We start from the raw sequence: 230,686 nt of genomic DNA on the forward strand, positions 1-230,686 counted from the left end.
CGTCTGAACGGTCTGTCCCTCTTCTTGTTTATTTGCGTGTTATCTTTACCAGATAGTCGTTGTTGTCGCCCTCACGGAGCATTTCGCACTTGAATCCGTAGGAAGATGCCATTGTGGAAAGGGTATCGAAGTCTACATAGAGCCAGTCGAATCGGTTGCCGAGTACCGAACCATACTGCATCTGAAAGTCCACTTCTCCGTAATATCCTTCCACGCCTGTCAGGTCGATGATGCCTTCTTCCTCTTCATAGATATAGCAGAGGTCGCTCGAATCGGCTATTACGCAGCCTTCGGGGGCTAACAGTTCCGTCCACCGTTTGAACATTTCGGGCAGATTTGCCACTTTTCCACAGATTCCCAATCCATTCATCAGCATCAGAATTGTGTCGAAACTACTTCCGAAATCATCTTCAAAGAAGTCTGCCAACAGAGCTTTCGCTACGCCACGCCGCTTTTGTGTGGCCACGCTCAACGGACTAATGTCAATAGCCGTAACGTCAATTCCCCGTTTCTGCAACGGCAATGTGTGGCAGCCACTACCTGCTCCCACGTCGAGTACTTTACCTTTGGCAAGTCGCAGAGCCATTCTTTCCATCTTGTTCATCTGCGCTTCCGTTCTGAACAAGTGAGCGACGGGCATTTCATCATCGTCGAACATCGTCGAGAGAATCGTCAGTTGCTTTGCTTTTCCGGTTTCATAATAATCTGAAATAGCCTTGCCCATTGGGTCTTTATCAGTCGGAAGTATCATATTGCCATTGGTTTTTCCACAAAGTTACGGTATTTTTTCCGTTTAACGATTTCATTCATTCAGTATTTTCTTCGCCGTTGCGTTGCTCACAGCGCATCAATCTGCCAACAGATTTCTCAATATCATCACTCATTCGTCAGTACGAAACATAGGGTTCAAGACGCTTTATGGCTTCGGGAGGAAAATCTTTGAGCAGGTGTAATTGTTGCAAACTGGTAAGGTTTCCCTTCAAACGGCGATAATCCATAATGTGTCTTGCCTGATAGAAGTTAATGTAAGGATGCTTTCGTAGCTGTGAAAGCGACAGTTTATTGACATTTATCTTCTGCGTATGCGCATTCCGTACTTCAAAATAAGGAAGGGCTTCTTCCGGAAAACCTTCGATTTCCTTTAATTGTCCCACTTCCACGTAGCCACCCAAGCGTTGTCCGTAGTTCACTATGGCTTTCGCCCAACCCGAACCGATGCCCGGAACTTTCTTCAGCATCGTTGTATCGGCTGTTGCCAGATTGATATGCTCGCCCACTTTAATCTTCAATGGATATCTGATAGTGTCTCTGTCGTATTCCTTATAAGGTTTGTAGGCATCCTCTTTCTTGTATTGTTCGTAGGCTTCGTGCGCTCTTTGCCGCTCAGCAACCTTCTGTTCGTGATATGCTTGAACGGATGCGAGCGACGACGCAGGCAGAAAATCGTCGCTGATAACGATATAAGGCTCAAGAGCAAGATACTGTTTGCGCGTCAGTCCATAGAGTCTTGCAAAATCCTGTGGCGACCGATAGATTCCTCCTTTCGACCGATACTTGTAAATGTTCCGTATCTGCCAATACAACAGTCCCAACCGTTTCAGCTCAATACTGTCTGCCGTGTTGGGATCGAAAGGAAAAAGTTCGGCTTGCCGTCCTGATTCCGTTTCGTAATATTCCATTGCAGGCACGTCTCCATCGGGTAGTTTCCCATTATTTGTCGCATTCACGATGCTGTCCTGTCCGTCCATCACACCCGTTCCATTGCTCTTTCCCAAGAAATAAACGCCAGTCAGGGCTGCAACGGCAAGAAAAATGATAAACACCACCACTTTTCTGTCTGATTTCTGCAAGTAGAAAAATTCCTGTATTTTCATCGTTAGTACTAAATTAGGCCACAACTATTTCGCTTCAGAATGATAACGAGCGTGCGGAAAGATTATTGCAGACCGTAATCCATTTATACACAGACAAGGGAAATCAGATAAAAGGAAAATATCTTTCTGACGGATAATTACAAAAATAATGTTTATCTTTGCATCAAACCATTACAAGGATATGCGCTCAATACTCAGTTACTTCAAAAAATTCCCCATTTCGACCCTTACGGTCGCAGCCATTTGGTACGTCTGCTTTATGAACGTGCCGGAAACACCGTTGCAAAACATCAGCCTGATAGACAAATGGACACACGTAGCCTTATATTTCGTTCTCGGTATCATCATTACGTTTGAGTATATCCGCGCATACAAAAACACCAGACTCAAAGATCTTGCTCTTTGGGGCTGGCTTTTGCCGTCGTTGATGGGCGGACTGATAGAGATTCTTCAGGCCAACTGCACGGGAGGAATGCGCAGCGGCGAATGGATGGACTTCATTGCCGATGCCGTCGGGGCTACGATAGCACTCGTTATCGGTATTCTTCTGGTAAAGTATCGCGCCAAATCCTGAACGGATTTCGACGCATCTGCCGATTGTAGAAACGGGAATCGCCCGTAACTTCCAGTCCAAGGAATTCCGGTTTCTCGAATTCCTCGTTCTCACTGCCCAATTCCACTTCAGCCATCACGAGTCCTTCGTTCTCTCCGTAGAACTCATCCACCTCATAAATATGTTTTCCATATTTAATAAGGTAGCGACGCTTGTCGATTACTCCCGGCTCACAGAGCTGTAAAAGATGCTCCGCCTCATCCAACGATATTTCCTTTTCAAACTCATAGCGCGACAGTCCTCCGTTGCGCGACGGTCCTTTGATGGTAAGATAAGCCTTTTCATCGCACACCCGGACGCGAACGGTATTTACCGATGCGAAATATCCCTGCTGAATACGGTTGGAACTGAAAGCCATAGACTTCCAATCCATAGCCTTATGAACGAGAAACTTCCGCTCAATTTCAAGACCACTACCCATCAGGTTATATCGTTGTGGAGTAAACAATCAGTCCAATGGCCAGAATTGCAAGTACAATTATAATGCCTCTGATTACTGCCTTAGCTTGTTTTTCCTGCTTTTCGTCGCGCTGTCTGCGGCTCAATTTTCTTTTATCACTGCTCATAGTCTTCTTATATTAAGGAATTATTATTTAGAATCATACTATATCGTATCCTCTTCCGTGGGAAATTCCATCAGAAATGCCTTGATGAATCCGTCTATCTTACCGTCCATCACACCGTCCACATCCGATGTCTGATAGTTCGTGCGGTGGTCTTTCACGCGGCGGTCGTCGAACACATAGCTGCGAATCTGGCTTCCCCACTCTATTTTCTTCTTCGATGCTTCCACCTTTGCCTGTGCTTCCATACGCTTTTTCATCGCACGGTCGTAGAGCTGCGACTTCAAAAGCTGCATAGCCTTCGCACGGTTCTTCGGCTGGTCGCGCGTTTCGGTGTTCTCAATGAGGATTTCTTCCTCCTCGCCTGTATCGGGATCCTGATACATATAGCGCAGGCGCACACCCGATTCCACCTTGTTCACGTTCTGACCACCTGCACCTCCCGAACGGAAAGTATCCCAACTGACGCGCGCCGGGTCTACATACACCTCGATGGTATCGTCGATCAGCGGCGAAACAAACACACTGGCAAAACTCGTCATACGCTTTCCCTGTGCATTGAACGGACTCACACGCACCAGACGATGCACGCCGTTCTCGCTTTTGAGAAATCCATAGCCAAACTCTCCCCCTTCAAACTTCATCGTTACGCTCTTGATTCCCGCCTCATCGCCGTCCTGAATGTCGGAAATGGTAACGGTGTAGCCGTGCGATTCGCCGTAGCGCATATACATACGCATCAGCATCGACGCCCAGTCTTGGCTCTCCGTACCGCCGGCACCCGAATTTATCTTCATCACACACTCCATCGGGTCTTCCTCCTGACGGAGCATATTCTTCAGCTCAAGGTCTTCTATCGCCGACACAACCTTTGCATAAGCCTCATCCACGTCTTCTTCCGAAACAAGTTCGTCCTTGCAGAACTCCATCGCCAGCTCCAATTCATCGGCTTGCGTGCGGACATCGGCATAGCCTTTCAGCCATTTCTCGATGTCCTTCACCTTTTTCATCTGCGTCTGCGCACGTTCGGCATCCTCCCAAAAGTCAGGTGCCTGCGTCCGGAGCGTTTCTTCCTCGAACTCTATCTTCTTCTTATCTATATTCAGATAATGATTGAGCGCGTCCACACGCTCCTTCACATCCTTCAGTTGATCAGCTGTAATCACTTTTTCGTTATTCTTATTTTATTCTTCGTACATTCTCTCGATGATGTCCTTGTAGTTCTTGTTGATAACACGACGCTTGATTTTCAATGTATTGGTCAATTCGCCGCTTTCCATTGAGAAGTGGTGCGCCAAGAGCGTGAACCGTTTGATTTGCTCGTAAGGAGCCAGACGCTGCTGCAACGTTTCCACGCGCTCCTTCATCATAGCGTTCACACGAGGGTTGCCGCACAGGTCCTCACGACTGCCGAACGGTATGTTGTTTTCCTTTGCCCAGTCTTCCAGCACACGGAATTCCGGCACGATGAGCGCAGAAACATATTTCCGCTGATCGGCAATCACGGCTGCCTGATCGATGAACTTATCCACAAGGAGCATCGCTTCCACCATCTGCGGCGCAATGTACTTTCCGTTCGATGTCTTGAACAAGTCCTTGATTCTCTCCTTCAGATAGAGCTCGCCATCCTTCAGATAGCCGGAATCGCCCGTATGGAAAAATCCGTCGGCATCGAATGCCGTTTCGTTGATATGGTCGCGGCGGAAATAGCCCGGCGTGATGGTAGGACCCTTGAGCAGAATCTCGTCGTTCTCGCCAATCTTGATTTCCAATCCTTCGATAGGGCGACCCACGGAGCCCACCGTGAACAGCTTTCCCCTGTGGTCGCAGCTCACCGTTGCCAGACTCTCGGTCAGTCCGTAGCCCACAAGCATATCCAGACCGATGCTGTGTACAAACTCTTCCACCTCCGGAGAGACATACGCTCCGGCCGTAGGGAAGAAGTGGGCATTGGTCAGTCCCAACTGCTTTCGCACCAGTCCCAGCACAGTCTTGTTGAGCATCTTGTATTCCAATTCCAAATGGAGTGGCACTCTCTTGCCGCGTCCGATGTAGCTGACGTTGCGCTTCCTTCCCACTTCCAATGCGTGGAGGAACACCTTGCGCTGAATGGCACTCGAGTTTTCAATCTTTTCCTTCACGGCTACGAACACCTTTTCCCAGAAGCGTGGCACGGATGCCATACAGGTAGGGTTCGTCTCGCGCATACTATCCTGAATTTCCTTCGGATAGGTGTTCACGATGAGTTCTGCTCCGTGCAGCAATGCCAGATAAGCCCACGCACGCTCAAAGACGTGCGCAAAGGGAAGGAAGTTGATCACTCGGTCCTTGTCGTTCACGGGCACGCACTTGCTGTTTGCCACCATACAGGCATTATACATTCCGTGCGTCAGGATAACGCCCTTGCTCTCGCCCGTCGTTCCGCTGGTATAAAGAATATTGCAAATATCTTCATTGTTGGCCTCGCTCCATCGCTGCTCCACTTCGGTCTGACGAGGGAGCCCTTCGCCGAGTTTCAGGAAGTCTTCAAAATACAATGCGTGCGGATCGTGCGTACTGATGCGCACACTCGGGTCGAAAATGATGATGCGCTCGAGAGTCGGACAAAGGGCAAAGATTCTGTGTACCTTGTCGTATTGTTCCTGTTCGCCCACAAAGATGAACCGGATTGCAGCATCGTGAACAATATACTTGATTTGCTCTTCCGAACTCGTTGCATAGAAAGGAATCGACGTTACACGCACACCGTATGCCCCAAAGTCGGTGTAGAGGTACTGAATACAGTTTTGCGAGAACACGCCTATCGTCTCCTGTGGTTTCAAACCCAAGTTGAGCATAGCGTTTGAAACCTGCTTTACGCGCAAGGAGAATTGATTCCAGGAAACAGTCTTCCATTTCAAACTGCCGAAATTTCGGAATGTTATCACCGGCTTTGCTCCATACTTTTTCGCCTGCTCGTGAATAAGAACTGAATAATGACTGAATTCCTGCATATCGTTTAAATTTTATTATTGCAAAAATAAGCAATTATCATCAAAAGAAGAAATTATTTGCGAAATATATTTTCAAGTTAAATAAAACCCAAGTTTGCAGTTGCTCCGAATCCATATACCAATCATCTTCCAAGTCTCTTCACTTCTAATTCTGTGAATCCGTGTTGTCTGTGAGAGCAATACAATATCATTTCTGATTATGATTTCCCTCTTTTGTCGCTTTAATCTCTCACAGAGATCACGGATTCACGGATTTTTTCCGATAAAGAGACTAATAAGATACTTGACCCTTATCCCAAATTCAGATTAAAATGTAAATTTCGTTTACCAAAAATCGCACTTATTTTTTTCGTAATCCAGCATTTGGAAAGCAACATTCCCAAGATTCAAAGCCTATTTTCCGACCCTCGTTCTGCAATCTTGCGAAGAATGCAAAACGTTCTTCGCACGCTTGTTTTCCATTCTTCGCAAGAATGCCACGCAAGTGTACGAAGACGGCAATGCAAAAACCAGAGAGATTCCGAACGTTTATCGCATAATTGCAAGCAAAACTTTGCTTCGCTTTATTGCGAAAATCCTCCATAAACCATTAAAGCATTATATATCAATAATTTATAAAGACGCTCAAAACAGCGCATATTTCCAAACGAAAAATATTTTTTTCAAAATATCGCCGTATTTTCAAGCCTTTTGTCAATATAATTCAGACGAATACTGCATTCTTTTATAAGGATTGACAGAGAAAATCCATCGCATTAAAAGTCTGGCAGACTCGGTTTATCACGCATCAGAATCTTAACAAAGATAAAATAATTGCACGCAAAGTCTAAAACAATCTAAATAGAAATATTTTCCTAAAGAATATTTTTTAAATTACTTTTAAATGGCTAAATTTGCCCAAGGAAAATAAAATCAATAAACAACAGACAATGAAACATATCATTATTGGAGGCGTTGCAGGCGGTGCAACAACGGCCGCAAGGATTCGCAGAGCAGACGAGACGGCTGAAATCGTGTTGATGGAAAAGGGAAAGTACATTTCCTATGCCAACTGTGGCTTACCTTATTATATAGGTGGCGTGATTGCTGAAAGGGAAAACCTGTTTGTGCAGACACCGGAAAGTTTCGGAAAAAGATTCAACATCGACGTGCGCACGGAGAACGAGGTGCTGAGCATAGACACAGAAAAGAAGACCGTGTGTGTGAGAAGAGCTGACGGCACGGAATACGAAGAAAGCTACGACAAACTTCTGCTTTCGCCGGGTTCAACTCCGGTGCGCCCGCCACTCCCGGGAATCGACCTCGAGGGAATCTACACGCTGAGAAACGTTGAAGATACCGACCGGATAAAAGCCTATCTCGAAACGCACAGCGTGAAGCGTGCAGTAGTTGTGGGCGGAGGATTCATCGGACTGGAAATGGCAGAGAATCTTGCACACGCCGGTGCAGTGGTTTCCATCGTGGAAATGGGCAATCAGGTAATGGCTCCCATCGACTTCTCTATGGCAGCCCACGTACACCGACACCTCGAGGACAAGGGCGTGCGCCTCTATCTTGAAAAGGGTGTTTCGGGATTCGAGAAGAAAGGCGATGCTATCAGCGTGCAGCTCAACGACGGCAGCAGCCTTGAGGCAGATATGGTGTTGCTCTCTATCGGCGTGCGCCCTTCTACAACGTTGGCAAAATGCGCAGGAATCGAGTTGGGAGAAAAGGGAATCAAGGTGGATAAGTATCTTCAGACTTCTGCCAAGGATGTTTATGCCGTGGGCGATGCCATCGAATACGAGCATCCTCTGACTGGTCAGCCGTGGCTCAACTATCTTGCCGGCCCTGCCAACCGTCAGGGCAGAATCGTTGCCGACAATATGGTGTTCGGCAATAAGACGGAATACGAGGGAGCCATCGGAACGTCGATAGCAAAGGTGTTCGACCTTACGGTGGCTTCGACCGGACTGCCGGCAAAGCGTCTGAAGCAATTGAACATCGACTACAAGAGCAGCACCACCGTGTCAGCATCGCACGCAGGCTACTATCCCGGGGCTTTCCAGATAACCCTCAAGCTCACTTTCCACCCTCAATCGGGACTTATCTATGGTGCGCAGGCTGTGGGCGTGGACGGTGTGGACAAACGCATAGACGTACTGGCACAGATGATCAAGAACAAGAAGACGGTCTACGACCTCGTGAAAATGGAACAGGCGTATGCACCTCCCTTCTCGTCGGCAAAGGATCCGGTGACCATCGCAGGCTATGTGGCAAGCAACATCATTTCGGGTGCGATGAAACCCATCTACTGGCGCGAAGTGAGAGATTTGGATCGCACGAAGTCGATGTTCATCGACGTAAGCACGCCTGCTGAATATGAGCTTAGAACGATTGAAGGAGCCGTGAACATTCCACTCGACGACCTGCGCGAGCGCATCAATGAAGTGCCGAAAAACAAGGAGGTAGTGGTGTTCTGTGCCGTGGGGTTGCGTGGCTATCTGGCACAGCGCATCCTGATGGGACGTGGATATACGAACGTTCGCAACCTATCGGGTGGTTACAGGCATTACGCTATGGCGACTGCTCCGATAAAAGCAAACGAAGAAGAGCCGAAAATCGAAAGAAACAGGAAGGAAGAAAAAATGGAAGAAACAAAACATACGCTGCGCGTTAATGCCTGTGGATTGCAATGCCCGGGGCCGATTATGAAACTGAAGAATACGATGGACGGAATGAACGAAGGCGAACGTGTGGAAATCAAGGCGACTGATGCAGGTTTCCCGCGTGATGCGCAGGCGTGGTGCAAGACAACCGGAAACAATTTCATTTCAAAGACAGACGAAAATGGTCTGCACACCGTTATCATAGAAAAGGCTAAGAAGACTGACGCGCCGATGATTTCGGGTACAGCGGAGAAGAACAAGACGCTGATTATGTTCAGCGACGACCTCGACAAGGCACTTGCCACCTTCGTTTTGGCAAACGGTGCCGCTGCAACAGGACACAAAGTGTCTATCTTCTTCACTTTCTGGGGACTGAACGTCATAAAGAAAGAACAGAAACCGGCCGTGAGCAAGGATATTTTCGGCAGGATGTTCTCGTGGATGCTGCCTTCAAGTTCCAAGAAGTTGAGTCTTTCCAAGATGAGTATGATGGGCATCGGCGACAGTATGATGCGGCACATTATGAAGAAAAGAGGCATCAACCAGTTAGAGGAACTGCGCCAACAGGCGTTGGACAACGGCGTGGAGTTCATCGCCTGCCAGATGTCTATGGATATGATGGGCGTGGACAGGCGCGAACTGCTCGACAATGTTACCGTCGGGGGCGTTGCCACCTATATGGAACGTGCCGAAGAAGCGAACGTAAACCTCTTTATATAATATGTTTCGGAGACGTGGAAAGCCACGTCTCCCAACCTGTGAACTATGGATAAAGGAAAAATATGCAAGATACGGGACATATCCCGTGCCATTTCAGAACTTGACACCAAGTGTGTGAGCGAGTTTGGTGTGTGTATCAACGAGGCAATGCTGCTCTGTACGCTTTTGGAAAAGGAACAGATGCCGGCCGGTCAGATTGCCGAAGAACTCGGCATCACGCAATCCAATGCGTCGAAACTCATCAGGGTGGTGGAAGAAAAAGGATTCGTTGAGCGCACTTTGGGCAAGGACGACCACCGAAAGATGTTTTTCGCACTCACAAACGAAGGCAAAAGCAAGATTGAAGCAATGAAATGCTGCGATATGTCGCTGCCGTCGGTGCTTGAAAAGGCATTGATGTGAGGGTTTCCCGATGAGAAAAACGATTCGCAGGCGAACGAGGAAGAGCCTTCCAAACGGCTGATCAGGCACGCTCAAAACACAAGATGCTAAAAATAAAAATGCTCCGAATGCACAGTGCATTCGGAGCATTTCCGTTTTCTTATTGAGACACAAGATAACGAGTGAACGAGTTTGCAAGTCAGGAACACTACACTCGCCTATCTAATCCAGTGTTCAGGGTTCAACTTGGCAGTTTCCTTGCGCAACTGGAAATGGAGAACGCCTTCGCCATTCACGGTTCCGATGGTCTGACCGGTACCTACACTCTGTCCCTTTCTTACGTTTACACTACCCAGATTGAAATAGCAAGAGATATACATACCGTGGCGAACCATAACCACAGTTGTGCCACCACTGGTAAAAATGGCACTCACTTCGCCTTTGAAGACGCTGCGAACGGCTGTACCTCCCGCTGCTTTGATATTGATACCATCGCTATTCAACTTCACATTGCTCATACCGCTGACATTGTATGTGCCGAAGTGATTGATGATTTTGCCTGACATCGGCATTGGCAGACGTCCCTTATTGTTGGCAAAGCTGCCTGTCATTGCACGGTCGGCCTCGGTCATCAGACTATTGCTTTCGGATGCTTTCTGTGCAGCAGCCTGTTCACGGTTGGCACGCTCTCTGTCGGCAGCAGCCTTTCGCTCGGCAGCAATACGGTTGGATTCGGCCTCTCGTGCCTGTTGGTCGGCACGTGCCTTTTCAGCAGCAGCTCTTGCTCTGGCACGTTCTTCCTCTGCCTTGGCGGCAGCGGCACGCTCTTCGGCACGTTTCAACTGGCGTTCCTTTGCGGCAGATGCCTTTTGGGCAGCCTCGGCACGTGCTTTCTCGGCAGCTCTCCGTGCTTCTTCGGCCTTGGCAGCCGCTGCACGCTGCGCACGTTCGGCTTCTTCGGCCTTCGCTCTGGCCTCAGCCTTGGCTCTGGCCTCGCGTTCCTTTTCCTCGGCAATGCGTCGGGCGTTCTCTCTTGCAGCACGTTCAGCCTCTGCTTTCTTCTTCGCAAGCTCGGCAGCACGCTGTCGTGCGGCGGCAGCCCTTGCAGCAGCGTTTGCTTTGGCTTCGGCAGCGGCACGTGCTCGAGCCTTTTCTATTTCTATGGCTATCAGTCGGTCGATTTGCGCTTCAATAGCCTGCTGCTGCTTCTGTCGTTCGGCAATAACGCTTTGAAGCACCTTTTGGTCGTTCTGCAACGAAGCCACAATTTCCTCCTGTTTGGATTTCTTGTTTTCCATTTGGGCGTGTTCGCGGCGGTCTTGTGCCAAAAGGTTGCTCTTGTCGGTACGCACCTGTGCCAACTGATTGTGCTTTTGGTCGATCTGCATCTGCTTTTCCTTCAGCAGTTCGCCTTGTGCGCGCTGATATGCCGCATATTCACGGACGAAACGCAGACGGCGATACATCTGGGTAAGGCTGTTGGCAGAGAAAATGAACATAATTTTGTCCTGAATGCTGCGATGGCGAGCCATATAGCGCATTGACTGGATAAAACGGGAGCGACGCTCGCCCAGCTGTTTCTCGAGGGAAGAAAGCTGACCTTTGAGCACAACCATATTGTTGTCAAGTCCGTCGATTTCCGTTGCAATGATATCGATAGCCATCTGATGCTGTCCGATTTCCGTATCGAGCAGCATAATCTTTTCAAGACGACTGTCTACATCTTTCTGCTTTTCCTTTACAGCTTCTTCATTTTCAGAAATTTCCTTCTGAAGCTGCTGGTTCTGCTTCTGCAAATCCTTGATTTCATTAGTAGAAACCTGTGGTTCCTTCTTCTGTTTTTTCTTACCTCTTACGGTATTCTTGCTTTGCTTCTTGGCGTTCACAGACTGTTGCCGTGTCGCTTTTTCCTTTTTCTGCGCCGTATTCTTGGACTGCTGCGTTACTTTCCCCTTTTGCTGCGTCGTCTTCTCCTTCTTTTGCGTTGTTCTTTCCTTTTTCTGCGTAGTTTGCTTCTGTGCGTATGGCGCAAGAAGGCAAGTTGTGAGCAGCAATAGTATAAATAAAATTCGTTTCATTTAGAGTTTCATTAATTTACCGAGAATCTCTTCTACTCCTACTTGTTTATATTTGTCGGAAGGCGTTGTGAAACTTTCCCAGTCAGCTTTGTCGCTGAAACCGTCAAGCTCGAATGTAGCCTTCAAAGTTTTCTTTGTACCTGCTGCCGGTGTTACAATCACTACTTCGTGTGTGGCAGGGAATTGCTTTGCACCGAACTTCTTGAAATCACGGTAATTCCAGTTCAATGTAGACACACCGTGGTTCGCACTGGTGTATTTTGCCTCTGCCATTGATATCAGACCTGTAACAGCTTCTGCCAACCACTTGTATTCCATCTTCCCATCCTTGAGCGTAAGAGGAACAGGAGTCTTGCCGCCGGTCTGCATTTTTGTGAGGTCTACATCAAATTCTGCCAATCCATTCTCGCCCACCTTCTGTTTCCCGGGAATGAAGAGCTGATTCCAGAACAATGACTGGAGGGAATAGAAGTTGATGCCGTTGTCCTTCAGGAAAGAAACATCGTTGTAGCTTGCCTTCACATACTGCTTGTGCATACGGTCGATGAAGAGCACATAATCCTTCGTGAACTCAATGCGGCCTACCTCGCTGCGAAGAAGGGGGATGAGCAGTTGCAGACGAATGACCTCGTCTTTGCGCAAATGCAGAATGCCCGGCACGGTAATTTCCCGAGAACCAGTATTGACCGTAAACGAAAGGTCGGAAACAAGGTTCTTCTGATAGAGAGCTTGGTCGGCAACTTTCTGTGCAAACTGAAGTTTCTGCTTTGATGCGGCAGCAGTTCCCACGTTCTCTTTCGTGACTACCGGCACGGATTTGTTCTGCACCGCTGTTTTATGTGTGCCACAGCTTACCATCAGCAAGGCTGCAACAACTCCTATATATATATTCTTTGTTTTCATTCTTCTATGTATTTCTTCAATTCAATCTTTCGCTTCAATGTTGCGCTCGTGTTCCCCTTATCAAGCGATTGCTGCCAAAACTCTATTGCCTTGTCCTGTTCGCCTGCCTGAAAATAGATGTCGCCGGCGTGTTCCAACACCACATTTCCTACTGTTGAATCGTTTTTCAGTGCTTCGTCGATATAGATTTTAGCCTCCTGATATCGTTCCTGTAAGAAAAGAATCCAAGCATAAGTATCGAGGAAAGTGCTGTTTGTAGGCTCGGCCTTGACCGTTTTGTAGCTCATCCGCTCGGCCTTGTCGAGTTGTTCTTTCCTCAAACTCAGGTAATAGGCATAGTTATTGAGTGCTCCTATGTTATCAGGTTTCCATTGCAAACAACTGTCGTAGGCCTCGAATGCGTCGCTGTCCATTCCCTTTTCGTGGAGAATATCGCCCATAAGGGCATAAAAGTCTGCAACAATATTCGGGTCGCTGCCGGGTTTTATCTGCGCAACGCCCTTTCTGAAGGTCTGCAAGGCTGCATCATTGTCCTTCTTCATAAACTGGGCGAACCCTTGGAAATAGTAGAATGCCATTTCTTCGGGGTTGTATTCCTGAGCTGGGCGCGATATTTCGATTACCTTATCGTATTCGCCGGCATCCCAAATGTTCTGAATCAAGGCTATTCGTGCGCGGGAATTATCGGGTTCCACCTCTATTGCTTCCTCATAAACCTTGTTCACAACCGAATCGGGCGCATTCTGCAAGGACAGATAGGCAGCCTTCATCAGCACAATATCGGCATCTTCCTGTGGCAAGGCAAGAACACGGTCGAAGAGTTTCATTACTTCTGCATTGTTCCTGTTGCCATTTCCCTGATTCTCCATTATGACCTGACGCAGCAAAGCCATCTTTGTTTCCTTGTCGGTCTTCTTTGCCTGAAGGATTTTTTCGGTCAGTTCATCAACCGTCTTCTCATCCTTGGCATCTCGGTAATAGTCGAGCAGCGACAACTGTGCATACACGTTGTCGGACTCTTCTTTCAAAACTTCCTTATAGATTTTGAAAGCCTCTTTCTTCTTGCCGTTCTGGAAGAGCCAGTTTCCGAGCATTACCTTGTAGTTCAGTTCCAACGAGTGCTTTTCCACGAGTGAAAGGAGTTCTGCCTGTTCCTTCTTCTTGTCGCCCATCTGCTCATAGAGTTGCATCTTCGAGAGTGAAATCTGCTCGTTGCTGCCCTCAAGAAGTTCAAGACGGTCGAGCATTTCCACCATTTTCTTGTGATTGTTCTGCGAACCATACAGCTGATAGAGAATCTGAATCACGTCTTCCCGTGCCTTGTTGGTCGTGTATAGACGTTCGTATGCGTCCAAAGCCTGCTCGTAATCCGATTGCGTGATGTAGAATTGTCCCATCTTCTCCAGATAAGTGGAGTTTTCGGGGTCGAGTTCAGCGGCCTTCTCAAAATGGATTCGAGCTTGTTTGGAGTCCTTCATATCCATATAGAAGCCTGCCAACTGATAGTAGACTTCCGGTGCTTTCGGGTTAATGTCGCGGGCGTGTCGGAGCAAATCGAAGGCAGCTCCCATATTTCCCACCTCCTGTTGTCGGATGGCTTCAAGGAAGAAATAGTTGTAACGGCGCAAATCTTCTTTTGGAATTGCGAGCATTGGGGCGGCAAGCATTGTCAGCAGAGTGGCAAGGACCGTCTTCCTGATGATTTTTTTATATTTGATTTTCAACCTTTTATATTTGTTTCTCTGTCTATGTTCTTCCAAATAACAGGCAGCTTCGTGATGTTTCCTACTTTACACCCGTGTGTCCGTAGCCACCTGCACCTCTTTCCGTCTCATCAAGCACTTCCACTTCTTCAAATTCTGCCTGTTCGTGTCGGGCAATCACAAGCTGTGCAATGCGTTCTCCGGCGTTGATGACAAAGTCTTCGCTTGAGAAATTAATGAGTAACACCATAATTTCGCCACGATAATCTGCATCGACCGTGCCCGGAGTGTTGAGCACGGTTATACCATATTTCAACGCCAGTCCACTTCTTGGGCGCACCTGTGCCTCGAAACCAACTGGTAAAGCTATGTGCAATCCAGTCGGAACAAGCTTTCTTTCCATCGGATGGAGGGTTATCGGACTGTCGATATTTGCACGGAGATCCATTCCCGCACTCTGCGATGTGGCGTAGGCAGGCAATGGTTGCCCACCTTTATTTACTACTTTTATCTTGATCATTTCTATATAATAATGTGCAAAAATAATCATTTATACGCACATAGATGAATTTTCCTATGTAAAAAGCCCTAATTTAGCCAATTTTAATTACTTTTGCGTAAGATATTTTTTGAGTTTACAAATGATGTATTGGCAAAAACTAATCTCCAACAAACGGCTCGGGCAGGAAGACCGACACGCACTAAGACACGACGACAGGTCGGAATTCAAGCGGGACAGCGACCGTTTGATTTATTCTGCGCCTTTCCGTAGGCTTCAAAACAAGACACAGGTGTTCCCTTTACCGGGTAGTGTCTTCGTTCATAACCGACTGACGCATTCGCTCGAAGTGGCTTCTTTGGGCAAATCGCTGGGCGACGACGTGGCAAGACAGCTCGTAAAGAAGCATCCTGAACTGTCAGGGACGCTCTTTGAAGAGATAGGAACCATCGTTCAGACGGCCTGCTACGCCCACGATATGGGAAATCCTCCGTTCGGACATAGTGGAGAAAAAGCCATTCAGGCATTTTTCACGGAAGGCCCGGGACGAGATATTCAGGCGAAAGTAAGTCCGAGGTTTTGGTCTGACATAACACACTTTGAAGGAAATGCGAATGCTTTCCGACTTCTCACACACAAATTCCTCGGACGGCGGGAAGGAGGTTTCGTAATGACGTATTCCACGTTGGCGAGCATTGTGAAATATCCTTTCTCTTCTGCGCTTGCAGGCAGCCACGGCAAGTTCGGATTCTTTGAAACGGAAGCTGAAACGTACAGGAAGATTGCCGATGAATTGGGCATTATCTGCAGAAAAACCTCAGAAAATGGTTTTGAATACATGCGCCATCCACTCGTTTATCTGATGGAAGCTGCCGATGATATCTGCTATGAGATTATGGACATCGAGGATTCACACAAACTTAAACTGCTTTCATTTGAGGAAACGTCTGAACTGTTGCTTGGATTCTTCGACGAGGAAACGAAGAAGAAAATCAGAGATCGCATTGTAGAGGAAGGTGTAACCGACAAGAACGAGCAAATAGTGTATTTCAGAGCCTGCGCCGTAGGCCGACTCGAAGCTGATTGCGTGAATGTCTTTGTTGAGAATGAGGAAGCCATCCTCAACGGTACGTTTGAAGGTTCACTCATCGACCATATTCCGGAACTTCAAAGAAAAAACTATAAGCATTGCTCAAAGGTTTCTATCGAGAAGATCTACCGAAGCAAAACCGTCTTGGACGTGGAATTGTCGGGTTACAAGATTATGGAAACACTGATGGAAGCACTCATCGGTGCTGCCGTAGAACCTGAAAAGTTCCACAGCAAGCAACTCATTCGCCGCTTTTCGAGCCAATACGACATCCAAAACCCGAATCTTGAAGACAGAATTATGGCAGTTATAGACTATATCAGTGGTATGACCGATATCTACGCATTGGACATTTATCAGAAAATAAACGGTATAAGCCTGCCGATTGTCTGACAAGCAGCAACAAGAACGGCAAGAATGGAAGAGTTTCCGTGCAGCATCGCGTGTGAAAGCACAATAAACACAGCGGACTTCTCTAAAAATCTGTTGCAAGTATCCATCCCTTACTTTTCAAGCAATTTGCAACAGCTTTGCAAAAGTACATCAAAAAAAGGGCTTATCCAAAAAATCTGAAGAAAAAAAACAGGTATTTTAAAGACAATGGAAAATCAATATCAGAAGACGTTTCCCGAACTGATGGCTGGCAAAAAGATTATCTACGTTCACGGATTTATGTCAGCCGGCTCTACTCATACGGCGCAGGTGTTGCGAGACTGGATGCCTGAATGCACCGTCATCGCACCCGACCTTCCCATTCATCCCGAGGAGGCAATGGCTTTGCTCAAACAGCTTCAGCAAGAGGAGCATCCCGACCTCATCATCGGCACTTCAATGGGAGGTATGTACACGGAAATGCTCGATGGAACCGACAGAATTTGCGTCAATCCGGCATTTCAGATGGGTGCAACCATCACAGAAAACAATATGATGGGCAAGCAGACGTTCCAAAATCCTCGTCAAGACGGAATACAGGAAATCATTGTAACGAAATCGTTGCAGAAGGAATACAGAGATATGACCGAGAACTGTTTCAAGAAGGTAACACCCGAAGAACAGAAACGCGTGTTCGGGCTTTTCGGCGATAACGATCCTGTGGTGCATACTTTCGATCTTTTCAAGGAACATTACCCACAAGCGATTCGCTTTCACGGCGAACACAGACTCACGGAAAAGATTATTTTCCACTATCTGATACCTCTGATACGCAAGATTGACGACCGACAGGAAGGCCGTGAACGCAAAAGCGTGCTCATAGACTGGAATACCTTGACCGACAACTACGGCAAAGCAAAGTCAAGTCTTCACAAGGCCTACGAGTTTCTTTTGGAAAACTACAATGTCTACTTCGTAGCACCGTCTCCAACCAACGACCATAAGTTCATCGACAATGTTCAAAACTGGATTGAAGACGTATTCAGCGCGCCTGCTTGGAACCACGTTATCTTCACGAATCAGCCTCAACTGCTCTATGGGGACTATTATATTAATTCCGATGAAATCGACGATTTTATGGGCACTTCGCTGATTTTTGGAAGCGATGAATTTAAAACGTGGGAGGAAATAATTACTTATTTCGACCGATTAGGAGGACAATAGACAGAAGAACATTCTCCTTTATAATATAACCGAGAGCCGTTTCAGATATGACTACTTCAGAAGAACTTTTCAATCGTATTCTTGAAATCCTTGAATATCCGGAAAATCAGCCGGAAGTTCAGAATCGTCTGCTGCACGAAGCATTGGTAATAGCCTGCCACGAAGGACTGAAAAGCACAAAACACGGCTTCGGAAATCTTTCGTCGCAAGTAGACTCTCTGTGCCATAGACACAAAATTTCACCACAAGACATCGTTGCCATCCATCTGATGCGACGACACAGCAACTCCATTGCCCCCATTCTTCCTGAAGACTTGGCCTACGACTGCCGTGCCTTGGCTATCTTCGTATCGGCTGTTTTCAACGAAAGCATCCCTTCCCGTCTCACGCTGAAACTCCCACGAATAGGCAGACGCACGGCAAACATTCAGATTTCCAACTACCGATATATCCGTTGCACGGTGCGTTCGTGGGACAGCAGTACCATCAATGTAAGCGTGTTGAATCAGGACAGCAGCGAGGAAGAGCTCGTGGTGGACTACACCGACACGCCCGAATACATCGACCTGACCTACATCCGACCGATTCTCAGGCAGGGAATGCAGCTCAATCTGCTGGATTGCAACGTTACCCGCAAACGAGTAGTGCCTCGAATCATCGTAGTCGAGCCTGATTTTCTCCTCGATATTTCTTCCATCGCAAACTGTTTTGAGGATTACGGCCACCATCCATTGTCCTTTATGGTAAATCGGATGCAGACCCGCACCAACAGCAGGCATATTCTGCTCGGTAACTTTGCAGGTGCTGCACTCGACGATATAATCAACAACGACGATTACAGCATAGCCGACACTTTCAATGCGAATTTCAGAGACAAAGCATTGGACTTTGCCACCTGTCCCGGCTTCAATGGCGATGCATTCAAGCAAGATGCCCAACTTCAGGTTAGCAATATCGAAGAGATTGTGGCCGATATTTTCAAGACATACAATAAGGAAAAAGCCATCCTTGAGCCTTCTTTCGTCTGCGAACAACTCGGAATACAAGGCCGTGTAGACTTGATGACAACCGATTTCAAGCTGCTTGTTGAACAGAAATCAGGAAAGAACTACAACATTGAGCGAAAATGGCGCAACAGACACGGTTCGCTCCACGTGGAAAAGCACTACGTGCAGGTGCTGCTCTACTTCGGTATTCTGCAATACAATTTCAGACTGAGCGGAAAGAACACCGACATACGCCTGCTCTACTCGAAATATCCCCTCCCCGACGGTCTTTTAGAAGTAGAACCCTTGCAGAAACTGATGATGGAAGCCATAAAATTCCGCAATCAGGTTGTGGCAACGGAATACTGGATAGCCGACAACGATTTCGCACGTCTCATCCCACAGCTCACTCCGAAAACGCTGCAAGTGACGAAAGACAACGATAAATTCTTCAAGGACTGGATACTTCCAAGACTTACCGAAACGCTCGCACCTCTCCACCGACTGTCGCCTTTGGAGAAGGCTTACTATTGCAGAATGACGCGTTTCGTCATCAAGGAACAGATTATCTCGAAAGTCGGGGTACAGGAAGGCACCGGCAGCAGTAATGCCGACCTGTGGAATATGCCCTTGGCAGGGAAGATAGAAACGGGAAACATCTATGTTGGACTTACAATTACCCGAAAAGAACAGAGCAAATCCTTTAACGGCTACGACACCATTACGCTGAACGTCCCGGAACAGGGCGACGATTTCCTCCCAAATTTCCGTCGCGGCGATATGGTCTACCTCTATTCATATAAGAAAGGAGAAGAACCCGACGTGCGAAGGAGCATCCTCTTCAAAGGCTCGCTCGTGGAGATTCGCAGCAGGGAACTGATTGTACACCTCAACGACGGACAGCAGAACCCCGAAATCATCAGCGGCGGCCTTTTTGCTATCGAGCGGAGCGGCAGCGACATCACGACCTCGTCGGCCATCAACGGTCTGCACGGTTTCATCACAGCCAATGAAGACAGAAAACAACTACTGCTCGGGCAGCGCATTCCAACGAAAGACGAGACCCGACAACTCAGCCGGGAATACAACGAAACCCACGACAACATCATTCTCAAGGCAAAACAAGCCAATGACTACTTTCTCCTCATCGGACCTCCGGGCACAGGAAAGACCTCAATGGCACTACAATATCTCGTGAGAGAACTCATCATCGACCCCTCTTCCTCGTCTTCCGAACAGGGAGGCGTGGCTCTACTGCTCTCCTACACCAACCGTGCCGTGGACGAAATCTGCGGCATGCTTTCCGACAATAGCATCAACTATATCAGAATGGGGAACGAATTCAGTTGCGACCAACGGTTCAAAGACCATCTTTTGTCGCACGCAATCGAAGAGAATCCCACCCTCGAGAGCATCAGAAAGACACTCGATGAAACGAAAATCATCGTCAGCACCACTTCCTATCTGGCAAGTCATCCCTTCATCTTCAACATCAAGCACTTCGATATTGCCATCATCGACGAAGCCAGTCAGATACTGGAACCAAACATCATCGGTATTCTCTCGGCACATATCAACGGAACGCAATGCATCGACAAGTTTATCCTCATCGGCGATCACAAACAGTTGCCGGCAGTAGTGCAGCAAGATCAGGAGGAAGCAGCCATCAACGAGCCAATTCTAAAGAATATCCAGCTCGACAGTTGTGCCAACTCCCTCTTTGAACGCCTTATCAGAACCGAAAGGGCAGCCGGAAGAACGGATTTCATCGGCACGCTGCGCAAGCAGGGACGTATGCACCCCGACATTGCAGCCTTCCCGAATGAGAAATTCTACTTCCGCGAACAACTGGAATGTGTTCCCCTGAAGCATCAGACAGAGGAAAATCTTTCCTATAATGCGCCTTCCGAAGACGCAATGGAGGACTTTCTGAAAGCACACAGAATGATTTTCATTCCTTCAAAATTCTGCAAGAAACCTGCCGTTTCTGAGAAAGTAAATACCGACGAGGCAAAAATAGTAAGCGATATAATTCGCCGTCTCCACCGACAGATGCGGGAATCGTTCAATCCCCAAAAGTCGATTGGCGTCATTGTGCCCTATCGCAACCAAATAGCGATGATAAGAAAAGAACTCGAAAAGCTGAACATTCCCGAACTGGAACAAATCAGTATTGACACCGTAGAGCGTTTTCAGGGCAGCCAGCGCGATGTAATCATCTACTCCTTTACCATTCAGAACCACTTCCAACTGGAGTTTCTTACCGCCAACACCTTCATCGAGGACGGGAAAGAGATAGACCGTAAGCTCAATGTTGCCATCACGCGTGCCCGAAAGCAACTCATCCTCACAGGAAACGAACCTACACTTCGGCAAAACGGATTGTTCGCAGAGTTGATAGATTTCATAACAGAGCGGGGCGGAAAGGCGAGCTACGCCATGCAGTATGTTTAGAAATGGAAACGGATCAGAATCTGTAAACTCAAAAAAATGATTCTGATTAAGAAACTTTATTTCCTTTTAGAATCGCAGATTGAAAGAGAGCAACATTTCCATTCCACGCAAAGCAATGTCGTAATAAGTGTAATTGACTCCGTTATAGGCAGACTCAATATAGGTTTTATTGTTCAGCAGGTTGATAGCAGAAGCCTTTAGCTGTATTTTTCTGCTCAACATATATTTCAGTCCCGCATTCAAGAAACTCACCGTAGCATAATTGCTATGGACGATTTCACGATAAATCTGTGAGAAGTCCATATACACTTGCAGTTTCTGAATCGGGAAAATATCCATCTTCAGGGTATAGCTGAAATCCTTGAGCAGATTGTGGCTGTCAGAAAATCTGTCGCACTCTTTCCAATGAATGTTGGTGCCTGCCGTTGCTGAAGTATGAATCCATTGCAGTTTGTTCCATTCCAGCTTTATCGTATTGGACAAGGCGTGGAATCTGACCTTACCCTCCATACCGTTTTGCGAAATATCCTGTCCATTATCTGCATAACTGACGGAATACTTCAGAGACAGTCCTTCATTGCGAAATATCTTTTTAATGTCGTATGCGGCACTAAGCATCGTTGCAACGTTTTCTTTCCACTTGGAGCTTGCCAGTGTCAGGTCTTCCGCATACCGGTATTCCATCAGATAATCTCTGTTTTGCCGTACCCATCCCATAAAGAGATTCATAGACAATAGGCGCGATGTATCGAGATAGGACAGACGGCAGTTTGAAATGAAAGATTTATTGACCGACAAACTGTCCAAACCTGCTGTAAACATACGGTAATTATTGCCCGCCACTCCATTATACATAATATTTGTGGTGCTCGCATCCTGATTATATCCGATATTAATGTTGGCTGTCAGCGAAGGAGTCAGCTTCCAGTTCAAATCTACTGATGGCGCAATAAGGAACTTGCTTTGCGCCTTTCCCCACACATTGTAATTGATGTGTTCCATTGGGAAGGACAATATAAGCTCTGCCCTGTTCAGGTTCATCGTGTAGGAAGGCTCAAAGGTATTGAGCCAATAGTGGCTTGCGTTATCCTTATTCTGTTCAAAGATGCTCAGTTTGTTTCTCTTATGCTCGGAGATAAAAGCCAAGCTCAGGCTGTTGCCCCACAGGCTAAATGCCGTTCCTACCCGATTGCGCAAGAAGAAAGAAGTTGTTTTTGTCCGTTGCCGTTCTTCGCCTTCCCCTCCATACAGCACGCCCAATGTTTCTTTTGTGCGATAGGTACGGGCAATGGAAGACAGGGTAAGCGTCTGACTCCCTATATTGAAATGAGCGTTGAGGACATTTTGCAGAAACATCGGTCGCACCTTTATGCCTTCCTCAATCCCTGCGATATTGGTATGGTAGCGATTCTCTGTCTTCATCCACGAGCTTTCTCCTGTAAGAATATCCTCAAGATACAGTTTCGGAGCATTCAGTTCGTATCTGATTTGTCCTTTCAGCACATCCGTCTCTCCATTCAGAGACTGCTTCTGAAAGGTGGTAATGGTGTCGGCTGCCACATATTGGTTGTATAAGCTGTCTGTTCTCACTTCGTCCTCGTGGTTATAGAGCAGGTTTACACGCATATTGGCGTATTTATTGAAAGCGCGGAGATAGTTTATCCCTGCGAAATACGACTTGTTTTTCAAGAAATACAGAGGCGAAATGGGGAGTGCGTTATACGAATTCGCCGACAGGATGGACTCCGGCAAAGGCTCGTTCGTGTACATTCTGTCGTAGTTGGCCATTTCCCTTGTCAGCGCAGACAGGCTGATTCCACGATTATCCATAGTGCCCGTTACGAGCCATTGATTGTGGGGCGAAACCTCTATTGCCGTTGCAGAACCTTCCCAGATGTGATGATTGCCCACACCACCCTCCAATTCGCCGAACGGACGAAGCTTATAGCCTTTCTTCAGCTTGATGTTGAGCGTTGCGTGGTTGTTGTTCACTCTTCCATCCAACACTCTGACGGGCTGATTGTTTTCCATTACCTGAATCTGCGAAACGGCTTCAGCCGGCATATTCTGCGTTGCCTGATTGTACTTGTCGCCCATCAGGTCCAAGCCTTCTATGTTCAGTTTGTTGATACTCTTCCCCTGATAGGTAATCTCTCCGCTTGTGGCAACCTCTATTCCCGGCAATCTCCTGATGACATCCTCGATGGAAACATCCTCCTGTTTTCTGAATGCGGCAACATTGTAGTTCAGCGTATCTTTCGACCTGCTGATAGGAGCAACCGACACTACTACTTCCTTCAGCTCATTGGCTTTGTCAGCCAATGTAACGTCATACCTGAAGTCGTTGGGGCGCAGTATTACGGTTTGGATTTCATAGGAAAGATGCGAAATCTCTATCATTTCTCCCTCTCTGCTGAAGGGCAGTTTATATTCTCCCTTGGCATTGGTAAAAGCATAGGAAATAATCGAATCCTTTTCGTTCTTCAGTTTGCAGACAGCACCCTTTACTGCCTTGCTCGCCTTATCTGCAACGATACCGGTAAACTGCGACAGATGTTCCTGTCCCTGTACCTTTGTAAGAGCAACAAAAAGTATGACGAAAATGATTATGATATTCCTGTTCTGCATCACCATTCCAATTCTATCAAATTACTTGGTTTGCGGGGATTGTTTGCTTCGGGAGTAACCCACACGCCATTTCTCAGCTCCTGCACACTACCCATTTCCACCAACAGATTGGAGAAGTTTTCTGTTTCGTTCCGCAATGCTTCCAAAGCCTTTTCGCGTGTGGTGGTCTTTACACCTCCACTGATAAACCCTTTTTTGTAAAGATACATATCTTTGCAGCCCCTGTTCTTGGAGATGCCGTTGTTCGTGAATATCCAGTTGCCCTCAGTGTCTTGTATCTTCATTATCAGTCCGGGCAATCCGTTGAAGATATACGGACCGTATGGCATTGGCATACTCTCGGCATACCAAGCCGTGTATGCTCTTCCGGCATACCGGCACACAGCCTTCTTGCACGGCAAATCGTTTATTATGGAATCGCCTGTCACCAGATTCCATTCGAGTACTGGTTGTGGAGAAGAATATTCATAATCTTTCAGCCCCGTAAAAACCTGCGCTCTGATTGTCTGTGCCTGCAAGTCTGTGATCATTTTTGTTCTGAATGCCGTCTTTACGGCAGCATTATCCCATACATCACTGTTTGCTTGGGTTCTGCTTTTTCGGTTTCGCTTAAATTCTATCTCCAAAGAGTCTGCTATCAACTGGTAGTAATCTCCGAAGCACAGATAGTTGTCGGAAATCTGCAACACACATTGCGCCTCGGAGTAATTCCCTCTTTGGGTAGAATCTTTAAGGAAGTCTATTTTATAATATGCCGTCAGAGAAGCCTGCCCGTAATCGTCCTTCACTATTTTTCTATACGCAGACATACCACCGTCTGTGCTATGAATCTGTGCAGACAATGTATGTGCATAAAAGCAAATTATAAAAAGAATAACTTTTTTCATAGTAAAACGTTTTTCAGTCTTGCTCTTTCAACCAATTCGTCCAATATGACAAAACAGAAAGTGAGACAATGATTAATTTAGAACTACGCAATCAGCTTGTTCATAGACTGAGTACAAAGATAAAGCATCAAAATGAAATCACAAAAAGAATTGGAGAAAATATTTAGAACTATCGCAAAATACCCTTCTAAACGTATATATAAACAGGTTAAGAATATTGTGCTTGTTCACTATTGGACATAAAAAAAGGACTACCGCTGTAGTCCAACCTTTGTTAACCTTAAATCTAATACTATGAAAAACACAATGCAAAGTTAAGGGGATTTATTATAAATTGCAAATATTCCAACTATTTTTCTGCTAAATACTACACATTCTTGATTTAAATCAAGTGCAATGCTAATTTTTTTGATGGAAAAGGTGTAATTTAACTACTCTCGTTCGGAATTGTTCTGAACACACAGGAGCGAGGAAAGAAGCGAATGAGAAGACGAGCAAACTGCCTCGTATGCTCTCCAAAAACAACGGAAAAGCACGATACTAAGGTTGGAAAGATTTTTACAAAAGGGCTGAAAACAAGGCGATATTTTGAAAAAAATATTTTTTGTTTGGAAATATGCGTCGTTTTAAGCATTGTTTTAAATCACTGATATACAACACCTTATCCACAACAAACATTTTTTTCACGATAAAGCGAGCGTACCGATTGCCTGCGTTTATGCGACAAACGTTCGGAATTTCTCTGATTTTTGCATTGCCGTCTTCGCACAAATGCCACGCGTTCTTGCGAAGAATGGAAAACAAGTGTGCGAAGAACGGTTCGCCATCTTCGCAAAAACGCAGAACAAACACAGAAAGATGGGCTCACAATCGCAAAATTGAAGTCTCGCAAATGCTGGATTGAGAAAAAATAATGAGCGTTTTCCGGTAAATGTTTTTTACAGAATGGAAAACTCCCTGACCGAGTTTGGAATCAGAAAACTATTGCTTGCGTTTCTTGTGTTCGTGGAGATGATAGAACAGCACCACAAGATTGAGCGACAAACCGATGAAAATAATAAAATACTGTTCCACGGATAAGGACGAAAACAAGCAAGCCTCGTCGCCATTCGCTGCATTCGCCGGTTGGAAAAAATAAAAGAGTGCTGCCAAAAGCACATCGGCGACAAGGAGTTTCAGCACACTGCTCCTGCATATTTTCTGAAATATATGGGTTGAGTTCACGATCAATAAAATTAGGTTATGCGTAATAATTTCTGCATTTTAATGCAATCGACTACAAAAGTATCATTTTTTATGAGAAACGGCAGCCATAAAGCAATTTATTTTCTGAAATTTTAAGCTATGGAAAGCAATTATTCAGTATCTTTGCCAGTAGGAAACGCGCCTTACCTAATTATAATATAGAGGGAAAGGAGCAACGGACAGAATCAAAAACAGAAAAAAGAATGAGACGAAAAGACAGGGAAATAACCGAACTGACGGAACTATTGGACGTTATCAGAACATGCGACGTGTGCAGAATTGCGATGAACGACGAGGATGGTGTGCCTTACATCATTCCGTTGAACTTCGGTATGACGGAACAGAATGGGAAAATAACCCTGCACTTCCACAGTGCGCTCGAGGGCAAGAAACTCAATCTGATCGCAAAGGATTCGAGAGTGGCTTTTGAAATGGACACGAAACACGAGCTGGAATACTTTCAGGACAAGGGCTATTGCACCTATGCTTACGAGAGCGTGATGGGCAAAGGCAGAATAAGAGTCCTGTCGGAGGAAGAGAAATTCGACTCCCTGACGCAACTGATGGACCACTATCATCCGGGAGAGAATGCCTATTTCAACCCTGCCGCAATGGCAAGAACCTGCGTCTACTGTCTGGAAGTGGATCAGATTACGGGGAAGAGGAAACTTCCACACCACGAAAAGCGTAAGAATAGCTGACAAATGCAGCGAAAAAGAATCACAGGCGTATGATATTCCCACAGAAAAGCACTTGTAATTATCATTTCGTACACAATTTTTACCCAAACGGGAACAAACGCTTGGCAAAAGAACGAATTGAATATACCTTTGCTGACACGATTCAGAAATCAGACATTAAAATACAGTTGCTGAGAGATTGGGCAGACCTGTTCAGATAAGTCAATTTCAATAGGTTTACCAACATAGGACAGGTTGCCGGTCTCTCTCATACTTTCTGATGATGAAAGAATTTTAAATACAATAAATAAATACAACACTATGAAAGAGAACAGAACAGAATTGAACAGAAACTTGGCGCAGATGCTCAAGGGTGGCGTGATAATGGACGTAACAACTCCCGAACAGGCTCGCATAGCCGAAGCTGCCGGAGCGTGTGCAGTAATGGCTTTGGAGCGTATCCCGGCAGACATCCGTGCGGCGGGCGGCGTGTCAAGAATGAGCGACCCGAAGATGATTCGCGGCATTCAGGAAGCTGTCAGCATTCCTGTTATGGCAAAGGTGCGCATCGGTCATTTCGTAGAGGCACAGCTCCTGCAGGCTATCGAGATTGACTATATCGACGAAAGCGAGGTTCTCTCTCCTGCCGACGACATCTACCACATTGACAAGAATCAGTTCGACGTGCCTTTCGTATGCGGTGCAAAGGACCTCGGCGAAGCATTGCGCCGTATCGCTGAAGGTGCAACGATGATTCGTACAAAGGGCGAACCGGGCACAGGCGACATCATTCAGGCTGTCCGCCACATGCGTTTGATTCAGTCAGAGATGCGCCGTCTCACCTCTCTCGGCGAAGACGAACTCTACGAAGCAGCAAAACAGCTCCGTGCGCCTTACGACCTCGTGAAGTATGTTCACGACAACGGAAAGCTCCCGGTAGTGAACTTCGCAGCCGGCGGCGTTGCCACACCTGCCGATGCAGCGTTGATGATGCAGCTCGGTGCCGAGGGCGTATTCGTAGGTTCGGGTATCTTCAAGTCAGGCAACCCTGAAAAGCGTGCCCGTGCCATCGTTCAGGCCGTAACAAACTACAAGGATGCCAAGATGATTGCCGAACTGAGCGAAGACCTCGGCGAAGCAATGGTGGGCATCAATGAAAGCGAAATCGAAGTGTTGATGGCAGAAAGAGGAAAGTAAAGAACAGAGAAAGTTGGATTAGGAACGGAGATTTGAAGTCTCTGTTCGTAATCCAACATTTCCAATTTCGCATTCCCGGTTCATTTTCTTACATTCAATAGTCATCATCTATGGTCGGCAAAGCCGACTTTTTTCAACATTTTTAGTTACTTTTTCAACATTCCTAATTACTAATTCAACATTCAAATGAGAATTGCCATCCTTGCACTCCAAGGTGCTTTTGCCGAGCACGCCAAGATTATGCAGAAGCTCGGCGTGGAGACATTCGAGATACGACAGGCAGACGACTGGAAAAAGCCAAAAGATGGACTGATAATTCCGGGTGGCGAAAGTACCGTGATGCTGAAACTGCTGCACGAGCTGAATCTCTTCGAGCCTATCCGAAACGACATACTCGCAGGCCTGCCCGTACTCGGTACGTGCGCCGGTCTCATCCTGCTGTCGAAAGAAGTTACAGATGCCAAGAGTGAATACAAAAGACTGGCTGCAATGGATATCCATTCACGCAGAAATGCCTACGGCAGACAGCTCGGAAGTTTCTTCACGATGGGCAGTATGAAAGGCATCGACCATCCCGTTCCAATGACATTCATCCGTGCTCCCTACATAGAAAGCGTGGGCGAAGGCGTGGAAATACTGGCAGAGGTGGACGGAAAGATTGTCGCCGCACGGCAGAACAATATGATTGTTACCGCATTCCATCCCGAATTGAACGACGATACGGCCATCCACGAACTGCTCCTTTCACAGGGAAAGAACACATAACTGGCAATTTCGCCACAAACTTATCCCTCCAAGCCCTCCTCGTTCGGGGAGGAATTGGAGCCGGGTTGCTGCCGATACTTTGTAGGCGCGCATCCCTTCATCTTCTTGAAAAACTTATTGAACTGCACCTGTGAGGTGAATCCAAACTCAAAGGCAATGGTTTGGATATTCTTGTTTGAACCCATAAGATGTATTTCAACCTCCTTTATAATGTAATCGTCGATGAGCTGCTTCGGTGTACGGCCGGCAACACGCCGTGTAACCTGCGCCAGATAGCGGGGAGTAACGTTCAGCCGGTCGGCATAGAAGCCCACTTCGCCCGTAGACCGATGATGTGCGGCAATCTCGTCCATCAGAGAATTGTAGAGTTCCAACATACGTGGGGAAATCGTTTGCTGGGCAATGCTGCTGCTGTGGTCGAGCAGTTGTCCTCCCGTTCCAAGTTCGGAATCGACCGAACGGAGTATCAGTTGCGACATATATTCCTGTGCCCGCTCGATGGATGTCGGAATATCATTGCCCATACACAGGAAAACAGCCAGTGCCGAAGTGAAGGCACCACCGGCACCGTGCGTGATTCTGTCCACAAAACCCGGTCTGACATAGAAACGGGCTGCTGAAATATCAGCCGCAACGAGCACATCCGTCAGTGCTTCCGTCGTAATGGCTCCCCCTTGCAGCATCACGCTTGCACATCCCCAAGCCAACAGTTCGCGCGCCATTTCCTCCAAACCGTCGTTCGTCTTCACGGATTTTCCGTTCAGGATATACGAAGCACTGTCCTGTTTGATGGTAACGAGCGAGCACAGGGGGAAAAGATTGCGCACCATAGCCTCAACAACGTCTTTCGGCATCAGCATTCTGCCGCGGCTGCTGATGACAACGGCATCGAGAACGACGAACCTCGGCGTGTATTCGCGCAGAATCTGCTCTACGACAGCCACCTGTTCCACCGTCCGGAGCATACCTATTTTCACGGCATCGGGGCGCAAGTCGTCCATCACGGAGCGCACCTGCACCTCCAGAATCGTGGCGGGAATGTCGTACAGATGCTGAATCCCCTCCGTGTCCTGCGCCGTTACGGCCGTAATCGCCGTGGCAACATACGCTCCCAAGGCCGTAACGGTCTTTATATCTGCCTGAATGCCCGATCCTCCGGTGCTGTCAGAACCCGTAATCGTGAGTATGGTAACTTTCTTCTTCATAGCTTCGTACCACAAAAATAACCATTCTTTTCGTATCAGACAAGCATTTCCACCACATTTTGCCGTTTCCCCCTCTCACCGCTCCGTATCAGACAACGCATTTCACGCACTATCGATTCAGCAGAGAAGCATCAGCGTTTTCAAACATCCAAACACACGATTTTCAATTCTCCGAAGAATGGCGTGCAATCTTCGCACGTTTGCCTTGCATTCTTCGCTAAAATGGATTGCAATCTTCGCAAGATTGGAAACCAAGTTTTTATCTATTGATTATCAAGCACTTAAGAAATGCAAAGCAAGCAACAGACAGGATGGCATTGAATTGCTGTCGGATAAGATATTCAATGGATAAACGAAGTGCAGGAATATGAAGAACTCGAGAGAGACATTCATTGATGCAGAAGATAAAAACGTGTAAAACAAAAAGCAATCAGCTACACAAATATACATATTTCGCTCATTTTCAAGCATTTTAACAAAAGAAGTAAACAGATAGAAGTATTTTTCACTATCTTTGTTCACTTTTTATCACAATTCAAATAATTAAAAATTTTAAATGAAACGACTTTCAACCTTTTTCTTTGGGCTTATTGTGCCCTTAATGATGCTTGCCCAAGGGTGGCCAAGCAATTACGGAGGCGTTATGCTTCAAGGTTTTTACTGGGACTCGCACGCCGATTCCAAATGGACTGTACTTGAAAGCCAAGCCGACGAACTTTCAAAGTTTTTCGACATCATCTGGGTTCCATTCTCAGGAAACTGTCAGAACGACAAGAGTATGGGATACAATCCTGTATGGTGGTTTGACAATACGAGTGGTTTCGGCAACGAAGCCGAACTGCGCTCGATGATTCAGGCCTACAAGAAGCGCGGAACTGCCATAATGGAGGATGTCGTGCTCAACCATAAGGGTGGTGTTAAAGACTGGTGCGACTTCGCTACCGAGCATTGGAACGGCAACGAAATTTCTTGGACGCTTGCCGATATTTGTGCAAACGACGACGGTGGCGACACTCGCAATCACGACTTTCTTGTCAGCGGCGCAAATGATGAGGGCGATGACTTCAAAGGTCTTCGCGACCTCGACCATACAAGTGCCAATGTGCAGAAGAACATAAAGCTCTATCTCGACTATCTGCTCAACGACCTCGGATACGGCGGCTTCCGCTATGATATGGTAAAGGGCTATGCAGCCTATTATGTAGGAATGTACAATGCTTCTGCGAAGCCTAAGTTCTCGGTAGGCGAGTATTGGGATGGCAATGCAGATGCTGTTAAAGGATGGATTACGAGAACAAGTGGTGCACCAAATTCTAACGGAGCAATACAGTCTGCCGCATTCGATTTCCCATTGAAGGACATCATCAACAGTCATTTCAATAATAATAACTTTACGGGCTTCTACGATAAAGGACTTGCCGGAAGAGAAGATATCAACCGATACAGCGTAACCTTCGTAGACAATCACGATACATACAGAGACGACAACAGGCTTAAAAACAACGTTTTGGCGGCAAACGCCTTTATTTTGGCTCTGCCCGGCACTCCCTGTATCTTCCTTCCTCACTGGCAGGCACACAAGGAAGAACTGAAAAAGATGATTATGGCACGCAAGGCTGCCGGAATTACCAACCAAAGTAAAGTGTATGACGAGCAGAAAGGCAACGGAAGCATCATTACCACGCAGGGATTAACAGGCAGCATCAAGATGATTGCAGGCTATGTAACAGATGCAGATCTCACAGGCTACACGCTTATTTCAACAGGCACAACTGAAAATCCGAACTACGCTTTCTACCTTAGCAACAATATTGTACCAGTCTACAATACGCTGATGGCTACTCAAGTGAACATTGCCGACGGTGCTTCGGAAGAAAAACTGCTCACCTACGACGCAAACGAACACACCGTTTACTTTGCGAACAATCAGAAATGGCCTGAAGTCTATGCGTGGGCGTGGGACGGCAACAACGAATCTCCCAATTATACTGGCGGCCATTGGCCCGGAACGAAGTGTACCAAGACGGATATGAAGACCAAGGAAGGCTACGAAATCTGGAAATGGACTTATACGGACACTATGAGCGACAATTCAAAAATTTTGTTCAACATAGGAAATGACCAGACTAAGACAAGCGATCAGGACTTTATCAACGGTGGATACTACAACGCCGGAGGCTTGACAGCAGAGGAAACTACGGCTATCAATTCGCTCATCGACCGCAATTTCACAGCCGGACAGCGCAGCACTATCTGCCTGCCGTTCAACCTTTCTGCCGAAGAACTCAAGACACTCAACGGAAAGGTGTATGAACTGGAGAGCGAGAACAGCGGCGTGCTCCGCTTCCGTGAGGTGGATGTACTGGAAGCATACAAGCCTTACATCTTCGTAGCCAATGCAACAGGCAAGAGTATGCAGCCATTGAAGAACAAGGAATGGCTGAAGGGCAATCCCATTACCGTAACGAAAGGCAATTTCTCGTTCAAGGGTACAATGGAGAAGATATCAGTGCGCCCCATCGCCTCGACAAACTATTTTGCCTACAATGCCGCTGACGGAAAATTCGTGAAGGCCGGCAAGGAATACGGCATCAGCGTGAAGCCTACCGTCTGCTATTTCTACAGCAATTCGGATGCACACGCAAAGCAGATGGTGCTCGAAGACAAGGTAAGCAACGCCATCGCAACCATAGAAGTGGAAACAACGGGCGACAATGCAACCTACAACATTGCCGGACAAAGAGTAGACGCGAACTACAAGGGCATCGTTATCCGTAATGGCAAAAAGTTTGTGAACAGATAAAAAGCTGCTTTCAGGAAGACAGACCAATGTTTTTGGCTTGTCTTCCATAAAGCAGAGCCAATCAAAAAGACAGAGATTATATTTAGATGAAGATGAAAAATAGAATAAAATATATTCAGCCGCAAATCAAATGCGTGGAACTTGATAACGAAACGATAATGGCAGCTTCCCCAATAACGCAAGACACGGATGAGGCAACCACACCGTCAGGTCCAATAGAAGCGGGAGGCAAGGAGACCGATATGTCTTTGAAGCCTTGGGAAGCATTTGAAGACTAACGTTTAAACAAAAAACAAAAGTCTGAAACAGAAGAATACAAGGAAATCGACAGACAAGTATTCCGTAAAGAACAATACAGGAAAAGCAAGTTCTTTACAATTTTTCTCGTCTGCTGGTTTCCTTGTTTTTATTTAGTCTATCCTTGAATTAGATTTTATTTCCTTATGCAAGTTCAAGATAGCTCTATCGTGAAAAGAATCCGAATTGCCTTAATTTTTCAATGGTTGGAAATAACGTCTTTTCCTTGCTCTAAAGGAAGCGATAACGCCAACAAATACCGGGCATAAATTTACATACGGTCAGACGAAAATTTATATACGGTCGGAAATTTACGGGGAACCGTATAGAAAAACATTTATATACGGTTGGAAATTTTGGGCTAACCGTATGCTTTTTCAAGCCTTCCGGGCAACTCACTTGTTGGCTTATTCCGAACGCTGGCGTAGCTTCAGGCGTTCCTTCAACTGCATCAGTTCGTCGTGTTTTTCCTCGCCTGCCTTGCGTCCGATGTCAATCATATCTGCAATGGCACTCGGCTTGAAACTCGTAACGCCGTAATCGCCGAGGTCGGGATTGATGTAGATGTCGGTATTTCTGCAATTCTCGTTGTACTTCCGAATGTCGGGACGCTCTGCCAACCATTGCAAAACGCCTCCCAGATTCTTGAGAAAGGCGAACGGCGACTTGTAATCGTCGTGCTTGTTCTGCGTCAGGTCGATGGCAATCACAATGTCGGCACCCATTCCCCGCACGATGTCTACGGGCAGATTGTTGATCATTCCTCCGTCCACAAGCACCATCGAGTCCATCCGAACCGGTTTGAAGCCACCCGGAATAGCCATACTCGCACGCATATTCCGTGCCAGACTGTCCGCATCCAACACTACCTGCTTTCGCCTTTTGACATCGAAAGCCACACATTGGAAGGGAATCCGTTCCCTTCTGGATGCTTTTCCGCTATATACAGGCGCATTCGCCACCAAGGAATCAAGGAAGTTGTAGATACGGTCGCCGCGCAAAAGCCCGAAACCCTTGCGGGGAACATTCGCGCCCTTCTTTCTCCTGACCGGAAAACCGAAGAGATAATACACGCCGCCTTCCTCCTTCAGCACGCGGCCGACGAGCGTTGTGTCGCGGTCTGTCAGCAAAGCGAGCCAGTTCTGCGAACGGAACAGCGTGTCGAGGTCGTCCGCACGATAGCCCACGCTGTACAGTCCGCCCACTATCGAGCCGATACTCGTCCCTGCAATATAGTCAATTGGTATTCCGGCACGCTCTATTTCCTTGAGAACACCCACCTGCGTGGCACCTTTCGCACCGCCTCCTCCGAGCACCAAACCTATCTTCGGCCGCTGTGCAGGCATCGGCAGGACGCAGCCAAGAAGCAAAAACGACAATAATATTCTCTTAATCATAGGGCAAATATACTGCTTTTCGGCAATACTGACCGAGGAAAATGAGTTTTTTATAACTTATTTGCGATTGAAAATCACTAACTTTGCAATGCCTCAGACATAAGAAGACAAGAAAACATTGCTATCAGCGCGTATGAACGACAGACGATTCCATCATTTAGAAGCACGACCGGCTGCTCTCCAAGAGTTGCTCCGAGTGGATTTTCCCCTGCGCGAGGGCAAGATGTTCGGCATTCTGCTCGTCGAGAAAGACGGCGAACTGGGCTATTTACAGGCCTATTCCGGACAAATGGAGGGAATAAGCGAGGAGGAGTTCGTGCCGCCGGTGTTCGACTATCTGCAACCCGACGGCTATTTCAAGCAGCACGAAGCGGAAATATCGGACATCAACAGACGGATTGCCGACATTGAGTCGTCGGAAGCGTATTTGCAGGCGCAGCGCAATCTTGAAAATACAAGGAGAGAAGCCACGATTGCCATCAATGCAAGAAAGGAAGAGATGGCAAGGGCAAAGGCATTGCGCGACAGACGGCGAGAATCGGGCGGCATCAGCGAGGAGGAGAGCCGGGAAATGACCCGACAGAGCCAGTTTCTAAAAGCCGAAGTGCACCGTGCCAAAAAGCATTTTTCCGAACTTTTGTCGCAAGCCGAAGCTGAACTGACGGCTTTCGGTCTGCAACTCTCACGACTGAAAAGCTCACGCAAACAAAAGTCCGACCAGCTTCAGCGTTGGCTTTTCTCCCAGTTCGTGCTTCTCAATGCCGACGGACAAGCCAAGAATCTCCTCGATATATTCCACGACTATTACATCGAGAACAGTCCCGCACGCACCCGGATTGCCCAAAACGCCCCGTTCAACGCTCCTTCGGTAAATGAAAAACTGGTCGGCGATGCGCTGTTGCCCCCATCCGGAGCCGGCGAATGCTGCGAACCCAAGCTCCTCCAATATGCCTTCCGCCACGGAATGAAAGCCCTCGAGATGGTTACTTTTTGGTTGGGACCGTCGCCGAAGAACGAAGTGCGGCAGCACGGACAGGTTTATCCTCCGTGCAACGGAAAGTGCAAGCCCATCCTCGACTGGATGCTGAAAGGCAGAAACATCTCTGTCTGTCAGCAGAACAACGCCGAAGCGCAGCCCTTAGAAGTGATTTACGAGGACGATGAAATCGCCGTCGTCAATAAACCGTCGGGTATGCTCTCCGTGCCCGGGCGAAGTTCGCAAGCGTCCGTTTACAGCATTATGAAGGAACGATGGGCTGATTGCGATAGTCCCGTCATTGTTCATCGGCTCGATATGGACACGAGCGGGCTGCTCATACTGGCGAAAGACAAGGCATCGCACGAGAATCTCCAGAAGCAATTCCTTGCACGAACCGTGAAGAAACGCTACGTGGCACTCCTTCCGCACTCCGTTCTCGACAGGAACGTGGCGCGCGAAGGCGTCATCAGTCTGCCGCTCCGCCCCGACGAGAACGACCGTCCCCGACAAATCGTGGACTTTCAGAACGGAAAACCGGCCACGACGCTCTACCGTTTCATCGGCGAAGTTGCATTTGGCAAAGCACAGACAGAGAAAGCCGTCAAGATAGAACTCCAACCATTGACGGGCAGAACCCACCAACTGCGCGTGCATTGCGCCCACACTCTCGGACTCGGCACGCCCATCATCGGCGATACGCTCTACGGCAAAAGCTCCGACCGGCTCTGTCTGCACGCCGAATCAATCGTATTCGTGCATCCGAAAACCGGCAGGGAAATGAAGTTTGAAGTGAAGAAATGGGAGAAATAAACACCCTATTTCGTCTTACAGCCCGTTTGTTTGTAAATATGCTTTACCGAAAAAAGGCTCTTGAAAATTTTCAATCTGGAGATTAAGAGCCGATTATTCCACGCTTGAGAAAGAAGAAAACGAAGAACAATCTGCATTCGTGCGAAGATTACAATACGGTTGTGCGAAGGTTGCAATGCGTTTGTGCGAAGAATGCAGTACAATCTTCGCACGAATATCACGCACTTCAGTGAAAAATAGGGTTATAAAAAGAACAAAAATCAAGGATAAATTGGTCTTTTCAGGAAGAATAGAAGAACGGATATTTTCCTCCGTTTGCAAGAAACATCATAGTATTCTTATTATCAGCACGTTATGAAAACGTCCAATAACGCTCATATTTGCCGACACGAAAATATTTTTTCAGAATATCGCCTTATTTTCGAGCCTTTTGTAAAGATTATTCACGCCTTTCGGCTATGCCTGTGCACAAATATTTTTTCCCTGTTCGCTTGCATATATCCGAAAAAATAAGTACGTTTGCACCATAACCAAACGATTACTGAAATGAAAACAAACAGACCACTTAGGGCATTTGTCCGTCTGACACTTGCCGTTGCTTTGCTCACAGCATCTGCCACTGACAGTTACGCACAGAATCTGCACAATGACTATTTTGCACAGAACGGCGTTATGTACTACCGAAACCAACCGATGATGAACGTTGATTTCAGAAGTTTCATCGAACTGGGCTTCGGATACGCCAAAGACCGCTTCAATGTATATTACCAAGGACTGATTCTGGAACACGTTGATCCGTTTACTTTCCGGCTGAAGCAGCCCGGCTACAATCCTGACGGCACTTATCATCCTTATGACAGACCATACCCGATGGGAGGCTATCAGGTAATGTCGAACAGCGTACTCTATAACGGACGGAAAATCAAGGATGCCAGCGCGTCCACTTTCAAGATACTGGAAGACGGCTATGCCAAGGACGCATTCGAGGCATACTATCTGGGCAACCGTATCAAGGACGCAAGTTCCAACTCGTTCCAATACCTCAGCGAGGGCTACGCCAAGGATGCGTTCAACGTGTACTATCTCGGAAAGGAAGTGAAGGATGCCAGTGCATCCACTTTCAAGGTGCTCGGCAACGGTTATGCCGAAGATGCCTTTGAAACCTTTTATCTCGGGAGGAAGATTGACTGAGTTCGGGATAATCCTGAACTCATAGATACAAGGAAACAAGCGAACAAGGCTACAAGGATAATGCCTTATTCCATCAAAAACTTTATTTCCTTGCTCCTTGTTTCTTTTTAAAACAGCTTTTACAGGATATTCAAATACCGCTCGAGAGGAATGCCCCGGTTCTTGTCTTCATTGTCCTTGTTGAGGTCGATGAGCTGATAAATGCCGTCCATTGCCTTTTGCGTGCTGTCGATGAGCGATTCGTCGTCGAGCAAGTGTCCGATGAGAATAGCCGAAAAGATGTCGCCCGTACCCGGGAAATGCACAGGAATTTCTGTATAGGGAAGGTTGAAATAGGAATCTTCCTTGTGATTATATCCGATTACGGAGGGTTGTCCGTCTATGGGAATCGAAGTAATGAGCACGGACTTCGCACCGATGCCGCGCAGTTTGCCGAGCAGCGTCTTCGCTTCTTCCTCGCTGACGCCCTTTTCATTGAAAGGCGTGTCAGTAAGGTAGCACGATTCCGTGTAATTCGGGAAACAAAGGTCTGCCACGCTGATCATTTCACGCATCGAATTGATGGTGGCCGGCGTTACGCCGTTGTAGAGTTTGCCCTCATCGCCCATAATGGGATCCACGAAAATCATTGTGCCTAATTCGGCCTGTTCGCGGCAATAGGCTGAAATCAACTTTGCCTGACGCTCGGATGCGATGAAGCCTGTGGCGATGGAATCGTAACGGAAGCCCAGTTCTTTCCATACCGGGAACACTTCCTTAATGTAGTCGGTCGTCTCGAGTATCTCGAATTTGCCGTAGTCCAGCGTGTTTGATACCAAAGCTGTGGGCAGATTGTAAACCGGGTGTCCGAGATAGGACAGGATAGGGAGCATTGCAGCCGTTGCCACCTTGCCGTATCCGGCCATATCGTTGATAAGAAGAATCTGTTTCTTGCGCATTGTCGTTGTTTTTTTCATACCAAACTCATGCAAACTCGTGCTATGAGCATATATCCATAGTGCGTCCGTATGCCGATGATGGGAATGCAAAGGTAGTGCAAACCGAAGGAAGAACAAAATAAAATGCCGTGTTTTGAATGACGGAGCTGTGTTTTTAGCATAAAAACACCGTACAGACAGATGCCATACGGTGTTTTTGGAAATGGCAATCGGATAAAATCGACTGCCATTCTCTTTTTTATAGAGAAACTATGATTGAAGTATCGGGATTACAATGTAACGCTGAGACCTACGTACCAAGTTGCGCCGTAGACCGGTGCATACATAAATGCCGCATCGTCGCCGTGCTTCTCATCCTGAAGATAGCTGAACACGTTCTTGCCACCGCCATAGACATTGAACGCACCAAGGCGTTTTGCAATGCGGCAGTTCCACAATGTGAAGGCATTTGTCTTCTTGATCTTTGAAGTTTTAGGCGCATCTTCAGAGTTGTAGTCGATATACATCTGACCCTGCAACGAACCGGTAACAGAGAACGACCAAGTACCCGGAGTGTATTCGAGGTTCAAGTCGCCCGTTGTTGATGGGAAACGAGAGATATAACGGCTTTCCTTAGCGTATGCGAGACGTTCAGGTGCTTCTTTGCATTCGTCGGATGTAGGGTCAGACCACTCTGAACGCTCGTGCTTGAACTTACCTTGATTGAACGTGAGGTTCAAACCTGCCGTAAAGTTTCTGAAAAGCTGAGCCTTCGCACCGAGTTCAACACCCTGAACATAGGCGTCGTCCACGTTTTCCCACTGATAGGTGTAGCCGAGTTTCTTCACTTCGTCGCTTGCCGGAGAGAACTGTATCTTGTCTTTCAAGTCTGTACGGAAGAGGTTTGCGCTCAACTGGAAGTTCTTTCCATAGTAGTCAGCCGATACGTTGTAGCTGATTGAGCGTTCGCCGTCGAGGCTTGAAGACTTCCATACACGTGGAGAACCGGAACAGAGGTGCAGGTCTTCAGAGAAACCGTAAGGCGCACGGTAGCCGGTACCGAAGTTGGCACGGAGCACCAATGAAGGATTTACCTCGTACTTGATGGCCAGACGCGGATTGATGGAAGTGTGGCTGAACTTTGTCTGTGGGAAGTTGCCGTCGAATACCTTCTTGCTTGAAGTGTATTCCTCGCCGGAGTTGTGGCTGTCGATGCGAATACCGGGCACAACTGTAAGGTTTGGAAGAATGTTCCATTCGTCCTGAACGAAGAATCCAAACTCATTTGCGTGCTTCTTTCCGAGCGATGTGTAAGCCTCGCCGAAGTATGTGCTCGTGCTGTCGTCTACACAGTAGAGACCTGTCTCACGCAAGCGTGTGAAATAGCCCTGAACACCTGCGAGCAGCGTGTGGTTGCCGAGGTTGGTAGTGAAAGTGAGAGAAGGAGTGAACGAATTTTCTCTTGCAAGATACGGACGCATCATTTCAACGTCGGGACTTTCGTTGTTGTGTGTCTTCTGATAGCTGCCGAGGAACGTGTCGTTGGTGGCATTGCGCTTGTGGTGCACATACGCCATAGCGAGGTTCAGCTCGGAACGGGAGCCTATTGGCAATGTATAAGCCAAATCAGCGGAAAGACGGTTGGTCTTGATGTTCTCCGTACCTGCTGAGAATGGGTTCAGATAGAGGTCGTCGGTCATTGTACCACCGATGCGCTGCTCGTCCATAGCCTTACCACGGATAACGAGTTTGTCGTTCTTGGCGAACGGATTATAGACGTAGAGACTCATTCCCACGTTGTTCATCTGACTGTAAACACGGTCTGAAACGCCGTCCTTGTGCTTAATCTCATCGCGTGTCATACCGTTCTGCGTATCATCAACAGCATCCATCTCCGTGCGCTGCGCCGTTACCATCAAACCAATGTTGTTGAAGCGCATAGAACCCGAACCCTTATAGTTCTTGAAGCCCCAGTTGCCGAACTGAACATCGCCGGTTATGGATGGTTCAAAGGTTGGTTCCTTTGAAATGATGTTGATAGCACCTGCAACGGCACTACTGCCGTAAAGCGCAGAACCTGCACCCTTCACTACTTCAAGACGGTCCACGTCGTTGGTACCCATCTGCTGCAAGCCGTAAACGCCTGCAAGACCTGAATAGATAGGTTCGCCGTCTACCAATACCTGTGTGTGCTCGGCACCGAGACCCTGCATACGCACCATAGAGAAGTTGCAGAACTGGCACTGCTGCTCTACACGGATGCCCGGAACGCCCTCCAATGCCTCGTAAAGGTTCTGTGCATTCTTGCGGTTGATGGCCGAAGAGGTGAGCACTTCGGTACGGATGGGCACATTCTTCACAAAGTGTTGCGTGCGGGTACCGGTAACTACTACCTGACTGAGTTCCAATGCGTCCTTGTTGAGCAGGAACGACACATTGACACTCTTTTCCTTTTCCATCATCACTTCAAGTTCCAGCTCCTGATAGCCGTCAAGACTGGCCACGATGGTCTGCTTTCCGACAGGCAGGTTCGCCATCTTGAAGTGTCCCGTAGCATCACACTTCGTGGTAAGGTTGGTACCTTTCACGGTAATAGTGGCATAAGCCAAATGGGCATTGCTTTCCTTTGCTTTTACGTCTCCGAAAAGCATTGCATCGGTCTTCTGCGCCATCGACACAACAGCGCAGAGCATACCTACGAATAAGATAAAGATTCTTTTCATAAAATGATTAATTCAATTGCAATTATTATTTTTATTGGGTGCAAAGGTAGGAAGAACATACGAGTACGACAATACCCAATAATGGGTAAAAAAAAGTTAATACACTATCAGAAACATAAGGTTAAGCCTTCAGATACCTAATATTTATGATAAAACTTTGCAGAACTCAACTCCATTTAACTGCGTATCATTCAACGACATTCGGATAAAATCAAATTTAAATAGTATCTTTGCAGCTCAAAAACTAATTAGAAAGAATAGAAGACAATGAAGAAAAACCTATGGATTATGGCTGCCGCCGCAACCGGTATGCTGTTTCTGGGCAGTTGCGGCACTACGCAAAAAAGCACTCCAACCACTAACGAACCCGTAACTGCCCCCATCGTGGTGGAAACTGTTGCGCCGGAACCGGAGATTATCAGCATTGCAGAGGCTGTGGAAATATTCCAAACCCCTGACAAAGCTGCCGAAATTGCCAAGAAATACGGCTACAAACTCACGAGTAATTACGAAATCTACCGACTCGACAAGTTCTCAAAGCTCTATTATAAGAATTGCCGACTTGCCAAAAAGCTCACAGCCGACAAATATGAGGATTATCCTAAGCCGCTGAAAAAGGGAATTTCGAGCTACGTTGCTTTCAGAAACAACGCCATAATAATAGGTGTGTTCAATCAAAAGGCCTACGACAACCTCGTGGCACAGGTAAAGGCAGCCGGGTTTACACTCGATATGGCTGGCAATGAGGACATTTACGTGAAGGGCGACAGGAAGATTGCCTGCTATGCAGACGGAAAAATGGTCAGAGTGCAGTAGGAAACAGGGCGCAGCAAGCACCGTATTTCCAAGCAGAATATCGAAATGTTAAAACGGATAATAATTATTTACAATGCCGTTTTCATAACTCCCGTATTTGAAAAATAAAATTTTTCATTTGCAAATATGCGAGTTTTTAGACTCACTTGTAATATACTGGCAATCAAATTATTACGATTTTGAATTAAAAATATAGTAAAAAAACATCGCAGAAAAAGCGAAATTCCGACGCATAAAAACGATATTTGGGAGAGAACAGAAGCACATCGGCATCTTGAGAATCGGACAAATGAATTTCGTTTGTGCGAAGAACGCACTATCATCTTCGCACGATTGATTTCCATTCTTCGCAAGAATAAAAACCTCCGTAATGGAATTGCAGAAAAAAGCGAGAGAACCTGATCCTTATTTTTCCAGAACAGAGTTTCCGGAAGTGTTAAAATCCTACCATTTTTATTTACAGTTCTGGGGCAGATTAAGTCTGAAACGGCAAGATAATAGCGAAACCGACTCGTTTGCCCGGCAACCCGGCAACTCGTCGGCTTATCAACTTGCCCTCAACCTGCCCCTAACTCGGATTGCACTATGCGTTTTTCATAAATTCCCTTTGCAGTTCCCCCGAATTACACTAACTTTGCAATCAGATAACAAATAATCAAGCATATATGGAAGAAAAGAAATTCAAGCGCACCACCGTTACGGCCGCATTGCCTTATGCCAACGGAGGTGTTCATATAGGCCACCTTGCCGGAGTCTATGTGCCTTCTGACATCTACGTCCGCTACTTGCGACTGAAGAAAGAGGAAGTAATCTTCATCGGAGGAAGCGACGAACACGGCGTGCCTATCACGCTGCGTGCCAAGAAAGAAGGCGTTACGCCACAGGACGTTTGCGACCGTTACCACAAGATGATCAAGGATTCCTTCGAGGAATTTGGCATTTCGTTCGATGTTTACAGCCGTACCACCAGCGAAATCCATCATAAATTCGCCTCAGATTTCTTCCGTAAGCTCTACGACGAGGGCAAACTCACGGAACAGGAAAGCGAACAGCTCTACGACGAGGAAGCTAAACAGTTCCTTGCCGACCGATACGTGATGGGCGAATGCCCCCATTGCCACAACGAGAATGCCTATGGTGACCAGTGCGAGAAGTGCGGCAGCGACCTCAGTCCTATGGAACTGATCAATCCCCGTTCCACCATTTCCGGTTCAAAGCCCGTAATCAAGAGCACCAAGAACTGGTATCTGCCGCTGAACGACTATCAGGAATGGCTCAAGCAGTGGATTCTCAACGAGCACAAGGAATGGCGTCCGAACGTTTACGGCCAGTGCAAGAGCTGGTTGGATATGGACTTGCAGCCCCGCGCTATGACGCGCGACCTCAACTGGGGTATTCCTGTACCCGTAGAAGGTGCTGAGGGCAAGGTGCTCTACGTATGGTTCGATGCGCCTATCGGATATATCTCGAACACGAAGGAACTCTGCGACCGCGAACCTGAGCGTTTCGGCACTTGGCAGAAGTGGTGGCAGGATCCGGAATCGCGTCTTGTACACTTCATCGGCAAGGACAACATCGTGTTCCATTGCGTCATCTTCCCGAGTATGCTCAAGGCACACGGCGACTATATACTGCCGGACAATGTGCCGTCCAACGAGTTCCTCAACCTTGAGAACGATAAAATATCCACAAGCCGCAACTGGGCTGTGTGGCTTCACGAGTATCTCCGCGACTTTGAAGGCAAGCAGGACGTGCTGCGCTACGTGCTTACGGCGAATGCTCCCGAGACAAAGGACAACAACTTTACGTGGAAGGATTTTCAGGAGCGCAACAACAGCGAGCTGGTAGCCGTGTACGGCAACTTCGTGAATCGTGCATTGCAGCTCACTTGGAAATATTGGAACGGCGTTGTGCCTGCGTGCGGCGAACTGCTCGACGTGGACAAGCAGGCAATTCAGGAATTTAAGGACGTGAAGGAGAAGGTGGAAGGCTATCTCGATGCGTTCAAGTTCCGCGAAGCACTCAAGGAAGCGATGAATCTGGCGCGTATCGGCAATAAGTACATCACTGAATGCGAGCCTTGGAAGGTGTGGAAGACCGACCCGAAGCGTGTCGAGACCATCCTCAACCTCTCTCTCCAGTTGGTTGCCAACCTCAGCATCGCCTTCGAACCGTTCCTTCCTTTCAGCAGCAAAGAGCTTCGCCGGATGATCAATATGACGGAATACGAATGGGCATCGCTCGGTTCTACCGACCTGCTCAAGGCCGGACATCAGCTCAATGAGGTGCATCTCCTCTTTGAAAAGATTGAGGACGACGCCATCAACGCACAGCTCCAGAAGCTCGAGGACACAAAGAAGGAGAACGAAGCAGCCAACTACAAGGCTGAACCTCTCAAGGCCGACATTCCTTTCGAGGACTTCGAGAAGCTCGACATCCGTGTAGGGCACATCATCAAGTGCGAGAAGGTAAAGAAGAGCAAGAAGCTCCTCCAGTTTACCATCGACGACGGTTCGGGCACAGAGCGTACCATTCTCAGCGGCATCGCTGCCTACTACGAGCCGGAACAGCTCACGGGCAAGGACGTGCTCTTCGTTGCCAACTTCGCGCCCCGTAAAATGATGGGCATCGAAAGCCAAGGTATGATTCTTTCAGCCGTCAATTTCGATGGTTCGCTTACTGTAACGACTACGATGGGCGAAGTAAAGCCGGGCAGTCAGGTGGGTTAAGCACACCGGAATTACCCCCTCCGGGGCATATCAGTCCCGACAGCAGCTATCCTCTATCAAAAAAATCATCCTCATCAGCTCCTGATAAAGCCGATGAGGATGATTCCTTTGGGGAGAGAAACGAGGGAATTATCCCTGCATCCCTTTTCCATTAATATCACATTCAAGAAATAAACACCAATCATTTAAATACGATGAAGACGGCATTCACTTTACTGCTATTTATCTTTGCAGGCATCCTTGCACTCTCTTCCAGTACAGGTAACATCGAAGAAGACGTCAAGCTGCAATTATTGAAGTACATAACTGTGTAATCTCAACTGTGTCAAGGCTCAAATCCTTTATTCACTTCCATCCGTGGATAATACGATTTTTCTTTACATTACATTTATTGGTCAATAAGGTATACCAACATTGCAATCCTATTGATTTACAACCATTTACACACGAACTTAAATTGCAATGCAATCTTCGCAAGAATGGAAATAGAAAATTTATCCATTGATTATCAGTCATTTATGGTGGTTGTGAAAAATAAAACAAGTTGAGAAGAGAGAAAGTAGAGAAGGAAGCCAGTTGATAGTGAAAGTGAACCAATGTGCTTTACTGTTTATCCCACCGTTTAAGCACCATTTTTCTTTGTTTTCTTGAATTTTCGAGGCGATTTCCCCTTTCTCCCTAATAATATATAAATATCTCGTATTTATTTTGTTATACGATTAACTTGCAGTAACTTTGTAGTCTTTAAATCAATTTCAGTATAAATTTAGGATATGGCGTATTTATTTTCATCGGAATCGGTATCAGAGGGACATCCTGACAAAGTTGCTGACCAGATCAGCGACGCATTGCTCGACCAGTTTTTGGCTTACGACAAGAATGCCCGCTGTGCGATTGAGACTTTCAACACTACGGGACAGGTGGCTATTATGGGCGAGGTACGTTCTTCACAGTATATCGATCTTCCTACGATTGCCCGTAACACAATCAATAAAATAGGTTATACAAAGGCTGAATATCAGTTCGATGGCAATAGCTGCGGCATTCTTTCCGCTATCCACGAGCAGAGTTCAGACATCAATCGTGGTGTGGACAACGGCGATGAGGACAATCAGGGTGCCGGCGATCAGGGAATGATGTTCGGCTATGCCTGCAACGAGACAGACAACTATATGCCTGTTACGCTCGATTTGGCGCACCTTCTTATGAGCACCTTGGCTGATATCCGCAAGGAAGGCAGGGAAATGCTTTATCTGCGTCCGGATTCAAAGAGTCAGGTTACGGTGGAATTCAGCGACGACAACATACCACAGCGCATCGTTACTATTGTGGTTTCAACCCAACACGACGATTTCATCAAGCCGGCTGATAACACGGTGGAGGCTCAACTGAAGGCCGACAAACAGATGTTGGATAAGATTTACGAGGATGTGGTCAATATCCTGATGCCACGTGTGAAGGCACAGATTACATCTGATAAGGTGCTTGCACTCTTCAACGATGATATTCAATACCACGTGAACCCTACGGGCAAGTTCGTTATCGGCGGTCCTCACGGCGATACCGGTCTTACCGGCCGAAAGATTATCGTAGATACCTATGGAGGTAAGGGAGCACACGGTGGTGGTGCTTTCTCAGGTAAGGATTCATCAAAGGTAGACCGTTCGGCAGCCTACGCGGCACGCTACATCGCAAAAAATATGGTTGCGGCGGGAGTGAGCGACGAGGTGCTCGTGCAGTTGGCCTATGCCATCGGCGTTGCAGAGCCGGTAAGCGTGTATGTGAACACTTACGGCCGTTCACACGTGAATATGACAGACGGCGAGATTGCCGAAAAGCTCAAGGCAATGTTCGACCTTCGTCCGAAGGCTATCGAACGCCAGTTGAACCTCCGTCAGCCGATGTATCTCGAAACGGCTGCCTATGGCCACATGGGGCGCAAGAACGAGAAGGTAATGAAGACTTTCGAGAGTCATTATCACGAAAAGAAAGAAATTGAAGTGGAGCTGTTTACTTGGGAGAAACTCGACCGGGTAGACGAAATAAAGAAGGCTTTCGGTCTTTAAATAAACTATGGCGAAGACGGACTCAACAGCAATCCCGCCATATACCGCAAGTGTAAACCGGCAAGAGAGCACAGCAGGGCAGGACACAACTGCCACCTCTATGCTGCTGATGAAAGATAGTGTGGCGCAGACTGAATCATATCAGTCTGCGAACTCGCATCTTATGGATTCCTTTGATCTCCCGGGTTTCAGTCTTTTCGGCAAGGAAATGAAGGGATTGGACGGGTTTTTCAACAAGGATTCCGAACTTGGTTCCCAAATGGGAACCGTACACGATGGCGTTTTGGGCGATCCTGCACCGTACAGTGTCAGCAATGATGATACTGTTGCCGGTGCATTGCTCGTTTGTTTCGCCTTGGCAATGCTTGCCGCTTCGATGTCGCGCAACTTCATATTGCGCCAACTGAAAGGCTTGTTCCATCTTCCCCACCGGCGCACGAACGTGGGCGAGACGGCCTACGAGGTGCGTTTCCAGTTGTTTTTGGTGGTGCAGACGGCACTTATGTTCAGCATTACCTATTATCTCTACAATCGCAGCCTTACCGGCGGTTCGTATATCTTCGATTCGCAGTTGCTTGTCATGGGCATCTACTTCGCCATCTTCCTTGGCTATTTTCTCATTCGGTATTTGTTGTATTCCGTTGTAAACTGGGTTTATTTCCCACGCAGGAGCAATATTCAGTGGGCGCAGTTCCGCCTCTTCCTCACATCGGTGGAGGGAGTGCTGCTCTTTCCCGGCGTTCTGCTGCTGATATATTTCGGAGTATCAATAGAATATGCGCTGATTTACGTTGCAACTGTTGTGATTCTGACCAAAATACTCACCTTTTATCAAGGGTTTGTAATCTTTTTCAAAAGAACAAATGTCAGTTTGCAAATAATTTTGTACTTTTGTGCCCTTGAATTAATGCCATTGACGGCATTGTTGGGCATCTTGACATATACAGGTAACTATTTGACTATAAATTTTTAAGATACGATGATAAAAAAAATCTTGGTATCACAGCCTAAACCGGCTAGCGATAAGTCGCCATACTACGACATTGCTAAGGAACTTGGTGTTGATTTGGTGTTCAGACCATTCTTCAAGGTTGAGGGATTATCTGCAAAAGAGTTCCGTCAGCAGAAGATTAATCTGCTCGATTACACGGCTGTGGTATTCACTTCGCGCCACGCAATTGACAATTACTTCAAGTTGGCGCAGGAAATGCGCATTACCATTCCTGAAACGATGAAGTATTTCTGTGTTATTGAGACGATAGCACTGTATATACAGAAGTATGTCCAATACAGAAAGCGCAAGGTTTTCTTCGGCGATTCAGGAAAGATTGACAGTCTGATACCACAGATGGTCAAGCATAAGGACGAGAAATATCTCATACCTCAAAGCTCCGTTCACAACGATGCCATCAACGACTTGCTTACAAGCAACAAACTCAAGCATAAGGAGTGCGTGATGTATCGCACCGTGAGCAACGACCTGACCGAAGAGGAGAAGAAATCGTTCGACTACGACATGCTCGTTTTCTTCAGTCCGACCGGCGTTCGTGCGCTGAAGGACAATATGCCGGACTTTGTTCAGGGCGATATTAAGATTGCGGCGTTTGGTCCTGCTACTGCAAAGGAAGTGATAGATCAGGGACTTCGTCTCGATCTCGAGGCTCCTTCAAAGGAATATCCTTCGATGACCGGTGCTTTGCGCGCTTTCTTGGAAAAGAACAATAAGTAAGTTGGAATCTTTTCCAACCTGTTCTTTGTTTTCAAAAACCAATTAATTTCCAACAGATTATGCCTACTCTCCACAGCAATACATTCCGAAAGGAGGAACGGCTATGCAGCAAGAAGCTCATAGACACGCTCTTTTGTGGAGGAGGCAGCAAGTCGCTCGCTGCATTTCCACTAAGGGCAGTCTATCTGGAAATGAAAACAGCCTGTGAGAAAGCAAGTCCCGTCTGTGAGGAAGCGAAAACAGTCTGCGTTGAAGCGGAAGACAGTTCGGATTCCATCGCAGCATCAGACGTAAAAGCAGCAGAAAGCCATCATCCTCAAGTGCAGATGCTCGTGAGTGTTCCGAAAAAGCACTTCAAGAGAGCCGTGAAGCGCAACAGGGTAAAGCGGCAGGTGCGGGAAGCCTATCGCAAGAATAAGACTATCTTGCTCGACAAACTGTCGGAAAATCCCGACAAGCACATTTTGCTTGCCTTCATCTGGTTGGCCGACGAACTGTACGGTACGGCAGAAATTGAGGCAAAAGTATGCAATCTGTTGCAGCGAATCTCTGAAAGAATCTAAGCGTAAGAGGATGAAGAAGATGTGGATACATAGAATACTTCGCTTTGTTTCAAGCCTATTTACTTGGTTACTTCTCTTGCCGATACTCTTTTATCAGCGATTCATAACTCCCTTTACGCCGCCTTCGTGCCGTTTCACACCCACCTGCTCCGAGTATGCCCGGCAGGCTTTGAAGAAACACGGCCCGATCAAGGGACTGGCACTGGCCGTCTGGCGGATATTGAGATGCAATCCTTGGGGTGGAAGTGGGTACGATCCCGTTCCGTAAGTTGTCCGAAAGACGCCCCTCACTATTAAATAGTAATTAGCCCGTTGTGGCTTAAAAATCATTCAATGATGAAAAACTTTGTTGAAGAACTTCGTTGGCGCGGTATGGTAGCGCAGATAATGCCGGGTACGGAAGAATTTCTTATGAAAGGTATGGCATCGGCTTACCTCGGTACCGACCCGACAGCCGATTCACTGCACATCGGACACCTTTGCGGTATTATGATGTTGCGCCATTTCCAGCAGTGTGGACACAAGCCTTATCTCCTTGTTGGTGGAGCTACGGGTATGATCGGCGACCCTTCCGGCAAGAGTCAGGAGCGCAATCTCCTCGATGCCGACACGCTTTATCACAATCAGGAAGCCATCAAGAAGCAGGTGAGCAAGTTCCTCGACTTTGAAGGTACAGGGGAAAATAAAGCCGAACTGGTGAACAATTACGACTGGATGAAGGACTTTTCGTTCCTTGAATTTGCCCGTGTCGTAGGCAAGCACATTACCGTTAATTATATGATGGCGAAGGACAGCGTGAAGAAGCGTCTCAGTGGCGAATCCCGCGACGGTCTTTCATTCACGGAGTTCACATATCAGTTGCTCCAAGGCTACGATTTCCTTTACCAGTATGAGAAGTACGGCGTGAAGTTGCAGTTGGGCGGCAACGACCAGTGGGGTAATATGACCACCGGTACCGAGCTTATCCGCCGCACACTCGGCAACGAGGCTGACTCATATTGCCTCACTTGCCCATTGATAACAAAGGCCGACGGCACGAAGTTCGGCAAGACGGAGGGTGGAAACATTTGGCTGGACCGCAACCGCACTACTCCTTACGTGTTCTATCAGTTCTGGCTGAACGTAAGCGATGCCGATGCTGAAAAGTATATCAAGATTTTCACGTCTCTGGATAAGGAAACCATCGACAGTCTCATTGCCGAACACAATGTAGACCCTGCACGCCGTATCCTTCAGCGTCGTCTGGCAGAGGAAGTTACTCGTATGGTTCACTCTCAGGAAGACCTCGATATGGCCATTGCTGCCTCAAACATCCTCTTCGGAAAAGCTACGAAGGAAAACCTTCTCGAGCTTGACGAGCAGACATTCAACGATGTTTTCAAGGACGTGCCTCACTACGAAGTGTCTAAGGAACTTATCGGTCAGCCGGCAGTAGAGTTGTTCAATCAGGAAGGTATGCAGATTTTCCCAAGCAAGAGCGAGATGCGCAAGCTCGTAAAGGGCGGTGGCGTGTCGCTCAACAAGGAGAAGCTCGCTGCTTTCGATCAGGTAATCACATCCGAAGACCTCATCGCCGGCAAGTATCTTCTCGTTCAGAAGGGCAAGAAGAACTACTTCCTCGTTACCGTGAAGTAAAGAAAACGGTTCATAACCTGACATTCAAGGAGTCGGCTTTCTGCAATAAGGAAAGCCGGCTTCTTGCTTTTGCAGCGTATGGGTTTCGCAATAGGGAGTGATGAAAACGCAGCGTATGCAAACTAACATTTTGCTAAAATATACATTAAAAATTTGGTAAAACACCCAAAAAGCACTATCTTTGCAGCGCAATTGTCCTATGGTGTAATGGTAGCACTACAGTTTTTGGTTCTGTCAGTGGTGGTTCGAGTCCGCCTGGGACAACAGAAATAGGGAATAAGCCGTTTGGTTTGTTCCCTGTTTTGTTTTATTCCTGTTCCTCTTTTCCGATAAAAATATATCAAAGTAAAGTTATGGCAGCATAATATCTGTCTGGTAAGTTCTCAATAAAAGTGGAATGAATTTAGGTAGTTTCGCAAATATATAATGTCTTTTAAACTATTGAAAATCATTGGATAAATTTATGTATTCCTATTCTTCGCAAAAATGGAAACCCACTTTTTATCCATTGGTTTTCAACTACTTACAAAACATCACTATACTTGAAAAGGAAGTCGTTTGAAGTTTGGGAAAGTATGCCTAATCTGAATTGCAATGCGCTCAAAATTAATATTTCTCTCATAATTTCCTCATTATTGTTTTCAGCAAAAAGTCAGGAAATCGTTCGGGAAATTCAGGTCATTTGATAAACGCTGAAGCCTCCTTTGCACCTTTGCAAAGGAGGCTTCAGCAGTTTATATACATTTCTTCCTCGGATAGCTTTCGTTTGCCCGACAGCCATAAGACCGGAGCTTGAAAGGCTTGAGGATGTGGGTTTCCTACAATGTGTACAATACTTGAATCACAGTCTGGCCTACGGCCTGAAGCGTATTCCTGTCGATGTGCTCCATCGTGTCGTTAATGGTGTGCCAAGTCGGGCCGAATGAAGAACCTCCGTAGCCCGGATAATAAGGAATGATATCAATAGTCTTGATCTTTGCATTCTCATTCAGGGGATAGTGGTCGTCGGTTACCATTCCTCCTTCCTGATCTGGGAAATAGCTTCCGTATCCGGCAGCCTTAGATGCAGCCCAAACCCTGTCCACAATATCGGGTGCATATCTGTTGGAAAGCCCCTCCTTATAAAAGTTTGCGCCTTCGCCACCCACCATATCGAGAAGAATGCCGAACTCGGGATTGAAGCCGGCAGGCAGATTCTTCGAGAAATAGGCAGAGCCCAACGCCCAACTGTCGCCCGAATCCTGAACATTGGTTTCCCAAGTAGGTACACCCCAGTCCTCGGCATCGAAGCAAACAAAATCAACACCGATGTTCAGCGTAGAGTCTGCTTGTAAAAGGCGTGCAATCTCAATCATCACAGCCACGCCCGACGCACCGTCGTTGGCTGCCATTACGGGTTTCTTGTGGTTAGCGGAGTCCGGATCATTGTCTGCCCACGGACGACTGTCCCAGTGTGCACAGAGCATTATGCGACGCTGAGCCGACGGATTGGTGCTCGCAATAATGTTTGTAGACTTCAGTATTGTGCCGTCGTAGCCTTTCAGGTCGGCTTTCTGCGTCTGCACTTCGCAGCCATATTGCTTGAACTTGCCGATAATCCATTCCCCACACTTCTCGTGTGCGTCGGAATTCATCGTGCGTGGCCCAAATTCGCACTGCGCAGCCGTATAGGCATAGGCTGAATCGGGGTTGAACTTAGGTCCTACGGGTTCTGCCTCGGTGGTTGTTTCCGTTGCAGTTGTATTATTCTTCTGCCCATTGCAGCCGGATGCAAAAACCGTCAGCGCGATGAGTGCTGTAAGATTTAAAAGAAATTTTGCTTTCATATTGTGTTTGTTTGCTTTCATTGAAAGGACTGTGGAGGACAAGGCTCAGACCATTGCGTGCCTTTTTACTTTTTTCTGGCAGCCGCCTGTACCTGCGCCATCACGCGCAACCAGTTTCCTCCCCATATTTTCTCGATGTCCCGTTCATTGTACTTGCGACGGAGGAGATGCAGCGTGAAGTTGATCATCTCGCTCGCATCTGCCATTCCTCGCACAGTACCGTCTCCGTCGAAATCAGTTCCCACGCCAACGTGGTCGATTCCCATCACATTGATGGCGTGTTCGAGATGCGAAAGGGCATCGATGATAGTGGCTTCGCGTCCCTTTGCAAGGAATCCCTGATAGAGCGTAATGTGGGCTACGCCACCTTTCTTCGCCAATGCGCGCATCTGATCGTCGGTAAGATTGCGGGGAACATCGCAGAGTGCCTTGCTGTTGGAATGACTGCACACAATCGGTTGTGAGCTGATTTCGAGCGCATCATAGAAACTCTTCTCCCCTCCGTGGCTCAAGTCCACCATAATGCCGTTACGGTTCATCTCCTGAATCACTTCGATGCCGAACTTGCTGACACCTCCGTGCAGACTGCTTCCGCGAGCAGAGTCGCAAATATCATTGTCGCCGTTGTGGCAAAGCGTGATATAGGTAACGCCACGCTGCGCAAAATGCTTCACGTTTTCCAGTCGGTGCTCGAGCGCAAGGCCGTTCTCGATGGCAAACATTATGCTTCGGCGACCCTTCCGCTTGTCTTCGTAGAGGTCGTTGGGCGTGCGCGCGATGCTGAGATAGCGGCTGTTGTCTCTGACAATCTGTTCAATCTTGTCGAAAATAAGATTGGTGTAGCTCGCCGGCGTAAGATTGTCGAGCACTTCGGCGAGTTCGGGATTGAATTTCTTCAATCCTTCCACGTCGATTTTAGAAGAGAAGGATTCGCCGATACGGGGCTGGGGCAGATAGGCAGCCATCGTTACGGCGTCCTGACGGCCTTCTGCCATCTTGTGGAGGTCGTAAAGGATGCGCGAATCACGCTTGCCGAAATCCACACCTTGCGGGAAAAACATCGGAGTGTCGCAATGCGTGTCGAGCGTGAGTATGCGCTGGTGCAGCTTCTTGGCAATGCTGAAATTGCCTGCCTGCACCACGAGCCACCTGAAGAGCTTCTGTCCCTCTTCCTCCATCCATTCGGGATGCCACTGCACACCCATTATCGGCTTGTATTCGGAGCTTTCCATCGCCTCGATAACTCCATCGGGAGCAGTAGCCGTAACGCGGAAATGCCTGCCCGGTTCGCTTACTGCCTGATGATGGAAGGAGTTTACGTAGATTTTTTCAGCCTTATAGATATTCCTCAGAATGGAATTTGGCACGATGCTGACGCTGTGCGTAGGCTCATTGAAGGGTGCATCCTGCGAATGCTTAATGGATGCTGCGTGAAAAGAGGTAACGCTCTTCGCCTTGGAGAGTTTCTTCTCGATGGTTTCTTCCACCTTGATATATTCCTCCTGATAGATATCCTGCTGCACCTTCCCCTTCAAAGCCATTGCCAGCGTCTGCATACCGCGGCAGATACCGAGCATAGGAATCTGCCGATTGAACGCCAGTTGCGTGATGAGCAGCTCGGGAAGGTCGCGCTTTGAATTGATGCCGTGCAGATTCTTCAGCGGCTCTTCGCCGGCCCAAAGCGGATTGAAGTCGGCTCCACCTGTAAGAATGAGTCCGTCCAAGTGTTCGAGCGTATTGACAATAACGTCTTTGTCTGCCACCGGTGGAATAAGCACGGGCGTTCCACCGGCAGCCACCACCTGCTTGTAGTAAACTTCGCGCAGCGTAGCGTCCTGTTCGGAGAAGTTCGTCGTGATACCGATAACCGGCTGTCGGTTGCCTTCGGGATAGGTCGCATAGATTTCGTTCAGATGCGACTGTAAATCGTATGTCATTTTCTATTGTTTTTGAGCAGACTTGCCAACTCATCCACTCTCCATCGCCGGTTATTTCTCCACGTTTGAAACGATAGGAATCTCACGCTTTATGCTCTGTTCGAGCGAAATGAGCGTCTCCGTGGACACCACTCCGGGAATAGTTTGCAGTTTGTTGTTGAGCAGGTCGTAGAGTTGTTCGTTATCCTTTGCATATAGCTTCACGAGCATCGTGTAAGGACCTGTTGTGAAATGGCATTCGATTATTTCGGGTATGATGTTCAGTTTCTCCACCACGTCCTTGTACATAGAGCCTCGCTCGAGGTTCAAGCCAACGTAGGTGCAAGTGGTATAACCCAGACTCTTGGGATTAACGTCGAAGCCGCTGCCTGTGATTACGCCGTTTTCGATGAGATGCTGCACGCGCTGATGAATGGCGGCGCGCGATACGCCACACTCGGCAGCAACATCCTTGAAAGGAATACGGGCGTTCTGCGACAGAATACCAAGTATCTTCTTGTCTAATTTATCTATCTTATCCATTTATAATTAGGTTTTGTCTTGCTTAGAGGCAAGTTAGTTATTTGTTTACAATGTGAAAGCAAAATTAGGCATTATAAATGAAATAAGCAACTATTGGGCATAAAAAAAGTGTCCATTGGGTGCATTTTGTTTAAAAATTGCTCTACGGCATTGTTTTCTATGCCCGGAAGCGATTCAGTTTTGTAAAATTCGTTTACCAAAAAACGCACATTTTTTTTCTTCAATTTAGAAATCACAGGCGCATAATTGGACGATTGGCACGCAGTTTTCGGAGCTTTTCGGTGCAAGTGTGCGAAGCGTGAAATGCAGGTGTGCGAAGATTGCATTGCGTTTCTGCGAAGATTGCAAATCGCTTTTCGCAGCAATGCAAGAGAAATCTGCGACAAGCAGCACGAAGAAAAGGTTGTTATTTCGGATTAATTGTCCTATTCGGGAATCAACTCGCTGTTCTTTTATGCACATATATCAGCAAAATAAGTATATCCTGCTGATATATAAACATTTATACTTGCACAAGAATTACGGCCGTATTTGAAAAATAAAAATATTCTTTCCGAAATAATCGAATTATGGAGAGCCTTTTGTAAATATTATTCAGACAAAAAGGCTGCCGCCGAGGGAATAAGTGGGCAAGGAGACAAGCCAACAGGGAGACAAGGGAACAGGGGAAATGCCCCCTGAAACCTACTTTGCCTCGAGCTTGTCGTTTACCATTCTGTACATATACTGATGAATAATCGCCTTGATTTCCTTTTCCATCTGCGCCTGTTCAGGCACTTTGTCCACAAGATTATGCTCCATCAGCAGGTCGGAGAGCTTGTAGATGCCCGTAACCTTGGTGCCGTCGAACTGCAATGTGTAGCCGTTCTTGGTGTATTGATAGACGCCGTTGATGTAGTTGAGGGCGTAAGTGTCCTGTGCCTGTGTGCGAAGCAGGTCGCAACCGAAGGAGAGATACGGCTTGTCGTAGCCGAGGATGCCCATTACCGTGGGGAGAATGTCTATCTGCTGTGCGATGCCCTTGCGCATTCCGGGCTGTATCTGCCCCGAAGGATCATAGATAATGAAGGGTGCCGAAAACTCTCCTATGTCGGTTTTGTACTGCTGGTGGCTGCTCTGGTTCGTATGGTCGCTCACAAGGAAGAACACTGTGTTCTTGAACCACGGCTGCTTTGCCGCCGATTCAAAGAACTTTCCGATTGCCATATCCGTGTACTGGATGCATTTATGAATAGGAAGGCTGCCGCCTTTGTAAGTATCCTTGTACTGTTCGGGCACAACAAAGGGATGATGGCTCGACACCGTGAAGACGGCTGTCATAAAAGGCTGCTTCATTTCGCCCATCTTCGTGCAGTAGTATTGCAGGAAAGGCTCGTCCCAGATGCCCCAGTTGCCGTCGAAATCCTTGTCGCCTCCGAAACGCTTGTCGGCACTGTAATCCTGTCTGCCGTAATAATCTCGGAAACCTATCTTGTTGGCGAAAGCCAGAAACCCCATCGAGCCTCGGTTGGCACCGTGGAAAAAGGCCGTCTGATAGCCCCATCGGGCGAGATAGCCGGGTATTCCCGTGTATTCGTTCATCGACGACGGCGTGAGCACAAAAGGCTCTATGAACATCGGAATACTGGAAAGCACGGACGGCATACCGTCTATACTCTTGTGTCCGTTGGCATAGGAATATTCAAATACGCAGCTCTTCGCGATGAGCTTGTCCACGTTGGGCGTATAGCCTTTGTATTTTCCTCCTTCCAACTGCCTGTTGAACGCACCGATGTATTCGCGTCCGAAGCTCTCGACGATGAGGATTACTATGTTCTTCTTGTTGGGGACAGAGCCTGCCAAGGGCTGTTTTATAGGATTGAAAACTTTTGCCGATTCTTCTATTGACGAATAGTAATCGGGCACTTTGAACACGCTCTTTCCGATGGTTCGCATCAGGGCAAAGGGAGTGTTGAGTACGAGGGCGCACTCCACGGGTCGGTTTACGTATTCATTGGCATTGTTGATAGTGATCGGACGCACGCCACTCTGCAATCCACCACGTGCTCCGCCCACGCAGAAGACTACTGCGAGTGCCAAGGCTGCGAAGTTGATGCCGGCAAACTGCCACCGACGGCGTGCGGTATTGAAGTCGAAGAGCGTTGTCTTAGGCATCTTGTAGAGCTTATACATCGCCCACGTGAGGACAATGAAGAGAAGAACGAGATACCAATGGTTCAGAAATTCGGTTCCGATGATGCCTGCAATGTTGTTTTCATTGCCAAATTCACGGAAAACGCTCGTCGTGGTGCGTCGCAAAGTGAAGGGGAAATAAACCGAATCGGCGAGATTCAAGGCGAGGCAAAGGCTGTTTGCCACAACGAAAATCCATCGGCAAACCTTATGATACGCCTTTGTTTCCTTCATCCATAACGGCAGGAGCATCAGGAGAATGTAAAGCGCATTGCTGTAAACGATGGCTGTGGTGTCGAACTTCAGTCCTCCACCGAACATCCGCAGCAGATGTGCGAACGAAAGTCCCTCCGAAAAGGCACTGTAATTCTCAAACAGATAGGCCAGTCGGGCGATAAAATAAACAAAATAAGCCAGTATCAGATTGATAATCAATGCTGATACTGGCTTCAGTGATACGTTGAAAATATTCTTTCTATCAGAAAATCTCATCATTTTCATAGGTCTTTTCGTGAATATTAATTTAGCAAACAAGACTATATTTCCTGCATATCGTGCAGCTTCTTGTAGTAACCGTCCATCTGCATCAGTTCTTCGTGCGTGCCGCGCTCGACAATCCGTCCTTCGTGCAGCACGCAGATTTCATCAGAGTTCTTGATGGTGGAAAGCCTGTGAGCCACGGCGATGGTCGTCCGCGTCTTCATCAGCTTGTAAAGAGCGTCCTGTACGAGGCGTTCGCTCTCCGTATCCAGTGCAGACGTAGCCTCATCGAGTATGAGTATCGGAGGATTCTTCAGAATGGCACGGGCAATGCTCACGCGCTGTCGCTGTCCGCCCGACAAACGGCCGCCCCGGTCGCCGATATTCGTGTCGTAACCCTTCTCGTTCTGCATTATGAACTCGTGCGCATTGGCTATTCTTGCAGCCTCTTCAATGGCTTTGTCGTCGGCATTCACGCCAAACGTGATGTTGTTTTTGAAAGTATCGTTGAACAGAATAGCCTCCTGATTCACGTTTCCTATCAACTGCCGCAAATCGTGTACGCCCAAATCCTTCACGTTGATGCCGTCAATGAGCACTTCTCCCTCTTGAACGTCGTAGTAACGTGGGATAAGATCGAGCAAAGTAGACTTTCCGCTGCCGCTCTGTCCCACCAAAGCGATGGTCTTTCCTTTGGGAATTACGAGGTTGATGTCACGCAAAACCCAATGTTTTACCGTTTCTCCGCTCTCATTCTTGTCTTCCGTGTAGGCAAAACTTACGTTGCGGAATTCTATTTTGTGCTCGAATACGCTGACAGGATGAGGCGTTTCAGGGTCCTTTATCTCAATCTCGGCCTTCAATATCTTGTCCACACGCTCCATCGAAGCCATACCTTTCGGGATATTGTAGCCTGCTTTTGAAAACTCCTTCAGAGGATTAAGGATGCTGTAAAGGATTACGAGATAGTAAATAAACGTAGGTCCGCTGATAACGGGGTATTCTCCCAACACCAAAGTGCCTCCAAACCACAACACAACGATAATCATCAGCGTTCCGAGAAACTCACTCATAGGATGAGCGAGCTGCTGACGGATGTTCACTTTCATTATATCGTTTCGGTAAGCCGTGTTCACTTTATCGAAACGCTCCTTCATTTTGCCTTCCGCACAAAAGGCTTTGATGATGCGAAGTCCGCCCAATGTCTCCTCAACCTGACTCATTGTGTCGCTCCACAGAGCCTGCGCCGTAACACTGTTCTGCTTCAGTTTGCGCCCGACCTTGCCCATAAACCATCCGAAGAACGGCACGAAGATGAGCGTGAAGAGCGTGAGCTGCCAAGAAACCAACAGCAAAGTAACGAAATAGAACAGGATAAGTATCGGGTTCTTGAACAGCATATCCAAGGAAGCCATAATGGAATTGTCGATTTCCTGCACGTCGCCGCTCATTCGTGCGATGATGTCTCCCTTGCGCTCTTCGCTGAAGAAACCCAGAGAAAGCTTTGTAATCTTCTGATAAAGCTGATTGCGTATGTCGCGCACAACGCCTGTACGGATAGGGATAACCGAAGCCGAGGAAAGGAAATAGGCTCCGGTCTTGAGGAAGGTCATAAATGCCAGAGCCAGACCGATAATCAACAGCGTGTTGGTTGGGCCCCAGTCGGTAATGATTATCTGCGTGTAGTAATCGGCATTATTTGACAATACTTCCTTCAACGAGCCTTCACTCCACGACATTGCGTGCGTTGCGCTTGACCCAGAATCCACTTTGAAGAGAATCTGAAGCATCGGAATGAGCGTCATAAAAGAAAAGATGTTCAACAACGCCGACAGAATGTTGAAGACTACCGCCATAACAAGATACTTCTTGTAAGGCGGAACAAATCTGCGCAATACTTGGATAAATTCCTTCATTCTGTTATCGGTTGTCCCAGTTCACTATTCCAAATGTCCGATTTCAGTAAAATTCCACTGACAAAGCACGATATTGACTGGATATATATGTTGCAAATATAAGTAATTAATACTGAAACTGCAAAGAGTTTTCCAGTTTTTTATACTCATCCTGAGTCGGATCCGGCTCTATTTTACAGGCTGCAAGGGAACGAGCTGACGAGTTTACGAGCATATTACTCCGTAAATCCTGAACTATATCACTTCCTCGCCTATCAATGTGGCCGAGCTTGAACCCGTGATTCTCACACGCACGGTCTCGCCGATATGATGCTTGCCGCGCGGAATGATGACGGCCTTGTTCTGTTCGGTGCGTCCCATCAGCTGTTCACGGCTGCGTTTGCTGAAGCGTTCAAGGAGAATGTCGAACTCCTTTCCCTCATCCTTCCTGTTCTGTTCGGCTGAAATCTCGGTCTGCAACTTGATTAATTCGTTCAGACGACGGATTTTCTCTTCCTCGGAAACATTGTCGGGCAGATGCTTCGCCGCATAAGTGCCCGGACGCTCCGAATACTTGAACATAAAGGCAGAGTCGAACCCACACTCACGAACCAATGAAAGCGTCATTTCCTGATCTTCCAAGGTTTCATCGTGATAGCCCACGAAGATGTCAGTGGTCAGTCCGCAGTTCGGAATAATCCTACGGATGGCAGCCACTTTCTCGAGATAATCCTCACGGGTGTACTTCCTGTTCATCAGCTTCAGTACCTTGTTGCTGCCGCTCTGTGCGGGGAAATGGATATGATTGCAGAGGTTCGGCTCCTCGGCTACTGCGTGGAGAATATCCTCCGTCATATCCTCGGGATTGGAAGTGGAGAAGCGCACACGCATATCGGGTACGCTCTGCGCCACCTTTCGGAGAAGTTCGGCAAACGAAGTTCCGTTTTCAGGACGCTTGCCGTTCGGCAGAAGTCCGTAGGAATTTACGTTCTGACCCAACAATGTAACTTCCTTAAAACCCTTGTCGTGCAAATCCTTTACCTCACGGAGAATGCTTTCAACGTCGCGCGAACGCTCACGGCCACGCGTGAACGGCACGATGCAGTAATGACAGAAGTTGTTGCAGCCGCGCATAATGCTCACGAATCCCGAAACACGGTTGCCGCCGATGCGCTGGGGCACTACATCGCGATAGGTTTCGGTGGTAGACAGGTCCACATCCATCGCATTGTGCCCGTTCTCGCAGCGTGCTATCATCTCGGGCAGATTGAGATACGAGTCCGGTCCACACACAAGATTGGCGTAATGATTGTCTATCAAATCCTTGCGAACACGCTCCGCCATACAGCCGAGCACGCCGAGAATGAGGTTTCTGCCCTTCTTTTTCTCGGCATAAAGCGTTTCAAGCCTGTTGTAAATCTTGTTTTCTGCATTCTCGCGGATAGAACAGGTGTTCAGGAAAATAGCGTCAGCCTCTTCCTCTTTCTCACACACTTCGTATCCTGCCATTCCCATAACGGAAGCAACCACTTCCGAGTCTGCCACGTTCATCTGGCAGCCGTATGTCTCTATAAAGAGTTTCTTCATCAATGTTTTATTTTATTTCAGTTGTCAAGGGGGTGGTTCAACAAGGGATGAGCTTCTTTCTCGGCTTCCGATACAGCCTTGTCGGAAATGCCACGGCTCGTCCTTCCCCATCACTTTTTACCCCTATCCGAAGTTGATGTGCAAAGGTAAGAATTTGTTTGCACACTCACAAATGTTTCTATAAAAAGCAGTTATCTATCCCTTCGGCTGAATTGGCATTGCCTGTGCGTTTTCTCCGTCGCCTGTTTTTCGCTCATTCGCTCCGTAGAATGGCTGTATCGACTCAACAGAAAAACCACTCCTCTTTTGCATTCATAACAGACACGATTTGCAGTTGTCCGAAGATTACAGAACAAGTATGCGACAAACATTTTCCGATAGTATTTCCGTCTGAAAATGTTTTACAAGATTCGACATATTTATCGAGCCTGTCTCGCGCTGTGCTTTCTATCCTTTTAATCTTAATTTCCCATTTGGAATAAATAAAAAACAACTGCCAGATAATTAAGCCTGACAGTTGCCAAATATTAAGTGATAAGAAAAAATATTCCAGTTTACCATCATTCATCGCACGGAAGCTCTTCACACCAGAAATGAAAGTGCAGCTACGAAAAGACTTCATAGCTGCACTTATTTATCTTATATGCTGCGTGCATAGATTGCCAGATATGGTATTACATTTCTCCTCCGCCATTGTAGGAGTCCATTCCGTAATCCTCTTCCTGATCATTGCCACGGTCGCGGTCTCTTTTCTTTTTCATATTGCCGAAGTTCCACGTGAGCGTGATGCGCACATGACGGCCTGAACGCCAGCTTTCCTGCTGCCGGGTAAAGGAATCGCTGCTTGTATAGGTCTTCCAGCGACGGCTGTTGAGCAGGTCACGACAGTTTACTGACAATACAAGCGTACGGTTAAGGAAACTCTTTCGGAGTCCGAGATCGATACTGCCGTTGGACTTTCGGTAGCCCTGCGTGATGGTCTGACGACTGCGGAAATTGCCCGTTGCCTGAACGGAAATGTCGTAAGGAAGCATCAGGCTCGCCTGAACACGTGCATTCCAAGTGAAATTGCTGTTGCCTGCGCCGGTAATGGTCTGTCCGTCTATATCGAAACTGAAGCCGTCGAGCTTGTAATAATAGAAATTGGCCGATGAACTGAGGTCGAGAATACGAAAGAGCTTGTTCTTTGCCGTGAGCTCAAGACCTGTCGATGTGCTCTTTGCCACGTTGAAATTAGTCTGGTACATCAATCCATCAGCCGAACTGCGATACGTAATGCGCTCCATCACGTCGGAAGTTGGGCGATAGTATGCCGATACGAGCAGCGAATGCTGCGTCCACGTGCGGAGATAATTCAGAGAGAACGAGTTGCTGTACTCCGGAGTAAGCTCGGGATTACCGTATGAAATAACCGTTGCGTCGCTCGTGTTACGGAAAGAATTGAGCTGACCACCCCAAGGACGGCGCAGACGGCGCGTATAGTTGAGCTGCAACTGGTCGTTGTCGGTAAGCTGATAGCTCATAAACACGCTCGGGAAGAGCTGAAAATAGTCTTTCTTGAACGGTTTGCCGCGCAGCGTTGCGTCTCGTTCCTGTGCCCAAGAGTAGCTCTCGGTGTTCACTTTCCAGTATTCTCCGCGCAAACCTGCCATCAAACCGAACTTGCCGGCGTTGTAAGTGGCTGTGGTATAGAATGCGTGGATATTGTTTTTATAGATAAATCTGTTGTAATAGTCCTTGTCTTCCACGAGATTCGTGCCATACCAGCTGGTGTTATCAACGAAACTCTCCTGAGGTGTATTCTCCTTTGAGAAGTTTCCTTGGTAGCCTGCCTGCAATTTAAAGGCATTGGTAATCTGGTTTTCGTAATCAAGTTTCAGTTCCATCGAACGGCTGTTCACGCGCATCGGTCGGAACTGATACGATGCTGAAGGAGTTGAGGAATAAACAGGCTCGCCGTTCGCATCGAAATAAGCCGTAGAGTCCTGATAAATGTCTTCGTGGTTAGGCTTCCAACGGTCGTAACTGGCGTTGAAGTCAATGAAATGCTTGTCGCTGAAGTTATGACGGTAGCCCAAGTCTGCGTGCATCATCCGCATTTCTCCTCCACCCATCGTGTGGCGGTACATCACGCGCGAGTCGAACGGCGCACCGATGCTTCCATAATGATAAGGTGTGTTGTTGTCCGTATTGCGCTTACCGAGCATAAACATACCACCGAGAGTAATGTCGTCCTTGTCGGTAGCGTGCAAAGTAAGCCCGGCACGGGTGAAGAGATTGTTTCCCTGACTTCTGTTCACCGATTCATAATTCTGATAAGTGTTTGAGTTTGTATAGGTCTGACGGCTCCACGCACCACCCTCGTTCTTACGATGGCGATATCCTACATTCACGTACGCATCGATAAGAGAGCTGTTATAATTCACATTGACCGATGAATTGGCACCACCCCGTGTGTCGGCACCTGCCTGAACGCTGCCGTAATAACCTGCTTTCCGGTTTTTCTTCAGCACGATATTGATGATACCGGCCGATCCTTCTGCCGAGAACTTGGCGGAAGGATTGTCGATTACCTCGATTTTCTCGATGCTTTCGGCAGGCAACTGTTGCAGAATTTCGGCACGGTTGTCGCTCGTTAGCCCGGAAGCCTTGCCGTTTATCCATACTTCCACGCTTGTGTTGCCGCGCAGAGACACCTGTCCGTCGTTATCAACCTCCACACTCGGGATGTTTTCCAACACGTCCGATGCTGCCCCGCCTGCGTTTGCAATCTGCTGATCCACGTTGAACGTCTTTCTGTCCACCTCGAGTTTCATTTCCGACCTCTGTGCCGTAACCACCACTTCGTCCAAAGCCTTGGTGTCTTCGGTCATATAAAGCGCGATGAAATTATGGTCGGGTTTGGAAGCGGAGACCGTGAATTTCCTCTCCAAATCCTTATATCCGAGGAACGTCGCAGTGAGCGTATAAGCACCATTGGGCAGACCATCGACGATGAAATTGCCCTCCATATCCGATATGGAACCCTTGTAAATCTTTGTGTCGCCCTCTTTCCGGACCACCACATTGATAAATTCCAAACCCATATTGGTTTTCTTGTCCAATACTCTTCCTTTAACTGAACCTTGTGCGAATGCTATCACCGTATTTAATACGATAAACAGCGATAATGAAATTAGCCTATACATAACTGAGTTTAAGACAACGGGAGACGAAAAAAGTTTAACGGTAAAATGAAAAAATACGATTCTCTGTCAGCAGATAGATATTTTTTAACTATCTTTGCAATCAGAATTCACGCCATAGAACGATTTCAACCCTGCAAACACGCTTTTCATTCCCGATGAAGCACTGGTTTGTATTTATGGAAACAGGCATTCTGCGTGGTATGAACAACGCTCTGATAGTTTAATGGATAAAACGTAGGTTTCCTAAACCTTTGATCCGGGTTCGATTCCCGGTCGGAGCACAAAGCAAAAATCTCTCCCACACACTTCCATTATACAAGGGGAGAGATGAGAAAACTTTGTCTATAACTTACTACTATGCTTGGAGCAATCATCGGGGACATTGCAGGCTCACGCTTTGAATTTAGAGCTGCACCACAGAAAGATTTTGAATTATTCACAGACCAGTGTTCATACACCGACGATACGATTTGTACCGTCGCCATTGCTGATGCCGTATTGAACCACCGCGACTATCAGGAGGCATTACTGGACTGGTGCCGGCGTTATCCTGACCCTATGGGCGGTTACGGCAACTGTTTCTACGACTGGATACATTCGCGGAATCCTCAGCCGATGAACTCATTCGGCAACGGCTCGGCTATGCGTGTGAGTCCCATCGGATGGCTGTTTACGGATTGGCAGGACGTTATCGGGGAGGCAAAGAAGAGTGCCGAAGTGAGCCACAACCACCCCGAAGGCATCAAGGGAGCGCAATGCACGGCAGAGGTTATCTGCTGGTTGCGGTATATGCGCTATACGAAACCCGACATTGAAAGGAAAGTGGAAAAGTTCTATGGCTACGAACTTCCTCCGATGAAGGACATTCTGAAGATAGGCGCACAAGGACACTTCGACGGAACCTGTCAGGAAACCGTCCCGATGGCGTTGCGCTGCTTTATGGATGCCAACGACTTCGAGGAAACCATCCGTATGGCCGTGCTCTGCGACGGCGACACCGACACCAAGGCGTGCATTGCCGGCTCGATTGCCGAGGCTTATTATGAGATTCCCGAATGGATGATTGAAAAGGCATTCAGCTATCTTCCCGACGATATGCTCGCCATTCTGGAGCAGTTCTACGATGCCATACGGGTAGATATAAACAAATAAAAGTGCGATATTCCGAAACAATATCGCCACTCACGCAACCTTCATTTCAGACTGATAGAAAAGCATTTTGCAAACGACCGAAAAACGCAGCGCAATCTTCGCAAGAATGCGCTGCGTTTTTGCGAAGAATGGAACGCAATCTTCGCAAGATTGGAAATCAACTTTTCACACATTGATTTTCAGACACTTACAATCTTGAAAGATTTAAACCTATCGCACATTCAGAATCATAGTCTGATGAAAGACACCAACACGTACAACTCATCTTCATCAGCACTTCACTAATGCAATTCCAACCTTCATCTATCAATCGTTTTAGAGCAAAATTGTTTACTGCCATAATGCCTTTATCCTCTATACTTTGGAAAAAGAATTTCATAAAATTGAAAAAATATTTTATTTTTGTGTCACAAAATCTTTCTAATCACGTATTAAGGGTGTAACGTACAAAAAAGAAATGACTGCCGACGAATTTACAAACGAAGTAAAACGCATACGCCAACAGTTGAAAGGCATTGCCGAAAGATACCTCGGCAATGCCGAGGAGGCTGAAGACGTGGTGCAAGACGTGCTACTGAAACTCTGGCAGATACGCGGTGAACTTCGGTTTCCGCTCTACGGCTTTGCATCGGCTTTTGTGCGTAACCGCAGCATCGACGCATTGCGAAAGCGAAAACCGACCACCGACCTCGACGAAAGGCTCGCTGATGCTGACGAAACCACGGACGACAGACTGGAAAAGGTAATGAAAATCGTGCGGACATTCCCCACAATGCAACAGATGGTAATAGAACTCCGACACGTTCAGGGAATGGAAATGAAGGAGATTGCCGACATCACGGGAACGAGCGAGGCAGCCGTCAGACAGACGCTCAGCAGGGCGCGTCAGGCTATTCGCCGGCGATTCCTCGAAACTCAGCAAGGAAGCAAAGTTGAATAATTTCACGAAAAGGAGAATACGATAATGGATAAAACAAACGAAATAAGACAACTGGTGGAACGGTTTATGGATGGAGAAACATCCATAAAGGAGGAGGAAACGCTCTATGCCTACTTTGCTTCCGACGAAGTGAGCGACGAACTCAAGCCGTTGCGCCCGATGTTTGCCGGTTTTGAAGCAATGAAAACCGACGTTCCGGCAGAAGCGGAACTGCAAACACGACCACAGTCTGCAAGAAAAAGGGCAAAGATGGTGCTGTTCCGATATGCAGCCACGGCTGCGGCAGTTGCCATTATCATTATCGGAGGTATCACTTACATCTATAACCAGGAGAATATTTGCGAAGCATATATCTACAACCGGCACACAACAAACCAAGAGGTGGTGATGCAGGAGGTGATGACAACGATGCAGGAAATCGGGAATGAGAGCGAAGACCACGTAAAGCAACTGCACGACATCTTTTCCGAAACAGAATGAACAAGCAAGAAACATTTATATAAACTTAAAATATAAGTTATGTTACAGCGATTGACTATCATACTCGCACTGACGCTCTGCTGCTGCAACCTGAAAGCACAGCAGGGACTCCACATCAACGAGGTTTTTCTCGGCCGAATAGTGCCCCAGAAGCAGATGGTGGAGGTAAAAGTGAAAGGAAAGGCAGTGAGCAAGTATCGCCTGTCCTACTATCACAGCGTGCGTTTCGGTGCCGATAAGCCACAGATCGACACCATCGAAGGGCTTATCAATAAGGATATGGCGGGCAGCGAACAGGTGTCGAGGAGCAAATCAACCCTCATTTTCAGTCTTCCCAAAGCTGGAAAGAACAACCGTTATCTCTGTTATCTGAAGAAAAAAGTGGGATATTCAGCCATCATTACCCTTGTCTATATGGAAGGACAAGTGGAAAGCATAGCCGAATTGAGGAAATTAATCAAATAAAAATACATTTCATATTATGAAAGCATTACTGTTCTTTATGGCTTTGAGCCTCGGTATGACTGCCAAAGCCAACAAAACGCTGAGCAACGACACCATCGTGGTGGAGCATCCTGACAAGGTTACAATCATCAGTTCCGATTCTCTGCAAAGCATTCTGATAGAGGGAACGCAGAAAAACCCCAACTATCGCTATGAAAGCAGACTGGAACTGGTAGACAGCAACTACGTAAGCACGTCGTCGATGAACGCCGATACGTGGGAATTATCGTTCAATCCGTTCAAGAAAAAAGAGTCCAAAACGAAGAATCAAGTGTCCAGTTGGTTCGCATTCGGCTTTTCAGACGCACTCGGAACCCCTGAGAATGTAGACATAAAGCCTTTCAAGTCGTGGGAATTATGGGTGGTTTTAGCCGATGCGGAAATACATCCTTGGAACAATCATCACGCCTTTTCTGCCGGAATAGGACTTGACTGGCGCAATTTCCGTATGGTGGACGACTACCGTTTCATTGCCAAAGACAATCAAATCGTGGTTGATAAATATCCCGATGGTGTGCGCCCTAAGTTCTCACGCATCAAGGTTTTCAGCCTCAACGTGCCTCTGCGCTATCAGTATCAGGGAAAGAAGTTCGGCTTTTCAGTCGGTCCCGTGGTGAATTTCAACACTTACAGCAGCGTGAAAACACGTTATGCGCTTGACGGGAAAGACATCAAGGAGATACACAAGAATGCCAAAGTAAACCCAATTACCATTGATTTTATGGGCACGCTCCACGTGGCTGGCTTCGACCTTTACTTCAAGTACAGTCCCTGCAATATGCTGAAGTCCGACTATGCGCCGAAGTTCCAGACGCTTTCGTTCGGCTTTATACTCTAAACGGTTGGGTTCGGGGCTGCCCCGAACCCACACTTGAAAGGCAGAAAGCTGACAAATGGATAAGAATACAGCCCCATAAATACAGCCAAATAACAGAAATGGCAAAAAAGCAGCGTGGAAGCGTTTGATGTTGAATCATCAGATACTTCCACGCATTCTTTATATAAACCTAAATAGAACAGTATTTCTTTCTATCAGCAGTTACCCTTATTGGTCATAATGCTGAGCACCATATCGTCGGTAGCACACATTGCATCCTTTCCGAGGCTCGTAAGGTTGCGGATAGAGCGGTCTACGTCCTGATCGATAATGCCTTCGGCTTCCGTTACGTGGCGGCCTTCCATAGAAAGCATTGCCGAAAGCACGGCAGTAGACACTCCCGAGGAAATCTTCAACGAACAACTGGGCTTCGCACCGTCGCAGATCATACCCGTAAGATTGGCAATCATATTCTTTACGGCGTAGCAGATGTTGTTGAAATTGCCCCCCATCAGATAGGTTATACCACAACTGGAGCCCGTGCTTGCCACGATGCAGCCGCAAAGTGCCGACAAAGCTCCGAGACTCTGCTTGATATAGATGGCCGTGAGATGGCTCAAAGTGAGCGCACGGATGAGCTCTTCGGGCGTATTTTCGTTTTCCTTGGCAAACACCACCACCGGATTCGTGGCACAGATACCCTGATTTCCCGAACCGCTGTTGCTCATCACGGGCACCATTGCGCCGCCCATACGTGCATCGCAAGCCGATGCCGTCTTGGAAATGATGTGCGAATAGATGCTGTCGCCGAAGATACCGCGGCTCAAAGGACGGTCCATCGTCTTGCCCAAGCAATGTCCGTAGTTGCCTTTCAGTGCTTCTGCGGCCGCTTTCATATTGTATCGTTTGGCTTCGAGAATGAAACGTATCTCATCGACGGGCGTCTCGGTGGCAAAATCCCACACCATACGCAGGTTCAGCTCGATGTCTTTCTTCACTTCCTCCGTAGCCGACGATGTATCCGTCTGCGCATCGAGGAGCACGTTTCCGTTTTCCTCTTCATAAATAAAGTTTGTATGCGTGTGCGAAATGACGGCTTTCGCTGTTTTGCCGCCTGCCTCGCAGATGATTTCAATGTAGAGTTTCTCGGTTATTCCCTCCTTCAGCTTGATGTCGATGTGATTTTCCTCCACATATTTCTTGCCCTCCTCGAGCGTTTCAGGCGTAAGATCCTTGATAACTTCGAGCTGATAGCTCGACTTTCCGATGAGTGCGCCGAGCGAGATGGCGATAGGGAGTCCTATCATTCCCGTTCCCGGAATGCCCACGCCCATTGCATTCTTCAGAATATTGGCTGAAAGATTTGCCTGTATCTTTTCAGGCTTCTGTCCCAGCAGTTCCGTTGCACGCGCGGTACAGAGTGCCACGGCCATAGGTTCGGTACATCCAACGGCAGGAACCACCTGACGGTGAATCAAGTCAATGATTTGTTCGCGTATGTTTTTCTCAAGCATAGTGTATAAATTGTCAGTTACGGTGCAAATGTAGTGAAAATTTGGGAAACGCAAGGGCAAAATGCGAAAAAAGATGGAAAACTATTGCACAACGCCTTTGCCAAGGAGGCATTGCGGATTAGGCTTTCAGATTCTGTATTTTCATCTTCCTGTCCACCGAATAGGTCTTGCTGTTGGCATCCACATACTCAAAAAGCAGCAGCGACTTGTCGAGCAGTAGTGCCCGCAATGGATTAGTCTTGTAGCCGCCTTCGGTATAGAGCAGTTCGGCCAACATTCCCAGACGGTCTATCCGTTCTTCAGGTTTCCATTGTTCGTAGGAATATTCGATGAGTTCCTCCACCGACATATTGCGCAACAGTTCGTAGTCGCCCACGTATTGCCGGTAAAGATCCTTCATAGCATCGTCGCGCTTGTCTTCCTTCTTTTCGAGAAAGCGTGATATTGCCGCCATAAACTCTTCCAGTATTCTCAGGAAATAATCTTGCTGCACCATTGCACTCCTTATTATATAAGGTGCAAAAATAAGGAAAAAGAACGAGATAAAGCCATATTTCAAGCATAAATTCTCAATCGGCAGCCTTCATTCGAGCAGCATCGCAGCCTCATCCTCCCATTATTCGCCCGAAGAGGAGAAACGATTCTGCCGTCAATTCGCCCCTTGCGACGCCTCATCGCATAGCCTTCCATTCAGCGCAAACTCCGAAATCTGTAATAAATAATTACGCTAAAAAGCACATTATTTTTCTTCAATCCAGAGATTTTCAAGCCTTGCCCGGACGCTTAAAAGCGATTTTTCGGACGTTCGGAATGCAAGAAAGCGAAGACTGCAATGTATTCTTGCGAAGAACGTCTGCCGATTGTCGCAAGAATGCAAGGCGAATATTCGAGGAATGGAGGGGAAAATAAGGTCGTCTGTTCCGTTTTATTGTCCCATTTGCGAACTCATTGCAAATATTTCATTGCACAGATATGCTATTTAGCGAGTAGATTCCTTGATATACAAACGATTACGATTGCACGCTCAAAACTCGCGTATTTGAAAACGAAAAATATTTTGTTGAAAATAAACGAATTATGGAGACTGTTTTGTAAATAATATTCGCATTCTGGCATTATCCCATTCGCACATTCCTGTCGTATAAATCTCTATCCCGAAATCCATAAAAAGGCTTCTGCGCCATCAACATAATCTGCAAGGGCTTCATTTGCTGGTAAATAATATCAATTATAATGCGTATCTGCAAATAAAAGTTAAATTATTGCGATTTATTATACGTTTATTTGGTTTATAAAATAAACTACTTTACCTTTGCATCGTAAAGACAAATGAAGTCTTTTTAATTTTAAGTATAAAGTTTATAAAATAAACCAGTCTACCTGATATAAGTTCTATAAAAAGAAAGGACGAACATCGGGACGGACACAAAAAAAAGAAAACTATGGAAAAGAAAGAACAGGAAATGACTGCTGCGCGCAGTCTTGAAATCATCAGCAAGAGTCTGGAGGCCAATCGTAGGGAAATGAGCCGGCAGATGGGTACGCCAATGCTGGTCTGGGGAGTGCTGGTTATGGTAACGGCATTGGTAATCGGGCATCTGTGGATTCATAACGGAGGACCTGTATGGAATCTGCTTTGGGCACCGATGACAGTTATCGGCTTCGTTTTGGAGCATTACGCAAAGAAGAGAATCGGACAGAAAGGCGTCCAGAGTTTTATCTCCCGTATGGTAGGGGCAACTTGGTTGAGCTTCTGTTTCTTTGCACTTGGAATGTGGGGCTGTATTGCATTGGTTGGAAATCTCGGCACACCAGTCCATTATTATTTGCCATTTACAGGCTTTCTCGCACTCCTTATGGGGTTTGCCTCCTGTATAACAGGTTTCATCGTCAAGAAAAATATATTGATTTGCTCTGGATTTATCGTCGGATTTGGTGGACTGATTGCTGATTTCTACATTGACAATGGTTATGAATTGCTGATTATCGCTGCTGCCGCACTGATAGGATTGGTGTTGCCGGGCTTGTATTTCAATCGGCAGAGCAAAGAATGCGCGAAGGAGGAAGCCTATGTTTAAGCCGCTCGACCCACTACTGCACAGCGAACTCCGGTTGGCGATAATGGCTTTGCTCAGCAATGTGGAAGAAGCTGACTTCATCTACATCAAGGAACAGACCAACGCAACGGCCGGAAACCTGAGCGTGCAGATAGAAAAATTGCAGAAAGCAGGCTACATAAAGGTGGAAAAGGGATTCGTGGGTAAGAAGACCCGTACCACTTGCAGCATTCTTCCCAACGGAACGGCAGCTATGATGGCCTACGTGGAGGCGTTGAAGACTTATCTCCCAAAGTAGTTCTCCACAACATACAAAAGCTCCCCACTTTGCATCTGCAAAATGGGGAGCTTTCCTTTTATGCTTCATTGCTGATTGTCTGCACGTATTCGTGCAATCGCTGATAGAACGGGTGCCTTGTCAATGTTGCGGCATTGCCGAGTATGATGAGCTTCATTCGGGAACGGGTAATGGCAACGTTCATACGCCGGAGGTCTTTCAGGAATCCTATCTGGCCGTCTTCGTTGGCACGCACCATAGAAATGAGAATCACGTCTCGCTCCTGTCCCTGAAATCCGTCCACCGTATTCACGCTGATCAGATGACGGTAGGGTTTGAAGAACTCCCGTTTCCTGATCAGGCGTCGGAGAAACTGCACCTGTGCACGGTAGGGAGAAATCACGCCTACGTCTATCTGCTCGTCGAGAATGCGCCGTTTGCCTATCTTCGTGAAGTAATCCTGAAGCGTTTGCAGCGTGAGTTCGGCTTCGCCTATGTTGATTCGTCCGAAACTCTCGCCCACGAACTGCTCCAGAAAGGCCTTGTCGGCATTTGCCTTTTCAGGAGAAGGAGCTGCCGGAGAAGAGGACTCCTCTATGTCTTTGCGTTCGGAGGTGTCAATCCACATTATCGGATGGTCGTAGTCGAGAATGCCGCGGTACTTGATTTGCGGCGCACTCTCCACCATCCCACCGTAGAACCAGTCGGAGGAGAAGCGCATTATCTGTTCGTTCATCCTGTACTGCACCTTGAGCAGCGTTACCACTTCGGGCTTGTTCTCCACGATTCGCTCCATCAGCGTCTTGCCCAGACCTGCCCGCAGGGATGCAATGCTCTTCACTGTTGGCGGAAGCTGACAATGGTCGCCGGCAAGAATCACGCGCGATGCCCGACGGATGGGAATCCAGCAGGCTGCCTCCAAGGCCTGTGCAGCCTCGTCTATGAATAATGTGCCGAACTTCTGCCCTTCCATTATCCGGCTGTTGGCACCCACCAATGTGGAAGCCACCACACGGGCTTCGCCGAAGAGTTCGCTGTTGATGCGTATTTCCAGTTCCGTGGCGCGGCTCTTGAGCCTTTCCAGCTTCTGATGGTAATTCTCCGAGCCACGTTTCCGGTTCGTTCTCAACTGTCTGATGGCCTTGCGCAGCGACCACAGCTCGGAATATTCGGGATGTGCCTCGAATTTCCGCTCATAAGTGAATCCCAGCATTTTGTCATTGACACGCGTCGGATTCCCGATTCGCAGCACGTTGATGCCCCTATCCACGAGTTTCTCGCATATCCAGTCCACGGCCATATTGCTCTGGGCGCACACGAGCACCTGACTTTCGCGCATCAGCGTTTCGTTGATAGCCTCGACGAGCGTGGTAGTCTTTCCCGTTCCCGGAGGTCCGTGTACAACGGCCACGTCCTTAGCCCACAACACTTCGTTCACAGCCTGTTCCTGCGTGGGGTTCAGCCAAGGAAAGCGTGTGGGAGCGAAGGAGAATTTCTCTGCTTTTTGTTGCGAATAAAACAGATCTCGGAGCAAGGCGAGCCGTCCGTGCTTTGCGGCGATGGTTCTGTCGAGTGCATCAAACATCATCTGATACGACGTTTCGTCGAACGAGAGCTGGCAGCCCACTTCGTCCGCCGCATTCTGAAGGTCGATCACAGGCGCGCTGTCGGGCACGCTCACTACCATTCTCTCTCCATCGACATAGGAAACGATGCCCGTGAAATTGAAATAACGTATTCCCGACAGCTTCGCCGTCTGTCTTTCATCGCCCTTCCTTGCCGTGAAGAAAGCCACCGGACGACCAAATTCAAAGCCGTGCTCAATGTCGAGGTCCTGCGTTCTGAACACTTCCACCACACGCTGATTGAGCGAATTGTAATAACTCTTGCCCACCCGCAATGGAAACCACGCATCGCCCCGCTTCACTTTCCGCTGAATGCCCGTTGCTTCGGTCTGTTTCCGGAAAGTTTCCTTCTCTGCATAATATTCCATCTGCAAGAGCAGCTTCTGCCTTTGCAGTGCCTGTATCGGTGATTCTTGTTGCATAACGGCTGCAAAGATAACAATTCTTTCCCTTTCTTCAAGTCTGTATCGGGGCTTACTTTTGAGAAAACGCCTGTCGCACGTAATGCTTTCTGCTGATAACCCAAGGTTCAAAGGATTGCCAAACAGCAAGGGAAAGAATGCTTCTCCTTGGTTTCCATTCTCCGATTCAGCACCTTTACAATAGTTTCACTCTAGTGAGAAAGTTTTTTCACTGTAGTGAAAAAACTTTTTCATTGCAGTGAAAAAATTTTCTCACTGCAATAAAACTATTACTGATTCAGTATAAACGCAATTGTAAATCCTGATAAACCTTAATTGAGAATAAGGTATCAGGATGTCAGATAAGATACAAAGATTTGATTGCTAAAAGAAAAGGAACGTTCTGCTGCCTTTTCGCTTCTGTTCCAAAGCGTCTTCCATCTGCTTGAAGGCTGCCTTGAAGAAGAAGTTTATCAGATATTCGTCCGTACCTTCGGTGCGCTTCGCCCGCAGCGCATCAATGTATTCCCCTCGGTCTTCCTTACAGATAATCAATTCGGGAAGTCCGAAATTTAAGAGAATATAGTTGGAAAGCAAACGCCCTGTTCGTCCATTGCCATCCCTGAAAGGGTGCAGATATTCGTAAAAGCCGTGGAAACGAGCTGCGATAATCATCGGATGAATTTCCTTCGCCTGCATTGCTCTCGAAGTTGATTCCATCAGTCGCGGCACTTGGGCAATCAAAGTCTTGTGTTCACCGAAAACCGTATCGCCGGCTGCCATATCCACGGTTGTAAATGCTCCGGGAACGGCTCCCGGAACTTTGTAAGGCAATGTATGAAGAGTTACCAAACGATTCACGGTCTTCAGCAGTTCGACATCAAACGGATGGGAAAGATTCGCGTGCAACCATTCGTATGCAGCAAAATGTTCGGCCATTTCCTGACATTCCAACAAGGATTTCCCGACAGGATGATAGCCCAGCCCTTCTTCAAACAAAGCTCTGGTATCGTCTACTGAAAACGAAGAGCCTTCAATACCACAGCTATGACAAGAGAACATAATCTCGGAATACGTCCGAAACTCCTGTTCTCCCATTGGACGGCTGATTTGTTCCCTGTAATCAACAGCCAACTGGTCGTATTTCTTAATCGCGTTTGCAAACATAGTGCAAATATAACACCTTTCAACTGAACAACAAGTATTTAAAGATATTTTGACAGAATAAAATAATAAATATTATCTTTGCACGTATGAAAATCACTCTTGAACAACTGGCTGTGGGATATAAGGGCTATGCGCCCGTGGTTTCGGACATCAATGTGGAAATCCGGAGCGGGGAACTTACGTGCCTGATCGGCTCAAACGGCATAGGAAAGTCCACGCTGCTGAAGACGCTGACGGGCTTTCTGCCAAAATTGGGCGGACGACTGCTGCTCGACGGAAGAGACATTGACTCGCTTTCGCAGCGTGAACGTGCGAAACTCATCAGCATTGTGCTGACAAACAAGACCGATGTGCAGAATCTCACGGTGTCGGAAGTGGTGGGAATGGGGCGAACTCCCTATACCGGCTTCTGGGGAAAGCTGCATTTGGAAGACCAAATGATAGTGAACGAAGCCATACAAATGGTGGGAATAGAGAAACTGAAGGACAGAATGATTCAGACGCTGTCGGACGGTGAGCGGCAGAAAGTGATGATTGCCAAGGCTCTGGCACAGCAAACACCGGTAATTCTGCTCGACGAGCCGACTGCTTTTCTCGATTTTCCATCGAAAGTGGAGATGCTTCAACTGCTGCATCGGCTGGCAAAGAACACCAACAAAGTGATATTCCTTTCCACGCACGACCTCGAACTGGCATTGCGAATTGCCGATTGTCTGGTGGAACTGAACAAAGAAGGACTGAAAGTGGTGGAGGCTGCGAAGGTGCAGCACGATATCAACGGACTGTTGGAATAGAAATTATATTCCCCTTTCAGCCCAATCGCCTCTGTCCAGACTGCGATAGCCTATTGCTTCGGCTATGTGGTGCGCCTGAATACGGTCGGAACATTCGAGATCGGCAATGGTTCGCGCCACCTTTAATATACGGTTGTAGGCTCGGGCAGAGAGTTTCAGCCGCTCCATAGCCGAACGGAGGAGACTGAGCGAACTTTCATCGGGTTCGGCAAACTGGTGTATCATCCGTTCAGACATCTGCGCATTGCAATGCACGTTGGGATAGTCTTTGAAACGCTGCGTCTGAATGGCGCGCGCCTTGATTACTCTTTCACGGATAACGGCACTCGATTCGCCCGGAGACGCCTTTGAAATATCAGAGAACGGCAACGGCGCAATCTCGCACTGGAGATCTATTCGGTCGAGCAAAGGGCCGGAAATCTTGGAGAGATAACGCTGAATCTGTCCCGGCGTACACACGCAATGATGCGTCGGGTCGCCGTAATATCCGCAAGGACACGGATTCATACTGGCAACGAACATAAAGTTGCAAGGATAGGATATGGTATATTTGGCTCGGGAAATCGTGATGATACGGTCTTCCAACGGCTGACGCAATACCTCTAAGGTGTGTTTGGAAAATTCCGTAAGTTCGTCGCAATACAGAACGCCGTGATGCGCAAGGGTTATTTCGCCCGGCATAGGGTTCATTCCTCCACCGACGAGTGCCACTTCGGAGATGGTGTGATGAGGACTTCGGAACGGACGCTGCGTAATAAGCCCGGTATTGTTCTTTATTTTTCCGGCAATGGAATGTATCTGCGTGGTTTCAAGGCTCTCGGCAAGGTTCAACGGTGGGAGAATGGAGGGCAGACGCTTCGCCATCATACTCTTTCCACTTCCCGGCGGTCCTACCATTATAACATTATGTGAGCCTGCCGCTGCCACTTCCAACGCTCGCTTTACGTTCTCCTGACCTCGTACATCGGCAAAATCGAGGTCGCTTACGTACTGATTCTCGTAAAATTCCCTGCGTGTGTCCACAAAACAAGGTTCCATCCGATGCTCATCGTTGAGGAAACCAATCACTTCCGAGATATTGTTCATCCCGTAAACATTCAGCGTATCCACGACGGCAGCCTCGTGCTCGTTGGCTTTCGGCACAATAAGTCCCTTGAATTTCTTGGCTCTTGCCTTGATGGCTATCGGCAAAGCACCCTTGATGGGTTGCAATGTACCGTCCAGACTCAACTCGCCCACAATCATATACTCGCTCAAATGGTCGGCAAGTATCTTCTCATTGGCTGCCAATATGGCAATGGCCAACGGCAAATCGAAGCTGGAACCTTCCTTCCGCAAGCCGGCAGGAGAGAGATTGCAGGTAATGTCTGCGACAGGAAACTTGTAACCGGTGTTCAGGAGTGCGGCTGCAATACGGTCGTGGCTTTCCTTTACAGCGGCGTCAGCAAGCCCCGTAAGATGAAACAATACTCCTCTTGTGATACTAACTTCCACCGTAACGGGCGTTACCTCCATTCCGTTCACGGCAGCACAGTATGTTTTTACCAGCATAGTCAATTAAGGTTGTACGCCCTCTGTCTGAACGTGCTTGCATTCACACGCCGTTCTGCAATCTTTCCGTTCTTGACAACGATATTATCGGGCACGGTGTTCAGACCGAGCGTCTTGATTAGCTTACTTTCCATCATCTGACCGTCGCAGATGTTCGGGAAAGATATATTGTCTCGTTTGATAACGTCGCGCGCTTCTCTGGTCGTAGCATCCAGACAGATGCCGATTACGGCAGCCTGACCTTGCTGTGCCATCTCGTTCAGCGTGCGCTGAATGTCCATACTCTCATAGCTCCACGAAGCCCACACGTTTATAATTACCGTTCCATCCTTCAATTCGGCTCCGGTAATGGTCTTTCCGTTCAAATCTTTTGCCGAAAAGTTGGGAAGCGACGTGCCCACATTGGCACTCTTCAAGCCCTTCAGTTGCAGTTTCAGCCGTGCCAGCGTGCCGTTCTTGGGCTGCTCCTTCGCCATAAGATTTACCAGTTCGGCTGCCTTCTTGTAGTCAGCACCTTCTGTTTGTATGAGATATTTCTCCGTAAGATAAACGCTTACGGCAGACTCGGGATGGTCTTTCACAAACTGTATGGCGTATTTCAACTCCTCCGGCGGCGAAACCGATGCCACCTGCTTTCGGAATTTCGTCATCAGTTCGTTGTCGTCGGTGCCTTCCACCTCCATTTCTTTCAAGTGAGAAGCGTCTGCTTTCACTTCCACAGCCTCGCCCGGTTCAGTAAAGATGGGCTGAGTGGAATAGTTTGGGAACACTATGACAAGTGTAGCGTTGTGCTGACTGGGGATCTCGTAAGTGAAACGACCACCCTGAATCTTGATGGTGTCCATTCCTTCTATTGCCCCGTCGGGACTATACACATAAAGTTCGCCTTGATTTATGTGCAGTAAACGTCCTTCCATCTTGAAGTGTCCGCTGCGGAAACCACAAGAAACTAATAGCAGGGATAGAAGAAAAACATATACTATTTGCTTCATTGTGAATAAGATTTAAGAATTGATTCTAAGAAAAACTTAGAGTTTACTGAAAGTGCCGCGAGCGGGACTCGAACCCGCACAGCCATTACTGGCCAAGGGATTTTAAGTCCCTCGTGTCTACCAATTCCACCATTGCGGCAAACCGTTGCAAAGGTAATTCAAAATATCGGAAATCACAAGAGTTTTGTAAGTTTTATTCTTTCATCGCCGATAAAAACAGCATTATGGCGATGAACAGGTTGCGCTGTCTATTGGCTGAATCAAAGCATACGCTGCATTCATTCAGCCAATAGTTTCGGAATACTGAACTCCACGGCAAGGCTTCCACCTTTCAATTCCTTATAGAAGAAGGACGGTTTTCAGATACTTTATTCATTATGTCTGCTGATGGAATGCCACGACCACCTTGCACTCACTGCAATGGTTCAGGTACAGCGTTCCTTCCGTATTGTCTTCCAATAGAGACTCCCAAGGTATGGAACCCATCAGTTTCATCTTCTTTCCACAATCAGGACATTTCTCATATTGGGAATCCTGTATCCAATTAGCCTGTCCTCCAAGATGCGGCATTTCGTCGCATCCACACACATAGTACGTTGGTTTCGGCTGCAAGGACAGCGTCAGATGCTTCTTCTGTATAGCCTGTACCGAATCGGAACTTATGTAATTCTCATCTCCAAAGGAATCTACGATTTCAAAACTCCCTGCTCCATTGCCTTGATAACGAATGACTGTCTTCTCGCTCAGCCCCGCACAGTTTATACAAATAGGAAGTTTAATTTTCCCCTCAATGTCCAAGAACGACAATCTTGAATCGTCGCCGTCAATTTCCAAAATATTCACCAAGTCGCATCCACAGATTTCGCATTTTCCTTCGATGGGTACGCCCACCTTTACTGCGTCGTCTTACCTGTCTGATGGAAGCAAAGGGTAGCATTCGTCGTGAATAAGGCTATACCGTTCGCCCTTCTTGTCAAACGACCAACCACCCATTTCTGCATATACAGAAGGAGAGACACAGAGTTTCCGTTGCCATCCTTTAGGTTCTTTCTCGAATCGGTAAAAGGCTTCCCTTACCTTTTCGCTGCCGCAAACAGCCAGACAACATAGAATCGGGTTTGCCTCCGGGCATTCGTCTTGCTCAAGCATCTGTATCATTGCTTCCTGCACTTGCTCGGAGGCATCACGATATAGAGTAGGAGGCCAAAAGAATTTCTTTTCAAAAGCAGCATCGGCAATGCGTCGGGTGTTGATGTTGTGATAGGCCAACAAATCCAAGAAGTCTTCGTATTCCTGTTCAAAATCACCTACTTTCTCTATATTCTGAATGATATTCTGAATGCAGGCCTCAACCTCAACTTCGCTCATAGCCTCTCGTTGCTGCCGATTTTCCACAGCTTTACACTTCCAGCAAAGTCCCTCAAAGTATTTTTCTCTCCCACATTTGGGACAAGGTATTGTTTTTCGTTCCATAGATTCTGTTTTAATTCTATTTTTCTATTTGTATTGCAATAGTTTGAGTTTGCAGACAAAGATAATACTAAAAAACAAATTTTATATTATTTGTCGGCAGAAAATTATGATTTATACAGCACTTCGAGCAAATATCCCTAAATAGAGCTATGCCTTAATTCTCCTTTCCACCGTCAAAGTAGAAGCATTGAAAAGCTGCAAAGAGTGCAATTTTCGTAAAATATTTTCAGGTGGAAATACCATCGGAAAATGTTTGTCGTATACTTGCACGGCAATCTTCGCATAAATGTCGTGTAAACGTGCGAAGATTACTAAGCATTCTTCGCAAGAATGGAAATGAAGTTCTTACACATTGATTATCAAATATTTAACTGTATGGATTCTGAAAACTGAAGATTGTGCCTTATTGCAAAGACGAAAAGCACGCAGAGGAAAGGACAGTGAAGACTGTCGGTAAGCCTTTTCGGGCTGTTGCTGACAGCCATTAAGAAAACGTAAGGAAAACCATTGCCCGGAAGATATGCTTCTACCCCACGAGTGGGATATGAAGATACCCCACTCGTGGGGTATCGCAACACCTCACTCGTGGGGTAGGAAAGCACAGTTCTGAAATTTATGTTTTATCTGATAGTCCTCATCGGTCGAGCTTCCACGTAACGCCGTCCTTGATATTCTTAAACTAATCTTCTGTAATCCACTTCTACGAGATTGTTTGTGTTATCATAGAAAGGCGTGAATCTGTAAACTTACCGTTAAAACCATTCAACAGAAACGGGAAATCATTTTATTCCAACTTGAAATTAATTGGTAATGTATACTGCACAGGCACGGGATGCCCGTCATTGTTGCCCGGAATCCAAGCAGGCATAGAGCGGACGACACGGAGAGCCTCCTCGTCCAGTCCCTTGGATACAGACCTTGTTATTTCTATATCACTCAAAGAGCCGTCTCTATTGACAATAAATGAGACGAGAACACGCCCTTCATTTCTTGCTTTTTCCTCCTCTTTGGGATAGATGATGTGCTCGCAAAGGTATTCCAACAAGGCTTTCTGGCCTCCCGGGAATTCCGGCATTTGGTCTGGGACTGTGTAGAATTCCGCTGTTGTATCGCAGCGTTCGGGCACCGCTATGTCGGACGAAGCGTCTTGATCATCCCAGTCAATGTCTGTGATGACGAAATGCCCATTGCGCTTCTCCAATTTTAATAGATACATATAATCAATATCTGTTGTATGTTCCATTGTTACTCCGAATTTATACCAGCCTTCCCTATCATCAGGCGTTATGGTATAATTATCTGGTGTTTGTGTGGTCTCATCCCAAAGATAATCCATACAATCTCTAAAGTACATTCTACCTACTTTCGTATACCAGATCTTTTTATCAATAAATGTCTCGAGATACTTTCTATATGCTGGTGCATCAAGATCTATTGTATGATAGAGAGACATATAAGAAAGACAAAAAGCTTTAAGAAAACGAAGTCCATCCTGCTCTTTTCCCTTCATCTTGATTATACGCTTATAGAACATAGAATCAGAAACTGCGCCATCCCAACTATACGGAATGGCATAGCCGATCTTGCGTTGCCCATCCCTGTCGGTAACCATCCTTACAGGAATATTTATATACTCCTTTTGAGAAGAATCATACAAGCGGACCCTGTACCATTCTTTTCCGAGAGACTGAACCTTAATCCCACGGGATGATAGAGCTCCAATATTGTCTATCGGAAGTAAAGGAAGATAATCAGCACCATTATAAACCGAAAGTTTATCAATAAGGGTTTGAGTTAAGTATTTATGTTCTCGCTCCTCTCTTTCTTCCCAGTCGGAAGTATCTTCTATCAGAAGTTTATAATAGGCTTTGATAATCTCAATATCCTTTGCCGTATCGACGGCTATTGCTTCCTGTGCTTTGGGAATAGAGATGCTGTCCGTATCATTCTTTGTTGATACGGCAGTAGTTTTATTGCCCAAAAACAACCACAGAAGCAAGCCGCCGCCAATGAGACCGGCCAACAGGCTGCAGAGAATAAGCTTTTTAGTTGGTGTCATATCGGTCAGGTTTAAGTTATGTTGCTGTTTGAACGAGGAACCGTAGGGACGGAGATATCATCTGTCCGAAGTTTTTCGGAGGCGAGACGAGAATGCCTGTTCCTACGGTTTGGAATAAAGTTGGGTTATCCTTATCGGTCGAGCTTCCACGTAACGCCGTCCTTGGTGTCTTTCACTTGGAAGCCGGCATCGGCAAGTGCGTCGCGGATCTGGTCGCTCACAGCCCAGTTCTTTTCGGCCTTTGCCTTGGCACGGAGGTCGAGAACCATATCGACAACCTTTCCGTAGGCCTCCTCTCGGGCGTCGTTGTTGCCCCCGCGCTCGTTCATCAGGCCGAGGATGTCGAATGCGAAGAGGTGCATTGCGTCGTGGAGTTCCTTCAGGTTGGCGGCGGAAATCTGCGCTTTGTGGTCGATGAGAAGGTTGATGACGTGGCAGGCCTCGAAAAGCGAAGAGATAACGGCAGGCGTCATCAGGTCGTCGTTCATCGCATCGTAGCACTTCTGACGGAAGGCGGCAACGAACCGGCCTGTTTCTGCATCCGATTCGGACGACGGCTGAATGCGGCTGAGGTCGTCGATACCGTTCATCAGTCGCTCATAGCCCTTCTGCGCAGCCTGCAACGCCTCGTTGGAGAAGTCCACGGTGCCGCGGTAGTGGGCTGAGAGAATGAAGAAACGGATGGTCATCGGGCTGTATGCCTGATCAAGCGTTTCCTGATTGCCCGTGAAGAACTGCTCGAGGGTGATGAAGTTGTTGAGCGATTTTCCCATCTTCTGTCCGTTGATGGTGATCATATTGTTGTGCATCCAGTATTTCACCATCTCGTCGCCCTGCGATGCCACGGCCTGTGCTATCTCGCACTCGTGGTGAGGGAACACCAGATCCATTCCGCCGCCGTGGATATCGAAGTGGCTGCCGAGATACTTCCGTCCCATAGCCGTACACTCGCAGTGCCATCCCGGGAATCCGTCGCTCCAAGGAGACGGCCAGCGCATAATGTGCTCGGGCATTGCACGCTTCCAGAGCGCGAAGTCTGCCTGACTCTTCTTCTCGCTGACGCCGGCAAGCTCGCGCGAATTGTCGATAGTGTCGGTAAGGTTGCGGCCTGAAAGCACGCCGTATCGGTGGTCCTTGTTGTACTTCTCCACGTCGAAATAGATGCTTCCGTTGCTCTCGTAGGCATAGCCGTTGGCGAGGATTTCCTTCACGAGTTCCTCCTGTTCGATGATATGTCCCGTTGCGTGCGGTTCAATCGAGGGGGGAAGCACGTTCAGCGCACGCATCGCGTCGTGATAACGGTTGGTGTAGTACTGCGCAATTTCCATCGGCTCGAGCTGTTCGAGCCGTGCTTTCTTTGCAATCTTGTCGTCCCCGTCGTCGGCATCGTGCTCCAGATGCCCCACGTCGGTTATGTTCCTGACGTAGCGCACCTTGTAGCCGATGTGCTGCAAGTAGCGGAAAAGAATGTCGAACGTGATAGATGGGCGGGCGTGCCCCAGATGCGGGTCGCCATATACGGTCGGACCGCAGACGTACATACCTACATTCGGTGCCGCAATCGGCTGAAAGCGTTCCTTCTGCCGATGCAGCGTGTTGTATATAACCAAGTTTTGCATAATCGTTTGAATTAAAAGTGATTGCAAAGTTACGGTAAAAAACTGAGAAAAAGGTATCGGAAACGGATAAACATATACATCCGTTCCATAATTACACAAAATAAATAAGGAGAAAGAAGGGCTTGTTTCCGACGGAAAATCGGACTCCAGGCTGCGAATATGATGAGAATACGAGGACGGACATCGGACAGTTGAAGAGAGCGTCTGCGTGTTTCGTGAAATTACCAACCGATGGTAAACAAATTACCAGCCGATGGTAAAGAGATTACCAAGCGATGGTAAATGGATTACCACGCCGTGGTAAACGGATTACCAGCCTGTGGTAATTTTACGCCTATACGATACAGGACACAGAAGCTCGCAACAATGCAGACTTTCCAACCCTATGCCATACGCTGACGGACAGGACTTTCAGTCTCAATCTATCGTGTTTTAAGGGAATTGTCTGCAACTTTCTTCATTATTACAAACATTATTCGTATTTTTGCAAAAAGCAGATATCTGCTAAAAAAATATTAAGAAAATCCTATGCAACAAATCATCCACCACTTGACAGATAACGATGCCTACACGTTCAGCTGCCAGTATTACGTATTGCAGACCTATCCCCGCGCAGAGGTTGAATACACATTCTTCGACCGTAACAAGACGATATATCCCGAAGGCTTTGCCGAACTCGTGAACGAGCAGTTGGGCTATATGCCCCGCGTGATCATCACGGAGGAGGAAATCGCCTTTATGAAGCGCAGAATGTACTATCTGCCCGAATGGTACTTCACGTTCCTTCGCGGCTATCGGTTCGACCCTCACGAAGTATCGGTAACGCAGGACGAGGAAGGCCATTTGAACATCTCCGTCCGTGGGAAATGGTATTCCACCATTATGTGGGAAATGCCCATCCTGAGCATCGTTTCCGAACTGATGCACAATCTCCGGGGCGAGATTGCCGCCTATAATCCGGAGCGCGAAAGGGAGCGTTGCGCCGAAAAGACGCGCGCCATACTATCCAACGGACTGATTCTGGGCGATATGGGCACGCGCCGCCGCCTGTCGTTCGACCATCAGAATATGGTCATCCGCACAATGAAGGAAGTCTATGAACAGGGTGGATACGAGGACGCTGACGGATTCCATCCTTGGACCGGTCGGTTCACGGGCACGAGCAACGTGTATCTCGCAATGAAGTACGACCTCATTGCCATCGGCACGATGAGCCATCAGATTATCGAGTTCGAGGAAAACATCAGCGGCATCTTTGAATGCAACTTCAACGTGATGAAGAAGTTCAGCGACGTGTACGACGGCGACAACGGAATCTACCTCTACGACTGCTTCGGCGACAAGGTTTTCTTCAGCAACCTGTCCAAGCGTATGGCTATGATGTTTACCGGTCTGCGCGTGGACAGCGGCGTGGAGGAAGAGCAGGTGGAGAAAATCATCGAGAAATACAAGAGTCTCGGCATCGACCCCACCACAAAGCAGGTGGTGTTCAGCAACGGACTCAACATCAACCGTGCGATAGAACTCCACAAATACGTGAACGGCCGTATGCAGGACAGCTACGGAATGGGCACATTCCTCACCTGCGACGTGGAGAATGCAAAGTCTATGAACATCGTAGTGAAGCTCACCCGTATGCGCATCACCGAGAAGCGCGAGTGGCACGACTGCGTGAAGCTCTCCTGTGATAAGGGAAAGACGCTCGGAAATCCCGAAAAATGCGCCTATCTCCTCAAGCAGATAGGATAATAACGCACAAAAACAACCAATCAGGGCTCGGAACTTTCCTTCGTTCCGAGCCCTGTTTCCGTTTTATATGTCCGAATCAGCGCAAAAAAGATACCGAGCAATCTTGGATTTGCTCGGTATCTTTCTTCTATTTACTCAACATCTTTTTGCTGCCCTTTCGCATTTCCCTCATTCTTCTGCACACACGAAAGAATATACTTGTAGCCTTCTTCGATTACTACATTCTTACGTATAAGCTCGATTCCCTCCCGATTCAGGCAGCATCTTACCGATAATCTGCCGTGCAACATACATTATAGGAATTGAAACCAGATAGCTTATGACGGTAAGACCGATGAATATCAAGATTGGATAACGGAGGGAATAAACCTCAGCTTTGAATAAATGATAGCAGAAAAATGAATGCGTCATCCACATTACCATCGAATGGTCGCCCAATTTCATCAGAACTTTTTCAATCCATAGGTTCAAAGGAATATGAATGAACAGATATATAAACACCAAAGCATAAATTGCTTCGAATGCCTGACTACCGAAAAAACATTTAAAAGTAAAGACTGTCAATAATAAAAAGAATGCTAATACTGGGTATTTATCAAAAGTCTTGCACCTTAATTTACCTGCTTCAGAAAGCCTGAAAAGCAAATTACCCAATACAAACGGGAACGCAAGTTCAATATAAACAATTATCATACTGAACAAACTCGATGTTATTATATGCGTTGCCACATATCTACTGATGATATATCCCCCTGCCAAATTCAAAAACAAGAAAAAAACGAATGAAATTATATTTCCTAACTTATCAACAACTTTAAAAATATATTTTGCTGATAAAGCCAATAAAGCATACGGCAACAAGAACCACGTCTCACTATTATAAGATGATTTCCAACTGATAATGTTCAAGACAGCCTCTTCTAATGTACCGGGATATTTTTCTGGTCTGACAAAGCAACCTATTCCTACAAATATAAGTAAAATCAACCAATAGTGAATGTAGAGTTTGGCAAGTCTATTCATCTGCCCTTTGAAATTCAAAGTCTTATACTTGTATGTATAGCTTAAGCCATACCCACTTAATATCAAGAAAAAATCCACAGGTCTACAGCCTCTTGATAAATAATAGACTATTGGTTTATCACCTATAAAAAATAAAGGCTGACAATATTTGCCCACATCTTCGCTCATAAACAGATGCAGAAATATCATCAGCAAAATAGCCACACCCTTGATAGTGTTACTTTCTTGCTTTGTCATTGCATTAAAACTTTTAATGCGGATGCAAAATATTCTTTGAAAAGTTAATGCCAAGTACCTAACAAGCCGAACGTGGACAAAGGGCTTCATCCACATTCAGAGGTACTTGGCGGAACCTATAATACAAGATGATGCACCAATGCCCACGCATAACGCAGGCATCTGCACATTCATTCTCTTGTATTACATTCATTCTACCGCCAAGTTTTCTGAATGTTCAAGAACAAATAGCAAACGCTAATTTCCAATAAAATTATCCATCAGTTTTCACTGGATGGAACAAGTGCTGCAAAGATAGCAAATAATAGAATAATATCAAAATAATGCAGTTCCCTATTTTAATAATGATACACACGCGTATCTTCAACAAAGAAGACACGTGTCTCGTCTGATAGTCTGCACGCTTCAAACAGAATACAGAAAAAGAAGAAAAAAATGGAGTAAGGCGAAAAGAAATTATAGTGAAAAGATAAGTCCAATATCAGTTCACTTATCCAATAATTCTATCAGATAACAGACTTTAGGATAGTAAAAAATAAATGGTCGGATTTCATTAATCTGAAATCCGACCATTCATTATATGTTAAACGGAAACTTCCGTTATGCGTTTTCTGCTGCCTCAGCTGCCTTTTCGGCTGCAATGCGGTTCTCAATCTTCTTACCCAAAACACGGTAGGCTACCGGCGAAGCGATGAAGATTGAAGAAAGTGTACCGAAGAACACACCGAGAATCATTGCGAATGCGAAGCTACGGATGCTGTCGCCACCGAGAATGAAGATGGCAAGCAACACAATCAATGTAGAGAATGATGTATTGACAGTACGTGCAAGCGTCTGATTGATGGAATCATTGAACAATGTCTGTGCGTCCATCTTCGGATGCAGGCGCATATTCTCACGGATACGGTCGAATACAACCACCTTATCGTTGATAGAGTAACCGATAACGGTAAGGATAGCACCAATGAAGGTCTGGTCGATTTCGAGCGAGAATCCAATCCATCCGTGGCAGGCTGAGTAGAATCCTATCACAATCAGGGCGTCGAGAGCCAACGCAACGATTGAACCGACAGAGAAACCGACGTTGCGGAAACGAGCCAAGATGTAGATAAAGATAAATACCAAAGCCAAGAGCACGCTGATGATAGCACCGTATGTGATATCCTTAGCTACTGAAGGACCTACCTTTGCAGAGCTGATGATGGAGCCACCGTCGTGAATGCCTGAATCGCGGAACGTCTTCAAGTCTGCCTGTGTGATGAGCTTAGCCTTCGACAATGCCTCGAAAAGCACTGTTTCTGCGTGATCGTCTTCAGCAGGGTCGTTAGACTCGATATTGTAGTTGGTGGAAACGCGGACAACGTCACCGTCAGCACCGATGGCAATAACGTTTGTACTTGCCACCTTGCCCTTGTTCTCACCTGAGGTATTAACGAATGCGCCGTTGAGCACCTTTCGTACATCCTCAACAGGAACTTTCTTCTCAAGTTTCACAACATAGTTGCGGCCACCGGTAAAGTCAATACTCTGGCTCAATCCTCTTACGAAGAAGCAAACGATGAAGAGAACGGCAGCAATGCCCCATATAACGAATGTCTTGCTTGAAAGACTCATAAACTTCACGTGAACGTTCTGCAAGAGGTTCTTGCTGAAACCTGTGTAGAACTTCAAGTCGAGCCACTTATCCTTGTTAAGACGGTTTTCGTAAACGATACGTGTCAGGAACACGGCTGTGAAGAATGAGATACAGATACCGATAATCCAAGTGATGGCGAAGCCACGGATAGGACCAGTACCGGTTGTATAAAGGATGATACCCGTGATGAGTGATGTCAGGTTAGAGTCGAGAATAGCCGAGAACGCATTGCTGTAACCTGCACGCAAAGCTTCCTTGATACCCTTTCCTGCACGCATTTCTTCCTTGATGCGCTCATAGATAAGCACGTTAGCATCCACAGCAGTACCGAGAGTAAGCACAATACCGGCAATACCGGGCAATGTAAGTGCAGACTGGAACGATGCAAGCACACCGAGTGTGAAGAACAAGTTGGCCAACAACGCAAAGTTAGCAAGCATACCCGGGATGAAGTTATACATCAGAACCATATAAACCATCAGAAGTACGAATGCAATGAGGAACGACATCAGACCCTGCTGGATTGACTGTGCTCCCAATGTAGGACCAACTACCTGTGCCTGTACGATTCTGGCAGGTGCTGGCATACGACCGGACTTCAATGTGTTTGCCAAATCCTTTGTATCCTCCACGGTAAACGAACCGGAGATTGAAGACTGACCACCGTCGATCTGCTGTTTGATACGGGGAGAGGTGTAAACAAGACCGTCGAGAACCACGGCTACTGCCTTACCAATGTTCGCTTTTGTGAGGTTTGACCATCTGCGGGCACCGTCAGAGTTCATCGACATACTTACTTCAGGACGTCCGAATTCGTCGAATTTGTCCTCAGCATTCGTAATCACGTCGCCTTCGAGCGCAGCACGGCCATCTGATGTGGTAACCTTCAGAGCGTGGAGTTCGTAGATATTCTTCTGCTTGAGACCATCTGCCGGCTTAGCACTCCAAAGGAGCTTCAGATCCATAGGGAGAACCTGCTTTGCCAATTCGCTGTAAATAATCTTGTTGATGTAAGCCGTGTCTCTAACGTTTGCATAACCAACGATGCTCAAAGCGTCGCCGGGAGTGAGTTGGAGTACTGCCAACAACGGATTCTTCTTCTTTGCTGCTTCCAACTGTGCAGAAGATGAAGCATCGCCATTGTTCAAAGCGAGCTTATTGTTAGCTACCGGATCAGCGGCAGGCTTCTTTTCAGCAACCTGTTTTGCAGAGTCGGCAACAGCATTTACCGTATCCTTTGGCTCAACCTTTGTATCGCCATTGGCAACACGCTGATCCAAATCGGCCAGATAAGGAGCAATTTCCTGACTGTTGTAGGTTTCCCAGAACTCAAGATTGGCAGAACCCTGCAACAACTTACGCACACGCTCAGGGTCGCTTACGCCCGGCATTTCCACCATCAAGCGACCTTCCTGACCTTCGAGCTTTTGAATGTTAGGCTGAGATACACCGAACTGGTTCACACGGTTCGTAACAACGTTGTATGAGTTGTCGATGGCAGCCGTTACTTCAGCACGAAGTGCAGCCTCAACTTCCGAGTCAGAGCTTTGCGTATTCACTTTACCCTTGAGCTGCTGTGTGGCAAAAATCTCCGCAAGACGGCGACCGGGAGCGTTCTTGTGGAACGCATCGATGAAGAGAGAGATGAAATCATCCTGACTCTTTGTCTCCAATTCCTTTGCTTCTGCCAAAGATTTCTGGTAAGCCGCATCTTTTTTGTGATCTGCAAGAACGTCTACCACGTCGGGAACAGAGATTTCAAGAATGACATTCATACCACCCTTAAGGTCAAGACCAAGACCAAGCTGCGTTTCCTTACACTTCTGATAAGAATAGCCGAACACAGGGTATGTAACAGAATCCTTGTAATCCTGCTGTGCAATAGGGTCTTTGATTTTTGCAATCTCACCGTCCCAGATGCTGGTCATAGCACTGAAAGACAGGTAGAAGATGCTTGCGAGCGTCAGCAAGACGGCAACACAAATAACTAATCCTTTGTTTTGCATTTTATTTTTTGTTTAATTATTGTTTCAGGTTTCCAATTTGAGAAGGCAAAAGCAGCTTATCTCTATTTTTTTCAACAGCCCTTCTTCGCACTTCCTCGTCTTTTTTTGTGATAATGTCCCGTGTACGAACCCGTTTTTTCAGCCAAGTCGTTAATTACAAGACACTATACAGACGTGCAAAGATAGATAAATTTTCACATTTTTGAAAATTTATAACGCTTTATTCTCCATTTTTTAAGGTTTTGGCTTGTATTTTAGCCAAGTATATATCGGATAGTGATCGGAAGTCTTTACTTTATCATCCACTTTAGCACCGTAAGGCTCAAAATCGTCGGAGCAGAAAATATGGTCTATCCGGAAGTACATTCCACTCTTGTGATACGAAATACCCGGTCCGTTTCCACTTTCTATGTAGCAGTCCGTCAGTTCGTTTTCCATCGTGCGGTGCACATAACTGATAGGATTGTCGTTGAAATCGCCGCAGAGAATTACCGGAAGTCGCTTTGCCTTACATTTACGAACAAATGCTGCCACGGCGTCGGCCTGTGGAGCACGTATAGCCGATGCCTCGCCGAGCTTTCTCAAGAGCCGGAACGACACATCCTTGGAATCCTTCCTCTCGAAAGGTTTCTTCACAATCTCCTTATACCCTTCCTTGTCTTCCTCGCTAAGATGATAGCTTTCAAAGTGATTATTGATTATTGCCATCTCCGTTCCGTTGTAATCCACAAAATATGCCATACTCATATTCCCTACCGACTCATACGATATTCTCTCTTTTCTCAGGATAGGGAAACGGCTCAGCAGTATCATATTCTGATTTCCGGGAGGCGGCATATTGACGATATCGACGTGAGGATAATGCGCCTTCAATTCATTATACACTTCATCGGCTCCCGCTTCGTAGGCACTCGACTCCTGCAAGCACACGATATCGGCCTTGCTCTTACAGATATATTCCACAATCGGGTTGGACTCGCCTTCCTGCAATCCCCACGGGGCAAACATTAATACATTAAACGACATTACCTTCAGCGCATTCTGAGGAGGGTCGGATGGATAATTGAAAGGTATGTACCTGCGCACGGGCGCGTAACAGACAAGCAATCCCAACACCGGCAACCAAACGGTTCGGATGCGGGCAAACGTCCAAAAGACAAGAAAACCAAGATTCACGGCAAGCAGCACAGGGAATCCCAGGCCTAAATTCGCCCACATCGGATGCTCAACAGGGTTAAGCCTATCAACGTTTCCAACGAGCCACATAGCCGCAATGGCGATGACATTGAGACCAACCGACATCCAATAAGCAGTAGTTTTTACTTTAGAAAACATAGTTCGTTACTGTCTGCTGCTGTCGAACAACTGCTGCTTCTCCTCCTTCGTCAAGCTGTCGTAGCCGCTCTTGCGTATTTTGTCGAGAATACGGTCTATCTGTTCCTGCTCTCTTTGCTTTCGGGCGTTGTAGTCCCAGTCGCTTTCAGGACGGCTCTGCTGGTTCGTGGCACTCGAGTTCCACTTCGTTCCTCCCTGTTGCGCATTGCTGTTGCGACGCGTGCGCTGCTCCCACGTATTGCGCATATTGTCGAAAAACTGCCTTCCGCCGCTTGTTCCGAATCCTCCACCCGAATAAGGATGCTTGCGCCAGTATCTTATGAGCAGGAATCCGAAGAGCATACCGCCCAAGTGAGCCAAATGCGCCACACCGTCGTTGCTCGTTCCAAATGCCGAGAACAATTCCATCGCTATCGAACCTACGATAATCCATTTTGCCTTTACGGGCACTGGTATCGGAATGATAAACATCCGTTCTTCAGGAAACATCATACCGAAGGCAAGCAACACGCCGTAAACTGCTCCTGACGCGCCAACCGTTGTCCATAGATTAAGATAATCGCTCATCGGCAATGATGTTCCGCCCATATTCACAGCATCGTACGCATTCAAGCCGTTGTAGAGATAGGAGCCATATTGTGCAAGCTCCTGACAGATACCCGCACCAATGCCACAGACGAGATAGAAAATGAGGAACTTCCTGTCGCCCCATACATTCTCAACCACCGTTCCGAACATCCAGAGCATAAACATATTCATCAGAAGGTGCATAAAACCTCCGTGCATAAACATATACGTGAAGAGCTGCCACACCTTGAAATCCTCAGCAAGGAAGAAGTGAAGCCCCAGCATATCATTCAAGTCAATCCCCATCCCTCCGAATATGAAGGTGGCAAGAAAAGCCCCGATGTTGATAATGAGAAGATTCTTTGTTACGATTGGTATGTTGCGCATAATTTCTTATTAATAGTTATCGAAAAACATTCTTTCAGCATTTCCGTCCCGACTGCCGAATCCTTGCTCTCAAAAGCTCCGTTCAAGCAGAAAACTCGGCATTTCAGGCACTTTCCGTGCATCGGTCTCCGAAAAGAGAATAAAATCCTTTATTGACTGCAAAAATACGAAAAAAACCTGTTATATTGCATAAAATGAGCACATAAGCCACATTTTTAAGAAAAAACTTCACTTTTCTTTTGCTTTTTGTTTGTTTTATAAAAGTAAACAACTATATTTGCAGCAGAGTTGGAAAAATAATTCAAAAATAATCAATAAATTGAGTAAATTATGAACAAATCAGAATTAATCGAAAAGATCGCAGCCGGCGCAGGTTTGAGCAAGGCTGACGCTAAGAAGGCATTGGATGCCACAACAGAAGCTATTAAGGAAGCACTTGCCGCTAACGACAAAGTTCAACTCGTAGGTTTCGGTACTTTCTCTGTCAATGAACGTCCTGCTCACGAAGGTATCAACCCATCTACAAAGCAGAAGATTAAGATTGCTGCAAAGAGGGTTGCTAAGTTCAAGGCTGGTGCTGAACTTGCTGACGCAGTAAACGCATAATTGTAATTTGATATTACAAGGAAAGGGCGACTTCATTATGAGGTCGCCTTTATTCGTTTTACCACAATATAATTTACCTAATACTGGAAAACCTCAATCCACCTGTATTTTCATTTACGTAATTTCGTCCGTTGAATTAATCTCTCCTACATCTTTTTCTGTCTCCTTATCCATTCGAATATCTCTCTGGAGAAACCGTATCATAGGCCTAATGAAATAGGAATAATTCAGGCGATTGAAAAGTTGATTTGCAATCTTCGCAAAAACACAGCGCATTCTTCGCAAAAATGGAATGTATTCTTGCGAAGATTGTATTATATTCTTCGCAAGATTGGAAATCGAATTTTAATGCGCTTATTTTCAGATAATTATAAAATATCAGAAAGTTGAGCATTTACTACGTTTCTCTCTTCAATCATTTCTCTTGCAAAGTAGCTTTCTCACATTCCTGTTTGCCTGCCATAGCTTGGGAGTAGGTGTACTTTCGGTTAGAATTTCCACCTCATCTGCAATTCAAGGTCGGTCATTGAAGAGGCATCTATCTGTTGCATTCCTGACGAAATATGGGCGCGGTCGAAATAATGGGTCGTGCCGCATTTCAGAATAAACATCAGATGCTTGCCCACATCGGCACGGGCAAAGAGCGAACAATGGATGCCTTCGCCGTAGAAGACCGGAAAGCTGAAGGAATAGAGCGGTCCCTGCTCGTAGGTATAGAGGCGTGAGGCGAAGTCGTCGGTATGGAAATAACCCAATGCAGCCGACGCTTGAAGCCAAGCGAACGGTTGCCACGTGGCGTGCTCGCTGACCATATAGCCGAAGGAGGCGTCTCCGTAGTTGCTATGGGCGAGGTCTATCTGCGTTTTGCACGACCACGAGGCTTCGGAATAAGCAAAGGCGAATCGTGCCCGTTGCGTGGTTTCGCCCACGAGTTCGGTCTTTTCGGCATTGTCCCTCGTACGGATTTTCAGTCGGTAGCGAGCCGAAAGCGTATAGTTGCCACGATTATAGACGGCAGCTATCAGATTGTCCCACGCATCGCTTGCAATGGAAGCCTGATAGCGGGGCTTTGCGAAGTAGGCATAATCGGTGTAGGCAGTCAGCGAGAGACAGCTATTAACCTTCCAGTTTGCACCCAAGAGCAGACCGTTCTCGTTTTGCGTGCGCCCTCCTTCGCTGAAACTTGCGGCGTGGAGTGAGTAATACCGGTGGCCGTAGAAGCGTTGAATCGCCATCAGCGAAAGCATTTCCGTGGCTTGAAACGAAAGGGAATTGAGCATTGCAATGCTGCCGCTGCCTCTCGTTGCCGTTTCGCCGCTGAAGTTCCACCGATGGTTGATGAACCCGTAGTTCACGCTCACGTTCCAGAAATCGTTTCCCTGTGGATAATAGAGCCGATACTGCTGCGAAGTGTTCGGTCGCAAGGATTTGTAGAAGCGAGTGTAAAGCCCCGTCAGCCCGATATGGAATCCGTTGCCTGCCCACTGAAGATTTCCGCCGGCCGTGGTCTGCGAGGCGTTTCGCTTCTTTTCCATTTCCTTTTCCGTCCGGTGATAGCCCGTTTTCAATATTGTTTGGATGTTTCCATCGTCGTTCAGCGTTGCGTCTATTCGTCTGTACGACGCAAATGCCGTCATATCAATGCGCTTTGAAAGCTGAATGGTTGCCGCTGCACCTTGCAGATAATCGGCTTGCGAGCGTGAGGAATGGGCACGAATGGTGCTGCTCCTTCGCCCGAAAGTGGAGAACATAGCCGTTTTTCCCAAATTGAAGTCGTTGTTTATTACCAGTCCCTCGCCTATTCTTACCTTATAGCATCCTACTGCCAGCGTCTTTATGCTGCCGAGTTTGCGCACCAATGCGTAAAAACTGTAATGGTCGTAGCCCAGAGAGTTTCTGTTGGCGAAGAATGGCTCGCCGGCGTCCTGCGCCCCCACCAATCCCACTTGCAGATAGTCGCCGTAATGGAATTTATAGCGCAGCGAATGCTGATACTTGTAGCCGAGATAGCCGTTTTGGTCGCCTTTCCGTTCATAGAAAGGGAGCTTCGCCGTGAACATAATGCTGTGTTTTCCGTATTTCAATATGTTGCCGATCGATGGGAAATGCGCAGTTTCCTCCGAAGAGACGTAGACGAAATAGCAGAGCAGCTTCCGTCTGTTGGCATCCAGCGATTCGATCATCATCAGTTCGCCCAGCGTTTTCATCCCCCTGTATTGGTACACGTAAGCCTGAATCTCCTCTATCTGCTGTGCCGTAAGGAAAGGAATGCGCTCCAAGTCTTCCCTTGTTGCCGTGTTGAGATTGAGGGGATGCTGCTCCAGTTCGCAGAGAATGTCGAATGCTTCTTCTTTCATCGTGCTGTTTTCGTCGTCCGTCATCACGAGTTCGTCGAAAACTCGCTCCCAAGAGTGCTCTTGCTGTGCGGCGGCAGTTACGGCAATAGCGCAAAGAATGGATATTATTATGGTGCGTTTCATAATGTCAGATTTCTTTTTCGTTTACATTTCAGTTAATTGCAAATATAGCTTATCTTGCGCAGAAAAACAAACAAAAAGACAAATTAATATTAAAAAAGAAGAGTGGTTCGGAAATAATAATTATTTTTGCTGCTGATATGCGATTCAACAGAATATTTCTTGCAGTAGGTTTTTCCGTCATTTCCGTTGCAATGACGGCACAGGAACGTATCAATCCAGAGGACAGAGTGGTTGATATGGACTCTCCGACGTTCGTCCCGATGGTGCAGATTGGCAAGACGAAGGTGGGGAACGACAGCATACAATACGTGAAAACGAACAAGATATACATCTTTCCACAGCTCGAATTCAAGAACGAAAAGCAGAAACAAGCCTATAACCGATTGGTTTACAACATAAAGAAGGTGTTGCCCATAGCGAAGGAATGCAATGAAATTATTCTTGAAACAGGCGCATATCTTGAGACGCTGCCGACCAAGAAGGAGCGCGAGGCGCATATGAAACTCGTGGAAAAGAGCATCAAGGAGGAGTACACGCCCCGAATGAAAAAACTCACTTATTCTCAGGGAAAGCTGCTCATAAAACTCATCGACCGCGAAACCAGCTCCACGGGCTACGAGTTGGTGCAGGCATTCCTCGGTCCGGTGCGCGCAGGATTCTATCAGGCGTTTGCCGTTCTCTTCGGTGCAAGCCTCAAGAAAAGGTATAATCCCCAAGGAGCCGACAAGCTGACGGAGCGAATTGTGTTGCAGGTGGAGGCGGGACAGTTGTAGAACAGCAATGCACTCTTGCCCGAATCCGGGATAAACTATATTTCTAAACTTACCATTTGTTCTCTTGCAGCTATGAGTTCAAACTAAGTTGGCTTACCTTCTTAGCCATTTATCCAGACCGTTTATAAATCATTAAACATTGATCGATTTAAAACAGCTTCCCTGTCTTTACAAGAGTGGGAAGCAAATATCACGTAATATTCTTTCAAATATCACGTGATATTCTGCAACCTATCAAATAAATAAGGTGGAAAACTCGTCGTTTTCCACCTTATTATATATGTAGATTTGGTATAAGCGAACAAGCATTTCGGTTCTTTATTCTATTTCCAACAGTTCATTATAGAAGTCGAGATAGTCCGTTGCTATCTTTTTGGGCGAGAAACGGGCGATTACATCCTCTCTGATGGCAGCGGCATCGTATTCGGTCTGCAATGCCTTTCGGATGCCTTTTTCCAACGCATCAACGGTGAAATCATCGCAGCGAATGCCGTTGACGGGCGTAATAAGTTCGGATGTGCCGCTGCAAGGGAAGGCGATTACGGGCAATCCACACGCCATTGCCTCGATAGGGGCTTGCGCAAAGTTCTCCTTAAAACTGGGCATACAGAAGTAATCGGCAGCCGAAAGCACCCACGACATAGCCTCCTGATCGGATATTCGGCCTACTTCCATCACGTTGGGCCATACCATTTTGCTTCTGTTCTTGCCGATTGCCAGTATCTTATAGCTTGCGTCTATGCACAGAAGAGCTTCCGAAAGTACGGAAAGTCCCTTGAGAGGGTCGTGGATGTTACAGGCGCAGAAGGCGAAAACCTTTTCGTCTTCCGATAGTCCGAGCCGTTTTCTCGCTTCCGATTTCGGGCGTGGTTGGTATTCTTCGTGCTCCACGAGGTTGTAGATGATTCGCTTCCTTGCTAAGTCTATCATTTCGTGCTTGCCGAAAAGGTCATAGATCATATTTGAAAGGAAGACTACGCCGAGGCGTTTTACCTTCTTCAGTTGCTCGAGCTTCATATTGTAATACTTGCGTTCCAAGGGATTGTCGGCCAGTCGCTGCTGTTCTATGTTCGCCAGTCCGTAGAGAAGGTTCTGGTCGTGGAGCGTGCAGACGATGGGCTTGTCCTTGAAATAGTCGAAAAAGGTTCTGTAATCAAGGAATCCTCCCACCCAGTGCAGGTGGATGATGTCGGCTTCTCTGATTACTTTCAGGCTCGTGAGGTCTATCGGCGACACCGGAAGCGTGTAGACGGCATTGTGTTTCTTTGCCAATGCCCTGCAAGCGTTGAGGTCGTCGTGTATGTAGAACAGTTTCTTCGTCTTGTGAAGAACGCTGTGGAGAAAGTATTTCATTCCTCCATATTCGGTTATGAAACCGTCGTTGTGCTTCTTGCGCAGCACCACCATCCGGCTGTCGAGCCCCAATGCCCGCTGCGCCTTGCAGATTCTGTAAGCGCAGAGACCTGCGCCGTTGAAGTCTGCCATACTGATATGAACTATCTTCATACGTGGTTAATGGTTTATGTAAGTCTTGTCTATGTTATATTCCCGGGATGAACTGCCGCCAGAAGGCTATGCGTGGTGCTTTGTTGAAACCGTGGCACGCCATCGGCAACTGATGCTTGTTGAGCTGATAGGAGAGTTCCGGCTTCAAGTCGAACGAGAAAGTCAGTGCCTCCTCCACGGAAGGAACGTGCAGTTTTGGCACCAATGCCCAGAAAAGGTCCTCGTTGTGCAGGTCGTCGGTCTGACTGTTGAAATAATTTATCTCGTCGGCATACTGGATGCACGCCTCTCTGAAGGTCTGAACTTTGCGGAGACAGAGTCCTCCGTTGCCTATCTTGCCGAACATCTGGCAGTGCAGTATTCTGTTTTGGGGCTTCAGCAGCATCTTCAGTTTCAGATACTGTTTCAGCGGGAATCGCGTGTATCGGGGACGGGTGGGCCACGGCGCAGCCACAAGGTCGTAGCCCTTGCCGCACCACGCCGCGAGTTCGTTTCGGAAGATCCACGCATCTACGTGGCAGATAAATATGTATTGATATTCGGAAAAGAGTTCGTAGAATTTCTCCGACATCATCATTGCATTGTAGCCCTGTATTCCTCGCTTCGTTCCCAACCAGTCATCGCTGACGCTCATCACTTCGGCATCGGGATATTGTGCGTGGATGGCACTCACGTCTACGCTTTCGGGCTTCAGGAATGCCACGGGAAAGCCTTTCAGCAACTTCATATTGTTGTCGAGAGCAGCCTGTTCAAAGCCGCGCAACGTGGGCGTATAAATGGGAATAATGACTTTAACTAAGTTCATTTCTTCTTCTGTGGTGGATTAATTCTTCATTTCTCGCTTGCCGAGTTTCTCTGCAATGCCGTCGTAATAAGCACGATGGAGCATCATCAGGTCTTTCATTTGCCAAGCTTTGGTAAACGGCATCGTGAGAATGGCGGGAACAACGTAGCCCATTGCGCCGATCCAACTGCGCAGATAGCGCACGCCCCAGTTCTTTCCGTAGTGATGGTTCATATAGGCTTCGTTGCGAACCTGATAGAAACGCTTCCATTTTTTCTTCTGATTGCGTGTCGTCCACGAATCGTTGGAAAAGAATTTGTGCTTGTCCATCAGTGCGTCCGGCACGTAAAGCAGACGGAATCCCGCCAGATGGGCACGAAGACAGTAGTCCGTATCATCGCAGAAGATGAAGAATTCCTTGTTGGGAAATCCTATTTTTTCCACCACTTCGCGGCTGATGAAGGGTCCTTCAAAGTCGCAGCCTACTATTTCCGTCGGTTCGGTTTCCGTACCGTTGAGTTTCTTTCCGTGCATACTTCCGATTGGATTCGTGAAGTTGAACTGACGGAACTCGTGCGTGAACACGCTGCCCTCCATCATTCTGCGGGGACTTAGTATGCTCAATGGCTGCCCGCCGTCGGCAGCAACGTTTACTTCCACCTGTGCGAGCAGCCTGTCCAAGCAGTCTTCGCGTGGGAAAACATCGTCGTCCATACACCAAAGCCAGTCTGCACCGTCTTCGTATGCAGCCTTAATGCCGGTATAGAATCCTCCTGATCCACCTACGTTGTCCTGATGAATCACGGTAAGGTCGGCTTGTTCGTCGAGCCACTTATCGGTTCCGTCGGTGCTGCCATTGTTCACCACGAGGATGTCCGACAGTCGGGCTTGCTTCCGTAAGCAGTCAATGCCTTTCTTCAGCAGCTCCAAACGGTTGTAAGTAACTACAATAGCTGTTATTTTCATATCTTTAAAAGATTAGTTTTTCTGCTTTCTGAGCACCTTTCCGTCCACTACTTCCCAGTTGCGGTCGAACTCCTCGCGCGTTCTCTTCCATCTGTTATGGCTCCACAGATAGCAGACCGGGTCGCGCCTGATGGTTTTTTCCAGCATTCTGAAGTAGATATCGGTAAGTTCAAATTCTTCAGCTTCCTTCGGGTTGAGCATCATCAGCTTCATCTCGCACTCATAGTAGCCACGCTTCACTCGGCGCACATCGCCGTAAAAGCACGCCTGACGCGTGTGCTTTACGATGCGCTCGGCTCCCGTCAGTACAGGAGTGTCGTGATGAAGGAAGTCCACCCAGTGATGAATGTTCCACCACAGCGGCACCTGATCGGCTATGTAGCCCACAACCAACGACTTATTGCCGCGCTTGAACTCGAGAATCTTGCGCAGCGATTCCTGCATCGGGATGCAGAGAGCGTTCTGTCGCTCGCGTACATACTTGAAGAGCTTGTCGAAATACTCATTCTCCAACGGATGATACAGCTCGCAGCACTGCACGTGTTCGGGAATCCAGTAGGGAAGGGACGTTATCCACTCCCAATTACAGTAGTGTCCGAGATAGATGGCGCAGGATTCGCCATTGTTCAGCACCTCATTGAACTGCTCCATACCCGTGAATCTCATTCGTTTGCGCAGCGATGAGGGCGACATCGTCATCAGTTTGATGGTCTCCACGAGATAATCGCAGAACCAATGATAGAAACCTTTCTCCAAATCGCGCAGCTCCTTCTCGCTCTTCTCGGGAAAACTCTCCGTGAGATTCTTCCATATTACCCTGTGGCGATACTTCACTACCCTTGCCACGAGCAGATAGAGGAAATCAGATAGCAGATAAAGCACCGGGAATGGCAGCAGCGACATCAGATACCAGAAGCCGTAAGCCAGTCCGTAAGCCATATAATTGAATACTTTCTTCATTAAAAGCAGATTATATACAATATATTGCACAAAGATATTAAAAAACTTTCGGATTGTGGCAGATACGGCAGTGCAAATTCATCATTGCAGCCTCGGAACGCATTAACAGCCTCTTTGTTTTGCGTTGATCGGCATTTTTCCATCCACAATAAGCGTTAATAGACGTGAAACGAGAATATATCGCCGGCGATATATGTTAAAATGAAGTTAAACGAAAGTTATATCGCTTGCGATATTAACTATTTTGCTTACCTTTGCATCGTCAATCAGAAATGATTCGACAGTGAAACGCAAACAACAACACGAAATATACAATTTTAAGAAACTACAATTATGGATGCAAAGAAATCAATCGAGGCTTTACAGTTCTTCACAACAGGTTTGACAAACGGTGCTTTCGCACACTTGGTACAGGGCAAGCACTTTGAGGCTTTGGGTTTCAGCAAGCTCGCTGAAAAGTATATCGGGCACTATAATGAGGAGATGGAATGGGTAAAGAAGTTCATTACCCGCATCAACGACCTTGGCGGCACGGTGAAGATTGAGAATCAGGAAGGCCGCGAACTTGTTAAGGATCCCGTGGAATACGTGAAAGCAGACCTTGCCATTCAGGAAAAGGGCATTGAACTTCTTTACAAATGCGTTGCAGACCTGAAGGATGACCCCACGACATACGACATTCTCAAGGCTTATCTCGCCGATGAGGAGGAAGACCTCTATTGGAGTCAGGGCGCATTGGAGATGATTGAAATGATCGGCCGTGAGAATTGGTTGGTAAAACAGCTTTAATCTTTTAGGTATTAATGAATTGAAAACGGGCTGAACCCCATTCAGGACGACAAAATAATAATATTAACGTAAAGGAACCGAGGGGCATACGGTTGAAAAACTTGCTCCATAAGTTCTGCAAAATATCAAACAAAACAAAATTATGGCAACAGTTTATGATTTCAACTTGAAGAATAAGAAGGGTGGCGAAGTGAGCCTTTCAGAGTATAAGGGCAAAGTTCTCCTCGTCGTGAACACGGCGACAGGCTGCGGATTTACACCACAGTACGAGGAATTGGAGGCTATCTACAAGCGGCTGAAGGAAAAAGGATTGGAAATCCTCGATGTTCCTTGCGACCAGTTCGGCCATCAGGCACCCGGTTCCGACGAAGAGATAGCAGAGTTCTGCACAATGAAGTTTGGAACAGACTTTCCACAGTTCCAGAAGAGCGATGTGAACGGTGCCAACGAATTGCCTCTCTACACTTGGCTGAAGGGTCAGAAGGGCTACGCTGGTGGTGCTTACGACGACAAGCTCGCAGCCGTGATGGAGAAACTCTACAATGAGAGCAACCCGGAACCACGCAAGCAGGACGATATTCAGTGGAACTTCACCAAGTTCGTTGTCAATCGTGAGGGAGAGGTAGTAGCTCGTTTCGAGCCTACGGTGGCATTGAAGGAAGTGGAAAGCTGCATCGAGACCCTGCTCTGATCCCCTCATTCAGATATTAGAACAGAAAAAGCAAGGCAGAAGAATGCGAGAACAAAAGGGCTTAGTACAATAGATAACCAATCCATTCAATGTACTTCCCTGCCCCTTGTACTCTTGTTCTTCTGCCTTTATTCGTGTCCGAAGGCGCGGAAATGGCAATCAGTCCCATCCTCCGGACCAATGGAATAAATACATTATACTTATGTCATACGATCAACTGAAGCTGGAAAATCAGCTCTGTTTCCGTCTCTACACGGCAAGCAGACTGATAACGCAAGGCTACGAACCGTTTCTGAAAAAATTAGGCATCACTTACACGCAGTATCTGGTGCTCCTCGTGCTGTGGGAGAAAGACGACCAGCCCGTGAACGACATCGGAAAGAAACTCCTTCTGGGCATCAACACCACCTCGCCGCTCGTCAAGCGTATGGAGAAACTGGGACTTGTGGCGCGCCACGACAGCGAAACCGACCGGCGGCAGCAGTTCGTCTACCTGACGCAGAAAGGAAAAGACTTGCAGAAAGAAGCGGCAAAGATTCCCAACTGTATGGGCGAAACGCTCTGTGAGTGTGGGATTGACATAAGTTCATTGACGCAAATGATTCCCGTCTTGGACGATTTCATCAGCAAGATGAAGGATAAGGAGTGAATCAAATTGTAAATATTATTGACGGAAAAACGATGCCTGAAAATTTTCAATCCAGAGTTTGAAAGCCAATAATCCAACGATTTCCTCCTCGTTTTCCCATACTCATTTCTCAATTCTCCGAAGACCGTTTTGCATTTTTGCGAAGAATGCAAATCATTCTTGCGAAGAACGCAGTGCAATCTTCGCAAGAATGGATTGCCGGCTTGCGAAGAATGAAAGGCAGAATCTTGTTATATTTCTCTTATTTTCAGGTCGTTTTGCGAACAATATCGTTTCTTTGGCAGTATGTCAAATAGTATAAAATTGATAATTCACTGTTAGTCAGATTGTTATAATCCTGCTCATAATTCGCGTATTTGAAAATAAAAAATCCTTTGTTCAAAATAAACGAATTATGAAGAGGGGGTTGTCAAGATAATTCACAGCAAGCAGGGAGTTTGAACATAATGCAGTCATAACTTATTTGTGCAGGAATCTAAATACTTTCTTTGCGCTATCAATAAAAAATGTCAGGATTCTATGATGGCGAATCCTGACATTTCTCTTATGTTTTATTTGTAGATGCCTTACTTGCTGCACGGCACTCTGTCTGACACCCATACGTGCTTCAACAACGTTTACCACGTAGTCGCCGAGCTTTTCACATTCCTGAATGATGTCCATATACATCGTGCCGATGGCATAAGTGTATTTATGGTCGTTCACGTCGGCGATGTTCTGCGTGCGGAGCTGGTTGCGATAGCTGTTGATTTCGTTCTCCACGTTGAACGAATGGTTGATGTTGTTCTCGTGCTTGTGCCCTACAAGTATATTGTTCATCTGCGTAAGGGCATCGTCAGTAAGTTCAAACATCTGGAAGATGTGGTTGTACTGGTCTTCCGTAAAGTCTTCCTTAGCCGTGATACGACGATTCTGAGTGCGTGCAATGTTGTAGCAGGCATCGCCGATACTCTCCAATTCTGAGATTTCGCGCAGCATACAGCGCACCTTCTCCTTGGTTTCGTCGCTCAGGTGGGCATTGCTTACTTGGTCAAGATACTTTGCAATCTCTATTTCCATATTGTCAGAGATTCCCTCATACTTTTCGATGCGCTCGAAGAGCTTGGCAAACGCATCTGGATCCTTTATCGTGAGCAGCTCGCGAACCATATTGAACATACGGTGCAGGCGTTCTGCAAACGACTGTATCTCCTTGCTGGCTTCCAAAACGGAGAGTTCGGGAGTCTTCATAATGCCCGCCTGAATGAAACGGAGACGGAAATCTTCCTCGTCTTCCTTCTTTCCCGGTTTGATAATCATACAAACCAGCTTCTCTATCTGTGGAATGAACCATATAAGGATGGAGGTGTTGATGACGTTGAAGCAAGTGTGGAATGCAGCCAACACAATCGGGAGGCGCAATGCCAGTTGCTGCTGCGTCTCGGCGTGGCTTTCTGGGTCGAAACCGACAAGTTTGCAAACCGTGTTTACAAAAGGATAGAACACTATCAGTACCCAGATCACACCGATGACGTTGAACATCAGGTGAGCCAACGCCGTGCGTCGTGCCTGCGTGTTTGCGCCCAGTGCGGCGAGGTTGGCCGTGGCCGTGGTGCCGATATTCTCGCCCATAACGAGCGCAATGCCCAAGTAGATGGGCAGAACGCCCGTGGAACAGAGCAGAATCGTAATCGCCATAACGGCAGCCGACGACTGAACGATACAGGTAATGACGGTTCCGATGGCGAGGAAAGCGAGAATGGTCCAGTAGCTGTTGATGTCGAACGAGCTGAAGAACTCTACAATCTGTGGATTGTTGCCCAAATCAAGATCCTTTCCGCCCTTGCTCAGGAGTACAAGGCTGAAGAACATAAAGGCTATACCGAACAGGAAGTCGCCGATGTAGCGTGCCCGACGGTTGTAGATGAGAATAATGCCGATGAGGAACGACGGATAAACCACCGTCATCAGGTCCACCGAGTATCCCAAGGACATAATCCACGCCGTAAGCGTAGTACCGATGTTGGCACCCATAATCACGGATATGGCCTGAGCCAGCGTCAGCAAGCCCGCGTTCACGAAGGAAACGGTCATAACCGTCGTAGCCGAGGAGGATTGAACGGCACAGGTTACGAACGTTCCTGTGAGCATTCCTGTGAAACGATTGGTTGTCATTGCGCCGAGAATGTGGCGCAGCTGTGAGCCTGCCATCTTTTGCAGTGCCTCACTCATTATCTTCATACCGAAAATCAGTAGTGCCAACGAGCCGACAATCTGAAAAAAAATAGCAAAATAACTACTTGTACTCATAAATTAATATTATTGTAATGCGATATTTTTTGCATTCTGAATGGAATTTGCTAACTTTATCGCCACAACTTAATAGCTGAATAAATTTCATAGAAATGAAACAAGTATTACAAATCCGTTGCAAAAATAATAAAAAAACTCTAGAAGTCCCAATCGGAAGCACACTTTATGATATTTATTGTGCAAATGACTTGCAGATGGAATACGGTCCGGTAAGTGCGCGTGTAAATAATAAGGTGGAAGGTTTGCACTTCCGCGTCTACCATAACAAGGATGTGGAGTTCCTCGACCTGCATAGTTCTTCGGGCATCCGTACCTATACGCGCTCGCTCTTTCTGGTGCTCTGCAAGGCCGTTCACGACCTTTATCCGGGCAGCGAAGTCGTTATCGACGTGCCGGTGTCGAACGGTTACTATTGCAACTTGAAGCTCGGACACGCCGTGGAAGCCGAGGACGTGGCGAGAATACGCAAGAGGGTGCAGGAAATAATTGATGCAAAGATGCCGATATCAAGGTTTGAGACTCCGACGGAGGAAGCCGTGAAAATGTTTGAGCGACTGGGCGACGAGGCCAAGGTGAAACTGCTGAAGAGTATCGGCTCAATCTACACCATATATTACGACCTTGACGGCTACAAGGACTATTATTACGGTTCGATGCTCACGAACACATCGCAGATTTATCTGTTCGGCATAGAAAAATATTTCGACGGAATCCTTCTCCGCATCCCATCAACGGACGACCCTTCACAGTTGGGCGAGCTGATCCGTCAGGACAAGATGTTCGAGGTGTTCAAGGAACACCACCGTTGGCAGAGCATTCTCGGCATAAGTACCGTCGGCGACTTCAACGAGGCTGTGAAGAACGGACTCTCAAACGACCTCATCAACGTGAGCGAAGCACTCCAAGAGAAGAAGATTTCGCAGATTGCCGACACCATAGCCAACAGGAAAGGAACCAAGGTGGTGCTGATTGCGGGACCGTCTTCGAGCGGAAAGACCACTTTCTGCAAGCGTCTCTCCGTGCAGTTGCTCGCCTGCGGCATAAAACCCGTGCAGGTGTCGCTCGACGACTATTTCGTGGACAGGGCGAAGACGCCGAAGGACGAGAACGGAGAGTATGATTACGAGAGCATATACGCACTCAACATTCCCTTGCTCAACCAACAGTTCACGGCTTTGTTCAACGGCGGGGAGGTGGAACTGCCGAAATACAATTTCCAGTCGGGACTGAGCGAGATGAGTGGCAACAGACTGCAGTTGCAGGACAACAATATACTCGTTGTTGAAGGCATTCACGCGCTGAACCCATTGCTCACGGAGCAGATTCCCGACGAACAGAAGTTCAAGATATACGCTTCCGCGCTGACGACCATCCTCTTGGACGACCACAATTATATCCCCACAACCGACAACCGACTGCTCCGCCGCATCGTGCGCGACTACAAGTACCGGGGCTGTTCGGCAGAGGAAACCATCAGGCGGTGGCCGAGCGTGCGTGCAGGCGAGAAGAAATGGATATTCCCCTATCAGGAAAACGCCGACGTTATGTTCAACAGTGCAATGCTTTTCGAGCTTGCCGTCATCAAGAATCAGGCCGAGGAAGTGCTCGAACAAGTGCCCGAACACTGCGATGAATACGCCGAAGCCTATCGTCTGCGCAAGTTCCTGAAGTATTTCTCCACGCTTCCGTACCGCAGCCTTCCCCCAACTTCGCTCCTCCGCGAGTTCCTTGGTGGCTCATCGTTCAAGTATTAACAGCCGACGGATGTTCCGCCGCCGCGTATCTCCGTAAACAGTCTGCCCACAATGTTCAGATGCAGGTCTTTACATTGTGGGCAGTTTCTTGTTTCTGTCTTTCTTGATGATGAATATAGCGGCAATTATTTATGAGCATCTGCTTGAAGCCTCTTCAATGAATGAAAGAAGAACAGGACTTTCAGGGAGTTTCTGTCGTCAGTATGTAAATATTAATTACTCAAAAACGATGCTTGAAGATTTCCATTCCAGCGTTTGAAAGGCAATAACTCCGAGATTTCAGACCAATTTCAGTTTGTTTGAAATTCGTTTTTCACAAGATTGATTTACATTTGTGCGAAGAATGCCGTGCAATCATCGCAGAAATGGAGTGCAAAGCTGCGAAGAATGAAACGTAATTTCTACTTGAAAATGAAGAAAACTCCAAGTTGAAGAGAACAGGCTGATAATGAGGCAGGAATGGAATGATTCGCACAAAACTGCTCTATTCGTAAAGGGCAGAAATATGTAGATTTAAGCAGAAATTCAGTTACCAAAATGTTACCCTGTTGTGGCATAGGTAACGATGGAGTAAAAACAGGTAACTGAATTATTTCCACTCGTGTGGCTGTTGCTTCGGTCGGCAGTTTTCTGCATAAGTGAAGGACGCTTTAATTCGGGTAATTTTGCCCATAAAAATTAAAGCGTATGCAAACAGAAAAAATGAAGGTATTACTCTACCTCAAAAAGAGTGGTCTGGACAAGTCGGGTAAAGCCCCGATAATGGGACGCATCACCATTGGACATTCCATCGCACAGTTCAGTTGTAAGTTGTCTTGCAATCCTGATTTATGGAATTCTCGGGAAAGTCGAATGGATGGCAAGAGCCGTGAAGCGGTGGAGATAAATGGCAGGTTGGAGAACCTTTTGCTTTCCATTCAAACAGCCTATAAGTCTCTGCTATCCAAAGGATGTTCATTCAGTGCAACAGATGTAAAGGAACAGTTTCAAGGTAGTGTGCAGACACGGTGTATGCTTATCGAAAGGTTGGATATACTCATCAAGGAAAAGGAGAGTCATATCGGGGTGGATATAAAGAAAGAATCCATATCCAGTTATCACTCTACCCGAATCCACTTGCAGGAGTTTATTCAAAAGAAGTACAATGTGTCGGACTTGGCGTTCTCTCAACTGACAGAGAACTTTATTTATGAGTTCCGTCAGTATTTCTTGGGAGAACTTGCTTTTCAAGAGAGTTCTTTCTATGGTATAGCATCCCATTTGAAAACAGTCTGTAAATTGGCATACCGTGAGGGAATTGCAGATACGCTCCTGTTTGACAAAGCCAAAATAGAGAGAGGAAACAAGAAATCTCCAAAGGCACTTGACAAGGAGGCATTGGAGAAGTTGAAGGCACTCAGCTTTGAGGATTTGGAAGAGGAAATGGAAAATGCACGGGATATTTTTCTTTTTGCCTGTCATGTGGGTGCAGCATATTGTGACTTGATGAATCTGAACAAGAAACACCTTTTTCGTGACGATGAAGGCAAAATGTGGTTGAAGTTCAACCGTCAGAAGACAGGTGTACTCTGCCGTGTCAAACTGTTACCTGAAGCCCTCAGACTAATAGAGAAATTTTACAGCGATGAAAGGGAAACGTTACTCCCTATCATCGAATATGCCTCTTATCAATCATATTTGAAAGCCCTCAGACTTCGGGCTGGTATCTCCCTTCACTTTACCACACATACCGCAAGGCACACTTTTGCCACGCTCATCACGCTTGAACAGGGTGTGCCTATTGAAACGGTAAGCAAAATGTTGGGACATACCAATGTAAGCATGACGGAACAGTACGCAAAGGTTACACCCCAAAAACTCTTCGGCGAGTTTGAACGCTTCTTTTCTTTCACAGAAGATATGCAGTTGGCTATCTGAGCGATTGCCATGTATTCATTTCAATTCAATTCTTTTTATATAAACACCAATATTCAATCAAGACCATTATGAGAAGTACATTCAAGATATTGTTCTATATCAACAGACAAAAGATAAAGACAGACGGCAGGACAGCTATCTTCTGCCGTATCACCATAGACGGAAAGAACACAGCCATAACCACAGGAGAGGAATGCCAGCCATCCGAGTGGAACAGCAAGCAAGGCTTGAGTATCAATAAGAAGACAAACCAAAGAATAGATGAATTTCGAGAACTTGTGGAGAGGACTTATCAGGATATACTGATAAAGGACGGAATGGTAAGCGTTGAACTACTCAAGAACCGTTTGCATGGAATAGCCACGACTCCCACATCCCTCCTTGCCATGAGCAGGCAGGAACTGAAATCCATCAAGGAGAGCGTTGGCAAATCAAAGGCAGAGGGAACTTATCTGAATCTGCTTTATTCGGACAAACTGCTTACGGAGTTTATCAATGATAAAGGCTTACAGGATATACCCATTGCCACTATTACAGAAGAATTGTTTGAAGATTTCCGCTTCTTCCTGAAAAGACGTGGTTATGCAGCAGCAACCATAAATCGCTATCTCTGTTGGCTGAGTCGGCTGATGTATCGAGCTGTCAGCCAAAGAATCATCCGCTACAATCCCTTTGAGAATGCCAAGTATGAAAAAGAGGAAAAGAAGATACGCTTCTTGCAGAAGAACGAGATAGTCAAACTCATGGCAATGAAAATGGAGGACAAGGAAGCGGAGCAGGCACGGCTAATGTTTATCTTTTCCTGTTTCACGGGTATAGCTATCGCTGACATGGAACGTTTGCAATACCAACATATCCAAACTGCTGCAGACGGACAGAAATACATCCGTAAGGAACGTCAAAAGACAAAGGTGGAGTTTGTCGTACCGCTACATCCGATTGCAGAATCCATTATCAACTATTGCAGAGCAAAACAGACAATGAAAGAAAAGGACGACAGTCTTGTCTTCCATTGTGATAAAAGCCGTAGCGTAATGAGTCATATGCTGAGCATCGTTGGCACGGCTTGCGGTATCAGAGGTCGGTTGTCCTACCATCAAGCTCGCCACACGTTCGGCACGATGGCACTTAGTGCAGGAATACCCATTGAGAGTATTGCCAAGATGATGGGGCATGCCTCCATATCAAGCACGCAGATTTATGCACAGATAACGGACAACAAGATTTCTGAGGATATGGACAGGCTTATTGCCAAATGTAAGGCTAAGGACAAAGATATGGCAGATGTAAAGGCAATATCGCTTATCGTCAATCCAAGCCTAAGAAAGGAGGTTACGGCATGAGGAGGAACAGTCATTCTCCAACGAAAGTGAATACGCTCAATCAACGCAGTTATTTTGATTGGGGCAACAATATGCAGGTCATCCGTAAAGGCAATGGTGATATAGTCATGACAGAAAGCGAACTTGTGAGGTTCTTCGGTGTAACGTGGAAGAAACTCAACCACAGACTGCAACTGCTTATGAAGTCCTCTAACCTGCATCCCAATGAGAGGGAGGCAGGTGAAGAAGGTGTTTTCTTGAACGGACGCTTGCAGGGCTATGCACCGCTTTATTCGCTCTCTATCATCATTGCCCTGTCCTTTCAGTTGGATAGTATGGAAGCCCATTTGTTCAGAAAATATGTTTGCACAGCGATGCAACGACCCACATCCGCCATAACACCGATTTTACTGATAGGTAATAAGTATAATTGATATCTCTTTTTCTTTCACTGATATTATCTTACTACGTAACTACAACATAGGTAATGAAATGAAAGAGAAAGTGTTTGAATGTAGTAATTAATAGATATTTTACACTACCAACAATTAACTACATACTACTTTTTCAATTCATTGTTTTGATTCATGCAGGGATAGAACGCTTGATAATTATTTTATTTATGAGAGTCCTCATATCATAATTTTAAAATACCCAATTGTGGGTATTGTGTGAGCAGGTTATATATACTAACTTTGCGAAATTAATATACATAGTGTTATGATTGAAAGAAAAATAAAGAGGAAGATTGCCTCTATCAGTATCTCAAAAGAGTGCCATGTTTGTATGTGGCACTCTTTTTTTTCGAATATTTTTTCATTATATTCATTATTGGAGGGGCGGGCATTTTGTCTCTTCCTATTCATATCAGCCCTTATTCCGTTGTCTTCCCATGCTCAGGAATGTATTGTACATGGTAGGATTACGGATGGGCATACAGGAGAGGCTCTTGGTCGTGTATATGTCATGACCAATAACAATATTGCAGCGATAAGTCTACCAGACGGTACTTATACTATCAGACTCCCATTAGGTAAGATTGTCAATATTGCTTTCAAATCGTTAGGGTATGAAACGAAGAATGTCATAAAAAAGGCATCAGCCCCCGATAGTATAAGACATGATGTCATCCTGTTTATATCTGAAAATCCATTGGAAGAAGTTGTTGTGACAGCTCGCAGTGAGGCGCGGAAACTGCGGGAAAGCTCGATGCCTATTTCTGTCATCTCACAGCACCAACTTCAGGGAACAGCATCGTCAGTTAATGAGGTTCTGGCACGGACGACAGGCGTAACTGTACGTAATACAGGCGGAGTTGGCAGCGCATCACGCATATCGGTACGTGGATTGGAGGGAAAGCGCATGGGACTTTTCATGGACGAATCGCCAATGGGACAGATGAGCAATTTCATAAGTCTGAACGACATTCCAACCGATATGATAGAAAGGATTGAAGTCTATAAAGGTATCGTTCCGTATAAATTCGGAGGTTCTGCACTTGGGGGAGCCGTGAATATTGTTACGAAAGAGTATCCGCCGTTTTACTTTGATGTTGCCTACGAAATAAGTTCGTTCAATACTCACAGATTGAGTACTATTCTGAAACATACCGACTCAAAGACAGGCATACAATTGGGCATAGGAGGGTATTACACTTACTCGGACAATAATTACAATATGCGTCTGATTAATCTTGATGACCGTATAGTCAGGCGAAATCATGACAAATTCAGCAATGTGCTTGTCGGGGCATCCCTGAAGGCAACAAAATGGTGGTTTGATGAGTTGAAGTATGAATTGCTGTTCTCTCGCACCCGGCAGGAGATACAGGGCATAGATATGGACATCAGGGAGGCTTTCAACCATTCCTCATCCATCATCACGGGACTTACCATGAAGCGTAAGAATTTCTTCGCAGATGGAGTGGACTTCGATTTTGATTTAGTATATAACTACGGTCGGTATGGACTAAAAGACACTGCAAAGTACCGTTATGATTGGAATGGAAAACAATACCCGGCAGTTTCCACATACGGAGGGGAACAGGGAAACTTTCCATCAGATGGACGTAATAAATCTCACGAGGTTTATGGGAAACTAAATCTTTGCTATACGCTGGACAAACATCATTCCATAAACCTGAATGCCTACGCAAACCATACCAGACTTCTACCTAAGAACGAACTGATGGATAAAGTTCTTGGATATGCCGCAAACCATCCCAGCAATATGAACAGTTTTGCCATAGGTTTCTCATATGACCTCGCACTTTTTGACAATCGTTTTCAAAGTGCCTTTACATTAAAAGACTTTTTCTTCTATTCCCGTTCAAAAGTTATGGAAAGCTACAATATAAACGAGTTGCAGACTATAAGTCTCAACAGAAACCATATAGGATGGAGTGGATCTCTGCGTTATAGACTTTCTTCTGTTTTTCTTGTAAAGGGTTCTTTTAACTCTGAGATAAGGATTCCTACAAGTGAAGAATTGTTGGGGAACGGTTTCTCTATTCTTCCTTCAACCGCATTGGAACCTGAGAGAACTACAGGCTGCAATCTTGGTTTTCTTTATCATAAAGCTCGCAAATCTGGTGGTTTTATGGAAGCGGAGATAAACGGCTTTTACAATAATCTCAGTAACATGATACGGTTTACCCAAGACCTTTTGCCCTCTATGGCAAGATACAGAAACTTCGGAAGTGTGCAGACATATGGAATAGAGGGAGAAATAAAAGGAGATGTTCTGCCGTACCTTTATGTATATGCAAACGCCACATATCAGGATTTAAGAGATACGCGTAAAAACATACCCGGGACGAATGTATCTAATCCCACCAAGAATAAACGTATTCCGAACATTCCATATATGTTGGGAAATTTTGGTATGGAATTTCACCATGAGAATCTTTTCGGTGGGAAAGGGCAGAATACGCGTATTCTGTTTGATGCTTCATACATTCACCAATATTTCTATGATTTTGAAGTAAGTGTCAATCAAAATCGCAAAATTCCCACATCATTCACAATGAATGCAGGTATAGAACATAGTTTTATGAATAACAAATGGACGATTTCCATAAAACTGAAAAACCTGACCGACAGGGAGGTTTGGTCAGAACTGAACCGTCCCTTACCAAGGCGTTCTGCCAGTTTAAAGATAAGATATTTATTAAAATAACTGTTTAATTTAAAATGTAAAATTATGAATGTCAGAAAATTATTTTCGGCAATACTACTCGTTGCCTTTTGTGTTTCATGCAACAACGATGACAATCCGTCTCCCATGCCCCCTACACCCGAAGTAGCACCTCAGTCTGTAGTCTTTGCCACGAGTATTCCCAATCCTGAAGGTAATACCGGAAGTGTATATCTGCAAGCGATACCCAATCTCAATCCTGCCAAATACGACAACAAAAACAGTATTCCGACAGGATTTGCTGCAACTCCGATAGCATTTCCTGACGGGGACATTTATTCACTGCCGGCATACAGCGGAAATACAAAGGCGGAAATGGTTCGTTACCGACTCAACACGCAGAACCGTTTTGTAAGCAAGGGTACACTTGCCCTGCCTGCTGGTTCTGGAGCATCCTGTATCGTCAAACTAAATGCACAGAAAGCGTATCTCACTTTACAGAATTTGGGACTGATATATGTGTTCAATCCTGAGACGATGAAATTGCTTAAAGAAATTAACCTCAACAAACTTAGCCATGCTGATACCAAAGTGTCTCCTGCTGCCATGATTATCCGTGACGGATATTTATATGTCGGACTTTCGCAATTTGATAGCAAATGGCAACCGCGCGAGAATAAGGTTGAGATAGCCCTGATAAATACGGCAAAGGACGAATTGGAAAAAGTTATCGTAAATGATAAACTTGGTGTAAGCGTACCTACGCGTCCGACAGATGCCAAGTCCATCTTTATGGATGAGCATCAGAACATATATATCAACTGCATATCGGGATTTGGAGCCAACACTAAGCAATATCCTGCGGGCATTATCCGCATTAAGAAAGGTACGCATGAGATAGACTCGGACTACTGCATCCGTCTTGACAAGACAAAGGTCACGGGGCTGCCCGTGAATTATGCCGATTATCTGCCTTCCGTCTTCTATGCTGGCAACGGAAAACTCTATGCCTATGCCAATGCTTACGCCCTTGACACACACAGCAAAAATCCATACACGACCTTATCAAGAGTGCCAGTTATTATTGACTTGAATGCCAAGACAATAGAAAAGATAGAGGGATTTCCGGTATCTACTCCTTTCGGCGAAGCCATCGGAAGGCACAAAGGAGTGATTGTATTCGGCAGTGCAAACAGAGACCATAACGGCTTTTACACCTATGACCCGGAGAGCAAGAAAGTAACAGGACCCGTCGTGAGTGTGGAAGGCTATCCTTCATTCTTTTACAGTTTTTCCAAAGAATAGTGTCTTTTGCGAGGGATAAATGAACGGCAGGCGCTTCTCACAATATATGAGGAGAAGTGTCTGCCGTTAATCCATTGAAGTTATGCCCATTGCTCGGAATAGATAAATCCACCATAGGTGCGTTGACTTGGTGTGATATAAAATTTCACATATGCAATAATGCTCCCTCCCATACGTTATTCTAATAAAATGACAGGATATATGCAGAAATTGAAAGACGATAAAAAGAAACTTATCCTCACAGTTGCCCATCAGGAATTTGTAAACAACGGTGTAAGAAAAACGTCCATAAAGCAAATCGCTACAAGTTCGGGCGTTGCCGTGGGAAATATTTACCATTACTTCCATAATAAGAATGAAATATATTGCGCTGTGATGCAACCAACTATAAAGGCTCTCTATAAATTTATAGAGAGATATAATGGAAAAAAGGGACTGAATATTGAATTTTATTCAGCAGAGGAATATCAGCAGCAGATGGTTGATATCCTTTTGAACTTTGTGCATAAGCATAAGAATGAACTCAGGCTCCTGCTTTTCCATTCTACAGGAACATCATTGGAGAATTTTCGAGAAACACTTATAGCAAAACAGGCGGAATACGGTGAAACTTATTTGGAAGGAATGAAAAAGAAATACCCTCACATCATTAATGGGATATCGCCCTTATTCTTGCATTTTTTATGTTCCATGTGGGTGTCCATGCTTAGTGTACTCTGTATGCAAGAGAGCCTTTTCGATGAAAAAGCAATTTCTTTCCTAAAGGAATTTATCATGTATGGAACGGCTGGTTGGAAAAGATTGATGCAGATATGATAAATTTCAATTGTGCGAATGTAATAATATCACCACTTCGCAAGAGTGATAGAGCTTTTTTTGAGAGTCTAAAAAGAAGGCAGAATACATCTTACAAAGTTTGGATAAATTAATCCCTATCGTACAGTCATCCTCCTCAAATTATGATTTATTTAACTATAGGAAGTCATAATTGATTTTTTAAATAACCCCAAATATATTCCTATTTTGAGTTATAATTCTCTTCCAGCATCCTTTCCAAATCCGAAGCCTTGTAGAGAATCTTCCCTGCAAAGTGCTTGTAAGGTATAATCTTTCTATCACGATAGTCCTGTAAGGTGCGAGGGCTGATATAGAGCCGCTCGCACACTTCCCTTCCCGTGAGGAAATGCTCACCGCCAAAGAGCGGTTTGTGTGTCTGTGCCACTTCCCTTATCCGTTTGCTTACGCCTCTGAGTGCGGACAGCAGGACCTGCATGTCGTCCGCTTCCATATTCAAGTCTTTTCCGATTTCCACTATTTTCTTTTGTCTTTAGGTTTCTCTGATTTAATTTGGAGCAACCGCTCCACGTCCTCACGCTTATAGTAGCACTTATGTGCGATTTGCGTAAACGGCAGTACCCCTGTGTCTCGGTAGTGCTGCAAAGTACGTTTGCTGATGTTCAGTAACTTGCATACCTCTCCGTTGTGCAGCCAGTCAGTGTGCTTGCACTGTTCTCCGAAAGCCTTGTGGCAGGTTTCGGCGAGGCTCAGAATCTCGTCCCTCAACCTTGCCCAATTCGAGTCCGTAATGATAAAATATCCCATAGTCTTCATACTATTTTGTTTATTAATTCTTTGTCTTGTTTTACGCCTTGTAGCACGTTTCTGCCTGCAAATTTATGGCGTGTTTGCTATGTTTCAAAGCAGCAGGGAACAGCGGGGAAACATCGGGAACTTTGAGGAAAAAGGCAAGATGATTCACCTGTAGCCATCCGCATTTAACAGCTCCTTATGCTTCCTTATTCCGTCCTCTTGTGCAAAGATATGGCTGCTCTTATCCAAATCCGACACCTTTTGTTTAAGTGGCAGCTTGTGGCTCTCTCCATTCGGACAGACACCTCCATTGGGGAAGCCTTTTTCATAGTTTCCCGTATCGAAGAAAAAGGCAGCGAACGAACGTAAAATCATACATGCCCGTCTTTTTCTTTTTCGCTTTTCCTCCCTCTGTTTTCGACTTAATCCGACACATTCTCCCTTGTTTCGGACAATTATCCGTATGAACTTTATTGCAGATGAAAGCAACATTATGCAAGCACTCTCTGATTGCTTGGAATGAGCCTGTTCTTACCTTAACTTCACTCTTGGAAACCCAAATGGGCTGATAGTGAAACCAAATGCAGATTCAAGCAAAATGGAGGATAAAAACAATACATCAAACAGGAGGAACGCTTCCTCCAAGAACAAGGAGATAGAAGCCTATCTTGGTATGCGCCATGAGTTCAGATACAACACGGTATTGGGACGAACCGAGTACCGAAACAAGGACAGTGATTACTTTTCAAAAGTTGGTCGCTATGAAATCAACACGCTCCGCAGGGAACTTGACAACGATGTGGGTATTGTTACTTCTTCCGATAATCTCTACTCCATCATCGAGAGCAGTTTCTCTCCACCTGTCAATCCCATACAGGAGTATTTCAAGGAACTTCCCCTGATGGATATGGACGAAGATTCTTCCCTTTCACCGAAAGCCATTTCTGAATTGGCTGATTGCGTTGTCGTACGCAATCCCGACAAATGGTTGCCATACCTTACCAAGTGGCTCGTGGCAGTGGTAGCCAACGCAATGGACGACCGTGAGTGCCGTAACCATACCTGCCTTGTACTGACAGGCGAGCAAGGCAAGTTCAAAACCACGTTTTTGGATTTGCTATGTCCGCCCAAACTGCACGGTTACAGCTACACAGGCAAGATATATCCGCAGGAAAAAGACACGCTCACCTATATCGGTCAGAACCTTATCGTGAACATCGATGACCAGCTCAAAGCCCTCAACAAGCGGGACGAGAACGAATTGAAGAATCTTATCACATGCCCGATGGTCAAGTACCGTATGCCGTATGACAAGTATGTGGAGGAACATCCCCACTTAGCGAGTTTCGTGGCGTCGGTGAACGGCAATGATTTTCTGACAGACCCCACAGGCAGCAGACGTTTCCTGCCCTTTGAGGTACTGTCCATCGACATCAAGAGGGCAAAGACGGTATCAATGGATGAAGTCTATGCCGAAGCGAAAACCTTGCTTGAATCAGGTTTCCGTTATTGGTTTGACGATGACGAGATAACGGAACTATACAGGCAAAGCGAGGACTTTCAAGTGCAAACCGCAGAAATGGAACTCCTGTTGCGCTGTTTTGAGAAACCGATGGAGGATAGCCACTGCTCCTATATGACTACCACCGAGATTCTGACCTATTTGGGACTATACACCCGTCAGCCCCTGTCCTTGAAACACATGGGCGAGGCTCTGAAAAGAACAGGATTCGAGAAAATGAGCAAAAGGCGGAACGGGGACAGTCCCATCTAATGTGTACAAGGTAAGGAAGATACTTCCTTGTCCACTACCGGGTAGTTGTAGTAGTCAAATGTAGTAGTATGTGCAGTGTCGTTCAAGACTACAAATAGCTGTTGGCTATCAGATGATTACAATAAAATATCGTGTAGTAAGAAGAAAGATGAAAAAAGTTTGGAGGGAAAAACTTTTAAAAAACCAAACTAGAACACTATAAAAACCATTATAATTCAACAAACTATATTAATAAGCAAATAAAATGAGAGCAAAAATTCCACCATAAGTTATTTTGTTTGATGGGTAGAAACGAATCCATCCACATAAGGTGCATCTGACTTTATTACTGCAAAAGCCTGTCTGACGAGCTTGTTTGCGACAGCAATAAGAGCTACCTTGGAAGGTTTCCCATTGGCTTTCAATCGCGCATAACACTCTTTGCAAGTAGTGTTTCCACGTAAAGCAGACCATGAAGCGACATAAAGCAATGAGCGCAGGTTAGCATCCCCATTACGGTTTATCCCACCTTTGATGTGTACGGATGTTCCTGACTGCTGGTAAGTCGGGCATATCCCGATAAAACGGGAAACCTGCTTTGCATTGTTGAAATAGGAGAATCCTCCGGTAGCCACAATCAAAGCTGTAGCCAAAGTGATGCCAATCCCTTTGATGGATGTAAGGAGCTTAACCTGCCTGTCAAACTCAGATGAAGCCAAGTCTGCAAGTTCAGATTCCAAAGACTCAATTTGGCTTACCAAAAAAGAAATAGTCTTATCCAAGGCTTTCATCCCGTTCTTGTCTTGGAACGGAAGCACCACGAGAGAGCTTTTCAGGTTCTTGCTCGCCGTAAGCTGTTTCTTCAACTGCCTGATAATCGTTTTCTTCTGCTTCAGCAGCATGACGGTTTCAGAGGGCATCTTGTAAACAGGAGGATTCATTTTCTCCCCGTACATGGCAATCATGCAGGCATCTTTGGGGTCGGTCTTGGTGACGGTCATCATCATGCGTGAAAAGTGCTTGATTTGTTTGGGATTTACCATGCTGGCAGCTATTCCTTGCCTGTCAAGCAGATAAAGGAGCAGAAAGCCGTAATTGCCGGTGGCTTCCATCACACAATGATGTTCTGTTACGGAAAGCGAGCCGATGAACTTCCTGATACCTTTTACGGTATTAGGGTAAGTTTGGGTCTGATAACCCGATACTGTCGGAAAAGCAGCTACGAAGCTGTTCTTGCCGATGTCGATTCCAATGTAAGTCATAACGTCTTTAATTTGGTTGAATACATCCTATAACCTATCGTCGCTAACACGGGATCTGAGTCCCAACGAACTATCCAGATTTCAGATGTAAAGGCATGGGGACTGAACGTTGAACCCGGCTTCATGAGCCACCAATTAATCGGTCTTTGTCCATGCCTATATCAAAGTTATAAATTATCGAATTATTAACCAACGTACAAATGTACGACCAACGTACAAATGTACGACCAATTAAATATTACAGCAATGAAAGAAGAAGATTTTTCAGCAATCAAGCGATACCCCATCGTGGCGTATCTCGAAGTGAAAGGTTTCAACCCTGTCCGCAGAACGGCAGCCTATGCGATGTACCGCTCACCGATCAGGGAGGAAACGCATCCGAGTTTTAAGGTGGACACACAGAAGAACCTTTGGATTGACTATGCAGAAGGCAGAGGCGGTAGCATCATAGACCTTTGTATGCGTTTGGAGGGCTGTACACTGTCGGAAGCCATCCGCCGTTTGGGGCAGAAATCTTCCGAAAATGTTGTGTATGAGCATTCAAGTGTCACAGCATATAAAAGGACACCGACCACAGAAATGGCAAATGGAGCAAGGAGACTGATAGAGGTATCAGACACCTTACCGCCACATTTGCAGGAGTATCTCACGAGGGAACGCTGTATCAACTTGGAAAAGGCAATGCCCTTTCTGTGTTGTATCAGCTATGAGGTCAGAGGAAAATGCCACCAAGCCATCGGCTTTGCCAATCAGTCAGGCGGATATGAACTTCGGGACAGTCACTCGTTCAAGGGAACGATAGCCCCCAAAGACATTACTCCCATATTCACGGACAGCACAGAACCGGTATGTATCTTTGAGGGGTTTATGGATTTCCTCTCCTTTCTTTCAATGAAAGAGAAAGTAACCAACCGCTGCCTTGTGATGAACTCCGCGAGCAATGTGGCAAGAGCTATACGCTATCTCTGTGAGAGGCACCTGACTTCTGTCCACACCTTTCTTGACAATGACGATGCCGGACGGAAAGCCGTACGGGAGTTTGTGCAGGCAGGGATTAATGTAGAGGATATGTCCGTGCATTACGCAAAGTTCAAAGACCTTAACGAGTTTCATGTCACTCGTTTCCGTGAGCAGAGAAAAAAGCAAAGGCAGGCAGAGCCTATAACAATAAAACCCAGACAAGTAAAACATAAAATCAGATAGAGAAATGGAAAAGAATACAATGATGAGCGACAAAGAGCTTTCATGGTTTTTGGGAAACCAAGATGATGAGGCAGACAATGAGGTTATCTCACAAACGGAAGCACAACCTGTTCAAATGGAGAAAACAACAACGGACATAGAAATGAAGAATGATAGTATTATTCATGGAAAAACAGACATCGCTTCAGGGCAATCCGAGCATACAAGGCACACAGAGAACGCAACCATTCAAAGACGTATCAGTGCTAAGATGAGAAAGGAAACACTTGGTGCCTACAAGCAAGCCTATCTTATGCCGACCAAATTGAGCAACCGTAAGGCGGTCTATCTGAGCAAGGAGACACAGGAACGTGCCGACTTCATCGTCCGCAGGTTGGGCGACAGGGGGAGCAACCTTTCAAGTTTCGTGGAGAACATCGTGCGCATTCATTTGGAAGAGTACGGTGAGGATATAGAGAAATGGAGAAAACTGTAAATCGCAGGAAAAGGACGAGGGTTTTCTTGAAAAGGGACAACCTTTCCATCCAAAACCCTCAACCCTTTCTGATGAACGTAGCAACAAACTTTTACTGAACATACTGAATGGAGGGAACGCCACGAACGCAGTTAGAAATGGAATGCACGGCATTCACTTTTCAACTACAAAACGTTTTATGCGTAAACGTCTCGTTAGCTGACATTGCAAGACGTCAGTTTGTACCCACAAACTGCGCTTGCTCCCCTCATTCGACTATCGGGGAGATTAGACTGTAATCACTCCGTTCTCATCAGTCAGCGTTCAGATTTTAAGAAACAACGAAAAGAGGACTTTTATATGGAAAGATACCATAAAGCAGTCAAGAGACTGCAACAAGACAAAGAAGAACAGAAGATGAACAAGACGGAGTTCATCAAAGTGAGATGTACTTTGGAAGAGAAAATACGAATAAGAGAAAAAGCGAAGAGTACGGGTAAGAAGTTCTCAGACTATTGCCGTGAGGCGCTCCTTGATGGAGCGGTTTTTGCAGTTCCCCAAATGACGGACAATGAGAGAGAAGCCGTCGATGTATTGAAAAGAACCGCACGATTCTTTACCCGTATTTCCAGCCTTATCAAGACAAGGAATGATGGTTGGGTAGTGATTACCCAGAGCCTTTCTTATTTGTCAAGAGAGGCATTTAAGCGATTTTTTAACCCCAAATACCGCATTCAGGGAGAAGCGTTTAAGCTCTTAGATATTATGGAAGATGATAGGAAAATGTAAGGCAATCGCTCACGGAAGCACGGCATTGGAATATATTTTCAGAGAGGGTAAATTCGGGCAAAACCTTGTTTCCAACAATCTCTGCGGAACTACACCGAAGGAGATTTACGAGGAAATGAGAATGGTCAACGACTACAACAGCAGGTGCAGGAACAAGTTCCTTCGTATCGAAATAGGAATTGCACCGAAGGATGAGTCAAGATTGAGTTTCACATCAGTCCGTAACCTTGCCTCAAACTTTGCGAGGCGCATGGGACTTGACGACCATCAATGGGTAGCGGTAACACATAAGGACACTGACAATATGCACATCCATATCATAGCTAACCGCATCAGTCTGTATGGCTCCGTCTATGACACTACCTTCGTAAGCAACAGGGCAGCAAGGGTGGCGGAGGAACTTAGCCGTAAATATGGCTTGACCATTGCAAAGGAAATCAAGGCGGAAAGGAAATATCAGAAGGCAAAAGCCAATCCTGCAAGAGAAACCGCCAAGCAACAGGTACAGAAAATCTGCCATGCGGCGTTTGAAAAGTATAGAGAGATGGGGAGGTTAGGACACTCTTTGTTCCTGTATGAACTCCATAGAAGTAGTATAGGCATAGAGCGGATGAAGAACAAGCAAGGCAAGATATATGGCTTGAAGTTCTCATATGGCGGACATACTTTCAAGGCTTCTGAAATCGGCAGGAAGTTCGGTTATCATTCTTTGCAAAAGAACTTTGATACAGACGACCTCACAGAGGGGAAGCAGCAGGCTTCGTCGCCACCTCAGGAGATGGAGAAGAAGCGTCCTTTGGATACCGACAGACCGCTTGTTTTTCTAAGCCATTCTTCTTGTACGCCATCGTCTGCCAATGATAAACTGCAAGTGCCACAAACCACTGGCTCAACAGTAGAAACTGCAATGTCCATTGCAGGGGAGGTTCTGGCGGGATTGGGGGGAATAGTTACACCTCAGGTGCATGGAGATGACTATGCCGAGATGGCATGGCAACGAAGACTCAGAAACCAAGTCAACAAAAAGAAAAAACGAGGAAGAGGGTTATAGCCCATGACCAATAGAAAAAGTGCAAAAACAAGAAGATTTCTTCAAAAACGCTTGCTGTCCAGCCGAAAAAAGAGTACCTTTGCAACAGACAGACAAGCGTTCTTTGTTTAGCAGAAAACAGCAAACTGATGTAGTTCGCTCGTTTCCAAATCGTTACCAATTCTATCTTCAACAAATGGTAACTTCCTTATTTTCAATAGGATAAAATTGCAGAATCATCTTCCGACGTAAAAACAGGACAATTAACAAGGATAATTGGTCTTTTTAAGAGGTAATTTCTTTTTAAATAATCATCCTTTATGGTTGGATATTTGTAACTTTCTTATTATCAGTAGTTTACTAAAACACTCATAACTCGCATATTTGAAAATAAAAAACATTGCCGTCCACTAAAAATCGCTAAGCGTTCTTTGAAATATTTGAAATATAGTTAGTTACAGAGATTTTCAAGGTGCGACGATTTGATTTTGTATCTTTGCAGTCCAAACAGATGACTGCATATGAACAAGCCCAAATACGTTTTCTCCCAATTGGTCGCTTTTATGGATTCAGACAAGTTTCGTCACATCGTTGATAAGTATGGCGGTAACCGCTATGTGAAGCACTTCACATGTTGGAACCAGCTCCTTACACTCATGTTTGGGCAGTTGAGCAATCGTGAGAGCATGCGAGACTTGATTGTCGCCATAGAGGCACATTACCAGAAGTGCTATCATCTCGGACTTGGCAAGCACGTGACCAGAAGTAATCTGGCTAAAGCCAATACAAATCGTGACTATCGCATCTTCGAGCAGTATGCCTACTACCTTGTGAGTAAGGCCAGGCGCAAACGGGCTGCGAATATCTTCAAACTTGACGGTAATGTCTATGCTTTCGATTCCACGACCATCTCGCTATGCCTGAATGTGTTTTGGTGGGCCAAGTTCCGCAAGCATAAGGGCGGTATCAAGATACATACCCTATATGACCTGGAGACTCAGATTCCCGCCTTCTTTCATATCACCACAGCATCAGTGCATGACTCCAAGGCGATGGGGGAAATCCCCATTGAGACTGGTGCTTACTACATCTTTGACCGTGGCTACAACAACTTCAATGAGCTCTATCGCATACATCGTGCAGAGTCGTTCTTCGTTGTCAGGGCCAAGACCAATTTGCAGTACAAGTGCATCAAGTGGAGACGCAGGCTGCCCGGGGGAATAATGACAGATGCTGAGATAGAGCTGACCATCTATGGCAGTCAGAAAGGCTATCCAGAACATCTTAGGCTTGTACGATTCTTCGATGAGGAGCAAGGCCGTGAGTTCATGTTCCTGACTAACGCAATGGAACTGACCGCACTGCAGGTTTCCGACCTCTACAAGAATCGTTGGCAGATAGAGCTTTTCTTCAAGTGGCTCAAGCAGCACCTCAAAATCAAGAAATTTTGGGGAACAACTGAGAATGCTGTCAGAATACAGATTTACTCCGCCATCTGTGCCTACTGCCTCGTTGCCATTGTGCAATATGATATGCGATTGGATAGAAGCACTTATGAGGTGCTGCAAGGCACTTACAGACACAACAAATCTCAGAGATCTCTTCGACAAAACTATATTCAAAAATGACAAGACCGAAGCGGTTCAGGTGAACCTAATTTATTTAATTTTTAAACTCGTCTATTTTTAGTGGACACTAGTGAATAAAAAAATATTTTTTCAAAATATGGGCTTATTTTAGACCATTTTGTAAACAAAATTCAGCATTGAAGCACATTCAGTTTGCTCCTGTTCTGCTCGCAGTCTGCCGATACTTATTCTGCATTTAGGCAACGGCAGCCATCCCACCGGGTATTGGTACTGAAGATTCCAAATCGAAGTGCAAAAAAGAGTAGCCCTCGCCGAGAGATGCAGACGTTCTCGAAGCGTAGCGAGAGGTTGTCTGCATCTCTCGCCGAGGAAAAAGCAACAACCGGCAATACAAATTAAAAAAGGGAGACCGAAGTCTCCCCAAGATTAACTAACTTTGTATTGTTTATGTACCATCAATTAATCTCGGAGCAAAGGTCGCAAATTTTCGCCTTACTTCAAAAGAAAACCGCAAGAAAAGAAATTGCCGCCATCGTCGGCATCAGTCAGGCAACACTCTCACGTGAAATCAAACGCAACAGCACGCCCTCGGGAAAGTATATCTGGACGAAGGCGCACGACATGGCCATGGAGCAAAGGAGGCGAACGGTGAGCAACTCCAGGCTCTCCGACGAATTGGTCTGGAGAATCAAGGAATATATCGTTAATGACCAATGGTCTCCAAGACAAATATCGGGGTATCTGCGTGTGAATGAGGGGATAAGGGTGTCCCATCAGTCCATCTACAACATCATCCACGATGACCCGACAGGGAAACTTGCCGGGCACACAAGACATCAGATGAAATACAGGCATCACCCCAAGGGTGGGCATCTTCCTGTCAAGGACAGGGTGAGCATCCATGAGAGAAGCAAGGAAGTGGACGGGAAGAGATTTGGAGACTTTGAGATGGACCTGATCGTCGACCCTGCCCAAAGGGCCATACTCACACTGGTGGAGAAATCCACCAATTATGTTGCTTATGCGGAAACTGCCATTTGGGAAGCAGTCGAAGCCTCTGGCAAAAGCAGTCAGGAGACTGCTGCTGCCATACAAGGACAGACTGAAGACCATTACCACTGACAACGGACCTGAGTTTGCCGCACATAAGGATATCACGAAATGGTTGGGCGTGCCTGTGTACTTTGCAGATCCATATTGTCCATGGCAAAAGGGAGCCATTGAGAATACAAACAAGTTAATCAGGCAATATATACCTAAAAAGGATTCCTTTGAGAACTATACGGACAAGAGGATTATGGCCATACAGAAGAAATTGAATGAAAGACCAAGGGAAAAACTAAACTTTTCCACACCAAAGTGCGAGTTCTTCAAACATGTGTTGTAATTTTGCACTTGCTGGTTGACTCTACAGGTACATATCTGTGGTTTTCGTCTTTCTTAAAATAAGTAAAAACCACGCTTGTTCAGTTTATTTACAGTAATTTTGTAGTTTAAAACAACCGGATTATAATGAATCTTACCAGCATAGTAAATAAGTTGTATTTTCAACCACGTCGCCGTGAATTGGACCGTTACGAACACGATGGAGAAGCCATTCAAGCGGAAGTTCTGAAATATCTCATAGAGCGTGCCAAGGATACGGAATACGGAAGAAATCATCTTTTTTCTACTATAAAGTCCTATGAAGACTACGCGCAGAACGTTCCCGTAAACACCTACGAGGAACTTAAGAACGATATAGACAGAATGCGCCACGGCGAGCTCAATATCCTATGGCCGGGACAGGTGAAATGGTATGCGAAGTCGTCGGGAACCACCAACGACAAGAGCAAGTTCATTCCCGTGTCGAACGAAGGATTGCAGAGCGTACACTATCAGGGCGGAAAGGACGTTGTGGCACTCTATCTTGCCAACAATCCCGACAGTCGGCTGTTCAGCGGCAAGAGCCTGATACTCGGCGGAAGCCATTCTCCCAACTACAATCTTCCGAACTCTCTCGTCGGCGATTTGAGTGCTATCCTCATAGAGAACATCAATCCTCTGGCAAACCTGAAGCGTGTGCCCTCCAAGCAGGTGGCTCTCCTGAGCGATTTCGAGGTAAAGCGCGACCGTATTGCGCAGGAAACGCTGAATGCGGACGTTACGAACATTTCCGGTGTACCGTCGTGGATGCTCAGCGTGCTCGTGCGTGTGATGGAACTTTCGGGAAAGACGCATCTCGAGGAAGTGTGGCCCAATCTGGAAGTGTTCTTCCACGGCGGCATAGCCTTCACACCCTATCGTGAGCAGTACGAGCAACTGATCACGAAGTCGTGTATGAACTATATGGAAACCTACAATGCCTCGGAAGGATTCTTCGGCATTCAGAGCGACCCTGACGACCAGAGTATGCTGCTGATGCTCGATTACGGCGTGTTCTATGAGTTCCTTCCGATGGATGAATTTGAAAGGGAAGACCCGAACATCGTTCCGCTGGGCGGCGTCGAGATAGGGAAGAACTACGCAATGCTCATCAGTACGGCGTGCGGACTGTGGCGTTATGAGATTGGCGACACGGTTCAGTTCACATCCAAAGACCCATACAAGTTCATTATCACGGGTCGCACAAAGTATTTCATCAATGCCTTCGGCGAAGAACTCATAATGGACAATGCCGAAAAGGGACTTGATGCAGCCTGCAAAGCCACGGGTGCGCAGATTCTCGACTATACGGCAGCCCCAATATTTATGGATGCCAATGCAAAGTGCCGTCATCAGTGGCTCATTGAATTTGCAAAAGAGCCTTGCAGTTTGGAGGAATTTACCGCAATTCTCGACTCGAAACTTCAGGAAATCAACTCGGACTATGAGGCTAAACGCTTCCACGACGTAACCTTGCAGCGACTGGAAATCATCCCTGCCCGCAAGAATCTTTTCAGCGACTGGCTCAAGTCAAAGGGAAAGCTCGGAGGGCAGCATAAGGTTCCCCGACTTTCCAACAGCAGAAAGAACATCGAGGAGATGCTGGCGATGAATTGAAAGCCTTTCCAAAGTCCGTTCAGAGCCTCCCCAAGCCCCTCCGAGGGAGGGGATGTGGTTGGCAAAATGAGACATAGGATTTACTTAAATTCTTTATATAAGGAAAGGAAGTAGATGGCAAGATAGATAAAATAGCCTCCCCAAGCCCTTCCAAGGGAGGGATGTGGTTGGCAAAGTAATGTGTAAAGATGAGCTTATGTTTTCAAGATTATCAAATAATATAAAGGTGTTCCTCAAACACATCCCCTCCCTCGGAGGGGCTTGGGGAGGCTTTGAAGGGACTTTTGTTTTCTTTCTTTTCCTTTTCCTCCTCTCTTCCTGTGCAAAAATGGGCGAACCCGACGGTGGATGGTACGACGAAGCACCACCGAAGATACTGGGTTCTGCGCCTGCCGACCGCTCAACGGACGTGAACAGCAAGAAGATAACCATTCTTTTCGATGAATTTATCAAGTTGGACAATCCTACGGAAAAGGTGGTCGTGTCGCCCCCGCAGCTCGAAGCACCCATAATCAAGGGACAGGGAAAGAAGATTTCCATTGAGCTGATAGACGAGCTGAAACCCAACACCACCTACACGGTGGACTTCTCGGACGCCATTTCGGACAACAACGAGAACAATCCTCTCGGAAATTACACCTATTCCTTCTCCACCGGCGACCACATCGACACGATGGAGGTAGCCGGATATGTGTTGGAAGCCGAGAATCTCGAGCCTATCAAGGGCATACTCGTGGGCTTATACAGCAACCAGTCCGACACGGCTTTCCAGAAACTGCCGATGCTCCGTGTGTCGCGCACCGACAGCCGCGGCCACTTCTCCGTCAAGGGCGTTGCAAAGGGCGATTACAGAATCTACGCCCTTCAGGATGCCGACGGCAACTATATGTTCAATCAGCCGAGCGAAAAGCTGGCGTTCACGCCCGAAGTGATTATGCCTTCGTCCAAACCCGACATCAGACAGGACACGATCTGGCGTGACTCGCTGCGCATTCAGGACATCAGGCAGACGCCCTACACGCATTTCCTCCCGGACGACGTGGTGCTCACGGCTTTCACGGAAGTGCTTACCGACCGTTATTTCCTGAAGGCCGAACGCCGTGAGGCCGACCATTTCTCGCTCTTCTTCAGCTACGGGCACGCCGACCTGCCGACAATCAAGGGGCTGAACTTCAATGCCGACGATGCCTTTATCGTGGAACCGTCGATGAATCAGGACACGATAACCTACTGGCTGCGCGACACAATGCTCGTGAATCAGGACACGCTGCAAATGGAACTCCAGTATATGGCGACCGACTCGCTCGGCAGTCTCGTGCCGCAGACCGACACGCTGGAAGTATTGTCGAAGAATCCTTACGCCAAGCGTATGAAGCAGAAACAGGAGGAATACGCCAAATGGAAGAAGCAACAGGACAAGAACAAGGAGCGCGGACGGGAATATGAAACCGAATATCCCGCAGAACTGCTCGACGTGCGCTACAATGTGGCATCGAGCATCGCACCTGATGAGAATCCCACCTTCGACATTCCCGCGCCGGTGGCCGTCTGCGACACGTCGAAGATACACCTTTACGAAAAGATAGACACCCTCTGGTATCGTGCCCAATACCAATTCGGAGCCGACCCGAGCCACCCTCGGCGATACAAGCTCGTTGCAGGCTGGAATCCGGGCAGCACATACAGCCTTGAGCTCGACTCAATGGCGTTCGTCGATGTCTACGGACGTCCTTCAAAGAAGTTCAAACAGGGCATAAAGGTGCGCGCATTGGAGGAGTTCAGCACGCTGATATTCTCCCTCCAAGGCGTGGACGGCAAGAATTGTCTGCTCCAACTGATGAACGCGAGCGACAAACCATTGAAGACCGTTGCGGCAAAGGACAACGCCGCCATATTCTATTATGTGAAACCCGGCAAGTATTATATGCGGATGATAGTGGACGACAACGACAACGGCCGATGGGACACCGGGCTTTACAGCGGGCAGCGTCAGGCAGAAGCCGTATATTACTACCCCAAGGAGATAGAATGTCAGGCCAAGCGCGAGTTCCGCGACACGTGGAATCCTCACAGCACGCCGCTTTACAGGCAGAAACCGGCCAATATAACCAAGCAGAAGGGCGACGCAAAACAGAAACAGCGCAGCAGAAACGCCGAGCGCGCAAAGAATCTGGGACTGGAATACAATCCGAAAAACGGCATAGAAGAGCATTTAAAGTAAGGCAGATGCCGCCCATTACCTTTCAACCCGAGTTCAGAACAAGCCTGAACTCGGGTTTTTCTATATGCCAAAGACTTTCCCCTGTGCGATGAAGACATTGCTTTCCCTATACCTACGCCAGTTCGGGATAGGATAAACCAAAAATCTCTCACAGAGAGCACAGACTCACAGATTAACGTCTACTCTTCCAAAAACAATCTCTGTGATTCAGTGCTCTCTGTGAGAGGTTAAAACAAAAGAAGATTGATAACTTTTCAGCACAATCTTATGTTTCTTCATCAGGGTTATCACGAACTAAGATTCGTATCTGCATTTATTTATACACCGTTCCGAGAATAGTTTCAAAGCTATGAGACAGTTGTTTCATAGCTTTGAGACAACTGTTTCATAATTATGAGACAATAGTTTCATAGCTTTGAGACAATTCTCGGAACAGTATAGCGACAAATGAAAGTACGTAGGAAATACAATCGGAATACAAGGGAAGAAACGATGCAGACCCGAGAACGCAGGGCTTGTGAGCGTTCTGTCCGTCGGTCTGTTCCCTTGTTTCCCGCTCTCTCACGGGGCTTTCTCCCAACTCCTTTGCTTCTTTTCCCAATCTCCGACAGGAAAACAGCATCGCCCGTGCGATGTATTTCTCCGGAAATCCTCCGATTTTTATATTCCTTTTTTTTTTATTACCTTTGCATCCAGAATAATAAACAACGTTATGAAGATAGAAAATCAGATAACAACCGCAGTACTCGCTGGCGTGAAAGAACTCTATGGTGCCGACGTACCGGCACAGATGATTCAGTTGCAGAAAACCCGTACCGACTTTGAGGGCAATCTTACGCTCGTGGCTTTCCCACTCTTGAAAACCTCGCGCAAGAAGCCCGAAGACACGGCACAGGAAATAGGCGGGTATCTGAAGCGGAACTGCGGGGCTGTTGCTGATTTCAATGTCGTCAAGGGATTCCTCAATCTCGTCATCGCACCGGCTGCGTGGATGGGCTTGCTCAACGAAATACACGCTGACGAGAAGTTCGGCGAGAAGAGCGTAACGGAGGAAAGCCCGCTGGCAATGGTGGAATATTCCTCTCCGAACACCAACAAGCCTCTGCACTTGGGGCACGTGCGCAACAACCTGCTCGGTTGGTCGCTCGCAAAGATTATGGAAGCGAACGGCTACAAGGTGGTGAAGACCAACATCGTGAACGACCGCGGCATCCATATCTGCAAGTCTATGCTCGCTTGGCAGAAGTGGGGCGAGGGCATCACGCCCGAGAAGGCCGGCAAGAAAGGCGACCATCTGATCGGCGACTTCTACGTTGCCTTCGACAAGCACTACCGTGCCGAGCTGAAAGAGCTTACCGACAGGTTCATTGCCGAGGGTCTGGACGAGGAAGCGGCGAAGGCGCGTGCCGAAAAGGAATCTCCCCTGATGCAGGAAGCCCACGAAATGCTCGTGAAGTGGGAGTCCAACGACCCCGAGGTGCGCCGTCTCTGGGAAATGATGAACAACTGGGTGTATGCAGGTTTCGACGAGACATACAAGGCTCTCGGCGTAAGTTTCGACAAGATTTACTACGAAAGCAACACCTATCTCGAAGGAAAGAAGAAGGTGGAGGAGGGTTTGGCAAAGGGACTCTTCATCCGTAAGGACGACAATTCCGTATGGGCGGACTTTACCAACGAGGGACTCGACCAAAAGCTGTTGCTCCGCAGCGACGGCACATCCGTCTATATGACACAGGACATCGGTACTGCCGATATGCGTTTCAAGGATTTCCCCATCGACAAGATGATCTACGTCGTGGGAAACGAGCAGAACTATCACTTCCAAGTGCTTTCAATCCTCCTCGACCGTCTCGGCTTCAAGTGGGGAAAGGACCTCGTCCACTTCTCCTACGGTATGGTGGAGCTGCCTAACGGAAAGATGAAGAGCCGTGAGGGAACGGTGGTCGATGCCGACGAACTGATTGAAGCAATGATTTCCGATGCCCGGAAGACATCCGACGAACTCGGAAAATTCAAGGATATGAGCGAGGAAGAGAAGAGCGAGATAGCCCGTGTGGTGGGCCTCGGCGCATTGAAATACTTCATACTCAAGGTGGATGCCCGTAAGAATATGCTCTTCAATCCGGAGGAATCAATCGACTTCAACGGAAATACCGGTCCGTTCATCCAATATACTTACGCCCGCATCCGCAGCATTCTGCGCAAGGCAGCCGACCAGAGCATCGCCGTTCCGGCTTCATTGGCGGACGATGCTCCGCTCAACGAGAAGGAAGTGGCATTGATTCAGAAGATGAACGACTTTGAGGGCGTGGTGGCTCAGGCCGGAATTGATTACAGTCCGAGCGGCATTGCCAACTATTGCTACGAGCTTACCAAGGAGTTCAACCAGTTCTATCACGATTACAGCATTCTCAATGCAGAGAATGAAGACGAGAAAATCGTTCGTCTGGTGCTCGCGCAGAACGTTGCCAAGGTCATAAAGAACGGTATGGCACTCTTGGGAATCGAGGTTCCCGAACGTATGTAATGCCCAGTCTCCACGCATCCACACGCCAATGCTCCGGAATCCACCATCCAATCGCCACGACACCGTATTGCCTTTGCCGCTCGAGGTAAAGGCGAATGCGTGGGCTGTGGATGCCGGTTGCTCCGGAAATCCCGGTCCGATGGAGTATCAGTGTGTGGATTTGGCTACCGGTGCCACCGTGTTTCATTACGGTCCTGTGTGGGGAACGAACAATATCGGCGAGTTTCTCGCCATCGTCCACGCTTTGGCACTGATGGACAAGCAGGGAATCAGGGACAAGGTTATATACAGCGACTCCTACAATGCCATTCTCTGGGTAAAGAAGAAGAAATGCAAGACCACCTTGGAGCGAACCCCGAAGACCGAGGAACTCTATCAGGTAATCGCCCGTGCCGAACAATGGCTCCGTGCCCACGCCGTAACGGTTCCCCTCATTAAGTGGGAAACGAAGACGTGGGGGGAGATTCCCGCGGATTTTGGTAGAAAGTAGGCTTTATAAGAGCTTGGAATTAATAATTATCCACTGATAATCAGAAATTTGTTGTTATTTTTCAGGTGTTGGAAAAATATACTGCTGCTTTTTACGTTAATATGAAAAACAATCTGTTGCTAAGAATGAAAAAAAATATTATTCTCCTTTTTCTATTTATATGTGCGATTTCTGCAAACGCACAAAGGTTTGCAGGAGACATAACTTTATATCCACGCTTGGGAATAAACTTTGCAAAATTTAGTGATGGTTATTCGTATGCAAAATATCAGAATCAAATAGAGGATAAGACTAAGCCTGTCTTTAAATTCGGTTATGATATAGGTATAGAGCTGCATCGCCAGTTTGATGAAAGGTTTGGAGCATCAATAGGTTTGCTTTTTGCACGTGAGGGTGGCAAGCTATCTGATTATTCCGAAGAAACGGAGCGTATAAAGAATGTGATAAAGGATTCTAATACAAGTCTTTATTATCTGCATCTTCCGCTTTTAGCAACTGCTGACATAGTAAAATGGCGAAATTCGGGTATTTCTATAAAGGTTGGTGTGCAGCCCGGTATATTAGTAAGTGCAAGAAACTCTAATGAAACAGAAGTGTATAATAAGAAAGATAATATATGGATTCTTGATAAGGAAAAGAGCGGACGGGCAAGTGGGAATGTTAAATCTGCGTACAAAGATTTAAACTTGTCAATTCCTGTTGGAGTAGAATATAGATATAAGAATTATTCTTTCGATTTAAGGTATAATATAGGACTGACCAAAGTCTATGAATATGTAGACGACAATATAAATAACAGAAGTATCCTATTGACCATAGGATATGGTATACCTTTATAAATTCATCTTATTACAGGCAGACAACTGAAAGGAGAACTGAAATGACAGGCAAACGGCGTGCCCTGTTTGCGGAAAGGTTTGTCTGCGCTCGTTTGCCCGTCCCCCGATTCGGGTAATTCAATCCTCCGGTTTATAGGTAATGATGGTGTTTCCGTAGTTTACTGTTTCCGCAATCCTTATATTCTCGGGCAATACAGGTGCGTCAATTCCGTTGGCAACGATGAAAGGAGCCGTTTCCACTCTTATCTCGTCCCATAGCCTTTTATCGATGAAGGATTGGAGAACACTTGCTCCTCCCTCCACGATGAGGCTTTGCAGCTTTCGCTCGTAAAGGTCGTTCAGCAGCGATTCGATAGAAGAAAAGACGAGTGGCGTGGGGAGAACGGAGGATTCGGATGGGACGGATGAGACTGGGAGTGAGGAGGAAAGGACTATCTTTTGTGGACTTGGGCCGCTCCATTCGCGCACGTTGAGCTGTGGATGCTCCAATTCTTCCGTGATTCTGCCCACTAATATCGCATCGTTCTCGGCTCTCAGCTTGTGTACCAGCATCTTTGTGAAAGGCGTAGACAGCCTTAACGCCTCATACGCTTTGCCGTTGTCGGCCGTTTCCGTTTGCTCTTTTTCGGAGGAAAGGAGGTATGTGTGTCCTATCTTTCCGTTCTTGCTCTGCGCCCATTTCAGTATGATGTAGGGATGCTTATGCGTGTTGAAGGTAATGAACTTCCTGTTGATTTCGAGGCATTCTCTTTCAAGTACGCCCACGGTAACCTCTATTCCCGCTGCCTGAATGCGCTGAATGCCGCGCCCCTGTACTTCGGAGAACGGGTCTATGCAGCCACAGACCACTCGCTTCACGCCTTTTCTGATAATCAGGTCGGCGCAGGGTGGTGTCTTTCCGTGGTGCGAACAAGGTTCAAGGCTCACGTATAGAGTGGACGTTGCAAGCAGAGCTTCGTCCTCGGGTCGCACGGATGCAAACGCATTTACCTCTGCGTGTCCCTCGCCGCAGCGCACGTGGTAGCCTTCGCCGATGATTCTCCCCTCATTGCTCACGATTACGGCACCCACCATAGGGTTAGGCTTTGCCAGTTGCTCGCCGTTTGCCGCCAGTTGCAGGCAGCGGCGCATATACATTTCGTCTATTTCTTCTTGTTTCATTTCGTTTTATTTTCTACCTTTGCAATATGTCATATCAGGAATTATGCCAGCGATTGTCGAACGTTTATCCACAAGGCGAGGCACAAGCCGTCGTCCGTACTGTGCTCGATATGCGTTTCGGACTCTCGCTGACCGATATTTATACAGGCAAAGTTAATGAATTATCCTCAGAAGATGCTGCCGAACTCGAAAAAATAATGCTCCGTCTGGAACAGGCAGAGCCGGTTCAGTATGTTCTCGGCGAGGCAGAGTTTCTGAATCGCACGTTCCGTGTGGAGCCGGGCGTGCTTATTCCTCGTCCCGAAACGGAAGTACTCTGCCGTTGGATAGCCTCGGACTGCAATCGTCCGTACTGCGCTCTTCAGCCGCCTGCGCCATTGCAGATACTCGATGTCGGGACAGGCAGCGGCTGCATTGCCGTATCTTTGTCGCTGGACATTCCCAATTCCGAAGTAACGGCGTGGGATATATCCGGCGATGCGCTCTTGATTGCACGCAACAATGCCATCAGTCTCGGCGCAAGCGTGAACTTTCAACTGCAAGATGCGCTTTCTGCGCCGGAAAATGCCCATTCCGTGGATATTATTGTGAGCAATCCTCCTTATATTTGCGACTACGAACGAAAGGATATGGCACGGAACGTATTGGACTTTGAACCTGAAACGGCATTGTTTGTGCCCGACGATAATCCGTTGCTCTTCTATCGTGCGATTGCCGAATACGGAACGGAGGCATTGCGAAAGGGTGGTGCGCTCTATTTTGAAACCAATCCGTTGCATATCGATGCTGTTGTCGATATGATGAAAGTATTGGGATATTCTCTGATTGAAATGCGGGAAGACCAGTTCGGCAAGCGAAGATTCACCAAAGCCATAATGCTATGATACAGAAGAAACCGATGACCGAGGCGGCAGCTTTGAAGAAACTGGGCGACCTCTGTGCGAGAAGCGAGCATTGTTCGGGCGAAATGGCAGAGAAAATGCGCAAGTGGGGAATTGCCAAAGACGCTCAGGAGCGCATCCTCGACTATCTCATTGACCATAAATATATCGACGATTCGCGCTTCACGCAGTCTTTTGTACACGACAAAATCGTTTACAACAAATGGGGGCGCAGGAAGATTGAGCAGGCGTTGTGGCTGAAGAAAGTGCCGGAGAGCATTTCCCGGCCTATTCTCGACGAAGTGGAAGACGGCGAATACCTTGCAGTCTTGCGCCCATTGCTGAAAAGTAAGTATCCGACAATCAAAGCCGAGACCGATTATGAGCGTTCCGTGAAGCTGATTAAGTTTGCTATGGGGCGTGGTTTCACACTCGACCTGATACGGAAGTGCATAGACGATGCGCCGTTAGTGGACGATGCCGACCTTGATTTTGAAGATGGAGAAGACGATTAGCGTTTGGTCGCGCCTGTTCGACCTCATTGCTCCCCGTGCCTGTCCCGTGTGCGGCAGACGGATGAGCATTACCGAAGTGGCATTGTGTGGTGCCTGCAACTTCACGCTGCCGAGAACTGGCTATCAGAAATCTCCACTTGACAACGAACTGGCACGGCTCTTTTGGGGCAGAATACCTGTGGAAAAGTGTGCAACTTTCTTCTTTTACAAGCCCCATTCGCCTTCGAGCCATCTCATCTACAAACTGAAATACTACGACCATCCCGAGATAGGAGAGGAATTGGGCGAAATGCTCGCCGAGGAATACCTGCCGTCGGGCTTCTTCGACGGTATCACGATGATTCTTCCCACACCTCTTGCCCGCAAGCGCATCCGTCAGCGGGGCTACAATCAGAGTCTGGAGATAGCCAAGGGCGTGGCAAAAGTTACGGGACTGCCCATTTGCGAGAAGGCCGTGAGGCGAAGAAACTTCACGGAAAGCCAAACGAGAAAAGGCCGATGGCAGCGAAATGAGAACGTAGAAAAGGACTTTGAGCTGTTGAACACCGACATTCTGGAAAACCAGCACGTGCTTCTGATAGACGACGTGATTACGACTGGTGCCACGCTGTCGGCATTCGGAAAGGAAATAGCCAAGGCTAAGAACGTAAAAATCAGCATCCTTGCTTTGGGATTCGCCAAAAGTTAATTATCTTTGCAGAAGAAATTTATATCGATATAATGGAAGATTTGAAGAAAACATTTGCAGGCAAACTGCTCGGAATCAAGGCTATCAAGTTGCAGCCGAACGACCCTTTCACGTGGGCGAGCGGTTGGAAGTCTCCTTTCTATTGCGACAACCGAAAGACATTATCGTTCCACGATGTACGTTCATTCGTAAAACTGGAACTCACTCACGCCGTCTTGGCTCACTTTCCTGAAGCTACGGCCGTTGCAGGTGTAGCCACCGGTGCCATTGCGCAGGGTGTTCTGGTGGCCGATGAGTTGGCAATGCCCTACGCATACGTTCGTCCGAAGCCGAAGGACCACGGAATGAAGAACCAGATTGAGGGCGAGTTGCCGGCAGGTTCGAAGGTAGTGGTGGTGGAAGACCTCATTTCCACCGGCGGCTCTTCGCTGAAAGCCGTTGCCGCCTTGCGCGAAGCCGGTTTTGAAGTAGTGGGTATGGTGGCATCCTACACCTATGGTTTCCCCGTAGCTGAAGCGGCATTCAGCGAAGCCGGCGTGAAACTCGTAACGCTCACGGACTATAAGAGCGTGGTGGAGAAGGCCTTGGAAATCGGTTATATCAAGGCAGATGAAGTTCCTATGCTCGACGAATGGCGCAAGGATCCTGCAAACTGGAAGAAATAATCTTGTTGTTTTTATGAGTAAATTTGAAAGTAGCGTAAAGCAGATTGCTTATCCTCAGCAGAATGTATATAATATGCTGAGCGATCTGACGAATATAGAACGTGTGAAAGACAAGGTGCCGGAAGACAAGTTGAACGATTTGACGTTCGACAAGGACACCATTTCCGTGAGTGTGCCGCCGGTCGGACAGATAACGATGCGTATCATCGAGCGCGAAGAACCGAAGATGATCAAGTTTGCGAGCGAGAACTCGCCGTTGTCTTTCAACTTCTGGATTCAGGTGCTGCCGACGGATGAGGCTAATTCCAAGATGCGCCTGACGATAGATGCCGACATTCCATTCTTCGCAAAGGCTATGGTGTCGGGTCCGTTGCAGGAAGGCATCGAGAAGATAGCCGATGCGCTGGCAATGATTCCCTATCAGGAATAAGTTCATAGTAAGGAATACACGATGGCAAAAAACAAGATTTGGCGCAAGGCATTGCCGCTCTGTCTGGCAGTTGTCGGACTGTTGGCTTCCTGTGGCGACAGCCTTGATTTCAAGTACAGCGAGTTCCATCCGAACCTGACAATCGACAACAGCGTACATCTCGACCAAACGTTGGCGAGCGCGATGAATGCGCTCTCGCCCGGTGTGTTCACGGTTGTAAAAACAACGTTCAAGGACGGAGCAAACTACTTTGTCTTCCGCAACAATCAGGGACAGTCGTCCGAGAAACGCTTCACGGCAATAGACCTTCGCCTGCAAAGCTATCTGCACGTGGGGATGAACAACGGGCTTATCGTGGGCTTCGGCAATCTCGATAACCCTGCCGTCTTCTATTCCTACGACCTCCAATGCCCGAATTGCTTCAGCCTTTCGGCTCTTCCCCTCCGTTCCTATGAATTGTCATTGAGTGGTACGGGCATCGCCACCTGCAACACCTGTCATCGCACCTATAATCTGAATACGGGCGGAAACATTATGACCGGCGACCACGGCAAGCCCCTTGAGCGTTACCGTGCATCCACAACCGGACCCAACGGAGTGCTGCGCGTGTATTGAGGCAGGCAGTTTGAGGGAGGAAGAATTGCAAAGAAAATAAGTTGAAAAATGAATAAGAGAAGATGGTTCGGCATTTCAAACATCGGTGTCGTCCCATCTTTTCTTGTTTTATACGCTATCTGTGCAGTTGCATAGAACCACGAAAAAACTTTACATCATACTTTTTATACTGCGAAAGTCTGTAATTCATAAATTCCTGATTTACAGATACATAACATACTTACGTCATTTAGCTTGCATTCTTCGCATAATTGAAAACGCGCTCTTGTCAAACAACTCGGGTTAGTGATAAACAACGAAGAAAGAAGGACAGAATAACCTTATGTTTCTTGGTTCGGGCTGACTCCGAATTCGGTTTACTGACAATATTGATTCGGGGAAATCCACCGGTTTACAAATAAAAAGCCCACGGACGCAGCGCATCCGTGGGCATTGATATATGTTCTGACTATTCGACTGGCTTACTTAGCCGGTGTCATAGTAACCTTAACGTGGTTGCCGGAAGCGAGCAAGCTCTTGAAGAAGCCTGCAATCTTCTGAGTTGTCAAGCCTTCAACGGCAGCCTTGTAGCCGTTATGAAGGTCTACACCACCCCAAACAAACTCGTCGATTACACCCATCCAGTGTCCGTTGCTCTTTGCTTCAAGGTCAGCATTCTTGAGCATATTCTCCTTTACCTTCGTAAGTTTATCTGCATCAACTGTTACAGATGTCTTCTTGATACCTTCCTGAAGCAGCTTCAGAGCCTGTTCAGCCTTTTCTGGTGTCATTGGGCAGTATGCCTGAACGGCAGCAACGGTCTTGTCTCCCTTGCGGCTCAAACCACCGTAAGCACCTACTGAGTAAGCAGCACCTGCATCTTCACGGATGTCCTTCAGGTAAACCATACTGAGAACCTGGCAAGCAGCATCAACAAGAACATAGTTTTCAACTGTCATTGGCATATTGGTGTGCCAGAAGTCGAACGTAATTGCCTTCGGAGTTTCAGACTTGCGTGTGAACTCGTTCACAACCTTGCCCTTTGCAACGTCCGGAGTCTCTGTCCAGTTTTCAGCCTTACCCTTTGGAAGACTGCCGATATACTTCTCGATCAATGGGCGGAGTGTAGCCTCATCAAAGTTACCTACGAAATAGTAAACGAACTGACCGGGGTTAGCGAAACGCTCTTTCCAAATCTGGAGCACGCGGTCGTAGTTCACCTTGTTCAATCTCTCGATGCTCATCGGAGCGTGACGGTCTTCGTGGTTGTAGAGAGAATAGGTGAGAGAATCTGAGAATACGCTTTCAGGAGAAAGATCCTTGTTCTTCAAAGCCTGCTCGTACTGAGTCTTCAAGGCATTGAATGACTCCTGATCCTTTGCAACGCTTGTGAAGTTGAGGTAAACCAACTGAAGCATTGTCTCAACATCCTTTGGTACTGACTGGCCGGAAACATACTGATAGTAGCCACCCAAGCCCAAACTTGCGCTTGCCTGCTTACCGAAGAGAGCCTTCTTCAACTCCTGATTAGAGAAGTTTCCAAGACCGCTGACAGAGATTACATCGTCGAAGAGAGCGAGGTTGGCGAAGTCTGACTTGCCGTAAGCACCTGAACCACCCTTAGCCTTAGCTGTGAATCGGATTTCGTTGTCCTTGAAATCAGTCTTCTTCAAGATAACACGGGCACCGTTGCTCAATGTGAGTTCCTTGTAGCCGAATGTCTTGTTGGCTGTTTCCTTAACAATCTTGCCGGCCTTTGGCAACTTTGTTACGTCGAGCAGAGGCTCGTTCTTCACGTTATCAACGTAAGCCTCGAGCTTTTCGCCGCGAACTTCCTTGATAGCCTGTGCCATAGCAGTCTCAGAAGCATAGTTTGCACCTGCCTGTTCGCGCGCGAACATATAAACAACGAGATTGCTGTCAACGTCGGTAATGAGGTCCATAACGTATTCGTTCACGATTTCAACGCCGATCTGCGGCATCTCGATGAACTGCTTCATAAGCTGATATTCGTCTTCCTTGCTTGGAATAGGCTCGTTTGCGAGATAGTGATCGCGAAGTTCATCGCCGTACTGATCGTTCTTGATCTTGTTGCGGTTCTGATATTGAGACTCCAACTGTGAAAGATATTCAGACTTCATACGGTCGAACTCGCCCGGAGTGAAACCGAACTGACGCGCGCGCTGTGCTTCACGATACAGAGCTTTCAGTGCTTCGATGTCCTTTCCTTCCTTAGCCGTAGCAGACAACTGGAATGCACCCTTTGTATTTGAAATTATATAGTCGCCGTCAAAGCCATAAGCATTGATAAATGGGCAGTCAGCTTTCTGAACCATCTCGCTGAAACGCTGATTGAGCATCATTGCAATCATATCTCTCAGATAGCTGTCGAGGAGATAGAACATATCGCTCTTCATTTCCTTTGGAGTGGCGTCGTGCTTCATAGCAATGCCGATGGAAGTGCGCTGCATTTCCTTATCCTTGTCGAATACGTAGAGTGCCTCCTTGTTGTCAGGCACCTGTTCTTCAACCACCTGAGCGGCATTTGCCGGAACAGTAACGTTTGCCCAGAGTTTCTTGATTTCCGCTTCGGTGTGATCCACGTCAATATCACCTACAACGATGATACACTGGTTGTCCGGACGGTACCATTTGTGATAGTAGTCGCGCAAAGCCTGATACTCAAACTTATCGACAACGCTCATCAGACCGATTGGCAGACGCTTTCCGTACTTAGCTCCCGGATAGAGCTTTGGCAAAGCACGGTCGTAGATTCGCATAATCGGAGACTGACCGTTCAGCCATTCCTGATGGATAACGCCACGCTCCTTGTCGATTTCCTTGTCTGAAAGTGTAAGACCGTTTGACCAGTCCTTCATAATCAGCAAACAAGAGTCGAGTGCGCTCTGTCGTGTCGTCGGCACATTGCAAACACGGTAAACCGTCTGGTCAATGCTTGTATAAGCATTCAGGTCGCTACCAAATTCAACACCGAGAGAACGGGTGAACTCCAACAGCGTTGAATCAGGGAAGTGCTCGGAACCATTGAACGCCATGTGCTCAAGGAAGTGAGCCAAACCACGCTGATGTTCTTCTTCCTGAATAGAACCCACACGCTGAGCGATGTAGAAGTTAGCTACTTTTTCAGGCCATTCATTGTGCAGAATGTAATAAGTCAAGCCGTTGCTGAGCTTACCTTGCCTTACGTTCTTATTAACAGGAATTGGTCCCATCTGCTGAGCAGACACCATTCCGGCAACAAAAAGAAAGGCAACCAAAAATAAATGTTTAATTTTCATTTTATTACAGGTTAAAATCAATAATTTATTATCAATGAGACAAAGGTACATAAATTCCTCCAACATCGCCATATTTTCGTATTTTTTTCACATTATTATTAGAAAAAACACATATAGAAAGTGGATTTCCACGGTTTAAATGGAAATTTATGACTGTGTTAGGATTAAGAGACCCAACCTACGAATTGTATCGAATGTTTCTCGGATGATGCTCCAATATCTCTTGCCGGAGCGTCGTGGTGTCAATATGCGTGTATATTTCTGTGGTACCGATACTTTCGTGTCCGAGCATTGCCTGAATGGCACGCAGGTCCGCGCCTCCCTCCAACAAAGCAGTGGCGAAGGAATGGCGCAACGTATGAGGGGAAATAGTTTTCAGAATCCCCGCATCCTTTGCATAGTTCTTTATCATTATGAGAATCATCGTTCGGGTAAGATGGGCACCACGCCGATTCAGGAACACATAGTCCTCCTCTCCGGGTTTTATTTTCATCACATTACGGTCCATAAACCAGTAGCCAAGCTCCTCTATTGCCCGAGGCGAAATAGGCACGAGGCGTTCCTTGCTGCCCTTTCCCATCACACGCACGAACTGCTCTTCCAGATAGAGATTCGAGAGCTTGAGATTCGTAAGTTCCGAAACACGAAGCCCACAGGAGAACAACACCTCGATAATCGCCTTATTGCGGTGTCCCTCCCATTTGCTCAAGTCAATGGCTTTTTCGAGCATATCCACCTCTTCCGTCGAAAGCACTTCGGGCAGATGCTGCGGCTGCTTGGGAGATTCGAGCAGTTCCGTGGGGTCGTTTTCGAGATAGCCGTCGAGCACCAGATAGTTGTAGAACTGCCTGACGCCGCTCAATATCCTTGCCAGAGAACGGGCACCGATGCCCAAATCGCGAACGGCACCGGCAAAGCGTTCGATGTCTTCCAGTTTGGCGTCCACGACAGAGATGTCTTCTCCCTTCAGAAATACCAGCAACTTCTGCAAATCGCGCATATATGCGTCCAGAGTGTTGGGCGAATAACCCTTCTCCAATTTCAGATAACGCTGATATTTCTGCCTAAAATCAGAAAATGTATCTTTCTTTGTTTCCATTTTCATTGTGTATTTCTACCCTGATTAGAATACAGAGGACAAGAGGACAAGAGAACCAGTTTACAAGGAAAGCATCTGCCTGTGAGAATGTTGGCAAGCAGACACACCAACATCGCTGGCCTTTCAGCATTCTCTTTTCATCGCCATCGGGTCATTTCTTCTCCCTGATTCTGTTCTCTGCAAAGATACAAAAATTCATTATAATGATAAAATCCACAAGAGGATATTTCGACACACCCTCTTGTGGATTTCATAACGGAATTTACAGGCAAGCGGAATTACCTTGCAAACTTCAGCGATTCGCCCTTTTCGGTGCGCAGGATGAAGATGCCTCTGCCCAAATCAACGTTTGCAGGAACAGTTCCACCCCACACCTGCTTACCGCCTGCGTCGTAGATACGGGCCTCAACCTGTTCGTCTGCATAGATTTGGCAACCGTTTTCGGTCTTCATCACGCTGATATTCCCCGTCTGTTCAGCCTTTGCCGCGCTGATACCGGTAGCCGTATCCGTGAGCTTAATCATATAAGTGCCCACCGTGTTTGCATTCTTCTTGCCGATTCCGGGATAGCCCGGATTGCTCATCGTGCAGTAAACACGGAGCGTGTCGTCTTCGGAAAGCGTCTTGTCGAACGTGAACTTGCCCTTATCGTTGGTCATCTTGTCTGCCGGCACCACCACGTATTTTGCAGTGGCATTGGGCTTGTACTTCCATATAAACTCGCTCTGCTGCTTAGTGGTGGCAATTCCCATCGCCATATTCAGATGGGAAAGATCCACAGTATAGTCCTTAATCTTGGATTTCGCAACGAGATAGGTTGTCTGCGAGGAATAACGGAAATTCTCGATAGGCTCTTCCACCATATAGCGGTCTGGAATCTGGTCGAAACCGAGTGCATTTGCACGCACGTCCAACGTCTTGAGGAACTTCAGGTTCTTTGCTCCCTTGATGCCGCGCAGGGGCTTTTGGGGCAGACTGCACACAAGCGTTTCCAGTTTCGGAGTCTTCGTGAGGTCGAGCGTGTCGATAGAAGCACCCACGAAACCTATTTCCTTCAAGTTGGGAACACCGTCGAGATTTACCTTTTTCAGCGTGCCCTGCCCCAAATCGGTAGGCGAAGCCTGAACAGATTCAAACTTGCTGCTCTGCGGCAACACGATTTCCTCGATACCGGTACTTGTCAGCGTGAGCGAAACGAGACCTGAACAGTTCGTAACGTCTATCTTGTTGTGAGCCGTAAGCGACGTGTAGTCGATGTTGAGATTCTCCAATACGGATGAATTTACGGAAACAACGCCGTTTATTGAACGGCTCGATACCACACGGAAAGTGGTCAGTGCGTCGGCGGCAATCTCAATCGTGCGCTCATTGGCAGACGGAGTTGCAAAGGTGTACTTGATGGATTCCACCTTGGTCTTGCCCACATTGTCGTAGGTTTTCACGCCTTCTCCGAAGTCGCAGACCAACGGTCCGGCACCCTCTGTCATTCTTACGGCGAACGATACATTTACAGCATTCGGCGCAACGATCAATACTATCTTCTCTGCCGGCATAGTCTGAGCCGATGCCAATCCCACAAAACCAGTGGCAAAAGCCGATAAAAGTAGATTTTTAATCATAGGTCTATAAATAATAATGTTATAAAATAGATTCGTTTTGCTTATCGCTTGTCTACGCACACATACAGCGATGGAACATAAATCTGCTGAACAGCGTCTGTATTGCAATTTTTAGCGACAGAATGCAAAGATAGAAACATTTAATTAAAAATCAAACATTTCTTTTGTTATTTTTACAATCTGACACATTTATGCGATTTCCACAACCATATTAACATAAACCAAAATTCCACAAAAGAGGAATGGGAATACAGGAAATGGCAAGCGGATGAGGAAGGAAATTCAGTTGGTTTGCAAACGTGCGAAGAACGCATTCCATTCTTCGCAAAAACGCAACGCATTCTTGCGAAGATTGCGCCGCATTCTTCGCAAGAATGGAAAGCAGAGAAATAGTATCTGATTATCAAACACTTACAGGAGTTGAATGATAATAATTTCTCAGCCTTGCTATTTTATCTCTCACAGATTGCACAGAAGCACAGAATTCATTTTTACCACAGAGAATGCAAGGCATTCAAGGATGGCACAGATTTCCGTGTGCGAATGTGTGTTGCAGAATATCTTTTAAAAGATTGGTCCCGAACTCGGATAATATTTTCTTCATTGCTGCTTGATTTCCGTGTGCGAATGTGTGTTGCAGAATATCTTTTAAAAGATTGGTCCCGAACTCGGATAATATTTTCTTCATTGCTGCTTGATTTCCGCTTATTGTTTGCAGATTTCAAGGATTTTTCGGAACTTTGTAACGAAGTTGTACGCAGCATCGGCAGCACAGACTGTGCAGACGGCAAGCCGAAAAACGGCTGAAGTCCGGCGATGCGTACAGTTTTCCGTTATCAATATTTTATGGATTTAATTCAATCACGGAGGAAGAATATGAAAATAATCATCATCAACGGTCCCAATCTCAACCTGCTCGGGACGCGCGAACCGGAAATATACGGCAGCGAGTCGATGGAGGCTTACATTCCAAAGCTCCGGCAGCGTTATCCCGATATGGAAATTGAATACTATCAGAGCAACGTGGAGGGCGAACTGATCAACAAGATGCAGGAAGTGGGCTTCTCTTACGACGGAATCGTGCTCAATGCCGGTGCCTATACGCACACGAGCATTGCACTTCTGGACTGTATCCGTTCCATTCACACGCCTGTCGTGGAAGTGCATATAAGCAATGTGAGCAGCCGTGAGGAGTTCCGCAGCCGCTCAGTGATTGCCCCCGGATGCAGAGGAACCATACAGGGATTCGGTCTCGACAGTTACCGGCTCGCCATTGAGAGCCTTCTGGGCTTGGCGACAAGGTAAGGGTGCAAGGAAACAGGAAACGAATTGAAAAGAAAATGAGCGGAAACGAAACCATAGACCAGTACATCCAGTCGCACATCGACCACGAGGGCGACTATCTCTATCGCCTCTATCGAGCCACGAACATTCACACCGTTCACGGCAGAATGGCGAGCGGACACATTCAAGGACGACTGCTGAAAATGCTCGTGAAGATGATTCAGCCGAAGAATATCCTCGAAGTGGGCACGTTCAGCGGCTATTCGGCAATATGCCTTGCCGAAGGACTGGCAGAAGGGGGCAAGCTCTATACATTTGAAATCAACGACGAAATGGAGGATTTCACGCGTCCGTGGATTGAGGGTTCGCCCGTTGCCGACAAGATAGACTTCAGAATAGGCGATGCCAACGAGGAAGCACCGAAACTCGGCGTGGTATTCGATATGGCTTTCGTGGACGGCGACAAGCGAACCTACATTGAAACCTACGAAATGACGATGAGGATTCTGCGCCCGGGAGGCTATATCCTTGCCGACAATACGCTGTGGGACGGACACGTCATCGACCCTGCCTACGACAAGGATCATCAGACCTTAGGCATACGCAATTTCAACGATCACGTAGCCAAGGACGAGCGTGTGGAGAAGGTCATACTCCCGCTCCGCGACGGTCTTACCATCATTCGGAAGAAATAAGTTTCGCTATTTGGCAAAGAATCAGTAACTTTGCACATTCAAAACAACGGCTGCCGGCAATGCACGCACATCGAAAGGCAGCTTCAAACACATTTATCAAATGCAAGAAACAAGACAGAATCGCATAGCCCGCCTGCTTCAGAAGGAACTGGCGAGCATCTTCCAGAGCCAGACACGTGCAATGCACGGCGTCCTCGTGAGTGTTACCCGCGCAAAGGTAAGCCCCGACCTCGGTATCTGCACTTCCTATCTGAGCATCTTCCCATCGGAACGCGGCGAGGAAATCCTCAAGAACATCAATGCCAACGAGAAAACCATCCGCTACGAGCTTGGACAGCGTGTTCACAATCAGTTGCGCATCATTCCCGAACTGCGTTTCTTCATCGACGATTCGCTGGACTACATCGAGAGAATTGACGATTTGCTGAAGAAATAATGAATTTTCCCTTCTACATCGCCCGCCGCTACCTTCTCTCCAAGAAGAGCACGCACGCCATCAATGTGATCAGTCTGATTTCAGTGATAGGCGTTGCCGTGGCTACGATGGCACTGGTGGTTGTGCTGAGTGGCTTCAACGGTTTCTCGGATCTCTTTGCCTCGTTCTTTACCAACTTCGATCCACAGCTGAAGATAGAAGCAACGAAGGGAAAGGCAGCAGCGGCCGACGACCCGATTCTGGAGAAAATCAAGTCGCTGCCATCCGTAGCCGTTGCCACGAAGTGTGTCTCCGATCAGGCTATGGCTACCTACAACGGCAAGCAACTGATGGTTACGGTAAAGGGAGTGGAAGACAACTTCGATTCGCTTACCAACATCAGCAACATTCTCTATGGCGACGGCGATTTCAGGCTCCACATTGCCAATCTTGAATACGGCATCGTCGGCATTGGCGTGGCAGAATCGCTCGGAACCACTGTTGAATGGCGCGACTATCTGCGCATCTACGCGCCACAGCGCAAGGGGCAATACGATATGTCGAACCCGACGAATGCCTTCGTGGCAGACTCTTTGATTTCGCCGGGTGTGATATTTCAGGTAAAAAACAACAAATACGCAAACCACATCATCACTTCCATCGGGTTTGCCCGGAGAATCTTCAACCGTCAGGGCGAGATAACCTCGCTCGAACTTCGCCTGAAAGCAGGGGAAGACATAGAAAAGACGAAGAAACAGATACAGGAATTGGCAGGCGATGCGTTTACAGTAAAGGACAGATACGAACAACAGGCCGACACTTTCAACATTATGCGCATTGAAAAGCTCTTTGCCTACGTATTTCTTACCTTTATATTAATGGTGGCGTGCTTCAATATCATCGGTTCGCTCTCAATGTTGATGATCGACAAGAAGGAAGACATACAGACTTTGCGCAATCTCGGTGCAACGGACAAGCAGATTAATCAGATATTTCTCTTTGAGGGGCGTATGATTTCTGCCTTCGGTGCATTCATCGGAATCGCCGTCGGACTGCTCCTGTGCTGGCTTCAGCAGGTTTACGGAATTGTCCGGCTCGGCGATCAGGCGGGAAACTTCGTTGTAAACGCCTACCCTATCAGTGTGCATCCGTGGGACATCGTTGCCATTTTCCTTACCGTGATTGTCATCGGATGGCTCGCCGTGTGGTATCCTGTGAGATATATGAGCCGAAAACTCACAAAATAGGAACGCGCTCTACCTATTTATAGATAGCCATCAGCCCGACATTGCATCGACATCAGCTCGCTTATATATTGCCATTAGCCCATTGGCTAATGGCTTTTTCGTATTCATCGGTTCAGAAAATAATCCCTCTCAAAAGACATTATCATTAACAAGACATTATTACGAAATAATCGTAATAATCTATTTATCAGTAAAAATATCTCTTTAATTTGCATTTATTAACGTCTAAAACTTGACATTACTACGAAAAGTTCGTAGCTTTGCGACAGATAAAAACTTAAATGGATTGACAATGGAGAAATTAACGAAACAGGAAGAGGAAGTAATGCTGCTCATCTGGAAGCTGGAATCCTGCACAGTGAAGCAGGTTTTGGAACTGATACCCGAGCCAAAACCACCCTACACAACGCTCGCCTCTACCATAAACAACCTGAAACGGAAGGGATACCTCAACGCCGAACAGAAAGGAGTTACCTATATTTTCACACCGAACATCAGGCAGAGCGAATACAAAAAGGAATTTATGACGAGCTTCGTGGGCGACTATTTCAAAAATTCGTTTCGCGAAATGGTGTCATTCTTCGCAAAGGAGCAGAAGATTACGCCCGAAGAACTGAAGGACATCATCAGAGAAATAGAGAAATAAATGCTGAATGAGGGAACGTTCATTGCAGAATAAGGATACCCTCATTGCTCCGGCATTCAGTATATAATCCAACATTCCCAAACAAAACTGCCCTATGATCTATCTCCTCAAAGTAAACATTGCGCTAATAGTGCTCTTCGGCTTCTACAAGCTGATATTCTCTGGCGACACCTTCTTCCATTGGAGACGTGCCAGTTTGCTGTGCATCTATTTCATAGCGATGCTCATTCCGGGGCTTAACTTCTCTTACTGGATCAGCTCAAACACGGAAATGCAGTCTATGGCAAACTCCTATGCGGCGAACGTGCTGCCGGCAATCACTATAACGCCGCAACAGGAACAGGGCATCGGATGGCAGAGCATCTTTCTGTGGGGCTACGCTGCCGTTGTCGCTCTCCTATTGCTGCGGTTCGCAGCGCAGGTAATTTCCATTGCGCAACTGGCAAGGGAATGCAAGGTGGAGGAAGTAGGCGGCCGACGCATCCACAAGCTGAAAGCCAACGAAGGTCCGTTCTCGTTTTTCAACTGTATATTCGTGAATCCGGAGAAGCACACGGAGCGCGAACTCGCCGAAATAATGGAACACGAACAGACGCACTGCCGACAACTGCACTCGCTGGATATTCTCTTCACGGAACTCTTCAGCATCCTTTTCTGGCTGAATCCATTCACTTGGCTGCTGAAAAGGGAAGTGAGGCTGAACCTTGAATATCTCGCTGACAACCGAGTGCTTGAAACCGGCTCCGACAGCAAGGAATACCAGTACCACCTCTTGGGACTGACTTATAGAAAGAACGTAGCTACAATATCAAATAATTTCAATGTTTTACCCCTTAAAATGAGAATCAAAATGATGAACAAAAAACGTACAAAAGGGATTGGAAAGGCTAAATACGGCCTGTTCGTCCCGATGACAGCAGCGTTGCTCGTTGTAAGCAACATAGAAACTGTGGCAAGAGAAATAGCAAACGGAGTAGCAAACATCCCAGTCCTTTCCTCCGTAACGGAGAAGATGGCGACTAACGGCAGCGAGACTGTCAAGCCCGAGAGCAAGATAATCGAGCCTGTGGCGCAATCTCCATCCGACATTAATAAGGAAGAGGTGCAGAACGAAGTGGCATTGAACCCAACAGAAGCACTTCCAAACGAGACAGAAAATGCTGCCGAAGAACTTGCAAGCGGCCCAAAGAAGATTTATATGACAACCGAGCAGATGCCTCAGTTCGATGGAAATATGATGCAATGGCTGGCAGAGAATCTGAACTATCCTGCTGAAGCAGAGAAGAAGAACGAGCAGGGAAAAGTGGTGGTAAGATTCGTGGTAAATGAAAACGGCAAGGTAACGGACGCGGAAATAGTGCGAAGCATATCGCCATCGCTCGACAAGGAAGCTCTGCGCGTGGTGCTTGCAATGCCGAAGTGGAAACCCGGTATGAAGGACAACAAGCCAGTATCCGTTTACTACACATTGCCTATCACCTTCAAGCTGACGGGCGACAAGGCTGACAAGAATACGAAATAAGAGAGAGGGGACGAGGGGACGAGGAAACAAAGGAACAAGTAGGTTTCTTCATTTCTGTCCTTTCATTCACAGCCTGCCATTAGTTTTCGTGCAAGCACAAAGAATCTTACTTGCCCCTCCGCCTCTCGTCCCCTTTCCCATCTTCCACTTCCCATCTCCCATTTCCCATCAGCCAATGAAGAAAACAATATACATTCTCCTCGCTTTCCTTGCCCTCGCAAGCCATTTGCAGGCACAAAGCCGACAGACATTTATTGCCAAGGGAGACAGTTGCGTGAAGGAATACGACTATCACACAGCCATCTTCCACTATCAGGAAGCACAGAAGATGAAGAACGATGCCGAGGTGCAGACGAAACTCGCCGACTGCCACTATCAAAGGAACGAATACAGAAAGTGTTTCGACCTGCTGAACGGCATCAGCGAGGACAGTCTGAACCACGATATGATGCGCAAGAAATACTATCTGCTCGGAAATCTGAAGATGCAGGTGGAGCAAATATGGTGCGGCGTTGCCATCGTGAAGCGTTTTCCGAAGGACAGCCGAATCGTTGCCGACCTTATGAGGCTCTACATCAGCGATGATTTCTTTCAGCCCAACACGGCAATCCGATACGGAATGCAGTACTGCGCTCAGGATTCCACCAACAACGAAGTGAACCTTGCACTCGCCGAAGCATACTTCCACAACAAAAAATACGAGGAATCCGTCGAAACCTACAAGAAGGTGTTTGCCAATAACGACACCACCTACACGGCTCTCTACTACACGGGCAATGCCTACGAATACCTGAATCAGCCCGATTCGGCTGTGGTCTACTATCGGAAAGCCGTCGGACGCTATCCGCAATACGCCGTGGGCTACTATCGTCTGGGCGTTGTGGAAGCGAATCTGGGATATTCCGAAGCAGCCGTGGCGCATCTTCAGCAAGCCGTGGCTCTCTACGAACCGAGCAAAGCCATTATGGCTATCATCTACCGGAATATGGGCGATGCAAAATACAATCTTAAAGATTATGAAGCTGCAGATGCCTATTGGGAAGCCGCACTGAGCTATTCGCCCAATGAGGAACTGGAACGGAAGCGCGAGGAAGTGAGAAAAGAAGCAAGGAGATAAGGGGACGAGGAAACGAGTGGACAAGAAGACAAGGGGACAAGGAGGCATTTGCAGTTCTATTAATCCGAATCCGGAATAAAATGGCAAGGCTCTATCGCTCACAGATTTCGCAGATTCACAGATTTACCCCTATTTTCCAAAACACAGAGAAAGCAAAGCCTTCAAAGATAACACAGATGCTTGATGAGAAACGATTGGGTATTTGGTTTGCAATACTCATTCGCACAAGGAAATCCGTGCTATCCTTGAAGGCTTTGCCTTCTCTGTGGCGTAAATAAACATCTGTGATTCTGCGCAATCCGTGAGAGAAAAAACACAAAATGGCTGAATAATTATTAGCGCAACCACACACTTTCAAGTTCAGACTCATCCTGAACTCAAGTTACTATATGATATTTATTGAAATATTACGTGATATTTACCAAAATATTACGTGATATTTACCAAAATATTACGTGATATTTACCAAAATATTACGTGATATTTACCAAAATATTACGTGATATTTACCAAAATATTACGTGATATTTGCTAAAATATTACGTGATATTTGCTAAAATATTACGTGATATTTACAGTTCATCCCTGCAAAAAATGCACTACATTCTTCGCACGCTTGAAAAAGGAAAAATATCCATTGCTTTTCAACGACTTGCAAAACACGCAATATTGCTCATATTATGCAAGTCCAAACCGCCACTCTTCCCCAACAAAAGAAAGGGAATTGCCTTCCATCTCACATTTCCCATTTCCCATCTCACATTTCCCATCTCCCATTTCCCATCTCCCATTTCCCATTATTCCAAATCCAAATGCTCCACTTCGATATCATCGTGTAGGAAGATGCGTGCACTTTCCTTGAACTTCGTTTCGTTTTCCGTAGTGCAATAGCGAACCGTGCCACCCTTCGTACACAAACAATCCATTTCCTCGTGCCGGGCAAGATAACTCTTCAGGCTCTCGGCAACATATTCGCCCTGTGGGACGATGCGGATACCTCGGGGAACGTACTTCAGAATCTTCGGCATCAGGATGGGATAATGCGTGCAGCCAAGAATGAGCGTGTCTATTTCCGGATCCTGCTGCAAGATGTGATCGATGCGCTTCCGAACGAAATAGTCTGCCCCGGGGCCGTCTGCCTCATTGTTCTCGATGATGGGCACCCAGAGTGGACAGGCAACGCCCGTTACCGACACGTCGGGCCACAGTTTCTGAATCTCCATCGTGTAGCTGTTGCTCTTCACGGTGCCCTCGGTAGCCAACAGGCCTATATGACGGCTGTTGGTCAGTTCGCCGATGATTTCTGCCGTAGGACGTATTACGCCCAATACGCGGCGCCGGGCATCAATCCGCGGAAGGTCGTTCTGCTGAATGGTGCGGAGGGCTTTCGCCGAGGCTGTGTTGCAACCGAGGATTACCAACTGGCAACCCATATCGAAGAGCTTCAGCACGGCCTGTCGCGTGAACTGATAAACCACGTCGAAAGAGCGCGAGCCGTAGGGCGCACGGGCATTGTCGCCAAGGTAGATGTAGTCGTACTGGGGCAACAACTGTCGGATTCCGTCGAGAATGGTAAGCCCTCCATAGCCGGAATCGAAAACCCCGATGGGACCGGGAGATTGAGAATAGGTCTGCCTCATCTTGGGTTTACTTCAGCATATTCTTGAGCATTTCCGTTATGTTCTCGCCCACCAATGCGTCCACGTAGGGCAAGGCGTTGTTGTCGGTGTTGAGAATGAAAGCGTATCCCTTCGCTGTTCCCATCTGACGGATGGCAGCATTGAGCTTTGCAAACACAGGAGCAAAGGCATCCGCCTGTGCTTGATTCAGCAGTCGCTGGGATTCCTGCTTGAAAGCCTCATTCTTGTCCATCATTTCCTGAAGTTCAGCCTGACGCTTCTTGAGAATTGAAGGTGCAAAATCCTTTTGTCCTTCCAGAAAATCTTCGTACTTGGCGTGGAAATCATTCTCGGAACGCTGGAGTTCGGCGTCGTACTTGGCACGCAGTTCGTCGAGATTTCTTGCAGCAACAACATAGTCGGGCATAGATTTCAATACTTCGTCGTAGCTGAAATATGCAAACTTCAATGACTGAGCCGATGCCAGCAGGGGCAAGGCGAGGAGGAATAGAAAAAGAATTGATTTTTTCATTATTATTGATTTTGTCGCTATGGTTGAGAAATAAAAAAGAGGTCATCGCAACAAGAGTATTCCTGCGATGACCTCACCCAATCTCATCCTGTTGAGGAAGAGACTTGTTGAACGGGGTAAAGACACCCGTGATTTCTTAATTAAGACGCAATGAAGTTAAGGAACGACTTCTGCCTTCCCTCTTACTTCATCTTAGCCAACTGTGCCTTTACTTCGGCTGTGATGTCCTTGCTTACTGCATCGTTGATGTAGAGAGGCTGACCTGCTTCCTTCTCCATAATGTAAACATAACCACCAGCCTTGGCTACTGCTGCAATGGCGTTGCGAACCTTTTCGAGCACAGGGCCGAGAGACTTCTGCTGCTCCTCGTTGAAAGCGCGCTGGTTGTCCTGAGCTGTCTGCTGAATCTTAGCGTACATATCCTGAAGAGCCTTTTCAGTTTCAGCCTGCTTTGTAGCATTCATCGTACTCTTCGTCTTGTCGTACTCTTCAGCCTTACGCTGCAATTCTGCCTGCATATCCGTAAGCTGCTTCTCGTACTCCTTGCCCTTGGCTTCGAGCTTCTGCTGCACGCTGGTAGCTTCGGGGAGAGACTGAAGAAGAGCCTGTGAATCGAGGTGGCCGAACTTCTGAGCAAACATTGTCATTGGTGCGCAAAGCATCAACATTAAAAATAGCTTTTTCATTTTCTTTATAGTTTTAATTGTTTATAATTTTCTTTACTGTATTATCTGTTTTTTGATTTTCATCCAATCAATATGAATGCTGCAAACGAGACGGAACAGACGCATTATCAGTTGCCGTAGCCGAGCTTCTGCAACACTTCGTTGCTGATATCCACCTTCGGCGAACCGTAGATGATGCCGGCTGTCTGGCTTGAACGGTCGATGACGAGACTGTAACCTCGCTGATCAGATATGTCCTTAACGGCGTTGTAGATTTCGTCCTGAATAGGACTGATGAGACTGGTGCGCTTCTTGAACAGCTCGCCTTCCGGTCCGAAGTACTTACGCTTCAAGTCGGCAGCCTGCTTCTCCTTTGCCATAATGTCTTCCTGTTTCTTCTTCTTCTGTTCTTGAGACAGGAACACCACCTCGTTCTGATAGTTCTTATACATAGTGCTTGCCTCCGTGTTGAGTGCTTCAACCTCGGCCTGCCATTTCTTGCTTACTTGATTCAACTGCTCGTTGGCTCTTTCATAAGCCGGAACATTGCTGAGCACGTATTCCATATCAATAAGAGCAAACTTCTGTGCCTGCGCTCTCAGAGGTAAAAGAGCAAAGAGGCAAAGAGGCAATACTATCTTTACAGCTTTCAATATACTTTTCATTTGAATATTCATTTTTAATTCCTCCTTGATTTTATTTCAATTAGATGGAAAGAGATTGAAAAGGTTTGGTCGGGAAAGAACATATTGGCATAAGCCTCTATATCTTATTCCTTTCCCTTCTCTCCTTACACATTTCCCATCTCACATCTCCCATTTAACATCTCCTATTTCACATTTAACATTTCACATCTTCCATTCCTCCATCAGAACTCCTGTCCGAGAACGAAGTGGAAATGGCTTCCACCTTTCTTTCCATATACTTTATCGAAACCGTATGCCCAGTCGATACCCATCATACCGACCATTGGAAGGAAGATACGCACACCGAGACCTGCCGAACGCTTCATATCGAATGGGTTGAACTTCTTCGTATCCGTCCACGCATTACCTGCTTCTACGAATCCAAGACCATAAATGGTGGTATTACCCAAGAGGAACGGATAACGGAGTTCGAGTGTGAAACGGTCATAGGCATAGCCCATTTTTCTTTGATCAGGTGTCAATGAGCCGTTTTCATAACCACGAAGACCGATGGTTTCTTCTGCATAACCGGTAGAATAGCCACTCATACCGTCGCCACCCATATAGTAAACTTCAAACGGACTCTTCTTGTATTTGTTGTAGCTGCCGAGCAAACCGAGTTCCACTCGTGTCATCAACACGAAGCATTTAGTGCCACTTGTCAATGCCGTGAAGGTACGTGCCTTGAACTTCCACTTATGGTATTCAATCCAACGGAACTTTTCCTGTTGCTCTGCCTGATAAGTTGGCGAGTAAGGGTCGTTGGCAAGATTCTTGTAATCCTTCTTGTCCCACTTAGACCAAGGCGGAGTTACGGCGAGCGATATCGTAAATTCAGAACCACGGCGTGGGAAGAGCTGATTGTCGGTAGATGAACGGTTGAGCGAAATGTTCAAGTTCAAGTTGTTGGCCGCACCGTTCGACATTATGAAGTAACCCCAGTTCTTCAGCATATAACGCTGATAGGATAGCTGCAACGACAATGTAAAGTAGTCATCAGGCCAAGAGAGACGCTTGCCCCAACCGATATTTGCGCCTAAAAGCTGTAAATACTTGTCCGGATCTAAATAATTCTCATAGTTATTATAATTATAATTTCCGTAACCGTACATATAATTATAATAATTGTTCATATAACTATGATTATAATAGTTGCTCGAAACGGCGGTCATCTTTGAGTAGTTCAGACCTACTGTGAACTGAATCGGACGCTTGCCGCCAAACCAGTTCGTGGCATATTGTGCGCCGTATGACTGATAGTAGCGGCCGTTGGTACGTACATTCAACGACAGCGTTTCGCCATCACCGATTGGAAGCAATCCTCTGCGCTCACCCTTCTTGCGGAAGAGGTTTGCCATAGAGAAGTTGTTGAGCCTCAATCCCACGGTACCAACCACGCCGGTCTGTCCCCATCCCAATGAAAATTCTATTTGGTCGTTCGACTTCTGTTTCAGATTCCAGTTGATATCCACAGTTCCGTCTTCAAATTTAGGCTGCACATCAGGGTTTACGGCTTCAGGATCGAAGTGTCCTATTGATGCCAGTTCGCGAGCAGTACGCTGAAGGGCTTCCTTAGAGAAGAGGTCGCCCGGCTTTGTGCGAAGCTCACGACGCACTACATTCTCATAAATACGGTCGTTACCATTGATTCTCACACGATTGATATGCGCCTGCTGACCTTCGAATATACGCATTTCGAGGTCGATAGAGTCGCCTACGATATTAACTTCCGTAGGTTGGAGACTGTAAAAGAGATAACCGTTGTTCCAGTAAGCATTGCCCACCGCGTCGTCGTCTTCCGTCAGACGCTTGTTCATATACTTCTGATTGTAAACGTCGCCCTTGTGAAGGTCGAGCAAGTTGGAAAGATAATCGGTTGAATAAACTGTATTTCCCACCCAAGTGATGTTTCGGATGTAATATTTCTTTCCTTCGTCTACCTTTATATATACATCAACGTGCTTTGGATCCACGTTGCTGATGCTGTCAGCGACGATGGTTGCATCGCGGAAACCGTATTCGTTGTATTTATTTATCAGGTTCTTCTTGTCCTCTTCCCAGCGTTCGGAGGTAAATTTCTTCGATTTCAGGATATTCCCTAACTTGCCTGCTTCGTGGGTCTTGCTGAATGCACCCTTTGAAAACATTGTACCCTTGATTTTCTTATCGGCAAGTGCCTCGTTTCCGTCGATGGTAATTGTGCGAACCTTCTTCTTTTCCTTCTTGTCTACGTCTATATCGAGGATTACCTGATTCCTTGCAACCACGTCGTCGCGCTGCCGAATGTTGATTTCAGCATCCTTGTAGCCCTTTTCTTCAAAATATTTCTTTGCCAAAACCTGAGCACGGTCAATCATATTAGGCGTAATCTGACCACCTTTGAGCAGACCAATTCGCTTTTCCAAGTCTTCGCGCTCTGATTTCTTCACACCGAGATAGTTGATATCGGAAACACGTGGACGAGGTTTCAGATGGATATGCAGATAAGCATTCCGACCAATCAGCGAATCCACCGTGATGGCAACGTCGGAAAAGAGGCCGTGCTTCCAATAACGCTTCACGGCATCCGTGATGTCGGTACCGGGAATCTCCAGTTCCTGTCCGATGCTGAGACCAGAAATACCCGTCAGCACATAGTCTTCATAACCTTCGATGCCCGATACAGAAAGTCCAGCCAACTTATAGACTTCCGGATTTCCGGCATAATTTACAGTTGGATTTACTATCTTCTCCTGAGCTTTCATCTTTAAACTGAGTCCGAAGACCACAGCCAAGAGAATCAAGACCTTGTTAATATTACTCATTTATAGCGTATCTTATTATTTTCCTTGTTCTGTTTCAACTTGTTCCTCTGTCTTTCCGAAACGGCGTTGGCGTCCCTGATAGTCTGCTATTGCCTTGCGGAGGTCTGCTTCCATAAAGTCCGGCCAGTAGGTATCGCAGAAGTATAGCTCGGAATAAGCCAACTGCCACAGCATATAGTTTGAAATGCGCAACTCTCCTCCTGTCCTGATAAGCAAATCGGGATCGGGCATAAAGTTGGTACAGAGCCGTTCGCTGATGGTTGTCTCGGTAATGTCCTCCACTTTCAGCTCGCCGTTCTGCACCTGACGTGCAACAGTCTTCGCAGCCTCGGTCATTTCCCATCGGGCTGAATAGCTGAGAGCCACAACCATCGTCATAGCGTCGTTCTTCGCCGTGTGCTCCATTGTTTCCTGAAGTTTCAGTTGTACTTCTTTCGGCAGACGTCCGATATCGCCGATCACTTGGAAACGCACATTATTCTTCATAAAGATTTCGTCTTCAAGCGAAGTAAGCACCAATCCCATCAATGCCGCAATCTCATCCGTGGGACGATTCCAGTTCTCCGTTGAGAAAGTATAGAGTGTAAGGAACTTCACACCGAGCCGTGTACACTCCGATGTGATCCGACGCACGGTATCCACACCTGCCTGATGCCCGTAGGAGCGTTCCTTCCCCCGCTCCATTGCCCAGCGGCCATTGCCGTCCATAATGATGGCTATGTGCTGTGGGATTCGTTTTATATCCAGTTCTTCTGCCATAGTTTGCGAAGATATTTATTATCTATTGTTATAAACCTATTCGTAGCCAACGCCTGCTCTTACTCGTCTTCGTTGTGGCAAGTGCGGCATTTAGCCATAAAGCTATACGTAAAGGTAAGCTGCAAGGTTGAATAGCAGTCCGTATTCTTGAAAGCTCCGCTGCTCTTGATGTCGTATGGATCTTTCTGACCGTCTATCTCATCGGTCAAAGAGAAGTGCATTGCCCATTCCAGCCCGATATTTGTCCGTTCGCCTATTTTATATTTCACGCCGATTCCTATTGGAACATTGGCCGAGAAAGCCGATTTTCTGTCGCCATCCTCCAATTTCACATAGGTAGCACCGAGTCCACCGAACACGAAAGGCGTGAATTTCTGCGCACCACGATACTCTCTTCCCGTGCCGTAAGGCCAGAAATTATACTCGTAAGTCAAGCCCACATCCACCAATGTATTGTTGAACTCGTATGGTTTCTGGGCAAATTTGGGATAATATGTCTCAACATCTGCCGAACTGCCCTTTACCTTTCCATAGGAAACGTTCATTTTCAACCCCATATAAGGATTGAACACATAGCGCGCCACAAGGCTTCCCATAGGCTGGAGATTCTTCGTCAGCGAGCCGTTGAAGTCGCCAAGATAGCCCAGCATACCGACACCTGCACCCATTTCCATTCTATACTCCTCGCCATCCTGCGCCTTCAGGGGTGCAGCCGCGAGCAAAAGCAGAATGTAAAATAGTAAACGTTTCATATTAATAGTGCGAGTTTGTGCGTTATTACTGTGCGAGACTTCTATAAATCTCCATCATCACGTTCCCAATCAATGGCAGGCTTATATACCTTATTATATCTATTCAGTAAAATCCTTTTTGTCCGTAGCCCAGCCAAGAGTGTTGATTCTGCCACGCCAAACCTGTCCTCCACTGACAATCCAGATAAATTTCCTACTATCTACTGCTGCCGTGAAAGCACCTGAAGGAACAGCACCTGTCGGATATGCGTAGCCCGTGCTTGGTTTCCAAGAAATTCCTCCATCAATACTCGTCATTACCTTTTCAAAAGCACCACTCTTCACGCCGAGTGCCAATGCTTTTCCGTCGTAATCTATTACGGTAAGATCCGTAAGCAATGGCAGCCGGTATGAATCAGAACCATCTACATAGTTCCATACATAAGTGTTTGCACCAGTTGTGTCTACCAATTTCGTCCAAGCTACGGCTGTACCGGAAGAAGCTGACTTACCAACGAGCATCACACGCTGGATATTGCCATTGGTTGATAATGTATTTACCGTATAGCTGACATTCTCCGTAGGGAGCTTTGAGGCAGAATCGTCGAGCTTTTCAGCGTTCCACGTTGCTCCGTTGTCCTTTGAAACCATCAAGGTGTTGCTGCCCGACAAGGCATAGAGTTCCGTCTTGCTTGCCGCAACAATCTGCTTCACGGCTGCCGCTCCCATCGTTTCCCACAATTGTCCGTCAGCCGAACGCTTTACCGTGCCGTTGTCAGCAAGATAGAGATAGCCATTGCTTGCCACAACACCCTTGTAAGCCTCCTGAGAGAAGGTTTCAGAGAGCTGCATCCAAGTGTTTCCATCGCTTTCTGATGTGGAATAGCCATAGGTCTGTCCATTCTTCGTGCCGAAAACGAACATCTTTCCATTGTTTGCTACTGCTTTCTTGGCAGTCAGTTCTGCGAGTTCAGCATTCGCATTGAGCTGATTCCAATTAAAAACATCGCCACGCTGTTTGTGAACATTCACCGTTACGGTATAGTTGCGATAGATAGTTCCGTCCTGACTGTAAACCCTTATAGTACGAGGAACAGAGAAATCGAGTGAATCCGTGGTTGAAAGAATACTGAAAGTCTCGTCGGCAGTAGACTTAATTACCACCGTGCCGGCATTCTTTATGTTGAACGCCACCAAAGCCTTCTCCGTCTTAGCCCCGTATGGCAGCGAATCCGGATTATAAATCAAGCCCTTCGTCTGGTCGATATAGAACTTGTAAGCCGCTGTCGAAACCGACTTCAGGTAGGTAGAGTCAGCTCCGCTCTTGCTTACGGTATCACGAACCATCTTTAACGAACTGATACCAAACGATGTAATTGCAGTATCAGTATAGCGTATGCCGTTGTTTTCTTCCTTGTCGTCGCTGAAGCAAGAGGTCAATGCCAATGCTGCCGCAACCAAGACTACGAGTGAAAATATCTTATTTTTCATCAGATGCCAATTATCAATTTAGGTGCAAATTTAAATAGAAATCTTTAGAAACGGTCCCTTTTTATCCGTTAATTACGTAAATTATGGAAAATAACTGTGTTTTTAAGGTTGTTTAGTACGGAATATTAAAGTGTTTCATCAAGTAGAAAAGGCTTCTTCCTCAACGCTGATAAGGTAGAAGATATATTAATATTGTATGTGAGTTCGGTTTGCACACTTGTCTTTACAATTTACTTATAGCAAATTAATAGCTGGCAATCAATCACATCGATATAATTTTATATAGAAAATACAACTCTTCATTTGGATAACACGTAAACATAATACCATCCAAATGAAGTAAAAGATAAAGATTTCAAAGTCGTAATGCAGTCCAAGTCAGACAAGCAACTTACAATATTGTTACTAATATATTTGAACTACTCTTCAATGCTTTTTTATAAAAATCAATCAGCTGATAATAATAATTCTTTAAATCTTCTTTTATTTCATCTTCTTCGTCTTCATAATCCCAAATATCCGGATATAATTCTGCTTCTTTGCATTTTTCCATACTGAAATCTTCTAAGGCTTTCTGAATATCAAAAGCCTCTAATTCCTTTATGATATTTGCAATTTTTTCTTTAGGAATACTTGCGATATATTCTTCAGATTCTTCATTAATACTTGTACCCAACACGGCTTCGCTTAGGAGACTATTCTCTAATTTATCATCGCTCCCGAAACCTGTCAATACAAAATGCATCACATCCCACATTTTATCCATATCGATGATACTGTCATCCGTTACTTCTTCCTCCAATTCTTCTATAAAATCTACTGTCTCATCAGCATTTTCTGAATAAATCCCTTCCAACTCTTTCAGTCTATTATCCGAAATAAGCTGATAACAAGCAATTAATCCCATAATTATTCCTTTCTTTATTTTCTTAAATTCATATCTATCGAGAGGAGTTCCTATCCTTATACTTTCAAAATAAGTTTCCACTCCCCGTATGGCAAAATTATAAAAAATAATTCATTCCTACAATTAAATATTCATAAACGAGAGAGACAGAACTATTAATGACTTGAAAAATCAATTTAGGCTAAACTCAAACTCATAAAACAAGGCAATGAAAGCTTTATTCCAGACTCGAACAGACTAATAATAATACAAGCCTTTAAGCTCCGTAATGTCTCCGATTTCCTGAAGTCTTCCATCATTAAGATACATCAGCCTGTCCGATAGTCGGCTGACAGCCCTGTAATTGTGGTCGGAAATGATAATCCCGCGTTTCGTGGCAGCCTTTTTCAGCACTTTTACCATATCTTCAACCACCACAGGAGAGATGCCGTTGAAAGGCTCGTCGAGCAAAACAAAGGGACACTTAGAGTGCAATACCACGAAAAGCTCCAGATAGCGGGACTCGCCTCCCGACAATTCATTGACCCGCGAATCAAGGATGCGCAGAATGGTTTCGTCGTCCGCATAGGCATCTTTGGGGATTGATGCCGTCCATAAAATGGTTTTCACTTTCAAGTGCTGAGGAAGCGATTCGAACTGCGGCATAAATGCCACCATACCCGAACGGAAAGTTTTGCCTGTAAGCACCTTATCGCCAATGCGTACAAACGAGCTTTCGGCTTTCCGAGTGCCGAAAATAATTTCAAATAAACTGGATTTTCCCGAACCGTTTCTGCCCAAGATGCCCACAATCTCCCCAACACGGCAGTTGAGAAAAACGCCACGGAGAATCTTACGGCCGTCCACCTCATATATAATACTGTCTGCTTCTAATACCATTGCATCGTCAGTTTGAATATCAGATGTAGAATAAGCGAAATAAACACGGAGAGAATAAATGAGGAAAGATACAATCCCCAAACAGACCAAGAGCCATTATGATAGAAATAGAACTCCTTTTTCCTGAACACCAATCTGAACAGGGCATCCAGACCAAGCCCCAGAACGGGAAACCATTGCAGTCCGGTCTTCAGAGCATCTTCTATCATCACAGATTCCATTCTTGCCAAATACACCACAAGCACACCAACGGGAATGCTTATCTTCAAGGTTCTTGAATAGAATAGTAAGAAATATCTGATGCCCATACTCGCTTTTTCAGGATAGAAAGTAATAAATCTCGATTTGCAAAAATAGCATTTATTATTCTTAATTGCAAGAAAAGAGGATAGAATTATTATGAATTACTCACTTTAGTTCAGGATTATCCCAAACTAAGAAGCATAAGATTGCTCTGGAAAGTACTTAGTTTTTGGAGCTTAATCTCTCCTCTCGTTCTCTTGTTTCCTCGTCCACTCGTCCTCTTGTCTCCTTTCCCCAACTCAAAAGCCCCACTCTCTTTCGAGAGCAGGGCTGTATGAAGTTTAAAATCTTAATCTAAAAGATTAGAGCTGTGGACCGGCTGCTACGAGTGCCTTACCAGCTTCGTTACCTGTGTACTTAACGAAGTTCTTGATAAAGCGACCTGCGAGGTCCTTAGCCTTCTCTTCCCACTGAGCTGCGTCAGCGTAAGTGTCGCGTGGGTCGAGAATGTTTGTATCAACGCCTTCCAACTGTGTAGGAACTACGAAGTTGAAGTAAGGAATTGTCTTTGTAGGAGCATTGTTGATAGCACCGCTCAAGATACCGTCGATGATACCGCGTGTATCCTTGATAGAGATACGCTTGCCAGTACCGTTCCAACCAGTATTAACCAAGTAAGCCTTAGCACCGTTCTTCTCCATCTTCTTAACCAATTCTTCAGCATACTTTGTTGGGTGAAGTTCCAAGAAAGCCTGACCGAAGCAAGCGGAGAATGTAGGAGTTGGCTCAGTAATGCCACGCTCTGTACCAGCCAACTTAGCTGTGAAACCAGAGAGGAAGTAATACTTAGTCTGCTCTGAGTCGAGGATAGATACTGGAGGCAACACACCGAACGCGTCAGCACTCAGGAAGATAACCTGATCTGCAGCAGGACCTGCTGAGATTGGCTTAACGATGTTTGTGATGTGGTTGATTGGGTAAGAAACACGTGTGTTCTCTGTTGTGCTGCCGTCTGTGAAGTCGATCTTGCCGTCAGCAGCTACTGTAACGTTCTCGAGAAGAGCGTTGCGCTTGATAGCGTTGAAGATGTCCGGTTCAGACTCTGCATCGAGGTTGATAACCTTAGCGTAGCAACCACCTTCAAAGTTGAACACACCGTTGTCGTCCCATCCGTGCTCGTCGTCACCAATCAAGAGACGCTTAGGATCGGTAGACAATGTGGTCTTACCTGTACCTGAAAGACCGAAGAAGATAGCTGTGCTCTTGCCTTCGAGGTCGGTGTTAGCAGAGCAGTGCATAGAAGCGATGCCCTTCAATGGCAAATAGTAGTTCATCATTGAGAACATACCCTTCTTCATTTCGCCACCATACCAAGTGTTCAGGATAACCTGTTCCTTGGTTGTAACGTTGAAGGCAACGCAAGTTTCAGAGTTCAAACCGAGTTCTGCGTAGTTTTCAACCTTAGCCTTAGATGCGTTGTAAACGATGAAGTCTGGCTCCTGTGCCTCTTCTTCAGTGTTGATAGGCTTGATGAACATATTGGTTACGAAGTGAGCCTGCCAAGCCACCTCAACGATGAAGCGAACCTTCATACGTGTGTCCTTGTTGGCACCGCAGAAACCATCTACAACGAAGAGACGCTTGTTTGAAAGCTCCTTCTTAGCCAACTCGTTCACTATGTTCCAAGTAGACTGAGACATCTTCTTGTTGTCATTCTTGTACTCGTCAGAAGTCCACCATACTGTGTCCTTTGAGTTCTCATCTTCAACGATGAACTTATCTTTAGGAGAACGACCGGTGTAAACACCTGTCATCACGTTTACCGCGCCAAGTTCAGTTTCCTGACCCTTTTCAAAGCCTTCAAGGCTTGCCTTTGTTTCCTCTTCGAACAAAACTTCGTAAGATGGATTGTAAACAACTTCTGTTGTTCCTGTAATTCCGTACTTTTCGAGTACGCTCTTATCAAACTGTGCCATTTTTGTTTAATGTATTTAGGTGAACTAATAATAACTTCTCACTTTTTTATCAGCGCAAAGGTAGTGATTTTCTCATTTTCAGCCAACACTTGCCCACTAAAAATCAATGAAATCGGTTCATTATATGGTTAAAGAATTAAAAAATAAAAGCTCTCTGCGGATATTTGTAATTCAGACTTTGCAAAAATTAGAGGAAATTCTTAATTTTGCCGAAATTTTAAACTTACGTGAAACTTTCACGAAATTACACATACTTCTATAAAGAAAAATGGAAATCATCAATTTCTCGGAGCAGCACTCCATCATCAACCAGTACATGGCGGAAATCCGCGACAAGGACTACCAAAAAAACAGACTGCTTTTCCGCAACAATGTAATGCGCATTGGTGAATTTGAGGCTTTTGAAATTTCAAAAACACTGAACTACGAGACGAGGGACATCGAAACTCCACTTGGAATTTCAAAGGTAAGCGTCCCGACAGACAAGATTGTTCTTGCCACCATTTTCCGTGCAGGACTTCCTTTCCACAACGGCTTTCTCAACATCTTCGACCACGCCGGCAATGCTTTCGTGAGTGCCTATCGTGAATACAAGGATGCCGAGCACCACGAAGTGGGAATCCACGTGGAATATCTTGCTACACCGAACATTGACGGCAAGACACTCATCATCGCCGACCCGATGCTCGCCACCGGCGGTTCGATGGAACTGGGCTACAAGGCTATCCTCACAAAGGGCACTCCCCGACACGTACACGTGGCTTGCGTATGCGCTTCGCCTGAAGGAATAGACCACATCAAGAAGACATTCCCCGACAGCTCCACCACTATATGGTGTGCCGCCATCGACGAAGGACTCAACGAGCACAGCTACATCGTGCCCGGTTTCGGCGACGCAGGCGACCTCTGCTACGGCGAAAAGATCTAAGCCCGTCCGGTAAAGGAACAGAAATACAGACAGGAACCTGTAACCAAAGTCAATCAGTCCCACATACCATCGTGTATGTTTCCTCTGATAGACTTTGGATATGGGTTCTTTTTTTATTTAAGCAGTCCATCCCCTATCCTTTCCGATTCTTTATTTATTATCTAAATTCGAGATAAGAAACCAAAGTTCTCTCTCACAGGATAGCCCAGAATCACGGATTTACACTTAATTCCCGAACACAGAATATCTCTCAGTTCGAGATAAGTCCGAGTTCGAGTAAATAACCTGCTCGGAAAGCATTCCGTTTTGTAAAGTTCTGTTACTGAAAAAGTGGGCTTGAAAATTATCAAACCAGAGATTGGAAGGGCGGTTTCTGACGGTTTCTGACCATTCTTTCGGAGTATGTTTCCCGATGATGCGAAGAATGGAATGCAGGTGTGCGAAGATTAGAAAACATTCTTCGCAAGAATGCGCCACGTTCTTGCGAAGAATGAAACACGAAACGGCGACTTCTGAAGGCTCATTTCGCCCATTTGTGCGAAGAATGGAGTGAAGGATATATCGTCTTAAATGCTTTAACCAAGATAATCCTTTATATATCAACGGATTACAAAAACCTCCAAAAATCGCATATTTGAGGACGGAAGTGTACCTGATTCGTTTTAAATGTTAAAAAACGGAGCTTTTGTCAATAAATATTCACGATGAATACCAACTATTGGAGCGCATTACTTTCCAGTTTATGCCACTTTCTTCGTGGTCATTGTAACTTCAATACGATGCCCTTGGTTTAATAACTGCTTCAGAAAGCTACGTATGTTGTCGGCCGTCATACTATTTACGATTTCCTTGAAATGTGTATCTGCATCAACACCATTGTAAAGATCGTTATAAAGAACGTATTCCCAATAATTGTTCATCTTCAGAACCTGTTCGTAAACCTTCAGTTCATACGCCTTTACCTTATCAAGGTCTTCCTGAGAGGGGCCTTCTTCTGCCATCTTGTGGAGTTGCTGATAGACAATGGGGATGAGTTCGTCATATTTATCCGGGGCTGTCTGAAATGCAATTCGCAACACGGCTTCATCGTAAGGATGATGCTGAAGCGTGCCCGACACCTGAACACCGTATGTTCCCCCCTTCTCTTCGCGCACCTTGTCGGTATAAACGATACGAAGCAACTGTACGGCAGCATCGAGAAGTATCTCATTCCGGTTGCTGTATTCCATCTTTCCCTTCACAACCACGGTGGTTGTTGCCGACGGTGTCTTCTGTTCTTTCGTGAAAATCCTGACAGTATCACCGTCAATGATTTTCGGCCCAAGCGTGCCTACAGTCTCAAAACGGTCGTTTACGGGCAATGTTGCCACATACTTGCACAGCATCGGGCGCAAACGGTTCATATCTATGTTGCCCGTAAGAATGAGTTTAAAGTCGGCAGCATTGCCGAAGCGGTCCTTGTATATCTGCATTATGCGGTCATAATTTACCTTTTTCATCAGCCTTACATTCATCGATTCCAGTCGGTTGGTTCCGTAAGCCACACGATGCAAAGTATCGTTGTAGGCAATCAGTGGATTAACGTGTGCATTCGTGAGAAACTCTTCCTGCTGCTCCATCATATTCGCAAAAGCATCCGGCGAATTACGAGGTTGCACGAAATAGAGATAAGCAAGCTGAAACAAGGTTTCCATATCCCTGACACTCGAACTTCCGTTCATTCCTTCCGTCTCGTCGTCGATATACGGACTGATGGATGCCGACTTTCCGGCAAGCATCTTCTCGAGAGACAACTCATCAAATTCTCCCACTCCTCCAATCGTTGCACCGGAAATAAGATAAGAAAGGTTGGGCATATCCTCATCAGTATAGAGATTCTTTCCTCCCATACTGAAGAGTTTCAGGTTCACTTCGTCGGCTTCAAAGTCGGTCGGACGAACATATACGTGCATTCCATTCGACAGCACCAGTTCCGTATAACCATATTTATAAGGCTTTTCAGAAACAATACTGCCTGAAGCAGGCAGATTCTCCACAAGGCCGGCCCTCAGTTGTTTTTCCCTGTAAGGTTCATAGTTCTTTTTCTGTGCAGACAAAATGAGCTTTTCTATCTGCTTTTCCGATGGCAATGAGAGTCCTTTTTTCTCCGGACCATACAATGTTACCACTTGATTACGGTTCGTAATGATTTCACGCGCAATGGCATTGATGTCTGAAAGGATAACGGTGGAATCCAACCGTTTCACCAACTGAAGTTCCGTCTCGGGTGCAATGATGGGTTCTGATTCCAGAAAATGCTCTACACAAGCCTCTACGAAATCGCCATTTCGTCGGTTCATTCGGTCGTTGAATCCACTTTCGGCATACGAAAGCATTTCAGCCTTGCCACGATCAAGTTCCTGTCTGGTAAATCCCAGACTTCTGGCACGTTCCACTTCGCCCACTATGGCGTTTATACCTTCTTCCACCTTGCCTTCCTTGAATACTCCGGACATTTCAAAGACATCCTTTGTAGAGGCCATAAAGAAATTTCCATCGCGTACGGAAGCCGAAATAAAAGGTGCATCTGTGGCACGGGCAAGTTCTTCCAACCGGTCGTTGATTATCATTCGGACAATGCTCGACTTGTAATCATCCTCAAACGACTGGAGCTTATTACGTTCAGACCGTGGCGTTACGTCGCGTTTCATATACAGAGTGAAGTTCACCGTTGGCTGTTCGCTGTCCTTTGCAGTGAAAATTATCATCCTGTCATTGTCGGGAACAGGATAATAGATGCGTTCTGAAACATTTTCAGGAGTAGGTATCGAACCGAACATAGCTTTTATCTTCTGCTCTATCTGGTCTTCATCAATGTCGCCAACAACGATTATAGCCTGCAAGTCGGGTCTGTACCATTTATGATAATAGTCCCGAAGAGCCTGATAGGGGAAGTTTCGCACGATGTTCATATCTCCGATAGGCATACAGTCGGCATATTTTGTACCGGAATAGATTACCGGCATAGATGCTTCTGCAAGTCTCTGCATTGCCATTCCCATTCGTCGGGCACGCCATTCCTCCTCGATCACGCCACGCTCACGGTCAATTTCCTTATCGGCAAGCAGAAGGTCGTGGCTCCAGTCGTGAAGAATGAGCAGACAGGAATCCACAATCCCTTCTCTTATGATGGGAACTGCCGAAATATTATACACAGTTTGGTCCACGCTCGTATAGGCATTGAGATTCGTTCCGAACTGGATTCCCACGCTTTCACACCATTTCACAATACCCGGTTTCGAGGCATCGCCCGGGAAATTGCGTGTTCCGTTGAATGCCATGTGCTCCAGAAAGTGTGCTAATCCACGCTGATGCGGTTCTTCGAGAATAGAACCTACTCGCTGTGCTATGTAAAAGTCGGCTATTCCTTTTGTCTGCCCGTTATGCCTGATGTAATAAGTCAGTCCATTCGCAAGTCTTCCTATCCTTATACTCTTGTCCATCGCCACTATTCTGTCCTGTGCAAGCGCATTATCTGCAATGAGCATAAAGACAAACAGCATCATATATGCTAATCTTTTCATTGATTCTTATTTCTTAAATAATGGGGAATTATATTTCTACTTAGGCTCGCCTGTGCAGTGTTTCAAATATGATGGTACGGCATTGGGCAAAAAGTCGTCTGATGAATTATTGGTATCCATCCATTTCTTGCCCTCTTTCTTTCTGACAACCGACTTGTTGTAGCGCGTTTCATCCATATCCACGTGTCCGCAATAAGTGAATCCCTTGTCGAGAATGGGCGATACAAGATTCCACTCGTGCACTGTCGGAACCGCCAGATTCACAGCGTCTATAATCCAAGTGTTCGGCATGAAGTATTCGTTTTCATCCATCGGAATCACAAAATCTCCCTGCTTGAAGATGTAACCGAACTTATAACGGTACTCGTGCATAAAAGTATCCATATCAATCATCGGACGAGCAAGCGCATAACTCTTCACACCTCGCGTGTGCATTACGAAGGTTCCTTCAAAATTTGCATACCAGTTGATGAGATTTTCCACCTTCGGATTGTCTTGATCGCCTTCAGGATGCGAGGTTTTATCGAAGATTTCAAATTCGGCCTCGCTTAAATCAAAGGAGTTTGGATTGATTGGCCGATGATCGATGGCAGTCAATGCAATGGTAATTTCCTCTCCGGGATTAACCGGATGCTGCTTTCCCAAACCAGGAACGACGTAGATTGTAGAGATGGTCATCGCATCCTTCATTATGTCTGGCTGATAATCGTGCTTGTCATCGCTTGTAAAAAACGATTCGATAAAAGCCAAACCATCTGCATACATTACTGTATCGCTGTTGTTTCCTATCTTGATATACTGGTCGTCGGTGTACATAAAGCCGTTGGGCGTAGTGGTTCCCGTGAAGAATATTTCAGTAATAACCAGTCCTTCCTGTGCCGAATACACATTCAAAGCTAAATTTGTAGGAATGGTCTGAGCCTGAATCATCACATTATCACGGGTCGCCTTCACTTTGGCCTTTATCTCTTTACCGTTCAAGATATAGGATATCGATCCACGAACATCAATGTTATACATTCCTTCCGGCAATTCTGCATTGGCAATGAAGTCTCCGTCAGAAGCCTTGAAAGAATCAATGGTGTATTGCCGGTGCGTCTTGATGCTAGTGAATACAGCCTTGGCATCCGACAAATCCATATTCTTTATGTCAAGAGGCATCTGCAAACAAAGCGCGTGATTCACTATCTGTTCTGCCTTCTCTGTTTCCTTGTATTCATTACAGGAAGTAAGCATCATTCCGATAGCCAATAAAAGCAGGGCTATCTTGTTGAAATTCGGTTTTTTCATATTGATAAATATTCTTTTTTGAGATTATGATTATTAGAATGTTACGCCAAAAGTACCATTAAGCGTAATCTGTCTTGCAATTGACGTGTGGGTAAATTGGATTCCTGCTGACAGAAAAATGCCTGTTCCTTTCCAGTTTCTAGGAAAATGATAAGCGTGAAATTGCGTTTCACACAACCCAAGATTAGCTGTCTTCGATTCGTAGGTATGGTTCACAAGTTCGGTTATCTTGCTGTCCATCCACACGTATGGCATTACGATTCTTCTGGAATTATTATGATAGTAGGCAATGTTTCCGTTCCATTCCACCAACCATCTCGCATCATTGTGCCACATCCATTGCCATCCGAGCCTACCATAGGTCTTTGTATAGGCCATCTCGCGTTTCAAATCCACATATTCGGCAAGATCATCTACAAATCCAAAACGGGCATTGAACGTGAATTGGCGTTTTCTTCCAACGTTAATTGCACCACCTAAATAGTAGTCATATTTGTTATCGGAGAACATCGACAGCGTAATGAGCGAACGATATTCGGTGCTTGAAGAGTTTCCCGCAATATGTTCATTGCCGTTTCTCCGTTCCAAATCAATACCTGCAAAAGCAGTCCATCTCATACGTCCTTCGTGTTTCCAACCCATCTTCACAGTGGAGTTCGTTACATTCAGTTTTGTTATTGGGAGTGCGTTAAGTTCAGTGAGTATATTCTCGTAAGGCATATACCGTCCCTCCAAAGACAAATATGCGCCCGTTCCATTACAGGGAAGCAATTGAAAGTCGGCAACAACACCTGTTCCCGTATAATATGACGAACGAACTGCTCCCGAAAATCGCACATAATCAGTACCAAGCCCTGTCAGATGATATTCCGGAATCACACCCAAAGGATTGTAAAAGTCTACATTGTTTGTCTGTTTATAGGTTCTTGTGCCAATGCCAGCACCCAATCTGTAATTCCTCCAGTCGTAACTTGCCCCTAAACGAAGCGTCAAGTCCGTAACTATCCCACGTGGACGGGGATCAATCGTTCGGTATTCGTGTTCCGCCCTGAAGTCAATGACAGCACCGATTGTCCACCGATTCAATCTGATAGCATATCCACCGTTGAACGCATAACGCTCGTTTTCCATATTTCCACCGAGTGTATCTGCCATCACATAGGGATAAAGAAGCTCATAATCGGAAGTGGAATTAAAGCGAATGTTGCATTTTCTTCCCATCTGATACGATGCTCCACCCCAGACGGTATTACGATTATCAAGCCGTAGATACGATTCAACAATGGCTTCTCCCAACGTATGTCCATCGCCAGTTTCCAATTGCAAGGCTTTATCCGAACTTCTACTGCTGATTCTCAATCTCATTCTCGTGTTGGAAGTACTGTACGCAGTTTGCATAAACGCCGGATTGCTTCTCGATTCAGCCATCACATTCTTCCATTCGTGAAGATGTTCGGCTACGGCAGTAGTATCTTGAACCTGCGCCTGTACTGAAAATCTCAACAGAACGAAGAATAAAGCTGTATAGAATAACCTCTTCTTCATCGTTACATAAATATTATTTCCACATTAATTCGTGCAGGATGCTCTACTATTTCTATATAATTGCTCGATGCCCGAAAGTATTTCACTTCCTCGCTACCGTCAGGCAGACTATAAAGCAATGTTCCTTCAGCATCAAGCATATATGTTCCTCGCAACACTTCCATTTCAACCATCGAGTCCTTGAAGTTGGAGGACGAGTAAACCCTGCCATTTGAAAGATTCTTGAGAGCGACAGTTCCCTGCATTTTCACAGCCTTTATACTGTCAGGAGTTTGCAACGTAACTATTGCATTCGTATAATAATCGTCTTCTTTCTGTTCGCAAGCACTGCAAAATCCTACCAACAGCATTGCAATAAACGTGTAAAATATCTGTTTCATAGCTTTACATTCATTTCAAGTCCGAAATAAGGAGTTACATAGCGTCTGATAACAAAATCGTTACGCCTGTAGTCTGGATAAACGTCCCACAGTTTGTTCACGAACAATGCCACCATCAATCTGTCCTTGAAGAGCTTTTTCGTGGCTTTAAGATTCACATCCATATAGAAAGGAACCGTTTGTCTATCGAACATTCCTTCGGCATAATTTCTTACGAGATGCTGCAAGTAGATATCCTTTGTATCGGATTCCGCATAAGGATGTATGTTTCCGCTGCTATCCATATACTGAAGTGGCATATTATCCTTCTTCATCGACTCTTCAGCGGTTATCCAAACACATTGGAGCGATAATGAAAAACCGAGTTTTAGCTTTGGAACTGCCGTGTCGAAAGTGAAGTTCGTATTAGTCATTTCCCTTATATATCCTTCATCATCCTTGTAGATTCCCACCAGTTCTAACGTATTTCCACCAATAGTACGTGTAGGTTTATACATAATCGGCTGCGAATTATGATATTCAGTCTTGAACCAAGCACCACTGATTGTCAGTCGGGTATTGATGATTGGAAAACGTTTCGTAGACAACATCCACTCTAAACCACGCTTATAAGTACGACTTCCGTTAGACGTATGCTCATAGGAACGGAGCACGTTTCTTACCGTATAGGGCAGCGTTGCAACATCGGGACGAGCCGTCAGCGCATCGGGATCAATACCGGAAGCATCAAACTCTTTATATATATAAGGTGCATAGACACTCATCGAACGGAAACCAGATTTCATATCTTCCACGAAATAGGTCATCGTTAGACGGTTCCCCGCCCAGTCTATATCCCCTTTCAGTTCCCACTTCAGGTTCCTTGCAGCCTTCAGGTTGCGATTTGTCGGGTCGATCACGTAGGTTTGAAGATACATTCTTCGGTAGGCGGGATTAGTGTGATAATAGTTCAGCTCCACGATATCCATATAGGCAGGCTCGGGATAAAGCAAATCGATGGTTGGAAACATACTGTGCCAACCGATACCGCTCGACAGACTTACGGTCATTTTCTCTTTTCCTACATTGAAAGAAGGAAACGTCCATCCCATATTCACACGCGGATCAACGTTTACCTTGCCGTGCGTGGCAAATCCCCTGTCTATTCCCAACATTGTTTCGGCACGCATACCGGCTTCAATCTCCATCTTATGGCTTCCCATTCCCACGCCGATACGCTCTTCAGCATAAGCTGCCAGCATCCTAGAAGCAGGAATATCGGAATATTTTCGTGGGCGATAGGAAGTCCCGGTATATACCGGATGCAACCTGTCGTACACCTGACCGTCGCCTATGTTACGGTCCATCTGATAGTCGGCACCCACCAAAAGCGAGTTGGAAACACCTGCAACAGGAAAACTGAACAAGGCATTTCCTTTCAGATAAAGGCTCATTGGCCTACCGTCCACCGTATGCGTGGCAGTATATGTATAAGGAGATATGAGCACGGCATCGCTCTCTCCATTCCTCATTGTCATTGCTGCGGGCGTATCTCCATCCAATTGAACGAGCCTTGTGCGTTCCAAGATATTCCTTTCGTAAGAGAAAGAGGCCGAAAGCTCTGCATTCTTGAAAAACGAACGGTCGCTATTACTGTTCATATCCCACAGAAGGCTTGCTGCATAACGGTTGTATTCAGACTTGTATTTGTCTGCTCCACCGTGATTGAATTGAGGATCCACCTTGTCATCATCAAACGATCCTCCGTAATCCAAATTCAGCATAGCACCGTATTCCATTGATTCCGTGTGCCATCGCTTGTTGATCCGGGCAGAAAAAGTAAGTCGCTTATACGTCTCCAGCAAGTTTCTCGGCTCGGCTTTATTGTTGAGGAAATCTGCACTTAAATTGAGCGAAAACCGCTTTGGCACCCATTCAAAGGCCTTGGCAACATAAAACAGCTTGGTATCCATATCGGCCTTGAAGCGTGCCGAAAGGTCATTGCCTCCCTTGCGACGTTTCACTTTCACCAGTCCACTCGTCAAATCGCCATACTGCACGGAAGGAATGCCTCGGACTACGGTTACTTCCTGAATATCATCCGTAGACAAAGTACGCATATCCACGCCTGCATTGGCAAAATTCCGTTTGCCCGACGTACGGTCGAGCGCGCCCGAAAGATACTGCATATTGCCATTCGTGCTCACTGGTGCGCCGTCGATTACGAATCGGGTACCGAGCGAAGAGGTACTGTATTGGCTGCTGCCGATTCCTACTTCACGAAGACTGATAGTATTCGGCACATTCAACTGGGGATCGCTGGCACGACCTCCGGGCAGCAATTCCATCAAATCGGCAAAACTGGACGGCTGCAAATGTTCCATTGCCTGCTTGCTGATGGTGGACGCACTCGAAAGTCCGTGTCCCTCCTGTGCCGTTACCACTACCTCCTGAAGCTCGTTTGCATCGGTTTCCATATAATATACGGTATTCTTCCGAGGCATTATGCTTATGCCTTTATAGCCGATATATGAAATACGGACAGATTTACTGAATCCGTCCATTAGAGTGAAATAACCATCCTGATCGGTTACTGCGATGATTCTTCTGGTTTCTTCAGCCATTACCGTTGCACCGATAAGAGGTTCGTTGGTTTTCTTTTCCAGAATCCTGCACCTCATCTGAGCAAATGATGTCTGGAAAAACATACATAGAAATAAAGTAAATATGATTCTTGCCACTGGTAAAATATAATTTCAGTATAAGTCTGAAATACTTGGTTTATGAAAGAAATGTGCTTGACTTTCCACGTGCTGCGCCGTATCCTTGTCTGTCCGTACTGCGCTGTACGCAATTCTCATCCCGGCTTTGCAGCTTTCATATACAACAACTCTGAAGACAGCCCTTTGGCATCAGAGCTTTTGGGTGTTCTTCAGAGCTGATGATGGGATTGAGAATGAGTATTATTTCACGATAACCTTCTTTCCATTGTGGATATAGATACCCTTTACAGAAGGCTGCTCTATGCGACGGCCATTCAAGTCGAACCAAACATTGCGTTCTTCAGCCTCAACTGCAACAGAACCAATACTGGTTGAAACGCCCTTGTGGAGTTCTTCCCATACAAAGAAGTCCATTGAGCCTGCGGCTTCCTTGGCAATCCATCCACGCTTCTTCACTGCTGCTATCTGCTCGTCGGTCAATTCATTGTGTTCGTCGGCATAGAGTCCATTGAACACACAGAACTCACGTGGCGTGAACTCTTCCTGTGGCAAAGTCTTTATAAGATTATCCATAGCTTCTCCTTTGATGTTATTTCCCCAACAAGAGAGGAAATTAATGTCGGTATTTGCAGTTACGTCAAGTGTTGTCAGCTTGTTTCTGCTGCAATCGAGATTCATCAGATATGGGTTGCCCGAAAGGTCGAGCGACTCTATTCCGTTTCCGTTCACCCAGAGTTCGTCCAAATCGCCGAGAGCAGCAAGGTTCAGCGACTTCAAGTTAGGATTATCGCCGGCATAGAGTGTTCTGATAGCTTTTGCATCGGTAAAATCCAATGATGAAACTTTTGAGCCTTGCACTGAAAGTGTCATCAACTTTGACGCATTCTCAAGGTTTACACTCTGCAATTCAGGGCAATAGGAGGCCCAGAGTTCCACCAGTTCAGCATTCTTCGACACGTCAATACCCGTAATTGGATTTTCATTCACGCGCAAACTGCCGAGCTTTGCAGCCTCAGTCAAATCCACTTCGGTAATTCCCTGCTTGACAACAGTGAACAGATATACATTGCCACGGATTGTAATCTCAGGTGCATTAACCTTCAAATAAATCTTATGGCTGATTGCCGCAGATACTGTTGCTCCCTCGAACGAAATATTGTCTCCATTGATTGGGGTAATCGTCTTTACCTCACCTTCGTCATCAAGTCCGCCGTATATAAGGACTTCCATAGACAAAGTGCTGCCAATGGCCTTGTCGGTCTTGATTTTAATAACTTCAGTTCCCACTTCTGCCTTTGCTTCTGCAACAGAAAACAGCAAACCACACATTAATAATAAAGAGTAGATTTTCCTCATAGTTCTTTGTAGTTTTTTAAAGTTTTATATTAAATTTTGTTAGAGTGCAAAGGTATAAACAAGAAGATTTGTGGACAATACCCACAAATAGGTAAATTTATATTCTCATTCGGACTGATTCCTAAACCACGATTAGAGGGAAAGAGTGAGCCAGTTGAAACGTAAGACAAATTGAATGTCTTCCATCAAAGGCACAATTAATAGGGTATTACAGGCTGATAAACCATTCCGTTTTGTAAAATTCTCTTACTGAAAAAGTGGACTTGAAAATTCTCAAACCAGAGATTGGAAGGGCGTTTTCTGACGGTTTCCGACCTTTCTTTCGGAGTATGTTTCCCAATGATGCGAAGAATGGAATGCAGGTGTGCGAAGATTAGAAAACATTCTTCGCAAGAATGCGCCACGTTCTTGCGAAGAATGAAACACGAAACGGCGACTTCTTAAGGCTCATTTCGCCCATTTGTGCGAAGAATGGAGTAAAGGATATATGGTCTTAAATGCCGCAATTAAGATAATCCGTTACATATCAATGGATTATAAAAGCCTCCAAAAATCGCATATTTGAGGACGGAAGTGTGCCTGATTGATTTTAAATGTTAAAAAACGGAGCTTTTGTCAATAAATATTCACGATGAAGAAAAGAGGAGAATGCAAGGGGAAAGAAGGGCGAAAGGGGTTAATATTCCACCATACTGCCCCACGCTTTCTCCACCTCGCTCTCAAGAGGAGGGACTGACTGGGGGATGGAGAAGGTAAAGACACGATTCTTTTCCTTCTTGATTTTCTTCAGTTCAGCTTCGGAAACGGTCATTTTGTCGGTAATGTAGAAGTCGCTCCACACGTCGATGCGCTCGTCTTCGTCCTCACCTCGGTAACGGGCAAAAAATGTTTGATGCTTTTCCGCAGACAGAAGGTCGTTGAGCGTGTAGCTGCCTTCCTTGAAATGGTAGGTTTCGCACTCGTCGAACCGGGTCATTCGCGCTATGATGCCGTACATCTTGAGCTGACTCATATCTATTTCGTGGTTCGTCTGCCCTGCAAGATTGTCCATACCGACTGCTATGAGCTGTATGGATTTTCCGCTTTCAGAATGCGAACGCTTTCTTACTTTTCCACACTTGTCTGCCCATCGATACACGTCGCCATTGTTTCGGGTGGAGTATTCCTCGCTCTTGATGCTCTCGATGAGCGGGACGGATTCAAGATTGGGCATATTCATACGGATGAATGTGTCGTCGCCGTTGGCCTGTGGTGCCTTGCGGCGGCGTTCGCCGAGAAATTTCCGGTCTATGAAGGTGGAGGAAGTCTCGCTTGCAGAGGCAGAGACAGAAGATGAATCGGATGATGTGGCTGCGGCGGAGAGGGGCAGATACATTTCCATCATTCCGTCCACGAAGTAGCTGAGCATTGAGTTTGTGGCCTGATAGACTCTGTAATAGCCTTTTAGGCGAAGATATTGCCGTTCCTGCGCACTGAGGGAAAGGGCTGCAAGGAACAGGAGGAAATGAAGTGTAAACAGTCTTTTCATCATAAGCAAAATAAAAAGGTTGTGCAGCACCGATGAAACGGCGCAACACAACCTTGTTTCAAACATTGTCTTTTATCTTCTCTTACGCTTGCTGTTCTTGCCAGACTTGCCCGAACCCGAAGCACTGCGGCGGCTTTTGCCGGCAGCCGATGCACTTTCGGATTTCCGTGAAGCCGAAGTCTTGCCCGAAAGGCTGCCTTCTCCGGCCTCATCCTTCGCCAGCGTAAAGTCGAGCTGCTTACGTTCGAGATTCGCTTTTGCCACTTGAATACGGATTGGGTCGCCCAACTGATAGACGTGATGGCGGCGGCGGCCTACGAGACAATAGTTCTTCTCGTCGAAATCGTAGTAGTCGTCGTCGAGATCGCGCATCGGAATCATACCCTCGCAATGGTTCTCGTCGATCTCGGCATAGATACCGTAGCTCTGAATACCGCTGATGTGGGCGTCGTAGCACTCGCCGATGTGCTCTCCCATATACTCCACCATTTTGTATTTGATGGAATCGCGCTCGGCATTCTGCGCCACCTGCTCCATATCCGAGCAATGCTCGCAGAGTTCTTCGCAATGTTCCTTGTTCACAGAACGTCCGCCTTCGGCATAACGGGTCAGCAGACGGTGCACCATCGTGTCGGGATAGCGGCGGATTGGCGACGTGAAGTGGGTATAGTAATCGAACGCCAGTCCGAAATGGCCGATGTTGCTCGTGGTGTATTTTGCCTTCATCATAGAACGGAGTGCGATGGTCTGAATCACTTTCTGTTCCTTCTTGCCCTCCACTTCGTCCATCAGCGCATTCAGCGCGCGGGCCGTGGCTCCCTTTGTGCTTGAAGACTTCAGCTTGTAGCCGAATTTCGCCGTAAACTGTCGCAGGTTCTCGAACTTCTGTGGGTCGGGATTGTCGTGAACACGGTACGGCAGCGTCTTCGCCTTCTTGCCCTTTGCCACCTTTCCTATGCTCTGTGCAACATATCGGTTGGCAAGGAGCATAAATTCCTCGATGAGCTTGTTGGCATCCTTTGAACGCTTGAAGTAGCAACGGATGGGTTTGCCCTTCTCATCGATGTCGAAATGGAGTTCTTCCGAGTCGAATTTCACGCTTCCGTTCTTGAATCTCTGCTTACGGATGAGCTTTGCCAGTCGGTCGAGCGTGATGATGTTTTCGGCAAACTCGCCCTTATATCCGTCCTTTCCGGGTGTCGGAGCCGGTTCGCCGGTGCCGTCTATCACGCCGTTTTCCTCAAGTAGCTGCTGCGCTTCTTCGTAGGCGTAGCGGCGGTTGCTCTTTATAACGGTGTGAACGACACGGAAATCCTGCACGTTCGCCTCATCGTCGATGTTGAAAATCACACTGTAAGCCAGCTTTTCCTCATCGGGACGGAGCGAACAGATGAAGTTGCAGAGGCGTTCGGGCAGCATCGGAATGGTTCTGTCCACGAGATAGATGGAGGTTGCACGCTTCTGTGCTTCCCTGTCTATGATGTCTCCCTCCTTCACATAGTGTGAAACGTCGGCTATATGCACGCCCACTTCCCACAGACCATTGTCGAGTTTACGGATAGACAGCGCATCGTCGAAGTCCTTCGCGTCTTTTGGGTCGATGGTACAAGTCCATACATCACGGAAGTCTTCGCGTTCTTCGAGGTCCTTTGACGTGATTTCGCCCGTTATTTTGTTGGCTGCCTCCTCTACGGCTTTCGGATATTTGTAGGGCAAACCGTATTGGGCAAGAATCGTATTCATTTCAACGTCGTTGTCGCCGGCCTTTCCCAGCACGTCGATTACCTCTCCGACGAGATTCTTATGACTGGCATCGGGCCATCTTGTAATCCTTACGAGGGCGCGGTCGTCGGTCTGTCCACCGTTCAGAGCCTTCTTTGGGATGATGATATCGTGAACGAAGAGGTTCTCCTGTGTTACGAGGAACGCCACATCGCTTTCCACTTGCAGGCGTCCTACAAACGTTTCCTTCTTGCGCTGGAGGATTTCAACCACCATTGCTTCCTTGATATGGTTGCGTCGGCGTGCCAAAAGCTGCACCTTCACACGGTCGCCGTTCAGGGCTGCCATTGAATTGCGCTCCGAAACGAAGATGGGCGTGCCGCCATCGTCGGGCTGAAACGTGTTCTTGCCGTTGGATTTACGGATGAATACGCCTTCCTGAACCTGTCCTTTGGTGTTGAGCGTATAGGCATATTCGCCCACTTTGGCGAGAAAATCGTCCCACGCCATTTCCTCCATCACGTCAATGGCAAGCATCTTTGCGGGATGCGTGGTCAGTTTGAGTGCCCGGAATATCTGTTTGAAGCTGAAAGTCTCTTCAGGTTGTGTCTGGAAAAAGCCGGTTAGCTTTTCCGCCATCTGCGCTTTATTCAATCTGTTGCTACCTTTCTTTTCTTTTCCCATAATGATTGTGTTTTAATAATTGACACAAAGTAACGAAAAAGTTTGTATCTTTGCAAACGTTTCACATTATTTTAATGAAAAAGATTTTAATAACAGGGGCTTCGGGCTTTATTGGTTCGTTCATTGTGGAGGAGGCTCTGCGACAAGGGTTTGACACTTGGGCAGTCGTTCGCCCCACTTCTTCGCGCAAATATCTGCAAGATTCACGCATTCATTTCATAGAACTGGACTTTTCATCGGAGGAAAGACTCGAGAAAGAACTCGCATCTCACGAGTTCAACTACATCGTTCACGCTGCGGGAGCCACGAAATGCCTGCACAAAGAAGACTTTTTCCGCATCAACACGGAAGGAACAAAGAATTTCATACGAGCCATTCAGGCATTGAATATGCCGCTCGAACGCTTTGTTTATCTTTCAAGCCTCAGCGTTTTCGGGGCTATTCGTGAGGAAGAACCATATCGGGAGATACTGGAAAGCGACACGCCAATGCCGAATACGGCGTATGGAAAAAGCAAACTGGAGGCGGAAAAATACCTTGAAAGCCTCCCGTCTTCTCTCCACCACGAAGAGAAAACGCCAAGAAGCGAAGGCTATTCAGCGAACACGGAATGCCTTTCCACGAAGAATGATTTTATTTCCACAAAGAAGATACGACTTTCTACGGAGAATGGGGAGCTTTCCACGGAGAAAGACAAGCAAAAGAACCGTGCCGTCTTTCCATTTATCATTCTGCGACCCACAGGTGTGTATGGACCACGCGAAAAGGACTACTTCCTGATGGCGAAATCCATCAAGGGACACACCGACTTTGCAGTAGGATTCAAACGTCAGGACATTACGTTCGTGTATGTAAAGGACGTGGTTCAGGCTGTATTCCTCGCACTCACACGTGGAAAAGACGGACGGGCGTACTTCCTTTCAGATGGAAACGTGTACCAGAGTTCGACATTCAGCAACCTGATTCACGAGGAACTGGGGCGACCGTGGTGGATTCGCATCACGGCACCGATATGGCTGCTCCGCATCATCACTTTCTTCGGCGACCTATTCGGACGTATAACCGGCAAAATCAGCGCACTCAACAACGATAAATATCAGATACTGAAACAGCGAAACTGGCGTTGCAACATCCAACCGACCGTAGACGAACTCGGCTACAAGCCGGAATACGACCTGAAACGTGGCGTAAAGGAAACCATAAAGTGGTATAAGGAAGAGAGATGGATATAATGCCGAAGCGCGGAAATGCACCATTCGGTCTCCATTTCACACTCCTTCCCCACCCGATTACGGAATCTTCATCGCCATTCCCTCACTTCGTAATTCCCCCATATTCAAAAAGAAATTATGCAAAAATTCATAAAAGACCTGTTTAGAATCGAGAAGAAACCACTCAAAGGACTGATGGCTCTGGAGTGGGCAGCAATGATTTATCTCGTGTTCACGCTCATTCTGGTGTTCATTCTCTATACCGATATGGAGAATCCACAGGCAATGATATTCGGACGACTGCGCATTGTGGCTATGACGGCTGCCCTTTGGCTGGCATACCGCATTGTACCTTGCAGATTCACACGCTTCATACGTGTTGCAGCACAGATGGGACTGCTCGCTTGGTGGTATCCAGACACCTACGAAATCAACCGATTGTTCCACAACCTCGACCACGTTTTCGCCCAATGGGAGCAAAGTTGGTTCGGTTTCCAACCAGCACTTACCTTCTCAAAGAGCCTTTCGCACCCCATATTCAGCGAACTCTTCGATATGGGCTACGCAGCCTATTACCCGATGATAGCTCTCACGGTGTTCTATTACTTCATCTGGCAATACAAGGAATTCGAACGCGCGGCCTTCATTGTGCTTGCGGCATTCTTCATCTATTACATCGTCTTCATCTTCGTGCCCGTTGCCGGTCCCACATTCTATTATAAAGCCGTGGGACTGGAGAAGATTGCAGCCGGCATATTTCCCAATGTCCACGACTATTTCAACTTCCATCAGGATTGTCTGCCCAGCCCCGGCTACACGGACGGCATCTTCTACCATCTCGTGGAAGACGCAAAGGCAGCCGGCGAACGCCCAACGGCGGCATTTCCAAGCTCGCACGTGGGCATCAGCACGATATGTATGCTGCTGATCTGGCGCACAAAGAACAGAAACCTCTTCTACATCCTCACGCCATTCTACCTTTTCCTGTGCTGCGCAACCGTTTATATTCAGGCACACTATCTCGTCGATGCACTTGCCGGAGTAGTTTCAGCAATAGCTCTTTATAGCACGTTGATGTTTGCAACACGCAGAATGAAATAAAAACAAAGCCCCCTGCACTTCTTCTGAAGTGCAGGGGGAATTTCCTTATATGGGTTATACAAGATGGGAAAGCTACCATCCGAAATCAACTTCACCTATATAATGAACCTCCATTCTTTCACTTTTGATAAGCGAATCAAGTTCTTTTCTGTGTAGTGCATTGAATTCAAGACCATTAAAGGGCAAGGGATAAATCCGTCTGACCTCTCTGTTCCAGTCATTGTCTCGCAGATTATCGTATTCTGCAAGTTTAGGACAATACAGAACAATGGCATTAAGATGCTCGTACACCCTTGCAGAATCAACCGTAGACACTCCATAATCACACAGATAATGCTCAATAATTCCTTCTTTCTTATATAAAGCTACTCTGGGAAGCTCCATCAGCTCATCGTGCTTCCGAAGAACATATTGGCCATCCTCGCAAAAAAACTCCCTTTCGGCGAACAGGGGATGCCCAAATACGGTATTCAAAAAAGCAAAGCACCACGATACGAGGATAAACAAGACGAGAAAGACTCTCAGCAAAACCCTATGCTTCCAACGAGGCAGCAGAAGCAACATAGCGACAGGAGTGAAAGTGGCAATGAGAACAACGATATGCCCAAGATGCCACCTTATATAATACTCCCTATCCAACTTAAAATACAGATATGAAAAGCAGATAAGACTCGCCAAGTGAACAAGAAGAACAAAGTAAAACAGCGTCTTCCTGTCCCATTGAACAAACTTCCTCATTTATTAAACGCTTATATTTTTATCCCTTATACCCCTCCAGTTTCTTCAGATAATAAGCCTTGAAATCACTCCATTTATAATAATACGGCGTACCGGTCTTGGGCAAAGGCAAGGTGGCTTCCTCCTCATTGAGCAATGCCTTCACGAGAATTTCAGAAGGCTTGGCTGCCGAACGGTAGAAAATCAACTGGATATTTGCGCCCATCGGGAAGATACGCGCATTGATCCAACCTTCCTTTTCCAAATCGTCAAGGTTCTTAATCTGTTTTCCGGAATTATTTATTTCCATCAGACAAGTCAGCGGAAGCACCATCGTTTCGTGTCCGAAACGGAGCGTTGCACCCGGCCGTGGATACTGCAGGCACGAATCTGCCTCGGCAATCATCTTACGGAGGAGATTGCGCTGCGAGAAAGGCTGCGTGCCACCGTTGTGAGGAGCCGGACCGTAGTGCAGATACCACCAGACGTTCTCCTGTTGCCACTGACGGTAGATTTCGTCCTTGGTGTATAAATCAAACAAATCCAGCTCGTGGCGAATCTCAGAATTTTGCACCACGCTCGCAGCCTTGAACAAGTCGAAGGAAAACTTGTAGGCATCGGCACCCGGTTTCACGAAATCCTTGACGGTAAAGAGCCGGTCGAAGATGGGAGAATGGTTCACATTTTTGTCGCACCACGCCCTGTATGCCCTGACAGCCTCGGGCGTTTCCTTCTGTCTGGAGAGTTTCTTGTCGCTCAGGTTCATATAATACATATCGTGCTCGCTTGCATCGTGGCGCACACGGAGCGTAGGATTCAGGCGAAGGAACTGCTGCAATTCGTTCTCCATCGAAAGAATGCAGCGGATAACCACCGTAGACTTCGCATCTATCCAAACGGAATCACGGAAAACACTTGGAAAACGCTCATACATTCGCCTTGCAATCTGCTGATGCTGCACGGCTCCCAGTTCCGTAAGCTCGCCCCAACGGTTGTAGGATTCGGTGTACATTCTCCTGAGCTTGCCGAGCACTTCCTTTCCCTTTTCGGTAAGAACGCCCAACGAATCGGCACGTTCCAGTACTGCCATCGGTTCCAGATAGCCTCGCTTCGACGTGAGCCAACGCGAACCGTGGCGACCGTAGTGCGAGATATACACGGCCTCGTAGCCCGCCGGAGCAGGCGTAAGTGCCTTCACGGGGGCAGGATAGGCGATGTAATTGCTTGCCGCCATACGTGGATTTGCGTCGATTACGCTTCTGAATGATTGCCCGAAAGCTGCGAATGCCGTAAGGGCAGAGAGCAATAATATTGAAAACCTCTTCATAATTTAATTTATTTTACTATTAATATTAATTTATTTTATAAACAGCATTCTCTATTCTATGTATTTCTGCCTTACAGAAACCAGAAGAATGCAGCCTTGCAAAGTTATCATTTATAACTGAAAATAGCAAACAGGCAGCGCAATTATTCTGACATTGTTTCATAAAAATGCAATTTAAATATCACTTTTTTGTCGCCGAAGTGTCGCAGCTTGTAAAGAATCATTACCAAAAAACGCACCCTCCCGACTCGTCAATCTAAGATTTACAACGCATAAAACACACTCTTTCGAGCCGTTTTTCCCATCATTGTTTTGCAAAGGAGCGAAGAACATTTTGCAAACTTGCGAAGAATGATTTGCGTTTTTGCGAAGAATACAATCCGACTATCGCAAGAACGAAGCACGATACAGCAACAAAGGAGTGGAAAAACAGAACAATCCAAGAGTCTATTCTGTTCTATTTGCGAACCATCGTCAGAGCATCGCATCGGCATTATCCGACCGATATTCATAATTCATTATCTATCAGCATCTTACAACAAGCCTCAAAAAACACCATATTTGAAAAAACTTTTCTCCCGTTTCAAAATAATCGAGTTTTTAAAGCACTTTTGTAAAGAATATTCACAACGTCATCAGCATATTTTCAACACCCGAACGTTCGCCCGAACGTTAATTCCGAGAATTATTTGCACATTATTATAAAAAGAACTATCTTTGCCTTTAGAACAAAACACTTCCATTGCTTATGGCAACACACCCATTATGGTCTGACGAATATTGGCTACTGCTCTTGCAGCTCTATCTGCAAAAGCCTGCGGGAATGAAGTCGTTGTACTCCCGTTCACTGGTTGAGCTGAGCCTCGAACTGCATATTCCGCCACGCAGCCTCTACGAACAGCAGTTCTTGCTGCGACAGCGGGAAACGCCTGTGCTGCAACTCATCTGGGAAACCTACGCCGACAATCCACGAAGACTGTCGAGAGACGTGAAGAAGCTGCGCTCGATGAAAGGCTTCGGACAGCCGGCGGAATTCTATGAGGGTGTGGAAGTGAAGGAAACTTTCGAGCGCGATTTTCTGCCGTTGAAGCAGAACGAGGCATTGAAGCCCGTGATGCTCATAATGGTGCTCGACCTGTATTTCAGACTCACGCCGATTACGATGGTGGAAGAGACACCCGAGATTCAGGAACTGGCAAAACTGCTGAAGATAAGTCCGAGGTTGGTGGTGGAAGTGATGGACGTATTCCAGTTCTGCGACCCCTATCTGAACCGCGACGACCTGATGATTTCGCCGCTGCTGCTGCCCTGTCAGGAGATATGGAACAGATATGGAAATGACAATCCCGAGAAACTTTCGGCGTTGGCAGCACAATTACACGATTATTTCAGATAATTCTCTCAGTTTTTTCGTAATTTTGCAACGCAATTCCAGTTATAATGGCTCAAAATCAAGTACAAGTTCAAGAACAGGTTCAACGTCAGGTGCAGCGTCTCTCGCAACAGCAGATGTTGCAAGTGAAGTTGTTGGAAATGCCATTGACCGAATTGGAGCAAAGCGTGATGGCGGAACTCGACGACAATCCGGCTTTGGAAAGCAACAGCGAGGAGGGCGACCTGAACGACACGATGGACATTCCGGAAGCTCCCGACGACGATTTCGACTCACAAAAGGAGAAAGAAGAACGTCAGGATGCGCTCGATACGGCACTCGAAAGAATGCAGTCGGACGATGATCTGCCCACCTACGACGGCCGTCAGCAGCGCGACAATGCCGACTACGAGGAGATTGTATATGGAGATACTACGTCGTTCATCGACAAACTCAACGAGCAGGTGGGCGAAAGGGAGCTTACCGAGCAGCAGCGTTTCATCGTGGAGTATCTCATCGGAAGCCTCGACGACGACGGATGGCTGCGGAAAGAGCTCGGCGACATCGCTGACGAGCTGGCCATCTACAACGGTATCGACTGTACTGAAAGCGACATCGAGGAGGCATTGAAGATATTACAGGACTTTGATCCGCCGGGTATCGGGGCGCGCAGCTTGCAGGAATGCCTGCTTTTGCAGATAGACCGCAAGGTGGAGAACGGCGACTGGGACCGTGAGGGACATCTATACGGCTTTATGCACGAGATTCTCACAACTTATTTCGACGCATTCACCAAGAAGCATTGGGACAGGATTCGGTCGGGACTGGCTCTGTCGGACGTTCAAATTGATGCTTTGCAGAAGGAAGTGCGCAAGCTGAATCCGAAACCGGGAGCATCAATGGGCGAGACAATGGGCAGAAACATTCAGCAGATCACGCCCGATTTCATAGTAGACACCGACGACGACGGCACAGTTTCGTTTTCCCTGAGCAACGGACATCTGCCCGAGCTTTACGTTTCGCAGAGTTTCAACGATATGCTGGCAGCCTACAAGGAGAACAAACAGAGTATGAGTCAGAAGGATAAGGAGGCTCTTCTTTATATAAAAGGCAAGGTGGACAAGGCCCGCGGCTTCATTCAGGCCATCAAGGAACGCCGGAATACGCTCTACGTAACGATGAAAGCCATCATAGAAATCCAAAAGAAATTCTTTCAGGATGGCGACGAGGCCGACCTGAAACCGATGATTCTGAAAGACATCGCAGAGAAAACAGGACTCGATATCTCCACGATTTCACGTGTGAGCAACATTAAATATGCGCAGACTCGATGGGGAACGTTCCCGCTCCGCTTCTTCTTCACCGACAGTTACACTACGGCTGATGGCGAAGAAATGTCTACCCGAAAGATAAAGGTGGCTCTGAAAGAGGTCATCGAAAACGAAAACAAGAAGAAACCGCTCAGCGACGACGCTCTGGCAAAGGTAATGGAGGAGAAAGGATTTCCCATTGCGCGCCGCACGGTGGCAAAATATCGCGAGCAACTCAACCTTCCCGTTGCACGGCTTCGCAAGGAATAAGGAGGACAAAGAACATCGTTCAAGAAGAAAATGAGTGAAAAAAACATCATATTGACTGCACGAATCGTGAGTATGATTCTCACACCGTTCTACCTGCCTGTGGTGGGTATTCTTGCAATATTGTTCTTTTCCTATCTGAGCACGTTTCCGTGGCAGGTAAAACTGTCGCTCGTGTTGATGGTCTATCTGTTCACGGTGCTCATTCCCACACTGCTTATCCATCTTTACAGGCAGTATCACGGATGGACGCTGATTCAGCTCGGGCAGAAGGAACGGAGAATGATGCCCTACATCATTTCCATTATCTGCTATTTCGGCTGTCTGTACCTGATGAACCTGCTGCATCTGCCCCACCTCATCACGTCTATTCTCGTGGTGGCATTGGGCATTCAGGTGCTTTGTGCCGTCATCAACGTGTGGTGGAAGATATCAACGCACACCGCCGGTATAGGAGGCGTGCTGGGAACGCTCATTGCTTTCGCACTGATGCTGAACTTTAATCCTCTCTGGTGGCTGTGTACGACTATCCTTGCATCGGGAATCGTAGGCTCAAGCCGCATCATCTTGCGCCAGCACACGCTCACACAGGTTACGGCCGGCTTCTTCTTGGGCATAGCCAGTGCGTTTATCACGATAATATTTATATAGATTCAAGAAGCTATGGGTAGTGTTCGAGAGTGAAGATACAAGGAAATCGTGAAGCGAAGGAGGGAGAACTACATTGCTCATCAGCGTTCATCGTTCCCCGGCATCGCCCCCCGACAACGCTCTGCTGCAACATCCCTCAAAAATATACAAAGATATGAAACCATTAGTTAGCATCATTATGGGCTCAACAAGCGACCTACCGGTAATGGAAAAGGCTTGTAAGTGGTTGGAACAATACGAAATTCCATTCGAAATAAATGCGCTTTCAGCACATCGGACGCCAAACGCTGTGGAAAATTTCGCCAAAGGAGCAAAGGAACGTGGCATCAAAGTAATCATTGCAGGCGCAGGAATGGCTGCTGCATTGCCCGGAGTAATCGCAGCCTCAACGTCATTGCCGGTCATCGGTGTGCCAATCAAGGGTATGTTGGACGGTCTTGACGCTATGCTTTCAATCATTCAGATGCCTCCCGGCATTCCCGTTGCCACCGTTGGAGTGAACGCTGCACAGAACGCTGCGATTCTTGCTGCCGAAATGATGGCACTTGGAGATGAAAAAATAGCCAGAAAGGTGGAAGAATGGAAATCAACATTGGGCGAAAAGATTGAGAAAGCCAACAGGGAACTTGCCGAAATAAAGGATTATAAGTTCAAGTGTTAAGAACTTTTAGGCTTAATCCCAAAAGCTTTTAAACTTAATGCCAAGAGTTTTTAGGCTAAATACCAAGAACTTTTAAGGCTAATATCAGGAACTTGTGCCTTTAACGCTGGGCGTATAGGCTCTATCGAGCTAATAAATCAGCATTCCGACAATCAATCGGACCAATAGTTCCATACTAATTCACTATGATAAATTTATTTAATTACGAACGAAGAAAGAGCACCGTTACTCACGTTGGTGCATTAGATATCGGTGGCGACAACCCGGTCAGGGTGCAGTCGATGACCACTACACGGACAGACGACACGCCTTCGAGCGTTGCACAGGCCGAAAGAATAATAGAAGCAGGCGGCGAACTCGTGCGACTGACCACCCAAGGAAAGAAAGAAGCAGAGAATCTGAAGAACATCAACGCGCAATTGCGCGCCGACGGCTACAAAACTCCACTATGTGCCGATGTTCATTTCAATGCAAACGTGGCCGACGTGGCAGCTCTCTATGCCGAAAAGGTGCGCATCAACCCGGGAAACTACGTGGATCCGGGCCGCACATTCAAGATTCTGGAATACACCGATGAGGAATACGCATTGGAACTGAAGCGCATTGAAGACCGTCTGACACCGTTTATCAACATCTGCAAGGAGAATCACACGGCAGTTCGCATTGGCGTGAATCACGGAAGTCTTTCCGACAGAATTATGTCGCGCTACGGCGACACCCCGGAAGGCATTGTAGAGAGCTGTATGGAGTTCCTCCGTATCTTCAAAAAGCAGAACTTCAACGACATCGTAATCTCTATTAAAGCCTCAAACACGGTGGTAATGGTACGCTCCGTGCGCCTGTTGATTGCCGAGATGGACAAAGAGGATATGCACTATCCACTCCACTTGGGTGTAACCGAGGCTGGAGAAGGAGAAGACGGACGCATAAAGAGTGCCGTCGGCATAGGTGCGTTGCTCAACGACGGCATCGGCGACACGATACGTGTATCGCTCAGCGAAGACCCGGAATGCGAAATTCCCGTGGCAAGCTACCTTACCCGCTACGTGCGCCGCAAACAAGGACATCTCATTGTACCTGCCGAAACATACGAAGGCTTTGATTATCTCCATCCGGAACGGCGTGAAACGGAGGCAGTGGGCAACATCGGAGGCGACAACGTACCCGTAGTAATCGCCACACGACCGATAAAAGCCGCATCTTCTTCCTCCACCGGCAGCGAATCCGACACTCTGTCCGACGACACTTCGGCAACCGTCGCTGCACAACTCCCCCTTCCCGACTACATCTACGTCAATGATTCGCTTCCCGAAAACATCGTAAAGGGGCAGAAATATATCCTCGACTACAATGTATATATCCAGTTGGCAAGCGAAGGCAAGCTCCCATCAGCGGACATCTATCCGATTTTCCCCACCGAGGCAATTCCATTCATCGGGACAATAAACACCAAACTGAAGTTCCTCGTGCTGAAATACGGCACTCCATCCGAAGAATTTACCGCCTGTCTGAAGCATCATCCGGAAGTAGTGGTGATATCAATGAGCACCCACCAGAACAAACTCGCCGAACAGCGTGCCCTCGTCCATCAGATGATGATTGCAGGACTGAAGAATCCGGTCGTCTTTGCGCAGATGTATCAGCACTCAAACGATTCCGCACAACAAGCATCCAATACACCATCGGCCAAAGAACGTTTCCAACTGGAGGCTGCGGCAGATATGGGAGCACTGATGATTGATGGACTTACGGACGGTATATGGCTGATGAACAACGGCAATCTCCCACAGGAAGACGTGGAGCAGACTGCATTTGCCATTCTTCAGGCAGGCAGGCTGCGTATGGTCAAGACCGAATACATCTCCTGTCCGGGCTGCGGGCGCACTCTTTACGACCTCCGTACCACGATTGCGCGCATCAAGGAAGCCACCAAGGGAATGAAAGGACTCAAAATCGGCATTATGGGATGTATCGTTAATGGACCCGGCGAAATGGCAGATGCCGACTACGGATACGTTGGTGCCGGACCAAAGAAGGTAAGTCTCTACCGCAAGAAGGTCTGCGTGGAGCGCAATATTCCCGAAGAAGATGCCGTAGAACATCTGCTGGCACTCATCAAATCTGATCAGGAAAAGTAAATATTCAATACGAAACAGCAACAGGCTACACTTTATATATATAAGGTGTAGCTTGTTTTTTTATCCTATCGGCAAAACTAAAAACATACCTGAAAAACACAAATACAAAGAAACCATATCTATTTACCGTTATAATCATTCCATTTCAATAAATTCATTTTCAAATCATAAATAACTTATTATCAAACATTTAAGCATCTATATTAAGAAAATCTATCCCCAAATAGATTTTATCAGTTGTCGGAAATCCGAATCCTCCGTAACTTTGCATCAGAAAAAGAAACAAAGAATAATAATTAAAAAAAGACATAGATTATGAAGACATTAGATTACACAGGTTTGAACGAGAACAAGGTAAGCAACGTTGTTAAGGGTTTGGCGCAGCTTCTCGCCAATTTCCAAGTTTATTATGCAAATCTCCGCGGTTTCCACTGGAACGTAAAGGGACACGGTTTCTTCATCTTGCACTCAAAGTATGAAGAGCTATACAACGATGCTGCCACAAAGATCGACGACATTGCAGAACGTTTGCTTCAGCTCGATGCTGCTCCTGAAAGCAAATACAGCGAATACCTGAAGGTTTCCACCATCAAGGAAGCAGGCGATATCCACTCCGGAAAGGAAGCAATAGAATCCTTGCTCGGCTATCTGAAGACACTCATCGCTCTCGAGCGCGAGATTCTCAGCGCAGCATCAGAAGCAGGCGACGAAGTAACCGTTGCACTCATAAGCGACTATCTCAGAGATCAGGAGAAGACGGTATGGATGTTCACTGCTTTTGCCCACAACCACGAGGCAAAATAAGAAGATACAAAAGCCCAATCATATAATTGTAGTTGTCCTGTCAGGCTCAGCAATGAGTCTGGCAGGACTTTTTTATGCCCCAATCCATAGTTTACAATTATCAACCAGAACAGTAACAATCTGATTTTTTATTTACAACAACCTCCTTTTTTAACATTTAAATGCGAAGAAACATAATCCTGTGAGCAAATATGGGCATTTTCAAAGAGTTTAACAACAACCTGTTAATCAATTCATTACAAGCAATAAACCCTAAACACCAATTCCCTCCCTGTAACATTCTTCGCAAGAATGCAGAAAAACATTGCCAAATATTCCCTTTATTGCATTCCATTCTCCGCAAACGTGCATTCCATTCTTGCGAAGAATGCAATTCAATCGTGCGAAGAACGGAAGGCAATCTTCGCAAAAATGAAAATCAACTGTCGCATTGTTGCGATTCAAACGCACGATTATGCGTCTATTTTCTCTGTATTGAGAAAAGCCAAATGTTAAAATACGATGAAAGATATTTACAGAAAAAGCGATTGAAGATGGATTCAGCGAATTGCTTTTAGAGTATGCCCGTCTCACTATCAAGCAGTATTTTTATCCTTCTTGTAAGAATATAGCCTGTTTTTTGTTTATTTTCACGAAATGTTGATAATACAAATATGTAGTTGATAGAAAATGTCAATAGTTTTGTTTTCCATTGTTTCTCTTTCGCTATGATAAGTTTATTTGCAGAAACATTGACAAACGGAATCTTTCTTTGGATTTAATTCACTTTTCGATTAGTGTATTCTTGCAACTTGTTCATTGTCAGCAGAAAATAGATTGCTTTTTTCCTCGAAAAGATTTTGTTATATCAATTATTCTTTGCAATTTTGTGCCGTTAAAACTAACTTAAACAAGAAATAATTCTATGGAAGAACAACTAGAAGTGAAAGAACTCGAGCACGTTGTTGTACTCTTCTCCGGCGACTCTGGAGACGGTATGCAGCTGGCGGGTAATATTTTTTCTAATGTTTCGGCAACCGTTGGTAACGGTATTTCCACGTTCCCTGACTATCCGGCAGACATCCGTGCCCCGCAAGGTTCGCTCACTGGTGTCAGTGGTTTCCGTGTTCACATCGGCGCGGGCAAGGTTTATACGCCCGGCGATAAGTGCGACGTGCTGGTTGCAATGAATGCAGCAGCATTGAAGACGCAGTACAAGAATGCCAAACCACAGGCAACAATCATCATCGACACCGATGCCTTCACATCGCGCGACCTGAAAAAGGCGGAATTTTCTACCGATGACTATCTCGGAGAAATGGGTATTGACCCGGACCGCGTGGTAGCTTGCCCGCTCACGAAGATGGTAAAGGACTGTCTTGCCGACTCTGGTATGGACAACAAGGCGATGCTGAAGTGCAGAAATATGTTCGCACTCGGACTGGTTTGCTGGTTGTTCAATCGCGACCTTGAGTTAGTGTTTAACTTCCTGAGAGAGAAATTCGCAAAGAAACCGGCCGTAGCTGAAGCCAACATCAAGGTGGTTCAGGCCGGATATGACTACGGACACAACATCCACGCATCGGTTCCGAATACTTATCGTATTGAAACCAAGACGAAAGATCCGGGTCGTTATATGGACATTACGGGTAACAAGGCCACAGCCTACGGTCTTATTGCCGCCGCTGAGAAGGCTGGTTTGAAGCTCTTCCTCGGTTCCTATCCTATCACTCCTGCAACGGACATCCTGCACGAACTGGCTAAGCACAAGTCATTGGGCGTTATCACAGTTCAGTGCGAAGACGAAATTTCGGCTGCTGCATCTTCTATCGGTGCTGCCTTTGCAGGTGCGCTGGCTGCAACCTCAACATCAGGTCCCGGTATCTGTCTGAAGAGCGAAGCCCTCAACCTCGCCGTTATCGACGAATTGCCGTTGGTGGTAATCGACGTGCAGCGCGGTGGCCCTTCAACCGGTCTTCCAACGAAGTCCGAACAGACCGACCTTTTGCAGGTTCTTTACGGCAGAAACGGCGAAAGTCCTATGCCGGTGATTGCAGCTACCAGTCCGACAGACTGTTTCGACGCAGCTTTCAAGGCTTGTAAGATGGCACTCGAGCACATGACACCGGTGGTTCTGCTTACCGATGCGTTCATTGCAAACGGTTCTGCTGCGTGGAAGCTGCCGGATATGGCTGATCTCCCTGAGATTCGCCCACATTATGCCACCGAAGCACAGCGTTACACCTATACTCCGTACAAGCGCGACGATTTCAGCAACGTGCGCTACTGGGCTATTCCCGGCCAGAAGGGATACGAACACATTCTCGGTGGATTGGAAAAGGACGGCAAGACGGGTGCAATCTCAACCGATGCGGAGAACCACCACAAGATGGATATGCTCCGCTTTGAGAAGGTTGCACGCATTCCGGTGCCAGACCTGAAGGTGGAAGGCGACGCTGACGATGCAGAATTGCTCATCGTTGGTTTCGGAAGTACCTACGGCCATCTCTATTCAGCGATGCAGGAACTCCGCAGCAAGGGACACAGAGTGGCATTGGCACAGTTCAAGTATGTGAACCCGCTGCCAAGAAACACACCGGAAGTGCTCAATAAATACAAGAAGGTAGTTGTTGCTGAACAGAATCTCGGTCAGTTGGCAGCCTTGCTCCGTATTCGTATCAACAACTTTACTCCGTTCCAGTACAATCAAGTGAAGGGTCAGCCTTTCGTAGTACAGGAACTCGTGAGAGGTTTCGAAAGACTCATCTCTCTTCCAATACCAAAGGACGAGGGCGGTACTTTCTATTCAAGAATCTTACAATAATAAAAGGAATAAAGAAATGAGCGAATATACAGCACAAGATTATAAAAAGGGACAGCCAAGATGGTGTCCCGGTTGTGGAGACCACTTCTATTTGGCAAGTTTCCACAAGGCAATGGCTGAGATTGGCGTTGCACCACACGAGACAGCAGTTATCTCAGGTATCGGTTGTTCGAGCCGTTTGCCCTATTATGTGAATACTTACGCTATGCAGACCATTCACGGCCGTGCAGCAGCGATAGCAACGGGTGTCAAGGTTGTGAATCCTGACCTGACGGTATGGCAGATTTCCGGCGACGGCGACGGACTTGCAATCGGTGGTAATCACTTCATCCACGCGATGCGCCGCAACATCAACATCAATATTATCCTTCTGAACAACCGTATTTACGGTCTGACCAAGGGACAATATTCTCCTACCAGCCCACGTGGCTTCGTATCGAAGTCCACTCCGTTCGGCAGCGTTGAAGACCCATTCCGTCCGGCTGAACTCTGCTTTGGCGCACGCGGCAAGTTCTTCGCACGCAGCGTTGCAACGGATTCGCCTGCCACCATCGAGATATTGAAGGCTGCACACGCACACAAGGGTGCTGCCGTTTGCGAGATTTTGCAGAATTGCGTCATCTTCAACGAGGGTTGCCACGATGCCGTTTATTCTACTCCCGGACGCAAGCAGAACGCTATCTACGTGAAGCACGGCCAACCATTGGTGTTCGGCGAAAACAACGAATTCGGACTGATGCAGGAAGGTTTCGGACTGAAGGTGGTAAAGATTGGCGAAAACGGAGTGAAGCTCGAGGACATTCTCGTTCACGATGCACACTGCGCTGACGACACTTTGCAACTGAAGCTCGCAATGATGAACAACGAAGACGGTTTCCCAATCGCACTCGGAGTTATCCGCGACGTTGAAGCACCTACTTATGACGAGGCTGTCAATGCACAGATTGAAGAAGTGAAGGCAAAGAAGCCTTATCACAACTTTATGGAACTGTTGGAGACAAACGACATCTGGGAAGTAAAATAAAGCAAAGGCAGACGAGAGCTGCCACAAGGATAGATAAGCGTTTTATATCATAACAATTAAGTAAGTCCAGCTGTCGGGGAATTATCTTTCCCTGATAGCCGGATTTTCATTTATCAGGTTCGGAACACAGCTTTCGTGCGTTGCCACCTTTGCTCTGTTTCGATATCTTTACACAGGATTATCCTATTGGTTTTGTAAAATTAAATTACCAAAAAACGCACATTTTTTTTCTTCAATTTAGAGATTGCAGCCACATAAATGGATGATTGAAAGGCAATTTTCAGAGTATTGAAATCTAATCGTGCGAAGAACGGAATGCAAGTGTGCGAAGATTGCAATGCGTTCTTCGCAAGAATGGATTGCAGATGTACGAAGATTGAAAGGAGAAAACGGCTTGTTTTTCGCTTATTTTTGGGTTGTTTTGCGAAGAATATAGCTTGCTTTGCAGTGGGCTGATTGATGTTTTATCAATAATATACTGATAATCAACTTATTATAAGTATGCTCATAATTCGCATATTTGAAAATAAAAAACCCTTTGCTCAGAATAAACGAATTATGAAGAGGGTTTTGTCAAGATTATTCTGAAACGGGAATGGGCTGAAAACAAAAATTCGATGAACCGATTTAAAGTTATCAGTTCATCGAATCTCAGTTAAGCATCGTCCGCCTTACTTCTTTCTTGCACGCACGGGAGTCTTCTTGCCCTTTGCGCCGACAGGCTTTGCTGCTGCCTTTGGCTCTGGAACCTCCACCGGTTTTGCAGCGTGCTTCACACCTTGCAGCTCCAAGGTAAAGATAAGTGCCGAATAAGGAGCGATGTCGTTGCCTGCACCGCGTTCGCCGTAGGCGAGTTCCTGTGGAATGTAAATCTCCCATTTAGAGCCAACGGGCATCATTGTGAGGGCTTCTGTCCATCCCTTGATAAGACGTCCAACGCCGAACGTATCGTTTGGAGTGCCGTGTCGAGATGTTGCATCGAACACTTTGCCGTCAAGCGTGCGACCTTCGTAAACCACCGTTACTTCGTCGTCCTTAGATGGTATTTCACCTGTTCCCTTTACAAGCACCTTGTATTGCAATCCACTGGGCAGCGTGATTACACCCGGCTTAGTCTTGTTCTCTGCCATAAACTTCTCGCCAGCCTCTCTGTTGGCCTTGTCCTTGGCATTCTTCATCTCCATCTCCTTTGTCTGAACGTATTGGTCAGCGTCGCTACTGTTAAATACGGTAGTGTCCTTCGCCAATGAAGCCATAAAACCGATGTAGAACATATCCGTATTGATGCTGCCTTCGCCGCCCATCTGTTTTATCAAGCCCGGAAGCATACTCTTGTCCACCTGCGAAGCAACCTGAATACCTACTGCATAGGCAGAGTAAACGCTGTCCTTACGGTTGGCAATGCCTTCCTTCAAGCCACGGAGGAAGTCCGGCATCTGCGCATCTGAAATGCCAAGCTGGCTCTTCAGATAGCCATCCAGACCACGTGTCATAGTCATTCCGGCAGCATAGCTGAGCGAATCATTCATACTTGTCGGTGTGATTGTCTGCACAACAGTTTCCACCTTTGCGTCTTTTTTCTTCTTATCTTTCTTCTTGTCCTTCGCACTGATCGTGTTAAACCCTGCACTTGCCAGAAGAATGAGTGCCAAAAGATATATCTTCTTCATACCTTTATAAATGTTTTTTATGTAGTTTCTTATAACAAAACAAGGCCGGGGCCTATGGCTCCGACCCTGTTCTATGTGATTTCAGACTAAATTCTTACTGCATCTGTACCGGCATACCGCCCATACCCGGTGCACCCTTCGGCATATCTTCTATGCCAAGAACTTCGATTGTGAAGATAAGTGCAGAATAAGGATGGATAGTTGGGTTGCCTGCTTCGCCATAAGCCTGTGCGTATGGGATGTAAACTTCCCACTTTGAACCTACCGGCATACTGCGAAGAGCCTTAGAGAAGCCCGGAACCACGCCTGCTACTGGGAGAGACGCGCCTTCGCCCTTGTCGAATGTCTTGCCGTAAACGTCCTTACCCTCGTAGTTGATCTTTACAATCTTGGTAGAATCGGCTGTTGCGCCCTTGCCTGCCTTGATTTCCTTGTAGTAAACACCGTCGCCAAGAGGCTTAACACCCTTTTCCTTGGCAACCTTAGCCATATATTCCTCGCCCTTCTTCTTGTGGGCATCGACGTATTTCTTCTGAATCTGCTGCGTAAGTCTCATAGTAGCTTCACTTGCCTGTTCGGCAGTCATAATCTTATTGTTCTTTTTTGCGCTTGCAATGAAACCTGCCATAAAGTTATCTATCGAAAGCGTCTTGGTCGTATCGCCCACGAAAAGGCTCTTGGCCTGCTGCTTCATTCCCATACTCATCTGAGAACCGGCCATAATACCCATATAGTAGGCAGCCTTCTTCTTGTCGTCCATATTGTTTGCAGCCTCATTCATACCCTTGATGAAGTCATCGATGTAGGCTGTATCAACATTGTTCTGCTTGAGACCTTCGTTGATATTTGATCCCATCTGCACACCGAAAGCGTAGCTAAGTGTATCAACATCGGTCTTAAGGTCTTCCTTTGGAGTTGAATTTCCACAAGAAGTGAATCCAACTGCTGTGATAGCCATAGCGGCTAAGATAGTAAGTTTTTTCATTTTGCTATAAAATCTTTAATTATTCTTATTACTGACAAGGTGCATTCCTAATACCAAAGCACCTTGCTGTTTCTTTTTTAGAGTACTTCGATAAGTTCAACGATGAACACCAATGCTGCGAACGGAGGGATGGAAGCACCTGCACCACGCTCGCCGTAGGCAAGATTGTAAGGTATGAAGAAGCGATACTTGGCACCTTCGCCCATCAACTGCACACCTTCCGTCCAACCTGCGATTACCTGATTCAGTCCGAATACAGCAGGTTCGCCGCGATCGTAGGAACTGTCGAACTTGGTTCCATCAATGAGTGTGCCTTCATAGTGGCACTTTACCTTATCCGTTGCGCCCGGTTTCTTGCCGTTTCCTTCCGAAATGACTTCATACTGAAGACCAGATGGCAATACCGTAACTCCATCCTTCTTAGCATTCTCTGCAAGGAAGTCCTCACCGATTGCCTTTGCCGCTTTTCCGGCTTCGGCCGCTGCTGCCTGTTGCTTCTTTTCCTGCTCAGCAAAGAAGTTTGTAACAAGAGTCTGCGCCTCTTCGTTGCTTACTTTCAGGTCGTTGCCTGCAATTACGTCCTTGATAGCCTGTGCGAAGTCGTCGATATTCAATTCACTTGCACCCATTCCAGAGAGCTGTGTACCAATACCGATACCCAGTGCATAGCTTAGTTTATCCATTTATTTTCTGTTATTTATGATAATTTAATGTGCAAAGATACTATTTTTAGAATACAGTATAGCACTTTATCTAATTAAAATAACTAAATTTGTGGACTTTAAGGGATTATAAGCAAACGAGTGAACCAGTAAAGGGGCGAAGAACAAGGCTGCAATGCCTTGCATTTAGCGTGAAATCTGCCTGTAATAAGTTCCTATCACTTTATCCCCTTGTCTATATAAAAGCATAAAACAATGAAGAAAATCGTATTCTTGACTGGTGCCGGGATGTCGGTGGAAAGTGGATTCAAGACTTTTCGTGGGAGCGACGGATTGTGGGAAGACTATCCTGTGGAGCAGGTTGCCACTCACGAGGCTCTGAATGCCGACCCGGAATTAGTGATAAACTTCTACAACCGTCTGCGAAAGAAACTGTTTGCCGCGCAGCCGAACGAAGGACACAGGCTGATCAAGGATTTGGAGAAGGACTACGAGGTAACAATCGTTACGCAAAACGTGGACGACCTGCACGAACGTGCCGGTTCACGCAACGTAATCCATCTGCACGGAGAACTGAAGAAAGTGTGTTCGAGCGACGACCCTTACAATGCTGAGTTCATTCAGGAGCTTGACGAGGCGCATTGCGAGGTAGTTCCATTCACGAAAGCAAAGGATGGCAGCATCCTCCGTCCGTTCATTGTCTTCTTCGGCGAGGCCGTTCCGATGATAGAAGCCGGTGCAAGAGCCGTGGAAGAAGCTGATATATTCGTCATCGTGGGCACATCGCTCAACGTTTATCCCGCGGCAGGACTGCTGAGATATGTCCGTCCCAACGTGCCAATCTATCTAATCGACCCCAACGAAGTGGCACAGGGCAAGCGAAAGGACATCAACGTGATAAGGAAAGGCGCAAGCGAGGGGCTGAAAGAGCTGAAAGGCAAATTATAGAACGGCCACTTCCCGACTCTCCATAACGAAGAAAGGGAATTCAATCTCTCCACCGATGACTGTCCGCAAAAGCATAAAAACAGAGAATTGACAAAAGAATTATAATTTAAACTATCAAAGTTCCATTCCCCAACCCGGGCTTTCAGGAAAGCTCTGCTCCAATCGTAAGGAGTTGGCAATGGGTTTTTATTTTTATGAAAAAACTATTATTATCTATGCTCTGTGCGCTGCTGGCAATTCCGGCATTGGCACAAAAGAATGTGTATAAGTTCAGCGTGAAAGACGGAAACGAGCAAACCGTGAAGCTGAAAGAGTATAAAGGCAAGGTGCTGCTGATTGTAAACACGGCAACAAAGTGCGGATTCACGCCACAATACGAGGAGTTGCAGAAGCTCTATGAGAGCTACAAGGACGAAGGACTCGTGATTCTCGACTTCCCCTGCAACCAATTCGGCGAACAGGCACCGGGTTCTTTCCGCGACATTCATTCTTTCTGTACGGGCAACTACGGAATTACCTTCCCACAGTTTGCAAAAATCGACGTGAACGGCAAGAACGAGGCTCCTCTCTACACTTACCTGAAAGCGCAGCAAGGCTTCAAGGGATTCGACAAGAACAACAAAATAGGTCAGTATCTCGACACTAAATTCCGCGAACAGAATCCCAATTACGACAAAGATCCAAGCATCAAATGGAACTTTACCAAGTTCCTGATTGACAGGGAAGGGCACGTTATCGACCGTTTCGAGCCTACTGCCGATATAAAGGATGTGGAATCCGGCGTGCGCGCTGCACTAAAGATGTAGAAATACTGCACGGATAAGATACCGAATCTTCCGAAACATTATTTCAAACGCCTTTCATCAATTAATGAAAGGCGTTTGAAATTTATTGACAAAAGCTCCATTTTTTAACATTTAAAATCAATCGGGCACGCTTCCGCCTTGAAATAAGCCCATTTTGAAGCCTTTTCATAATTTCCTGATTTACAAACGGTTATCCTATTCTATGCAATTTTGATAATAAAAAATCGCTGTATCTCTTCGCAGAAAGAACAGAATATTACCGATAAAGACCTTTTTCCTCCTCCTATTCTTCGCAAACTTGCCGTGCATTCTTGCGAAGATTGCACGGCGTTCTTCGCAAGTTCGTTTTTCATTCTTCGCAAGATTAGAAAATACTCTTGCTATATTTGCAGAATAAACTGCAAAAAACAAGCCTCCAATCGTCCAAATATCGGCTCGTGAAAGCCAGATTGAAAATTTTCAGCATCGTTTTTTTAGTAAACAGATTTTACAAAAACAGACTTTGATTACACCAGTTCAGGATTAGATAAACCAAAAAACTCTCACAGAGAACACGGATTAACAGATTAATGCTTACTCTTCCGAACACAGAGAAGGCAGAGCCTGACCCATTTCCCCATTATGCAGAAACGAAAACAGGGCGAAGATAACTGATTTATCTTCACCCTGTTTTTGTTGTTTCATCCGAGAAATCTATTTAAATGCAGCAGCTTCGGCAGCCGCAATTACCGATTCCCGGTCTTCAGCCTCGGCTATTCCAACTTCTGAAAAGTCGAAATCATCTTTCTTTCCGTGCTGAATGCCTTTCCGTCCGTCTCTCACATCCATACCATTCTCTGAGAAAACTTCTTCTTGGAAAGGATTTTCACGCTTTTCTTTCAACTCATCCGAGCCCACGATGAAGTCCATATTCTGAGTGGTTTCGGGAACATCGAGCATCGGTTCCTCCTCCATTTTCGTGCGGTTGGCCTTGGCAGAGAATACTTTGTCGATGAATCGCGCTTCCTTGCGAAGCCGTTGCAGCGTAATCTTTGCAGCCTCCTGCTGGCTTTCCTTCTTTGAATAGCCGTGACCTTCGCCACAGGAGATTCCTTCCAATACGACTTGGAAATCGAAAGTAGGATTTCCCTGCTTGTCCTTGCTGTGCTCGAGGAGCTTGAAGTCGAGCTGCACCTTGTTTTTCTGACTCCATTCAATGAGCTTCGACTTGAAATTCACTTCCTTGTAGGCCACCTTGTCGATGTTGATCAGCTCGCCGAGTATCTGTTTTTTCATAAAACGCATACAAGCGTCGTAGCCGTGGTCAAGATAAAGTGCTCCTACCAGTGCCTCGAAGGCATTTCCGCCCAAGTAGCTGTTGTGCGACGAGGAATGGCCGCTCGACAGAATCAATTTCGTGATGCCCAGTTCCTTTGCAAGATGGTTGAGCGTATCGCGCTGAACTATCTTCGAGCGCGTGTTGGTAAGGAAACCTTCACGCTTACCGGGGAAATGTTCGTAGACAATATCGCCGACGATGGCATCCAAGATAGCATCGCCGAGAAACTCCAGTCGTTCATTGTTCACGGGTTTTCCCTTCGCATTACGGCGGGCTACACTCTTGTGCAGCAGAGCCGTCTTGTAATAGCTGAGGTTGTGTGGGAGAATCCCGATTATTTCGTACAAAGACAGATAAAGCTCCTTTTCCTTTCGGAAAGGGAGCTTCACTCTATCTATAATATTATTCAGCATACTTCTTGAAAATCACGCAAGCATTGTGGCCGCCGAAGCCGAACGTGTTGCTGAGTGCAGCACGAACCTCACGCTTCTGAGCCTTGTTGAACGTAAAATTCAAATCATAATCCAATTCAGGATCCTTATCATCGTCCTCGTGGTTGATGGTAGGAGGAACGATATCGTTCTGAATTGAGAGGATACAAGCCATAGCTTCCACCGCACCGGCAGCACCGAGCAAGTGGCCTGTCATACTCTTTGTTGAAGAAATGTTCAACTTGTAGGCAGCATCGCCGAACAGTTCCTTGATAGCCTTAGCTTCAGAAATGTCGCCGACAGGCGTTGAAGTACCGTGAACATTGATATAATCGATGTCTTCCGGCTTCAGACCGGCATCATCCAATGCAGCCTGCATCACCAAGCGTGCGCCGAGACCTTCCGGATGAGACGCCGTGATGTGGTGTGCATCGGCCGATTCGCCCTCACCTACGATTTCTGCGTATATCTTTGCACCACGAGCCTTAGCGTGTTCAAGCTCCTCGAGGATGATACAACCTGCTCCTTCACCCATAACAAAGCCGTCACGGCTTGCAGAGAATGGACGGGAAGCGTGCTCCGGATCGTCGTTTCTTGTAGAGAGAGCGTGCATTGCATTGAAACCACCCACGCCACATTCGCAGATAGCAGCCTCAGCACCGCCGCTTACAATCATATCGGCCTTGCCCAAGCGAAGAAGGTTGAACGCCGTACCGATAGCATTTGAAGAAGAAGCACAGGCAGAGGTCGTAGCGAAGTTAGGACCGTGGAATCCGTAACGGATACTGATGTGTCCTGCTGCGATGTCTGAAATCATCTTAGGGATGAAGAACGGGTTGAACTTCGGTCCCTGATCAAGGTGCTGTCCGTAGTAAACCACTTCTTCCTCGAATGTCTTGATACCACCGATACCAACACCGAACACTACTCCGATGCGGTTCTTGTCTGCATTCTCCAAGTCAAGACCACAATCTTTCACTGCCTGATCGGCACTGATGATTGCCAACTGAGTGTAACGGTCGAGCTTTCGTGCTTCTTTACGGTCAATATAATCATTGATGTTGAGGTTCTTTACTTCGCAAGCAAACTTAGTCTTGAAGTTAGTTGTATCGAATTGTGTAATAGGAGCTGCGCCGCTAACACCTGCCAACATATTGTTCCAGGTTTCCTCAGGGCTGTTTCCCAAAGGAGTAACGGCACCGAGACCTGTTACTACTACTCTTTTTAATTCCATTTATCCATTTTTTTAGTTTCGCTCTTCTGAAATCAGCATATCAATGAATTTCAAGATACACAATTAAGGAGTTAAGCTAAGAGTTCCACTACTTGAATATAAAAACAATTAGCAAAACGATTGGCTTAACTCCTTAACACCTTATTTCTTTACTCTTCTGAATTTTGCGAAACTTGAGTAAGATATAAGTTGTAAATTAAAGAACAAAAGTGAAACGGAGCAAGCTCCGCCGTACTTTGTATATTGCTCCAAAATTACTTAGCGTTCTCTGTAATGTAAGCGATAGCATCGCCAACAGTGCCAATCTTCTCAGCCTTATCGTCTGGAATAGAAATGCCGAATTCCTTTTCAAATTCCATAATCAACTCTACTGTATCCAATGAGTCAGCACCGAGGTCGTTTGTGAAGCTTGCTTCAGCCTTAACTTCTGCTTCATCAACACCGAGTTTGTCTACGATAATAGCCTTTACCTTTGATTCAATTTCTGACATAATTGTAATTTTTAAAATGTTTAATATTATTTTCAAATCTAAAATCGGCTGCAAAGGAAAGATAAATTTTCCACCCGTGCAAATTTTTTAATTAAAAAAGTGTATCAAACTGCACAAACGACCTATCATTGTGCATTATTTTTTACCATTTTTGGTAATATATTGCGCTAAATCAATTATTTATCTCAAACTATTAAAACAAAACTTGGGGCATTTCTGCACCCGAAAGACACGCAATCGTGCGAAGAAAGATGGAAAAAGCACTCCGTTTATTTTGCTCATATCATTTATTTCGACTATATTTGCAAAAAATTTAACCTAAAATTAAGATGTCATTTACAGAACATTGCAACGAGATTTTTAGTCAGGCTATCCGAGATTATCACATTACGGATAATGTAGACACACCTATTAATAATCCTTACGATAGAGATTCTATCGAGAACCGCTTGTACCTGAAGTGCTGGATTGACACTGTTCAGTGGCATTTTGAGGACTTGATCCGCGACCCACACATCGTTCCGGAAGACGGAATGAGCCTGAAACGCCGCATAGACCGCTCGAATCAGGACCGTACCGACCTCGTAGAGCAGATAGATTCCTATTTCCGACAGCTCTATTCAGATGTGAAGGTACAGGAAGATGCCACCATTAACACCGAGAGCCCAGCTTGGGCAGTGGACCGTCTGTCTATCCTTGCGCTGAAGATTTACCACATGAAGGAGCAGACAGAGCGTACCGACGCATCGGCAGAGCACATAGAGAAGTGCAAGAGCAAGCTCGCCGTGCTGCTGGAACAACAGGTTGATCTCTGTTCTGCCATCGACCAACTGCTTGAAGACATCAAGGCCGGACGCAAGTATATGAAGGTGTACCGACAGATGAAGATGTACAACGACCCGGCTACTAACCCCATACTCTACAAGAAGTAATTGAAGACCGAGCATACCATCATCGTTCGCTTTTCCGCCATGGGCGATGTCGCCATGACGGTGCCCGTGGTGTATGCCCTTGCCAAGCAATATCCAAAGCTGCGGATTACCGTTGTGTCGCGTCCTTTCGCAAAGTCATTCTTCTATCACATTGCCGACAATGTGAAGTTCATCGAAGTTGATTTGAAAGGAGAGTACAAAGGATTCGCCGGACTGAACAGACTCTACCATCGGCTGTCGGCAAAACATCCTACTGCCGTGGCCGATTTCCATAACGTGCTGCGCACAAAGTTTCTCCGACTTCGCTTTGCATTGAGCGGCTACAAGACTGCATCAATCGACAAGCACAAGAAAGGGAAAAGAAAGTTGTGCCGAAAGGAAAACAAGGTATTTGTACAGCAGCCCACATCTTTCCAAAACTATATGGACGTTTTGGAGAAGTTGGGATTCCCCGTACAGCCCGATTTCAAGACCATCTTCTTCAACGGAGGCAACGACCTCACGACACTCCCTAATATAATAGGTGGGAAAAAGCAGGGCGAGACTTGGATCGGCATCGCTCCTTTCGCTGCACACGGTGGAAAGATGTATCCGAAGGAAAAGATGGAAGAGGTAGTCAGGTTGCTGACCACCCAATACTCCAACCTGAGACTCTTCTTCTTCGGTGGCGGAAAGGAAGAAAAAGAAATACTCAATGCGTGGGCTACACGATACAGGAACTGCATCTGCGCATCGGACAACGTGAAAGGACTTCAGCAAGAACTGATTCTGATGAGCCATCTCGACACGATGATATCTATGGACAGTGCCAATATGCACTTGGCATCGCTCGTGGGAACCCGTGTATTGAGCATCTGGGGAGCCACCCATCCCTATTGTGGTTTCCTCGGATGGAACCAATCGCCCGAAGATGTCGTGCAGAACAATCAACTAAACTGCCGGCCGTGCTCCGTATTCGGCAACAAGCCTTGCCACAGAGGCGATTTCGCTTGTATGAACACCATTGAGCCGGAGGAGATTGTAAGAAGACTGAATCTCCCTCAACAATAGAAACAAAGATTCTGAACACAGTAAATAAGCCATATCTCTGCGGAAAAGCATTGAGATATGGCTTGTTCATTTTTGTTTTCAGGATGAAATTGAGTAATCACGTCTAAACTTATTGAAGTCGTTTTCCACGTTTATAAACTCTTCTCTCCCTAAACTTTCCACTAATTTTCAGTATTGAAATATTCTGACAAAAGCCTCGTTTTTTAACATTTAAAATGCAGCAGGCACACTTCTGCTTTCAAATACGCGAATTATAGCGTTTTCCATAATTATCTGAATAACAGAACATTACACCGATTAAGCTAAAATAGCGATAATATACTCCTATTAATTATTCGCAAATAGGACAAAAATCCTTTGTTTTTTGTCCTATTTTTCCTTCCATTCTTCGTAAATCAGTAAATCATTCTTGCGAAGAACGCAGCGCAATCTTCGCAAGAATGATTTATGTTCTTCGCAGAATTGAAATACAATCCAATGAAAAACGCATTTCAACTGTCCGATTATGCACTTCTAATCTCCAGATCGGCAAAAAATTTTGTTCGTTTTTTAGTAAGATTATTTTACACAAATAGAGATTCAAGTTTTACGTAAACTAAGTTTAATATCAGTCGATACGATCTTCGTCTGTGAGATAATCGAGGTATTCCCGTGCAGCCGTTTCGCCCCGTTCCTGTTCCGATTGAACGAGAGGAGCAAGAATCTTGTCCACAAATTCTGATAATACGGGCGCATCGGGAGTGCTCTCTATGAAGTCTTTCACTTCGTCGAGACTGGGCATTTCTTCGTAGCTTCTCTCTGCCCATCGCCTCACGTTCTCTTCCATTCGCCTACGGGCAGCCTGCATCAGTCCACCGGTCGGACAGGAAAGAAATATCCGATAGTAATCTTTCAACACGTCTTTCATATCTGTTTTCCTTTCATTAATTTATCCATTTTGAGTGTTCTATACATAAGAACGCTTGCCGACAGGTTTTATTTCAGACAGATTCGCATAATATAAAAAACGTCTCTTTCTCCCCTACCCTACTTCTACATCTTTACTTTATCCACAATCCGTAGCAGAAAACTGTGGATAACCCTGTGGAAAACCTGCCTAACAACTCAATCATAACCCTGTGGATATACACATATACGGGCCATATACACGCAAGATGTGGATATCCACACAGTTATTAACGGCATTTTAGGGAAGTTTTGCACATATTTTCAGCAATAAAAGTTATAAACTTATTATCTTTGCACTATGTTGTGTAATTGTGGATAACTCATAATAAGTACTGATTATCAGTGAGAAAGAATTATTCAATAATGTGGATAACTCTGAACCACGGGTTGATAACCAATCGACCAAGAAAATAATAAAAAACTTATGAACAGTATCCACAGCCTATCATACATCAACATTCTTTTTTCTCTTTTTTAAAAAGAAAATAAGATAATTATGAATTGGAAAAGAAAAACGACCAAGATGAAACAATTAAAGACTTATATCCTGAGTTTGCTGATGCTTCTTGCTTTAGATGCATCGGCTCAATGCACTTTCAACAATACTGCGTTCAACAGCGGTGAGTATCTAACGTATAATCTTTACTACAACTGGAAATTCGTTTGGGTAAAGGCTGGCACGGCTTCGTGGTACACCGTGGCGTCCACTTACCACGGAACGCCTGCCTATCGGGCTTCGCTCACAACGAGGGGAAACGGCAGACTGGACGATTATTTCGTATTGCGCGACACGTTGCTCTGTTACGATACGAAGGATCTCGTACCCCTCTATTTCCGTAAAGGCGCACGCGAGGGCAAGCGATACACCGTTGATGAGGTGTTTTACAGCTATCCGAACGGAAAAGCGAAGATAAAGCAGCATCGCATAGATAACGACGGAAAGCACCATTGGAAGGAAAAGACGCAGAACGACTGTGTTTTCGATATGATGAGCATATTCCTCCGTGCCCGCAGTTTCAATACGAGTGGATGGAAGAAGGGCAATTTCGTGAATTTCAGCATTGCCGACGGCAACAGTCTCAGTCCGGGACGCGTGATATATAACGGCAAGGCAACGATAAAGGCCGATAACGGCAGGAAATACAGGTGTCTGCAACTGGCGTATGACGAACAGGAGAAGGGCAAATGGAAGAACATTGCCAAGTTTTATGTAACGGACGATGCCAATCATATCCCCATCCGATTGGATATGAGCCTGAAATTCGGTAGTGCCAAGGCGTTCCTTGTGTCTATGAAGGGCGTTCGGAGCAAGATAACTTCGGAAGTTAAGTAATTGAGAAACTAATTATAAAAAGATGAATAAGATGAAAGCATTTTTGCTCGCCTGTTTTGCAGTAGCTGCAACAGGCGCAAGTGCGCAGACTACAACGATTACCGGCGAGCTGGTGGATTCGCTGACACGCGAGACTGAACCCTTTGCCACGGTTCGTGTCTACAAGAATGGAAAGAGCGACAAGCCTGTTGCGATGTTCGTAACGGATGAAAACGGCAAATTCTCGCAGACAGTATCGGGTCAGGGCAAGTATTATGTTTCCTTTACTTCGTTGGGAAGAAAGGAAATTGTCCGTAGATTTGAAGTCGGTAGTGCTTCTTCCACGTTGAATATGGGCACGCTTTTGGTTCAGGACGACCCGAAACAGCTTGAAGGTGTTGAGGTGGTTGCACAGAAACCATTGGTAAAAATGGAGACCGACAAGATGACCTATGACGTTCTGAGCGACGTGGATTCCAAGTCGAACACGGTTCTCGATATGCTGAGAAAGGTTCCGATGGTTACGGTGGACGGCCAGGACAACATTACCGTCAATGGACAGGGTTCTTTTAAGGTATATGTGGACGGCAAACCAAACGTTATGTTCTCTGCAAATCCTTCACAGATATTCAAGGCTATGCCTGCAAGTGCAGTCAAATCCATTGAGGTGGTAACGAATCCGGGTGCCAAATACGATGCGGAAGGCGTTGGCGGCGTGCTGAATATCGTTATGAACAAGATGAATAGTGCACAGGCGCAGAATATGAACGGCTATAACGGAAACGTGAGTGCGACGATGGTGAACTATGGAATACGCAGTTCGGCGTTTTTGAGTGGTCAGCAGGGAAAATTGACGTATAGTGCCAACGGAATGTACAGCTATATGGAGTCCGATAAGGTGGAGATGATGATGGATCGCATTGCTTCCGACGGTTCCACTATGAGCACTTATCAGAAGGGAAAGACTACCATTCCGTTCACAATGGGCAACGTGAGTCTGGGATATGAACTGGATTCGATGAGCAATATCGGTGCATCGTTAGGTTTTACAAGCTTCACGATGAAGAGTACCGGCCATCCAACGAACAGCTTCTTTGGTGGAATCTATGGTTCTGGATTCTCTTACGGCAATGAAATGATGATGAAGAACCTCAATACTTCCTTTAACGGTAGTGTGGATTATCAGCGGTTCCTCAACAAGGCTCGCACGAGCAACATCACGTTGAGCTATCTCTTTACCACAACGCCGGGTACAACGGAGAACAACCGTATCTACGACCCGCTCCCACCGGGCATCACTCTCCCACTCCACGACCTTTATTCGGAAGCCGATACACGGGGAACGGAGCATACTTTCCAAGCCGATTACACCACTCCATTGGCAAAGAACCATACGTTGAACGCCGGAGTGAAATTCATTGGTCGCAGAAATTCTTCAGATTCTCGCTATTACGACATCATCAATGGCTTACAGATGTATAATGCCGCAAACAGCGTTGATTACAAAAACAAGCAGAGCATTCTTGCTTCCTACATCGAATATGCCCTTACTGCCGGTAAGTTCGGAGCGAAATTCGGTACGCGTTACGAGCACACTTGGGAGAATGTGGAGTTCATTCTTGGCCCCGGCAGCAACTTTAAGAAGAACTATGGCAACGTGGTTCCGTCAGCAAGTTTCACTTATAATATAGCGCAGAGTGCAAATATCGGCATCAATTACGGTATGCGTATCTCTCGTCCGGGCATCACTTATCTGAATCCTTACGTAGACCGTTCGAACGCAACGATACTTTCTTACGGTAATCCCGACCTCGCTGTGGAGAAAAGCCACAACGTGAGCCTTGTATTCAATTATTTCACACCGAAGTTTATGATCAATATGACCTTGGGTGAGAACTTCGCCAACAATCAGATAGAGCAATATTCGTTTATGGACAACGGAATATTGAATACTACTTACGGCAACATCGTGCGAAGCAGATGGACGAACTTCAGCACGTTTATGAACTATGCAATTACGCCTAAGACGCGATTAATGTTCAATGGTGGATTCGATTACGGCGATATCCGTTCAAATCAGCTTGGAGCGCGCAACTATGGTTGGCAGTTTGAAGGCTTCATAGGCTTGCAGCAGACGCTTCCGTGGGACATCAAGTGGAGCATATTCACAGGTGGAAGCACGAAGAAATATAATTTGCAGGGCTACGGAGACAGTTTCAATATGTTTACCACCACATTTGCAAAGAGCTTCTTCAAGGAAAGACTGGATGTCAGTGTGATGTATTTCACGCCATTGACTGGTAAAATGAAGCTGAATCAGGTGAGTGAGGGCGCAGACTTCACACAACGGACGCGCACCATCATTCCGGTTCAGCAGATTGGACTTACCGTTACGTGGAATTTCGGTAATACCAAGAAGCAGTTCCAGAAGCACGAGAGTAAGATTTCAAACGATTTCCAAGAGAAGAAGAACGATAACCAGATAGGAGGAATGGGAGTTGGAGTAGGGATGTAGCCTGTCCGTGAGTCCTTTTTCCGACCGTTGGTTCCGTATGAATGAGTTATTGGTTCTGTGTGAATCGTCTATTGGTTTCATTTGAATCGTCCATTGACTCTGTTAGAATCAGTCATTAGTTTTGGATGAATTGTATATTGATTCCGTGCGAATCGTTCATTTAGAAATCAATTCAGTATTAAAAATAAAGCCGAAATACATTCATTGTATTTCGGCTTTATTTATTTGCTTATCTTATTGTCGGTCAGTCTTTTGGCTGTACTGTGAATATCATATACAAACGTAAGTGCGACAAAAAGATGAATTATTTCAGATGCGCACGGCTGTACCTGAACAAGTCACCATCAGCATAGAATTGCCCTGTCCGATGGTTTCATAATCAATGTCGATACCCACGATTGCGTTTGCGCCCAACGCTTCGGCGTTCTGCATCATTTCGGCAATGGAAGTATCTTTGGCCTCTCGCAGCACCTTTTCGTACGAACCGCTTCTTCCACCTATAAAATCACGGATTCCCGCCATAAAGTCCTTGAAAAAGTTTGCACCGATGATGTTTTCGCCTGTTACGACACCTTTATACTCTAAAATTGTTCTGCCTTCGATTGAGGGAGTAGTTGTGATAATCATTTGATTTGTTATTTTGGTTTATCTCAATAACGTATTGCAAGCCGAAATATTATAATGAGGGGCAGAATGAGTGATATTCAGCCGTTATATGAATATATATGTATGGATGATATTCTGAAAACTATTTATAAAATATATTATATTAAAATATGATTTAAATTAAATTATAAAAACTATTGCGAAAATGGGAAATACAAGGGCTATAAATTTCATATATATTAGAGGGTATTGTCGTTTAATATTCCTATCTTTGCAGCACTATACTTTTATTGTTATAATGGAAATGAAAAGACTTCTTTTGATAATCGACCCACAGATTGATTTTATCAGTGGTACATTGCCCGTTCCGAATGCAGAAGAGGCAATGAAAAACCTTGCAGAATATGTGAGAGAACACGGTAATGAATATGCCGAAATTGTGGCAACTACGGATTGGCACCCTTACAATCATCTCTCGTTTGCACCACAAGGTGGCCCTTGGCCTGTGCATTGCGTGCAGCATTCGGTGGGAGCTGCCATCTATGAACCCTTGCTTGTGGCTTGCAATACGGCGGGGAAAGCGTTTAAGGTGCTCGAAAAAGGCAATTCAGCCGACAGGGAAGAGTACTCCATTATGCAGAATATGGAATCCAAAGCCCTGCTCGATGAAATCATCCGAAGCAATGAGATAACGGAAATACACCTTTGCGGTCTTGCCGGAAACATCTGTGTGCTGAACACCTTGAAGGATATGGTGGCAACTTACGGCAAGGATATGTTTCGTGTGCTCACGGAATATTCACCATCGCTCGACGACGGTTCCGAACTGAGACTATATCTGGAAAGTCTGCATTAAATCTTTATGCAACAGGAATATAAACAGCGATGGTCTTGAGCCGTACATAATTGTAGCTGAGATACATAAATCCGTTGAACCGGTTGTTTGTTCCCCAACTGTTTTTGCAGATAAAGAATTTCTTTCCTTTGCTGTCTCTGGCTATACCGACGATTTCCATACAGTGGTCGTCGGTGGTTTTGTGGGTTTCAAACGCATCCTGACGCAGTTCCTGAGATATTTTCATAAACTCCTTGTCGGTTATGGCAATGCCTTTGGCAAAGGAAAATCCGTCTTCCGACACGTCTCCTTCCCAACAGACGGGGTGTCCTTTTCTGATGCTTTTCTCAACAGTCTGCATCAAAGTGTCGATAGGCACGTTCAGGAAGGTGTTGTGGAAGTAGTTATCGGGCACTTCGAGCGGGAATTTCTCGCCAAAAGGATGGTGCGAGAAACTCGTCATTGCTATGTATTCATCGTCACGGCATACGCTTCTGGCAAATTCCTGCGGCGTATATACTGCACCATACATAAAGACTTGTTTGGTGGAATATCCTATTTCTTGGTCAAGCATTTCGTTGATGTGCTTTATCCGTGTAGAAAATAGGGAAGAACCGGGCGACAGGACCGCCTGATTCAGCTTGCGTGCAAGCGCATCGTAGTTAGTGTATTCCTTTCTGTGGTAGGCATCATAGTTCTGAAGGCCGTAGATATGGATGAGATCGAGCAGCATACTCGACATACCTCGGGTGGTGATGCCGTTACTGTTTGATTTCAGAAAACTGCCTTTATCCTTCAGCAGCAAGCGTCTTTTAGCCTGTTCTTCAAGATATGCCCTTGCGACGAAATCAACACTGAGATTCACGGAGTCTCCCTGCATAAGATGTTCCGTTTCAATGGTTGCGAGCATAGCATACGCCCAGCACAGCGAACTCGTTCCTTGGTCTTTTACCGGCGTAGTCTTCAGTCTTATTTCGTCGGTAAATTTCTCGTTGGGTATTTCGTTATGCTTTCGCTTCCCACAGCCGATGAGAAGCAATAATGCTATGATAATGAATGCGTTTCTTTTCATACTTGTCTGCAAAGATAAATAAAATAGATTGCAAAAAGTAATGTATTTCTATGAATTTTTCCTTATTTTTGCTCATCGCTGCATATTGATTGTGCGACATTTCGGCTTATCCGATTTTTAGTGGTATGGCAATTCAGAATCAAACAGTAATGTGCTTGATTCTTGTTTTGTAAGTACTTGATAATCAATGGATATTTTTTTGCTTTTCATTTGTGCGAAGAATGGAACGCATTCTTCGCACAAATGGCGTGCATTCTTCGCAAGATTGCAATGCGTTCTTCGCAAGATTGGAAATCGTTTGTTTTCTATCTCTGGGCAGCGAATGATTTTCTGCTGAATATGGGTGCAATTATGCTCGTAAACTTGTTTACTTGTTGTCTCGTTTCTCTGCGTCCGGGGATTATCCCGAATCAAGAGAAAGCTTATTTATAAACCAACGTTGTCAGTTCCTCTTCCCTGAAAATCTCCCTTGCCACTTGCTGAATCTGCTCTGCCGTAATGGCATCAATCTGTTCGTAGAGCTTTTCGGTATGCTTTTCCCATCCGAAATGGAGGAAACTGCGGCAGAAACCCAGTGCAAAGTTCTCACGGTTGTCTTCGGCAATCCCTATTTGCCCCTTTATCTGCTGTTTGGCAAGTTTCAGTTTTTCGTCGGAAAGAGGAACATTCATAAACCTGTCAAGCTCCTGTCTGACGAGTTTCGTGCATTGCTTCACGTCCTTCGGGTCGCATCCGAAATAGATGCCCCACATACCGGTGGTGCTGTAAGCCGTCATAAAACTCTCGACGGTATATACCAGTCCGTGTTCCTCTCGCAGCGAAAGATTCAGACGCGCGCTCATACCCGGTCCGCCGAGCACGTTGTTGAGCAGATAGAGCACGATTCGCTTTTTGTCGTGAACGTTGTAGGCACGGTTGCCTATCATTACGTGAGCCTGATGCGTCTTCTTTCGGATGGTAATGTTGGCAGGGTGGTAGAGGTGTTCTGCTTCTACGGCTGCCGTGGCGTCCTCCAGAGGTGTGAAGGGCGAAGTGCGCTGCACGTTGGCCGTGTAGCGTTTCAGTAAATCCACGGTTTCGCTGAAATCCACATCTCCATAGATGAAGAAAACGGAATTTTCGGGTCGGTAGAACCGGTCGGTAAACCGCCTCGCATCCTCGCTCTTGAATGAGCGCACACGCTCTGCCGTGCCGAGAATGCTGTGCCCGAGAGGATGATTCCTGAACAGAAGATTCTCAAACTCGTCGTAGATAAGCTCTGCCGGACTGTCGTTGTAGGATTCTATCTCGTCGCATATCACTTCCACTTCCTTGTCTATCTCTTTCTGGGGATAGATGCTTCGGAAGACGATGTCGGAAAGCAGGTCGGCTGCCAAGGGAAAGTGTTCCTTGAGGATGGCGGAATGGTAGACCGTGGCAGTCTTCGTGGTGTAGGCGTTCAGGTCGCCGCCCACGCTTTCGAGACAGTTGATGATGTCGAGGCTGCTTCTCTGCTGTGTTCCCTTGAAAGTGGCGTGTTCGCAGAAGTGCGCAATGCCCTCCTCTCCGGCTTCTTCGTTTGCCGTTCCGGCATTGATGCCGTAGCCGCAGTAGACCACCAGCGATGAGGATGGCAGATGAATGATGCGCAGACCGTTTTCTAACCTTATTGTATTATATTTCATTATGGTTGCAAAATTAGTCAATTTCTTTTTGAAATGTGGCTGATTTGTACTATATTTGCACATCAAATTGCCCATTCCTTGGACAAGACAATCTGCATTATCCAAGGCTGAAGAGTATTAAAAAATAGTCAATGCGCAAGATTATAGGTATTGGAGAGACGGTTCTCGACATTATTTTCAAAGACGGACAGCCCGTAGGGGCATATCCGGGAGGTTCTACATTCAATGCTTCCGTTTCCTTGGGACGCTCGGGTGTGGAAACTGTTTTTATCGGAGAGACCGGAAACGACCGTGTTGGGGAATTTATCAAGACTTTCCTGAGCGAGAACGGAGTGAGTTCGGACAACATCAATGCTTTTCCCGGCTCGAAATCTGCTGTTTCCCTTGCCTTTCTCAACGAGCAGAACGACGCTGAATACATATTCTACAAAGACCATCCGCACGACCAACTGGACTTCAGCTATCCTGAAATTCAGCCCGACGACATTGTGCTTTTCGGCTCGTTCTATGCCGTCAATCCCGTGATTCGCCCACAGGTGCTGGGATTGTTGGAGCACGCCCGTGCCCACGGTGCTATTATCTACTACGATGTGAACTTCCGTCCGGCGCATAAGGACGAAGTTATCAAGATTACGCCGAATCTCTTGGAGAATCTCGAACAGGCAGACATCGTGCGCGGCAGCCGTGAAGACTTTCAGGTTCTGTTCAAGAAGGAGGAAGCCGACAAGGTTTACAATGCCGAAATATCGTTCTATTGCAAGCGTTTCATCTATACCGATGGGGCAAAACCGGTGGAAGTGCGCAGCGAGAGTGAATTCCGCAAAAGCTATGAAGTGGCGGAAACGAAGACAGTGAGCACCGTTGGTGCAGGCGATAACTTCAATGCCGGCTTTATCTTCGGTCTCCTGAAGTACGGAATCACTCGGAATGATCTCGAACGGGGACTCTCCGAGGAGCAATGGGACAAGCTCATAGCCTGTGCGCAGGCTTTCGCTGCCGACTGCTGCAAGGATATCTACAACTATGTGAGCAAAGAGTTCGGGGCTTCGATGAAAAATTCATAAGGACATAAAATAAAAACAATATGATAGAAATAACAAATAAGGTTTACTACGTAGGTGTAAATGACCGTAACAAGGAGAAATTCGAGGGTTTGTGGCCATTGCCAAATGGTGTAAGCTACAACTCTTATCTCATCGATGATGAAAAGGTGGTCTTGATTGATACGGTGGAAGTGGACTTCTTCGTGCAGTTCCTCGAGAATATCCGTGAGGTTATCGGCGACAGAAAGATTGACTATCTCGTTATTCATCACATGGAACCGGACCATTCCGGTGGTTTGGCACTGCTGAAACAATACTATCCTGACATACAGGTAATAGGCAACAAGAAGACCTTTGACCTGATGGCAGGATTTTACGGTATTAAGGAGAACACCATCGAAGTGAAGAACGGCGAGGTAATGGAGTTCGGAAACCACTCATTGCAGTTCTTTATGACGCCTATGGTACACTGGCCTGAAACGATGATGACTGTATATAAGGGCGAAGAGACGGCTCTCTTCTCCGGCGACGGCTTCGGTTGTTTCGGTGCTTTGAACGGTGGAATCATCGATCAGGACATCAATACGGACGTGAGTTGGCTCGAAATGGTGCGCTACTATTCCAACATCGTGGGCAAATACGGCACTCCCGTGCAGAATGCGCTGAAGAAGCTCGCCGGTATTCACTTGGATTATATCTGTTCTACGCACGGACCTGTATGGCACAAGTATGTTGATAAGGTGATGGATATGTACGATAAGATGTCCAAATACGAAACTGAGCCGGGTTTGGTTATCTGTTACGGTACGATGTACGGCAATACGGAGCGCGTGGCAGAGCAGATTGCCCGTGCAGCTTCGCTTGCAGGCGTGAAGAACATCGTTATGTACAACGTTTCAAAGACCCACCACAGCTACATTATCCGTGATATTTTCCGCTACCGTGGCTTGATTCTCGGTGCTCCAACCTATAACAACGGTCTCTATCACGAAATGGAAGTGCTCCTTTCAGAGATAGCCAACCGCGATATAAAGAACCGTTACATCGGATGGTTCGGTTCCTATGGATGGGCGAGTCGTGCCGTTACGGCGATTGGAGAGTGGAATGAGAACCGTGCTCACTTTGAAAAGGTGGGTGAACCGGTGGAAATGCGTCAGTCGCTGAGCGAAGAAACAAAGGTGGAATGCTGGCGTCTGGGTCGCGAAATGGCTGCGAAGCTCTTGGAACAAAGTTAAGACTATGAGATAAAAGAGTGGGGAAGAGGATGAAAGAATAAGCGAACTGGTGGATAAAAAGACCAGTCTGCTTGTTGGTTCATCCTCTTTTCTGCGTTTCGGATAAGCCGGAACTTGGGGCGTTTGTCCTTATATTTATCTGAAAAATCCCATTTCCCTATGCGCATTAGAATGAACACCGCCGACACACAATCGCAGGTAATCCAGTTTTTAAGATTGCCTTTGGTTGTATTGGTGCTTTTCATCCATTCCAACTTCAACGGAGTGAGCGAATCGTGGAGCGCACTTTGGGCAGTAAACGAAACGTCGGTAGGGCCTGCTATGCCTACAATGGGGATGGTAATAGACTTCATATCGGGTTCGTTAGGACTGCTGGCGAATCCTTTTTTCTTCTTTATCAGTGGCGTTCTGTTCTTCCGTGAAAACACATTCTCAAGGGAATTGTATGTGCAGAAACTGACGAACAGAATTTTTTCGCTGCTCATTCCCTATATTCTTTGGAATCTGATATATCTCTTTATGCTCTCCATTGCCGAAGGAATGAAACCCGGTTGGACGGCAATAGTGGATAAGCCGATAGAGGATTTCGGCTTCACGGATTGGTTGCTGGCGTTTTGGGACACGAGCCGGATAGGAAATCAGGGAGGACAGACGGCACCGATTGCCGTGCAGTTCTGGTTTATCCGCGACCTGATAGTGCTTTCCATCCTTTCGCCTGTCATTTACAGAGTGATTAATTGGCTGTCGACTGTCCGTAAGGAAGCTGTGCTTGTGCTTTTTATGGCGTTGCTCTACGCCACACGATGGTTCGACGGCGTTCCCGGCATCAGTGCGCAAGGCTTGCTCTTCTTCTCGTTCGGTGCCTATTTCGGCGTTACTCGGCAGAAGTTTACCGATGTTATGCGCCCATTGAAGTGGGGAGGACTCTTCTTTGCCGTCTTTTTCTTTCAGATGGAAAGCCCTAATCTGATGTATGCAGGGCTTATTGTGTTCGTGGTATCTGTGGTAACGCGCTTTATTGAGGAACGGCAGCGCAGAAATGCCGCAACGATGATAATCCCTCCGTTCCTTTCCGATGCGGGTTTCTTCGTCTTTGCCTATCACACTCTTCCGTTAGGCGTTATCCTTTATCTCTTCAAGGCAGACATAATCAATCCTGTCAATAGCCTTATGGGCTTCGTTTATTTCCTTCTCACTCCGATGCTGCTCCTCCTTCTCGGTGCAGGCATATTCCATCTGCTGAACAGAATGTTCCCAAAGGTAATGAGTATATTGACTGGGGGACGATGAAAGATAATGGGAAAGTTTACAAGTGAACGAGTTTGCAAGTGAACGAGGAGAAAAGTTAATAAGGGAACAAGTTGATAAGTATTCTTTCTTCATTACGAAACGGTTTAGGGCTTGCCTTTCCATTATCATCTTGAATATACAAAGGTAGCTCACTTGTAAACTCGTCTTCTTGTGAACTTGTTCACTTATCCCTTTGTCTCCTTATCAACTCGTTCCCTTGTCTCCTTGTCCCTTGTTTACTTTTTATCTGCTTGCCATATAATACGTGCCTTCCTGAACCTGACGGAGCTGATAAACGCCTACTGCATCAGGCGTAACATCTACGGTAAGACCGCTGTTGAGGAATGCCTTCACGCTGCCGTCGCCGTTGAAGTGAATCAGCTTCGTTTCCTTTCCGTCGGCACTCATATACCAGTTGTTCTCTTCCTTGTTGTAAGTGAAGTAGAATACGTCGCCGGACGGCTTTGTAATCTCGTAGCCGTTTTCAAGATACTTCACGGCATAGTTCAGACCGTCGTCGCCCTTCACGTTCTTGGTCTTGCCTATGTTCTTTGCCATCGGGTTGTCGCCCGTCCAGAACTCGATGGAGTTGAGCACCAGGATGTCTGCCAATCCTGCAAAGGCGTATGCCGGAGAAATCACGATGAAGATTAATTCGTTGAGAAATTTAGAGTCAGTCGCATCCTTGTTCCAATCAGCCAGTTTGTTGAACATTGCAAAAGAACCCACGCAAGAGCTCATCAGCACCGTACCGGCTACAAGACAGATTGCTGTCTGAATTTTCTTTCTTTTCATAATTAAATAAGTTTTATAGTTAATATCAAAACGTTGTAAATATACTCATTATTTTCTTATCTGCTGTCTTTGTCGGCAGATTTATCTGCGGATTGCGGCTTTTATTATTCAGATAACGCCGTTGTCGGTCAGAAATTATATTCCGTGGCGATAAAGATTGTATCTTGCTCGGACAAATCTGCTTCTTCTCCCGTTCCCTTGTTATCTTGTAAACTGTCGTAGGAAAATTACCAACGGCTGGTAATCCGATTACCACGGCTTGGTAATCCGATTACCACGGCTTGGTAAAACGATTACCATCGGTTGGTAAACAAATTACCATCGGTTGGTAAATGAATTACCATCGGTTGGTAATTTCATTAACTACGCAGACAACCGTAGTCATTTCCCGAATTTCAGCTTCCATCCATTGTTCCGTCTTTTTGCGGTTCTGTGCGGTACGGATGCTAAAGTTTATTTAATCATTTGTTGGTTCAGCCTTATTTTCGTATTTTTGCACTTCCAGTATAATGAAAATAAAGCAAGGAAAGGATACCGAATATATGGCAACGAACGACAAGGGACTCACACCGATGATGCGACAGTTTTTCTCTATGAAGGCAAAACATCCCGACGCACTGATGCTGTTCCGATGCGGCGACTTCTACGAGACCTACTGCGACGATGCCATCGAGGCGTCGAAGATTCTCGGCATCACGCTCACGCGCCGCAACAACGGTGCATCTTCGGGCGACGAGATGGCAGGTTTCCCGCATCACGCCCTCGACACGTTCCTTCCGAAGCTGATACGTGCCGGAAAGCGCGTGGCCATCTGCGACCAACTGGAAGACCCTAAGAAGAAACGCGAGGAGATAAAGGGAAAGAAAGGACTGAGCGCGGAGGACAAGATGGTAAAGCGGGGCATTACGGAACTCGTAACGCCGGGTGTTGCAATGGGCGACAACGTGCTGAACTACAAGGAAAACAACTTCCTTGCGGCCGTGCATTTCGGCAAGGGTTCCTGTGGTGTGAGCTTCCTCGACATATCCACCGGCGAGTTCCTGACGGGCGAAGGCACCTTCGACTACGTGGAAAAGCTCATCGGAAACTTCTCTCCGAAGGAAGTGCTCTACGACCGTGCAAGGAAGAACGACTTTGAAAAGCAGTTCGGAACACGCCTCTGTACGTTTGAAATGGACGACTGGGTGTTCACGGACACGACTGCCCGGCAGAAGCTCCTCAAGCATTTCGGCACGCAGAACCTCAAGGGTTTCGGCGTGGACCATCTCAACAACGGCATCGTTGCAGCCGGAGCAATTATGCAGTATCTCGAGATTACGCAGCACACCAACATCAACCACATCACTTCGCTGGCACGGATAGAGGAGGAGAAATACGTCCGCCTGGACAGGTTCACTATCCGTTCGCTCGAACTCGTCGCACCGATGCAGGAAGACGGCTCGTCTCTGCTGAGCGTAATCGACCGTACCGTAACGCCGATGGGTGGGCGTATGCTGCGCCGGTGGCTCATCTTCCCGCTCAAGGAAGTGAAGCCCATCAACGAGCGACTGAACATTGTGGACTATTATTTCCGTGAACCCGACTTCCGGAAGTGTCTGGACGACCAGTTCCACCGCATCGGCGACTTGGAACGAATCATATCCAAGGTGGCCGTAGGGCGTGTTTCGCCGCGCGAGGTTGTGCAGTTGAAGAATGCCCTGATGGCGATAAAGCCGATGAAGACAGCCTGTATGTCGGCAGACAACGATGCCTTGAAGCGCATCGGCGAGCAGTTGAACCTCTGCGAATCCATCCGTGAGCGCATTGAGAAGGAAATAACGGCCGACCCTCCGCAGTTACTCAACAAGGGTGGAGTGATAGCCGCGGGCTATAATGCCGAACTCGACGACCTCCGTTCCATACGCGACAACGGCAAGCAATACCTGCTTGAGATTCAGGAGAAGGAAGCCGAGCAGACGGGTATCAATTCCCTGAAGATTGGTTTCAACAATGTTTTCGGCTATTATCTCGAAGTGCGCAACACGTTCAAGGACCGTGTGCCCGAAGACTGGATAAGAAAGCAGACGCTGGCACAGGCCGAACGCTACATAACGCCCGAACTGAAGGAATACGAAGCAAAGATTCTCGGAGCCGACGAGAAGATAATCCTGCTCGAGACAAAGCTGTTTACCGAGCTTATTCAGGATATGCAGGAGTATATTCCGCAGATACAGATCAACGCAAACCTCATTGCCCATCTGGACTGTCTGCACGCTTTCGCCGCGGCGGCAGAGGAAAACAGATACGTCCGTCCGGTGGTCGATGACTCAAATATTATCGACATCAGGCAAGGCCGCCATCCTGTCATCGAAATGCAGTTGCCGCTGGGCGAGCAATACGTGCCGAACGATGTGCTTCTGGACAACGAGCATCAGCAGATTATGATGATTACGGGACCCAATATGGCTGGTAAATCGGCACTTCTGCGCCAGACTGCGCTGATAGTGCTGCTTGCACAGGTGGGATGTTTCGTGCCGGCAGACGGTGCCAGAGTGGGGTTGGTGGATAAAATCTTCACGCGAGTGGGTGCTTCCGACAATATTTCGCTCGGCGAATCCACCTTTATGGTAGAGATGACGGAGGCTTCCAACATCCTGAACAACGTAACGCCGCGCTCGCTTGTGCTCTTCGACGAACTCGGACGTGGCACAAGCACCTACGACGGTATCAGCATAGCGTGGGCGATTGTGGAGTATCTGCACGAGCATCCAAAGGCGGCTGCACGTACATTGTTTGCCACTCACTACCACGAACTCAATGAAATGGAAAAGAACTTCCGACGCATCAAGAACTTCAACGTGTCGGTAAAGGAGGTAGACGGCAAGGTTATCTTCCTCCGAAAGCTCGAGCGTGGTGGAAGCGAGCATTCGTTCGGTATCCACGTGGCAGACATTGCCGGTATGCCGCGCTCTATCGTGAAACGTGCCAATGTGGTTTTGAAGCAGTTGGAGGCCGACAATTCAAAAGTCGGAGGCAAGGCTATGCCGTCGGCAGAGCAGCTTGAGCAGAGCAGGGAAGGGGTTCAGCTCAGTTTCTTCCAGTTGGACGACCCGGTTCTGATGCAGATCCGTGATGAGATTCTCGGTCTCGACATCAATAACCTCACGCCGATGGAGGCACTCAACAAGCTCAATGACATTAAGAAAATAGTGAGTCCGAACGCATAGGTAGAAGAAAACGGATTGAGGATGGGGCAAGATACAGGTTAAGCAATTTCCTTATCCACTTGTTCCCTCGTCTACTTGTTTCCTCGTTCCCTCGTCCTCTTGTCCCCTTGTTTCCTCGTCCCCTTTCCCCTTTTTATATTTTCAATAGATTGCGGACAAAGAACCAGATAAAAAAAGTGATTACGTAAAACCATACGACATATCGGTTTTGCGCAATCCTTACAAGATTGGTCTTCAGTTTGCCTGTCGGCAGCAGCCATCCCGCCATTAATAAAAATGCGTATGGCAGACTGTAAGCCAGATAATAATTGTATTGAATGGCTTCCGATGGTCTTCCGTGCAGCATTGCGTGCAGAAACCTTTGGATGCCGCAGCTCGGACAGTTGAGTCCCGTGAGAAGTTTGAACGGACATTTAGGAGCCAGTTCATACATCTTTGGGTCAAAGAAATACAAACCGGCTCCTATCGTAATGACTGCGAGTAGAAAAATCGTCAGTCTTTTCACTTGTTTAGCCTAACATATAGCTACCCAGACCAAGAACAAACATCAAGATAAAGTAGAGAGCTCCAACTGTCAGACCACCGATAATGCCCCAAGTGCTCCACTTCTTTGCTTCCTGAGCTGCAAGGAGAGCAGCTTCCTTCTGGCCGGAATAATAGAGCGATTTCACGCTGCTTGCCTTTACGATGGCAACGATACCCAATGGCAGACAGCAGAAGATGGTGGTAAGGATTGCCATAACCAAATGGTTTTCAGGTGGTGTGCTTGTATCTGCGTTCATCTGATTGTTGTTGATGTTGTTTAAGTTTTCGTTTTGATTTTGATAATTGTCCATAATAAATTTGTTTTTTGGGTTATATAATTTGTGATAATTACTTTTCTGTGTATTCTTTTCCCTTAGACCTCATAATAGACCACACTCCGAGAGCCACAAAAGGAATGCTAAGGAGCTGCCCCATATTGAAGAGCATACCGTTTTCAAAGTCCACCTGATCTATCTTGATGTATTCGATGAAGAAGCGGAAAGTGAAAATGAGGGCGAGACAAAGCCCGAAATAGAGTCCTGTTCCCACCTTCTTCGGATTCTTTCGGTAAATAAAGAAGATGAAAGCGAAGATGCAGAAGTAGGCTATTGCCTCATAGAGCTGCCCCGGATGGCGCGGACGGGTGTCTACGTCGTAGAAAATGAATGCCCAAGGCACGTCCGTTACCTTGCCGATAATCTCTGAATTCATCAGGTTTCCGATACGAATGAAAGCCGCTGATATGGCAGAGCAGATGCCCATAAAGTCGAGCACCACCCAAGTGTTCATCTTAGACCGCTTGATGTAGAGATAAAGCCCGATGAGCAGTCCGATGACTCCTCCGTGAGACGCCAGTCCCTGAAAGCCGACGAACTTCCAACCGCCGCCCGGCAGAAACTTTATCGGAATGAATATCTCGACGAAATGCTGGAAGGAATCGAAAAACTCTCCCGGTTCGTAGAAGATGCAGTGTCCCAGTCGTGCGCCGATCAAGGCTCCGAGAAACACATAAAGGAACATAGGCTCGAACTGTTTGTCGGAATACCTGTGCTTCTTGAAGAGCCATTGCATCAGATAGAAACCCACGGCGAAGCACACAAGCCAGCAGATGCCGTACCATCGGATGCCGGCAGAACCGAAGCGAATGAGGTATTCGTCGGGTTGCCAAGGAATGTATAGTAGTAAGTTGTTCATAAAAAACTCATTCATTATAGTATTGCGCAAAGGTAATATAAAATTGGAATATCTGCAATTCTTACACGGATAAATCTGTTTTATTGACGTTTTGTGAGGATTTTGTTTGCTATATGGGGTAAAAAGTATAAATTTGCAGACGCAGAATAAGAAGAATGCCTGTGTTCGAGAAGAATCTGAATGCAAGTATTTCTGTTGTATTGGAACTGAAAAGGCGTTTTACAGATGGAAATAAAGTTTATTGTCGGTGTTATCTTAAAGGCGATTTGGATATTGTTCAAGTCTGCTATTGTGCTGTATATCCTTAAAAGGGCTTGCCTCTATTATATGGGAAAACTCGGCGAACGCAACTGGAAGAGGAATATATGGTATGTGGCAATCTCTTTGACGGCATTTTGCCTATATTGCTTCATCGTGGGATGATGATAAATTGTCTCGCAGAATGTGTCTGAGAAGTACTTGTTCTTGTAAAATTTGATTACCAAAAAACGCATAAAATTTTTCAGCAATCTGGAGAATAAGAGGACTAATCTGTGAGATTGAAATTGAATTTTCGGAACATTAAAGAGCAATTATGCGAAGGAGGAATTTCATTTTTGCGAAGAATGCAAATCGTTCTTGCGAAGATTGCAATGCGAATATGCGAAGAGTGGAAGGTGGTTTTCGGAAAACAAGAGCCGAAAACAGTTGAAATTGTCGGATTTATTGTCCCTTTCAGGAAGCATTCAGCGTTATTTTAATGCACAAAAATGCTGATAAAATAGATAAATAATTGAGAAACAGTATTTTAACTTTGCACGCTCATAACTCGCGTATTTGAAAATAAAAAGTATTTCATTCAAAATAATCGAATTACAGAGCGTGTTTTGTAAAGATAAAATACCCCATTCAGGTTGGAAAATAGGTAATCATTGATAATAAATACACCGGACAATCCTGAGATTGCCCGGTGTATTTATTATCGGATGCTGCCGTATTGGCTGCAATGGTGCTATACGTTGAATCGGAAGTGCATTATGTCGCCGTCCTGAACTACGTATTCCTTGCCTTCAACGCCCAGTTTTCCGGCTTCTCGGATGGCAGCTTCCGACTTGTATTTCAGGTAATCCTCATACTTGATTACCTCTGCACGGATGAATCCTTTCTCGAAGTCGGTGTGGATGACACCGGCACATTGCGGTGCCTTCCAGCCCTTTTGGAAAGTCCACGCCTTTACTTCCATTTCGCCGGCAGTGATGAATGTCTGGAGATTGAGCAGGTGGTAAGCCTTGTTGATCAGTCGGTTCACGCCGCTTTCCTCCAGTCCCAGTTCGTCGAGAAACATCTTCTTGTCCTCATAACTTTCCAGCGATGCGATGTCCTCTTCGGTCTTTGCAGCTATAATCATCGTTTCGGCACCTTCCTCGGCTGCGATAGCCTCAATCTGTCTGCTGTATTCGTTGCCGTTCTTGGCACTTTCCTCGTCCACATTGCAGACGTAGAGTACGGGCTTTGTAGTGAGCAGAAACAGGTTGTGGGCAGCCTGCTGCTCTTCCTTGCTCTCGAAGGTTACGCTGCGGGCGTTCTTTCCCTGTTCCAAAACCTCCTTGAATGCTTGGAGCACCGTTACCAGAATCTTCGCATCCTTGTTGCCGGCAGCGGCCGTCTTTTGGTTCTTTGCCAGTTGCGACTCGATGGTTTCGAGGTCTTTCAACTGCAATTCGGTGTCTATAATCTCCTTGTCTTCAATGGGATTTACTGCCATTCCTCCCTCGCGCACCACATTGTCGTCCTCGAAACAACGGATCACGTGGATGATAGCATCGCACTCACGGATGTTTCCCAAGAACTTATTGCCGAGTCCTTCTCCCTTGCTTGCACCCTTTACGAGCCCGGCAATGTCCACGATTTCGCACGTAGCAGGTACGATTCGTCCCGGATTTACTATTTCGGCGAGCTTGTTGAGGCGTTCGTCGGGAACGGTGATGACGCCGAGGTTAGGCTCGATTGTGCAGAAAGGAAAGTTTGCCGCCTGTGCCTTGGCACTGCTCAGACAGTTGAAAAGGGTAGACTTGCCCACGTTTGGCAATCCTACTATACCACATTTTAATGCCATATCTTAAATAAACGTTTATTTTCTTTGCGTGCAAAAGTACACAATAAATCTGAAATAGCCAACAGATGGCGGGAAAAGGAGCTGAAGGGCAAGGGGATTGCGGCTGGTTCAGAGGTTGAGCTGGAGGATATTGCTGAGCGGCGAGGGGATGGCTATTTCGTCGCACTTGATGGATGAGAGTTTGTCGTAGCCGGGCTTGGAGAGCGAAAAGTACATTTGCCGACGGTCTTCGTCGCCGTTGATGCGCTCTACGAGCTTCTTGTTTTCCACCGACTTTATTACCTTCGATGTGTTGGAGCAGGTAAGTCCCAGTGCCTCGGCAATTTCTCCAGACGACATATATTTATTCTTTCGGAGCGTGCACAGGAGCATTGCCTCGTTGAGGCAGAGCTGATATTTTTTCTCCAGTTGTGTTTCAAAACTGATGATGGCGCGCTGGATATTCCTTATCTTGCATAAGGTGTCGGCCTGTTGTGGTTCCATTTCCTTTATGGTTCTGTATTTCATCTTTCTTTTCGTTTTTTCTTCTACAAAAATATACTCTTTTGTGGAGATATACAATTATTTGGATGGGAAATTTTAGTAAGTGGATAAGGAGACGAGGGAACAAGTGGACAAGGAAACGAAGAGACAAGGAAACAAGTGGACAAGGGAACGAGAGGACAAGTAAGTTTCCTTGTGCTTGCACGAAAACTAATGGCAGGCTATGAATGAAAGAGCAGAAATGAAGAAATCTCCTTGTTCTCTTGTCTCCTCGTTCCCTTATTCCGTTTCTTCGTCCCCTCGTTCCCTCGTCCTTTTATTTCCTTTTCCCCTTGAGCTGCTTATAGTAGAGCAACGGCACTACTACGAGCGTAAGCACGGTGGAAGTGATGGTGCCGCCCATCAGCGAAATGGCGAGTCCTTGAAAGATAGGGTCGAATATCATTACGATACCACTGAGCACAACGCTTCCAGCTGTGAGGATGATTGGCGTGGTGCGCACGGCTCCCGATTCTATTACGGCTTGCTTGAGCGGTATTCCCTGTTCGATGCGCATATCAATGAAGTCGATGAGCAGAACGGAATTGCGCACCATAATGCCTGCCAGAGCTATGAAACCTATCATTGAGGTGGCGGTGAAATAGGCATCTGCCATCCAGTGACCAACGACAATGCCGATAAGCGAGAGAGGAATGGCGGCGAGCTGTACGAGGGGAGTGATGAAATTCTGGAACCATCCCACGATGAGCATATAGATGATGATGAGCACGAAGAGGAAGGCAATTCCCAGATCGTGGAACACTTCGTAGGTAATTTTCCATTCTCCGTCCCATTTCAGCGTGAAGTCGGTTTCGGCATCGGGCTGCGCGCTGTATGCTTCTTCCAGTGAATAGCCCTCCGGGAGCTTGATGCTTGAGAGTTTTTCCGATATGTCGTTCATTGCGTAGACGGGACTTTCGAGGTTTCCTGCTACTTCTGCCGTAACGTAGACCACTCGTTTCTGATTCTTCCGGTGGATGGTTTTCTCCTTTTCCTGTTCGTGAACCTTAATCAGATCGCCCACAGGCTGCGCCGTTCCCTGTGCATTGAGTACCTTGAATCCCAGAAGCTGCTGCAAGTCGGAACGATCTTGCTGCGGGAATTGGAGCACGATGGGGATTTGTTGCAGGCTCGCAGGCTGATGAAGAATGCCCACGGGCTGTCCGGAGAGTGCTCCGTGCATTGCCTGTACGAGCTGTCCGGCGGCAATACCGCGCTTCATAGCGTGATCCTTGTCGATGTCGAACTTCAGTTCCGTCTGTGGAGCTTCAACCATCCAGTCTATGTCTACCACGTTATCTGTCTTGCCGAAGATGCCCTTTATCTGTTCGGCTATCCGTATCTGCTGCTCGTAGTCGGGACCGTAGACTTCTGCAAGTACGGTAGACATTACGGGAGGACCCGGCGGCATCTCCACTATTTTCACGTTTGCACCGTATTGTTTTCCGATGTTCTGCAAGGGTTCGCGCATTCTTTTGGCTATGTCGTGGCTCTGTTCGCTGCGTTCGTCCTTGTCGGTAAGGTTCACTTGTATGTCGGCAGCGTTTTCGCTGCGTCGCAGGTCGTAATGCCTTACAAGACCGTTGAAACTTATTGGCGAAGCCGTGCCTGCATAGGTCTGGAAGTTCTTCACTTCCTGCTGTCGGCTCAAGTAGCTTGCCAATGCCTGCGTAACGGCTGTTGTCCGTTCGAGCGTGGTGCCTTCAGGCATATCCACAACTACCTGAAACTCGTTCTTGTTGTCGAAAGGCAGCATCTTTACCGATACCGACTTGGTGTAGAACATCGAGAGCGAGGCAAAGAGAACCACGGTAAGCGTGAGCATAAATGCCCATCGTTTCCATCTGCTCTCGAGCAATGGAGCCGTTACGGCGTTGTAGTATCGGTATATACGGTTCTTTTCTATGCTTCCCCCTTCTTCCTGTGGGGCAGTATGTGCTGTCTCGTTTTCGTTTTCCTTCTTTTTTCCCTTGTATCTGAGGAAGAGGAAACCGAAATAGGGCGTGAGGGTCAGCGCAATGAGCAGCGAGAAGGTCATAGCGATGGATGCTCCGATAGGCATCGGACTCATATACGGCCCCATCATTCCCGAAACAAATGCCATCGGGAGCACAGCGGCGATTACCGTAAGTGTGGCGAGTATGGTGGGATTTCCCACTTCATTGATGGCGTGTATGGCAAGCTGATGAGGAGGCAGCTTCTTTGTCTGGAAGTGCCGGTACATATTTTCGGCGATGATGATGGAGTCGTCGGTAACGATACCTGTTACGAAGACGAGCGCAAAGAGCGTGATACGGTTGAGCGTGTAGCCGAGAAAGAAGTAGGCGAAGAGCGTGAGCGCAAACGTAATCGGTACGGAAAGGAACACGACCAGTCCTCCGCGCCAGCCCATCGCAGCCATAACGAAGATGGTAACGATGATTATGGCGGTGATGAGGTGCCACAGGAGTTCGGAAACCTTGTGCGATGCAGTCTGTCCGTAGTTACGGGTAACGTCTGTCTGAACGTCTGAGGTAATGACGTCTTTCTTCATTTCCTCCACCTTCTTCAGTATGTTGTCTGCCAGTTTCATAGCGTCTGCGCCCTTCTTCTTGGCAATGGCAATGGTTACGGCCTCGTGTGTTCCCGGATGTTTGCCCTGCTGTTCGGCAGATGCTGCTCCATAGCCGAAAGAAACGTAGTTGGTAGGGTCTTCGGCATCGTCTTCTATGTTGGCAACCTGATAGAGATAGACGGGCTGTCCGTTGTCTGTTCCTACGATGGTGTGCTTTATTTCATCGGCATTGGCAAAGAAATTGCCGGTAGAAACGGTATATACCTTGTCGTTTTGCACCATATTTCCACTTTCAGCCTGTGCATTGTTGCCTTGCAGTGCCTGTGCGATGGAGCTGAAGTCTACGTTGCTTTCGTTCATTCTGTCTTTGTCCAGCACCACCTTTACCTGACGGTTCTGTCCACCAATGACGTTTATCTGCGCCACATCGGGTATTTTCTTCAGTTCGCTCGCCACCACTTCTGCCATCTGCCGTATGGTGTGATTGCCTGTTTTATCGCTCCAGAGCGTGATGCCGAGAATGGGAACGTCGTCGATGGAGCGCGTTTTAATCATCGGCATAGTGGCACCTTGCGGCATACGGTCCATATTCTTAATAAGTTCGTTGTAGAGGTTTACAAGCGAGTTTTCCACGTTTTCCCCCACATAGAACTGAACCGTGAGCATTGCCATACCGTTCATCGAAGTGGAATACACGTCTTCCACTCCTTTGATGTTCGATACGATTTTCTCTATCGGTTCAGAAATCGAATGTTCAACTTCTTTCGGTGATGCCCCGGGATAGCCTATCATAATGTCTGCCATCGGAACATCGATTTGTGGTTCTTCTTCTCTCGGAATCATATAAATGCTGAACAATCCAAGGAGAAGGAACGAAATCATTAGCAGGATGCTGAGCTTTGAAGTTAGAAAAGCTCCGGCAATTTTTCCTGAAATTCCTTTTTCTGCCATAATGCTGTCTTATCTTGTAATCTTTACTTTCTTTCCGTTGTATAATTCTCCGTTGAGCTGGTCGATGATTTGCTCGCTTCCGTCAAGTCCTGATACTACTTCCACCATATTTCCGAAACTCTTTCCGAGTTTGATCCAATGCAGGATGGCACGGTTTTCTTTGTTCACGACATAGACACCCGTGAGCTGTTCCTTTCTCACAATGGAAGAATTGCAGACCATCAATGCTGTTTTTTCCATCTTGGGTGTTTTGGCTGCGAGATGAATGGTGGCGTACATACCCGACTTCAATCCTTGTTTTCCCAAGGAATTAAGGGAAATCTTTACGGTGTATTGCCCATCCGTCATCGATGCCGAAGGGCTTATCTCGTAGACATAGCCCTGTAATTGCTGGTCGAGCGACTTTATTTCGACTTTCGCCGGAGTGCCTGTTTTCACATAGGGAATGTAGAGTTCAGGCACATTTGCAGTAACTACGAGGTCGCCCGACTGCTCTATGGCAAGCATAGGGC

General features: G+C 46.6%; 184 protein-coding genes, 3 tRNA genes and 2 pseudogenes (1 of these 189 running past the window's edge). 95 read left to right on the plus strand and 94 right to left on the minus strand.

All coding sequences use genetic code 11. From position 1 onward, the window contains the following. Positions 1-28: 28 nt before the first annotated feature. Together P150_RS0106570 and P150_RS0106575 are read right to left on the minus strand one after the other, a co-directional pair. On the minus strand, positions 29-751 hold the full coding sequence (locus P150_RS0106570) for a bifunctional 2-polyprenyl-6-hydroxyphenol methylase/3-demethylubiquinol 3-O-methyltransferase UbiG (RefSeq protein WP_028896987.1): 723 nt from the start codon (positions 749-751) through the stop codon (positions 29-31). 136 nt (positions 752-887) lie between these two features. Continuing rightward, positions 888-1,874, minus strand: coding sequence for a helix-hairpin-helix domain-containing protein (locus tag P150_RS0106575; protein ID WP_028896988.1), 987 nt, complete (start codon positions 1,872-1,874; stop codon positions 888-890). A gap of 148 nt (positions 1,875-2,022) precedes the next feature. Between P150_RS0106575 and P150_RS0106580 the strand changes: the two genes are divergently transcribed. Next, positions 2,023-2,448: a VanZ family protein gene (locus P150_RS0106580; RefSeq protein ID WP_197018054.1), complete on the plus strand. Its 426-nt coding sequence runs from the start codon at positions 2,023-2,025 to the stop codon at positions 2,446-2,448. Here the strand turns inward: P150_RS0106580 and P150_RS0106585 are convergent. Genes P150_RS0106585 through P150_RS0106600 form a run of 4 tightly spaced genes read right to left on the minus strand, consistent with a single transcriptional unit; the run spans position 2,408 to position 6,043 of the window. Beyond that, the gene (locus P150_RS0106585; protein WP_028896990.1) at positions 2,408-2,908 is read right to left on the minus strand and encodes a CYTH domain-containing protein; all 501 of its coding nucleotides are present in this window, start codon (positions 2,906-2,908) and stop codon (positions 2,408-2,410) included. The genes P150_RS0106580 and P150_RS0106585 overlap by 41 nt on opposite strands. A 4-nt stretch (positions 2,909-2,912) precedes the next feature. Continuing rightward, entirely contained in the window at positions 2,913-3,053 is a 141-nt protein-coding gene (locus P150_RS17545; protein WP_155952961.1) for a hypothetical protein, read from the minus strand. Positions 3,054-3,091: 38 nt separating this feature from the next. Continuing rightward, the gene (gene prfB / locus P150_RS0106595) at positions 3,092-4,216 is read right to left on the minus strand and encodes a peptide chain release factor 2 (RefSeq protein ID WP_028896991.1); all 1,125 of its coding nucleotides are present in this window, start codon (positions 4,214-4,216) and stop codon (positions 3,092-3,094) included. Between the two features lie 18 nt (positions 4,217-4,234). After that, positions 4,235-6,043 (minus strand): long-chain fatty acid--CoA ligase, encoded by a 1,809-nt coding sequence (locus tag P150_RS0106600; RefSeq protein WP_028896992.1) that lies wholly within the window; start codon positions 6,041-6,043, stop codon positions 4,235-4,237. A 929-nt stretch (positions 6,044-6,972) separates the two neighbouring features. Here P150_RS0106600 and P150_RS0106610 point away from each other — a divergent pair. Further along, positions 6,973-9,411 carry an FAD-dependent oxidoreductase gene (locus tag P150_RS0106610; protein WP_028896994.1) on the plus strand — a complete coding sequence of 813 codons (2,439 nt, stop codon included), beginning with the start codon at positions 6,973-6,975 and terminating at the stop codon, positions 9,409-9,411. Between the two features lie 45 nt (positions 9,412-9,456). Further along, the gene (locus P150_RS0106615) at positions 9,457-9,813 is read left to right on the plus strand and encodes a MarR family winged helix-turn-helix transcriptional regulator (protein WP_028896995.1); all 357 of its coding nucleotides are present in this window, start codon (positions 9,457-9,459) and stop codon (positions 9,811-9,813) included. Between the two features lie 197 nt (positions 9,814-10,010). Here the strand turns inward: P150_RS0106615 and P150_RS0106620 are convergent, their stop codons facing one another. From P150_RS0106620 to dut, 4 genes are all read right to left on the minus strand, one after another. Further along, positions 10,011-11,870 carry a M23 family metallopeptidase gene (locus P150_RS0106620; RefSeq protein ID WP_028896996.1) on the minus strand — a complete coding sequence of 620 codons (1,860 nt, stop codon included), beginning with the start codon at positions 11,868-11,870 and terminating at the stop codon, positions 10,011-10,013. After that, a complete protein-coding gene (locus tag P150_RS0106625) occupies positions 11,871-12,773 on the minus strand; it encodes a DUF4292 domain-containing protein (RefSeq protein ID WP_028896997.1) in 903 nt (300 codons plus the stop codon). It abuts the gene before it with no gap. Further along, positions 12,770-14,440, minus strand: a complete 1,671-nt coding sequence (locus P150_RS0106630) for a tetratricopeptide repeat protein (RefSeq protein WP_081819351.1) — start codon at positions 14,438-14,440, stop codon at positions 12,770-12,772. The genes P150_RS0106625 and P150_RS0106630 overlap by 4 nt, the downstream gene beginning before the upstream one ends. A 118-nt stretch (positions 14,441-14,558) precedes the next feature. Continuing rightward, complete coding sequence (gene dut / locus P150_RS0106635; protein ID WP_028896999.1) at positions 14,559-14,996, minus strand: dUTP diphosphatase; 438 nt, start codon at positions 14,994-14,996, stop codon at positions 14,559-14,561. 124 nt (positions 14,997-15,120) lie between these two features. Here dut and dgt point away from each other — a divergent pair, with 124 nt between their 5' ends. The 3 genes from dgt to P150_RS0106650 all read left to right on the plus strand — a co-directional run bounded on the left by dgt (position 15,121) and on the right by P150_RS0106650 (position 21,101). Continuing rightward, entirely contained in the window at positions 15,121-16,458 is a 1,338-nt protein-coding gene (gene dgt / locus P150_RS0106640; RefSeq protein WP_028897000.1) for a dGTP triphosphohydrolase, read from the plus strand. 207 nt (positions 16,459-16,665) lie between these two features. Further along, positions 16,666-17,661, plus strand: a complete 996-nt coding sequence (locus P150_RS0106645; protein WP_028897001.1) for a YqiA/YcfP family alpha/beta fold hydrolase — start codon at positions 16,666-16,668, stop codon at positions 17,659-17,661. Between the two features lie 47 nt (positions 17,662-17,708). Beyond that, on the plus strand, positions 17,709-21,101 hold the full coding sequence (locus P150_RS0106650; protein ID WP_028897002.1) for a DEAD/DEAH box helicase: 3,393 nt from the start codon (positions 17,709-17,711) through the stop codon (positions 21,099-21,101). Positions 21,102-21,167: 66 nt separating this feature from the next. On the opposite strand, the gene P150_RS0106655 is transcribed toward P150_RS0106650, so the two are convergent. The 3 genes from P150_RS0106655 to P150_RS0106675 all read right to left on the minus strand — a co-directional run bounded on the left by P150_RS0106655 (position 21,168) and on the right by P150_RS0106675 (position 25,798). Next, positions 21,168-23,735 carry a carboxypeptidase-like regulatory domain-containing protein gene (locus P150_RS0106655; RefSeq protein ID WP_028897003.1) on the minus strand — a complete coding sequence of 856 codons (2,568 nt, stop codon included), beginning with the start codon at positions 23,733-23,735 and terminating at the stop codon, positions 21,168-21,170. After that, positions 23,729-24,616 carry a GLPGLI family protein gene (locus P150_RS0106660; protein WP_028897004.1) on the minus strand — a complete coding sequence of 296 codons (888 nt, stop codon included), beginning with the start codon at positions 24,614-24,616 and terminating at the stop codon, positions 23,729-23,731. Before P150_RS0106660 ends, P150_RS0106655 begins: the two co-directional genes overlap by 7 nt. A 981-nt stretch (positions 24,617-25,597) precedes the next feature. Further along, the gene (locus P150_RS0106675) at positions 25,598-25,798 is read right to left on the minus strand and encodes a hypothetical protein (protein ID WP_028897006.1); all 201 of its coding nucleotides are present in this window, start codon (positions 25,796-25,798) and stop codon (positions 25,598-25,600) included. A gap of 266 nt (positions 25,799-26,064) precedes the next feature. On the opposite strand from P150_RS0106675, the gene P150_RS0106680 reads away from it, so the two are divergent. From P150_RS0106680 to pdxT, 3 genes are all read left to right on the plus strand, one after another. Beyond that, on the plus strand, positions 26,065-26,562 hold the full coding sequence (locus P150_RS0106680) for a pyridoxamine 5'-phosphate oxidase family protein (protein WP_028897007.1): 498 nt from the start codon (positions 26,065-26,067) through the stop codon (positions 26,560-26,562). 300 nt (positions 26,563-26,862) lie between these two features. After that, positions 26,863-27,738 (plus strand): pyridoxal 5'-phosphate synthase lyase subunit PdxS, encoded by an 876-nt coding sequence (gene pdxS, locus P150_RS0106685; RefSeq protein WP_028897008.1) that lies wholly within the window; start codon positions 26,863-26,865, stop codon positions 27,736-27,738. Between the two features lie 186 nt (positions 27,739-27,924). Further along, on the plus strand, positions 27,925-28,503 hold the full coding sequence (gene pdxT, locus P150_RS0106690) for a pyridoxal 5'-phosphate synthase glutaminase subunit PdxT (protein WP_028897009.1): 579 nt from the start codon (positions 27,925-27,927) through the stop codon (positions 28,501-28,503). 20 nt (positions 28,504-28,523) lie between these two features. Here the strand turns inward: pdxT and P150_RS0106695 are convergent, their stop codons facing one another. Further along, positions 28,524-29,708, minus strand: a complete 1,185-nt coding sequence (locus P150_RS0106695) for a hydroxymethylpyrimidine/phosphomethylpyrimidine kinase (RefSeq protein ID WP_028897010.1) — start codon at positions 29,706-29,708, stop codon at positions 28,524-28,526. Between the two features lie 556 nt (positions 29,709-30,264). On the opposite strand from P150_RS0106695, the gene P150_RS0106705 reads away from it, so the two are divergent. Next, a complete protein-coding gene (locus tag P150_RS0106705; RefSeq protein ID WP_028897011.1) occupies positions 30,265-32,511 on the plus strand; it encodes an alpha-amylase family glycosyl hydrolase in 2,247 nt (748 codons plus the stop codon). A 92-nt stretch (positions 32,512-32,603) separates the two neighbouring features. Next, positions 32,604-32,789: a hypothetical protein gene (locus P150_RS0106710; protein ID WP_155952963.1), complete on the plus strand. Its 186-nt coding sequence runs from the start codon at positions 32,604-32,606 to the stop codon at positions 32,787-32,789. A gap of 426 nt (positions 32,790-33,215) precedes the next feature. On the opposite strand, the gene P150_RS0106715 is transcribed toward P150_RS0106710, so the two are convergent. After that, positions 33,216-34,205, minus strand: coding sequence for a patatin-like phospholipase family protein (locus P150_RS0106715; RefSeq protein ID WP_028897013.1), 990 nt, complete (start codon positions 34,203-34,205; stop codon positions 33,216-33,218). Between the two features lie 133 nt (positions 34,206-34,338). On the opposite strand from P150_RS0106715, the gene P150_RS0106720 reads away from it, so the two are divergent. Together P150_RS0106720 and P150_RS0106725 are read left to right on the plus strand one after the other, a co-directional pair. Next, positions 34,339-35,994: an RluA family pseudouridine synthase gene (locus P150_RS0106720; protein WP_051617582.1), complete on the plus strand. Its 1,656-nt coding sequence runs from the start codon at positions 34,339-34,341 to the stop codon at positions 35,992-35,994. A gap of 546 nt (positions 35,995-36,540) precedes the next feature. Further along, positions 36,541-37,185, plus strand: coding sequence for a DKNYY domain-containing protein (locus P150_RS0106725; protein ID WP_036932103.1), 645 nt, complete (start codon positions 36,541-36,543; stop codon positions 37,183-37,185). Between the two features lie 119 nt (positions 37,186-37,304). On the opposite strand, the gene P150_RS0106730 is transcribed toward P150_RS0106725, so the two are convergent. Continuing rightward, positions 37,305-38,123, minus strand: a complete 819-nt coding sequence (locus tag P150_RS0106730; RefSeq protein ID WP_028897016.1) for a pyridoxamine kinase — start codon at positions 38,121-38,123, stop codon at positions 37,305-37,307. Between the two features lie 269 nt (positions 38,124-38,392). Continuing rightward, on the minus strand, positions 38,393-40,825 hold the full coding sequence (locus tag P150_RS0106735) for a TonB-dependent receptor (RefSeq protein WP_028897017.1): 2,433 nt from the start codon (positions 40,823-40,825) through the stop codon (positions 38,393-38,395). Positions 40,826-41,092: 267 nt separating this feature from the next. On the opposite strand from P150_RS0106735, the gene P150_RS0106740 reads away from it, so the two are divergent. From P150_RS0106740 to P150_RS0106785, 9 genes are all read left to right on the plus strand, one after another. Then, positions 41,093-41,641 (plus strand): hypothetical protein, encoded by a 549-nt coding sequence (locus P150_RS0106740; protein ID WP_028897018.1) that lies wholly within the window; start codon positions 41,093-41,095, stop codon positions 41,639-41,641. A gap of 665 nt (positions 41,642-42,306) precedes the next feature. Continuing rightward, the gene (gene metG, locus P150_RS0106750) at positions 42,307-44,370 is read left to right on the plus strand and encodes a methionine--tRNA ligase (protein WP_028897020.1); all 2,064 of its coding nucleotides are present in this window, start codon (positions 42,307-42,309) and stop codon (positions 44,368-44,370) included. Between the two features lie 773 nt (positions 44,371-45,143). After that, positions 45,144-46,436, plus strand: a complete 1,293-nt coding sequence (gene metK / locus P150_RS0106760) for a methionine adenosyltransferase (RefSeq protein WP_028897021.1) — start codon at positions 45,144-45,146, stop codon at positions 46,434-46,436. Between the two features lie 7 nt (positions 46,437-46,443). Next, entirely contained in the window at positions 46,444-47,409 is a 966-nt protein-coding gene (locus tag P150_RS0106765; RefSeq protein ID WP_028897022.1) for a DUF4271 domain-containing protein, read from the plus strand. Positions 47,410-47,415: 6 nt separating this feature from the next. Then, positions 47,416-48,165, plus strand: a complete 750-nt coding sequence (locus tag P150_RS0106770) for a uroporphyrinogen-III synthase (protein ID WP_028897023.1) — start codon at positions 47,416-47,418, stop codon at positions 48,163-48,165. Between the two features lie 59 nt (positions 48,166-48,224). Beyond that, positions 48,225-48,728 (plus strand): ribonuclease P protein component, encoded by a 504-nt coding sequence (locus P150_RS0106775; protein ID WP_028897024.1) that lies wholly within the window; start codon positions 48,225-48,227, stop codon positions 48,726-48,728. A gap of 10 nt (positions 48,729-48,738) precedes the next feature. Beyond that, positions 48,739-48,996: a membrane protein insertion efficiency factor YidD gene (yidD, locus tag P150_RS17070; RefSeq protein ID WP_231477582.1), complete on the plus strand. Its 258-nt coding sequence runs from the start codon at positions 48,739-48,741 to the stop codon at positions 48,994-48,996. Positions 48,997-49,064: 68 nt separating this feature from the next. Next, positions 49,065-50,363 (plus strand): tyrosine--tRNA ligase, encoded by a 1,299-nt coding sequence (gene tyrS / locus P150_RS0106780; RefSeq protein WP_028897025.1) that lies wholly within the window; start codon positions 49,065-49,067, stop codon positions 50,361-50,363. 193 nt (positions 50,364-50,556) lie between these two features. After that, positions 50,557-50,627, plus strand: a tRNA-Gln gene (locus tag P150_RS0106785). A 554-nt stretch (positions 50,628-51,181) separates the two neighbouring features. Here the strand turns inward: P150_RS0106785 and P150_RS0106790 are convergent. The 7 genes from P150_RS0106790 to P150_RS0106835 all read right to left on the minus strand — a co-directional run bounded on the left by P150_RS0106790 (position 51,182) and on the right by P150_RS0106835 (position 63,970). Further along, a complete protein-coding gene (locus P150_RS0106790) occupies positions 51,182-52,189 on the minus strand; it encodes a M28 family peptidase (protein WP_028897026.1) in 1,008 nt (335 codons plus the stop codon). Positions 52,190-52,254: 65 nt separating this feature from the next. Then, positions 52,255-54,126 (minus strand): membrane dipeptidase, encoded by a 1,872-nt coding sequence (locus P150_RS0106795; protein WP_028897027.1) that lies wholly within the window; start codon positions 54,124-54,126, stop codon positions 52,255-52,257. A gap of 51 nt (positions 54,127-54,177) precedes the next feature. After that, positions 54,178-54,648 carry an Lrp/AsnC family transcriptional regulator gene (locus P150_RS0106800; RefSeq protein ID WP_028897028.1) on the minus strand — a complete coding sequence of 157 codons (471 nt, stop codon included), beginning with the start codon at positions 54,646-54,648 and terminating at the stop codon, positions 54,178-54,180. A 684-nt stretch (positions 54,649-55,332) separates the two neighbouring features. Then, complete coding sequence (locus P150_RS0106815; protein WP_028897029.1) at positions 55,333-57,312, minus strand: LTA synthase family protein; 1,980 nt, start codon at positions 57,310-57,312, stop codon at positions 55,333-55,335. 44 nt (positions 57,313-57,356) lie between these two features. Continuing rightward, positions 57,357-59,216, minus strand: coding sequence for an ABC transporter ATP-binding protein (locus P150_RS0106820; RefSeq protein ID WP_028897030.1), 1,860 nt, complete (start codon positions 59,214-59,216; stop codon positions 57,357-57,359). 234 nt (positions 59,217-59,450) lie between these two features. Beyond that, positions 59,451-60,782 (minus strand): tRNA (N6-isopentenyl adenosine(37)-C2)-methylthiotransferase MiaB, encoded by a 1,332-nt coding sequence (gene miaB / locus P150_RS0106825; RefSeq protein WP_028897031.1) that lies wholly within the window; start codon positions 60,780-60,782, stop codon positions 59,451-59,453. 674 nt (positions 60,783-61,456) lie between these two features. Then, the gene (locus tag P150_RS0106835; RefSeq protein ID WP_028897033.1) at positions 61,457-63,970 is read right to left on the minus strand and encodes a TonB-dependent receptor domain-containing protein; all 2,514 of its coding nucleotides are present in this window, start codon (positions 63,968-63,970) and stop codon (positions 61,457-61,459) included. A 209-nt stretch (positions 63,971-64,179) separates the two neighbouring features. Between P150_RS0106835 and P150_RS0106840 the strand changes: the two genes are divergently transcribed. The 6 genes from P150_RS0106840 to P150_RS0106865 all read left to right on the plus strand — a co-directional run bounded on the left by P150_RS0106840 (position 64,180) and on the right by P150_RS0106865 (position 67,884). Next, positions 64,180-64,251, plus strand: a tRNA-Arg gene (locus P150_RS0106840). Positions 64,252-64,327: 76 nt separating this feature from the next. Beyond that, on the plus strand, positions 64,328-65,122 hold the full coding sequence (locus P150_RS0106845; RefSeq protein WP_028897034.1) for an ADP-ribosylglycohydrolase family protein: 795 nt from the start codon (positions 64,328-64,330) through the stop codon (positions 65,120-65,122). A gap of 457 nt (positions 65,123-65,579) precedes the next feature. Beyond that, entirely contained in the window at positions 65,580-66,062 is a 483-nt protein-coding gene (locus P150_RS0106850; RefSeq protein ID WP_028897035.1) for an RNA polymerase sigma factor, read from the plus strand. 24 nt (positions 66,063-66,086) lie between these two features. Beyond that, positions 66,087-66,542 carry a hypothetical protein gene (locus P150_RS0106855; RefSeq protein WP_036932108.1) on the plus strand — a complete coding sequence of 152 codons (456 nt, stop codon included), beginning with the start codon at positions 66,087-66,089 and terminating at the stop codon, positions 66,540-66,542. A 39-nt stretch (positions 66,543-66,581) separates the two neighbouring features. Continuing rightward, positions 66,582-67,007: a DUF6108 family protein gene (locus P150_RS0106860; RefSeq protein WP_028897037.1), complete on the plus strand. Its 426-nt coding sequence runs from the start codon at positions 66,582-66,584 to the stop codon at positions 67,005-67,007. A 16-nt stretch (positions 67,008-67,023) separates the two neighbouring features. Next, on the plus strand, positions 67,024-67,884 hold the full coding sequence (locus P150_RS0106865; protein WP_028897038.1) for a hypothetical protein: 861 nt from the start codon (positions 67,024-67,026) through the stop codon (positions 67,882-67,884). A 194-nt stretch (positions 67,885-68,078) separates the two neighbouring features. Here the strand turns inward: P150_RS0106865 and P150_RS0106870 are convergent, their stop codons facing one another. Next, positions 68,079-69,377: a serine dehydratase subunit alpha family protein gene (locus tag P150_RS0106870; RefSeq protein WP_028897039.1), complete on the minus strand. Its 1,299-nt coding sequence runs from the start codon at positions 69,375-69,377 to the stop codon at positions 68,079-68,081. 118 nt (positions 69,378-69,495) lie between these two features. Further along, on the minus strand, positions 69,496-69,873 hold the full coding sequence (locus P150_RS0106875; protein ID WP_028897040.1) for a hypothetical protein: 378 nt from the start codon (positions 69,871-69,873) through the stop codon (positions 69,496-69,498). A 946-nt stretch (positions 69,874-70,819) separates the two neighbouring features. On the opposite strand from P150_RS0106875, the gene P150_RS0106885 reads away from it, so the two are divergent. Both P150_RS0106885 and P150_RS0106890 read left to right on the plus strand, forming a co-directional pair. After that, a complete protein-coding gene (locus P150_RS0106885; protein WP_036932110.1) occupies positions 70,820-71,455 on the plus strand; it encodes a hypothetical protein in 636 nt (211 codons plus the stop codon). Then, a complete protein-coding gene (locus P150_RS0106890; RefSeq protein ID WP_028897042.1) occupies positions 71,448-71,732 on the plus strand; it encodes a transcriptional regulator in 285 nt (94 codons plus the stop codon). The genes P150_RS0106885 and P150_RS0106890 overlap by 8 nt, the downstream gene beginning before the upstream one ends. 58 nt (positions 71,733-71,790) lie before the next feature. On the opposite strand, the gene P150_RS0106895 is transcribed toward P150_RS0106890, so the two are convergent. Both P150_RS0106895 and P150_RS0106900 read right to left on the minus strand, forming a co-directional pair. Beyond that, positions 71,791-73,758 (minus strand): AAA domain-containing protein, encoded by a 1,968-nt coding sequence (locus tag P150_RS0106895; protein ID WP_028897043.1) that lies wholly within the window; start codon positions 73,756-73,758, stop codon positions 71,791-71,793. 363 nt (positions 73,759-74,121) lie between these two features. Continuing rightward, positions 74,122-74,904, minus strand: a complete 783-nt coding sequence (locus P150_RS0106900; RefSeq protein ID WP_028897044.1) for a Fic family protein — start codon at positions 74,902-74,904, stop codon at positions 74,122-74,124. A gap of 86 nt (positions 74,905-74,990) precedes the next feature. Here P150_RS0106900 and P150_RS0106905 point away from each other — a divergent pair, with 86 nt between their 5' ends. Then, a complete protein-coding gene (locus P150_RS0106905) occupies positions 74,991-75,698 on the plus strand; it encodes an ABC transporter ATP-binding protein (protein ID WP_028897045.1) in 708 nt (235 codons plus the stop codon). A 3-nt stretch (positions 75,699-75,701) separates the two neighbouring features. Here P150_RS0106905 and P150_RS0106910 read toward each other — a convergent pair whose 3' ends face one another. The 7 genes from P150_RS0106910 to cysS all read right to left on the minus strand — a co-directional run bounded on the left by P150_RS0106910 (position 75,702) and on the right by cysS (position 83,392). Then, entirely contained in the window at positions 75,702-77,249 is a 1,548-nt protein-coding gene (locus P150_RS0106910) for a YifB family Mg chelatase-like AAA ATPase (RefSeq protein WP_028897046.1), read from the minus strand. 2 nt (positions 77,250-77,251) lie between these two features. Next, positions 77,252-78,241 carry a TlpA disulfide reductase family protein gene (locus tag P150_RS0106915; protein ID WP_028897047.1) on the minus strand — a complete coding sequence of 330 codons (990 nt, stop codon included), beginning with the start codon at positions 78,239-78,241 and terminating at the stop codon, positions 77,252-77,254. Positions 78,242-78,294: 53 nt separating this feature from the next. Then, positions 78,295-78,380 (minus strand) — tRNA-Leu (locus P150_RS0106920). A 236-nt stretch (positions 78,381-78,616) separates the two neighbouring features. Further along, entirely contained in the window at positions 78,617-79,132 is a 516-nt protein-coding gene (locus P150_RS16135) for a hypothetical protein (protein ID WP_036932111.1), read from the minus strand. A gap of 15 nt (positions 79,133-79,147) precedes the next feature. Next, on the minus strand, positions 79,148-79,636 hold the full coding sequence (locus P150_RS16140; RefSeq protein ID WP_036932113.1) for a hypothetical protein: 489 nt from the start codon (positions 79,634-79,636) through the stop codon (positions 79,148-79,150). Between the two features lie 862 nt (positions 79,637-80,498). Then, positions 80,499-81,773: an energy transducer TonB gene (locus P150_RS16875; protein WP_081819294.1), complete on the minus strand. Its 1,275-nt coding sequence runs from the start codon at positions 81,771-81,773 to the stop codon at positions 80,499-80,501. Positions 81,774-81,904: 131 nt separating this feature from the next. Next, the gene (cysS, locus tag P150_RS0106935) at positions 81,905-83,392 is read right to left on the minus strand and encodes a cysteine--tRNA ligase (protein WP_028897048.1); all 1,488 of its coding nucleotides are present in this window, start codon (positions 83,390-83,392) and stop codon (positions 81,905-81,907) included. 528 nt (positions 83,393-83,920) lie between these two features. Here cysS and pncB point away from each other — a divergent pair. Next, on the plus strand, positions 83,921-85,141 hold the full coding sequence (pncB, locus tag P150_RS0106940) for a nicotinate phosphoribosyltransferase (RefSeq protein WP_028897049.1): 1,221 nt from the start codon (positions 83,921-83,923) through the stop codon (positions 85,139-85,141). 225 nt (positions 85,142-85,366) lie between these two features. On the opposite strand, the gene P150_RS0106945 is transcribed toward pncB, so the two are convergent. The 5 genes from P150_RS0106945 to P150_RS0106960 form a co-directional block, all read right to left on the minus strand. Continuing rightward, positions 85,367-86,401: an acyltransferase gene (locus P150_RS0106945; protein ID WP_028897050.1), complete on the minus strand. Its 1,035-nt coding sequence runs from the start codon at positions 86,399-86,401 to the stop codon at positions 85,367-85,369. A gap of 58 nt (positions 86,402-86,459) precedes the next feature. Beyond that, the gene (locus P150_RS18125; RefSeq protein WP_255327173.1) at positions 86,460-86,594 is read right to left on the minus strand and encodes a hypothetical protein; all 135 of its coding nucleotides are present in this window, start codon (positions 86,592-86,594) and stop codon (positions 86,460-86,462) included. Positions 86,595-87,001: 407 nt separating this feature from the next. Beyond that, complete coding sequence (gene secDF / locus P150_RS0106950) at positions 87,002-90,043, minus strand: protein translocase subunit SecDF (protein WP_028897051.1); 3,042 nt, start codon at positions 90,041-90,043, stop codon at positions 87,002-87,004. A gap of 234 nt (positions 90,044-90,277) precedes the next feature. Beyond that, positions 90,278-91,378: an endonuclease/exonuclease/phosphatase family protein gene (locus tag P150_RS0106955; RefSeq protein ID WP_028897052.1), complete on the minus strand. Its 1,101-nt coding sequence runs from the start codon at positions 91,376-91,378 to the stop codon at positions 90,278-90,280. Positions 91,379-91,384: 6 nt separating this feature from the next. Continuing rightward, the gene (locus P150_RS0106960) at positions 91,385-92,332 is read right to left on the minus strand and encodes a rhomboid family intramembrane serine protease (protein ID WP_028897053.1); all 948 of its coding nucleotides are present in this window, start codon (positions 92,330-92,332) and stop codon (positions 91,385-91,387) included. Between the two features lie 330 nt (positions 92,333-92,662). On the opposite strand from P150_RS0106960, the gene P150_RS0106965 reads away from it, so the two are divergent. After that, the gene (locus P150_RS0106965) at positions 92,663-92,938 is read left to right on the plus strand and encodes an HU family DNA-binding protein (RefSeq protein WP_028897054.1); all 276 of its coding nucleotides are present in this window, start codon (positions 92,663-92,665) and stop codon (positions 92,936-92,938) included. A gap of 488 nt (positions 92,939-93,426) precedes the next feature. Here P150_RS0106965 and P150_RS0106975 read toward each other — a convergent pair whose 3' ends face one another. Next, positions 93,427-95,418, minus strand: a complete 1,992-nt coding sequence (locus tag P150_RS0106975) for a helix-hairpin-helix domain-containing protein (RefSeq protein ID WP_028897055.1) — start codon at positions 95,416-95,418, stop codon at positions 93,427-93,429. 137 nt (positions 95,419-95,555) lie between these two features. On the opposite strand from P150_RS0106975, the gene P150_RS0106980 reads away from it, so the two are divergent. Beyond that, positions 95,556-96,191: a DUF4294 domain-containing protein gene (locus tag P150_RS0106980; RefSeq protein ID WP_028897056.1), complete on the plus strand. Its 636-nt coding sequence runs from the start codon at positions 95,556-95,558 to the stop codon at positions 96,189-96,191. Positions 96,192-96,509: 318 nt separating this feature from the next. Here P150_RS0106980 and P150_RS0106985 read toward each other — a convergent pair whose 3' ends face one another. Genes P150_RS0106985 through P150_RS0107000 form a run of 4 tightly spaced genes read right to left on the minus strand, consistent with a single transcriptional unit; the run spans position 96,510 to position 100,407 of the window. Beyond that, the gene (locus P150_RS0106985) at positions 96,510-97,697 is read right to left on the minus strand and encodes a glycosyltransferase (RefSeq protein ID WP_028897057.1); all 1,188 of its coding nucleotides are present in this window, start codon (positions 97,695-97,697) and stop codon (positions 96,510-96,512) included. 34 nt (positions 97,698-97,731) lie between these two features. After that, on the minus strand, positions 97,732-98,502 hold the full coding sequence (locus P150_RS0106990; RefSeq protein WP_028897058.1) for a DUF5672 family protein: 771 nt from the start codon (positions 98,500-98,502) through the stop codon (positions 97,732-97,734). A gap of 18 nt (positions 98,503-98,520) precedes the next feature. Next, positions 98,521-99,447, minus strand: coding sequence for a glycosyltransferase family 2 protein (locus tag P150_RS0106995; protein WP_028897059.1), 927 nt, complete (start codon positions 99,445-99,447; stop codon positions 98,521-98,523). Positions 99,448-99,459: 12 nt separating this feature from the next. Continuing rightward, positions 99,460-100,407: a lysophospholipid acyltransferase family protein gene (locus tag P150_RS0107000; RefSeq protein ID WP_028897060.1), complete on the minus strand. Its 948-nt coding sequence runs from the start codon at positions 100,405-100,407 to the stop codon at positions 99,460-99,462. Positions 100,408-100,740: 333 nt separating this feature from the next. On the opposite strand from P150_RS0107000, the gene P150_RS0107005 reads away from it, so the two are divergent. The 3 genes from P150_RS0107005 (at position 100,741) to P150_RS0107015 (ending at position 102,536) form a co-directional block, all read left to right on the plus strand. After that, entirely contained in the window at positions 100,741-101,196 is a 456-nt protein-coding gene (locus P150_RS0107005; RefSeq protein WP_036932116.1) for a bacterioferritin, read from the plus strand. 142 nt (positions 101,197-101,338) lie between these two features. Beyond that, positions 101,339-101,887: a glutathione peroxidase gene (locus P150_RS0107010; protein ID WP_028897062.1), complete on the plus strand. Its 549-nt coding sequence runs from the start codon at positions 101,339-101,341 to the stop codon at positions 101,885-101,887. Positions 101,888-102,089: 202 nt separating this feature from the next. Next, positions 102,090-102,536: a MarR family winged helix-turn-helix transcriptional regulator gene (locus tag P150_RS0107015; protein WP_028897063.1), complete on the plus strand. Its 447-nt coding sequence runs from the start codon at positions 102,090-102,092 to the stop codon at positions 102,534-102,536. A 459-nt stretch (positions 102,537-102,995) separates the two neighbouring features. On the opposite strand, the gene P150_RS16150 is transcribed toward P150_RS0107015, so the two are convergent. Further along, positions 102,996-104,825, minus strand: coding sequence for a Na/Pi cotransporter family protein (locus P150_RS16150; RefSeq protein WP_081819296.1), 1,830 nt, complete (start codon positions 104,823-104,825; stop codon positions 102,996-102,998). A 95-nt stretch (positions 104,826-104,920) separates the two neighbouring features. Between P150_RS16150 and P150_RS0107030 the strand changes: the two genes are divergently transcribed. The 7 genes from P150_RS0107030 to P150_RS0107060 all read left to right on the plus strand — a co-directional run bounded on the left by P150_RS0107030 (position 104,921) and on the right by P150_RS0107060 (position 115,077). Next, entirely contained in the window at positions 104,921-106,582 is a 1,662-nt protein-coding gene (locus tag P150_RS0107030; protein WP_028897064.1) for a nucleoside kinase, read from the plus strand. Between the two features lie 687 nt (positions 106,583-107,269). After that, positions 107,270-108,499, plus strand: a complete 1,230-nt coding sequence (locus P150_RS0107035) for a site-specific integrase (RefSeq protein ID WP_028897065.1) — start codon at positions 107,270-107,272, stop codon at positions 108,497-108,499. Positions 108,500-108,567: 68 nt separating this feature from the next. Beyond that, on the plus strand, positions 108,568-109,842 hold the full coding sequence (locus P150_RS0107040; protein WP_028897066.1) for a site-specific integrase: 1,275 nt from the start codon (positions 108,568-108,570) through the stop codon (positions 109,840-109,842). Next, positions 109,839-110,255, plus strand: a complete 417-nt coding sequence (locus tag P150_RS0107045; RefSeq protein ID WP_028897067.1) for a hypothetical protein — start codon at positions 109,839-109,841, stop codon at positions 110,253-110,255. Before P150_RS0107040 ends, P150_RS0107045 begins: the two co-directional genes overlap by 4 nt. 352 nt (positions 110,256-110,607) lie before the next feature. Beyond that, positions 110,608-112,998 (plus strand): TonB-dependent receptor domain-containing protein, encoded by a 2,391-nt coding sequence (locus P150_RS0107050; RefSeq protein WP_081819353.1) that lies wholly within the window; start codon positions 110,608-110,610, stop codon positions 112,996-112,998. Between the two features lie 24 nt (positions 112,999-113,022). Then, the gene (locus P150_RS0107055) at positions 113,023-114,261 is read left to right on the plus strand and encodes a hypothetical protein (RefSeq protein ID WP_036932117.1); all 1,239 of its coding nucleotides are present in this window, start codon (positions 113,023-113,025) and stop codon (positions 114,259-114,261) included. Positions 114,262-114,450: 189 nt separating this feature from the next. Further along, complete coding sequence (locus P150_RS0107060; protein WP_051617584.1) at positions 114,451-115,077, plus strand: TetR/AcrR family transcriptional regulator; 627 nt, start codon at positions 114,451-114,453, stop codon at positions 115,075-115,077. Between the two features lie 202 nt (positions 115,078-115,279). On the opposite strand, the gene P150_RS0107065 is transcribed toward P150_RS0107060, so the two are convergent. The 3 genes from P150_RS0107065 to P150_RS17555 all read right to left on the minus strand — a co-directional run bounded on the left by P150_RS0107065 (position 115,280) and on the right by P150_RS17555 (position 116,226). After that, the gene (locus P150_RS0107065; RefSeq protein ID WP_028897071.1) at positions 115,280-115,573 is read right to left on the minus strand and encodes a helix-turn-helix domain-containing protein; all 294 of its coding nucleotides are present in this window, start codon (positions 115,571-115,573) and stop codon (positions 115,280-115,282) included. Then, positions 115,573-115,863 carry a helix-turn-helix domain-containing protein gene (locus tag P150_RS0107070; RefSeq protein WP_028897072.1) on the minus strand — a complete coding sequence of 97 codons (291 nt, stop codon included), beginning with the start codon at positions 115,861-115,863 and terminating at the stop codon, positions 115,573-115,575. The genes P150_RS0107065 and P150_RS0107070 overlap by 1 nt, the downstream gene beginning before the upstream one ends. A 153-nt stretch (positions 115,864-116,016) precedes the next feature. Beyond that, positions 116,017-116,226: a hypothetical protein gene (locus P150_RS17555; protein WP_155952964.1), complete on the minus strand. Its 210-nt coding sequence runs from the start codon at positions 116,224-116,226 to the stop codon at positions 116,017-116,019. A 196-nt stretch (positions 116,227-116,422) separates the two neighbouring features. Here P150_RS17555 and P150_RS16155 point away from each other — a divergent pair. Next, positions 116,423-117,689, plus strand: a pseudogene (locus P150_RS16155) (VapE domain-containing protein). A gap of 205 nt (positions 117,690-117,894) precedes the next feature. Here P150_RS16155 and P150_RS0107090 read toward each other — a convergent pair. After that, the gene (locus P150_RS0107090) at positions 117,895-118,866 is read right to left on the minus strand and encodes an IS110 family transposase (RefSeq protein WP_028897074.1); all 972 of its coding nucleotides are present in this window, start codon (positions 118,864-118,866) and stop codon (positions 117,895-117,897) included. A gap of 246 nt (positions 118,867-119,112) precedes the next feature. Between P150_RS0107090 and P150_RS0107095 the strand changes: the two genes are divergently transcribed. The 11 genes and pseudogenes from P150_RS0107095 to P150_RS0107150 all read left to right on the plus strand — a co-directional run bounded on the left by P150_RS0107095 (position 119,113) and on the right by P150_RS0107150 (position 133,032). After that, positions 119,113-120,069 carry a toprim domain-containing protein gene (locus tag P150_RS0107095; protein ID WP_028897075.1) on the plus strand — a complete coding sequence of 319 codons (957 nt, stop codon included), beginning with the start codon at positions 119,113-119,115 and terminating at the stop codon, positions 120,067-120,069. A gap of 4 nt (positions 120,070-120,073) precedes the next feature. Next, entirely contained in the window at positions 120,074-120,544 is a 471-nt protein-coding gene (locus P150_RS0107100; protein WP_028897076.1) for a DUF3408 domain-containing protein, read from the plus strand. Between the two features lie 339 nt (positions 120,545-120,883). Continuing rightward, the gene (locus P150_RS0107105; protein WP_028897077.1) at positions 120,884-121,312 is read left to right on the plus strand and encodes a hypothetical protein; all 429 of its coding nucleotides are present in this window, start codon (positions 120,884-120,886) and stop codon (positions 121,310-121,312) included. Then, a complete protein-coding gene (locus P150_RS0107110) occupies positions 121,296-122,363 on the plus strand; it encodes a relaxase/mobilization nuclease domain-containing protein (RefSeq protein ID WP_028897078.1) in 1,068 nt (355 codons plus the stop codon). The genes P150_RS0107105 and P150_RS0107110 overlap by 17 nt, the downstream gene beginning before the upstream one ends. 500 nt (positions 122,364-122,863) lie before the next feature. Beyond that, complete coding sequence (locus P150_RS16160) at positions 122,864-123,970, plus strand: IS4 family transposase (protein WP_231477584.1); 1,107 nt, start codon at positions 122,864-122,866, stop codon at positions 123,968-123,970. A 408-nt stretch (positions 123,971-124,378) separates the two neighbouring features. Beyond that, positions 124,379-125,318 (plus strand): annotated as a pseudogene (locus P150_RS0107120) (IS30 family transposase). Positions 125,319-125,443: 125 nt separating this feature from the next. Continuing rightward, positions 125,444-126,952, plus strand: a complete 1,509-nt coding sequence (locus tag P150_RS0107130; RefSeq protein WP_028897081.1) for a GH3 auxin-responsive promoter family protein — start codon at positions 125,444-125,446, stop codon at positions 126,950-126,952. Positions 126,953-127,148: 196 nt separating this feature from the next. Continuing rightward, positions 127,149-129,173: an Ig-like domain-containing protein gene (locus P150_RS16165; RefSeq protein WP_081819299.1), complete on the plus strand. Its 2,025-nt coding sequence runs from the start codon at positions 127,149-127,151 to the stop codon at positions 129,171-129,173. A gap of 712 nt (positions 129,174-129,885) precedes the next feature. Then, positions 129,886-131,703: an arginine--tRNA ligase gene (gene argS / locus P150_RS0107140; RefSeq protein ID WP_028897082.1), complete on the plus strand. Its 1,818-nt coding sequence runs from the start codon at positions 129,886-129,888 to the stop codon at positions 131,701-131,703. Positions 131,704-131,731: 28 nt separating this feature from the next. Then, positions 131,732-132,193: an RNase H family protein gene (locus tag P150_RS0107145; protein WP_028897083.1), complete on the plus strand. Its 462-nt coding sequence runs from the start codon at positions 131,732-131,734 to the stop codon at positions 132,191-132,193. A 125-nt stretch (positions 132,194-132,318) separates the two neighbouring features. Continuing rightward, entirely contained in the window at positions 132,319-133,032 is a 714-nt protein-coding gene (locus P150_RS0107150) for a porin family protein (protein ID WP_197018059.1), read from the plus strand. A 117-nt stretch (positions 133,033-133,149) separates the two neighbouring features. On the opposite strand, the gene ribD is transcribed toward P150_RS0107150, so the two are convergent. After that, positions 133,150-134,193, minus strand: coding sequence for a bifunctional diaminohydroxyphosphoribosylaminopyrimidine deaminase/5-amino-6-(5-phosphoribosylamino)uracil reductase RibD (gene ribD / locus P150_RS0107155; RefSeq protein WP_028897085.1), 1,044 nt, complete (start codon positions 134,191-134,193; stop codon positions 133,150-133,152). Positions 134,194-134,219: 26 nt separating this feature from the next. Here ribD and prmC point away from each other — a divergent pair, with 26 nt between their 5' ends. The 6 genes from prmC to P150_RS0107185 are packed head-to-tail and all read left to right on the plus strand — an operon-like array spanning position 134,220 to position 137,987. Further along, positions 134,220-135,077 (plus strand): peptide chain release factor N(5)-glutamine methyltransferase, encoded by an 858-nt coding sequence (gene prmC, locus P150_RS0107160; protein ID WP_028897086.1) that lies wholly within the window; start codon positions 134,220-134,222, stop codon positions 135,075-135,077. Next, the gene (locus tag P150_RS0107165) at positions 135,074-135,589 is read left to right on the plus strand and encodes a regulatory protein RecX (protein WP_028897087.1); all 516 of its coding nucleotides are present in this window, start codon (positions 135,074-135,076) and stop codon (positions 135,587-135,589) included. The genes prmC and P150_RS0107165 overlap by 4 nt, the downstream gene beginning before the upstream one ends. Continuing rightward, positions 135,573-136,277 (plus strand): ComF family protein, encoded by a 705-nt coding sequence (locus P150_RS0107170; protein WP_028897088.1) that lies wholly within the window; start codon positions 135,573-135,575, stop codon positions 136,275-136,277. Before P150_RS0107165 ends, P150_RS0107170 begins: the two co-directional genes overlap by 17 nt. A gap of 32 nt (positions 136,278-136,309) precedes the next feature. Continuing rightward, positions 136,310-136,942, plus strand: a complete 633-nt coding sequence (gene pyrE / locus P150_RS0107175) for an orotate phosphoribosyltransferase (RefSeq protein WP_028897089.1) — start codon at positions 136,310-136,312, stop codon at positions 136,940-136,942. 13 nt (positions 136,943-136,955) lie between these two features. Beyond that, the gene (locus P150_RS0107180; RefSeq protein WP_028897090.1) at positions 136,956-137,372 is read left to right on the plus strand and encodes an SRPBCC family protein; all 417 of its coding nucleotides are present in this window, start codon (positions 136,956-136,958) and stop codon (positions 137,370-137,372) included. Between the two features lie 21 nt (positions 137,373-137,393). After that, positions 137,394-137,987, plus strand: coding sequence for a hypothetical protein (locus tag P150_RS0107185; RefSeq protein ID WP_028897091.1), 594 nt, complete (start codon positions 137,394-137,396; stop codon positions 137,985-137,987). A gap of 461 nt (positions 137,988-138,448) precedes the next feature. On the opposite strand, the gene P150_RS0107190 is transcribed toward P150_RS0107185, so the two are convergent. The 3 genes from P150_RS0107190 to P150_RS0107200 form a co-directional block, all read right to left on the minus strand. Further along, positions 138,449-141,265, minus strand: a complete 2,817-nt coding sequence (locus P150_RS0107190) for a pitrilysin family protein (protein WP_028897092.1) — start codon at positions 141,263-141,265, stop codon at positions 138,449-138,451. A gap of 178 nt (positions 141,266-141,443) precedes the next feature. Next, positions 141,444-142,364 (minus strand): site-specific tyrosine recombinase/integron integrase, encoded by a 921-nt coding sequence (gene xerA, locus P150_RS0107195; protein ID WP_028897093.1) that lies wholly within the window; start codon positions 142,362-142,364, stop codon positions 141,444-141,446. A 278-nt stretch (positions 142,365-142,642) separates the two neighbouring features. Continuing rightward, a complete protein-coding gene (locus P150_RS0107200) occupies positions 142,643-143,983 on the minus strand; it encodes a hypothetical protein (protein ID WP_028897094.1) in 1,341 nt (446 codons plus the stop codon). 876 nt (positions 143,984-144,859) lie between these two features. Here P150_RS0107200 and aroQ point away from each other — a divergent pair. The 8 genes from aroQ (at position 144,860) to P150_RS0107250 (ending at position 151,187) form a co-directional block, all read left to right on the plus strand. Then, positions 144,860-145,288, plus strand: a complete 429-nt coding sequence (gene aroQ / locus P150_RS0107215) for a type II 3-dehydroquinate dehydratase (protein ID WP_028897095.1) — start codon at positions 144,860-144,862, stop codon at positions 145,286-145,288. Between the two features lie 35 nt (positions 145,289-145,323). Continuing rightward, complete coding sequence (locus tag P150_RS0107220; protein WP_028897096.1) at positions 145,324-145,962, plus strand: O-methyltransferase; 639 nt, start codon at positions 145,324-145,326, stop codon at positions 145,960-145,962. Between the two features lie 100 nt (positions 145,963-146,062). Continuing rightward, a complete protein-coding gene (rbfA, locus tag P150_RS0107225; RefSeq protein WP_028897097.1) occupies positions 146,063-146,398 on the plus strand; it encodes a 30S ribosome-binding factor RbfA in 336 nt (111 codons plus the stop codon). After that, positions 146,398-147,624 carry an FtsX-like permease family protein gene (locus P150_RS0107230; protein WP_028897098.1) on the plus strand — a complete coding sequence of 409 codons (1,227 nt, stop codon included), beginning with the start codon at positions 146,398-146,400 and terminating at the stop codon, positions 147,622-147,624. The genes rbfA and P150_RS0107230 overlap by 1 nt, the downstream gene beginning before the upstream one ends. Before the next feature lie 292 nt (positions 147,625-147,916). After that, entirely contained in the window at positions 147,917-148,270 is a 354-nt protein-coding gene (locus P150_RS0107235) for a BlaI/MecI/CopY family transcriptional regulator (RefSeq protein WP_028897099.1), read from the plus strand. Positions 148,271-148,364: 94 nt separating this feature from the next. Continuing rightward, positions 148,365-149,792, plus strand: coding sequence for a M56 family metallopeptidase (locus P150_RS0107240; protein WP_036932120.1), 1,428 nt, complete (start codon positions 148,365-148,367; stop codon positions 149,790-149,792). Between the two features lie 175 nt (positions 149,793-149,967). Then, positions 149,968-150,909 (plus strand): lipopolysaccharide assembly protein LapB, encoded by a 942-nt coding sequence (locus tag P150_RS0107245; RefSeq protein ID WP_028897101.1) that lies wholly within the window; start codon positions 149,968-149,970, stop codon positions 150,907-150,909. An 80-nt stretch (positions 150,910-150,989) separates the two neighbouring features. Further along, positions 150,990-151,187, plus strand: coding sequence for a hypothetical protein (locus P150_RS0107250; protein ID WP_028897102.1), 198 nt, complete (start codon positions 150,990-150,992; stop codon positions 151,185-151,187). 519 nt (positions 151,188-151,706) lie between these two features. Here the strand turns inward: P150_RS0107250 and murI are convergent. The 12 genes from murI to pckA all read right to left on the minus strand — a co-directional run bounded on the left by murI (position 151,707) and on the right by pckA (position 164,201). After that, a complete protein-coding gene (gene murI, locus P150_RS0107260) occupies positions 151,707-152,549 on the minus strand; it encodes a glutamate racemase (RefSeq protein ID WP_028897103.1) in 843 nt (280 codons plus the stop codon). A 7-nt stretch (positions 152,550-152,556) separates the two neighbouring features. Continuing rightward, positions 152,557-153,060: an OmpH family outer membrane protein gene (locus P150_RS0107265; RefSeq protein ID WP_036932122.1), complete on the minus strand. Its 504-nt coding sequence runs from the start codon at positions 153,058-153,060 to the stop codon at positions 152,557-152,559. A gap of 182 nt (positions 153,061-153,242) precedes the next feature. Next, positions 153,243-153,746 (minus strand): OmpH family outer membrane protein, encoded by a 504-nt coding sequence (locus P150_RS0107270; protein ID WP_028897105.1) that lies wholly within the window; start codon positions 153,744-153,746, stop codon positions 153,243-153,245. Positions 153,747-153,853: 107 nt separating this feature from the next. Continuing rightward, the gene (locus P150_RS0107275; RefSeq protein ID WP_036932309.1) at positions 153,854-154,390 is read right to left on the minus strand and encodes an OmpH family outer membrane protein; all 537 of its coding nucleotides are present in this window, start codon (positions 154,388-154,390) and stop codon (positions 153,854-153,856) included. Between the two features lie 203 nt (positions 154,391-154,593). Next, the gene (locus P150_RS0107280) at positions 154,594-157,215 is read right to left on the minus strand and encodes an outer membrane protein assembly factor (RefSeq protein WP_028897107.1); all 2,622 of its coding nucleotides are present in this window, start codon (positions 157,213-157,215) and stop codon (positions 154,594-154,596) included. A gap of 15 nt (positions 157,216-157,230) precedes the next feature. Further along, a complete protein-coding gene (locus P150_RS0107285; RefSeq protein WP_028897108.1) occupies positions 157,231-157,974 on the minus strand; it encodes an isoprenyl transferase in 744 nt (247 codons plus the stop codon). A gap of 59 nt (positions 157,975-158,033) precedes the next feature. Beyond that, a complete protein-coding gene (locus tag P150_RS0107290) occupies positions 158,034-158,726 on the minus strand; it encodes a DUF6089 family protein (protein WP_028897109.1) in 693 nt (230 codons plus the stop codon). 99 nt (positions 158,727-158,825) lie between these two features. Beyond that, the gene (locus P150_RS0107295; RefSeq protein WP_028897110.1) at positions 158,826-160,196 is read right to left on the minus strand and encodes a DUF6242 domain-containing protein; all 1,371 of its coding nucleotides are present in this window, start codon (positions 160,194-160,196) and stop codon (positions 158,826-158,828) included. A 391-nt stretch (positions 160,197-160,587) separates the two neighbouring features. Further along, positions 160,588-161,184 (minus strand): YfbM family protein, encoded by a 597-nt coding sequence (locus P150_RS0107300; RefSeq protein WP_197018060.1) that lies wholly within the window; start codon positions 161,182-161,184, stop codon positions 160,588-160,590. A gap of 156 nt (positions 161,185-161,340) precedes the next feature. Further along, positions 161,341-161,982, minus strand: a complete 642-nt coding sequence (locus P150_RS0107305) for an ATP-binding cassette domain-containing protein (RefSeq protein ID WP_028897112.1) — start codon at positions 161,980-161,982, stop codon at positions 161,341-161,343. Further along, positions 161,973-162,290: a hypothetical protein gene (locus P150_RS0107310; RefSeq protein ID WP_028897113.1), complete on the minus strand. Its 318-nt coding sequence runs from the start codon at positions 162,288-162,290 to the stop codon at positions 161,973-161,975. Before P150_RS0107310 ends, P150_RS0107305 begins: the two co-directional genes overlap by 10 nt. Before the next feature lie 297 nt (positions 162,291-162,587). Continuing rightward, complete coding sequence (gene pckA, locus P150_RS0107315; protein ID WP_028897114.1) at positions 162,588-164,201, minus strand: phosphoenolpyruvate carboxykinase (ATP); 1,614 nt, start codon at positions 164,199-164,201, stop codon at positions 162,588-162,590. A gap of 268 nt (positions 164,202-164,469) precedes the next feature. Here pckA and upp point away from each other — a divergent pair, with 268 nt between their 5' ends. Then, positions 164,470-165,129: a uracil phosphoribosyltransferase gene (gene upp, locus P150_RS0107325; protein ID WP_028897115.1), complete on the plus strand. Its 660-nt coding sequence runs from the start codon at positions 164,470-164,472 to the stop codon at positions 165,127-165,129. Between the two features lie 740 nt (positions 165,130-165,869). On the opposite strand, the gene P150_RS0107330 is transcribed toward upp, so the two are convergent. Genes P150_RS0107330 through P150_RS0107350 form a run of 5 tightly spaced genes read right to left on the minus strand, consistent with a single transcriptional unit; the run spans position 165,870 to position 174,567 of the window. After that, on the minus strand, positions 165,870-168,692 hold the full coding sequence (locus P150_RS0107330; RefSeq protein ID WP_028897116.1) for a pitrilysin family protein: 2,823 nt from the start codon (positions 168,690-168,692) through the stop codon (positions 165,870-165,872). 36 nt (positions 168,693-168,728) lie between these two features. Further along, positions 168,729-169,982, minus strand: coding sequence for a DUF4876 domain-containing protein (locus P150_RS0107335; RefSeq protein ID WP_036932123.1), 1,254 nt, complete (start codon positions 169,980-169,982; stop codon positions 168,729-168,731). A 33-nt stretch (positions 169,983-170,015) separates the two neighbouring features. Beyond that, positions 170,016-171,527 carry a DUF6850 family outer membrane beta-barrel protein gene (locus tag P150_RS0107340; RefSeq protein WP_051617585.1) on the minus strand — a complete coding sequence of 504 codons (1,512 nt, stop codon included), beginning with the start codon at positions 171,525-171,527 and terminating at the stop codon, positions 170,016-170,018. Positions 171,528-171,529: 2 nt separating this feature from the next. Further along, complete coding sequence (locus P150_RS0107345; RefSeq protein WP_028897119.1) at positions 171,530-171,907, minus strand: hypothetical protein; 378 nt, start codon at positions 171,905-171,907, stop codon at positions 171,530-171,532. Continuing rightward, complete coding sequence (locus P150_RS0107350; RefSeq protein ID WP_231477585.1) at positions 171,904-174,567, minus strand: carboxypeptidase-like regulatory domain-containing protein; 2,664 nt, start codon at positions 174,565-174,567, stop codon at positions 171,904-171,906. Before P150_RS0107350 ends, P150_RS0107345 begins: the two co-directional genes overlap by 4 nt. A 102-nt stretch (positions 174,568-174,669) precedes the next feature. On the opposite strand from P150_RS0107350, the gene P150_RS17560 reads away from it, so the two are divergent. Next, positions 174,670-174,828, plus strand: a complete 159-nt coding sequence (locus P150_RS17560) for a hypothetical protein (protein WP_155952966.1) — start codon at positions 174,670-174,672, stop codon at positions 174,826-174,828. Between the two features lie 21 nt (positions 174,829-174,849). Here P150_RS17560 and P150_RS0107355 read toward each other — a convergent pair whose 3' ends face one another. The 3 genes from P150_RS0107355 to rnr all read right to left on the minus strand — a co-directional run bounded on the left by P150_RS0107355 (position 174,850) and on the right by rnr (position 179,899). Beyond that, positions 174,850-175,965: a leucine-rich repeat domain-containing protein gene (locus P150_RS0107355; protein ID WP_028897121.1), complete on the minus strand. Its 1,116-nt coding sequence runs from the start codon at positions 175,963-175,965 to the stop codon at positions 174,850-174,852. A gap of 676 nt (positions 175,966-176,641) precedes the next feature. Continuing rightward, the gene (locus tag P150_RS0107360) at positions 176,642-177,496 is read right to left on the minus strand and encodes a hypothetical protein (protein ID WP_028897122.1); all 855 of its coding nucleotides are present in this window, start codon (positions 177,494-177,496) and stop codon (positions 176,642-176,644) included. Between the two features lie 69 nt (positions 177,497-177,565). After that, entirely contained in the window at positions 177,566-179,899 is a 2,334-nt protein-coding gene (gene rnr / locus P150_RS16170) for a ribonuclease R (RefSeq protein ID WP_051617586.1), read from the minus strand. A gap of 74 nt (positions 179,900-179,973) precedes the next feature. Here rnr and P150_RS17990 point away from each other — a divergent pair, with 74 nt between their 5' ends. Then, on the plus strand, positions 179,974-181,131 hold the full coding sequence (locus P150_RS17990; RefSeq protein WP_028897123.1) for an NAD(P)-dependent oxidoreductase: 1,158 nt from the start codon (positions 179,974-179,976) through the stop codon (positions 181,129-181,131). 117 nt (positions 181,132-181,248) lie between these two features. Next, positions 181,249-182,211, plus strand: coding sequence for a phosphatase PAP2 family protein (locus P150_RS0107375; RefSeq protein ID WP_028897124.1), 963 nt, complete (start codon positions 181,249-181,251; stop codon positions 182,209-182,211). 72 nt (positions 182,212-182,283) lie between these two features. On the opposite strand, the gene P150_RS0107380 is transcribed toward P150_RS0107375, so the two are convergent. Both P150_RS0107380 and P150_RS0107385 read right to left on the minus strand, forming a co-directional pair. Next, positions 182,284-182,949: a hypothetical protein gene (locus P150_RS0107380; protein ID WP_028897125.1), complete on the minus strand. Its 666-nt coding sequence runs from the start codon at positions 182,947-182,949 to the stop codon at positions 182,284-182,286. Positions 182,950-182,968: 19 nt separating this feature from the next. After that, the gene (locus tag P150_RS0107385; protein WP_028897126.1) at positions 182,969-184,255 is read right to left on the minus strand and encodes a histidine-type phosphatase; all 1,287 of its coding nucleotides are present in this window, start codon (positions 184,253-184,255) and stop codon (positions 182,969-182,971) included. A gap of 364 nt (positions 184,256-184,619) precedes the next feature. Here P150_RS0107385 and P150_RS17565 point away from each other — a divergent pair, with 364 nt between their 5' ends. The 9 genes from P150_RS17565 to P150_RS0107435 all read left to right on the plus strand — a co-directional run bounded on the left by P150_RS17565 (position 184,620) and on the right by P150_RS0107435 (position 195,285). After that, entirely contained in the window at positions 184,620-184,769 is a 150-nt protein-coding gene (locus P150_RS17565) for a hypothetical protein (RefSeq protein WP_155952967.1), read from the plus strand. 234 nt (positions 184,770-185,003) lie between these two features. Beyond that, the gene (locus P150_RS0107395; protein WP_028897127.1) at positions 185,004-185,651 is read left to right on the plus strand and encodes a hypothetical protein; all 648 of its coding nucleotides are present in this window, start codon (positions 185,004-185,006) and stop codon (positions 185,649-185,651) included. A gap of 44 nt (positions 185,652-185,695) precedes the next feature. Further along, entirely contained in the window at positions 185,696-187,207 is a 1,512-nt protein-coding gene (gene rpoN, locus P150_RS0107400) for an RNA polymerase factor sigma-54 (protein WP_028897128.1), read from the plus strand. Positions 187,208-187,237: 30 nt separating this feature from the next. Then, a complete protein-coding gene (locus tag P150_RS0107405; RefSeq protein ID WP_028897129.1) occupies positions 187,238-187,855 on the plus strand; it encodes a phosphatase PAP2 family protein in 618 nt (205 codons plus the stop codon). 154 nt (positions 187,856-188,009) lie between these two features. Beyond that, positions 188,010-188,516, plus strand: a complete 507-nt coding sequence (gene purE / locus P150_RS0107410) for a 5-(carboxyamino)imidazole ribonucleotide mutase (RefSeq protein ID WP_028897130.1) — start codon at positions 188,010-188,012, stop codon at positions 188,514-188,516. Positions 188,517-188,701: 185 nt separating this feature from the next. Beyond that, positions 188,702-190,654: a 4-hydroxy-3-methylbut-2-en-1-yl diphosphate synthase gene (locus P150_RS0107415; protein WP_028897131.1), complete on the plus strand. Its 1,953-nt coding sequence runs from the start codon at positions 188,702-188,704 to the stop codon at positions 190,652-190,654. Positions 190,655-190,969: 315 nt separating this feature from the next. Continuing rightward, the gene (locus P150_RS0107420; protein WP_028897132.1) at positions 190,970-191,458 is read left to right on the plus strand and encodes a Dps family protein; all 489 of its coding nucleotides are present in this window, start codon (positions 190,970-190,972) and stop codon (positions 191,456-191,458) included. 904 nt (positions 191,459-192,362) lie between these two features. After that, on the plus strand, positions 192,363-194,261 hold the full coding sequence (locus P150_RS0107430; RefSeq protein ID WP_028897134.1) for a 2-oxoacid:acceptor oxidoreductase subunit alpha: 1,899 nt from the start codon (positions 192,363-192,365) through the stop codon (positions 194,259-194,261). Between the two features lie 16 nt (positions 194,262-194,277). After that, positions 194,278-195,285 (plus strand): 2-oxoacid:ferredoxin oxidoreductase subunit beta, encoded by a 1,008-nt coding sequence (locus P150_RS0107435; protein WP_028897135.1) that lies wholly within the window; start codon positions 194,278-194,280, stop codon positions 195,283-195,285. A gap of 671 nt (positions 195,286-195,956) precedes the next feature. Here P150_RS0107435 and P150_RS0107440 read toward each other — a convergent pair. The 3 genes from P150_RS0107440 to P150_RS0107450 all read right to left on the minus strand — a co-directional run bounded on the left by P150_RS0107440 (position 195,957) and on the right by P150_RS0107450 (position 198,623). Continuing rightward, a complete protein-coding gene (locus P150_RS0107440; protein WP_028897136.1) occupies positions 195,957-196,955 on the minus strand; it encodes an FKBP-type peptidyl-prolyl cis-trans isomerase in 999 nt (332 codons plus the stop codon). A 94-nt stretch (positions 196,956-197,049) separates the two neighbouring features. Continuing rightward, complete coding sequence (locus P150_RS0107445) at positions 197,050-197,940, minus strand: FKBP-type peptidyl-prolyl cis-trans isomerase N-terminal domain-containing protein (protein WP_028897137.1); 891 nt, start codon at positions 197,938-197,940, stop codon at positions 197,050-197,052. 77 nt (positions 197,941-198,017) lie between these two features. Beyond that, positions 198,018-198,623, minus strand: a complete 606-nt coding sequence (locus tag P150_RS0107450) for an FKBP-type peptidyl-prolyl cis-trans isomerase (RefSeq protein ID WP_028897138.1) — start codon at positions 198,621-198,623, stop codon at positions 198,018-198,020. Positions 198,624-198,857: 234 nt separating this feature from the next. On the opposite strand from P150_RS0107450, the gene P150_RS0107455 reads away from it, so the two are divergent. Both P150_RS0107455 and P150_RS0107460 read left to right on the plus strand, forming a co-directional pair. Further along, the gene (locus tag P150_RS0107455) at positions 198,858-199,550 is read left to right on the plus strand and encodes an NAD-dependent deacylase (RefSeq protein WP_028897139.1); all 693 of its coding nucleotides are present in this window, start codon (positions 198,858-198,860) and stop codon (positions 199,548-199,550) included. A 194-nt stretch (positions 199,551-199,744) separates the two neighbouring features. Beyond that, positions 199,745-200,356 (plus strand): glutathione peroxidase, encoded by a 612-nt coding sequence (locus P150_RS0107460; RefSeq protein ID WP_028897140.1) that lies wholly within the window; start codon positions 199,745-199,747, stop codon positions 200,354-200,356. 693 nt (positions 200,357-201,049) lie between these two features. On the opposite strand, the gene rnc is transcribed toward P150_RS0107460, so the two are convergent. The 3 genes from rnc to P150_RS0107480 form a co-directional block, all read right to left on the minus strand. After that, on the minus strand, positions 201,050-202,087 hold the full coding sequence (rnc, locus tag P150_RS0107470; RefSeq protein WP_028897142.1) for a ribonuclease III: 1,038 nt from the start codon (positions 202,085-202,087) through the stop codon (positions 201,050-201,052). Next, entirely contained in the window at positions 202,077-203,339 is a 1,263-nt protein-coding gene (gene fabF, locus P150_RS0107475) for a beta-ketoacyl-ACP synthase II (protein WP_028897143.1), read from the minus strand. The genes rnc and fabF overlap by 11 nt, the downstream gene beginning before the upstream one ends. A 254-nt stretch (positions 203,340-203,593) precedes the next feature. Further along, a complete protein-coding gene (locus tag P150_RS0107480; protein ID WP_028897144.1) occupies positions 203,594-203,830 on the minus strand; it encodes an acyl carrier protein in 237 nt (78 codons plus the stop codon). Positions 203,831-204,159: 329 nt separating this feature from the next. Here P150_RS0107480 and P150_RS0107485 point away from each other — a divergent pair, with 329 nt between their 5' ends. Both P150_RS0107485 and P150_RS0107490 read left to right on the plus strand, forming a co-directional pair. Continuing rightward, on the plus strand, positions 204,160-204,762 hold the full coding sequence (locus P150_RS0107485) for a DUF4254 domain-containing protein (protein ID WP_028897145.1): 603 nt from the start codon (positions 204,160-204,162) through the stop codon (positions 204,760-204,762). Beyond that, positions 204,763-205,812: a glycosyltransferase family 9 protein gene (locus tag P150_RS0107490; protein ID WP_028897146.1), complete on the plus strand. Its 1,050-nt coding sequence runs from the start codon at positions 204,763-204,765 to the stop codon at positions 205,810-205,812. 607 nt (positions 205,813-206,419) lie between these two features. On the opposite strand, the gene P150_RS0107495 is transcribed toward P150_RS0107490, so the two are convergent. Further along, entirely contained in the window at positions 206,420-206,719 is a 300-nt protein-coding gene (locus P150_RS0107495) for a hypothetical protein (RefSeq protein WP_028897147.1), read from the minus strand. A gap of 564 nt (positions 206,720-207,283) precedes the next feature. Between P150_RS0107495 and P150_RS0107500 the strand changes: the two genes are divergently transcribed. Beyond that, a complete protein-coding gene (locus P150_RS0107500) occupies positions 207,284-208,093 on the plus strand; it encodes a DUF3108 domain-containing protein (protein ID WP_028897148.1) in 810 nt (269 codons plus the stop codon). A 22-nt stretch (positions 208,094-208,115) separates the two neighbouring features. Beyond that, on the plus strand, positions 208,116-210,587 hold the full coding sequence (locus P150_RS0107505; protein WP_051617587.1) for a TonB-dependent receptor domain-containing protein: 2,472 nt from the start codon (positions 208,116-208,118) through the stop codon (positions 210,585-210,587). Positions 210,588-210,896: 309 nt separating this feature from the next. Here P150_RS0107505 and P150_RS0107510 read toward each other — a convergent pair whose 3' ends face one another. Continuing rightward, positions 210,897-211,214 carry a heavy metal-binding domain-containing protein gene (locus P150_RS0107510; RefSeq protein WP_028897150.1) on the minus strand — a complete coding sequence of 106 codons (318 nt, stop codon included), beginning with the start codon at positions 211,212-211,214 and terminating at the stop codon, positions 210,897-210,899. A gap of 277 nt (positions 211,215-211,491) precedes the next feature. Here P150_RS0107510 and P150_RS0107515 point away from each other — a divergent pair, with 277 nt between their 5' ends. Next, entirely contained in the window at positions 211,492-212,049 is a 558-nt protein-coding gene (locus P150_RS0107515; protein WP_036932130.1) for an isochorismatase family protein, read from the plus strand. A 4-nt stretch (positions 212,050-212,053) separates the two neighbouring features. Here the strand turns inward: P150_RS0107515 and P150_RS0107520 are convergent, their stop codons facing one another. Together P150_RS0107520 and P150_RS0107530 are read right to left on the minus strand one after the other, a co-directional pair. Next, positions 212,054-213,100, minus strand: a complete 1,047-nt coding sequence (locus P150_RS0107520; protein WP_028897152.1) for a C1 family peptidase — start codon at positions 213,098-213,100, stop codon at positions 212,054-212,056. Between the two features lie 422 nt (positions 213,101-213,522). Next, entirely contained in the window at positions 213,523-214,764 is a 1,242-nt protein-coding gene (locus P150_RS0107530; protein WP_028897154.1) for a pitrilysin family protein, read from the minus strand. Positions 214,765-214,895: 131 nt separating this feature from the next. Here P150_RS0107530 and P150_RS0107535 point away from each other — a divergent pair, with 131 nt between their 5' ends. The 3 genes from P150_RS0107535 to P150_RS0107545 all read left to right on the plus strand — a co-directional run bounded on the left by P150_RS0107535 (position 214,896) and on the right by P150_RS0107545 (position 218,332). After that, on the plus strand, positions 214,896-215,828 hold the full coding sequence (locus tag P150_RS0107535; protein WP_028897155.1) for a carbohydrate kinase: 933 nt from the start codon (positions 214,896-214,898) through the stop codon (positions 215,826-215,828). Between the two features lie 20 nt (positions 215,829-215,848). Beyond that, positions 215,849-217,042 carry an FprA family A-type flavoprotein gene (locus P150_RS0107540; protein ID WP_028897156.1) on the plus strand — a complete coding sequence of 398 codons (1,194 nt, stop codon included), beginning with the start codon at positions 215,849-215,851 and terminating at the stop codon, positions 217,040-217,042. Between the two features lie 159 nt (positions 217,043-217,201). After that, positions 217,202-218,332 (plus strand): acyltransferase, encoded by a 1,131-nt coding sequence (locus P150_RS0107545; protein ID WP_028897157.1) that lies wholly within the window; start codon positions 217,202-217,204, stop codon positions 218,330-218,332. Positions 218,333-218,575: 243 nt separating this feature from the next. On the opposite strand, the gene P150_RS0107550 is transcribed toward P150_RS0107545, so the two are convergent. Next, positions 218,576-219,127, minus strand: a complete 552-nt coding sequence (locus tag P150_RS0107550; RefSeq protein ID WP_028897158.1) for a DUF3332 domain-containing protein — start codon at positions 219,125-219,127, stop codon at positions 218,576-218,578. 542 nt (positions 219,128-219,669) lie between these two features. On the opposite strand from P150_RS0107550, the gene mutS reads away from it, so the two are divergent. Continuing rightward, on the plus strand, positions 219,670-222,333 hold the full coding sequence (gene mutS / locus P150_RS0107555) for a DNA mismatch repair protein MutS (RefSeq protein ID WP_028897159.1): 2,664 nt from the start codon (positions 219,670-219,672) through the stop codon (positions 222,331-222,333). 133 nt (positions 222,334-222,466) lie between these two features. Here mutS and P150_RS0107560 read toward each other — a convergent pair whose 3' ends face one another. The 3 genes from P150_RS0107560 to lgt are packed head-to-tail and all read right to left on the minus strand — an operon-like array spanning position 222,467 to position 224,052. Next, positions 222,467-222,838, minus strand: coding sequence for a DUF2752 domain-containing protein (locus P150_RS0107560; protein WP_036932132.1), 372 nt, complete (start codon positions 222,836-222,838; stop codon positions 222,467-222,469). Between the two features lie 4 nt (positions 222,839-222,842). Further along, positions 222,843-223,169, minus strand: a complete 327-nt coding sequence (locus tag P150_RS0107565) for a CD225/dispanin family protein (protein WP_231477586.1) — start codon at positions 223,167-223,169, stop codon at positions 222,843-222,845. Positions 223,170-223,206: 37 nt separating this feature from the next. Then, positions 223,207-224,052 carry a prolipoprotein diacylglyceryl transferase gene (gene lgt, locus P150_RS0107570; RefSeq protein ID WP_028897162.1) on the minus strand — a complete coding sequence of 282 codons (846 nt, stop codon included), beginning with the start codon at positions 224,050-224,052 and terminating at the stop codon, positions 223,207-223,209. Positions 224,053-224,277: 225 nt separating this feature from the next. Between lgt and P150_RS0107575 the strand changes: the two genes are divergently transcribed. After that, a complete protein-coding gene (locus tag P150_RS0107575) occupies positions 224,278-224,475 on the plus strand; it encodes a hypothetical protein (RefSeq protein WP_028897163.1) in 198 nt (65 codons plus the stop codon). Between the two features lie 568 nt (positions 224,476-225,043). Here the strand turns inward: P150_RS0107575 and ychF are convergent. The 4 genes from ychF to P150_RS0107600 form a co-directional block, all read right to left on the minus strand. Beyond that, positions 225,044-226,147 (minus strand): redox-regulated ATPase YchF, encoded by a 1,104-nt coding sequence (ychF, locus tag P150_RS0107585; RefSeq protein WP_028897164.1) that lies wholly within the window; start codon positions 226,145-226,147, stop codon positions 225,044-225,046. A 108-nt stretch (positions 226,148-226,255) separates the two neighbouring features. Continuing rightward, positions 226,256-226,654, minus strand: a complete 399-nt coding sequence (locus P150_RS0107590; protein ID WP_231477587.1) for a winged helix DNA-binding protein — start codon at positions 226,652-226,654, stop codon at positions 226,256-226,258. A 292-nt stretch (positions 226,655-226,946) separates the two neighbouring features. Further along, the gene (locus tag P150_RS0107595; protein WP_036932134.1) at positions 226,947-230,174 is read right to left on the minus strand and encodes an efflux RND transporter permease subunit; all 3,228 of its coding nucleotides are present in this window, start codon (positions 230,172-230,174) and stop codon (positions 226,947-226,949) included. Between the two features lie 9 nt (positions 230,175-230,183). Further along, positions 230,184-230,686: the final stretch of an efflux RND transporter periplasmic adaptor subunit gene (locus P150_RS0107600; protein WP_028897167.1), read on the minus strand. It continues 580 nt past the right edge of the window; the window shows 503 of its 1,083 coding nt (coding positions 581-1,083); the start codon falls outside the window, past its right edge — the gene reads right to left on this strand; its stop codon occupies positions 230,184-230,186.

Origin of the sequence: Prevotella sp. HUN102, from assembly GCF_000688375.1 — a bacterium.
In the GTDB taxonomy this organism is placed as follows: Bacteria; Bacteroidota; Bacteroidia; order Bacteroidales; family Bacteroidaceae; genus Prevotella.

Excerpts from the sequence above, each read along its gene's own strand:
- P150_RS0106570 (WP_028896987.1), bottom strand. The coding sequence starts at position 751 with ATGATACTTCCGACTGATAAAGACCCAATGGGCAAGGCTATTTCAGAT.
- P150_RS0106575 (WP_028896988.1), bottom strand. The coding sequence starts at position 1,874 with ATGAAAATACAGGAATTTTTCTACTTGCAGAAATCAGACAGAAAAGTG.
- P150_RS0106580 (WP_197018054.1), top strand. The coding sequence starts at position 2,023 with ATGTTTATCTTTGCATCAAACCATTACAAGGATATGCGCTCAATACTC.
- P150_RS0106585 (WP_028896990.1), bottom strand. The coding sequence starts at position 2,908 with ATGGGTAGTGGTCTTGAAATTGAGCGGAAGTTTCTCGTTCATAAGGCT.
- P150_RS17545 (WP_155952961.1), bottom strand. The coding sequence starts at position 3,053 with ATGAGCAGTGATAAAAGAAAATTGAGCCGCAGACAGCGCGACGAAAAG.
- P150_RS0106600 (WP_028896992.1), bottom strand. The coding sequence starts at position 6,043 with ATGCAGGAATTCAGTCATTATTCAGTTCTTATTCACGAGCAGGCGAAA.
- P150_RS0106610 (WP_028896994.1), top strand. The coding sequence starts at position 6,973 with ATGAAACATATCATTATTGGAGGCGTTGCAGGCGGTGCAACAACGGCC.
- P150_RS0106615 (WP_028896995.1), top strand. The coding sequence starts at position 9,457 with ATGGATAAAGGAAAAATATGCAAGATACGGGACATATCCCGTGCCATT.
- P150_RS0106620 (WP_028896996.1), bottom strand. The coding sequence starts at position 11,870 with ATGAAACGAATTTTATTTATACTATTGCTGCTCACAACTTGCCTTCTT.
- P150_RS0106625 (WP_028896997.1), bottom strand. The coding sequence starts at position 12,773 with ATGAAAACAAAGAATATATATATAGGAGTTGTTGCAGCCTTGCTGATG.
- P150_RS0106630 (WP_081819351.1), bottom strand. The coding sequence starts at position 14,440 with ATGCTTGCCGCCCCAATGCTCGCAATTCCAAAAGAAGATTTGCGCCGT.
- dut (WP_028896999.1), bottom strand. The coding sequence starts at position 14,996 with ATGATCAAGATAAAAGTAGTAAATAAAGGTGGGCAACCATTGCCTGCC.
- dgt (WP_028897000.1), top strand. The coding sequence starts at position 15,121 with ATGTATTGGCAAAAACTAATCTCCAACAAACGGCTCGGGCAGGAAGAC.
- P150_RS0106645 (WP_028897001.1), top strand. The coding sequence starts at position 16,666 with ATGGAAAATCAATATCAGAAGACGTTTCCCGAACTGATGGCTGGCAAA.
- P150_RS0106650 (WP_028897002.1), top strand. The coding sequence starts at position 17,709 with ATGACTACTTCAGAAGAACTTTTCAATCGTATTCTTGAAATCCTTGAA.
- P150_RS0106655 (WP_028897003.1), bottom strand. The coding sequence starts at position 23,735 with ATGGTGATGCAGAACAGGAATATCATAATCATTTTCGTCATACTTTTT.
- P150_RS0106660 (WP_028897004.1), bottom strand. The coding sequence starts at position 24,616 with ATGAAAAAAGTTATTCTTTTTATAATTTGCTTTTATGCACATACATTG.
- P150_RS0106680 (WP_028897007.1), top strand. The coding sequence starts at position 26,065 with ATGAGACGAAAAGACAGGGAAATAACCGAACTGACGGAACTATTGGAC.
- pdxS (WP_028897008.1), top strand. The coding sequence starts at position 26,863 with ATGAAAGAGAACAGAACAGAATTGAACAGAAACTTGGCGCAGATGCTC.
- pdxT (WP_028897009.1), top strand. The coding sequence starts at position 27,925 with ATGAGAATTGCCATCCTTGCACTCCAAGGTGCTTTTGCCGAGCACGCC.
- P150_RS0106695 (WP_028897010.1), bottom strand. The coding sequence starts at position 29,708 with ATGAAGAAGAAAGTTACCATACTCACGATTACGGGTTCTGACAGCACC.
- P150_RS0106705 (WP_028897011.1), top strand. The coding sequence starts at position 30,265 with ATGAAACGACTTTCAACCTTTTTCTTTGGGCTTATTGTGCCCTTAATG.
- P150_RS0106710 (WP_155952963.1), top strand. The coding sequence starts at position 32,604 with ATGAAAAATAGAATAAAATATATTCAGCCGCAAATCAAATGCGTGGAA.
- P150_RS0106715 (WP_028897013.1), bottom strand. The coding sequence starts at position 34,205 with ATGATTAAGAGAATATTATTGTCGTTTTTGCTTCTTGGCTGCGTCCTG.
- P150_RS0106720 (WP_051617582.1), top strand. The coding sequence starts at position 34,339 with ATGAACGACAGACGATTCCATCATTTAGAAGCACGACCGGCTGCTCTC.
- P150_RS0106725 (WP_036932103.1), top strand. The coding sequence starts at position 36,541 with ATGAAAACAAACAGACCACTTAGGGCATTTGTCCGTCTGACACTTGCC.
- P150_RS0106730 (WP_028897016.1), bottom strand. The coding sequence starts at position 38,123 with ATGCGCAAGAAACAGATTCTTCTTATCAACGATATGGCCGGATACGGC.
- P150_RS0106735 (WP_028897017.1), bottom strand. The coding sequence starts at position 40,825 with ATGAAAAGAATCTTTATCTTATTCGTAGGTATGCTCTGCGCTGTTGTG.
- P150_RS0106740 (WP_028897018.1), top strand. The coding sequence starts at position 41,093 with ATGAAGAAAAACCTATGGATTATGGCTGCCGCCGCAACCGGTATGCTG.
- metG (WP_028897020.1), top strand. The coding sequence starts at position 42,307 with ATGGAAGAAAAGAAATTCAAGCGCACCACCGTTACGGCCGCATTGCCT.
- metK (WP_028897021.1), top strand. The coding sequence starts at position 45,144 with ATGGCGTATTTATTTTCATCGGAATCGGTATCAGAGGGACATCCTGAC.
- P150_RS0106765 (WP_028897022.1), top strand. The coding sequence starts at position 46,444 with ATGGCGAAGACGGACTCAACAGCAATCCCGCCATATACCGCAAGTGTA.
- P150_RS0106770 (WP_028897023.1), top strand. The coding sequence starts at position 47,416 with ATGATAAAAAAAATCTTGGTATCACAGCCTAAACCGGCTAGCGATAAG.
- P150_RS0106775 (WP_028897024.1), top strand. The coding sequence starts at position 48,225 with ATGCCTACTCTCCACAGCAATACATTCCGAAAGGAGGAACGGCTATGC.
- yidD (WP_231477582.1), top strand. The coding sequence starts at position 48,739 with ATGAAGAAGATGTGGATACATAGAATACTTCGCTTTGTTTCAAGCCTA.
- tyrS (WP_028897025.1), top strand. The coding sequence starts at position 49,065 with ATGAAAAACTTTGTTGAAGAACTTCGTTGGCGCGGTATGGTAGCGCAG.
- P150_RS0106790 (WP_028897026.1), bottom strand. The coding sequence starts at position 52,189 with ATGAAAGCAAAATTTCTTTTAAATCTTACAGCACTCATCGCGCTGACG.
- P150_RS0106795 (WP_028897027.1), bottom strand. The coding sequence starts at position 54,126 with ATGACATACGATTTACAGTCGCATCTGAACGAAATCTATGCGACCTAT.
- P150_RS0106800 (WP_028897028.1), bottom strand. The coding sequence starts at position 54,648 with ATGGATAAGATAGATAAATTAGACAAGAAGATACTTGGTATTCTGTCG.
- P150_RS0106815 (WP_028897029.1), bottom strand. The coding sequence starts at position 57,312 with ATGAGATTTTCTGATAGAAAGAATATTTTCAACGTATCACTGAAGCCA.
- P150_RS0106820 (WP_028897030.1), bottom strand. The coding sequence starts at position 59,216 with ATGAAGGAATTTATCCAAGTATTGCGCAGATTTGTTCCGCCTTACAAG.
- miaB (WP_028897031.1), bottom strand. The coding sequence starts at position 60,782 with ATGAAGAAACTCTTTATAGAGACATACGGCTGCCAGATGAACGTGGCA.
- P150_RS0106835 (WP_028897033.1), bottom strand. The coding sequence starts at position 63,970 with ATGTATAGGCTAATTTCATTATCGCTGTTTATCGTATTAAATACGGTG.
- P150_RS0106845 (WP_028897034.1), top strand. The coding sequence starts at position 64,328 with ATGCTTGGAGCAATCATCGGGGACATTGCAGGCTCACGCTTTGAATTT.
- P150_RS0106850 (WP_028897035.1), top strand. The coding sequence starts at position 65,580 with ATGACTGCCGACGAATTTACAAACGAAGTAAAACGCATACGCCAACAG.
- P150_RS0106855 (WP_036932108.1), top strand. The coding sequence starts at position 66,087 with ATGGATAAAACAAACGAAATAAGACAACTGGTGGAACGGTTTATGGAT.
- P150_RS0106860 (WP_028897037.1), top strand. The coding sequence starts at position 66,582 with ATGTTACAGCGATTGACTATCATACTCGCACTGACGCTCTGCTGCTGC.
- P150_RS0106865 (WP_028897038.1), top strand. The coding sequence starts at position 67,024 with ATGAAAGCATTACTGTTCTTTATGGCTTTGAGCCTCGGTATGACTGCC.
- P150_RS0106870 (WP_028897039.1), bottom strand. The coding sequence starts at position 69,377 with ATGCTTGAGAAAAACATACGCGAACAAATCATTGACTTGATTCACCGT.
- P150_RS0106875 (WP_028897040.1), bottom strand. The coding sequence starts at position 69,873 with ATGGTGCAGCAAGATTATTTCCTGAGAATACTGGAAGAGTTTATGGCG.
- P150_RS0106885 (WP_036932110.1), top strand. The coding sequence starts at position 70,820 with ATGGAAAAGAAAGAACAGGAAATGACTGCTGCGCGCAGTCTTGAAATC.
- P150_RS0106890 (WP_028897042.1), top strand. The coding sequence starts at position 71,448 with ATGTTTAAGCCGCTCGACCCACTACTGCACAGCGAACTCCGGTTGGCG.
- P150_RS0106895 (WP_028897043.1), bottom strand. The coding sequence starts at position 73,758 with ATGCAACAAGAATCACCGATACAGGCACTGCAAAGGCAGAAGCTGCTC.
- P150_RS0106900 (WP_028897044.1), bottom strand. The coding sequence starts at position 74,904 with ATGTTTGCAAACGCGATTAAGAAATACGACCAGTTGGCTGTTGATTAC.
- P150_RS0106905 (WP_028897045.1), top strand. The coding sequence starts at position 74,991 with ATGAAAATCACTCTTGAACAACTGGCTGTGGGATATAAGGGCTATGCG.
- P150_RS0106910 (WP_028897046.1), bottom strand. The coding sequence starts at position 77,249 with ATGCTGGTAAAAACATACTGTGCTGCCGTGAACGGAATGGAGGTAACG.
- P150_RS0106915 (WP_028897047.1), bottom strand. The coding sequence starts at position 78,241 with ATGAAGCAAATAGTATATGTTTTTCTTCTATCCCTGCTATTAGTTTCT.
- P150_RS16875 (WP_081819294.1), bottom strand. The coding sequence starts at position 81,773 with ATGACACCAACTAAAAAGCTTATTCTCTGCAGCCTGTTGGCCGGTCTC.
- cysS (WP_028897048.1), bottom strand. The coding sequence starts at position 83,392 with ATGCAAAACTTGGTTATATACAACACGCTGCATCGGCAGAAGGAACGC.
- pncB (WP_028897049.1), top strand. The coding sequence starts at position 83,921 with ATGCAACAAATCATCCACCACTTGACAGATAACGATGCCTACACGTTC.
- P150_RS0106945 (WP_028897050.1), bottom strand. The coding sequence starts at position 86,401 with ATGACAAAGCAAGAAAGTAACACTATCAAGGGTGTGGCTATTTTGCTG.
- P150_RS18125 (WP_255327173.1), bottom strand. The coding sequence starts at position 86,594 with ATGAATGTAATACAAGAGAATGAATGTGCAGATGCCTGCGTTATGCGT.
- secDF (WP_028897051.1), bottom strand. The coding sequence starts at position 90,043 with ATGCAAAACAAAGGATTAGTTATTTGTGTTGCCGTCTTGCTGACGCTC.
- P150_RS0106955 (WP_028897052.1), bottom strand. The coding sequence starts at position 91,378 with ATGTTTTCTAAAGTAAAAACTACTGCTTATTGGATGTCGGTTGGTCTC.
- P150_RS0106960 (WP_028897053.1), bottom strand. The coding sequence starts at position 92,332 with ATGCGCAACATACCAATCGTAACAAAGAATCTTCTCATTATCAACATC.
- P150_RS0106965 (WP_028897054.1), top strand. The coding sequence starts at position 92,663 with ATGAACAAATCAGAATTAATCGAAAAGATCGCAGCCGGCGCAGGTTTG.
- P150_RS0106975 (WP_028897055.1), bottom strand. The coding sequence starts at position 95,418 with ATGAAACGCACCATAATAATATCCATTCTTTGCGCTATTGCCGTAACT.
- P150_RS0106980 (WP_028897056.1), top strand. The coding sequence starts at position 95,556 with ATGCGATTCAACAGAATATTTCTTGCAGTAGGTTTTTCCGTCATTTCC.
- P150_RS0106985 (WP_028897057.1), bottom strand. The coding sequence starts at position 97,697 with ATGAAGATAGTTCATATCAGTATGGCAGACTTCAACGGCGCAGGTCTC.
- P150_RS0106990 (WP_028897058.1), bottom strand. The coding sequence starts at position 98,502 with ATGAACTTAGTTAAAGTCATTATTCCCATTTATACGCCCACGTTGCGC.
- P150_RS0106995 (WP_028897059.1), bottom strand. The coding sequence starts at position 99,447 with ATGAAAATAACAGCTATTGTAGTTACTTACAACCGTTTGGAGCTGCTG.
- P150_RS0107000 (WP_028897060.1), bottom strand. The coding sequence starts at position 100,407 with ATGAAGAAAGTATTCAATTATATGGCTTACGGACTGGCTTACGGCTTC.
- P150_RS0107005 (WP_036932116.1), top strand. The coding sequence starts at position 100,741 with ATGGATGCAAAGAAATCAATCGAGGCTTTACAGTTCTTCACAACAGGT.
- P150_RS0107010 (WP_028897062.1), top strand. The coding sequence starts at position 101,339 with ATGGCAACAGTTTATGATTTCAACTTGAAGAATAAGAAGGGTGGCGAA.
- P150_RS0107015 (WP_028897063.1), top strand. The coding sequence starts at position 102,090 with ATGTCATACGATCAACTGAAGCTGGAAAATCAGCTCTGTTTCCGTCTC.
- P150_RS16150 (WP_081819296.1), bottom strand. The coding sequence starts at position 104,825 with ATGAGTACAAGTAGTTATTTTGCTATTTTTTTTCAGATTGTCGGCTCG.
- P150_RS0107030 (WP_028897064.1), top strand. The coding sequence starts at position 104,921 with ATGAAACAAGTATTACAAATCCGTTGCAAAAATAATAAAAAAACTCTA.
- P150_RS0107035 (WP_028897065.1), top strand. The coding sequence starts at position 107,270 with ATGCAAACAGAAAAAATGAAGGTATTACTCTACCTCAAAAAGAGTGGT.
- P150_RS0107040 (WP_028897066.1), top strand. The coding sequence starts at position 108,568 with ATGAGAAGTACATTCAAGATATTGTTCTATATCAACAGACAAAAGATA.
- P150_RS0107045 (WP_028897067.1), top strand. The coding sequence starts at position 109,839 with ATGAGGAGGAACAGTCATTCTCCAACGAAAGTGAATACGCTCAATCAA.
- P150_RS0107050 (WP_081819353.1), top strand. The coding sequence starts at position 110,608 with ATGTGGCACTCTTTTTTTTCGAATATTTTTTCATTATATTCATTATTG.
- P150_RS0107055 (WP_036932117.1), top strand. The coding sequence starts at position 113,023 with ATGAATGTCAGAAAATTATTTTCGGCAATACTACTCGTTGCCTTTTGT.
- P150_RS0107060 (WP_051617584.1), top strand. The coding sequence starts at position 114,451 with ATGACAGGATATATGCAGAAATTGAAAGACGATAAAAAGAAACTTATC.
- P150_RS0107070 (WP_028897072.1), bottom strand. The coding sequence starts at position 115,863 with ATGGGATATTTTATCATTACGGACTCGAATTGGGCAAGGTTGAGGGAC.
- P150_RS17555 (WP_155952964.1), bottom strand. The coding sequence starts at position 116,226 with ATGATTTTACGTTCGTTCGCTGCCTTTTTCTTCGATACGGGAAACTAT.
- P150_RS0107090 (WP_028897074.1), bottom strand. The coding sequence starts at position 118,866 with ATGACTTACATTGGAATCGACATCGGCAAGAACAGCTTCGTAGCTGCT.
- P150_RS0107095 (WP_028897075.1), top strand. The coding sequence starts at position 119,113 with ATGAAAGAAGAAGATTTTTCAGCAATCAAGCGATACCCCATCGTGGCG.
- P150_RS0107100 (WP_028897076.1), top strand. The coding sequence starts at position 120,074 with ATGGAAAAGAATACAATGATGAGCGACAAAGAGCTTTCATGGTTTTTG.
- P150_RS0107105 (WP_028897077.1), top strand. The coding sequence starts at position 120,884 with ATGGAAAGATACCATAAAGCAGTCAAGAGACTGCAACAAGACAAAGAA.
- P150_RS0107110 (WP_028897078.1), top strand. The coding sequence starts at position 121,296 with ATGATAGGAAAATGTAAGGCAATCGCTCACGGAAGCACGGCATTGGAA.
- P150_RS16160 (WP_231477584.1), top strand. The coding sequence starts at position 122,864 with ATGAACAAGCCCAAATACGTTTTCTCCCAATTGGTCGCTTTTATGGAT.
- P150_RS0107130 (WP_028897081.1), top strand. The coding sequence starts at position 125,444 with ATGAATCTTACCAGCATAGTAAATAAGTTGTATTTTCAACCACGTCGC.
- P150_RS16165 (WP_081819299.1), top strand. The coding sequence starts at position 127,149 with ATGTTTTCAAGATTATCAAATAATATAAAGGTGTTCCTCAAACACATC.
- argS (WP_028897082.1), top strand. The coding sequence starts at position 129,886 with ATGAAGATAGAAAATCAGATAACAACCGCAGTACTCGCTGGCGTGAAA.
- P150_RS0107145 (WP_028897083.1), top strand. The coding sequence starts at position 131,732 with ATGCTCCGGAATCCACCATCCAATCGCCACGACACCGTATTGCCTTTG.
- P150_RS0107150 (WP_197018059.1), top strand. The coding sequence starts at position 132,319 with ATGAAAAAAAATATTATTCTCCTTTTTCTATTTATATGTGCGATTTCT.
- ribD (WP_028897085.1), bottom strand. The coding sequence starts at position 134,193 with ATGAAACAAGAAGAAATAGACGAAATGTATATGCGCCGCTGCCTGCAA.
- prmC (WP_028897086.1), top strand. The coding sequence starts at position 134,220 with ATGTCATATCAGGAATTATGCCAGCGATTGTCGAACGTTTATCCACAA.
- P150_RS0107165 (WP_028897087.1), top strand. The coding sequence starts at position 135,074 with ATGATACAGAAGAAACCGATGACCGAGGCGGCAGCTTTGAAGAAACTG.
- P150_RS0107170 (WP_028897088.1), top strand. The coding sequence starts at position 135,573 with ATGGAGAAGACGATTAGCGTTTGGTCGCGCCTGTTCGACCTCATTGCT.
- pyrE (WP_028897089.1), top strand. The coding sequence starts at position 136,310 with ATGGAAGATTTGAAGAAAACATTTGCAGGCAAACTGCTCGGAATCAAG.
- P150_RS0107180 (WP_028897090.1), top strand. The coding sequence starts at position 136,956 with ATGAGTAAATTTGAAAGTAGCGTAAAGCAGATTGCTTATCCTCAGCAG.
- P150_RS0107185 (WP_028897091.1), top strand. The coding sequence starts at position 137,394 with ATGGCAAAAAACAAGATTTGGCGCAAGGCATTGCCGCTCTGTCTGGCA.
- P150_RS0107190 (WP_028897092.1), bottom strand. The coding sequence starts at position 141,265 with ATGAAAATTAAACATTTATTTTTGGTTGCCTTTCTTTTTGTTGCCGGA.
- xerA (WP_028897093.1), bottom strand. The coding sequence starts at position 142,364 with ATGGAAACAAAGAAAGATACATTTTCTGATTTTAGGCAGAAATATCAG.
- P150_RS0107200 (WP_028897094.1), bottom strand. The coding sequence starts at position 143,983 with ATGATTAAAAATCTACTTTTATCGGCTTTTGCCACTGGTTTTGTGGGA.
- aroQ (WP_028897095.1), top strand. The coding sequence starts at position 144,860 with ATGAAAATAATCATCATCAACGGTCCCAATCTCAACCTGCTCGGGACG.
- P150_RS0107220 (WP_028897096.1), top strand. The coding sequence starts at position 145,324 with ATGAGCGGAAACGAAACCATAGACCAGTACATCCAGTCGCACATCGAC.
- rbfA (WP_028897097.1), top strand. The coding sequence starts at position 146,063 with ATGCAAGAAACAAGACAGAATCGCATAGCCCGCCTGCTTCAGAAGGAA.
- P150_RS0107230 (WP_028897098.1), top strand. The coding sequence starts at position 146,398 with ATGAATTTTCCCTTCTACATCGCCCGCCGCTACCTTCTCTCCAAGAAG.
- P150_RS0107235 (WP_028897099.1), top strand. The coding sequence starts at position 147,917 with ATGGAGAAATTAACGAAACAGGAAGAGGAAGTAATGCTGCTCATCTGG.
- P150_RS0107240 (WP_036932120.1), top strand. The coding sequence starts at position 148,365 with ATGATCTATCTCCTCAAAGTAAACATTGCGCTAATAGTGCTCTTCGGC.
- P150_RS0107245 (WP_028897101.1), top strand. The coding sequence starts at position 149,968 with ATGAAGAAAACAATATACATTCTCCTCGCTTTCCTTGCCCTCGCAAGC.
- P150_RS0107250 (WP_028897102.1), top strand. The coding sequence starts at position 150,990 with ATGGCAAGGCTCTATCGCTCACAGATTTCGCAGATTCACAGATTTACC.
- murI (WP_028897103.1), bottom strand. The coding sequence starts at position 152,549 with ATGAGGCAGACCTATTCTCAATCTCCCGGTCCCATCGGGGTTTTCGAT.
- P150_RS0107265 (WP_036932122.1), bottom strand. The coding sequence starts at position 153,060 with ATGAAAAAATCAATTCTTTTTCTATTCCTCCTCGCCTTGCCCCTGCTG.
- P150_RS0107270 (WP_028897105.1), bottom strand. The coding sequence starts at position 153,746 with ATGAAAAAGCTATTTTTAATGTTGATGCTTTGCGCACCAATGACAATG.
- P150_RS0107275 (WP_036932309.1), bottom strand. The coding sequence starts at position 154,390 with ATGAAAAGTATATTGAAAGCTGTAAAGATAGTATTGCCTCTTTGCCTC.
- P150_RS0107280 (WP_028897107.1), bottom strand. The coding sequence starts at position 157,215 with ATGAGTAATATTAACAAGGTCTTGATTCTCTTGGCTGTGGTCTTCGGA.
- P150_RS0107285 (WP_028897108.1), bottom strand. The coding sequence starts at position 157,974 with ATGGCAGAAGAACTGGATATAAAACGAATCCCACAGCACATAGCCATC.
- P150_RS0107290 (WP_028897109.1), bottom strand. The coding sequence starts at position 158,726 with ATGAAACGTTTACTATTTTACATTCTGCTTTTGCTCGCGGCTGCACCC.
- P150_RS0107295 (WP_028897110.1), bottom strand. The coding sequence starts at position 160,196 with ATGAAAAATAAGATATTTTCACTCGTAGTCTTGGTTGCGGCAGCATTG.
- P150_RS0107305 (WP_028897112.1), bottom strand. The coding sequence starts at position 161,982 with ATGGTATTAGAAGCAGACAGTATTATATATGAGGTGGACGGCCGTAAG.
- P150_RS0107310 (WP_028897113.1), bottom strand. The coding sequence starts at position 162,290 with ATGGGCATCAGATATTTCTTACTATTCTATTCAAGAACCTTGAAGATA.
- pckA (WP_028897114.1), bottom strand. The coding sequence starts at position 164,201 with ATGGCACAGTTTGATAAGAGCGTACTCGAAAAGTACGGAATTACAGGA.
- upp (WP_028897115.1), top strand. The coding sequence starts at position 164,470 with ATGGAAATCATCAATTTCTCGGAGCAGCACTCCATCATCAACCAGTAC.
- P150_RS0107330 (WP_028897116.1), bottom strand. The coding sequence starts at position 168,692 with ATGAAAAGATTAGCATATATGATGCTGTTTGTCTTTATGCTCATTGCA.
- P150_RS0107335 (WP_036932123.1), bottom strand. The coding sequence starts at position 169,982 with ATGAAAAAACCGAATTTCAACAAGATAGCCCTGCTTTTATTGGCTATC.
- P150_RS0107340 (WP_051617585.1), bottom strand. The coding sequence starts at position 171,527 with ATGAAGAAGAGGTTATTCTATACAGCTTTATTCTTCGTTCTGTTGAGA.
- P150_RS0107345 (WP_028897119.1), bottom strand. The coding sequence starts at position 171,907 with ATGAAACAGATATTTTACACGTTTATTGCAATGCTGTTGGTAGGATTT.
- P150_RS0107350 (WP_231477585.1), bottom strand. The coding sequence starts at position 174,567 with ATGAGGTGCAGGATTCTGGAAAAGAAAACCAACGAACCTCTTATCGGT.
- P150_RS17560 (WP_155952966.1), top strand. The coding sequence starts at position 174,670 with ATGAAAGAAATGTGCTTGACTTTCCACGTGCTGCGCCGTATCCTTGTC.
- P150_RS0107355 (WP_028897121.1), bottom strand. The coding sequence starts at position 175,965 with ATGAGGAAAATCTACTCTTTATTATTAATGTGTGGTTTGCTGTTTTCT.
- P150_RS0107360 (WP_028897122.1), bottom strand. The coding sequence starts at position 177,496 with ATGATGAAAAGACTGTTTACACTTCATTTCCTCCTGTTCCTTGCAGCC.
- rnr (WP_051617586.1), bottom strand. The coding sequence starts at position 179,899 with ATGGGAAAAGAAAAGAAAGGTAGCAACAGATTGAATAAAGCGCAGATG.
- P150_RS17990 (WP_028897123.1), top strand. The coding sequence starts at position 179,974 with ATGAAAAAGATTTTAATAACAGGGGCTTCGGGCTTTATTGGTTCGTTC.
- P150_RS0107375 (WP_028897124.1), top strand. The coding sequence starts at position 181,249 with ATGCAAAAATTCATAAAAGACCTGTTTAGAATCGAGAAGAAACCACTC.
- P150_RS0107380 (WP_028897125.1), bottom strand. The coding sequence starts at position 182,949 with ATGAGGAAGTTTGTTCAATGGGACAGGAAGACGCTGTTTTACTTTGTT.
- P150_RS0107385 (WP_028897126.1), bottom strand. The coding sequence starts at position 184,255 with ATGAAGAGGTTTTCAATATTATTGCTCTCTGCCCTTACGGCATTCGCA.
- P150_RS0107395 (WP_028897127.1), top strand. The coding sequence starts at position 185,004 with ATGGCAACACACCCATTATGGTCTGACGAATATTGGCTACTGCTCTTG.
- rpoN (WP_028897128.1), top strand. The coding sequence starts at position 185,696 with ATGGCTCAAAATCAAGTACAAGTTCAAGAACAGGTTCAACGTCAGGTG.
- P150_RS0107405 (WP_028897129.1), top strand. The coding sequence starts at position 187,238 with ATGAGTGAAAAAAACATCATATTGACTGCACGAATCGTGAGTATGATT.
- purE (WP_028897130.1), top strand. The coding sequence starts at position 188,010 with ATGAAACCATTAGTTAGCATCATTATGGGCTCAACAAGCGACCTACCG.
- P150_RS0107415 (WP_028897131.1), top strand. The coding sequence starts at position 188,702 with ATGATAAATTTATTTAATTACGAACGAAGAAAGAGCACCGTTACTCAC.
- P150_RS0107420 (WP_028897132.1), top strand. The coding sequence starts at position 190,970 with ATGAAGACATTAGATTACACAGGTTTGAACGAGAACAAGGTAAGCAAC.
- P150_RS0107430 (WP_028897134.1), top strand. The coding sequence starts at position 192,363 with ATGGAAGAACAACTAGAAGTGAAAGAACTCGAGCACGTTGTTGTACTC.
- P150_RS0107435 (WP_028897135.1), top strand. The coding sequence starts at position 194,278 with ATGAGCGAATATACAGCACAAGATTATAAAAAGGGACAGCCAAGATGG.
- P150_RS0107440 (WP_028897136.1), bottom strand. The coding sequence starts at position 196,955 with ATGAAGAAGATATATCTTTTGGCACTCATTCTTCTGGCAAGTGCAGGG.
- P150_RS0107445 (WP_028897137.1), bottom strand. The coding sequence starts at position 197,940 with ATGAAAAAACTTACTATCTTAGCCGCTATGGCTATCACAGCAGTTGGA.
- P150_RS0107450 (WP_028897138.1), bottom strand. The coding sequence starts at position 198,623 with ATGGATAAACTAAGCTATGCACTGGGTATCGGTATTGGTACACAGCTC.
- P150_RS0107455 (WP_028897139.1), top strand. The coding sequence starts at position 198,858 with ATGAAGAAAATCGTATTCTTGACTGGTGCCGGGATGTCGGTGGAAAGT.
- P150_RS0107460 (WP_028897140.1), top strand. The coding sequence starts at position 199,745 with ATGAAAAAACTATTATTATCTATGCTCTGTGCGCTGCTGGCAATTCCG.
- rnc (WP_028897142.1), bottom strand. The coding sequence starts at position 202,087 with ATGCTGAATAATATTATAGATAGAGTGAAGCTCCCTTTCCGAAAGGAA.
- fabF (WP_028897143.1), bottom strand. The coding sequence starts at position 203,339 with ATGGAATTAAAAAGAGTAGTAGTAACAGGTCTCGGTGCCGTTACTCCT.
- P150_RS0107480 (WP_028897144.1), bottom strand. The coding sequence starts at position 203,830 with ATGTCAGAAATTGAATCAAAGGTAAAGGCTATTATCGTAGACAAACTC.
- P150_RS0107485 (WP_028897145.1), top strand. The coding sequence starts at position 204,160 with ATGTCATTTACAGAACATTGCAACGAGATTTTTAGTCAGGCTATCCGA.
- P150_RS0107495 (WP_028897147.1), bottom strand. The coding sequence starts at position 206,719 with ATGAAAGACGTGTTGAAAGATTACTATCGGATATTTCTTTCCTGTCCG.
- P150_RS0107500 (WP_028897148.1), top strand. The coding sequence starts at position 207,284 with ATGAAACAATTAAAGACTTATATCCTGAGTTTGCTGATGCTTCTTGCT.
- P150_RS0107505 (WP_051617587.1), top strand. The coding sequence starts at position 208,116 with ATGAATAAGATGAAAGCATTTTTGCTCGCCTGTTTTGCAGTAGCTGCA.
- P150_RS0107510 (WP_028897150.1), bottom strand. The coding sequence starts at position 211,214 with ATGATTATCACAACTACTCCCTCAATCGAAGGCAGAACAATTTTAGAG.
- P150_RS0107515 (WP_036932130.1), top strand. The coding sequence starts at position 211,492 with ATGGAAATGAAAAGACTTCTTTTGATAATCGACCCACAGATTGATTTT.
- P150_RS0107520 (WP_028897152.1), bottom strand. The coding sequence starts at position 213,100 with ATGAAAAGAAACGCATTCATTATCATAGCATTATTGCTTCTCATCGGC.
- P150_RS0107530 (WP_028897154.1), bottom strand. The coding sequence starts at position 214,764 with ATGAAATATAATACAATAAGGTTAGAAAACGGTCTGCGCATCATTCAT.
- P150_RS0107535 (WP_028897155.1), top strand. The coding sequence starts at position 214,896 with ATGCGCAAGATTATAGGTATTGGAGAGACGGTTCTCGACATTATTTTC.
- P150_RS0107540 (WP_028897156.1), top strand. The coding sequence starts at position 215,849 with ATGATAGAAATAACAAATAAGGTTTACTACGTAGGTGTAAATGACCGT.
- P150_RS0107545 (WP_028897157.1), top strand. The coding sequence starts at position 217,202 with ATGCGCATTAGAATGAACACCGCCGACACACAATCGCAGGTAATCCAG.
- P150_RS0107550 (WP_028897158.1), bottom strand. The coding sequence starts at position 219,127 with ATGAAAAGAAAGAAAATTCAGACAGCAATCTGTCTTGTAGCCGGTACG.
- mutS (WP_028897159.1), top strand. The coding sequence starts at position 219,670 with ATGGCAACGAACGACAAGGGACTCACACCGATGATGCGACAGTTTTTC.
- P150_RS0107565 (WP_231477586.1), bottom strand. The coding sequence starts at position 223,169 with ATGGACAATTATCAAAATCAAAACGAAAACTTAAACAACATCAACAAC.
- lgt (WP_028897162.1), bottom strand. The coding sequence starts at position 224,052 with ATGAACAACTTACTACTATACATTCCTTGGCAACCCGACGAATACCTC.
- P150_RS0107575 (WP_028897163.1), top strand. The coding sequence starts at position 224,278 with ATGGAAATAAAGTTTATTGTCGGTGTTATCTTAAAGGCGATTTGGATA.
- ychF (WP_028897164.1), bottom strand. The coding sequence starts at position 226,147 with ATGGCATTAAAATGTGGTATAGTAGGATTGCCAAACGTGGGCAAGTCT.
- P150_RS0107590 (WP_231477587.1), bottom strand. The coding sequence starts at position 226,654 with ATGAAATACAGAACCATAAAGGAAATGGAACCACAACAGGCCGACACC.
- P150_RS0107595 (WP_036932134.1), bottom strand. The coding sequence starts at position 230,174 with ATGGCAGAAAAAGGAATTTCAGGAAAAATTGCCGGAGCTTTTCTAACT.